The organism is Paraburkholderia steynii (genome assembly GCF_900100565.1).
GTDB classification, from domain to species: domain Bacteria; phylum Pseudomonadota; class Gammaproteobacteria; order Burkholderiales; family Burkholderiaceae; genus Paraburkholderia; species Paraburkholderia terrae.
This window is the reverse complement of sequence record NZ_FNDI01000003.1, coordinates 1-172,784: the sequence shown is the minus strand read 5'-3', so window position 1 is coordinate 172,784 and position 172,784 is coordinate 1. Positions and strand designations below refer to the sequence as shown.

At 58.4% G+C, this 172,784-nt stretch carries 152 protein-coding genes and 6 pseudogenes; 95 read left to right on the top strand and 63 right to left on the bottom strand.

Going from position 1 to position 172,784, the window contains the following annotated elements; all coding sequences use genetic code 11:
* Window positions 1-192 precede the first annotated feature (192 nt).
* A complete protein-coding gene (locus tag BLT65_RS07200; protein WP_042312594.1) occupies window positions 193-876 on the bottom strand; it encodes a TetR/AcrR family transcriptional regulator in 684 nt (227 codons plus the stop codon).
* A gap of 117 nt (window positions 877-993) precedes the next feature.
* Entirely contained in the window at window positions 994-2,271 is a 1,278-nt protein-coding gene (locus tag BLT65_RS07195; protein WP_091776496.1) for an NAD(P)/FAD-dependent oxidoreductase, read from the bottom strand.
* A 371-nt stretch (window positions 2,272-2,642) separates the two neighbouring features.
* Between BLT65_RS07195 and BLT65_RS07190 the strand changes: the two genes are divergently transcribed.
* Window positions 2,643-5,720: a transglycosylase domain-containing protein gene (locus BLT65_RS07190; RefSeq protein WP_091776494.1), complete on the top strand. Its 3,078-nt coding sequence runs from the start codon at window positions 2,643-2,645 to the stop codon at window positions 5,718-5,720.
* On the opposite strand, the gene BLT65_RS07185 is transcribed toward BLT65_RS07190, so the two are convergent.
* From BLT65_RS07185 to BLT65_RS07170, 4 genes are all read right to left on the bottom strand, one after another.
* Window positions 5,714-6,937 carry an ROK family transcriptional regulator gene (locus BLT65_RS07185; protein WP_009769730.1) on the bottom strand — a complete coding sequence of 408 codons (1,224 nt, stop codon included), beginning with the start codon at window positions 6,935-6,937 and terminating at the stop codon, window positions 5,714-5,716. The genes BLT65_RS07190 and BLT65_RS07185 overlap by 7 nt on opposite strands.
* 30 nt (window positions 6,938-6,967) lie before the next feature.
* Entirely contained in the window at window positions 6,968-7,768 is an 801-nt protein-coding gene (locus BLT65_RS07180) for an ATP-binding cassette domain-containing protein (RefSeq protein ID WP_091776492.1), read from the bottom strand.
* Window positions 7,769-7,790: 22 nt separating this feature from the next.
* On the bottom strand, window positions 7,791-8,780 hold the full coding sequence (locus tag BLT65_RS07175; RefSeq protein ID WP_091776490.1) for an ABC transporter permease: 990 nt from the start codon (window positions 8,778-8,780) through the stop codon (window positions 7,791-7,793).
* A 133-nt stretch (window positions 8,781-8,913) separates the two neighbouring features.
* Entirely contained in the window at window positions 8,914-9,942 is a 1,029-nt protein-coding gene (locus BLT65_RS07170) for a sugar ABC transporter substrate-binding protein (RefSeq protein ID WP_042312606.1), read from the bottom strand.
* Between the two features lie 440 nt (window positions 9,943-10,382).
* Between BLT65_RS07170 and BLT65_RS07165 the strand changes: the two genes are divergently transcribed.
* The 7 genes from BLT65_RS07165 (at window position 10,383) to BLT65_RS07135 (ending at window position 17,267) form a co-directional block, all read left to right on the top strand.
* Entirely contained in the window at window positions 10,383-11,285 is a 903-nt protein-coding gene (locus BLT65_RS07165) for a YihY/virulence factor BrkB family protein (RefSeq protein ID WP_091776486.1), read from the top strand.
* A gap of 245 nt (window positions 11,286-11,530) precedes the next feature.
* Window positions 11,531-13,921, top strand: a complete 2,391-nt coding sequence (locus BLT65_RS07160) for an ATP-binding protein (RefSeq protein WP_091776483.1) — start codon at window positions 11,531-11,533, stop codon at window positions 13,919-13,921.
* A gap of 17 nt (window positions 13,922-13,938) precedes the next feature.
* Entirely contained in the window at window positions 13,939-14,679 is a 741-nt protein-coding gene (locus BLT65_RS07155; protein WP_091776481.1) for a methyl-accepting chemotaxis protein, read from the top strand.
* The gene (locus tag BLT65_RS07150; protein WP_091776479.1) at window positions 14,676-15,215 is read left to right on the top strand and encodes a hypothetical protein; all 540 of its coding nucleotides are present in this window, start codon (window positions 14,676-14,678) and stop codon (window positions 15,213-15,215) included. Before BLT65_RS07155 ends, BLT65_RS07150 begins: the two co-directional genes overlap by 4 nt.
* Before the next feature lie 70 nt (window positions 15,216-15,285).
* Window positions 15,286-15,651, top strand: a complete 366-nt coding sequence (locus BLT65_RS07145) for a response regulator (RefSeq protein ID WP_007731984.1) — start codon at window positions 15,286-15,288, stop codon at window positions 15,649-15,651.
* Between the two features lie 200 nt (window positions 15,652-15,851).
* Window positions 15,852-16,160, top strand: coding sequence for a DUF4148 domain-containing protein (locus BLT65_RS07140; protein ID WP_042312619.1), 309 nt, complete (start codon window positions 15,852-15,854; stop codon window positions 16,158-16,160).
* Window positions 16,161-16,691: 531 nt separating this feature from the next.
* Window positions 16,692-17,267 (top strand): H-NS family nucleoid-associated regulatory protein, encoded by a 576-nt coding sequence (locus BLT65_RS07135; RefSeq protein WP_042312621.1) that lies wholly within the window; start codon window positions 16,692-16,694, stop codon window positions 17,265-17,267.
* A gap of 239 nt (window positions 17,268-17,506) precedes the next feature.
* Here the strand turns inward: BLT65_RS07135 and BLT65_RS07130 are convergent, their stop codons facing one another.
* Complete coding sequence (locus BLT65_RS07130) at window positions 17,507-17,776, bottom strand: DUF1488 family protein (RefSeq protein ID WP_042312623.1); 270 nt, start codon at window positions 17,774-17,776, stop codon at window positions 17,507-17,509.
* Between the two features lie 231 nt (window positions 17,777-18,007).
* Window positions 18,008-18,886, bottom strand: a complete 879-nt coding sequence (locus tag BLT65_RS07125) for a LysR substrate-binding domain-containing protein (protein ID WP_091776477.1) — start codon at window positions 18,884-18,886, stop codon at window positions 18,008-18,010.
* Between the two features lie 124 nt (window positions 18,887-19,010).
* On the opposite strand from BLT65_RS07125, the gene BLT65_RS07120 reads away from it, so the two are divergent.
* Together BLT65_RS07120 and BLT65_RS07115 are read left to right on the top strand one after the other, a co-directional pair.
* On the top strand, window positions 19,011-20,531 hold the full coding sequence (locus BLT65_RS07120; protein WP_091776475.1) for an MFS transporter: 1,521 nt from the start codon (window positions 19,011-19,013) through the stop codon (window positions 20,529-20,531).
* A gap of 79 nt (window positions 20,532-20,610) precedes the next feature.
* Window positions 20,611-22,026, top strand: coding sequence for an aminotransferase-like domain-containing protein (locus BLT65_RS07115; protein WP_091776473.1), 1,416 nt, complete (start codon window positions 20,611-20,613; stop codon window positions 22,024-22,026).
* A 16-nt stretch (window positions 22,027-22,042) separates the two neighbouring features.
* Here the strand turns inward: BLT65_RS07115 and BLT65_RS07110 are convergent, their stop codons facing one another.
* Window positions 22,043-22,231: a DUF2970 domain-containing protein gene (locus tag BLT65_RS07110; protein ID WP_007745548.1), complete on the bottom strand. Its 189-nt coding sequence runs from the start codon at window positions 22,229-22,231 to the stop codon at window positions 22,043-22,045.
* Between the two features lie 271 nt (window positions 22,232-22,502).
* Here BLT65_RS07110 and BLT65_RS07105 point away from each other — a divergent pair, with 271 nt between their 5' ends.
* Window positions 22,503-22,970 carry a PRC-barrel domain-containing protein gene (locus BLT65_RS07105; RefSeq protein ID WP_042312631.1) on the top strand — a complete coding sequence of 156 codons (468 nt, stop codon included), beginning with the start codon at window positions 22,503-22,505 and terminating at the stop codon, window positions 22,968-22,970.
* A gap of 79 nt (window positions 22,971-23,049) precedes the next feature.
* On the opposite strand, the gene BLT65_RS07100 is transcribed toward BLT65_RS07105, so the two are convergent.
* Complete coding sequence (locus BLT65_RS07100) at window positions 23,050-23,946, bottom strand: fructose bisphosphate aldolase (protein WP_042312635.1); 897 nt, start codon at window positions 23,944-23,946, stop codon at window positions 23,050-23,052.
* A 165-nt stretch (window positions 23,947-24,111) separates the two neighbouring features.
* Window positions 24,112-24,519 (bottom strand): PPC domain-containing DNA-binding protein, encoded by a 408-nt coding sequence (locus BLT65_RS07095; RefSeq protein WP_091776470.1) that lies wholly within the window; start codon window positions 24,517-24,519, stop codon window positions 24,112-24,114.
* Window positions 24,520-24,696: 177 nt separating this feature from the next.
* Here BLT65_RS07095 and BLT65_RS07090 point away from each other — a divergent pair, with 177 nt between their 5' ends.
* Window positions 24,697-25,242: an SRPBCC family protein gene (locus tag BLT65_RS07090; RefSeq protein WP_091776468.1), complete on the top strand. Its 546-nt coding sequence runs from the start codon at window positions 24,697-24,699 to the stop codon at window positions 25,240-25,242.
* Window positions 25,243-25,251: 9 nt separating this feature from the next.
* Here BLT65_RS07090 and BLT65_RS07085 read toward each other — a convergent pair whose 3' ends face one another.
* On the bottom strand, window positions 25,252-26,145 hold the full coding sequence (locus tag BLT65_RS07085) for a DMT family transporter (protein WP_091776467.1): 894 nt from the start codon (window positions 26,143-26,145) through the stop codon (window positions 25,252-25,254).
* 475 nt (window positions 26,146-26,620) lie between these two features.
* Between BLT65_RS07085 and BLT65_RS07080 the strand changes: the two genes are divergently transcribed.
* The 4 genes and pseudogenes from BLT65_RS07080 to BLT65_RS07065 all read left to right on the top strand — a co-directional run bounded on the left by BLT65_RS07080 (window position 26,621) and on the right by BLT65_RS07065 (window position 30,879).
* Window positions 26,621-26,890: a DUF1488 family protein gene (locus BLT65_RS07080; protein WP_042312642.1), complete on the top strand. Its 270-nt coding sequence runs from the start codon at window positions 26,621-26,623 to the stop codon at window positions 26,888-26,890.
* Window positions 26,891-27,195: 305 nt separating this feature from the next.
* On the top strand, window positions 27,196-28,695 hold the full coding sequence (locus BLT65_RS07075; protein WP_091776464.1) for a SulP family inorganic anion transporter: 1,500 nt from the start codon (window positions 27,196-27,198) through the stop codon (window positions 28,693-28,695).
* A gap of 84 nt (window positions 28,696-28,779) precedes the next feature.
* Window positions 28,780-29,238 (top strand): annotated as a pseudogene (locus tag BLT65_RS07070) (MFS transporter); the annotation flags it as partial.
* A gap of 237 nt (window positions 29,239-29,475) precedes the next feature.
* The gene (locus BLT65_RS07065; RefSeq protein WP_091776462.1) at window positions 29,476-30,879 is read left to right on the top strand and encodes an MFS transporter; all 1,404 of its coding nucleotides are present in this window, start codon (window positions 29,476-29,478) and stop codon (window positions 30,877-30,879) included.
* A 304-nt stretch (window positions 30,880-31,183) separates the two neighbouring features.
* Here the strand turns inward: BLT65_RS07065 and BLT65_RS07060 are convergent, their stop codons facing one another.
* Window positions 31,184-32,146, bottom strand: a complete 963-nt coding sequence (locus BLT65_RS07060; protein ID WP_143036492.1) for a hypothetical protein — start codon at window positions 32,144-32,146, stop codon at window positions 31,184-31,186.
* A gap of 417 nt (window positions 32,147-32,563) precedes the next feature.
* The gene (locus tag BLT65_RS07055) at window positions 32,564-34,321 is read right to left on the bottom strand and encodes a phage integrase family protein (RefSeq protein ID WP_091776458.1); all 1,758 of its coding nucleotides are present in this window, start codon (window positions 34,319-34,321) and stop codon (window positions 32,564-32,566) included.
* Window positions 34,322-35,176: 855 nt separating this feature from the next.
* Here BLT65_RS07055 and BLT65_RS07045 point away from each other — a divergent pair.
* A complete protein-coding gene (locus BLT65_RS07045) occupies window positions 35,177-35,848 on the top strand; it encodes a hypothetical protein (RefSeq protein ID WP_091776456.1) in 672 nt (223 codons plus the stop codon).
* 113 nt (window positions 35,849-35,961) lie between these two features.
* On the opposite strand, the gene BLT65_RS07040 is transcribed toward BLT65_RS07045, so the two are convergent.
* Complete coding sequence (locus tag BLT65_RS07040; protein ID WP_091776454.1) at window positions 35,962-36,483, bottom strand: hypothetical protein; 522 nt, start codon at window positions 36,481-36,483, stop codon at window positions 35,962-35,964.
* 345 nt (window positions 36,484-36,828) lie between these two features.
* Here BLT65_RS07040 and BLT65_RS07035 point away from each other — a divergent pair, with 345 nt between their 5' ends.
* The 3 genes from BLT65_RS07035 to BLT65_RS07025 all read left to right on the top strand — a co-directional run bounded on the left by BLT65_RS07035 (window position 36,829) and on the right by BLT65_RS07025 (window position 38,646).
* Window positions 36,829-37,206 (top strand): helix-turn-helix domain-containing protein, encoded by a 378-nt coding sequence (locus BLT65_RS07035; protein WP_244186446.1) that lies wholly within the window; start codon window positions 36,829-36,831, stop codon window positions 37,204-37,206.
* Between the two features lie 195 nt (window positions 37,207-37,401).
* Window positions 37,402-38,142 carry an acetoacetyl-CoA reductase gene (gene phbB / locus BLT65_RS07030; RefSeq protein ID WP_091776452.1) on the top strand — a complete coding sequence of 247 codons (741 nt, stop codon included), beginning with the start codon at window positions 37,402-37,404 and terminating at the stop codon, window positions 38,140-38,142.
* 168 nt (window positions 38,143-38,310) lie between these two features.
* On the top strand, window positions 38,311-38,646 hold the full coding sequence (locus BLT65_RS07025; RefSeq protein WP_091776450.1) for a hypothetical protein: 336 nt from the start codon (window positions 38,311-38,313) through the stop codon (window positions 38,644-38,646).
* Between the two features lie 456 nt (window positions 38,647-39,102).
* Here the strand turns inward: BLT65_RS07025 and BLT65_RS07020 are convergent, their stop codons facing one another.
* The 4 genes from BLT65_RS07020 to BLT65_RS07005 all read right to left on the bottom strand — a co-directional run bounded on the left by BLT65_RS07020 (window position 39,103) and on the right by BLT65_RS07005 (window position 44,288).
* A complete protein-coding gene (locus BLT65_RS07020) occupies window positions 39,103-40,296 on the bottom strand; it encodes a porin (protein ID WP_091776448.1) in 1,194 nt (397 codons plus the stop codon).
* A 148-nt stretch (window positions 40,297-40,444) separates the two neighbouring features.
* Complete coding sequence (locus tag BLT65_RS07015; protein ID WP_091776446.1) at window positions 40,445-41,785, bottom strand: c-type cytochrome; 1,341 nt, start codon at window positions 41,783-41,785, stop codon at window positions 40,445-40,447.
* Window positions 41,782-43,560 (bottom strand): GMC family oxidoreductase, encoded by a 1,779-nt coding sequence (locus BLT65_RS07010; RefSeq protein ID WP_091776443.1) that lies wholly within the window; start codon window positions 43,558-43,560, stop codon window positions 41,782-41,784. The genes BLT65_RS07015 and BLT65_RS07010 overlap by 4 nt, the downstream gene beginning before the upstream one ends.
* Complete coding sequence (locus BLT65_RS07005; protein ID WP_091776955.1) at window positions 43,560-44,288, bottom strand: gluconate 2-dehydrogenase subunit 3 family protein; 729 nt, start codon at window positions 44,286-44,288, stop codon at window positions 43,560-43,562. The genes BLT65_RS07010 and BLT65_RS07005 overlap by 1 nt, the downstream gene beginning before the upstream one ends.
* A gap of 448 nt (window positions 44,289-44,736) precedes the next feature.
* On the opposite strand from BLT65_RS07005, the pseudogene BLT65_RS07000 reads away from it, so the two are divergent.
* A pseudogene (locus tag BLT65_RS07000) lies at window positions 44,737-44,967 on the top strand (methyl-accepting chemotaxis protein); the annotation flags it as partial.
* Window positions 44,968-45,066: 99 nt separating this feature from the next.
* Here the strand turns inward: BLT65_RS07000 and gntR are convergent.
* The gene (gene gntR / locus BLT65_RS06995) at window positions 45,067-46,095 is read right to left on the bottom strand and encodes an HTH-type transcriptional regulator GntR (protein ID WP_007736104.1); all 1,029 of its coding nucleotides are present in this window, start codon (window positions 46,093-46,095) and stop codon (window positions 45,067-45,069) included.
* A gap of 147 nt (window positions 46,096-46,242) precedes the next feature.
* On the opposite strand from gntR, the gene BLT65_RS06990 reads away from it, so the two are divergent.
* From BLT65_RS06990 to BLT65_RS06980, 3 genes are all read left to right on the top strand, one after another.
* Window positions 46,243-46,785: a gluconokinase gene (locus tag BLT65_RS06990; protein WP_091776441.1), complete on the top strand. Its 543-nt coding sequence runs from the start codon at window positions 46,243-46,245 to the stop codon at window positions 46,783-46,785.
* Window positions 46,786-46,855: 70 nt separating this feature from the next.
* Window positions 46,856-48,208, top strand: coding sequence for an MFS transporter (locus BLT65_RS06985; RefSeq protein ID WP_091776439.1), 1,353 nt, complete (start codon window positions 46,856-46,858; stop codon window positions 48,206-48,208).
* A gap of 104 nt (window positions 48,209-48,312) precedes the next feature.
* Window positions 48,313-49,542, top strand: a complete 1,230-nt coding sequence (locus BLT65_RS06980) for a porin (protein WP_007736099.1) — start codon at window positions 48,313-48,315, stop codon at window positions 49,540-49,542.
* A gap of 1,081 nt (window positions 49,543-50,623) precedes the next feature.
* Here the strand turns inward: BLT65_RS06980 and BLT65_RS06975 are convergent.
* The 3 genes from BLT65_RS06975 to BLT65_RS06965 are packed head-to-tail and all read right to left on the bottom strand — an operon-like array spanning window position 50,624 to window position 53,192.
* Entirely contained in the window at window positions 50,624-51,229 is a 606-nt protein-coding gene (locus BLT65_RS06975) for an isochorismatase family protein (RefSeq protein ID WP_091776437.1), read from the bottom strand.
* Between the two features lie 54 nt (window positions 51,230-51,283).
* Entirely contained in the window at window positions 51,284-52,111 is an 828-nt protein-coding gene (locus BLT65_RS06970) for a pirin family protein (protein WP_091776435.1), read from the bottom strand.
* 10 nt (window positions 52,112-52,121) lie between these two features.
* Entirely contained in the window at window positions 52,122-53,192 is a 1,071-nt protein-coding gene (locus tag BLT65_RS06965; RefSeq protein ID WP_091776433.1) for an alkene reductase, read from the bottom strand.
* A gap of 112 nt (window positions 53,193-53,304) precedes the next feature.
* Between BLT65_RS06965 and BLT65_RS06960 the strand changes: the two genes are divergently transcribed.
* Complete coding sequence (locus tag BLT65_RS06960) at window positions 53,305-54,183, top strand: LysR family transcriptional regulator (protein ID WP_091776431.1); 879 nt, start codon at window positions 53,305-53,307, stop codon at window positions 54,181-54,183.
* Between the two features lie 221 nt (window positions 54,184-54,404).
* Here BLT65_RS06960 and BLT65_RS06955 read toward each other — a convergent pair whose 3' ends face one another.
* A complete protein-coding gene (locus BLT65_RS06955) occupies window positions 54,405-55,295 on the bottom strand; it encodes a sugar phosphate isomerase/epimerase family protein (RefSeq protein WP_091776429.1) in 891 nt (296 codons plus the stop codon).
* Window positions 55,296-55,688: 393 nt separating this feature from the next.
* Here BLT65_RS06955 and BLT65_RS06950 point away from each other — a divergent pair, with 393 nt between their 5' ends.
* The gene (locus BLT65_RS06950; RefSeq protein WP_091776427.1) at window positions 55,689-56,405 is read left to right on the top strand and encodes an SDR family NAD(P)-dependent oxidoreductase; all 717 of its coding nucleotides are present in this window, start codon (window positions 55,689-55,691) and stop codon (window positions 56,403-56,405) included.
* A gap of 174 nt (window positions 56,406-56,579) precedes the next feature.
* On the opposite strand, the gene BLT65_RS06945 is transcribed toward BLT65_RS06950, so the two are convergent.
* The 3 genes from BLT65_RS06945 to BLT65_RS06935 all read right to left on the bottom strand — a co-directional run bounded on the left by BLT65_RS06945 (window position 56,580) and on the right by BLT65_RS06935 (window position 58,857).
* Window positions 56,580-57,050 (bottom strand): SRPBCC family protein, encoded by a 471-nt coding sequence (locus BLT65_RS06945; RefSeq protein ID WP_091776425.1) that lies wholly within the window; start codon window positions 57,048-57,050, stop codon window positions 56,580-56,582.
* 276 nt (window positions 57,051-57,326) lie between these two features.
* A complete protein-coding gene (locus BLT65_RS06940; RefSeq protein ID WP_091776953.1) occupies window positions 57,327-57,644 on the bottom strand; it encodes a BON domain-containing protein in 318 nt (105 codons plus the stop codon).
* Window positions 57,645-57,777: 133 nt separating this feature from the next.
* On the bottom strand, window positions 57,778-58,857 hold the full coding sequence (locus tag BLT65_RS06935; RefSeq protein ID WP_091776423.1) for a porin: 1,080 nt from the start codon (window positions 58,855-58,857) through the stop codon (window positions 57,778-57,780).
* A gap of 1,315 nt (window positions 58,858-60,172) precedes the next feature.
* Here BLT65_RS06935 and BLT65_RS06930 point away from each other — a divergent pair.
* The 3 genes from BLT65_RS06930 to BLT65_RS06920 all read left to right on the top strand — a co-directional run bounded on the left by BLT65_RS06930 (window position 60,173) and on the right by BLT65_RS06920 (window position 62,812).
* The gene (locus BLT65_RS06930) at window positions 60,173-60,559 is read left to right on the top strand and encodes a nuclear transport factor 2 family protein (protein WP_091776421.1); all 387 of its coding nucleotides are present in this window, start codon (window positions 60,173-60,175) and stop codon (window positions 60,557-60,559) included.
* Window positions 60,560-60,574: 15 nt separating this feature from the next.
* Complete coding sequence (locus BLT65_RS06925) at window positions 60,575-61,342, top strand: SDR family NAD(P)-dependent oxidoreductase (protein WP_091776417.1); 768 nt, start codon at window positions 60,575-60,577, stop codon at window positions 61,340-61,342.
* Window positions 61,343-61,831: 489 nt separating this feature from the next.
* Window positions 61,832-62,812 carry a LysR family transcriptional regulator gene (locus tag BLT65_RS06920; protein ID WP_091776414.1) on the top strand — a complete coding sequence of 327 codons (981 nt, stop codon included), beginning with the start codon at window positions 61,832-61,834 and terminating at the stop codon, window positions 62,810-62,812.
* A gap of 131 nt (window positions 62,813-62,943) precedes the next feature.
* Here BLT65_RS06920 and BLT65_RS06915 read toward each other — a convergent pair whose 3' ends face one another.
* The 3 genes from BLT65_RS06915 to BLT65_RS06905 all read right to left on the bottom strand — a co-directional run bounded on the left by BLT65_RS06915 (window position 62,944) and on the right by BLT65_RS06905 (window position 64,657).
* Window positions 62,944-63,258 (bottom strand): NIPSNAP family protein, encoded by a 315-nt coding sequence (locus BLT65_RS06915; protein ID WP_007736076.1) that lies wholly within the window; start codon window positions 63,256-63,258, stop codon window positions 62,944-62,946.
* A gap of 66 nt (window positions 63,259-63,324) precedes the next feature.
* Window positions 63,325-64,092 carry an SDR family NAD(P)-dependent oxidoreductase gene (locus tag BLT65_RS06910; RefSeq protein WP_091776411.1) on the bottom strand — a complete coding sequence of 256 codons (768 nt, stop codon included), beginning with the start codon at window positions 64,090-64,092 and terminating at the stop codon, window positions 63,325-63,327.
* Window positions 64,093-64,345: 253 nt separating this feature from the next.
* On the bottom strand, window positions 64,346-64,657 hold the full coding sequence (locus BLT65_RS06905) for a glutathione S-transferase family protein (protein WP_091776408.1): 312 nt from the start codon (window positions 64,655-64,657) through the stop codon (window positions 64,346-64,348).
* A gap of 455 nt (window positions 64,658-65,112) precedes the next feature.
* On the opposite strand from BLT65_RS06905, the gene BLT65_RS06900 reads away from it, so the two are divergent.
* The gene (locus BLT65_RS06900; protein ID WP_007736072.1) at window positions 65,113-65,577 is read left to right on the top strand and encodes an SRPBCC family protein; all 465 of its coding nucleotides are present in this window, start codon (window positions 65,113-65,115) and stop codon (window positions 65,575-65,577) included.
* A gap of 788 nt (window positions 65,578-66,365) precedes the next feature.
* On the opposite strand, the gene BLT65_RS06895 is transcribed toward BLT65_RS06900, so the two are convergent.
* The 3 genes from BLT65_RS06895 to BLT65_RS06885 all read right to left on the bottom strand — a co-directional run bounded on the left by BLT65_RS06895 (window position 66,366) and on the right by BLT65_RS06885 (window position 69,322).
* Window positions 66,366-67,907 (bottom strand): methyl-accepting chemotaxis protein, encoded by a 1,542-nt coding sequence (locus BLT65_RS06895; protein WP_091776405.1) that lies wholly within the window; start codon window positions 67,905-67,907, stop codon window positions 66,366-66,368.
* Between the two features lie 111 nt (window positions 67,908-68,018).
* Window positions 68,019-68,390, bottom strand: coding sequence for a YciI family protein (locus tag BLT65_RS06890; RefSeq protein ID WP_091776402.1), 372 nt, complete (start codon window positions 68,388-68,390; stop codon window positions 68,019-68,021).
* 8 nt (window positions 68,391-68,398) lie between these two features.
* Window positions 68,399-69,322: a VOC family protein gene (locus BLT65_RS06885; protein WP_091776399.1), complete on the bottom strand. Its 924-nt coding sequence runs from the start codon at window positions 69,320-69,322 to the stop codon at window positions 68,399-68,401.
* Between the two features lie 180 nt (window positions 69,323-69,502).
* Between BLT65_RS06885 and BLT65_RS06880 the strand changes: the two genes are divergently transcribed.
* The gene (locus tag BLT65_RS06880; protein ID WP_079487075.1) at window positions 69,503-70,126 is read left to right on the top strand and encodes a TetR/AcrR family transcriptional regulator; all 624 of its coding nucleotides are present in this window, start codon (window positions 69,503-69,505) and stop codon (window positions 70,124-70,126) included.
* A 194-nt stretch (window positions 70,127-70,320) separates the two neighbouring features.
* Window positions 70,321-71,346 (top strand): SphA family protein, encoded by a 1,026-nt coding sequence (locus BLT65_RS06875; RefSeq protein WP_091776396.1) that lies wholly within the window; start codon window positions 70,321-70,323, stop codon window positions 71,344-71,346.
* A 517-nt stretch (window positions 71,347-71,863) separates the two neighbouring features.
* Here the strand turns inward: BLT65_RS06875 and BLT65_RS06870 are convergent.
* The gene (locus tag BLT65_RS06870) at window positions 71,864-72,475 is read right to left on the bottom strand and encodes a TetR/AcrR family transcriptional regulator (protein ID WP_007736064.1); all 612 of its coding nucleotides are present in this window, start codon (window positions 72,473-72,475) and stop codon (window positions 71,864-71,866) included.
* 184 nt (window positions 72,476-72,659) lie between these two features.
* Here BLT65_RS06870 and BLT65_RS06865 point away from each other — a divergent pair, with 184 nt between their 5' ends.
* The 5 genes from BLT65_RS06865 to BLT65_RS06845 all read left to right on the top strand — a co-directional run bounded on the left by BLT65_RS06865 (window position 72,660) and on the right by BLT65_RS06845 (window position 76,745).
* Complete coding sequence (locus tag BLT65_RS06865) at window positions 72,660-73,715, top strand: LLM class flavin-dependent oxidoreductase (protein WP_091776393.1); 1,056 nt, start codon at window positions 72,660-72,662, stop codon at window positions 73,713-73,715.
* Window positions 73,716-73,728: 13 nt separating this feature from the next.
* Complete coding sequence (locus BLT65_RS06860) at window positions 73,729-74,214, top strand: ester cyclase (protein WP_091776390.1); 486 nt, start codon at window positions 73,729-73,731, stop codon at window positions 74,212-74,214.
* Window positions 74,215-74,478: 264 nt separating this feature from the next.
* Window positions 74,479-75,081: an NADPH-dependent FMN reductase gene (locus BLT65_RS06855; RefSeq protein WP_091776387.1), complete on the top strand. Its 603-nt coding sequence runs from the start codon at window positions 74,479-74,481 to the stop codon at window positions 75,079-75,081.
* 310 nt (window positions 75,082-75,391) lie between these two features.
* Window positions 75,392-76,357 carry a SphA family protein gene (locus BLT65_RS06850; RefSeq protein WP_167306463.1) on the top strand — a complete coding sequence of 322 codons (966 nt, stop codon included), beginning with the start codon at window positions 75,392-75,394 and terminating at the stop codon, window positions 76,355-76,357.
* 73 nt (window positions 76,358-76,430) lie between these two features.
* Window positions 76,431-76,745 carry an NIPSNAP family protein gene (locus BLT65_RS06845; RefSeq protein WP_091776382.1) on the top strand — a complete coding sequence of 105 codons (315 nt, stop codon included), beginning with the start codon at window positions 76,431-76,433 and terminating at the stop codon, window positions 76,743-76,745.
* A 284-nt stretch (window positions 76,746-77,029) separates the two neighbouring features.
* Here the strand turns inward: BLT65_RS06845 and BLT65_RS06840 are convergent, their stop codons facing one another.
* The 7 genes from BLT65_RS06840 to BLT65_RS06810 form a co-directional block, all read right to left on the bottom strand.
* Window positions 77,030-78,514, bottom strand: a complete 1,485-nt coding sequence (locus tag BLT65_RS06840; RefSeq protein WP_091776378.1) for an efflux transporter outer membrane subunit — start codon at window positions 78,512-78,514, stop codon at window positions 77,030-77,032.
* Window positions 78,511-79,437 carry an efflux RND transporter periplasmic adaptor subunit gene (locus BLT65_RS06835; RefSeq protein ID WP_091776374.1) on the bottom strand — a complete coding sequence of 309 codons (927 nt, stop codon included), beginning with the start codon at window positions 79,435-79,437 and terminating at the stop codon, window positions 78,511-78,513. The genes BLT65_RS06840 and BLT65_RS06835 overlap by 4 nt, the downstream gene beginning before the upstream one ends.
* A 41-nt stretch (window positions 79,438-79,478) precedes the next feature.
* Window positions 79,479-79,703 carry a DUF1656 domain-containing protein gene (locus BLT65_RS48680; protein ID WP_091776371.1) on the bottom strand — a complete coding sequence of 75 codons (225 nt, stop codon included), beginning with the start codon at window positions 79,701-79,703 and terminating at the stop codon, window positions 79,479-79,481.
* The gene (locus BLT65_RS06825; protein ID WP_091776368.1) at window positions 79,700-81,709 is read right to left on the bottom strand and encodes an FUSC family protein; all 2,010 of its coding nucleotides are present in this window, start codon (window positions 81,707-81,709) and stop codon (window positions 79,700-79,702) included. The genes BLT65_RS48680 and BLT65_RS06825 overlap by 4 nt, the downstream gene beginning before the upstream one ends.
* Window positions 81,710-81,799: 90 nt before the next feature.
* Entirely contained in the window at window positions 81,800-82,039 is a 240-nt protein-coding gene (locus tag BLT65_RS46360; RefSeq protein ID WP_143036491.1) for a type 2 periplasmic-binding domain-containing protein, read from the bottom strand.
* Window positions 82,040-82,687: 648 nt separating this feature from the next.
* Complete coding sequence (locus BLT65_RS06815; protein WP_091776361.1) at window positions 82,688-83,641, bottom strand: fumarylacetoacetate hydrolase family protein; 954 nt, start codon at window positions 83,639-83,641, stop codon at window positions 82,688-82,690.
* A 41-nt stretch (window positions 83,642-83,682) separates the two neighbouring features.
* Window positions 83,683-84,654 carry an NAD(P)-dependent oxidoreductase gene (locus tag BLT65_RS06810; protein ID WP_279634445.1) on the bottom strand — a complete coding sequence of 324 codons (972 nt, stop codon included), beginning with the start codon at window positions 84,652-84,654 and terminating at the stop codon, window positions 83,683-83,685.
* A 27-nt stretch (window positions 84,655-84,681) separates the two neighbouring features.
* On the opposite strand from BLT65_RS06810, the gene BLT65_RS06805 reads away from it, so the two are divergent.
* From BLT65_RS06805 to BLT65_RS06720, 18 genes are all read left to right on the top strand, one after another.
* Window positions 84,682-85,560: a LysR family transcriptional regulator gene (locus tag BLT65_RS06805; RefSeq protein ID WP_244186444.1), complete on the top strand. Its 879-nt coding sequence runs from the start codon at window positions 84,682-84,684 to the stop codon at window positions 85,558-85,560.
* Window positions 85,561-85,617: 57 nt separating this feature from the next.
* Entirely contained in the window at window positions 85,618-86,562 is a 945-nt protein-coding gene (locus BLT65_RS06800) for a LysR family transcriptional regulator (RefSeq protein ID WP_091776355.1), read from the top strand.
* A 148-nt stretch (window positions 86,563-86,710) separates the two neighbouring features.
* Complete coding sequence (locus tag BLT65_RS06795; protein ID WP_079489570.1) at window positions 86,711-87,574, top strand: VOC family protein; 864 nt, start codon at window positions 86,711-86,713, stop codon at window positions 87,572-87,574.
* Window positions 87,575-87,587: 13 nt separating this feature from the next.
* Window positions 87,588-88,271 (top strand): class II aldolase/adducin family protein, encoded by a 684-nt coding sequence (locus BLT65_RS06790; RefSeq protein WP_091776352.1) that lies wholly within the window; start codon window positions 87,588-87,590, stop codon window positions 88,269-88,271.
* Window positions 88,272-88,289: 18 nt separating this feature from the next.
* The gene (locus tag BLT65_RS06785; protein ID WP_425273104.1) at window positions 88,290-89,759 is read left to right on the top strand and encodes a 2-hydroxymuconic semialdehyde dehydrogenase; all 1,470 of its coding nucleotides are present in this window, start codon (window positions 88,290-88,292) and stop codon (window positions 89,757-89,759) included.
* 7 nt (window positions 89,760-89,766) lie between these two features.
* Complete coding sequence (gene dmpE, locus BLT65_RS06780) at window positions 89,767-90,552, top strand: 2-oxopent-4-enoate hydratase (RefSeq protein ID WP_079501644.1); 786 nt, start codon at window positions 89,767-89,769, stop codon at window positions 90,550-90,552.
* Between the two features lie 16 nt (window positions 90,553-90,568).
* Window positions 90,569-91,357, top strand: coding sequence for a 2-oxo-3-hexenedioate decarboxylase (gene dmpH, locus BLT65_RS06775; RefSeq protein WP_007736033.1), 789 nt, complete (start codon window positions 90,569-90,571; stop codon window positions 91,355-91,357).
* A 25-nt stretch (window positions 91,358-91,382) separates the two neighbouring features.
* The gene (locus BLT65_RS06770) at window positions 91,383-91,574 is read left to right on the top strand and encodes a 2-hydroxymuconate tautomerase (protein WP_007736031.1); all 192 of its coding nucleotides are present in this window, start codon (window positions 91,383-91,385) and stop codon (window positions 91,572-91,574) included.
* Between the two features lie 17 nt (window positions 91,575-91,591).
* Window positions 91,592-92,530 carry an acetaldehyde dehydrogenase (acetylating) gene (locus tag BLT65_RS06765; RefSeq protein ID WP_079501643.1) on the top strand — a complete coding sequence of 313 codons (939 nt, stop codon included), beginning with the start codon at window positions 91,592-91,594 and terminating at the stop codon, window positions 92,528-92,530.
* An 11-nt stretch (window positions 92,531-92,541) separates the two neighbouring features.
* The gene (gene dmpG / locus BLT65_RS06760; protein WP_091776349.1) at window positions 92,542-93,588 is read left to right on the top strand and encodes a 4-hydroxy-2-oxovalerate aldolase; all 1,047 of its coding nucleotides are present in this window, start codon (window positions 92,542-92,544) and stop codon (window positions 93,586-93,588) included.
* A 99-nt stretch (window positions 93,589-93,687) separates the two neighbouring features.
* A complete protein-coding gene (locus tag BLT65_RS06755; protein WP_091776347.1) occupies window positions 93,688-95,031 on the top strand; it encodes an MFS transporter in 1,344 nt (447 codons plus the stop codon).
* Window positions 95,032-95,070: 39 nt separating this feature from the next.
* Window positions 95,071-96,201 (top strand): Re/Si-specific NAD(P)(+) transhydrogenase subunit alpha, encoded by a 1,131-nt coding sequence (locus BLT65_RS06750; RefSeq protein WP_091776344.1) that lies wholly within the window; start codon window positions 95,071-95,073, stop codon window positions 96,199-96,201.
* A gap of 9 nt (window positions 96,202-96,210) precedes the next feature.
* Entirely contained in the window at window positions 96,211-96,534 is a 324-nt protein-coding gene (locus tag BLT65_RS06745; RefSeq protein ID WP_007736022.1) for an NAD(P) transhydrogenase subunit alpha part 2, read from the top strand.
* The gene (locus BLT65_RS06740) at window positions 96,531-97,964 is read left to right on the top strand and encodes an NAD(P)(+) transhydrogenase (Re/Si-specific) subunit beta (RefSeq protein ID WP_091776341.1); all 1,434 of its coding nucleotides are present in this window, start codon (window positions 96,531-96,533) and stop codon (window positions 97,962-97,964) included. The genes BLT65_RS06745 and BLT65_RS06740 overlap by 4 nt, the downstream gene beginning before the upstream one ends.
* A gap of 164 nt (window positions 97,965-98,128) precedes the next feature.
* Window positions 98,129-99,148, top strand: coding sequence for a dihydrodipicolinate synthase family protein (locus BLT65_RS06735; RefSeq protein ID WP_091776950.1), 1,020 nt, complete (start codon window positions 98,129-98,131; stop codon window positions 99,146-99,148).
* A 29-nt stretch (window positions 99,149-99,177) separates the two neighbouring features.
* Window positions 99,178-100,611 (top strand): MFS transporter, encoded by a 1,434-nt coding sequence (locus tag BLT65_RS06730; protein ID WP_167306461.1) that lies wholly within the window; start codon window positions 99,178-99,180, stop codon window positions 100,609-100,611.
* Window positions 100,612-100,981: 370 nt separating this feature from the next.
* Window positions 100,982-102,769 carry a thiamine pyrophosphate-binding protein gene (locus BLT65_RS06725; RefSeq protein ID WP_091776948.1) on the top strand — a complete coding sequence of 596 codons (1,788 nt, stop codon included), beginning with the start codon at window positions 100,982-100,984 and terminating at the stop codon, window positions 102,767-102,769.
* A gap of 45 nt (window positions 102,770-102,814) precedes the next feature.
* Window positions 102,815-104,326, top strand: coding sequence for an aldehyde dehydrogenase family protein (locus BLT65_RS06720; RefSeq protein WP_091776335.1), 1,512 nt, complete (start codon window positions 102,815-102,817; stop codon window positions 104,324-104,326).
* Between the two features lies 1 nt (window position 104,327).
* Here BLT65_RS06720 and BLT65_RS06715 read toward each other — a convergent pair whose 3' ends face one another.
* Window positions 104,328-105,566, bottom strand: a complete 1,239-nt coding sequence (locus BLT65_RS06715) for a citrate synthase family protein (RefSeq protein ID WP_091776946.1) — start codon at window positions 105,564-105,566, stop codon at window positions 104,328-104,330.
* 228 nt (window positions 105,567-105,794) lie between these two features.
* Between BLT65_RS06715 and BLT65_RS06710 the strand changes: the two genes are divergently transcribed.
* The 14 genes from BLT65_RS06710 to BLT65_RS06645 all read left to right on the top strand — a co-directional run bounded on the left by BLT65_RS06710 (window position 105,795) and on the right by BLT65_RS06645 (window position 121,719).
* On the top strand, window positions 105,795-106,919 hold the full coding sequence (locus BLT65_RS06710; RefSeq protein ID WP_091776332.1) for a cupin domain-containing protein: 1,125 nt from the start codon (window positions 105,795-105,797) through the stop codon (window positions 106,917-106,919).
* Between the two features lie 28 nt (window positions 106,920-106,947).
* Window positions 106,948-107,841, top strand: coding sequence for a 4-hydroxy-tetrahydrodipicolinate synthase (gene dapA / locus BLT65_RS06705; protein WP_007736005.1), 894 nt, complete (start codon window positions 106,948-106,950; stop codon window positions 107,839-107,841).
* A 70-nt stretch (window positions 107,842-107,911) separates the two neighbouring features.
* Window positions 107,912-108,430, top strand: coding sequence for a carboxymuconolactone decarboxylase family protein (locus tag BLT65_RS06700; RefSeq protein WP_244186443.1), 519 nt, complete (start codon window positions 107,912-107,914; stop codon window positions 108,428-108,430).
* A gap of 7 nt (window positions 108,431-108,437) precedes the next feature.
* Window positions 108,438-109,430 carry an ornithine cyclodeaminase family protein gene (locus BLT65_RS06695; protein WP_091776329.1) on the top strand — a complete coding sequence of 331 codons (993 nt, stop codon included), beginning with the start codon at window positions 108,438-108,440 and terminating at the stop codon, window positions 109,428-109,430.
* Between the two features lie 82 nt (window positions 109,431-109,512).
* Window positions 109,513-110,880 carry an MFS transporter gene (locus tag BLT65_RS06690; RefSeq protein ID WP_167306460.1) on the top strand — a complete coding sequence of 456 codons (1,368 nt, stop codon included), beginning with the start codon at window positions 109,513-109,515 and terminating at the stop codon, window positions 110,878-110,880.
* Window position 110,881: 1 nt separating this feature from the next.
* Window positions 110,882-112,849, top strand: coding sequence for a thiamine pyrophosphate-binding protein (locus BLT65_RS06685; protein WP_091776322.1), 1,968 nt, complete (start codon window positions 110,882-110,884; stop codon window positions 112,847-112,849).
* Between the two features lie 9 nt (window positions 112,850-112,858).
* Window positions 112,859-113,491: a c-type cytochrome gene (locus BLT65_RS06680; protein WP_091776320.1), complete on the top strand. Its 633-nt coding sequence runs from the start codon at window positions 112,859-112,861 to the stop codon at window positions 113,489-113,491.
* Between the two features lie 26 nt (window positions 113,492-113,517).
* Complete coding sequence (locus tag BLT65_RS06675; protein WP_091776318.1) at window positions 113,518-114,498, top strand: LysR family transcriptional regulator; 981 nt, start codon at window positions 113,518-113,520, stop codon at window positions 114,496-114,498.
* Between the two features lie 194 nt (window positions 114,499-114,692).
* Window positions 114,693-115,628 carry an ABC transporter substrate-binding protein gene (locus tag BLT65_RS06670; protein ID WP_091776316.1) on the top strand — a complete coding sequence of 312 codons (936 nt, stop codon included), beginning with the start codon at window positions 114,693-114,695 and terminating at the stop codon, window positions 115,626-115,628.
* 97 nt (window positions 115,629-115,725) lie between these two features.
* Window positions 115,726-116,061 (top strand): DUF485 domain-containing protein, encoded by a 336-nt coding sequence (locus BLT65_RS06665; RefSeq protein WP_091776314.1) that lies wholly within the window; start codon window positions 115,726-115,728, stop codon window positions 116,059-116,061.
* Complete coding sequence (locus BLT65_RS06660; RefSeq protein ID WP_244186442.1) at window positions 116,021-117,607, top strand: solute symporter family protein; 1,587 nt, start codon at window positions 116,021-116,023, stop codon at window positions 117,605-117,607. The genes BLT65_RS06665 and BLT65_RS06660 overlap by 41 nt, the downstream gene beginning before the upstream one ends.
* Window positions 117,597-118,313, top strand: coding sequence for a maleate cis-trans isomerase family protein (locus tag BLT65_RS06655; RefSeq protein WP_091776310.1), 717 nt, complete (start codon window positions 117,597-117,599; stop codon window positions 118,311-118,313). The genes BLT65_RS06660 and BLT65_RS06655 overlap by 11 nt, the downstream gene beginning before the upstream one ends.
* A gap of 68 nt (window positions 118,314-118,381) precedes the next feature.
* A complete protein-coding gene (locus tag BLT65_RS06650) occupies window positions 118,382-120,319 on the top strand; it encodes an ABC transporter substrate-binding protein (RefSeq protein ID WP_143036490.1) in 1,938 nt (645 codons plus the stop codon).
* 233 nt (window positions 120,320-120,552) lie between these two features.
* Window positions 120,553-121,719, top strand: coding sequence for a porin (locus BLT65_RS06645; protein ID WP_091776306.1), 1,167 nt, complete (start codon window positions 120,553-120,555; stop codon window positions 121,717-121,719).
* Window positions 121,720-121,833: 114 nt separating this feature from the next.
* Here BLT65_RS06645 and BLT65_RS06640 read toward each other — a convergent pair whose 3' ends face one another.
* Both BLT65_RS06640 and BLT65_RS06635 read right to left on the bottom strand, forming a co-directional pair.
* Window positions 121,834-123,120 carry a citrate/2-methylcitrate synthase gene (locus BLT65_RS06640; protein WP_244186441.1) on the bottom strand — a complete coding sequence of 429 codons (1,287 nt, stop codon included), beginning with the start codon at window positions 123,118-123,120 and terminating at the stop codon, window positions 121,834-121,836.
* Window positions 123,121-123,575: 455 nt separating this feature from the next.
* Entirely contained in the window at window positions 123,576-124,430 is an 855-nt protein-coding gene (locus tag BLT65_RS06635; protein WP_091776303.1) for an alpha/beta fold hydrolase, read from the bottom strand.
* Window positions 124,431-125,579: 1,149 nt separating this feature from the next.
* Between BLT65_RS06635 and BLT65_RS06630 the strand changes: the two genes are divergently transcribed.
* Both BLT65_RS06630 and BLT65_RS06625 read left to right on the top strand, forming a co-directional pair.
* Window positions 125,580-126,062 carry a hypothetical protein gene (locus BLT65_RS06630; protein WP_143036489.1) on the top strand — a complete coding sequence of 161 codons (483 nt, stop codon included), beginning with the start codon at window positions 125,580-125,582 and terminating at the stop codon, window positions 126,060-126,062.
* Between the two features lie 36 nt (window positions 126,063-126,098).
* Window positions 126,099-126,635, top strand: coding sequence for a hypothetical protein (locus BLT65_RS06625; RefSeq protein ID WP_167306459.1), 537 nt, complete (start codon window positions 126,099-126,101; stop codon window positions 126,633-126,635).
* A 527-nt stretch (window positions 126,636-127,162) separates the two neighbouring features.
* Here BLT65_RS06625 and BLT65_RS06620 read toward each other — a convergent pair.
* Window positions 127,163-128,188 carry an IS110 family RNA-guided transposase gene (locus BLT65_RS06620; protein WP_091776294.1) on the bottom strand — a complete coding sequence of 342 codons (1,026 nt, stop codon included), beginning with the start codon at window positions 128,186-128,188 and terminating at the stop codon, window positions 127,163-127,165.
* Between the two features lie 112 nt (window positions 128,189-128,300).
* On the opposite strand from BLT65_RS06620, the gene BLT65_RS06615 reads away from it, so the two are divergent.
* From BLT65_RS06615 to BLT65_RS06595, 5 genes are all read left to right on the top strand, one after another.
* Window positions 128,301-129,323: an IS110 family RNA-guided transposase gene (locus BLT65_RS06615; protein WP_091776290.1), complete on the top strand. Its 1,023-nt coding sequence runs from the start codon at window positions 128,301-128,303 to the stop codon at window positions 129,321-129,323.
* Between the two features lie 480 nt (window positions 129,324-129,803).
* The gene (locus BLT65_RS06610; protein WP_091776287.1) at window positions 129,804-130,397 is read left to right on the top strand and encodes a GNAT family N-acetyltransferase; all 594 of its coding nucleotides are present in this window, start codon (window positions 129,804-129,806) and stop codon (window positions 130,395-130,397) included.
* Between the two features lie 470 nt (window positions 130,398-130,867).
* Window positions 130,868-131,092, top strand: a complete 225-nt coding sequence (locus tag BLT65_RS47835) for a hypothetical protein (protein WP_244186440.1) — start codon at window positions 130,868-130,870, stop codon at window positions 131,090-131,092.
* Between the two features lie 258 nt (window positions 131,093-131,350).
* A complete protein-coding gene (locus tag BLT65_RS06600) occupies window positions 131,351-131,662 on the top strand; it encodes a DUF4148 domain-containing protein (protein WP_091776281.1) in 312 nt (103 codons plus the stop codon).
* A 516-nt stretch (window positions 131,663-132,178) separates the two neighbouring features.
* Window positions 132,179-132,583 carry a lipocalin family protein gene (locus BLT65_RS06595; protein WP_091776279.1) on the top strand — a complete coding sequence of 135 codons (405 nt, stop codon included), beginning with the start codon at window positions 132,179-132,181 and terminating at the stop codon, window positions 132,581-132,583.
* A gap of 831 nt (window positions 132,584-133,414) precedes the next feature.
* On the opposite strand, the gene BLT65_RS06590 is transcribed toward BLT65_RS06595, so the two are convergent.
* From BLT65_RS06590 to BLT65_RS06580, 3 genes are all read right to left on the bottom strand, one after another.
* Window positions 133,415-134,731: an MFS transporter gene (locus BLT65_RS06590; RefSeq protein ID WP_091776276.1), complete on the bottom strand. Its 1,317-nt coding sequence runs from the start codon at window positions 134,729-134,731 to the stop codon at window positions 133,415-133,417.
* Window positions 134,732-134,871: 140 nt separating this feature from the next.
* Entirely contained in the window at window positions 134,872-135,750 is an 879-nt protein-coding gene (locus BLT65_RS06585; RefSeq protein WP_167306458.1) for an HpcH/HpaI aldolase/citrate lyase family protein, read from the bottom strand.
* Between the two features lie 48 nt (window positions 135,751-135,798).
* Complete coding sequence (locus BLT65_RS06580; RefSeq protein ID WP_091776270.1) at window positions 135,799-137,028, bottom strand: Zn-dependent hydrolase; 1,230 nt, start codon at window positions 137,026-137,028, stop codon at window positions 135,799-135,801.
* Between the two features lie 153 nt (window positions 137,029-137,181).
* On the opposite strand from BLT65_RS06580, the gene BLT65_RS06575 reads away from it, so the two are divergent.
* Window positions 137,182-138,123 (top strand): LysR family transcriptional regulator, encoded by a 942-nt coding sequence (locus BLT65_RS06575; protein WP_208545741.1) that lies wholly within the window; start codon window positions 137,182-137,184, stop codon window positions 138,121-138,123.
* Window positions 138,124-138,137: 14 nt separating this feature from the next.
* Here BLT65_RS06575 and BLT65_RS06570 read toward each other — a convergent pair whose 3' ends face one another.
* The 5 genes from BLT65_RS06570 to BLT65_RS06550 all read right to left on the bottom strand — a co-directional run bounded on the left by BLT65_RS06570 (window position 138,138) and on the right by BLT65_RS06550 (window position 143,116).
* Window positions 138,138-139,025, bottom strand: a complete 888-nt coding sequence (locus BLT65_RS06570; protein ID WP_086918701.1) for a 2-hydroxyacid dehydrogenase — start codon at window positions 139,023-139,025, stop codon at window positions 138,138-138,140.
* 94 nt (window positions 139,026-139,119) lie between these two features.
* Window positions 139,120-139,923: a class II aldolase/adducin family protein gene (locus BLT65_RS06565; RefSeq protein WP_091776264.1), complete on the bottom strand. Its 804-nt coding sequence runs from the start codon at window positions 139,921-139,923 to the stop codon at window positions 139,120-139,122.
* A 76-nt stretch (window positions 139,924-139,999) separates the two neighbouring features.
* Complete coding sequence (locus tag BLT65_RS06560; RefSeq protein ID WP_091776261.1) at window positions 140,000-140,677, bottom strand: RraA family protein; 678 nt, start codon at window positions 140,675-140,677, stop codon at window positions 140,000-140,002.
* Window positions 140,674-142,026: an MFS transporter gene (locus tag BLT65_RS06555; protein WP_091776258.1), complete on the bottom strand. Its 1,353-nt coding sequence runs from the start codon at window positions 142,024-142,026 to the stop codon at window positions 140,674-140,676. Before BLT65_RS06555 ends, BLT65_RS06560 begins: the two co-directional genes overlap by 4 nt.
* Window positions 142,027-142,174: 148 nt before the next feature.
* Window positions 142,175-143,116 carry a LysR family transcriptional regulator gene (locus tag BLT65_RS06550; protein ID WP_079487046.1) on the bottom strand — a complete coding sequence of 314 codons (942 nt, stop codon included), beginning with the start codon at window positions 143,114-143,116 and terminating at the stop codon, window positions 142,175-142,177.
* Between the two features lie 176 nt (window positions 143,117-143,292).
* Here BLT65_RS06550 and BLT65_RS06545 point away from each other — a divergent pair, with 176 nt between their 5' ends.
* Together BLT65_RS06545 and BLT65_RS06540 are read left to right on the top strand one after the other, a co-directional pair.
* The gene (locus tag BLT65_RS06545; protein WP_091776255.1) at window positions 143,293-144,069 is read left to right on the top strand and encodes a 5-oxoprolinase subunit PxpA; all 777 of its coding nucleotides are present in this window, start codon (window positions 143,293-143,295) and stop codon (window positions 144,067-144,069) included.
* Window positions 144,070-144,141: 72 nt separating this feature from the next.
* Entirely contained in the window at window positions 144,142-145,677 is a 1,536-nt protein-coding gene (locus tag BLT65_RS06540) for an amidase (protein ID WP_091776251.1), read from the top strand.
* On the opposite strand, the pseudogene BLT65_RS06535 reads toward BLT65_RS06540, so the two are convergent.
* Window positions 145,630-145,848 (bottom strand): annotated as a pseudogene (locus tag BLT65_RS06535) (arginine deiminase-related protein); the annotation flags it as partial. The gene BLT65_RS06540 and the pseudogene BLT65_RS06535 overlap by 48 nt on opposite strands.
* Before the next feature lie 1,069 nt (window positions 145,849-146,917).
* On the bottom strand, window positions 146,918-147,568 hold the full coding sequence (locus tag BLT65_RS06530) for a hypothetical protein (protein ID WP_091776248.1): 651 nt from the start codon (window positions 147,566-147,568) through the stop codon (window positions 146,918-146,920).
* 230 nt (window positions 147,569-147,798) lie between these two features.
* On the opposite strand from BLT65_RS06530, the gene BLT65_RS06525 reads away from it, so the two are divergent.
* The 6 genes and pseudogenes from BLT65_RS06525 to BLT65_RS06500 all read left to right on the top strand — a co-directional run bounded on the left by BLT65_RS06525 (window position 147,799) and on the right by BLT65_RS06500 (window position 152,643).
* Entirely contained in the window at window positions 147,799-148,110 is a 312-nt protein-coding gene (locus tag BLT65_RS06525; RefSeq protein ID WP_091776245.1) for a DUF4148 domain-containing protein, read from the top strand.
* A 334-nt stretch (window positions 148,111-148,444) separates the two neighbouring features.
* Window positions 148,445-149,623 carry a DUF3800 domain-containing protein gene (locus tag BLT65_RS06520; RefSeq protein ID WP_143036487.1) on the top strand — a complete coding sequence of 393 codons (1,179 nt, stop codon included), beginning with the start codon at window positions 148,445-148,447 and terminating at the stop codon, window positions 149,621-149,623.
* 481 nt (window positions 149,624-150,104) lie between these two features.
* Window positions 150,105-150,584 (top strand): GFA family protein, encoded by a 480-nt coding sequence (locus tag BLT65_RS06515; RefSeq protein WP_091776243.1) that lies wholly within the window; start codon window positions 150,105-150,107, stop codon window positions 150,582-150,584.
* Window positions 150,585-150,749: 165 nt separating this feature from the next.
* Window positions 150,750-151,184, top strand: a complete 435-nt coding sequence (locus BLT65_RS06510) for a GNAT family N-acetyltransferase (RefSeq protein WP_091776238.1) — start codon at window positions 150,750-150,752, stop codon at window positions 151,182-151,184.
* Between the two features lie 328 nt (window positions 151,185-151,512).
* Window positions 151,513-151,821: pseudogene (locus tag BLT65_RS48675) on the top strand (GNAT family N-acetyltransferase); the annotation flags it as partial.
* 51 nt (window positions 151,822-151,872) lie between these two features.
* Window positions 151,873-152,643 carry a GIY-YIG nuclease family protein gene (locus tag BLT65_RS06500; protein WP_167306457.1) on the top strand — a complete coding sequence of 257 codons (771 nt, stop codon included), beginning with the start codon at window positions 151,873-151,875 and terminating at the stop codon, window positions 152,641-152,643.
* A gap of 721 nt (window positions 152,644-153,364) precedes the next feature.
* Here BLT65_RS06500 and BLT65_RS06495 read toward each other — a convergent pair.
* Genes BLT65_RS06495 through BLT65_RS06485 form a run of 3 tightly spaced genes read right to left on the bottom strand, consistent with a single transcriptional unit; the run spans window position 153,365 to window position 157,277 of the window.
* Window positions 153,365-155,347: a DUF3732 domain-containing protein gene (locus BLT65_RS06495; RefSeq protein WP_091776229.1), complete on the bottom strand. Its 1,983-nt coding sequence runs from the start codon at window positions 155,345-155,347 to the stop codon at window positions 153,365-153,367.
* Window positions 155,347-155,841, bottom strand: coding sequence for a three component ABC system middle component (locus BLT65_RS06490; protein WP_091776226.1), 495 nt, complete (start codon window positions 155,839-155,841; stop codon window positions 155,347-155,349). Before BLT65_RS06490 ends, BLT65_RS06495 begins: the two co-directional genes overlap by 1 nt.
* A 2-nt stretch (window positions 155,842-155,843) precedes the next feature.
* Window positions 155,844-157,277: an ABC-three component system protein gene (locus BLT65_RS06485; protein ID WP_244186439.1), complete on the bottom strand. Its 1,434-nt coding sequence runs from the start codon at window positions 157,275-157,277 to the stop codon at window positions 155,844-155,846.
* Between the two features lie 424 nt (window positions 157,278-157,701).
* On the opposite strand from BLT65_RS06485, the gene BLT65_RS06480 reads away from it, so the two are divergent.
* The 4 genes from BLT65_RS06480 (at window position 157,702) to BLT65_RS06465 (ending at window position 162,930) form a co-directional block, all read left to right on the top strand.
* On the top strand, window positions 157,702-159,012 hold the full coding sequence (locus tag BLT65_RS06480; RefSeq protein WP_091776223.1) for a tetratricopeptide repeat protein: 1,311 nt from the start codon (window positions 157,702-157,704) through the stop codon (window positions 159,010-159,012).
* Between the two features lie 23 nt (window positions 159,013-159,035).
* Window positions 159,036-161,897, top strand: coding sequence for a tetratricopeptide repeat protein (locus BLT65_RS06475; protein WP_167306456.1), 2,862 nt, complete (start codon window positions 159,036-159,038; stop codon window positions 161,895-161,897).
* Window positions 161,898-162,117: 220 nt separating this feature from the next.
* Entirely contained in the window at window positions 162,118-162,471 is a 354-nt protein-coding gene (locus BLT65_RS06470) for a hypothetical protein (RefSeq protein WP_091776216.1), read from the top strand.
* A gap of 72 nt (window positions 162,472-162,543) precedes the next feature.
* Entirely contained in the window at window positions 162,544-162,930 is a 387-nt protein-coding gene (locus BLT65_RS06465; protein WP_091776213.1) for a hypothetical protein, read from the top strand.
* Window positions 162,931-163,078: 148 nt separating this feature from the next.
* Here the strand turns inward: BLT65_RS06465 and BLT65_RS06460 are convergent, their stop codons facing one another.
* The gene (locus tag BLT65_RS06460; protein ID WP_091776210.1) at window positions 163,079-164,479 is read right to left on the bottom strand and encodes a hypothetical protein; all 1,401 of its coding nucleotides are present in this window, start codon (window positions 164,477-164,479) and stop codon (window positions 163,079-163,081) included.
* 313 nt (window positions 164,480-164,792) lie between these two features.
* Here BLT65_RS06460 and BLT65_RS06455 point away from each other — a divergent pair.
* The 6 genes and pseudogenes from BLT65_RS06455 to BLT65_RS06430 all read left to right on the top strand — a co-directional run.
* A pseudogene (locus tag BLT65_RS06455) lies at window positions 164,793-165,188 on the top strand (transposase); the annotation flags it as partial.
* Between the two features lie 478 nt (window positions 165,189-165,666).
* Window positions 165,667-166,014: an immunity protein Imm33 domain-containing protein gene (locus BLT65_RS06450; RefSeq protein ID WP_091776207.1), complete on the top strand. Its 348-nt coding sequence runs from the start codon at window positions 165,667-165,669 to the stop codon at window positions 166,012-166,014.
* A gap of 85 nt (window positions 166,015-166,099) precedes the next feature.
* Entirely contained in the window at window positions 166,100-166,402 is a 303-nt protein-coding gene (locus BLT65_RS06445; RefSeq protein ID WP_091776204.1) for a hypothetical protein, read from the top strand.
* Window positions 166,403-166,589: 187 nt separating this feature from the next.
* Entirely contained in the window at window positions 166,590-166,988 is a 399-nt protein-coding gene (locus tag BLT65_RS06440) for a DUF4304 domain-containing protein (protein WP_091776200.1), read from the top strand.
* A 122-nt stretch (window positions 166,989-167,110) separates the two neighbouring features.
* Window positions 167,111-167,467, top strand: a complete 357-nt coding sequence (locus BLT65_RS06435) for a hypothetical protein (protein WP_143036486.1) — start codon at window positions 167,111-167,113, stop codon at window positions 167,465-167,467.
* Window positions 167,468-168,125: 658 nt separating this feature from the next.
* Complete coding sequence (locus tag BLT65_RS06430) at window positions 168,126-169,688, top strand: methyl-accepting chemotaxis protein (RefSeq protein WP_167306455.1); 1,563 nt, start codon at window positions 168,126-168,128, stop codon at window positions 169,686-169,688.
* Window positions 169,689-170,047: 359 nt separating this feature from the next.
* Here BLT65_RS06430 and BLT65_RS06425 read toward each other — a convergent pair.
* The 4 genes and pseudogenes from BLT65_RS06425 to tnpA form a co-directional block, all read right to left on the bottom strand.
* Window positions 170,048-170,275: pseudogene (locus BLT65_RS06425) on the bottom strand (H-NS family nucleoid-associated regulatory protein); the annotation flags it as partial.
* A 43-nt stretch (window positions 170,276-170,318) separates the two neighbouring features.
* Entirely contained in the window at window positions 170,319-171,911 is a 1,593-nt protein-coding gene (gene tnpC, locus BLT65_RS06420) for an IS66 family transposase (RefSeq protein ID WP_091776191.1), read from the bottom strand.
* Window positions 171,912-171,940: 29 nt separating this feature from the next.
* The gene (tnpB, locus tag BLT65_RS06415) at window positions 171,941-172,288 is read right to left on the bottom strand and encodes an IS66 family insertion sequence element accessory protein TnpB (RefSeq protein WP_091776188.1); all 348 of its coding nucleotides are present in this window, start codon (window positions 172,286-172,288) and stop codon (window positions 171,941-171,943) included.
* On the bottom strand, window positions 172,285-172,701 hold the full coding sequence (tnpA, locus tag BLT65_RS06410) for an IS66-like element accessory protein TnpA (protein WP_091776185.1): 417 nt from the start codon (window positions 172,699-172,701) through the stop codon (window positions 172,285-172,287). The genes tnpB and tnpA overlap by 4 nt, the downstream gene beginning before the upstream one ends.
* Between the last annotated feature and the right edge of the window lie 83 nt (window positions 172,702-172,784).

Below are 172,784 nucleotides of genomic sequence, written 5' to 3'. Positions count from 1 at the left end.
CCTACTTTTCTTTGCGGCGGCAAAGAAAAGTAGGTGCCGCCCCGCACAGGGGCGACGCTTGAAGCGCGAAGGCAAAGCGCGGATGCCAGCGAAAAGGCAAACGTACAGGGGCGACGCGTGAAGCACGCTAACAAATCGCGGATGCCAGCGAAAAGGCAAGAACACTAAACCAGCGCCGCAAGCAAAACCCACCTACCTCTTAACAAACCTCAAGGTAGCATCAACGATCATAGCGCGATGCCTCGCCCTGAGCCGTGAATGAGAAGGATCCCGCCCGAAGGCATTCCCAAAAGTATGCCGATTGGCAATCCGATGAAAGCACAACGAACTGATCAACAGATGCAGATCAATCGGATCGATATCATCACGAAAATCCCCTGAAGCAACGCCTCTCGCAAGAAGATCTTCAATAGTATGAATCACAGTCGCATTACGATTCTTGAAGGTCTTGACCTGCTCGATATACTTCGCCCCGTGAATATTCTCGATCGTCACGAGCCGCACGAAGTCGCGATGTTTATCATGATAGTCAAACGTAAACTCAACGAGACTACGCAGCCCGTCCACGGGGCTCATATCGCTGACCTTCAGGTCCTGCTCGAGCGCGCGAATATCGCCATACACCTTCTCGAGCACGGCCTCATACAACCCTTCCTTGCTACCGAAGTAGTAGTACAGCATGCGCTTCGTAGTGTTGGTGCGCTCCGCAATAGCGTCGACACGCGCACCCGTGAGTCCCATCGACGAAAACTCCTGCGTGGCCACCTCGAGGATGTTGCGCTTCGTCTCTTCGGGATCGTATTTGCGCCGTGGTTCGGAGGGTTCGTTCGGGGTCTCGTTTTGCTCGGGCGCGATAGCTCGGCTTCCCTTTTTCATTGTGTGTTCCGGCGGCGATGACGTTTCATTCTAGCATGCCGAAATCACCCGCCAGCGCGGCCTGGCGGCATGCCCAGCATCGCTGCGCGCCCCTTGCGGCCGCGCTGCCAGAAGGGTTCAGCCCGGGCGCCGCGAACGGTCCGCGAGCGCATCGCGCGTCTGCATCGCCGTGTATGTCAGCTGCGCGGCAGCGAGGCCCAGCGCGCCGAACGTGTGCGTGAGGCCGAACGCCGCGAACGCGTCAGGCACGGGCCGCTCGCCCGCGATCGCCGCCGCCAGCAGTTCTCCCGATACCGTGGTCGGCGCCATCCCATGTCCGCCGAAGCCGACCGCGTACCAGACGCCGTCCGCGCTCTGGCCAATCTGCGGCATCTTGTGCCGCGCGTAGCTCATCAGGCCGCCCCACGCATGGTCGATGCGCACGTCGCGCAACTGCGGATACACCTTCAGCAGATCGCGGCGCAGCAGCCGTGCAATCGCCTCGGGCTCGCGTTCCAGGATCGAGATGCGTCCGCCCCACAGAATGCGCGTGTCGGGCAACGGCCGGTAGTAGTCGAACGCGAAGCGCGTGTCATAGACGGCGCACCGGCAGTCGATCGCATCGGCGAGCCGCGCGCCGAGTGGCTCGGTTGCCATCACGTAGGTCGCAATCGGCAGGACGGCACGCTCGACGCGTCGATAAACGTTGCGCGCATAGCCGCCGCCCGCCATCACGACGTGCCGGGCGTCGATCGATCCTTGCGCCGTCCCGACCACGAACCCGGCGCCTTGCCTGCGCAGCGACGCGACAGGCGACTGCTCGACGATCCGCACGCCGGCCGCCTCCGCCGCGCGCGCGACACCCAGCACGTACTTCAGCGGATGAAAGTGAAACGCATTGCGCTCGAACAGCCCGCCGTGATAGCGCGTGGTCTTCAGCTGCGCGGCGAGTTCGGCGGCGCCGAGGGGCTCCCATTCGACGCCGAACGTGTCCTTCATCAGTCGGCGCTGGCCGTCGAGGCGCGACGGGTCGTCGAACCAGTTCGCGAGGATCACGCCCGCGTCCGTCGCGTCGCAGGCGATCGCGTAGCGCTCGATGCGCGCGCGCATCAGGTCGACGGCGTCGATCGTCAGCGCGTACAGTTCGCGCGCCCGCTCCGGGCCGAGAATCTTCAGCAGATCCGCGCAGTCGAGACTGTAGCCGCCGAACACGAAGCCGCCGTTGCGGCCCGACGCGCCATAGCCGACCTGGTTCGCTTCGACCACGACGACGTCGCGCACGCCGCGCTCGGCCAGTCCGAGCGCCGTAGACAGGCCCGCCAGCCCGCCGCCGACAATGCAGACGTTCGCGCTCAGGTTTCCGGCCAGTGCAGGGCGCACGGGCCGCTCGACGGTCGCTTCGTAGTAGCTTTGCATAAGGTTCAGGAGGCTGGGTCGTCGCGTCGCCGGAATCCGGCGGGCACGGGATGCGTGGAGTGCGCGGCCATGTTACTCAACTTCACCCGGTCGTCGTATTCGGTATTCCAGGGAGATCGCGCTGGCGGAAGGGCCGCGCGGAGGTTGCATCGGCATCGAAGCAGCGGCCGTCTTTACCCTTGCGCGGCGCGAAAAACCCGGCGCCATGCGGCAAAAGATGCCGCCTCGTCGCGTCCGCGCGACGGCTGTGTTGCGTGCCGTACTCACCCGATCAAGTCGTTGCGTCACCTGACCCTCACAACCCGTTGTTACGCGTTAGACTGACATCAGTCGAGGTTAATGTGGTCAGGCATCTGCAAGGAGACGCCGCCATGAATCGGCCACTACGGTTTCCGCTACGCGCAATCGGTACCACGTCCGCCTGGAAGTGGTTCAAGTGGCTCCTTTTCGCCTCGTTTCTCGTGGCCGTCGCCCTCGGCGTGCGCTTTGTTCAGATCGAAATGGACACGTCGCGCTTGCAGGCGCGCTATCTGTCCGAATTGACGCGCGATGTCGGGTTTACCGTCTCCGAAGGCCCGAGCGACAACATCCGCTTTCCAACCGACGGCCCCTACGACATCCGGCTCGGCTACGCGCTGCTTCCAGCATTCGAACGCCGTCTGAAAGAACGCGGCTTCTCGGTCGCGTCGCAGGCGCGCGATTCGGAACGGATGGCGTCGCTCGCCGACGACGGCCTTTTCATTCCCTACGAAGAAAAGGATCAGGCGGGGCTGATGCTGTATGACTCGACGGGCGCGCGCCTGTTCGGCTCGCAGTATCCCGCGCGTGCGTATGACGATTTCGAGTCAGTGCCGCCGGTGGTGGTGTCGGCGCTGCTGTTCATCGAAGACCGCCATCTGCTCGACCCCGACCAGCCGAACCGCAATCCCGCCATCGACTGGGGACGCTTCAGCCGCGCGCTGATGGATCAGGGCCTGCGGGTCTTCAACCACAACCAGGCGCAGCCCGGCGGCAGCACGCTCGCCACGCAGATCGAGAAATTCCGCCATTCACCCGGCGGCCGCACGGCGACGCCGAAGGAAAAGCTGCGGCAGATCGCGTCGGCGTCGGTGCGGGCGTATCTCGACGGCCCGCGCACGATGCCCGCGCGCGAGCAGATCGTCGTTCGCTATCTGAACTCGGTGCCGCTCGCCGCGCAGCCCGGCATCGGCGAGATCAACGGTATCGGCGACGGGCTCACGGCGTGGTACGGCCGCGATTTCGCCGAAGTCAACCGCGTACTGAAAGCGCCGCCCACGCCCGACAACCTCGCCGAACAGGGCCTCGCGTTCCGTCAGGTGCTGTCGCTGATGATCGCGCAGCGCGGGCCGTCGCACTTCCTGCTGCGCAAGAACGACGATCTCAATGCTCTGACGGAAAGCTATCTGCGCCTGTTTGCCGCGAACGGCGTGATTACCCCGGAATTGCGCGACGCCGCGCTGTCGCAACAACTCGTGCTGACGCGCGCGAAACTCGCGCCACCCGAAGGCTCGTACGTCGAGCGCAAGGCGGTGACGTCGCTGCGCACGCATCTGCTGTCGTCGCTTGGCGTGTCCACGCTGTACGACCTCGACCGGCTCGATCTGCGCGTCACGTCGACGATGAACAACAAGGTCCAGCAGGACATCAGCGACCGGCTCGCCGCCGCGACGACGAAAGATGGCGCGCAGGCAGCCGGCCTCTATGGCTTCAACATGCTGCAACCGAAGGACGACCCGTCGAATATCGCCTTCAGCTTCACGCTGTTCGAAAAGCGCGACGGCGCGAACCTGTTACGCGTGCAGACGGACAGCGTGAACCGTCCGTTCGATATCAACTCCGGCGCGCGCCTGAATCTCGGCTCGACGGCCAAGCTGCGCACGATCATCACGTATCTGCAGATCATGCAGGACCTGCATGCGCGCTATGGGGAAATGAGCGTAGAAGAACTGCGCGCCGTGAAGCCGGAACGCGAAGACGCGTTGACGCGCTGGGCTGTCGATTACTTCATGCACACGAAGGACCATTCGCTTACCGCGATGCTCGATGCGTCGGTCGAGCGCAAGTATTCGGCCAATGCGGGCGAAACCTTCTACACGGGCGGCGGCGCGCAAACCTTCACGAACTTCGAGGCCGACGAGAACTCGCGCATTCTCACCGTGCATCAGGCTTTCCAGCATTCGGTGAATCTCGTGTTCGTGCGGATGATGCGCGACATCGTCCACTATGAAACGATCAGGACGTCCGGCCCGTCGTCGCAATGGCTCGACGATCCCGCCACGCGCAACATGTATCTGACGCGCTTCGCCGATCAGGAAAGCCGCGTCTACATGAACCGCTTCTACACGAAGTATCACGGCAAGACGCAGGATGAGATGCTCGCGATCCTGCTGCGCGGCGTGCGCAAGTCGCCGCCGAAAATCGCGACCGTGTTGCGCAGCGTGCGGCCCGATGCATCGCAGGCCTGGTTCAACGACCAGATGCGCGCCGCGTTGAAGAACACGCCGAAAGCGAATCCGCCCGACGACGCGCTCGCGAAGCTCTACGAAAAGTACGCCATCGACAAGTTCAATCTGAACGACCGCGCGTATATTTCGAGCGTGCATCCGCAGGAACTGTGGCTCGTCAATTATCTGCGCGAGCATCCCGACGCGAACGCGAACCAGGTGATGGATGCGAGCCGCGACGTGCGCGTGGATTCGTACAAGTGGCTGTTCAAGACGCGCTATCACGCGACGCAGGATCGGCGCATCCGCCGCATGGTCGAGCAGCATGCGTACGATGCGATCGCCAGATCATGGCAAGCGCTCGGCTATCCGTTCTCGCATCTGACGCCGTCCTATGCGGCGGCGATCGGCGCATCGGGTGACCGGCCCGCGGCGCTCGCGCAGCTGATCGGCGTGATCGTGAACAAGGGCAATCAGGCGCCGACGCAAAGCCTGAGCGAACTCGAGTTCGCGAAGGGCACGCCGTACGAAACCCGCTTCGTGCGCGCGACGCCGCAGCCTACGGAAGCGATCTCGCCGGAGATCTCGCGCGTCGCGCAGACGCTGTTGCGCGACGTCGTTGCGGGCGGCACGGCGAGGCGCCTCGCGGGCGGCATCACGTTTCCGAACGGCAAGACGCTGGAGGTCTACGGCAAGACGGGGACGGGCGATCAGCGTTTGAACATCTACGCGAAAGGGCGCAGGCTGATCGAGTCGCGCAAGGTCAATCGCACGGCGACGTTCGTATTCGCGATCGGCGACCGCTTCTTCGGCACGCTGACGGCTGTCGTGCATGAACCGTACGCGAAGCGCTACGACTTCACGAGCGCGCTGGCCGTGCAGTTGCTGAAGTCGATGGCGCCCGGGTTGCAGCCGCTGCTCGACGAGCCTGCTTCGAAAGACACGCCGAAAGTGGCCGCAAGCACGGTGCCGAAGGATCAATAACTCACATCGGTGGCGGGCTTCAGGAAGAGTTCGTGCATCGGCGCGAAGTGCGCGTAGAGCGGCAGGATCGCGCCGCCCATCGCGCGCGCGTCAGAGCCGATCGTGCCTTCGAGCAATTGCGGGCGCACAATGCCTTCCCATTCGAATTTGTCGAGCACGCGCTCCGTGCGGCGAATGATCTCGCGCACCAGTTGCCGGTCCACTTCGCCGTCTATCACCACCGCTTCGAGATCGAGCAGCGCCGCCGCGTTTGTCAATGCGCCCGCAATCGCGGGACACGCGGTGTCGAGCCATTGCTCGGTGAGCCGCCACAAGTCAGGTGACAACGCGCGATGATCGTGCGCGGCAGTGGCAGGCGCGCCCGCATCGACGAACAGCTTTTCGAGCACGAAGCCCGATGCCGCGTGCAGCAACTGCTGCGCTGGCTGACGCGCGTTGCCGCTCATGATGGGTATCGAGCCGACCGCGCCCGCGTTGTCGTGCGGCCCGCCATGCAGGCGTCCGTCGATCACCAGTCCGCCGCCGATGAAGGTACCGACGAACAGATACAAAAAGTTATGGATGCCGCGCCCCTGGCCCATCACCAGTTCGGCGGCGCATGCGGCTGTCGTGTCTTTTGCGAACTCGACGGGCAGGCCCGTCATCGACGCGATGCGCGCGCGGATGTCGATGTCGTTCCACGCATCGAGCGCTTCGCGCGGCGCGCCGAGAAAATCGCGCCAGCCGCCGAGCCACAGCGGCGCCGCCACGCCGACGCCGACCACTTTCTCGCGTCGCGCGCCGAGCGCCTCGTTGATGCGCGCGAGCTTGCTTTCGAGCGCGGGGAACAGCGTGCGCGGATCGGGATACGCGTACTCCTGCACTTCGCGGCAGCAAACGCGCCCGAGAAAATCCATCGCGAGCACATCGAGGCTGCGCCGTCCGACCTTCACGCCGATCGTATAGGCGCCTTCCGCGCGCAACGCGATGGGCACGGAAGGCTGCCCGATGCGTCCGCGCACGCGTGCCTGCTTTTCGAGCAGACCATCGTCGATCAATCGCTCGACGATCATCGACACGGTCTGCATCGACAGACGCGTGAGCCGGCCCACGTCGGCTTTCGGCAGCTGGCCATGCAAACGGATCGCCTGCAGCACGATGCGTTCGTTGAACTGCCGCATGCCGACCTGGTTCGAGCCGACTGTGCGTTTCAGCGGTGAGCGAGTGCCCGTATCCATCGACGGTGTCCGGTTACGCGTGGCGGTTCGTCATGCAATGGCCCGCACGTCGGCCTGTTTCGCGCCCGTCATGATCGCGACAGCATCCGACATGTGGATGTCGTTCTTGTTAACAAGCGCCGCGCGCCGTCCGAGCCGTTGAATGTGAATGCGGTCCGCGATTTCGAACACATGCGGCATGTTGTGACTGATCAGGATGACAGGCAGGCCGCGGTCGCGCACGCGCCGGATCAGCTCCAGCACCATGTTGCCTTCCTTCACGCCGAGCGCCGCCGTCGGTTCGTCGAGAATCACGACGTGCCGCGCGAAGGCCGCGCTGCGCGCCACCGCGACGCCCTGGCGCTGACCGCCCGAGAGGGTTTCGACGGCCTGGCGCATCGAGCGGATGCCGATCTGCAGGTCCTTCATCGCATTGGTCGCTTCTTCGAGCATGCGGCGCTTGTCGATGATCTTGAAGATCTTGCCGCGCCAGCCCGGCTTCACGAGTTCACGCGCGAGAAACAGGTTCTCCGCGATGCTCATGGCGGGTGCTACCGCGAGATCCTGATAGACCGTTTCGATGCCTTGCTGGCGCGCGTCGAGCGGGCTGCGGAACTTGACCGCTTTGCCGTCGAGCAGCAGGTCGCCTTCATCGGGTACGAGCGCGCCCGAGAGCGCCTTGATGAGGGATGACTTGCCCGCGCCGTTATCGCCGATCACGGCCATGATTTCGCCGGGCATCACTTCGAAGTCGCAGCCGTCGAGCGCGGTGACCTGGCCGTAGCGCTTGATGAGACCGCGCGCTTGCAGAACGGGCGTCGTGCCGTTGGTGGAAGAGGGGGTTGTCGACATCACAGGCTCCTTCGAATAACGATCAACGTGCGCCGCGGCGCGACAGCTTGTCGGCGGCGACTGCGAGAATCACGAGAATGCCGGTGATCAACACCTGGTACACCGACGACACACCCATCAAGGTCAAGCCATTGCGGAACACGCCGACAATCAACGCGCCCAGCAGCGTGCCCGCAATCGAGCCGCGTCCGCCGAACAGACTCGTACCGCCCAGCACGACGGCCGTGATGCTGTCGAGGTTCTCCGTTTGTCCCGCTTGCGGATCGCCGACACCCGTGCGTGACACGGAGAGCAGCGCAGCGATGCCGTAGAGCGCGCCCGCCAGCGTGTACACCGTGATCAGGATGCGTTGCGCGGAAAGGCCCATCAGGCGCGCGGCTTCCGGGTTGTTGCCGAGCGCGTAGAGGTGACGGCCGGGCACCGTGTCGCGCAATACGAACCATGTGCCGAGATACATCAGCAGTGTGAGCACGGTGCCGTAGGTGACGGTGGCCGGCCCGAGATTGAAGGTGTTGCCGAAGAACATCATTGCGTCGGGCAGATTCGATACGCTCTCCGCGTTCGAATAGAGCTGCGTGGCCGCGAAGGCGATATTCAACGTGCCGAGCGTGACGATGAACGCGGGCAGCTTGATGCGCGTGATCAGCACACCGTTGAGCAAGCCGAACAGCATGCTCGCACCGACGCCGCAAGCGATCGCTATGACGGGTGGCACGCCCATCACGACGGCGAATTTCGTCATCACGATCGAGCCGAACGCCATCAACATCCCGCACGACAGATCGATGCCGCCCGTCAGCACGATCAAGGTTTGACCGATGGCGATGACGGCGACCACCATCGTCTGCTGCATGATTAGCGACAGGTTCTGGAATGACAGAAAGCGGTCGCTCTGCGAGATGAAAAAGATGCACGCGAGCACGAGCGCGACGAGCGGACCCGCTTCGGCAAGCGATGGCAGATGATCCGCGAACCGGCGATGGTTGTGAGCGGGGGCGGTAGGAGTCGACATGATGTGTTTCCTTCGAAGCAATGCGTGGCCTGCGCGCGGTACACGTACGCCACGCTCACGCTGGAGAACTTGCGGAAGACGCGCGCCGTGCGCGTCCCCGTGACTGCTCAGTTAGTGCCTGGTTACTGCGTGCTTACTTGTTGCCCCAACAGTTGTCGAGGCCGAACTTCGTGTCCTTGCTGTCGACACCGCCTTGCGGCTTGTCGGTAATCAGCGTGACGCCCGTGTCGTGATAGCCAGAGACCTTCTTGCCCGTCTTCGCGTAGTCGACGCCTGCCTGCACGCCGAGCTCGGCCATCTTCAACGGATACTGCTGCGAGGTCGCGGCAATGGCTCCGGCCTTCACGTTGCGTACGCCTTCACAGCCGCCGTCGATCGACACGATCATCACGCTCTTGTCCTTGCCGGCAGCTTTCAGCGCGCGATACGCGCCTGCCGCGGCCGGTTCGTTGATCGTGTAGACGACGTTGATGTCGGGTGCTTTCTGCAGACAGTTTTCCATCGCCGTCTGGCCCTTCGACTGGTCGCCGCGCGTGTCCTGGCTGCAGACGATCGACGGATCGCCTTCCTTCACGCCCATGCCCTGCAAGAAGCCGTTGTGACGCAGCACGCCGACGGACACGCCGGGCGCAAGATCGAGTGTCGCGATCTTTGCGGGCTTGCCGCCGAGCGAGGCCTTCGCATACTGGCCGATCAGCACGCCTGCCTTGAAGTTGTCGGTGGCGAAGAGGGCGTCGGTGGCTTCCTGCGGGTCGGTCGGCGTATCGAGCGCGATGACGAGCGCGCCTGCCGCACGTGCCTTCTTGATGCTCGGCACGATCGCCTTCGTGTCGCTCGGCGTGATGAGGATCGCCTTTGCGCCCGCCGTGATCATGTTCTCGATGGCCGTGACCTGCGCCGCGTTGTCGCCGTCGAACTTGCCGGCGGCCGTCAGCAGCTTCGCGCCGTCTTTCTGCGCGGCGGATTCCGCGCCTTGCTTCATCTTGACGAAGAACGGGTTGGTGTCGGTCTTCGTGATCAGGCCGACGACGGGCTGATCGGCCGCGAGACTGGCGCTCGCGCACCACAGCGCAGACGCAGCGACGCACGCAGCGGCGATGCCCTTGACGATGGGTTGCGTGCGGGACGCGCGGCGCAGTTGCCTGCGGGAAATCGGGTTCATGGGACGCTCCTCCGGATGATTGACAACGACGTTGTGATCAGCGGTCGATTCAGCTGCTGGCTGTGCGCCGATCGCGCCTTCTTGTGCGTTCGCCGGACTTTGGATTTGCCGGTGACGCGGGACTTACTAAATCAACTGGTTTTAGTTAGTACAGCAGCGAGCGTCTCGAAAATCAAGGTTTGGTTTTGCTGCGGCGCGGGGGCGGGTAGTTGTTGCAATACCCGAAAAGGCTTGTACGACAAGGCTTTCCGCGAGTGGCGACCGCACGCGCGGGCTGGTCGAGATTGGGGTAAATCAGGAGTGAACTAACCTGCCGATTAACATCTTTTGCTCGATTAATGGGCAAATGCTCGGGAATGGCGCGATTTAGTGGCTGTCAGGACCGCCACTTGCTCCAGTAAACCCAAGGTCCGGCCGCAACAACGCGAGCGGAGGTTGAAGTGAACAGGACGCGCAATCGCGCGCTGCATTTCGTCGCGACGCATCCCGCGCGCTTCGCGTTGCAGGTGGTCAAGGCGTTCCGAAAGAACCAGGGGCTGCTGCTCGCGGGCGCGATCGCCTATTACGCGCTGCTGTCCATCGTGCCGCTTTTGATTCTGGTCGCCATCGCGTTCAGCCACTTCGTCGGCGAAAAGCTCCTGCTCGATACGCTCGCGCGTTTGCTCGAATGGCTGGTGCCGGGACAGTCGCGCGCGATCGTCAGAGAACTTGCCAACTTTCTTGCGCACCGCACGGTGATCGGCTGGTTTCTCGTCGTCACGATGATCTTCTTCAGTTCGCTCGCATTCACGGTGCTGGAGAATGCGCTGTCGATCATCTTCGTGCATCGCGTTGCGATCCGGCGCAGGCATTTTCTACTGTCGGCGATCCTGCCTTATCTGTTCAGTCTTTCGCTGGGAATTGGCGTACTGCTCGTGACACTCGTATCCAGCAGCCTTCAGTCCGTCGCGAGCGACAGCGTCGTGCTGTTCGGTCACACCATTTCGCTGACGGGCGCCACGCGCATTGTGTTGTATCTGTTCGGTCTTGCTGGCGAGATTTTCGTGCTGACAGCAATCTACCTGGTGATACCGGCGGGACGCACGACGTTGCGGCATGCGCTATTCGGCGCAGTCGCGGCCGCCGTGTTATGGGAAGGCACGCGGCGCGTGCTGGTGTGGTACTTCGCGACGCTATCGCAGGTGAGCGTCGTCTATGGATCGCTGACGACGGCCATCATCGTGCTGTTCAGCCTCGAAGCACTGGCGACGCTGATGCTATTCGGCGCGCAACTGATCGCCGAATACGAGCGGCTCAATGCCGGTCCGATAGAGCCTGCCGCGCAGCCATTTGTCACGAGCTAGAGAGGCAATAGCGAAGCACGTCGCGGCCGTAGCGAAATCGGCGCGATGCGGTTAACGGCAGCAAATTCGAGAACTTTAGAACCATTTGAATCCATGTTCTATTGCGTCTTTTAATCCCCAGAAGAATGCGCGGTGGTCACAGCTTCGTCATGACCCGCCGACGATAATCCCGTCGCCCGTCAAATTGACAAATTCAGAGCGGGCAGCACTGCCACATAGCAGTGACAGACCACGGGGAATACCACATGACCATCCGTCACCGCATCACTCTACTGGTGGTGTTGATGCTGGTCGCCTTGTCGGCGATCGGCGGATACGCTGTCTATCAGACTCGCGGCAGCGCCGCAGACGTCCGGCAAGTGACGCAAGGCGTCGTGCCGAGCGCGCTGGCTTCCGCTGACCTTGTCTCGCAGGTCAAGGACGTGCAGCTCGCGACGATGACACTCGTCTATTCGCCCGACGCGAACATGGTCGAGCAGGCGCAAAAAGAACTCGCCGCGAAAGAGAAATCGCTGCGCGAAGCACTCGACGTGCAGGCGAAAGCGGCGGCGAGCCATGCGCAGGAAGGGCTCGTCACGCAGGCGCGCGACAGCCTCGCCAACTACTTCGCGGCTATCAACGACACCGCGAAAATGAAGGCCGAAGGCAAGAACGATCTCGCGCAAGCCTATCTGTTCGCGAACGTCGCGCAGTACCGCGATGAACTCGAAGGCATCGTCGAAACGCTGCGAATCGAAAAGAACCGCCAGAAAGACGAAGCCATCGACGCATTGAATACGGGCCTTGCGACGACCACCACGGCGATTGGCAGCGCATCGGGTGCGGCAATTCTTGTGCTGATCGCAATTGGCCTGCTGCTATACCGGCAGATCACGCGACCGCTTTCGCGCATGCAGGAGATGATGAGCGAGATCGCATCGAGCCAGGACTTCACGCGTCGCGTGCCCGTGGGCCGCATGGATGAGATCGGTCATTCGATCGTCGCATTCAACGGCATGATCGAAAAGATCCAGCAAAGCTCCGCGCAACTGAAGCAGAAGACCGCCGATATTCAGGCGATGTTGCAGAACATGCAGCAGGGCATTCTGACGGTTGTCGAAGACGCGAAGATTCACTCGGAGTACTCGGCCTATCTGGAAGAGATCTTCGAAACGAAGGATATCGCCGGGCGTGCGCTGATGGACCTCGTATTCGGCGACAGCGACCTGGGTTCGGATACCGTGTCGCAAGTCGAAGCAGCCGTGCTGGCGTGCATCGGCGAAGACAGTATCAACTTCGAGTTCAACCAGCATTTGCTCGTCAACGAGCTGACGCGCAAGATGCCCGACGGCCGCGTAAAAACGCTTGATTTGAGCTGGTCTGCGATCACCGACGAAAGCGACACGGTGATGCGCCTGATGCTGTGCGTGCGTGACGTGACCGAGTTGCGCCAGCTTGCCGCAGAAGCGGGCGAACAGAAACGCCGCCTCGAAATGATTGGCGAAATTCTCGCGGTGAGCGAGGAGAAGTTCCACCATTTCGTTGAGAGTGCAACGGGCTTCATTAACGAGAACGAGCGCATCATCCGTCAGCATGCACAGGTCAACGAGCCGGCTGTCGCGGAACTGTTCCGCAACATGCATACCATCAAAGGCAATGCGCGGACCTACAGCCTGCAGCATCTGACCAGCATCGTGCACGAAACCGAGCAGCGTTACGACGCATTGCGTCAACCCGAAGCGGCGCACGAATGGGATCAGGAACAACTGATTGTCGAACTGGCGCGCGTGAAAGAAGCGCTGCAGCACTACGCGACGATCAACGAAGTGAGCCTCGGCCGACGCAAGGCGGGTCGTGTCGGCAGCGCCGAACGTTATCTGATGGTGGATCGCGAGCATATTCAGGAAAGCCTGCGCCTGCTCGATGCGGCGAACCCGGCTGACATGCTCGATCTGCTGACGGCGCGCGATTCGGTGCGCAGAACATTGCGCCTGCTTGGTACGGAGAAAGTCGAAGAGGCGCTCGCCGGCGTGCTGCACTCGTTGCCCTCGCTTGCCGCCGAGCTTGGCAAGGCCGTGCCCGCCGTGCGTATCGACGACAACGGGTATCGCGTTCGCACGCAGGCGGGCAGCACGCTCAAGAACGTGTTCATGCACCTGCTGCGCAATTCCGTCGATCACGGCATCGAGCCCGCCGCGCAGCGTCTCGCGCTCGGCAAGCCGGAAGCGGGTGTCATCGATATCGAAGTGGGCGTCGCCGAAGGCGCATTGCAGATCACGTTGAGCGACGATGGACGCGGTCTCGCGCTGTCGCGTATTCGCGGCATCGCGGCCGATCGCGGCTGGCTTCAGCCCGATTCGCAATTGAGCGACGAAGCGGTGGCGGAATTCATCTTCCGTCCGGGCTTCTCGACTGCGCAGAACGTGACGGAAGTGTCGGGGCGCGGTGTCGGCATGGATGCGGTGCGGGATTTCATCCGGCGCGAGGGCGGACGCATCGAGTTGCGTTTCACTGACGATCATGCGGGCGCGGACTTCCGTCAGTTCCAGACGATCGTCTATCTGCCGGAGAACTGCGCTGTCGATAGCGTCGGCACGTCGATGCATGACGCCGCGCAAACAGTGAGTTCGATTCAGGCGAATGCACATTTCGAATAGCACGACGGGGACAGGCTGTGGTTGATCAGTATGTGATTGCGGCTGCCCTGGCGGGCGTCGCGTGGGGCGCGCTGGCAGGTTTGTTCGTGCATCGCTGGTGGTACCGGAAGCGGGCGGCAACGCAACAGCAGACTACGCTCGATACGCAGAACACCGTGCTCGCGCAGGCCGAAGAGCGTCACGCCGCCGAGGTCCGGCAGCACGAGCAGCAGGCGCGCGAACTGCACGCGCTCGTCGATACGCTGCGCGACGATCTCGCGCAGCAGTCGGTGTCGGCGGACGAAGCGCGCGAAGCACTGAACGCCCTGCATCTGCAAAAGGACGAATGGCTGCAACAGGCGACGCGCCTCTCAACGGAGGCGGGACGCCTGCGGCATCTGTCCGCCACGTTCGAGCGCTGGCACGAGCAGATGATCTCGCTGATGGCGCAGAACCACGACATGCACGCGAAGAACAATGAACTGTCGTCGATTGTTCGTCACGTGCTGATCGTTTCGCTGAATGCGTCGATTGAAGCGGCGCGCGCGGGCGCAGCGGGGCGCGGCTTCTCGATCGTCGCAAGCGAAGTGCGCGCGCTTGCGGCACGCTCGCAGGAACTGTCGAAGAGTTATCACGACAGCCTGAATCGCAATGACCTGATCACGACGGCCACGTTTCAGGACATTCAGGCGGGCGGCAAGATGATTGCGGCGTCGCTGGCGAGCGTCGAGTCGCTTGCCGGTCAGATTCAATCCCGGTTAGAGCAGGCGACGACGTGATCAGTCAGCAAGCGAAAGACAGTATCGAGCGGATCTTTTTGCATTCCGCGCGCACGCGTTTACCTGTCGATTCCAGCGACGCCTGCGAAATCACGGCACTCGACGCGCAGCAGGCCAATACCGCGCTCGCGAGCCATATCGTCGTTCTGACCATTTCATCGATCGCATTCCGCTTTCTGCTCGTGCTGCATTTCAACGATGACCAGGCGACGCGCGACTACTATCTGCGCGAGTCGGAAGAACGCTCGTTGGCGGAAGCACTGATGGAAGTCGGCAATCTGTGTTGTGGCGCGATCAATCAGCAATTGGTCGAGTTCTTTCCGGACCTAGGGATGTCGACGCCTTATAAATTGAGCGGCGCTTGCGTGCCTTATCTGACGGAGTTGAAGCCGGGCTATCTCGCGGCTTTTCGCGTGAGCATCGGCGCAAACGTACAACTGGGCGCGACGCTGTGCATATGCGCGAGTTCGCCCGTCGATTTTGTCGCGTATGTGAACGAGGCCGAGGAGAGCACGGGTGAACTCGAACTCTTTTGAATGCTTCTGAGCAGCGCAGAGAGCACATTTTCAATCAATGCGCCGTATGAAAGGCGCTACGGGGTAAGCAATGGCTAAGGTTCTGGTAGTGGACGATTCGAGCACGGTGCGTGATGAAGTCGCGGGTTTTCTCAGGAAGAATGGTCTCGATGTCGATACCGCGGTGGACGGCAAGGATGGTCTCGCGAAGCTGAAGGCGTCGCCCGGCATCCGTCTCGTGGTCAGCGACGTCAACATGCCGAATATGGACGGCCTGACGATGGCTGAAAAGATTCGCGGCGAACTGGCCAATGCGAGCGTCAACATCATCATGCTGACAACGGAAAGCAGCCCTGCAATGAAGGAACGCGGCAAGGCGGCAGGTGTGAAGGGCTGGATCGTGAAGCCGTTCAAGGGTGACGCGGTGCTCGAAACGTTCCGCAAGCTGGCCAGCTGACGGCTTGGCGCGGCATGGACGGGCCGCCGCGTCGGGGGGCGCGTCGGTCCATTCATGTCGTGCGGATTGTAGCGATTCCTTGAAAGATCTATTCGAGCCTCACGTATTTATCGGCGGCGGTCGCGCTTCTACACTCTGTTCAACGGTTGCAGAACATCCGTTCTCGCGCAACCCAACAGACAGATCCGGAGGTAGTCGCCATGAAATCACTCGGTCAATTCGTTGTCGTCGCCGCTCTTGTCGGCGCACCTCTGGCTGCATTCGCGCAGAGCAATCAACCAGTGACGCGCGCACAGGTGCGCGAAGAACTCGTGCAATTGCATAACGCCGGTTACAGCCCGCTCGACGATCGCAATAGCTATCCCACGCATATTCAGGCTGCCGAAGCGCGTCTGGCTGCACAACAGGCCGCTTCGACCCAACAAAGCGGATTGGGTGGCGCGGCGAATGGCGTGTCGGAAGCGGGCGTGCGCGCCGATGCGAATGGCATCACGTTCTCGCATCATTAACAGTTGTTTGCGGGGCGGAGTAGGCAGACCCGCTGACTGCAGCCAGTTCTTGAGTCAACCATAAGGCCGGAGCCTGTCACATACAGGCTCCGGCCTTTTTGCATTCGCTCATCGCGCATAGCATTGAGGCAAATTGGAAAAAAGAAGTAGTGAATGTGAATTTATTGTTTTCCGCATCGGATGCAATTCTAGAAACGAGGGCGTTTTGCACAGAGTGACGCTCGAGAAAGAAAGTCCATTTCTTCAGTAGAACGACAACGCGCCAATTCCGATTTGCGTGTCAGCGCTTTCGGACGTGGAACTTAAAAGTCTTATGGATAGCGTGAGTAATTGGACAGTCAACATCGATGCAAGCCAATTGACATTTGTCGTACACCAGATAAATCCTGGCAATTGGGGCCTCGATTGGACACTCTGGGGCAATCAGGCAGTACAACGACGCGCGCGTGTCTTTTCATGTAATAGATGAACTCTAGCCATATATGACCGGTCCATGGCATAGTGCCGGTATCTTCAATCAGGAGTTTCAATATGGCTACACTCGAAGCACTTCAGGCAAAGATAAAAAAGCTTCAGGCCCAGGCGGAAGCCATTGCGTCGCAAAAGTCGACGGTGGCGCTCGAAGGCATTCGGGCACTGATGGCGAAGCACAATCTGACTACGGCTGATATCGACGCGCATCTCGGTCGCAAAAAGCGTGGCCGTCCTTCGTTGAAGTCGGCAGGCGTGCAAACCAAAGGCGTAGCCAAATACTCCGATCCTAAAACGGGTGCAACCTGGACGGGGCATGGCCGTGCGCCGGCATGGATTGCGGCTGCGAAAGACCGTTCCAAGTACCTGGTGGCGGGCGCGTCTGCAGCGGTTACCACGGGCGTCGCCGTAAAGCACGGCACGGGTAATGGCCAGCCGAAGGGACCGCAACCGGCGAAGTATCGTCACCCCGAAACGGGCGCGACATGGAGTGGCCGTGGCCCTGCACCGGCATGGCTGGCGGGCGAAAAAGACCGTAGCAAGTTCCTGGTCGCCGGAGCAAAAGCGGCGAGCTTGAATGGCGTTGCGAAAAAGAAGATTGGCGCCAAAAAGGCAGGAAGAAAGCCGCGCGCGTAAGAACGACGAAAAGAATCAGGAAGGGGCGGGACTGCGTTCTCGCCTCTTTTTCGGCAAAAGAATCTTTGCCTGATGGCAAAGTCGGCACGCTTTTGCCGAACATATTGGCGAATACATAAGGCCGGGGCACAGCATTTTTATGCGTGAGCCATTGCGGCTCAATTGCTCATCGATGGGTGCCGCCCGTTTTCGGCGGCACCGCACGCGCCGTCCTTGCCTTCCGGCGCGCGCTCCCTTCTTCAATGTGGCTTATGAAAGTCGAGCGTCTCCAGTTCGACCGACTGCCCCCCATTTCGTTGCAGCACACGCCTCGCTGCGTCCTCGATTGTCTTGCGATTACCCTCGAACGTCGTGATCAGATCGTGCGACGACGTACCCGTATTGCCGAAGTGGCTGTTCAGGGCGTCGATTGATACGCTGCACCATACCTCTTTTCCTTCGACGGTCGCTTCGAATGCGACTCGCGATGCGGCCACGACGTGCCGGCGGCTGGTGAATTCGATGGTCATTTGATTTCTCCGTGAGTGCCAGATGAAATTCACGAACGCTCGCTGGCGCCGGCTTCCGGGCGATGTCTTCGCGGTCCAGGGCCAGGCGGCGCGGTGTAGGGCGCTCGCTTCGGTGCTGCGCAGCAAGGAACGATCCAGTCCGGCTCCTGCCGAATCCGTTGGGGGCGAGTGACGCCGGGGATCGGGATCGTTCTCCCATGATAGGCCGCGAACGGCGCAAAAGCCGGGAAACTACTGATCCGGCGCGCCCGTCATCTGTGCGATGAGTTTTTTCGTCGCGGGCGAATGCTCGAATTTGCGGAAAACGGCCGCGACTTCCGATGCGATCGGCTCGCCCGCCAGCGTCTTGAAGACGACATTGGGCAGATTGATGACCCGCGTCAGCACATTTGGCACGATGGCGACGCCCACGCCGACGGAAACCTGGGTCAGCACGGCCAGCAACGTGCCGGGCGCGCTGACGATGCGCGGGTTGAACCGGCCGCGCCGCGCGATTTCCCGCGTGCCCAGTTCCTGTTCGGGGACGACGAAGCTCTCGCCCGCCAGCGCGCGCGCCTTGATCGGCCCTGTGGCAGCCGCCAGCGGATGCTCGGCAGGCAGCGCCGCGCAGAACGCATCGCGCGCCAGCACGTGAGCGCGCAGCGACGGCGGCAGATCCACCGGCAAGCGCACGAACGCGACATCGACGCGGCCTTCCTCCAGCAGCGCGGGTAGCTCGCCCATCGGGTGTTCGGTGGCCTGCACAAGCACGTGCGGCCGGGCTTTACGGAACGCGCGCAACTGTTTCTGCAAGATGCCGGAAAAAGCCGCCGAGCCGACATACCCGATATGAATACGCCCCAGCTCGCCGCGTCCGGCCCGCTGGCCGACGTGCAGCGCCCGCTCGAACTGCGCGACAGTCTCGCGCGCTTCGGCGAGAAACGCTTCGCCGGCGGGCGTCAGCGCAACCGAGCGCCGCGTGCGGCGAAACAGCTGTGCCTGCAATGCGCGCTCCATCTCCTGGATTTGCACAGTAAGCGTAGGCGGCGCAATGCCGAGCGCTTCTGCAGCCTGCGCGAAATGCAGTCGCTCGGCGACGGCGATGAAGTAACGCAGATGCCTCAGCTCCATGACGCGATGCTTCCGTGTATTAGGTAGAAGCTAATTATATTGAACACGACGGGCAATGAACGGAATAGAGAAAGCTGGTGGAATACAGGCTTCCTTTCCGCAGGTTTCCCGCCGGGTCCGTCCGATGAGCTCGATTACCGCTTCCCGCTCCGTCTCTCGCGGCACGCCGCTGCTACTCATCGCGTCGATGGGGTGCGCGATGACGGTGCTCGACACCAACGTGGTCGGCATCGTCCTGCCCACCATCGCGCGCGATCTCAACGCTTCTTTCGCCGATATCGAATGGGTGATCAGCGCGTATGTGTTGTGCTTCGCCGCACTGCTGTTGCCCGCTGGGTCGCTTGCCGACCGCTATGGGCGCAAGCGCGTGTTTTTGACGGGCATCGCGCTGTTCGCGGCCTCGTCGCTCGCATGCGGCGTTGCGCCGTCGGCTGAGTTGCTTTACGTCGCGCGGGCTGCGCAAGGCGTCGGTGCCGCCTTCCTGCTCGCGCCGGCGCTCGCCATCATCGGCCACGCGTTTCATGACGAGCGCGAACGCGCGCGAGCCTGGGCGGTGTGGGGCGGCATCATGGGGCTGACGATGGTCCTTTCGCCGCTGATTGGCGGCGTCATCAATGCGTGGCTCGGATGGCGCTGGGCATTCGCGATCAACGTGCCGATCTGCGCGCTGCTGGCGACGGGCGTCGTGCGGATCGTCGACGAATCGCGTGATCCGACGCCGCGATCGCTCGATCTGCCCGGTATTGCACTTTTTGCCTCGGCGATGTTCTCGCTGACGTGGGCGCTGATTCTCGGACCTGACCGCGGATGGCTGAGCACAGAGGCGCTGTCCCGCGCATGCGCCGGCGTGATCCTTTTCGCGTTGTTCGTATGGGTGGAAAGCCGGCGCGCGCATCCGATGCTCGATCTCGCGCTGTTCCGCTCGCTGCCGTTCGTCGGCGCAATCGTGGCGATGTTTGCTTATGCATCGTCGGCGCAGGTCATGGCCTCGCTATTGCCGCTATTTCTGCAAAATGCGCGTGGCGAAAGCGCGCTGGTCGCGGGCGCGGGCATGCTGCCTTTCGCGCTTGCGATGCTGATCTTGCCGCAGCTAGGTCGCAAGCTCGCGGCGTACATGGACTCGCGCCAGATTCTCACGCTCGGTCTCGCGGTGGTCGCATGCGGCAATCTCGCGATGATGGTCGCCGCGCGCAGCGCCAGTCACGCATGGCTGATCGTCGCGATGGCGCTGCTCGGCAGCGGCGGCGGCCTGCTGAACGGCGAGACGCAGAAGGCGATCATGGGCACGGTGCCGCGCGAACGCGCGGGCATGGCGTCGGGCATCAGCACGACCTCGCGATTCACGGGCATTCTGCTCGGCTTCTCGGGGCTGGGAGCCGTGCTGGCAGAAGGGGTGCGTTCCGCGCTGACGGCGCAGATGACACAGACTCATCTGCCCGTCGTGCAAGGCTTTACCGAGCGTGTGATGGCGGGAGACTTCTCGCGTGCGTTTGCGCTCTATTCGCCGGCATCGATGGATGTACTCGTTCATGTCGCACGGTCGAGTTACGGCGAAGGCTTTGCGCGCGCGTTTGCGGGCGCGGCGATCGTGGCGGCCGTGTCCGCGTCGATCGTATTCCTGTCGATGCGGCACAAGAAGCGTTGATGTCAGTTGATTGCGCAGGCGTGTACCGATTAGTATAAAAAGCTCTGTGTCATGAGCGTCCCGCCACGCGCAATTTTCAATGAACCGATATGAAGCACTCGCCAATACGATGGCGGCCGAAATACGCTCGGGCAGTCTTGCTGTCGGCGCGCGCATGCCTTCGCTGCGGCAGGTCATTGCGCAGCATGGCGTGAGTCAATCGACGGCGTTTCGTGCCTACTATCTGCTGGAAGAGTGGGGCCTCATTCGCGCGCAGGAGCGCTCCGGTTATTACGTCGCGCCGGGCGCAGCCGTTCGCGACACGCGGGAGGCGACCGCGAAGCGCGCGCTCACCGAGTCCGCGAAGGTCGATATTAGCGAGCTCGTTTTCAGCGTGCTCGAAGCGGCGAAGCATACGAATGTCGTGCCGTTAGGCTCGGCGTTTCCTTCGCCGATGCTGTTTCCATTGCAACGTCTTTCCAAATCGCTTGCACAAACATCGCGGACGATGAACCCGTGGAGTACCGTCGTCGATTTGCCGCCGGGTAACGAGGCTTTGCGCCAGCAGATCGCGCTGCGCTATCTCGGCATGGGCCTGTCGCAACCGCTCGATGAGATCGTCGTCACGAATGGCGCGCTCGAAGCACTGAATCTTTGCCTGATGGCCGTGACGCGTCCCGGCGACGTCGTGGCCGTCGAATCGCCCGGCTTCTATGCGGCGCTGCAGGCTATTGAAAGACTCGATCTACGCGCAGTCGAAATACCCGTCGATCCGCAAACCGGCCTCGACCTGGACGCGCTTGCGCAAGCGCTGGAAAAGCAGCCCATTCGCGCGTGCTGGTTCATGACGAATTACCAGAACCCGACAGGCGCGACGATGCCGGTGGAAAAGAAAAAGGCGCTCGTCGAACTACTGGCACGGTATGACGTGCCGCTGATCGAAGACGACGTCTATGGCGAGCTGCATTTTCAGGCGGATTATCCATTGCCCGCCATTGCTTTCGACCGGAAAGGACTCGTCATGCATTGCAGTTCTTTCTCGAAGACGCTCGCGCCGGGATATCGAATTGGCTGGGCTGCTGCTGGGAAGTTTGCGGAGAAAGTACAGCGCGCCAAACTGATGACGACGCTATCGGCGAGCATTCCCGTGCAGGCGGGTATCGCCGACTATCTTCAGCATGGCGGATACGACAGGCATCTGCGAAAACTGCGTGCCGCGTTGCGCGCGCAACTCGATGCAATGAATCTCGCGCTACGCCGCGCGATGCCGAAAGGCGTGAGGTGGACTTGTCCCTCAGGCGGCTATTTCGTGTGGCTCGAATTGCCCGAGCACGTCGATGCATTGACGCTGCACAGGCAGGCGATCGAACAGGGCGTCAGCGTGGCGCCCGGGCCGATCTTTTCCGCGTCGCGCAACTTTCGGAATTGCGTGAGGCTGAACTTCGGGCATCCGTGGAATGCCGATATCGAACGCGCCGTGCAGGTGCTTGGCGGGTTGATCGCGCAGGCCACTTGAGCGCACAGCGCGAGCCTTAATGCGCGATCGTGACGGCGATTCTGGCGAATGCAAACAGAAGCCCGCCGAAGCACAGCGCGAGCACGACGGCCATCACGGGCAGCAGCGGCAGCTTGACGGTCGCGAGATCGGCTTCGTGCGCAGCGCCACGCCGCACGCCGAAGAAACTCCACAACACCATGCGCATCATGTTCAGTAAGCCCATTTCAGTTCTCCCGCTGGTTGCGTGAAGCCACGCGTTTTCATGGGTCAATCGTAGGCGGGCGCGGGCATGGGCGTAAGAAGCAGTTGACGGCGTTTCCTGCGTAGCAGTGGTGCGGCAGGCTGTCGCACTGGATATCGCTTTCGGGAAATATGACTTGCACCTGGTCCGACCAGGTAAAGGTTTCAATTCGATTTCAGCCTCGGCTCGCCTTCGGCCAATGCAGGAACGCCCATTGCGCGCCTTCATGCGCTCACTCTCATAGGAGGCAAACATGGGCTCAATCAATCCGCAAACGCGCAGAACGGGTGGTGCCGATATTGTCGGCGGCGGCGTCGGTGAAGGTCCGGGGCCGGAGGTGATGGCTGCAGCGACGCTCGACGGAACGAAGGTGTATTCGTCCGATGCAGAACATGTCGGCAAGATTTCCGACATCATGCTCGACGTGCGCAGCGGGCGTATTGCATACGCCGTGCTGTCCGAGGGTGGCTTTCTCGGCATGGGTGCAACGCTGCACGCCATTCCGTGGAGTGCGCTCACGCTCGACACCGACCAGAAGTGCTTTCACGTCGATATCAGCGCGCAGATGCTGAAAGACGAACCGGGCTTCGACAAGGACCACTGGCCGAGCATGGCCGATTCCAGATGGGGCGAATCGCTGCATACGTATTACAACCGCGATCCGTACTGGGTTTCGCGTCGCGACTACATCGACCCCGACGTGCCGCCGACCGCGCATTGACGTGAGGCGCTAAAGCACGTTGAGCACGTCAAGGCTAAGCCGCGCATATAAATATGCGCGGCTTAGCCGCAAATACCACTCAGACCTTGACGGCGGAAGCGTCGTAAATCTCGTCGATGGCTTCAGCCAGCTTCGCGTTGAATTCGCTATCGCTCAGCTGCTTTTTCAGGTCATTGATGAGCGCCCGCGAAAAGCTCGCGATCATGCCGTGATTCTTTTCAAGCAGTTTGCACGCTTCAGTCCGCGTATAACCGCCCGATAGCGCCACGACGCGCAACACCCGCGGATGATCGATCAGCGGCTTGTAGAAATCGGCGACGTCGGGGATGGTCAGCTTGAGCATGACCTGCTTGTCGGCGGGCAGCGCGTCGAGGCCTTTGATGATCTCGTCGCGCAGCGTCTTCTCGGCGCCCGCCTTGTCGGGTGTCTTGATCGACACTTCGGGTTCGAGAATCGGCATGAGGCCGCCCGCGTCGATTTGCGCGCCGTACTCGAACTGCTGCTTGACCACGGCAGCAATGCCCGCAGGCGAATTCTGCTCGATGACCGAGCGCATCTTGGTGCCGAAGATGCCGAGCTTGCCCGCGCGCGCGAGCAATGCGTCGAGTCCGGGGATCGGCTTCATCAGCCGCACGCCGTCGCTTTCCGCTTCGAGTCCCTTGTCGACCTTGAGGAAGGGCACGACGCCGCGGTCTTCCCAGAGAAACGAAGGCACGGGCTTGCCTTGTGCCTGTCCGTCCATCGTGGCTTCGAAGAGAATCGCCGCGATGACCTTGTCGCCCGAGAATGCGGGGGCGGTGATGATGCGCACGCGCATTTCGTGGATCAGCTTGAACATTTCGGCATCGCCGTTGTAAGCGTTCTCTTCGATGCCGTACTGTCGCAATGCGCCAGGCGTGGAGCCGCCGCTCTGGTCGAGCGCGGCGATGAAGCCCGCCTTATCAGAAATCTGCGCCAACATTTTTTCATTTGCCACGGACGTTTCCCTCCTTGAACAACTGATTAGTGACCATGTGTTTCCGACCCGACAAGTGTAAGGCATTGCGGCGCACGCTCCTACACTGCGGGGACGGTGACCCATCGAACAGACAAGCGAAGAACGTTCCAGGTGTACTGGAGGATTCGCGTTTCGCGTGCGGCGCTACCCGCCGCGCGGCCGGTCACGGATGAACAGCTCCATGAAACCCGTCTGCGGATCGGCTTCGCGCGAGAACGCATGATCGGGTAGCAACGCGAGCAAAATTTCAACGGTCGTTCGCACGATGCACCCGCGCGCCACATGCCCGCCGAACACGCGGCCATTGGCGTCGGAGACCGACATGTGCAGATGCGCGCCGTCTGGCGCAACCGAACCGGCGAGCGTCAGGATTTCCAGGTCCGCGCGCAGTTCGCCCGGCTGGTCGATACCGGCGAATCGCAACTGCGCGACGCTCAGGCTGCCGATGCCCTGAACCACGAACGCGGCCGTCGCGCCGAGCTGGCGCACCGTGTCTTCCAGCGCGTCGCGGAGATCCTGGCCGGGTTGAAGGCGAAGAGGATGGGCTTGCATTGGCGGTCTTCCATTCGACGTTGCGACATCTCGAAGGCGCGCGTCGATCCTCATTGGCGCGGCCACGCCGCTAACATACAGTACCAGTAAGAACGGTGGCCAGGCCGCAATCCCGTGCGCGGGTGCGAAGGAAAGAACCTCATCATTCGGAAGCGCGCCCGCAAGGCGCGAACAGCGATGAAAGCGCTACTGCGAGCAATCGTCATGGTGGCCTGCGTGGCGGCCGCGATCGGCGTGCTGTTCATTCCGCTGCCGCGCGCACTCGATCTGTCGACGCGCATCGTCACCGTCATGCCGATCGCGCGGGAAAGCACTGCTGTTTTCGACTACGTGACGACGCCCGCGCATTGGCCCGCGTGGCATCCATCGTCCTTGTCCGTGACGGGTGCGACCGATCATTCGCTGGGTATCGGCGAGCGGACCACGGAGGAATTTCGCGTCGCCGGGCGGCGCGGCGAGGTCGTGTGGACGGTTGTCGAGCGCAAACGCCCCGAGAAATGGACGATCGACGGCACGATAGAAGGGCGCCCAGCCGGCACGGTCAGCTACGCGCTGACGCCCGACACGAACGGCAATGGCGGCACGGAGTTCGAGCGCACCTTCACGTACCGTTCGCCGACGCTCTGGTTCGCGTTGCTGAACGCGGTGCTGCTGCGCGCGAAGATCCAGGCCGAGTCGGACGAAGCCGTCGACCGGCTCAAGGACATTCTCGAAAAGCCCTAGCGTCAGTCATCACTCGGGCTCTGTCGGAGGCGCTTTGCGCCGCAGCGCCAGCGCGACGCCGCTCAACGTGAGCGCCATCGCTACGGCTTCTTTCCACCCAAGCGGCTCGCCCAGCGCGAGCGCCGCCGCGACGATGCCCATGATCGGCACCAGCAGCATGCCGATCGACGCGATCTGCGGCGGCAGGTGACGCAAGGTCGCGAACCACGCGAGATAGCACACGCCCATCGGCACGAGCGTCATATAGATCAGCACGGCCCAGCCGTCCGCGTGCAGCGACGCGAGTTGCGGGTGCTCGATCAGCAGCCCCGCGGCGATCATCGGCGCGCAGCCGAGTCCGACCTGCCACGCGACGAGGCTGATGGGCGGGACGGGAATCGGCGTGCGCGCGATCACGGTGCCGAGCGCGAACAGCACGGCCGCCAGCAGCGCGAAGGCGATGCCCGCGATCTTGCCCGCGTCGAACGCTACGCCGCGACCGCCGAGCAGCACGACGACGCCCGCGAGACCGAGCAGCAGCGCGAGAAACTCGACGGTGGACGGCCTGCGCGACAGGACCGGCCACGCGAGCAGCATGGCCCAGATCGGCATGGTGTAGACGAGCAGCGCGCCTTCGCTGACGCTCAGCCATTTCATCGAGAGCGTGGAAAAGCCCATCCACGCGAACACATTCGTGCATGCCGCGAGCAGCAGGCGCGGCACATACTCGCGCGGCACGCGTGGCCGCTCGCCCACGCAAACGGCGACCACGCCGAGCAGGACGGACGCCGTCACGCCGGCAACGCCGCGTGAAAACAGCGGCGGCCATTCGCGCAGCAGTACTTTCATGGCGGGCCAGTTGAGCGCCCATCCCGTTGCCGTAACCAGCAGATAGATGAGTCCCGTCCAGCGAGGATGCTTCATCGACTATTCGTATGAGTTCTTTTGAGAGCCTCGATCATACGAGGTTCTGTGATCACATGGATTTCTCCATTAGATGCAACGTGACATATGGCGCAAACGATTGCGATGTATGCTTGACGAAGCGGGCACGCGCTAGGCTGTTTCGTTCGTGCGCAAAGTTTTTGTCAGACGGAAACGCTGCGATTCGCGTCGTGCGAGTGCGCACGAAACTGCGTGCGAAAGCAGCTGTCTGACGGCAAAGGTCAACTGCACGATGGCCTTCAAAATGCGAACATCTCGGACGTTTTTTCATGGTTGGGTGTTGTGCGGACCACGCGTACCGGCCGTACAAACGTTTGCATTGGGATGCGTCGAGGGTTCGCCCGAACTGATCGATGCCGAACGGAATGAGATAGTTTGAGTGCGGGAATATGGGTGCTTGGTTCATGAAAGCAACACGAAACACTGGTAGATCGCAGCTCACGAGAGGCTGAACATGGAACAGTCCTTAAGCAACTTTGCGCTTTCGACTAACGGCCAAGCCGTGACTTTCGATATCGTCGTGCAAAAGCGCGCGATAGGCTGCGCAATTACGCGCGATGCGCTCGAGCAGCATTTCTGGCTGGAACGCGGCGCGGACGAGTCGCACCTCACGAAGGCGTTCGGCAACGGCCTGCGCCGTATCGCCGCCGTCGCCGAGCGCAAGGCGCTCGCGAAGGGCGCGACGCACGTGTTGATTACCGCAGACGATTTCGACTACCGCTAGAGAAGCGGCTCCCATCACCACACGCCACTGCGCGTGAGTCGCTGACCCTGTAAAATCGCGTGCGCTGCGCGAGAGCCGCGCACATCAGGGTCCGGCTCGGGCTTGCCGCCACGAGCCTGTTATCTTTCCATCCCGTCCACCTTTGTGCCCAGCCGCACGCCAACCGGCATGCGGATCGGTCGATGATGTGGCGTCCATGCACGCCATGTCCGTCTTGCACAACCCGGGTGCATTTCAATCCGTTCACCTGTGCTTGCGCGAGTGAGTGTTCCTCGACGGCACGCCCGATTCGTTCATACAACAAGATGCAAGACCGCAGTTTTATCGCCTCCCGCTTTTCCTCGCTTCGCGGCGACGTGCTCGCCGGCCTGACTTCATCGTTTGCGCTGGTGCCCGAATGCATTGCGTTCGCGCTCGTCGCGCACCTCAATCCGCTGATGGGCCTGTATGGTGCGTTCTTCATCTGCACGATCACCGCGCTGTTCGGCGGCCGGCCGGGCATGATCTCGGGTGCGGCAGGGTCGATGGCCGTGGTGATCGTCGCGCTCGTCGTGCAGCATGGGCCGCAGTATCTGTTCGCGACCGTCGTGCTGGGCGGCCTGCTGATGATGTTGTTCGGCGCGCTGCGGCTCGGCAAGCTGATCCGGATGGTGCCGCATCCCGTGATGCTCGGCTTCGTCAACGGACTCGCGATCATCATCGCGATGGCGCAGTTCGAGCACTTCAAGCAAGCGTCGCCGCAAGGCAGTGTATGGCTGCACGGTCACGCGCTGTGGCTGATGGGCGGACTCGTCGCGTTGACGATGGCGATCGTGTACGGCTTGCCGCGCCTGACGAAAGCGGTGCCGCCCGCGCTTGCGGCGATTGTCGGCGTGGGCGTGCTGAGCCAGATGCTGCATCTGCCAACGCGCACGCTCGGCGACATGGCGCACATTGCGGGCGGCCTGCCCGAGTTCAGCATGCCAGGCGTGCCGCTCGATCTCGACACGCTGCGCATCATCTTTCCGTACGCCGCGTTGATGTCGATGGTCGGCTTGCTCGAAACGCTGCTCACGCTCAATCTCACCGACGAACTCACGGAATCTCGCGGACAGCCGAATCGCGAGTGCATTGCGCTCGGCGCCGCGAATATCGTGTCGGGCCTGTTCGGCGCGATGGGCGGCTGCGCGATGATCGGCCAGACCGTCATCAACCTCGGCTCAGGCGGGCGCTCGCGGGTGTCGGGCGTGACGAGCGGCGTGATGATCCTGCTCTTCATCCTGTGTCTGTCGCCGCTGATCGAGCGCATTCCGCTCGCGGCGCTGGTGGGCGTGATGTTCGTCGTCGCGCAGCAGACGTTTTCGTGGGGCTCGTTGCGCGCGCTGAAGAAGGTGCCGCGCAGCGACGGGCTCGTGATCGTCGCGGTCACGGTCATCACTGTCTTCACCGATCTCGCGACGGCCGTGCTGTGCGGCATCGTCGTTTCGGCGCTGAACTTCGCGTGGCAGCACGCGGGTGAGATTCGCAGCGAAACACTCGACGACGCATCGGGCGAAACGACCCATGCGCCGCGCGGCACGCTGTTTTTCGCATCGACCGCGCATTTTCATGCGCTGTTCGAGCCGCATAACGACCCGGCCAACGTGACGCTCGATTGCCGCCATCTGCATTGTGCGGATCATTCGGCGATTGCGGCACTGGAAGCGCTGCACGCGCGCTATGCAAAGCTTGGCAAGCGCCTGCGCCTGACCAATCTCTCGGTACGCAGCCGGCGTCTGTTGCAGCGGGCCGATGCCGGCGTGGTGATGCTGCAGGAAGGCAACTGACGCCTGCCAGCCGATGCGCGGCTACAATGCGAGCCTGGCCTGCATTCGAAGTCGCTGCAGGCCTTCGACACAGGAGACAGAACAATGACAACGCAAGACCAGGCGGGCATCCCGCAGCCTGGGGCCACGCAGACGAGTACGACGGCATCGTCGCATTCCGCCGTCGACGCCGGCACCATCAGCGCGCGGCTCGACCGCTTGCCCGCGACGCGCTCGGTATGGAAGCTCGTCGTGATGCTGAGCCTCGGCTTCTTCTTCGAGCTTTACGATCTGCTCTATACGGGCTACGTCGCGCCCGGCATCGTCAAGAGCGGCATTCTCACGTCGACCACGCAGGGGCTATTCGGCACGACGGGCATCGCGAGCTTCATCGCGACGCTGTTTCTCGGGCTGTTCATCGGCACGATCGCCTGTGGCTTTCTCGCGGACCGCTTCGGCCGCCGCGCGATCTTCACCTATTCGCTGCTGTGGTACACGGTCGCCAACGTCATCATGGCGTTTCAGGAGACGGCCACAGGGCTCAACTTCTGGCGCTTCATGGCATGTGCGAGTGGAATTAAGGGTGTTAAAAACAGGTTCCGCTCCATGTCCAGCGGTCTTTCACCGCGATTTTTAACCCCCTAAGGTATTCGAGCTCATCCTAGATCTCCGTTTCGCATTGTGATTTTTTGGTGCTTGCTGCAACGCACTCTTAAGTGCATATAGATTTCCTCACTACAATCGACAGCGACCGTAGTGTCGCCGCAGAACTGGTATTCAGGCTTTTCCTGGAAAACAACGATGGGTACGACGAACTCGACACTAGAGGGTGGTCTGGACGCAGGGTCAATCTCAGCCCGATTGGACAGATTGCCTCCCACCAGAACGATATGGCGACTGGTGGTACTTCTCAGTCTGGGATTTTTCTTTGAACTGTATGACCTGCTGTACAGCGGGTATGTGGCGCCCGGCTTGGTGAAAAGCGGCATTCTCTCGACCACGACCCACGGTCTTTTCGGAACGACCGGCGTGGCAAGCTTCATAGCCGCACTGTTTGCCGGCTTATTCATCGGCACGGCTGCCTGTGGGTTTCTGGCCGACAAATTTGGTCGACGATCGGTTTTCACATACTCGCTCCTCTGGTACGTTACCGCCAACGTCGTCATGGCTTTTCAGCACACTGCTGGAGGTCTTAATTTCTGGCGCTTTCTTGCAGGCGTCGGCATCGGTGTTGAACTGGTCACTATCGGTACGTACATTTCGGAGCTCGTTCCTAAGCAGATTCGTGGTCGAGCTTTCGCGTGCGAGCAAGCAATTGGTTTCATTGCGGTGCCAGTAGCCGCATTCCTCTCGTATTTGCTCGTGCCGCGTATCGTGTTTGGCCTGGAAGGGTGGCGATGGGTTGTGCTAATCGGTGCGCATGGTGCTGTGTTTATCTGGTGGATCCGCCGCGCATTGCCCGAAAGTCCGCGTTGGCTTGCTCAACAGGGGCGCCTCGAGGAAGCCAATCGGATAATGAGCGACCTTGAAGCGAAAGTGCGCCGGGAATATGGGCGCGAGCTGCCGCCCGTGGCGCTGCCGGAACCTGTCGCGCCGAATGGTAGCTTCCGCGACATGTGGGTGCCGCCATACCGTCAGCGCACGATCATGATGACCATCTTCAACGTATTCCAGACGGTCGGTTTCTACGGGTTTGCGAACTGGGTTCCAACGTTGCTGATCAAGCAGGGAATCACAGTCACCAGTAGCCTGATGTACTCCACTGTGATTGCATTGGCCGCTCCTGTCGGACCGATTATCGGATTGTTCATTGGGGACCGCTATGAACGCAAGAGCGTGATCGTCGCGATGGCGGCGCTCATCATCGTGTGCGGGCTCTGGTTCAGTCAGACGACAGCGCCGTTGCTGCTCATCTGTCTCGGTGTGGGTCTGACGTTAGGTAGCAATATCATGTCGTACAGTTTTCACGCATACCAGACCGAACTTTTTCCGACTAGCATCCGGGCACGAGCTGTGGGTTTCGTCTATTCGTGGAGTCGTTTCTCAGCGATCTTTACTTCGTTCGTCATCGCGGCAGTGTTGCAAGGCCTAGGGACGAGTGGCGTATTTGCATTCATTGCTGGTGCCATGCTCATTGTGATGCTTGCAATAGGACTCATGGGACCGAGAACGAAAGGTATCGAGCTAGAGAAGATCTCGCATTAGCTTCTCCCTCTTTCGAGGTCGGCGGTGCGTGGCGCGCGCGTTCGCAACCTTTCTACGCAGAACGCACATGTTTTCCGGCCGCCGCACCAGGTGGCGGCCGGAAAACGAAGGTATATGCCCAAGGACGAAACAGCGTTACGCGGTATCGAGTAGCCTTGAAGTCCGCCGGGTCGCGCCTACACTTGTTGATCGAGTAATGCAAAGCTCGTGTGCTGATGCTCGTACTTGGCTCAGCACTACAAAGCGAAGTCTGGCCATGCCTACGTCAAATTTGCGGCCTATTCGTGTTCCCTGAGAGCTTTCGTTAAGCTGCAGACTGAGGTGCGTTTTCCGTTCGACCTTCAGCATCCTGGCTCTTTCTCGGCGGGATCAATAGTAGAGCAACGTACGCGGCAATACAGGCCCAGTTTTGCCATACTTTCGTAGCCAGCAGTGTGTCGTCGAACGACACAAGAGATTCAGCTGCCGCCCAAGCGAACCCGAGACGCACAGCAATTTCGAATGTTGAAAAGTATGTAAGTCGTATGACGGGTGTGCTTAGCTTGATCCGAACCATCTGCGCCCAAGACAGCAGGAAGGCGATTGCGACCATGGCGAGCGTCGCGTTTGCCTTATGCATCAAAAAGAAGCCTGCGGCATATTCGTCGAGCCACTGGGTTTGGGGGCGATCGAAACCAGTGACTGCGAGATCAACACCTCGAATAGCCGCTGTCCACTGAATTACGCCTTCGTCTCCCACAAAGGGGTCTTCGATTAATGGAGCAGGCTTGGGGGTTGCCATAAGGAGCTTGATGCTGAAGGACTCTCCTGCGTTGATGAGCGTGGGCGCGATTACAGCTGTAGAAAGTCCAGTTCGCGTAACTACTATCGGTGGCCTGTTTCCCGGCACCTTGGTCTCGACGTCTAGAATTTTATAACCCGAGATTGCGTGCAAGGTAATTGGAGAATCGAAATCCTGCGGGGTAATATGTCGTCCGGTCTGATTCCCAATAATGTAGACCCGTAACTGGAGGTGCCCCGGCGCAATCCGTTGGCCGCCCGCTTTCAGATCAATGAGTGACGTGTCTCCGTTTGGAATAAACTCGGGCGGGATAATGCTGCTTGCGGACCATCGTTGAACTCTCAGCGTGCCCGTAGTATTTTCGGGGTTCGAAGTACGAAGCGTTATTAGAATTCCCGCGATCCCTATGGCCATGCAGGCAAAAGCAATAAAGGCATTAATGCCGTTCCAATGCGGAAGTGCCAACAACGACCATCTTGGTTTCACGTTTCCGGTCCCTCGGTTGACATAGTTATATCGTGGGTTGGTAGCAAAAGTTCGTTGCACGCTACGGGATTCTATCGTATCCCGATCTCTGGCATGCGCGGCATTACCCAAGCGTGGACGTCGTCGCATCATCCTCGGGTAACGGGGAAGCCGGCGATGTTTCAGCCTCAGTCGTACCAAGCGGCAACTCGTCGACCCGCTCCACATACCCTCGAAAGCGCTCGCCTGAAGTGGTATCGCATGTAATCCGATAGAAGAGCTGGCCGGGGTTGCCGTCAGAATTGCTCCGACGCTGTATCTGTCATCTGCTTTCATGTTGGGGCGTCAGCTTGGCAGAACCGTTAGCTCGCCACAGAGGACGCTGTGTCCAATGCGCTTGCCTTTCCGCTCCCTTTCATAAAAGGCTTGCCATACCAGCTACCGGAACGCTGCACTTACTTGGCGTGCTCGCTTCACCTCTTCTCCGTGCAGGTAGGTCGAGGTCGTCGCGATCGAGGCATGGCGGAGGTTGTCGCGCACCGCCACAAGTTCGACTCCGGCATTGAGCGCGTGCGTGGCATGCGTGTGGCGAAGCCAGTGGGGGCTGGCGTGCCGCAGCTTTGCGGCCAGTGTCGGATTGCGCGCCACGACGTTTTCCGCCGCCTCCTGGAAAAGCTCACCCACGACCTGCCGCAGTCGCGTCGCGCTGATGCCGTTTATGCCCAACGTGCCATGCACGCCCCTCCGGCCCGCTTGCTGATTCCGGTCGAGCGCACCTATCAGCGGCAAGGACGGCGTCCATCGGTTCCGATTGGCTGGCAGGCCCTGTGACCTGAGGTAGCGACGCAAGGCATCGCGTGCGAGCGGCGGCAGCACCACTCGGCCAGGCCTGCTCCCCTTACCGGTCACCTCCATCCACCACGTGCCACGCGTCTCCACCTCGATGTCGCCGAGTGTCGCCGCCACGAGCTCGTGCGCGCGCAACCCGGTGGCGTAGCCAAAATCCAGCACGAAGCGCAGTCGGTGCGCCGCGGATGGTGTCCAGCCGGCACGTTCGAGCCGGTCCGCAAACGCGCGTACGGTCTTCCATTCGCGGTCATCTAGGGCGTGCGCGGCGTCGAATGGGGTGCGTGGGCGAGCGCCGCGGACTGTCACGCCGGCAAACGGATTGACGACGACGTAATGCTGGTCGACCAGCCATGCGAAAAGCGCGCGCAGCACCGCCAGCGCGTAAGCAGCGGAGCGCGGGGTGAGTCCCCGTGCGAACGGTCGCCACGCCGGCGAGGTGCGCGGGCAGGGTGGCCCGAGCCAGCGCGCAGCGGGCACAGGACGCCGCAGGAAGGCGCGGAAGGCGGTCGCGTCCTCGGCGGTCAGCGAGGAGAGCGGCAGTCGGCGCTCGACCACAGCCCACAGCACCAGCCGTTCGGCTTCGCGCCGGTAGGCGCGCACCGTGTGCGCCGATTCGTGCAGCCCGAGCCAGGCCGCAATTGCCTCAAGATCGTTCGTGGCCGCGAGGCCGCACGTCTCGCGCGGGGCGCGAAAGCGGCCCTGCGAGCCATCCAGCGTCGCGGGCAGCGACCCGAGGGACCAGGGCGGCAGCAGGCGGTCTTCGTTGTGGCCTTGCATGGCAAGGCGCGCAACATGGGCCGCACGTGCGGTGAGTTCCGGGTGCGCCTCAAGGAACGCCGTGACGGCTCGCGCGCCAGCGGCGCCGAGTCCGGGTACCGGTTGCCACCAGCGGCGCCGGCGCGGCAGGAAGAGCATCAGTTCCGCGAGCGAGCCAATCCCGGCTGCGCTGAGCGCACGGGCCGTGCGCGGGGTGAGCCACCGGCTGACGGGGTCGGCGGGCCGCGGCGCGGGGACCTGAGTGGTGCGCAGCGCATCGAGCGCCGCCACGACGTGCGCGGCGCACTGCATGCGAGTTACGGCAGCGCCAGTGAAGAGCGGGATGAGGTCGTCGCGCTGGCGGGCGGTGGCGCAGGCAACGAGCTGTCGGCGGATACGGGCGATCACGCCGCGTGAGGACTGGCCGTCGTCGCGAACGTGGGCGAGATAGCGTGTGACGGCGGCGCGCGCGGTGAGCCCCTCGTGCCACGCGCGCAGCGCGGCGAGCGACGCGAGGTCGGGCAGGGCAGCGGGCGTTCCTCTGGAAGGTCCGTTCCCCGGTCCGGAAGGCGGGACAGGGGCGGTTTGCATGTGAACAGTTTAGGTCGCGCAAAGGGTGTTTGCGATAAGAACAGTTATCGCAAACACGCTGTCTGGCCATCCACCTGCAGAAGGTCTGTCCAGGTTTGACGGGCCGGCCAGCGCTTCTTCACGGCTTCCAGCGCAGCCGTTGTGGCGTATGTCTGAGCTCGGGCGCAGCCGCGGGCAGGTTAGCGACACCGGCTACGCGGCGCTATCGCGCGAACTCCCGGCAGCGGTTGGCCAACGGGCGCACTGATCGAGCTGACCGTACAGCAGGCGGGCGTGTGTCAGCTCCGCCTGCTCAGCCCTGCGCTTGCCGCAGGAGGACGGCGCCTATCGCGTTTTCGCGGTCGCCGCGCATGCGGGAGCGGCACTTCGCCGGGAAGCGCAAAAAATGTCCAAAACGATGTGCCGCAAAATCTGGTAATTAATAGTGGGGGATTTTAGATTAATCATTTCGTTTCGGAAAATTCCCGAAATTGCATGTAGACCACTAAAGAACCTTGGTGTTATAAATAGCCGTCGCCCGCTAGTTTTTAACGTGGCACGAAGAATTTAACGAGCGTCCGGCTTAAACCCTCTAATTGCACTTTGCGTCGCTAGACGCATTGCTCCGGCAGCGCCAAACGCAGTCCGCGTCGACGTCAGCGGCAGGTGGCCGCTCGTCGGTAGGGTCCGTCAAGCTTGGTCTACTGCAATGCTACGAGGTTTTAATTACTCATCATGCTTGGATTCAGCGCTATACAAATATGCAGGTCTGATTGACCTGTAAGGAAAGATTTTCGTTTTGCGGAATTTGAATTCCTTTTGAAGCGCTGAATCCTTGGAAAAACCAAAATCAGGTTTAATTTAGTGGAGAATATTATGAACGCACGCAACGCCCACAACGCAGGTCCGTTCGGCAAATCCCCCGTAGCTCTTGGTCGGCTTGAAGAGCTGCACTCGTTGAGTGCCCGTCCAAAGATGGCGCGCGGTCTGCCCGAGGACATGCCTTTCCTGACCTTCCCGCTAAAGGCACATGAAGCGCGTTGCTTGCCGACGAACGTCCAAAACTTCAATTTTGGACTCGGGCACATGCAGCTTTCTGACCGAATCCTGATGACGATGCGACTTCAGCTCGAGAGCACCCAGCTTTACTGGATCGCAGAGATGACCGATCCGGAGCTTTGGGCGGCCATCGACATGTGGCGGAAATACGAGCGTCTGCCGATCGGGCTGAAGATTGACAAGGGAGGTTCTTGGGATGCGATGTTCCTCGAAACCCCATTCTTCAACGAGCAACTGAGGGATGAGAAATACCGCGCTGCCCCGCAACGGGAAGCGACGGCGCACGACTGGCACGAAATGGCCGGGCTGGTCACCGGGTACGTTCAGATGCAGGCGACTACGGATATCGACCACATTCCGCTGAAGCACGTGTTTGCCAGCGCGCTGCTGACGAAGCAATACGAGGATGTCGCTGAAAAGGAGACGTTGGTAAGGAAGCCGGTGATCATCCAGAGGGCTGATGGGCAGGGTGTCGTTATCCTCGGCTAATAGGTCATACCGGGAACTCTCTTGAAGATGCGCGACCAGTTGGTCGCGCATCTGTCTTTCCAGCGAGAAGGGGTAAGAGAAAATCCGACGGACGACAGATTCCGGCATTCGCATCAGGAGGTCGAGCCTGGCTGAGGCCAAGGCCATCCCTTCTTCTCGTCCGGTCCATCCCACTCACCGAGCGGTTCTGCCTCGACCGCTGCTTCGACCGGACTTGCGTCCTGAGCGGCGGCGTATGTCTTGTCGTTCGAAGTGCTGGCTGTCATTTCGGGCAGTCCGGTCCCGAACCATCCGACCTTTCTCTGCATATGCGCGACATATGCTTCCCAGCCGTCACGGTTGCCGTTAAATAGGTCGTGCCGCACGGTCGACGCAAGCGTGTTGCGGTTGAGTTCCGTCTCGAGTAGTTCCTTTGGCCAAAGGAAGAACGCGCTGGCGACACGTGCACCGAACTCGGCCACCGTCATCCTCGGTGCGACCATCCGGAGGAATTCGAAGTCCTGCAGGGATCCTTGTTGCGCCGCGAGTTGCGCCACCGGCGCGTCCGGACGACCTGTCTTGGCTAAACAGCTCAATGCTTCGAGCACGTCCCCGAGGTGCAGGAGCAGCTCCCGTCTATCAAATCGGTCGTCCATTCCCGTGTCCCCCGTCCGTTGCGCGCGTCTTCGGTGATACTCGCCGGGCGCGTGATGGCGTTAAGCGAAGGCGGTGCGGCCGCCCTGTTGGGAACGGAGGAGCGGCGGAGCACGTCTGGCCATTGTGAACCATATCCGACTTGACCTCCGTCAAATATCGTAAACGCGGGTGTCCCGAATGGGCGCTCCCGTGTTACAAACACCTTTCGTCTTTGCGCAGCCATAGGTGACATTCGTCATACAAACCTCATTTCGAAACAGTGTCCTTAGGTACTGTCGAGCGGTGTAACGAATGGTTTTGCCATCGCATCGTATGCGCATGCAACTATCAAGACTGATAGCCTGATGTGGCTTGAAATTGCCAAAACGGCTGGTAAGCTTTACCAGCACGCCCAAGAAGCGATGACCATAAAAACATTCCTGAGAGATTTCAACGAGATGAATCAACGCGCTCAAACCATCGAGCACCTTCAGCGTAGCGATGAGGACAATAGCCTGAGACGCGCCCTTGCCGCACGCCTCGACACTGCTTTGAAGCGGGCTGGCATCAGTTCCGCTTGTGTCGCCAGACGGCTCGACGTGAGTGAATCCGACGTGCAGTTTTGGCGCCGTGGAATCACGGTTCCACCGCTAAATTCATTTACCCGGATTGCGACGTTTCTTAATCTTGACGCCTATTGGCTTTGTACCGGACAGACACGTGGGGCGACGGCCGCCTTCTAGCGAGTCTATCCGGCAGAGGGCATGTAAGTTCGAGCGCTTTCTGATGTTCGGTCGCCCTCATCTCGGTTGTGCCGGCATTATGGAGTTCGACCTCCCAAGTCAACAAATAGCAGTGCTATTAAATTGCAAGGAAGCCTCTTGCCACGGCGGCAAGAATATTCCATGCGCTCACCGTAACGACAAGGAGTCAAGGACATGGCGAAGCGAATTGCTTATGTAACCGGCGGCATGGGCGGAATCGGAACGGCAATCTGTCAGCGTCTGCACAATGACGGGCTCACCGTCGTGGCTGGCTGCGGGCCGAATTCTCCTCGGCGGGACCGTTGGCTGGCCGAGCAGTCTGCGATGGGTTTCACTTTTATCGCGTCGGAAGGCAATGTCGCGGACTGGGAATCGACTGAGGCCGCCTTAGCGAAGGTGAAGAAAGAAGTGGGTGAGATTGACGTGCTGGTGAACAATGCCGGCATCACGCGAGACGGCGTATTTCGCAAGATGTCGAGGGAGAACTGGAACGACGTTATTTCCACCAACCTGACCAGCCTATTCAACGTGACCAAACAGGTCATTGAGGGAATGGTGAGCAAGGAGTGGGGCCGCATTATCAACATCTCGTCCGTGAATGGGCAGAAAGGGCAATTTGGCCAGACCAACTACTCGACCGCGAAGGCGGGAATTCACGGCTTTACCATGTCGCTTGCGCAAGAGGTGGCGACAAAGGGCATCACAGTGAATACCGTCTCTCCTGGATACATAGGGACCGATATGGTCCGTGCAGTGAAGCCCGAAATCCTGGACGCAATTATTCAGGGCATTCCGGTTCGACGGCTTGGCGAAGCATCGGAGATTGCGTCGATTGTCTCGTGGCTGGCCAGCGACGAAGGGGCCTTCGCAACAGGGGCCGATTTCTCGCTGAACGGCGGCCTGTACATGGGCTAGCAACAACCGCCGGTGCTTGAACGAGCGCCGTGAAAGCAGATGTTTCCAGCGCTCGATGTAGGGCGTTGGAGACGCGGAAGTGCGCACGCACGACGCGTTGAACTATCACATCTTGCTGCCGTCACAACAGTACGCGACGAACTTCATTCATCGCTCACGGAGAGCCACATGCGCGATGTACCAAGCATCGAACCGTCTTCATCCCTCTTTCGGAAGAGGAAGCTACGCATGGTTGCGCGCGATGCCAAACACCCCAGCGCCGCACTCGTGTATTGGCTGGGGATAACAGAGCCGTCACATGAGGCGAACTTCTTCGAAGCTACTCAACACTTTGGTTCACTTATGCAGCTCGTTCTGCCCGACGAGCGCCCCGGCGTGTTTGTGAGCCGTAGCGCCGTTCATACGGTTCAGGATTATGGTGTCGTGAAACGGCTTGTTTTCAAGGACAAGTCGTCGCTCGAAGTTCGATACAGCGGGCCTTGCAGCGACCTCTGCGATGTGTGAGCAGAAGCCTGAATGGAAATGCCGGCATTTCCATCACCAGAGTCGACCTAGGATTTGCCAGCGCAGTACACAATACTTGATGACAAGATGCGTCCACTACGAGCACCGACTTGCCGCGTGACCGTGGTTGATTGAGTTACACGGTGTGCGTATGACCAAGCTGTCGTCGGACGACGAGTCGGAACCACCGCAGTAGCGCGCTCGCAAGACGGCGGCAAGGGCAGCCCCAAAACCGAATCAGGCCATAGCTCTCGCTGGTGTCGCGTGGCTAGGCCTTACCCTCGGCTGACTCCGCGGCCCACCGCGAAGCCTTGATGCGAGGTGACGAATCATAGTTTGTCGAGCGGATAGCTCCTCGACTTGCCCTATGGCAAGTTGCCAAGCGACTATAGATTCGTCAGTCTCGCGAAACTTTGCGTCGTTGGCCACGTATGACCCGGGCATCCGGGGGCGAGCCTAGAAGCGGTGCCGCAGACCGATAGCGACGATCGTCTGCGATTGCGCCGCCGACGAATGGCCGTTGCCCTTGTCGGACGCGGACGCCGTAGCTTCGACGAGATTGCCCGCGGCGTCGAGCGTCATACCCGATGCGTGCTGATATGCACCGAGCAGATAAACGGTCGAACGTTTCGACAGATCGTACGTCGCGCCGAGCGTGACGTTGTGATACTGCGCGCGGTCGTTCACGCCGTCCACTTCGCTGCCGCGCGTGTAGCTGTAGCCCGCGAACAGATGCGTATTCGGACGCAGCGTGTATTGGCCGAAGACGCCCGCGATATTGAACGTCGCGCGACCCGTGAACAGCGAGTTCGCGCCCGCGCGATACTGCACGTTGCTGTAGTTCACCCCGATAAGCGCCGGGCCGAAGTCATACGTCGCGCCTGCCGCGACGATCTGCTGCGTCTGCGCGCTCGCATAGCCTTCGCTGATTGACGAGTTGAACGTGCCGTCGTCCGAGCCGTGCCACTTGCCGAAGGTCGGATCGGTGACGCCCGTTTTGCTGTTGTCCGCGCGCTCGTAACCGACGCCGACATGCAGCGGTCCGTTCGCGTAGCCCGCGCCCACGCTCCACGTATTCTGCTGCTTCATGCTGCCGGGCTGACCGCCGAAGCCGTACAGCGCGCCGAAGGTGAAGCCCGCGTAGTTCGCGCTCGTGTACTTGATGGAATTGTCGACGCGCGTGGTCTGGTCGAGATCGTCGATATCGCCAGGATGCGCGCCGAAGCCGCCGATGTTAGCAACCGGTGACACAGGTCCGACGAAGTCGGTCAGCGACGTGTACTGGCGGCCCATCGTGAGCGCGCCGTATTGCGTATTCGCGAGACCCACGAACGCCTGGCGGCCGAACAGGCGGCTGCTCTGCCCGGACGTGCCGTTCGCGATGTCGAAGCCATCTTCGAGCTGGAACAGCGCGTTCCAGCCGTTGCCGAGATCCTCGTTGCCCTTCAGTCCCCAGCGGCTGCCAGACAGGTTGCCGCTCGACAGCGCGACATTCGAGTGTCCGCTGTAGTTGCCCGTCGTGCCCGTGCGTTCGTTCGATCGATACGCGATGCCCGCATCGACGATACCGTACAGCGCGACGGAACCCTGCGCGTAAGCGATGCCTGCGAGAGAGAGCAGCAGCGGCGCCGCGATCAGTTGTTTTTTCATCGTTCTAGTGACTCAAGTGAAGCGTGAATACACGTCGTCCGAAGGCGGACGTTCAGTTTTTCCGCGCGAGCGCAGGCGGCCTCAATCGTCGAGGCGACCTGCTCTTGCGTGGGAAAATTGCGAAGCCTGCTGTGTCGTGAAGAAGGCTTCAGCGGCGTTCGAGCGCGGAGGCGGGCGGCAACTCGGGCGCGTGCGCGGGCACTGTCTTGCGGACCTGCGCGACGTCGGTGGCCGTCACCTTCGAGCCGGTGTTGCCCCAGCTCGTACGCACGAAGTTAGCGACGTCGGCCACTTCCTGATCCGACAGGCGCCAGCCGAACGGCGGCATCGTGATCGACGAGGGCGCCGTCTTCGTGCCTTCGAGCGTGCTGCCCGCGAGCAACACGTGAATCAGCGACGTCGCGTCGTTACCCTGCACGACCGGGTTGCCGCCGAGTGCGGGGAACACGCGCGTGTAGCCGCGTCCGTCGCTGCGGTGGCAGGCCATGCAGTTGTCGCGATAGACGGCGGCACCTGGCGCGCTCGCATCGCCCGTGCGCAATGCGCGTGCGGCGCTGTCGTCGTATGCGTACGGCGTTTCCTTCGGATCGTTCGACGGCAGTGTCTTCAGGTAGCGCGCCATCGCGGTGAGGTCGTCGTCGCTCACGTGCTGCGCGCTGTGCTGCACGACGTCCGTCATCCCGCCGAACGCGGCCGTGTGCTGCGTGCGGCCCGTCTTCAGGAATTGCACGATGTCCGCTTCGCTCCACGTGCCGAGACCCGTGCGCGGATTGCCGCGCAGGCTCGACGGCACCCAGCCGTCGATGGGACCGCCGCCCGCGAGATAGTCGTTGCCGCCGAGATCGGTGAGCGCGAGCTCCTGCATCGTCTTCGCGCGCGGCGTGTGGCACGCGCCGCAATGGCCGAGCCCTTGCACGAGATACGCGCCGTGTGCAATGACGGGGTCCGCATAACGCGTCGCGTCGAACGGTTTCTGCTCGGGTGCGAACAGTTGACGCCAGAAGCCGAGCGGCCAGCGCATCGACAGCGGCCACACGATATCGACGGGACGGTTTTGCTGCTGCAAGGGCGTGACGCCTTGCGTGAAGTACGCGTAGAGCGCGCGCATGTCGGGCTCGGAAAGGCGCGCATACGACGGATACGGCATCGCCGGATACAGCGTGTCGCCGTTCGGGCGCACTCCTGCGCGCACCGCACGGTCGAACTGCTCGAACGTCCACGTGCCGATCCCCGTGTTACGGTCGGGAGTGATGTTGGTCGAATAGATTGCGCCGATCGGCGTGTCGAATTTCAGCCCGCCCGCGAACGGCTTGCCGCCCTGCGACGTATGACACGCGATGCAATCGCCGGCGCGCGCGAGGTATTCGCCATGCGCGACGAGCGGCTGCTGTGCCGACGCGTTAGCCGCTGCATGCGCAGCAAAGGGACTGCACAGTGCAGCGAGCGTAACCGCAACGACCTGCGCGCATTTGATGGAAATCTTCTTCATACGCTCACCAACGGGCCAGGGTTCTTCAGATACTGGCTGCGTATCGCGCGAGCCGACCAGTACGCAAGCGCCGCCGCAAGGCCGGTCGGGTTATAGCCGATGCCTTGCGGGAAAGCGGATGCGCCCATCACGAACACGTTGTGCACGTCCCAGCTTTGCAGATAGCGGTTCAGCACGCTCATCTTCGGGTCTTCGCCCATCACCGCGCCGCCGACCAGGTGCGTCGTCTGATAGCGGCGTGAATCGAAGTGCGCGCCGAATTCGCGCGTGTAGACGTTGATCGCCTTCGGGCCCATCGCCTGCGCGATCTTGTGCATCTGTTCTGTAACGTAGCGGGCCATGCGGATGTCGTTGTCTTTCCAGTCGAACGTCATGCGAAGCAGCGGCTGGCCGTATGAGTCGCGATAGGTCGGATCAAGATCGAGAAACACGTCGCGGTACGACATGTTCGAGCCGTGCGCGTCCATTGAAATGGTGTGCGCGTAGTGGTCCTTCACCGACTTCTTCCACGCCGCGCCCCACGCGGGCGTGCCCGCCGGCGTCGCGATGCCGCTGATAGGCTTCACGCCCGCCTGGTTCACCCACAACGGCGAGCCGCCGACAAAACCGAGCGGACCGTGATCGAAGTTGTCGGCGTTGTAGTCGTCGACGGCGACGCCGTTGCCGCCCGCGCCGATGAACGGATTCGTGTACGTGTCCTTGTCGAAGAACGCGGTGATCGTCGACAGGTTCTGATATGCAAAGTTGCGACCCACGACGCCTTCGCCGGAGACGGGATCGTACGGTTTGCCGATGCCCGACAGCAACAGCAGATGTACGTTGTGATACTGGAACGCGGAGACGATCACGAGATCGGCAGGCTGGAACACTTCATTACCTGCGGGATCGACGTAGGTGACGCCTTTCGCACGCTTTTTCGCGTCGTCGAGATCGACGCGCAACACGTGGCAGCGTGCACGCAACTCGAAGTGCGGCGACTGCTTCAGCGCGGGCAGGATATTCAGATTCGGCGACGCCTTCGAGTACATGTAGCACGCGTAACCGCTGCAATAGCCGCAGAAGTTGCACGGCCCCATCTGCGCGCCGTACGGGTTCGTGTACGGGCCCGACGTGTTCGCGGACGGCAGACGATACGGATGCAGGCCGAGCGACTTCGCCGCGTCGTAGAAGCGCTGTGCGGAATACGTGTTCTGTTGCGCCGCCAACGGAAAATGATCGCTGCGCGATGCCTCGAATACGTTGCCGTCGCCGACCACCTTGCCGTTCACCTTGTACGCCTGACCTGACGTGCCGAACACTTTCTCGGCAAAGTCGAAGTGCGGTTCCAGTTCGTCGTAGGTGACGCCGAAGTCCTGGATCGTCATGCCTTCGGGGATGAACTTCTTGCCGTAGCGCTCTTCGTAGTGGCTGCGCAGGCGCAGTTCTTCCGGCGTGATGCGGAAGTGCACGCCCGACCAGTGCAGCCCCGCGCCGCCGACGCCTTCACCCGGCAGAAAGGCGGCGAGCTGCCGGTAAGGCAAGGCCGTATCGCCGATGCCGTGACGGATCGACACGGTTGTCTTCGACAGATCGAGGAACAGCTTCTTGCGGACGTTGTACGTGAGTTCGTCGATCGTGTTCGGATACGCGCCATCGGGATACGTGTCGCGGTACTCGCCGCGCTCCAGCGCGACGACCGTGAGGCCCGCTTCCGTGAGTTCCTTCGCGAGAATCGCGCCCGTCCAGCCGAAGCCGACGACGACAGCGTCGACGTGTGGTTTGCTGATCGTTGCCATCAGGTGCGTTTCCCTTCGATCGACACGGGGCCATACGGATACGGCTGACCGTTCTGGTTGACGAAGTCCATGAAGTCCGCTCGCGCGCCGGGGAAGCCAATCATCTTCCAGCCGCCCATGTCGCGATTGCCGCCGTGCATCGGGTCGCAGAAATAGCCTTCGCGCGTGTTTTGCAGCAGCTGGCCGAAGAACACGCCAGCGGGGACGTCCGCGAGTTCGACCTTGTTCGCTTCGAGCGCAGCGAGCATGGTGTCGCGCGTCGCGGCGTCGAGTGCGTCGAAGGTCTTCGCATAGGTCTTCGTGCAGTGCGCGTTGACGGCGGCGATGCCGAGGCGATACAGATCGCGCGGCACCAGCTTCAGCTGATAGCCAAGTTCCGGCACGCCCTGCGCGAACGGTCCCTGCATGTACCAGAGCGCGCCGTGCGCGTACGGCGTGTCCATCTGACGGTCGATGAATTCGGGCACGCTTGCGTCGATCGCGCCCGGGCCTTCGCTGTCGGCGGGAATCAGGCGGTCGACGGCGGCCTGGATGAACGCCCATTCCTTCGCGTCGAAGAAGCGGGGCTTGTAGTCGGCGCGCTGCGCAGTGCCGCCTTGTGACGCGTCCGCGGCAGGCGCTGCCGGATGGTTCGATCGCGTGTCGCAACCGGCCAGCGTCCCGGCGGGAACCAGGGCGAGTGCCGAGCGCAAAAATCCTCGGCGGGATGTGAGAGAGGAGTCAGGCATCTTTTGTGTCGTGAAGTCGGGACGGAACGCCATGGGCGGTCGCTGCCGTAAGAGATAATAAATGGAACCGGTTCCATCTATTATCTCAATTTTCGTGAAAATGTATTTGCGATCGACGAATAACCCGAACGCTGGCGTGGTTGCAGTACCAGCCTGCGGATCGCCAGGCGCGACAGGCAGTGGTCATACAGCGTCAGTCCCGGCCAATGCTATGCCAGCAGCCGACTGACTTTTGAACCCGCACGGCAAAGCAAGGAAGCAGCAGTAACGGGCTCACCCGTTAGGCTGTGAAGGGGTGCCGTTGCATAAAGTGGCCATCTGGACCGCTTAGGAAATTATGCGGGCCTTGTATCAAGATAGGTGGGGGCGGCTCTGGATTACCTCGGGTCCGTGGCATGCTTCGGTAAGAAACGTGAGGGGGTGATTCGCTGGGGCGAGGCCACCGGTGTTAGCGGAAAACGCGGCGAAAACGATGGCCGAGGTAACGCAGGCCGTCGCGCGGTTGACTGACATCATGGGCGAGATCGCTCCTGCATCCAACGAGCTGAGTCGGGGTATCGGACAGGTCAATCTCGCTGTGACACAAGTGGACGAGGTCACTCAATAGAACGCAGCGTTGGTGGAAGGAGCGGCGGGCGAATCCGGATCCCTGGCGGTACAGGGTAACCAGCTGACATAAGCAATTGGTTTCTTCAAGTTGAACAGGAGCCAGGCATAAAGGTGCTATGCGCCGCGTAGTACAGGTCAATGGCGTCGGACTTGCAGCAGGAGGCGTCAGTCAGGCGCTTTCCCGCACCACCAGTTCGTAGCCGAGATCGACGACCGGCGACGGGACAGGCTCATTGTCGATCATCGACAACAGAAGATTCGACGCAACGCGGCCGACCTCGGCTCGTGGCGTGCGAACTGTGGTCAGTCGCGGCACGCAGTCGGCTGCGCCCGCCAGATCGTTGAAGCCGACTATCGCTACCTGTTCCGGAATTGGGATGCCTTGACGGCGTGCTTCGAACAGCGCGCCCTGCGCGAGGTCGTCGTTGCCGAAAAAAATCCCGTCGACGTCCGGCCGCCGTTGCAGCAACTGGCGGAACAGATCGCATCCGAGCCCGATCGACGACGGCGCCGGCGTAAGGACTTCGAGATCGGCGTCGTACAGGTTTTTGCGCCTGAGCGCCTCACGAAAGCCTTCTCCGCGCTGCATCATCCGCGAGTCTAGCTGGGCGGCGACAAAGGCATTACGCCGGCAGCCACGCGCAATCAGATGCCCGGCGACGGCCTCGCCAGCGCCCGCCTGTGAAAAGCCGACGCAGTGCACGCCTTCGGCTTCTTCCAGTTCCATGATGTGCACGCAAGGCACGCCACTCGCCTCGATCAGGCGACGCGCGCTCTCAGTACGGTCGAAGCCGGTGACGATCAGCCCACTTGGCGGTGACGCCAGGTAGTGGCGGATCAGATCCTCTTCGGCATTGCGCGAATAATGCGAATTGCCGATCAGGATTTCGTAGCCGCGAGGGCGCAGCACGGAGTGAATCGATTCGAGCACGTCGGTGAACACCGTGTTCGACAGCGATGGAATCACGACGGCCACGGCGGCGCTGCGCGAGGACGCGAGCGCTCGCGCAGCGGGGTTTGTAACGTAATTCAATTCTGCCGCTGCAGCCTTGACCCGTTGCACGTATTCCGGTCCGACCGAGCCCAGACCGCGCAAGGCACGCGACGCGGTAATGATGCTGACGCCGGCCAGGCGGGCGACCGCCTCGAGGGTTGGCCGGCCGGTGCTTCGGGTTTTCCTGGGTGTTGAGCTCGCCATGATCGATTTAGGATAGCGCTGTCTCAAGCCTCGCGCAATAGGGCTCTATCATGCCGTCCGAAATTTTGGGGCATTAACGAGCTTATTTGCACAGGCCTTATTTTTTATCTTCACGAGATAGCGCTGTCTCAATCGAAGGAGTTGCACATGATCGGGCACATTTCATCGCTTGTCGTTATGGGTGTCGCAGGCTGCGGCAAGAGCAGCGTTGCGCAGGCACTCGCCACGCGGATCGGCGGCGTACTGATAGAAGGCGACGCGTTTCACCCAAAAGCAAACGTCGACAAGATGCAGCGCGGCATCCCGCTGACCGACGAAGACCGCGCGGGATGGCTCGACAGACTGTCCGAAGAACTCGAGCGCGTTGCCAGCCGCGGAGAGCGCGCCGTGCTCGCGTGCTCGGCCCTCAAGCAGCGCTATCGCAACCGTTTGCGGACGGCGACATCGTCGCTGGGTTTCGTTTTTCTCGATCTGTCGCAAACCGAGGCGCTGCGGCGCGTCGCACAGCGCGAGAGCCATTTTATGCCGGCATCGCTGGTCGAGAGCCAGTTCGCCGCGCTGGAGCGACCCGATGTTGAGCCGCTGACGCTGACGATCGACGGCACCCGTTCGCTCGTGAGCATCGTCGGCGAGGCGACGGCGTGGTGCGGGAGCGCGCAAGAAGAGTCGGGTCTTTTGCTGTCTGCATGAGATAGCGCTGTCTCAAAACATTACGCCGACCAGATGACTGACCAGAACGACATTTTTTCAGGAGACTAAAGTGGCAAACATTTCGGGAGCTTCAGGGCAACGCGTGCCCAACCGGCGTTGGGCAATCGGCCTGCTGTTGGGCATTGGCGTGCTCATCAACTATTTCGACCGGATCAATCTGTCGGTAGCGGCACCGCAGATGAAAGAGGCGTTCAACCTGTCGCCCGCAGACATGGGGCTGCTGTTCAGTGCTTTTTTCTGGCCGTACGCGTTGCTGCAGGTGCCGGCGGGAATCCTTCTTGACCGTTTCGGCGTGACGCGTATTGGCCGCTGGGGTGCATTCCTGTGGGGCCTTGCGTCCGCCATCACCGTTTTCGCGAGCGGCTTTGGCGGCGTGTTCGCGGCGCGCGCGGTGCTCGGCATCGCGGAAGCGCCGGGCTTTCCCGTCAGCTCGAAGGCCACGGGCTACTGGTTCCCACGCAAGGAGCGGGCGCTCGCGACCGCCATTTTCGACGCGGCCGCCAAGTTCTCGAACGTGATCGGCGTGCCGCTGGTGGCCGTGGTCGTGGTGAACGCCGGCTGGCGCTGGGGATTCGGCGTCACGGCGCTGCTGAGCTTTGCGTACTTCATCGCGTTCCTGCTCATCTATCGCGATCCGAGCCAGGACAGCAAGCTCTCGGCCGCTGAACTCGACTACATCCAGAAGGGCGGCGCAACGCCCGAAGGCACGTCGAGCGCGAGCGTGTTCGGCATGCTGGGCTATCTGCTGACCAAAACGAAGGTTTGGGGCTTGACGATCGGGTTCGCCGCCTACGGCTATTCGTTCTATCTGTTCCTGACCTGGCTGCCGGGGTACCTCGTGCAGACCATGCACATGAGCATTCTCAAGTCAGCGGGCTTTGCCGCGATTCCTTGGGCCGTAGCGACGGTGACGGACCTTGTCGTCGGCGGCTGGCTAATCGATCATCTCATCGCGCGCGGCAAGGACGAGACCCGCGTGCGTAAGGCCGTCCTCGTGACGGGCATGCTGTTCGGTCTCGCCGTCTTCGGCGCGACGCAGACGACGAAGCCCGAATGGGCGATCTTGTGGATCTCGATTGCGCTGGGTGGCCTCGCAGCGGCGGCACCCGTTGGCTGGTCCCTGCCGTCGCTGATTGCGCCGAAGGGCGGCGTGGGTACCGTCGGCGGCATCATGAACTTCGCCAACAACCTGATGGGCGTGGCCGCACCGATCGTCACGGGCTTCATCGTCGGCGCGACGAATTCGTTCACCAATGCGTTCCTCGTTGCGGGTGTCATTCTGGCAATCGGCATCGTGTCGTTCGTGTTCGTGATGGGGCGCATCGAAGCGATTCCCGAGCCGACCGATCGCGACGAAAAAACACGTCGCCGCACATCGAAAGCGTCGACGCCGGCGGGGTGATCCCGTCGCTGCGAACGCGTGACAGGCCGAATCAGACGGCAAGAAAGCAGTATCAGAAAAACGAATCAATAACAGCCTCAAAGAGGCATCTGGAGAACATCACAATGAAAAAGAACCGTCAACGACGCCTGATCGGTCTCGCGGCTGTCGCCTCGGTTGCGACGGCTGCTCACGCACCCGCATTCGCGCAGAACAGCGTGACGCTGTACGGCATCGTCGATAACGGTATCGGTTATCAGTCAAGTTCGACGTCGCTGGGTTCGACGTCGGGCGGTCACTCGGCGTTCAAGATGATCACGGGCGTGTGGGCGGGCAGCCGCTTCGGCCTGAAGGGCGCCGAAGATCTGGGCGGCGGCACGAAGGCGATCTTCACGCTGGAAGAGGGCTTTAGCGCCAATAGCGGCGCGATGTCGACGAACAACCTGATGTTCAGCCGCCAGGCGTTCGTCGGCGTGACGAACGCCACGTACGGCACGCTGACGGCGGGCCGACAGTACGCGTCGTACTATCAGCTGCTCTCGCCTTACAGCCCGACGACGTGGCTCACCGGATTCTACGGCGCGCACCCGGGCGACGTGGATGGCCTCGATACGATCTACCGCGCGAACAATACGCTGCTGTATATGTCGCCATCGCTGTACGGCTTCAAGTTCAGCGGCTCGTATTCGTTTGCGGGCGTGCCGGGCAGCGTGAACCAGGGCTCGACATGGAGCACGGCGGTACAGTATCAGCAAGGCCCGGTCGGCCTGGCGGTCGGCTTCTCGCGCATCAACAACTCCACGACTGGCGGCGGGGCATTCGGCGCCGACTCGACGACGTCGAACGCGGGGGCGCAGACGGGTGTGTCGGCCGTGACGAACGGCTACCGCACGGCGCAGGCGCAGCAGCGCTTTGCAGTCGGCGCGGGCTACACGTTCAACAGCCAGTTCGATATCACGGCGACGTACACGAACGTGCAGTACATCCCGGGTGCGGGTTCGTCGTTCCGCAACGAGGCAATCTGGAACACGGGCGGCATCGTGCTGCACTGGAAGCCAGCCGCAGCATGGGACTTCGCGACGGGCTACAGCTATACACGCGCGACGAAGTCCAACGGCATCACGAGCAGCGCGCAATACCAGCAGTTCAACCTCTCCGAGTACTACTCGCTGTCCAAGCGCACGGGGCTGTATGCGTTGCAGGCATATCAGCGCGCGAATGGCCAGACGCTTGGCAATAACGGTGCGGGCAACATCATCAACGCGACGGCGACACTCGGCGATGGTTTTAACTCGACTCCTTCGTCATCGCGCAGTATGGTCGGTGTGGGTGCCGGTATCGTGCATCGGTTCTGATGCAACTTGAAGGACCTAAAGCAAGAATAAGCGCCGCAATTGCGGCGCTTATTTCTGGAACTCACATCTGATGCTACGGACGTCCACGATCGTTGCTTAGACGCGGTGGCCGATAGGCTGAACTTCCGACCGAAGTCATTCGATTTTTCTTGTTAGCCGTTTGAGGACATGGTTGTAATGCGCACCTAGCTTTAAAGTCCAAGCGAGGGTGTTTGTGAAATGTTCCATTGGGGTGTTGCCAACAACGGTTCCGCCGGCATTGGCTATTGCAGCAAGCACTCCGATATTCGCCCTCGGTTGAATCGGCCCGGAAGGAGGGCGCGGGAAGGACTATCGCCCAATTTCTACGGCGATGCCCGTTGCTTAAGCCAGCTTGAACGCCGAAGCAGGAAGCAACTTGGGTACGGCGCAATCGGTTTGCTCGCGTTTCTTATCGTTTTGAAGTTCTTCCAACTGCCTTGAATTTTCAAGGGTAGCGCAATTCGCGTCGCCGGCCATCTCGCCAACGGTTGATGTCGTCGATGTTGACAGGGATGCTCGGCGCGCTTGCCGCGGCAAGCCTGCGAGATCTTTAATCGATTTCGTCTTTGGGCGGACCAAGACAACGCCGTCCGGCATCCCATGCCAATATGGCACATGCGCCTGCATGTAGGTTCATCACCTCGCGGATCGTCGCCGGGACGGTCGTGTACCCATTCTCGTCAACTGTTGACCGCTCCATAGGAGCCCTCGGTGTCCGACACGCCCCGATAACAATTCCGCCGCCGCATATTGCCATAGCTTATCGCGTCTGACAGCGCCTCGCCGAGGAGCGGGGCAACGGCTAGCCGAACTGCGTGCAGAGCGCCGTGAGCAGGCTAGGGACCGCAGATCTGGTGCGCCGACAACGCAAATTGGCGTTCAACGCAGAACACATTCACTTCTCGATAATTGAGAAGCTCTCTTCGTTGTACCGCTCCGTTCCATCGATGGGTGTGAGAGGGTCTTTGACTAGCAGCCGATCCTTCGGCAGATGGCTATCATGAGTTGATCTGTTGACCAAAGCGCTATGCGCTTCAGTCAACAGGATGTCGTTTTGGATTTAAACGATGCCGGCGCCAAGGGCCGGGAACACATCGGTGAACAGCAAAGTGATCAGCTGTTGTCCGGCCGGGGTGGACCAGTCCTGCGCGATTTCTGCCATGAGCGTGTTGGTGGCGGTGAGTACCACGCCCGCATCGTGCATCCGTTGACGCGAAAACTCTTCGGAAAGATCGCTCGGCGATCCCGACGCATCCATCACTGCCTGCACGGCAAAACCTTCGAGTGCAGCGTCAATTGCCGGGAAGATGAGGCAAACGTCGGTGGTTACGCCTGCCATGATCAGGTTTTTGCGCCCCGTGGCGAGCACTGCATTGCGGAAATCGGGATAGGCCCAGGCGTTGACGACGCCGGGGCGCTTGATCCGCGCCGCGTGCGCCTCCGGCAGGATCTGGGCGATCTCCGGAAGAATCGGGCCTTGAGCGCGATCTTCCTGACTGGACGTGATCACGACCGGCAGATTGAGGATCTTCGCCATCTTGGCCAGTGCAATCGATTGCTTGGCGGCGAGTTCCTTGTCAATATTCTTGATTAATTGCATCGTGCCAACCTGATGGTCAATCAGCAGCAACGCGGTGTTGTCGGCAGTGAATCGTTCAACCTTCATGATGTAGCTCCTAGGTAGTGGTGGGGCGCAGGCCCCGGGGTGCGTGGCGGCCTGCTACAGCCTTCCCATCTCGCCACGGCGGTAAGCGGCGGTTGCAGCTATCAGGCTCTCCTGGCTCGCAAAAGCCATGGGTCCGTTTGAATACACGGGCTGGCTCAGCGGCTCGCCGATGAACACAGCGACCTTGGCGCCACCAGCTCTCGCAGCGAGCCTGTGCGTCGTCGCTTCCGTCGTGATCGGCAGAATCGGGGCACCGAGGTCATCGAGGCCGAAGACTTGGCCATTGAGCTCCGCGCTGCCGAAGATTGGCATGACGAAGGCGCGCTCGCCTGCGGCCACTGGCAGGTCGAGTTCAGCGTCTGCCTCCAGTGTGATGTCCAGCAAGGTGACCTCGGTTGGAGGTGTCAGCGGGGAGCGCACCCCATCAAAGCTGCCCAGGGGGACACGGATGCGGCCGCCGGGACGATGGACCACCGGTACTTCACGCGCGGCCAGACTCAGCGCGAATGGCGCAGCATTCTGCTTTTCGCGAGGCAGATTGACGAAGATCTGCAGCAGGTGAGTGGTACGTCCCGGCACCGCGGGATTCTCTTCGTGTACCACCCCCCTTCCTCCAGCGGTCCAATGCAGGCCGCCCGGCTCGATCAACGTGCTATTGCCCTGCGAATCGCGGTTGGCAATGCCTGTCTCCGAGTCGAGGAACAGGTAGGTCACCGCGGAGAAGCCGGCGTGCGGATGTGGCGGGAAGGTGGGCGCACTCATCCAAGCATGGTCGATACCCATGAAGGGATCGAGCTGCGAGGGATCTGCACCATGCAGTCGGTATGCGCGGAAATCGCTTCCGCGGTTGGCGCGCTGCATGCGGGCGATGGCGGTTGACATGGCTCAGTCCTTAGACGTTACCGGCTGCACTCAGCGCGGGGTAATCGATATAGCCCTGTGCTCCGGGCGTGTAGAACGTGTTCCTGTCGGGGGCGTTAAGTGGTGCGCCCAGACGGAACCGTTCTGGCAGGTCCGGATTGGCGAGGAATGCACCGCCGAAGACCGTGGCATCAGCGCGTCCCTCGGCAAGCGCGTTCTCAGCTTGGGCCTGGTCAAGTCCACCACCGACCAGATACGCGCCCTTGAAGCGCGGCCGAAGCAGCGCGTGGTAATCCACGCTTGTACCGAACAGAGCGACGTGCAGATACGCGAGATTGAGGTCGCGAAGGCGCTCGACGAGATACGCGTAGGTTTCCTGCGGCGCCGCGTCGAAAACGTCGTTGAAGTTCATCTCCGGCGAGATCTTGAGGCCCACGCGATCGCCGCCGGCCTCCGCCACCATCGCCTCCAGCACTTCGAGAACGAAACGGGCGCGGTTTGCAACGGAGCCGCCGTATTCATCCTCGCGCTGATTGCTGCCGGATGAGAGGAACTGTTCAGGCAGATAGCCTGAAGCAGCATGCAGCTCGACGCCATCGAAGCCTGCTTCGATCGCGCGACGCGTCGCCATACGGTACTCGGCGACAACACCCGCGATCTCACTCAGGCGCAGCGCTCGCGGCGTCACGAATTCTTCCATGCCGTTGCCGGTCCAGGTCTGTCCCGCAGGCTTGATGGCCGATGGCGCCACCGGCAGCGCGCCATCCGGTTGCATCGACGGATGCGAGATACGCCCGCTGTGCATCAGCTGCATGAAGATACGCCCGCCTCGCGCATGCACGGCTTCGGTGACTCGCGTCCATGCGGCCACCTGGGCATCGCTGTGGATGCCGGGCGTACGGACATAGCCCTTACCGGCCGCGGAGGGAAACACGCCCTCTGTAACGATCAGACCTGCGCTGCTGCGTTGAGCGTAGTACGTGACGACGACGTCGTCGGGAACGCCCGCGTCATCGGCGCGCGAGCGGGTCATCGGAGCCATGACCATACGGTTCGGGATGGACAGGCTGCCAATGCGAACAGGGGTGAAAAGCTGACTCATGTTGTGTTCCTCTGCGGTGAGGTGCTCATTAGATGTGGTCATCATCCGACAAACCGCAGGCGGGATAAAGGTGGCAAAATGGAAATGATTGAGCCACTTATGGGGCAGTGAAATGGAATTTCTGAACGACATGGCGTTATTCGTCGAAGTGGTCAAGGCGAAAAGCTTTCGCCGCGCGGCCGAAGCGACCGGTGTGCCGAACTCGACGTTGTCGCGCCGGATCAGTTCGCTGGAGAAGGCAATTGGGTTGCGACTCCTTCATCGCACGACGCGCAAGATCGAGCTGACCGAAGCCGGTCAGCTCTATTTCGAGCGCTCCAGGCGCATCGTGGAAGAGGCACGGCTTGCGCACGAGCAACTCGGAGAGATCCTGGCCCAGCCGGTTGGCGTTTTACACGCGTCGTTGCCGGTGGATTTTGCGAATATCTTCCTCGCACCTTTGCTCGCGGAATTCGCTCGACGTTATCCCGGTATCAGCTTTGAGTTTGACCTGACGCCGCGCCACGTCGATCTGGTCACCGAACACGTCGATGTCGCGATCCGCATGGGCGAGCCGCCGAGCTCGAATCTGATCGCACGACTGCTTGCCCGACTACCGCGCTATCTCTACGCATCGCCGCGTTATATCGAACACCATGGCGAGCCAGGCGAGCCGACCGACCTTTTGCGACATGAGTGTTTGCGGCTCAGCCCGGCAGAGGTCAGCGGGTGGACCCTTCATAAGGAAAAGGAAACGGTTGAGATCGATGTAGGCGGTCGGTTCCTGCTGAATAGCGTGGGAATGATCCGGCGACTGGCAACACTCGATCTCGGGATCGCTGTGCTGCCTGAGGAAATCGCGGCCGATGACGTTGCCGCTGGGCTGTTGCGTCGAGTGATGCCGGCGTGGCACGCGCCGTCGGTTCCTGTCCATGCCATCACCGAAACGCGGTTGTTACCAGCGAAGACGCAGCGCTTTATTGAATTCTTGCGAGAGCAACTCGGAGAGTAGTAGCCAACTGAGTGAGAGCGTCCAGCGCAGCGATGCTTGCGTCAGCGAACCCCGATGTTGCTGACAAATTTCACACCTGGCCGCAGATCCTCACCGGTTCCAACTGTCGTGACGTCACACAACTGTTGCCGTTGACTGACGCCATTCCACAGAGTCGGGACCAGCGGAATACTGGCCGCTGGCACGCGCCGCTGGCGTCCCAACCCAGATCACCTTGCGAGCTAATCGTTGTTTCGGGAGCTTCGAGCAATCCCCAACTGCTCGAGTGTCGTCGCCAAAGACTGACCGCACGCGCGGCCAATATCTTTCGCAGACATTTCGTCGAAGGTGCGCGAAAAAATCTCGGGCCCGACTCGGTTCAGACCATTGATATCTTTTAACACGCCAAGGATGTCGCGGACTGGGAAATCACCTTCGCCTGGAAGCTTTCTATCCTCGAGGCAATCCTGGAAGAGCGAACGGTGCGCTGGGACGCGCTCGCTACCATCGCACAACTGCACATACGAGATTTTGTCTCCAGGAATCGTTCGAAGGGTCTCAAGCGACGACCCGCTTCTGCAGAAATGCCACACATCGAATGCAATTCCGCTATTAAGCTTATCTGCGTCCCGCACAATTTTCCAGGCGATATCGAGGTCCGGGATACTCCAATCGAGAGGAATGAACTCGAGGTCGCAGCGAATACCATCGTCGGCTGCCCGATCGCATAGCTTTGCGAAGTCCTCGGTAAGCTGTTCAACCGAGGTTACTTCGGGAGGAGCTATCGATATGGCAGTAATCGACTCGAGCCGCAAAGCGCGCGCGATTCTGAGAAAATCCTCGACTGCGAATGCAAAGTACCCGATAGAAAAGACAGCGGGATCAATGTTTTGTGGGTGCCATCTTTCCGACCATCGCGCCAGCGGGTCCAACTGAGTCAGTCTAATTCCCGAATCGGACGCCATAGCCAATAGGTCGGCACTTGACATGCCAGCAGCCAATGCCTGGGTATATTGCAGAGGAGTCACCGTGAGCGTGTCAAACCCAGCTTCAACCGTCGCTTCTATCTGTTGGGCAAATGAGAGTCGCCGCACGTTGGCGGTCCACATTGTCGTTTCCGGATAGGGCTTCATGCAATGTCCTGATTAGTTGTGCCGGGTCTTAAGAGTCTAAGAACGGCTCATATGGGGTTGTACGATAAAGGCAACCGCCGATGCGTCCACTGCCTCGGCATGGGGTCGCTTAGGGCTTACACATACCTCTGAGTAATGCGCGCGAAGAGGACATCTTCGATTAACTCGCCTGAGAGTTACACCTGCGATTCTGGAAAACACTGGTCCATTGATGGCGCAATAGGGGCGGGTCTACCGAGAATTCGAGAGTAAGCTTTGAGAGGCGCGGGTTGCCGACGGGAAACCGTAGCGTCGATGGGCCGCGGCATACGCCATTACATGCTCGCAGCGGACCGCGTCGCCGGGGTGCGGTGTCAACTTCGCATACGAAAACGTTGTTGGGAGAATAGGCAAATGACTGAGATTTTGAACACTCGTCCTGTAGCAGTGGTCGCAGGTGCGGGGCCCGGCAATGGTCTGGCGCTCGCGCAACGCTTCGCTGCCGCAGGCTATGTCGTGGCGCTCCTAGGGCGCGATGCTCGCAAGGTCGAAGCGCTCGCGATGCAGGTCCCCGCTTCCCGTGCCTACGCTTGCGATGTAGGCAATGCGGCATCAGTGGCAGCTGCATTCTCAAGTATTCGCTCCGATCTCGGAGAAATTGACGCGCTTCTGTTTAACGCGGGCTCCGGCGTGTTTGCTGATATCGAGGCAATTACGGCAGAGCAGTTTGAGGCCGCCTGGCGAGTGAACGCGCTGGGCGCATTCCTCTGTTCGAAGGAAGTGATCCCCTCGATGATCGAACGTGGACGGGGCAGTATCGTTTTCATTGGTGCAACAGCGTCGCGACGTGGAGGCATCCAAACTGCGGCTTTCGCCCCAGCCAAAGCCGCGCAGCGAAGCCTGGCCGAATCGATGGCGCGGAAGCTTTGGCCAAAGGGTATCCATGTCGCTCTCGTCATTGTCGATGGTATCGTTGACCTTCCGGATTCGCGCAAGCAGATGCCCGGCAGACCCTTAGATGCTTTCGTTTCACCCGTAGCGCTAGCTGAGGCGGTGCATGGTCTCACCACTCAGGATCGTCGCGGTTGGAGCTTCGAGATTGAGGTGCGCCCCTTTTTGGAGCCTTGGTAGTCCGGAAGCGGCTTCCCATCCATCAAAAGTCCGCCGTCGTTGTGAGGATGGCAGCTTTGCGAACTGCCATTTTCAACGGCCCGGCGGTTCAAAGAGGCCAGTCTCCATGGCTCTTCGCTCCATCGTGACATATGCGAGAACATGAGTTCCACATTGGCCGCCGCTTCCGCAAACTCACGAAGCCTTTGCTACCGCATCTTCGCGAATCCTGCGCAACGTCGTATTTACGGCGTCCAGATAAGCCGCTTCCATACCATCGGCAAACTCGACTTCTTCTACGCTACCGCTTTCGACGCCATCAAGAACTAGATCGAACGTAAAACGCAGGTACAGTTTTCCGGTTGAATCTTCTTCCAGGATATTCTTGATTTGTCCTTTCGCTTTACCAGAAAGGCGGACAAATTCGACTCGCTCTTCAGGGAAGAACAGAATCAATTCACGCATCGTCTCTCCATGAAGCACGATCTCGCGGATCAAGCGATCCGGATGCTGTTCAACGATTGAACAACGAGTGATCGCTGCGACAAAGGGGACGGCATTTTCCGCCTTGCGAACTAGTCCTTCCCATACCTGCTGACGGTTGAGATGTACGGGTTCCGAGCTGTCGTTGGGATTGACTTCAAGTTTGCGAGTAACACTAATCACGTCTGTCTCCTGTTGGATAGATTGTCTGGCGGTCCGCCTGCCCAATATGGTGCTGATATGAATTCTAGGCGTTGACGCACGTGTCCGCCATTTGTCACCTTTGTTCCTGCGTATTACTTTTCTGAATAGATGGACCTGGCCTTGGCGAGTATCCGGACAAGGGCGCAACGCTCGTGCGAGGAGAAAACTCTTGTGATGTCATCGAAGGCTCAGTCCGCCTCAGTCGTATGGGATGTGGACGCCCGCAATGATTGGCATTGCGGGTAAAAGCGCTGACTACCGTCCGTTCGTCTGTAGCGTGAGGGTATTTCGAACTTCGGTAACGCCACGGACTTCTTGGGCAATTTGGCCTGCAAGTTCAATTTGACGAGTATCTGGTACGACTCCCAAAAGGGTGACCACACCTGTCTTCGCGATCACATTAATGCCACCGACGTCGAGCCCGGGTGTCCTAGAAAGCTGGCGAATGACCGCCTTTCTCAGGGCTTTGTTGGCTGCCTTCGCGGCTTTGGCATCGCTTGCCGTGGTCGTTGGAGCTGAGGCCTCAGCACCGGAGCTGCTGGGTTGCGCGAGAACGCTCACTGTCGGGGACATCACACTGCAAAGCACAACGGAACAGACGACTGCCTGGATTACCTTCAATTTGAAATCTCCTTGATGATTATGGTAGTGTCGCCGGCGATGACGGCTGCGGCGTAGCTTTGCGTTCGCACGGCGCTTTGGTTCGCTAGAACGAATGACGGATGCCGAGCGTTGCCCCGACGGTCGTGCCCTGAGGGCTAAATAGCGCGCCGTTGACGGACAAACCGGTGTTCATTGCCCCGTGATTGTTCACTGTGGCCACCTGAGCGTAAAGCGTGGTGCGCTTCGACAGGTAGTAACTTGCGCCCAGCGCTGCCAGAAGAGAACGGTTTGCTGTATGGTTTCGGTCACTAGTCACCCAGATGCCACCGTCGAGGTCGAGGGTCGGCAGCACGTACCAGGAAAGGCCACCGCCGTATACGTTGTTGTTGAACGAACCGGCGACTTTGTAGTTGACGAACGACGCCTTGGCGGTCAGTGCGCCGAATTTGAATGCTGCGCCCAATGTACGTCCCTCAGCGGCGAGGGTGGTCGGTGTTGGTGTCTGGTTCGCTCCACCACTATTTCCGTCGAATATGGCAGCATTAATCATAAAGCCGCCATATTCGTACTTGATACTGGCGGCATATTGACGACCTGCCTGAAAGTCGCCCGCTTGACCACCGAACGAGTAAAGCATGGTTGCCTGGAGGCCCCAAAGATTCGGCGTCTTATACGACACCGAACTCGCACTAAAAATGCCCGTACCGAAAAGGTTGTCTACAAGGTTGACACCTCCGCTCCCGAAGAAGGACATGCCGCGAGGATCTGACTCGTATAGTGCAAGAAAAAATGGTGAGAATTGAAGACCGCCCTTCAACTCGCCGTAGCGGCTGTCAAGCGAGACCCATGCCTCACATCCGAATAAATTGCCGTTACAGTGCGCAATCCCTCCGTTAGCAATGCTGAAGGCGCTTTCTAGCTTGAATTTCGCTGTTAGTCCGCCGCCGAGGTCTTCCGAGCCTATCAGTCCAAACTGCGAATACGACGAACCCCCGTCGATTACAGAAAGCTGTTTTCCCGCGTTCGCACCAGTCTGGGCGTTCAGCGTCTTGTTTGTGTAAAGCAAGCCGCCATCGATGACGCCAAAGAGCGTGACACTGCTCTGCGCATTAGCGAAACCGCCAAGCAGAAGACTTGCAAGAAAGACGATCGCTTGCGACGCAAGCCTTAACTTTCGAAACATTAACAGTCTCCTATTGCATCTCAAAGTATGTTTTTACTTACGCTGTGAGTTTCTTAGAAAATTTACGACAATTTACATTAGTAAGCAGTGCGTATAATTATCCAAGTGGCGTAACTGGTTATTGGTATCTTTACGGGGGAGGTTTCGCGCTGAAGGTGTGAGGGGTAGGGGCGCGGAGGCGTGCTAGATCTTCGCCATTGCACCGGACGTGCCGCGGGTACCCTTCACTTGTGCTCGTCAATCAAGATATTCGATTGCCGCAATGATCGACGCGTAGACCAAGGCGTTGCTACGCGAGAGCACGATTGTAGTGAAGGCGGGGGAATGATCCAGTGGCTTTCGTCATTGAGAATGTCTCCAAAATTAATTTGATTGTCAGATATAACACAGGCAGTCACTCATCCTGTATTTGGGACAGTACACGCGAAGACGTTCAACAACTACAAACGGTGCTTGATAGTTCTCTATCAGGCGTGTTTATGGGTCAATGTGCCGACGCTATGGCCATGGTTGAGCGAGAGATTTCGTGGTGCCGCGCTGAAGGAATCACGTGGAAGAGATCGAGGTGACCGGTTCGTTCGACCGCGCGAACACGCCGATGGCTCAGTTTCAACGAGTAGAACGCCCGTCGGCTTGCGCTCATCCACAATAAGAATTGACGGGCTCTAGCTCATGATTTGAGGGGGTATGGAGCCTGCGCACTGACCGTGCTGCTTGTGCATCTGTACTAACCGTCGGCCGGTGTGTCCTTCCGGTCTCATTTGGTTCGGCTATCTCAGGATTGAAAGGCGGAGCTGTGGCTGTCGGGAGGGATTGCCTGGTATTCTCGCAAGACATTCTGCGGTTGGCAGCTCTCCAGCACGCTACGCCATCGAAGCACGTCGGCGCTTCGATCCGGTCTCCGGGTTGGAATTTTCATTCAGATCGTCCGGACTTGTGCCCTTGTCTCGACAGCAGCATTGTCACCATAAAAGGGATGGACTGAGGGGTTGTTACGCCTGGGTAGGCGCTCCATCCGGGGTTCGAAGCAAGTAAGGCTGTTCTTATCGAGGTTCTCGTATGTACTATGCAATAAATTAAAAATGCGACGCGCGGAAATAAACGCTACTTATAGGAAGGCATAACCCTGACTGCATCGACAGGGGAAGGGTGGGGGGACAGAATGTACTTGCGGTCGGTCAATTGACGATCGATGGCGGAACCCGAGCTGACGAAAGGGACGCCAGGCCCTAAGTCTCGGCGAGCAGTTGAACTGCTCAAAGATGAGGTTCCAGATTAACTGAGTTCCCCATTTCTTAATAATACGGAGACAGAGATGCGCAATCTCGAGCAGATGTTTGCGGCAGTCGACAGGAAGGACGCGGATGGATTTGTCGCACACCTTTCGGAACACGTAGTCTTTCAGTTTGGTAACGCACCTGAATTGAAAGGTCGCCAGGCGGTCGCCGCTGGTGTGACGGACTTCTTCAACGTTATCGCAGGATTGCGCCACGTCCCGATAGGCAACTGGGACAACGGCGACTATTCCATCCGGTGCTTCATGACCTATTACCGACGTCTGGACGGGATCGAAGTATCTGTCCCTTGTGCGTGTTTCCTGCACCACGAAGCGACTGATCTGATTGACGACTACCGCATTTACATTGATCTGGCGCCCGTATTTGCCAATGCGGTAGCGGCTCCCGCGACTGCCGTGGCATAAGGACGGGGACCGATCATGAATCGTTTGCTGGACGGAAAGGTCGTTATCGTGACAGGCGCCGCACGAGGCATAGGGCGCGCCGCAGCCTTGGCAGTGGCGAAAGCGGGAGCGTCGGTGGCGCTGACCGATCGAGATGAAGCTGCCGTGCTCGAAGCCGCGAACGAGATAGTTAGTCTTGGGGGAAGTGCGATCGCCATCCCGGGAAATGTGGCGCACGAGGCGGATGTGGCGCGAGTTGTAGGTGCGACCGTCGAGCGGTATGGTCGACTTGACGGCGCTTTTAACAATGCTGGCGTTGAGCAGCGAAATACGCCACTGCATGAGCTTTCGGAAGAGCAGTGGGATTTCGTAATCGACATCAACCTGAAAGGCGTGTTTTTCTGCATGAAACACCAGATCGCGGCCATGTTGCCGAGTGGTGGTGGCTCGATCGTCAACGCTTCGTCGTCTTTGGGACGTGTCGGCATTCCCAACGCGTCCGAGTACTGCGCTTCAAAGGGCGGCGTGCTCGGTCTGACAAAAGGCGCCGCGCTCGATTACGGCATGAACAATATCAGGGTGAACGCAGTCCTGCCGGGCGTGATTCGAACGCCAATGATCGAGTCACTTATCTCGCAGCCGCAGTTCTCAGCATTGCTACCGGCATTGGAAGCCAGGCATCCAATTGGGCGGCTCGGCATGCCGTCTGAAGTGGCAGATGCGGTGGTCTGGCTGCTCTCCGACAGTTCCTCATTTGTTCACGGCGCAGAAATCGCAGTAGATGGCGGTTATCTGGCCATCTAGAAAAGTGTCATCGTGACGCATGCGCGCTTGATGCAATGTATCGAACGATGCTTTGCGTCAAGCTTCGCCAGCGCCTGGCTTCTTTGGGCCTGGGTGTAAGTAGAAATATAAAATCCATAACGCCTAGGCAAACAAGCGAGCGGGAGCCCGTCGAATCCTCTCTGTTCCGATCGAGACGCGGTGATGCGTCACGGCGCACCTATTGAAACGAAATGAGTCGGTCGCTTGAACCGTGGGCGGCGCTCGCTTCTACGCGATCAATCGACGTGGCTGACCGTGGCATGCAAGACGGGTTCAACCTGTTTCCATGAAGAATCGACGTGCATGCCGATTATCGAGTATTCGATAGCGTTAACTCCAAGTGCGGGTTCGAACCTATGCAAGTATAAATGCTGGTTATACAGAAGTTGAAGTGCACATTGCAGTTGCCTCGTTCGAGGGGCGCGGTGCGCAAGTCCGGGATGCCGTGAAGCCGGTCGAGGAGACAGTATGAAAGACCTGAACCTGCTATATGTTTTCGAAGCACTCTGGCGAGATAGATCAGTTACGGCGGCCGCTGAGAATCTGGGTTTGACTCAAGCCGCGGTCAGCAGCGCCTTGAAAAGGATGCGCGACGCGTATGGTGACAAGCTATTCATGCTGGTTGGGCGGCGAATGGAGCCGACTCCACTTGCCGCCAATATTGCGACGGCACTCATCGAGTCGTTAAATCTTGTGCGGGGCACCACTGGCACGCCCCCCCCATTTTCTCCGGCGCGTGCGCGACGGATCTTTACGATTCGGACGCGTGATATCGGTGAGGTGACCTTCCTGCCGACGCTACATCGTGAATTGCAGAGACTGGCGCCAAATACCTCCTTGCACACTGTATTTGAGCCAATTGAAGCAACAGTGGCCGGTCTTTCTAGTGGCCGGATTGATGTTGCCCTAGGATTCCTTCCGGCACTTGAGCAGGATATTCATCGCAAGGTGCTGTTCACACAACGCTACGTGTGCGTGATGCGAAAGGGCCACCCGCTGGACGGTCGAAGTATCGACAAAAAAACTTTCCTCGAGCACGACCACCTGCTAGTCGAAAATAGCGGAAGTGGGCATCGGAGATTGGAGCGCGCACTTATTGACGCTGGCGCTCGCGAGAAGATCAAAATTAGGGTGCCGCAGTATCTCGCGGCACCCCACTGTCTACTGGATTCAGACCTGATCTGGACTGTACCCGAAATGTTGGCGGTGGTACTCAGTCGATACTATCCACTAACGTTCCAGCCTGAGCCGCTGCAAATCGAACCATTCGAAATTGCCCTATATTGGCACGACCGGTACCACAAGGAACCCAGCAACATGTGGTTTCGCAGGCTCATCAACGGACTATTTCTAAACGCAACAAGCGAAACAGTCCTCGACAGACGGCTAAACCAGCACGAGGAGGCGAAATTGGAAGGGGATCATTCCGACTGTTCGTTGATCCTGTAGTGCGAGCACTGAGCCAATGTACATAAACGCCGGTGAGCAGCGTGCTAAAGCGCCTCAAGAGAGGAAGCCGCCCATGCCCGTGGGTGTGCGACCCCTGCTCACGCTGACTCGGAAGGAAACACTGCTAACTTTCACCTGATTGGAGAAAAGGAAGCGGGTGTCAAAATCTCATTGCGCTGGCTAACAAGCAAGGGCCCGATTTTCGACAGCAACGCTCTCCATTCCGGCATGGAAGCTAGGCGAGCGCGCCTCTGCTGGCGATCCTCAAAGGATTCAAATTTCCAGAGTTGAACGATCCGATTCAGTTCACCAACCTCGGATACAAAATACCCGACGAGTTCACCGAATGCTGCAGTTTGAATTTCGAGGCCTTCTACCTCGTAGGTCTTGAGGAATTCGTGCAAAGAGCCAGGCTTAAGTTGGTAAGTGCGCTGTTCGATGATCATCGTGAGGTCCGTTTGAGTTTTGTTCGTTGTTGAGTGCTAGGGTTCGCAATGGTTTTTGTGCCGCCCCTACCAAGCTGTTGTACCGCCATCGATTCTGATGTCGGTCCCGGTAATAAAAGAGCTTTCGTCAGACGCGAGGAATACGGCGGTCGCCGCCACTTCTTCGGGTTGACCCATTCGTCCGAGCATGATTTTCCCGAGCATCGCTTCAGACCATGCGGGATCAGCCAGTAAAGGGCGTGTTTGGTTTGTCTCGATCAGTCCGGGCGAAATAGTGTTTGCCCTGAGCCCGTGACTACGTCCCTCAAGCGCAAGTTGGCGCGTCATCGATACAATCGCACCTTTAGCGGCCGAATGCGCAATACCCGGCAGTACCCGATATGTCGACCAGGCGGAAACTGATGCGGTATTGATGATTGAGCCAGCCTGCTTGATCAGTTCTGGCCATGCTGCCCTTGTCATCTGAAAGACGAGGTGAAGTTCGTGATCGATGGTCTTGTACCAGTCATCGTCACTGATCTCGTCAATCCAACCGAAATAAGCCATCGCGGCATTGTTGAATAGGACGTCGACTTTCCCGAACGTTTCGATCGCGAGTTGAACCAGATTGCGACAATGTTCCTTGCGCGTAAGGTCACAGGGATGCGCTGATACCATCTCACCCCCGATGTCGTGAACGGCATTGACGGTTTGCAGCGCGGCTTCGGCAACCGTGTCGCAGCCAACAATCTTTGCGCCTTCACGCGCGAATGCCAGGGCCGAAGCACGCCCCATACTTCCACCTGTTCCGGTGATGATGCAAACCTTTCCGCTGAGACGGCCACCACGAATCATGTCATCCTCCGTTGTTTATGTTTTGCGGACGCGTTGAGATCAACGTACGTCAACACCGACCCGCAAGCGCGCGGGTAAGGTCAATTGTTTTACGAAGGACAGAAAGACTCCATACGCGCGGATTGATAGATAGGTATCCCTGATATTTATACGCGCCTACAGATACTCCCGTGCGCACGGAGTACTGTGAGTCGGCGCGGTCGTCACGTCCCTACATCACGGATACTTAACGTCGAATAAATGAAATTCAGTGCTATTCGAAATCCGTCTGTCTGACGGGGTGAGCCATGCAGAGCGCATCGAGATGTTCGCGGTGTTTCTCGATCTTGCGAAGTGCCGGGAAGCGATCCATGTCGACGCCAAGACGCCCTACATTGAACAATTGCGGCACGAGGCAACAGTCCGAGAGTGTTGACGTTTCGCCGACGACAAAGGCGTTTCGGTCGACGCGCCGCGGCGTGAGGTCAAATTCGAAGCTGATCCCGTGATGGCGGCGGTCGAATTCCGAGATCAGAGGGGGGGCTACGGAGAGGTTGACGAGATCCGCCGGCAACACGGCGCGCAAAACGCCGCTCGACTGCGCCAGTATTTCGCCGAGTTGCTCGTTCGAGGCATGCTTCGCGGTGACACGTTTGCACCGTTCGAAATGGAGTCAGCCCGGTTCGGTCGTTCGATCTTGCGCGTTGTGCGACGCAAGAACTTGCCCCAACCGCTTTCTGGAGAGCGTTGATTCGCCGCAACAACATCGAGTTTGGTTCGCCTGTCGCTTCGGTTGAGCGATGAAAGCTCATGACCTTGACGAACTCGTCAGACAGGCCATGTTGACAAGCAATTCATGGTGATTGCTCCATTGATGAATCAATCATTTCCATCTTACCGGATTTATCCCGCAGTCGGTTTGTCGGATCATGCACTGCATTGCCACTGAAGAAGAACGGCATGAGGCAGATTTTCATCCCCGTACGCACGGGTTAGCGCGCAGACATACGCGATCCAAAAGTTATTTCGGAGGTTAAATATATGATCTCAGTCTCTCAAGAATTGAAGGTTAATCCTGACCAGTCCGGTCTTGCTCCGCTTTCTAGGAGCGACTTGTGGAAGGGGTTGAAAATGAAAGCAGAGAATGCGTTGCCGTTTGTTCAAGGCATGAGCAAATGCGATGTGGTCGAGAGGACTGAAAACGGCCTGATTCGGGACATCGAATTTCAAGGAAAGCCGGCCCGAGAACGCATCACTTTCTACCCTGAAAAGAAGGTCGTGTTTCTGCGACTTTCTGGCGACGCAGACGGCATTATCGTGAACGAAATATTGGGCACGGATGACGACTTACGTGTCAGGTTCAGTTTTGCATTTCAGCTGACAGAGGCGGAATCCGGAAGTCGAGAAGAGGAAGAGCTTCGCAAGGCGGTGGAGACGGCATATGTTGCGGCCGTCGATGCTACGCTGAATGGCATAAGAAGTGCGAAAGCCAACGGTTCGCTCTAACGGACCGAGGTCCCGCACCGATCAATTTTTTCCGCGAAGCGTGCTAGGGTCCGTCCACATCTGCTGAAGTGCTTTTTCATCCTGCTTTCTGCGCGAGCTACGCAGGATGATCGAAGACAACAAAAAATACCGCTGCTTGATGTTGTATTCACCGCGCTCATAACTGGTATGTCTGCCATCAATTCGACATCCCTACGTACAGTCGGTAGATTCAGAATGCTCGCCTGGTTGTCGATTTCGCCAATGACGGTCATTTCAACAGACAAGAGGAAGATGTATGAAAAAATACGCGTGGACAGCATCATTGATACTGTGTTGTGTTCAAGTAGTTGTAGCCAATGCAGCATACGGACAGGCATCGAAAACGCCCGCTAGCGCTCCAAAGGCCGTAGAAAATACTTTGGGTTCTTCTGTTTACGTGCCACCACGGCACGCCAGGAAGAAAGCGAAAAAGCAGTTGGAAGGAACTGCAGCTTCGGCCGCGCGCGACAGTACGGTCCCTGCGTCGCAGTAACTGCCTGCTGTTGCTCTACAGCGTATGCAGCGGCGATAAGCGAGGTCGGGTTATCCTGTGGCGGCGCCGCTTGGTGTCGTTACAGAATGAGTGGAAGGGCGCCATGTGCGCCCTTTTTGTGTGCGGATTGGTCTCGGCGAGATTTGGGGGCAATCGTCCTCCAAGGCCGCAAAATAGCAACTCAGACCTGGGTAGCCATCCGTAGGGAGGTCATGTTGTGTGAAAGCTATGGTAGCAGTTGAGTTTCTGTGGGGCAGGCGGAAAACGCCCAGTGTCAAACCCGGAAGATACCTACAGCCGTATGCAAAAGACTTGCTTGTTCGGTAAGTGTCGAAGCATCCCGTGCAGTGGCCTCAACGAGACTGGAATTTTGCTGGGTCGCTCCTTCCAGTTGCATGACGCTGGCGTTAATTTGTTCGATTCCGATCTTCTGTTCATTTGTCGCTCCCGCAATCTCTTCCATGAGAGCCGCGACCCGATCGACAGATGCGAAGACTTCGTTCAGCGTCTTCTGTGATTCCGCCACCGCCTGCCCCCCATTCTGCACCTTGGTTAAAGACTCACGCACGAGACGCTCGATATCGTTCGCCGACGAAGCTGTGCGTTGCGATAGCGCCCGAACTTCACTGGCAACGACTGCGAAACCTCTGCCAGACGCGCCGGCGCGTGCGGCCTCAACCGCAGCATTCAGCGCAAGAATATTGGTCTGTGCTGCTATGCCTTGTATTACGTTCACTATCTCTTTGACTTCCGAGGCGTGGGCTTGGATGTCAGCCATTCGGGCGACCACGTCCGCCATAATTTGTTGCCCTTGCGTTCCGTTGCCTTTCGCGACCTCTGCAACGTGAGTGGCCTGCGTGGCGTTCTCGGCGGTCCTCGATATGGCAGATGTCATCTGTTCGAGAGTGGCAGCGGTCTGCTCCAGGGAGGCGGCCTGACTTTCGGTCCGAACTGCTAGTCCGTTGCCACGCTCTGCGAGTCCTGCGCTGGTCTCGGCAACTGCATCTATAGCTCCGCGAACGTCTGCAACAATGCTGACCAGGCTTTTTCGCATGGTATCGACCGCATTCATCACTACGCCGACCTCATCGAATGCGCTGTGCCGGCGAGCGAAGGAGAGATCGCCTGACGCGAGACGGTAGACGAGGTCCCCAACAACGTTCAGTTCTTTGCGGATCCTGGTTCGCGTCATAAAAGCAAAAAGCGTTGCGGCGACCAGACCGGAAACGAGACCAATTGCCACGGTCACTTGGCGAGAAAAGCCGTAAAAATCGACGTAGTGGAGCAACTCGGCCACGCCTAAACCAATGCACAGGGGCATCACGTGCGTAAGCAACAGACGCGGGCCCAAGGAGGTTGGCGACAACAATCCTTTCAGCCATTTCTCGCGGACCAGCCATTTGCCTGTTGGTTTTCTTCGGAGCGCCTCGAATACAGCGATGCTCTCGCGTATCTGTTGCTCCGTTGGCTTCGTGCGTATCGTCGTGTACCCGATGGTCTTTGCGCCAACGACCGATGGAGTGATGACGCTGAATGACCAGAAAGCGCCACCATCCTTGCAACGGTGCTTCAACGTACCTTCCCAGCGCCGCCCCGCACGCAAGCGCTGCAAAATCGACGCAGTGAATGCTGGAGGAGTGTCCTGATGTATCAGGCGCGCATACGGCATTCCGATGAGTTCCATTGGCCCGTATCCGGATGCCCTCGCGAACGACTCATTGACGTAAACAAGCCTGTTTTCTAGGTCGGTTCGGGAAATGAGGTAATCACTCTCTAACAACACGTTTTCGTTCTTAGTGATTGTAGGTGAAAGCATTCTGCGTGGGTATCAAAGGTGGCGGGGGAAGTTTTACGTCACAGTGATCGCCGCTCCGATCTGGAATTCGGTGAAAAGATGAAAAGCCGAGGCTATGCCTCGGCTTCCTAATCACACCACCTTCACCGACTGATCTGAGAAACTGATCGTCAACGTAAGGCTGCCTTCGCTCAGAGTCCAAGATCGCACGTCGAACGTCCTGAGGCCGTTTTTTACGAATGGGTCCTGTTCCGCAAGCCGGCGGGCGTCTTCAAACGTTGGCGCACGTACGATCGTAAGTCCGCCGCCTGTGAGGTGACCTCGGGAGTTCTTGAACGGCCCTGAACCAAACAGCAGTCCGTGTTTCTCCAGGCCGATCATATAGTCGAGATGGTCATTTAGGTGTGGCTCGAGAACCTGCGGATCCTCCACATCGCTACTCAGGATCGCGAAAAGTGGGAGTCCGAGAAGGCCGGCCAACCGTTCCCTGACATTACTCGCCATACTTCACCTCAATCAAAGAAGTCTTGAGGGACTTCGGGTCCCCACTGATGGACAGCTTCAGGGGAGGTGAGGTTGGTCCGATGCGGTTGCGGTCCAGACGTCAGCATGTCGCCGTCACAGAAATGCTCGACCCGGAAACCGTCGGGATCACGCCAATAGTCAAAAACCTGGCTGCCGATAACATGCCGCCCGATGCCAAATTGATGTTTCCAGCCCTTCTTGTCCAACGCATAGTGCCCCGTCTGGACCGAATCAAAGTCCTGAACTTCGAACGACGCATGGTGGATGCCTTTCTTTCCGATTCCGAAGAGCCCGAGGCTGTGGTGGTCGACCGGAGTCTCACCTCGATTCAGGCGACAGAACGCACCGAAGGGCCGATCGTGAATATCATCGTAAATTTCATCGGATACCAGAAGGCCGAGCTTTTCCTGATACCAAGGCAAGCTCTTGGTGATATCCGTCACATTCAGCACGAGGTGGCCGAGTCGAAGGATCTCGGACGGTTCGACGCGGAGACGTTGATAGGCATCGATTCGATTCTTTGTAACGCCGTAGTTAATCGTCATCGGTTCACGAGCCGCCGGGACTGCAGCCGTCGGCGTACCACCGGCAAGTATCTCGATCTCCCAGCCGTCTGGGTCGACCAGCCGGATTGACTTGTGACCGCCGGGTGCGTTGCTGTCGACCACAGGGACGCCTTCTCTTTCGGCCAACGCCTTCAGCGCGTCAACGCTTTCGGCACGAAAACCGATGCCGACGAACGAGGGTTGGCCCTCTTCGGCAACATAGCAAAACGCGGACGATCCGTGTGCTTTCCAGTAGTGGCGGTTGCCTACGGCACCAGCCTCAAGCAGGCCAAAATCGCGGAGAAATTCTGCTGTCTTTTGCAGCGACGATACGCGGTAGTGCACGTACGCAATGTCTTCAATCATTCCACTCTCTCCATTTAAACTGTAACGTACAGTACAATTACTATAGGTGGTGACGCGATTCGGGACAAGCACGCCACGCCTAACGTTTACCCGGGTATGACTGCGGAGCCGGCGCGGGAGGCCGTGATCGTTTTGCTAACATCCCACACTTCTTGCCAACCTTGATTTAGAGAGATCGCTATGTCAGGCACTGAACTAAGCCCCCGAGCCGAGGCGAAGCGCGCCGCCATTCTTGATGCCGCGGTGACGCTATTTCTTGAATCGGGCTTCGATACGGTCACTCTTGATGATGTCGTCGCTCGAGCTGGAGGGTCGAAGGCCACGGTCTACAGTTATTTCGGCGCCAAGGACAGCCTGTTTCACTCATGTGTCGAACATCTGTGCGGGAAGATCCTTCAGTCCGTCTCATCGTTCAAGGTCGACGAACTTCCTGTGGAAGAAGCACTTCATCAGATTGGGGTCTCATTCCTCAACGCCGTCTTAAGCGACGAAGCGCTCGCCTTGCATCGGCTGGTGGTTGCAGAAGGGAAGCGTTTTCCTGAAATCGCAAACCGCTTTTACAGTGCCGGACCTGCTCGAGTATATGGCGATGTCGCGAGAGTTCTCCGGCAACGTGAAGGAGTGTCGAGCAGGGGCGTCGAGGTGAACGAACTCTCAGTTCTTTTCATCGACATGTTGACCGCGGAGTTTCAACTGCAGATGTTGCTTGGGATTCGCGCACGCCCGTCGAGGAAAGAAATCTCAGGTCGTGTCGATCGCGCAGTTCGACTCATGATGACCGGGTCCGGCCTGAGTCGTAGCTAGGACTATCGGGGCGAATTTACGGCGTAAATTCGGCGAATTTAGACAATTTGTTGGTTAAATAGGTTTTGTTTGTTTAACGTCCCCTTCGAAGCGGACCTGCTCGCCATCTCATTCATGCGACTCTCGTAAGAGACGTCATCAACGATTGAAGAGGCAGCCAAAGATCAGCCGCTCTCGACACAAGAGGAGACGACGTGAAGCAGACGAAACTTAGGGGGCTGCGTGAATGCAAACAACACTCGGCATGTGAGCGTGTTGGTCCGCAGATTAGGACGCAGTGGTTTGCAGGAGCGGTGAGTAGATTGCTTGGCGTTGGCTTGCTTGCAGGCGGACTATGCAGCACTACACCAGCTGTGGCTACTGAAGGCGGTGGGACTTCCTATCCTGTCGGCGTCAATACTGTGCTATCCGGGATGATGCCGCCGCCCGGACTATATGGCTACGTATATCTTTCCAACTACGACGCGGCGCATACGCTCGACAACAACGGCAATGACAAGGCCGGGCTGTCGAATTTCGACCTGCACGTTCAGGCAGCTTCCTTGCGTGTTGACTACGTGTACTCAGGGATAAAAATTCTTGGTGCCGATGTCGAAAGTCGCTTTGCTCTACCGTATATCAAGGGGAGCGTTGAATTCAATGTTGCAACGCCGAAGGGCAGTGTGTATAAGGCTGGCCGTGAGTCGGGATTTGGCGACCTGACCCTGTCGCCATTTCTGCTTGGATGGCATGGCACCTACCTGAATCAGATTGCTGGCTTCGACATTTTTGTCCCAACAGGCGACTATAACAAGACGAATCTATTCAATCCTGGACGTAATTATTGGGCCTTTGGTCCGTGGTACGCATTTACTCTGTATTTGGGCGGGAAATGGGAGATAAACGGCAAAGCTATTTACATCTTCAACGGCCGGAACCACGATACGGATTACACATCCGGTCAGGAAGCGAACCTCGACTATGACGTTGCGTACAACGTCACGCCGGCATGGCAGGTGGGTGTGAGCGGATATGCCTACAAGCAGACTACCGACGACAAGCAAGGAGGAAACACTGTACCTGTAGATGGCAATAAAGGACAGGTCGTTGCAGTGGGTCCGTTCTTCAAATTTCAACCCGGCAAGACGTGGGGTGTTGTCGTCAAATGGCAGCATGAAACATTGGTGCGAAACCGTGCTCGCGGCGACCGCATCTGGCTGCAGGCCGCAGTGAAGTTTTAGCGTAATCGAACGGCTCGCGGATGCCGATCATTGTGTTAAGAGAGTAAGTGCTAGCCGTCACTCGTGGCAGTTTCTTTTCGTGTTAGTGGCGGGCGTATGGCTAAGCATTGAACGCGTCGACGTCAACGTGTCCGGACTGTCGATAGAGCGCGCCCTCTTGGTGCAGCGTTCGAATTATCCGGCGACGAATAACATGCACTCCAGTGTGCAGTACGCATTTCTCCGCCTCATCAATCACCGGCCGAAATCAAGTCCGCGAGCAGGCGCGCGCATCCACATTCTCTTGGTTCGGCCGGTGACTTTTTGTGAAACTTGAGCGCGACGCATCCGGCCGGAGTGCTATGGAGTTCGGCCACCATTAGCGCTCCCTCCGAGGCAGTCCGCTCACAGGCATCACGCTGACAAATGAATGCATGAGTCGACTCTTGATTCAAAACACTCGTTGAGTCCGGCGAAATACTCCGCAGAGCGCTACTGCGCGTCAAGATCGGCGCCGTCAACCATGTCCGACTGTCTGTTAGATGCCAAGATTGTTCGCCCAGATCTCGGTAATCACACGTACAACGAGATCTACGCTGTAATGCTGTGGTTCGCTAACCAAGGCACGACATGCCTGTTGTAGGGCGCCGACAAGAAGATTGGCGCGCAACTGTGCTTCCGTGACGGACATTGCCTGTTTGCCAACCAGGAGCTTGCTTAGGGCTCCGGTCGCCAAACGGATACCTACCTCAAGTTCACCAGATAGTTCTGGCTCGCTCGCCAGAGCCTGGAGTCCAACGAGAAAGCGGTCACCCTCCTCGAACCAGTGGTTCACGAAGCGGCGCAGCCATGACTCCAACGTGGCCCTTGTTGGCTGGTCATAGGAGCGCAGCTCTTCGATCAGATCCTCGTTGTGCCGCTCCATGGCCTGAATGAGGGCTCGCATTACCTCCAGCTTGTTCTTGAAGTGCAGATAGAACGTCGCTCTTCCGACCGACGCCGCTTCAACAATGTCGTCGACCGTCGAATTGGCATAACCACGTTCAAGAAAGACGCGCACTGAGGCATCGAGCAAGCGTTCCTGTGTGAATAGCTTTTGCTGTTCCCTCAGCGGCAGTGGTTTTGCACGCGAGCTGTCGTTCTTAGCCACGGATAGTCCTCCAGATAACCAAACTATGAGATTGATGTGGCCGATCAAAATTAATCATGTACATTAAGTTCGCTGAGTATACACTGTGTCTAGTCACTGGCCTAAGTGACTTTTCTGTGTGCGGTCTGACCATTGTAACTGACGCATGGCAGACCTTCCGTGTGAACGACTCCAGGAGAAAAAGTTGTACTTCACTCTATATATCAATCCTCAGACGCCAGGCCCCGAGATGGACGGGGCGATCATGGAAGCTGCTATAGAGAACGCTGTGCGGGCGGACCAGGCGGGCTTTCGAGGTATCGCGCTGACGAACCATCATTTCAGCAACTACAACACCTATGGCAACTCCTTCATGTTCGGTGCCCATCTGGGAAGCCAGATCAAGCAGGCGTGGTTGCTGCTGCAGGTCGCCGTTGCGCCGCTAATCAATCCCCTGGAACTGGCCGAGAACGCAAATTTGCTAGATCAAATCTGGCGAGGGCGTTTCATCATGGGTATTGGCAGCGGTGGGTCGCCACTGGAATTCGAGGGATTCGGCCGCGACCCCGCAATGCGCGGAAGTCTAACGGCGGAAGTAATGGACGTTGCTGCTCGCGCCTGGAAGCGCAAGCCTGGGGATCCGCCACTCGAGTACCGAACGCACCACGATCGCGGAATCCTGAGGGGGCGCATCATGCCCGGGCCTTATCGAAAAGATCAGCCCTTGCTGGCACGGGCAGCACTCGCTGAGGAAGGTTGGGTAGACGCTGGTCGCACAGGGCGTCCGCTCTTCTTCGGCCGCGTAGGAGTGGAGGGCGCGGCGCACGCGATGAACGTTTATGACGACGCACTCGCGAAAGCAGGTTGGAGCAGGGAGCAGGTCGAGTTCTGCAAGGACTGGACGACGATGCAAAAGACGGTGTTGCTCGCGGATGACGACGACACAGCTCGACAGTTGATCGATGAGCCGCTGGCCAATTTGCACCGCCTGTCGCAGGCTGCCTTCTCGGCGTATGGCGATGAGCAGCGCAAAGCGGTCACTGGCGTCAGCGGCGATGATCCTGCTGTTTTCCGAAAGGCGTTTGTCGAAGGCGCGACCATCATCGGTTCGCCACAGACTTTCATCGAAAAATTGAAGCAGTACGAAGGCGCCGGGGTGCGACATGTCGCTCTTCACATGAATTTTGGGTTCATGCGCCCTGAGGTGACACGTCGTACGCTAGATCTGTTCATCGACAAAGTCATGCCCAAGTTTTCGTAAGCGAGGTCTAGCCATGCAAACGAAAGAGGAACTGCGAAACGAAGAAGCGTTTCGCGCAATCATCAACCGGATAATAAACGACGGCGAAGTTGACCTCTGCGAACGTTATATGCACCCGCAAATGGTCATTCGACGATACGGGCTTGCGTCGATTTCAACCCTGCTGATGCCGGACCGTCCAGCGCCGCCAGACGGCGGTGCGATTGAAGGCTTTAAAGCTGGACTAAAGCAGATACGTGCTGCATTTCCCGATTGGACTCATCATATCGAAAGCGTTGTTGCGAAAGACGATCGGGTTTCTGGTACCTGGACCCTCAACTGCACTCATTTGGGAACATTCATGGGGTTACCGCCGACACAGCGTCCCATCACGATGAGTGAAGCGGGTTTTACGCGATTCGCCGATGGCCGGATGATTGAGGGTTGGTTTATCGGAGACGAACTCGCGTTGGCTCAACAGCTAGGAATACATTGGCGCGCGCCAACGGTCAGCCAATAGGGCGCTGAGTTATGGATTGCCCGCCCGCTCCGCAGCGAGATGGAGTTCAGACGGTGATGCCGCGTAACACGGCGCTCCTTGAGCGTTCGGCTTCTGTAAGGCTGATCTGTAGTTCAATCGTCGAGTCAACATCCCCTCAAGGTGCGCTTCGTCCGCAATGGACTTGGCCTCATCTGCGATGACCAGTAGGCGGAATAATTCAGCCGTCCGTCGGTACTAGTGTAAAAAAATTTTTGAATTAAGAAGAGAGGCTAAGTAACTATCATGTCTGGTAAAAGAATTCTCGTCCTCTACGGATCTACCCACTTGGAATCGTTGAACCGGAGACTGGCGTCGCTTGTCGCCGAGCATTTGAGAAAAAACGGTGTGGAGGTAACATTTCCGGACGTGGCCGACTACGAGTTGCCGATGTATAACGCTGATCTCGAGTTGCGCCATGGAATTCCCGACGCCGCGCTTCGCTTGCATGAGGCGTTGCGAGCACACCAAGGCGTATTCATCGCCAGCCCAGAGATCAACGCAAATATATCACCGTTGCTAGCGAATGCGATTGCGTGGGTATCAAGGGTGCAGGAGAACGGTGGTATCCAGGCAGCGTTTGGCGAGCCGGTATATGCACTGGGGAGTGCTTCTCCCGGAGCATTCGGAGGATATCGCGGCTTAATGGCGCTACGGAACGTGCTTGAGTTGGGACTGGGTGCGCACGTCTTGCCGGCAATGGTATCAGTCGGCATGGCAAATCAGGCATTCAATGAGGAAGGGCAACTCGTTCCTCCAATGGCCCGCCAGATGCTCGATCGCTTGGTGTCTCAACTCGATCATGCTGTATCGAATCGGACACAGTTTAACAATGGCATGCCTAGTTAATTTCATCGCTAGTCTCTAGAGAAAGAAGATACCACGCGGGGGCGGGAACCGCTTGCTCGTCAAACTCAGGCAATGCCAATGTCGTAAGCAACCGGTCCGGATAAAAATTTACTTTCCCGCGATTTATCGTCGGAGATCCACCGAGTGAGAGGAAGCTCGGCACGCATCCCTGACTGAAAGGGAACAACTCGGTTGACTGATCCAGTAATCAGTCGATCGGGTACACAAATGTAGATCAAACTTGGTGCGCCAGCGACGTCGCGCAGAATACGAATAATGTAATTAGGATTACTACTAAATGGAGGAGAGAATGAGAGCAATAATTGTCGCGTTTGCGGTGGCATCCGCGGCGACGATAACAACTCAGGTGGCATGGGCAGCCGAAGGGAACATATTCGGCGGACCGGTCGGGGGAACGGACATTCGCAACGCGATATTGCCTGCCAATCCTGGGTTTTACGGAGCGTTAATCGGCGCGCAGACTATCGCCTCTCGTGCCTATGGAGACAACTGGTCGCAAAATTCCCATGTCAACATTGGTCTGCATGTCTCTGGCGCAGCCGCGACGCTGATGTATGTCTACCCTGTAAAACTTTGGGGTGGCACATTGGCGTCAAGCGTGCAAGCTCAGGCGACCTATGGGCACGAGAGCTTCAATGGGAGAAGTCAATATTTCGAGGGATTTGGTGACGTCTATTCTGAACTTATCGCTTACAGCAAATACTTCGGCCCACTGTGGGGAGGCAAGCCTGAGAACGCGCCCCCGGGACTACCTTACGGGCTAACCGTCAAGGCAGCGTACTCGATGATTTTTCCTGTCGGTAAATACAACACAACAGATCTGCAAACGGTTGGACACAACGATTATTTTTATATCCCTAACTTTGCATTCACTTATTTGACGGGTCCAAACGTCCTCGGCGATGGACTGGAGGTCAGCGCCCACCTCTTTCTCGACTTTTCCAGCACAAATAGCCGGGATAGATACTCTTCGGGCACAGTGGCTGATCTTGACTTTGCCGTGAGTGAGCGCGTGGGACGCTGGCAAGCCGGCCTGTCGGGATTTTATGGTCGTCAATGGTCTGATGACACCGTTAACGGTGTGAAAGTGTCGCCAAGCGGTAAGCATTTGGGCACGTTGTCGCTGGGGCCAGTGGTGGCATACGACATCCCGGACTGGAAAGCGAGTATCAAATTGAAAGTGCAGTTGCCCGTCGAGCAGCGGAATGCACTGAATATCACGAGATTTCTTATCTCTTTTTCCAAAGCACTGTGAGACCGGCAGCGCGGGCAGAGCATTCGAACAGATTTTATCCGGATTCTACAGATCAACTTGATAAGGAAATTGGATGATCATCGAGCATCGAACCTATAAGCTTAAGCCGGGAACTCTAAATGAATTTCTTAGCACCTATGAGACTGAAGGGCTTGCAATTCAAGTTGGCGCACTAGGCGAAATGTTAGGGTATTTCGTATCTGAGGTCGGGCATCTGAATTGCGTAATTCACCTTTGGAAGTTCGATTCGTTCGAAGACCGCCAGAGTCGGCGCTCCAAACTATGGTCTGCGCCGGAATGGAAGGTTCTGATGACGAAACTGAGCCCCATGATCCTCGATCAACGCAGCCAGCTTTTGACGCCGGCGCCGTTTTCTCCGATTAGGTGAATTCGGAAAATCGGCGGGCAGTTGAGAAGAAGGGTCGTCCCGCCGTGTGAGCAAAGGAGACAACGCAAGAAAGCTGATCTCGGCAGGATGGTGATGGAGATCAGATTGATGGAAATGACAAAGGCGAAGTATCGGTTCCTCTTGGCCGTCGAAAAGCCGGCGAACCGATTCCCAAAGTTGCCCGCGTGAGCCGACCTATTGGCGCGACAGAGTCGCATGAGAAAGACCACACTGAGCGACGGCTCAAAAGATTGCCTACGGATTGACTGATGGATACTGGCTGCCTATTGCAATACAGACTGGCTGGTTCTGCGTTCAGTAGCCGCCTTTGCCTGTTCCGCTGCGCGCTGCGCGTAGTCACCCCATCCTCCGCCAAGCGCGAGAAAAACAGTCACTTGATCTGTAGCCACGGAACCGGCTGACGCAACAAGCTGCTGCTCACTCAGCGCCAGCGATTTCTGAGCGGAGAGAAGATCCAGGAACGATGTCGCACCGCGTCGATATAGGTTGTTTGCCTGGTCAAATGCGGTTTGGTTGCTGTCGCGCGTGCGTTGAACTAAAGCCAGGTGATCAAGTTCCCTCGCATAGCTGTCCAAGGCGGTTTCCGTCTCTTTCAACGCAGTGAGTACCGTGTTTTCATATGTGCTCATTGCGAGATCGGCATTCGCGCCTGCCTCGCGCAGTTGCGCGCGAGCGATCGCCTGATTGGGAAAGGTCCATTGTAGAAGTGGCCCAATACTCCAGGTGCGAGATGCTGCACGCAGCGTATTCGGGATTGTTGAAGCGGCGCTCCCTATCGACAGTCCAACGGTAATCTGCGGATAGAGGCTCGCCTCCGTGACGCCAATAGTTGCGGTAGCCGAGGCCAGGGCTCGTTCAGCCTGTAAAACATCCGGCCGGCGCCGAAGCAGCGCGAGACCATCTCCCGTGGGGATAGGCCGCTCAAGTGTTGGCGGCTTTGTGCACTGCGATGCTTCCTGCGGAAACTGGTCGGGTTGTCGACCGAGAAGCGTCGCCAGCGCATACAGTGCCGCGGTACGTTGTGCTTCGAGAGGTGGAACAGTCGCCTCGTCGGACTCAAGCTGTGCGCGGGCCCGTGTGACATCAAGCTGACTGGTTCCACCGCCATCCGCGAGTCTCCTGGTGGCGGCGTACGTGTCTCTATCGATCTTAATGGTGCGTTTCGTTGCAACAAGCGCGGCGTTTGCGTTGCAGACGTTAAGATAGGCCCTCAGGGTGTTTGCAACGATTTGGATCTGGGTAGCCGCGAACGTATATTGCTGTTCTTCAACGTCTGCCTGTGATGCCTCGATGGATCGTCGAATGCGCCCGAACAAATCGATTTCATACGATGCGCCTAGCGTGACCGCGACGCTGTTATGAACGTGAAGACCCAGTTCGCCGGGAATCGTGCTACGAGAGCGCTCAAGGCTCGCAGATACCGCCGTCGAAGGCAATTGTTGAGCTGCGACCTGGTCAAGCAGCGATTCGGCGATTGACAATCGCGACGCGGCAGCACGCAAATCTCGGTTTTCGCGTAGCGCAATTGCGACGTAGTGGTTTAACGAGGCATCCTGATAGAGTTCCCACCATCGGTCGGGGGGCGATTCCAATGAAAACGCTGAACTGCGAGATGCATCGAATGTCGCCTGGGCAGCGGGACGTCTATAGTCAGGGCCCATTGGATGAAATAGCGAACACCCACCGGAAAGCATTGCGCAAATCACCACTGCGACTATCTGCGCGCGGACGGTAACTGGACGGATCATGATCGCCCACTCGCCGATGACGCTTTCGACGCTGCGGCACCAGTCGGCCGCTGCCGGTCAGTCCTGTTCAAGATCGCGACACTTGCTGAGCGCCCCGGAATCAGGCCTCTGGTATCCGCATCTGGATCGATTCTGATGCGAACCGGAATACGCTGGGCGAGCCTCACCCAGGCGAAATTGGGAGCGATGCTTGGCAGCAAATTACCCCCAATATTTGTATCAGAATCATTGACTGCGCTAGTAACGCTTGTCACTGTGCCATATAACGTTTTACTCGAACCCATGACGACAATTTCCGCGCGATCCCCTGTGTGGATATGTTCCAACTGTGTTTCCTGGAAGTAGCCCTCTATGCGCAACGAGTCTGTGTCGACAAGAGCAAGCAGTCCTTTGCCGGCTGTAGCATATGCACCCGGCCGCAAATCGACGTATGTCACAATTCCATTGACTGGTGCACGGACGCTCGAGCGATCAAGATCCAGTTTTGCAGATGCGAGCGCCGCCTGGTCTTGATCGACTTCCGCGAGGGCGGTGCGCAGCGCACTGTCTGCCTGCTCAACATTCTGTTTGGAGACGAGGTCCCGCAATTGATGATTCCGGTTTGCTTGCTGACGCGCATAAATGAGAGTCGCCCGTGCACTTTCGAGATTCGCTTGCGCACGCTGAACCGCGATCACAAAACGTTCGGTGTCGACCTGGAACAGTAGGTCGCCTTTCTTAACCTTCTGATCACTGACAACATTGACTGCCGTGACTAATCCGCTGACGTCTGTGGTCACGCCAACAATGTCCGCTCGCACATGACCGTTTCGTGTTCGTGGATCGCGTTCGTAATAGGTCCAGATGTACCAGATTGCACACAGCGCCATAATAATGGCGATGATGGTGATGCTTCCACTGGCGATGCGTCGGATGGAATTCATGTGTGCAGGCTGCTGCTGAAAGTGCTATTTATGGAGCACATTTAAGAGAATAGAGGGAGGATTGTCTTGCCGCCAAACGAGAATAGAATTCCGGCCACGATGATGAAGTAGAGCGATATATCGAATATGTTCCGGTGCGACACGAATCTATACAGTCGCAAAGCTGCCATGAGTCGTTTCACGATTTGTAGTATCACGAACGAAGCCGCTGCAATCAGAACCATCGGTGGAAAGAATACACCGAAGAAATTAAGATCTGAGTTCATGGACGTAACTGTTTCGAAGTGTTGACCGGTCGCTTGATTTCTTCGAGCGCCACGCGCAATTCAACCAGGGAGCGTGCGGTAGCAGCGTCGCAGTTGCTACTTCTGAGCAGAGTGTGCAGCGTTGTGTCTACCAGGCCGATCAACGAATTGGTAACCCATGGACGTAGCGGATCCATCCTGACTTTTAGTGAATTCGCGAGCATGTGCCTGATGGGTTCGAAGACGGAATTGCGATTGAACGACGCTCCCACCCATCGGTTCAGGATATGAACGCTCCTACCGATTTGCAACTCACGCAACATCTGCGCACTGGCCTGGACTGCCGGCGTAGCCGTCATCAACTTTGGCGCCCTGCTCTCGAGAAAGGCGAATCTGTCGAGGGCATCCAGTGAAAAACGCCGGACGTCGTCCGACGATGGTATATCGACGATATTCCGCAATTGGTTTCGATTGCGACGTAACATGCCTCGTACAAGATCGACGAAGGCGGGACGCTGGATCGCCGTCTTGGCAACGACCGCTACACCAATACCGATATAGAGTCCGATGATTGAGTTCAGCAAACCATCGATAGAAATACCCGCTTGTCCATTGCCAATACGAAGTAGTGCCATAGGGAGGATCGCGAACAATACTCCACCTTGCTTCTGCACGACGAGACCGAGCATGAAAAGAGCGGGGAATAGTGCAAGCGCGAGTTCCCAGAAATCGTTGATCAATGGAAACACGACCTGAATGTAAAATCCAACGATCATCATCGCAATGCCGGAGATCTTTGCGGGGCCGATGAGTGCTAATACTGGATCATCAGCCATTCCGGACGTTACGCAGAAGGAAATACCCATCAGCATCGACAAGGCCATCGTCGATGCATTCCATCCGGTGGCATTCCAAAGAACACCCATCAGGCACGCATATAAGCCGATCGAGAATACCCCCCGTACCGCGAAATCCATATCGACCTGACCAACTGTGGCCGGCATCGGGCGTCCTTTGTGACGCAGTCGCTGGACCCTTGCAGAGTCACTTTCCTTCAGCTGGTAGTCATGCTGAATGCGTCGCCATCCTGTATAGATCGCGCGCAGATAGCGCAGATAACACAACCTGAACGCCGCATCGATGTCGTAGGGTGCGGCCCATAGCGGTCCCGCTCGCAGGCGCTGCTGCAATGCGGCGGAATGTGTATCGTCTGGGCAGCCGGTTTCAATCCAGCGGGCAAGGTCCTCTCGTAGTGCGAGATTGTCGGGGAACCTAGCAGATGTCGCGCGATCCAGATCGGCGAGCATCGAGAGTACTGGCAAAATGCGCATTCCTCGTTCGAGGACGGCAACAAGCACGCGATAACGCCAAGCATTTTCGAGACCTTCCTGCGACGTTCCATCTGTCAGCGGCACAAGTTGGATCGCCCGTTGCACAATACCGGAGCGGATTTGCGGATCGTCCGATTTGTCGCGTAACGCACTGACGGTCGCGGCGCGCAAATCCACAAGCCATTGTTCGGCCACAGTCATCACGTTGGACGACTGTCTGCGTGGGAAAAGCAGCGCGTCGACAATCAAGTAGGCACAGACCGCAAGCAGCGCGTCTTGGATACGCCCAACCGCCCGATCGAATGCAAAATCGGGGGTAGTGATGCCGGGCATTGCTACCAGGAGGCAAGTGACGCCGCTTATCATGTAAGCGTAGTAGCGTGGTCTCCGTTCTCTAAACGACCCGAACGAGGTTGCCATCACAAACAGCGTCATCGCGATCAGTTGAGCGGCCTGGGAGGTGGAAAACACTGCCGCACAAATGACACCAACCACCGCCCCCACAAGCGCACCGGTCAACAGATGCCCAGCTTTCAAACGCGTTTGTCCGCCGGAGGGCTGAATCAGCACGTACACGATCGTCATCGACCAATAAGGGTATCCGAAATCCTGCCAGAACGCTGTGCCCAATGCCATGATGGCTGAGATGTACAATCTCAGCGAATAGAATGCCTTTTCTCGCTGTAATGGAACCATAAGTCAACCAGGTCAGGTGGCAAGAATTGACCGAAGCGTGTTATCGAAGGTACGTGCGCATCAGCAATCCCCACTACAACTGGCACGTGTTTAACCTGGCTTACGCATCGACGGCGAGATCACCGCGAACACATATCCATAGGGTTCGCTTGGATGGTCTGGTGCCGGATTCTGCCTCCAGTAGTCGGGCGAGGCGACGATCGTAGACGGTACGCGCTCGACACGCCGAGTTACCACCGCAGCCAAGGTGGGCATGAAAGGCGCCAGCGGACCAACGTCAAAGCCACCCACGACGAGATCGACGTGACGCTCGGTCAACGTCACGTCCATGTTGAAATTCGGAGCTATGCGCCTGGAGCTAGCGACGAGCGGTGCTAGGCGGCTCGCCCTTGCTTTCGCATTCCGCTCGTTGAGCAGTGCGTTCCCACCAGTGCTCCCAAACTTCTCGGGCCGCCAATCAGGGCAACCATCTGCTTGCTCATGTGTGTCCTCCGTGTGTGGATACGATATAACAATCATCCGCAGAAAGGACTTCGGGAGATACATGGAAAAATGGAAATCAACGATCCAATAATGGAGCAATGGATATAGCAGCCGTAAGCCTTGTTCTTTCGTGACGAAAAAGACGTGACGGCGCCACTGCGGCGCAATCAGTTGTGCCGTGTGACTGATGGCCTGTACCTCGTAGGCACAGTGGTGCTAGCTTGCGCAGGCCTCCATCCCGATGACACAGGGGAAAGGTTGGCGAAGAACTCCACAGCGTGACGGCGCTTGAGCACTTTCCTCAGCACAGTTCGACCACGCATATTTACACCATGGACGGAAAATGCGTCCCTCGCCGGATCGACGTCAACTGTCGTAATCTTCAAGATGGGCGCCCCCTCGTTCAGGTGGTTGCTTTGACACTTCCACTTTGGCACATCGATGCTGTTTCGGGTGGGGGCGTCCATTCAATTACTCTCGACGATGGATCGAGCATTACTTGATCGTATTCTGCAACTCTCCGATACTTTCAATCCAAACGCGAACCGTGTCACCACGTTTGAGGAACGTACCCGACTCCATGCCGACGCCAGCTGGCGTGCCTGTCAGGATGATATCGCCGGGATACAGTTCCACCCGTTCACTCAGGTAAGCAATCTGGTCCGCCACGCTGTAGAGATGATTTGACGTGTTTGAGTCTTGCCTGAGTTCATCGTTGACCCAGCACTTGATGTCGAGATCTTCGGGCGTGGCGATAAACTCAGCAGGAGTGAAGAATGCGCCCAGGGGGCATGAGCCGGGAAATGACTTGTGGCCGATCCAGTCGAAGCGAAAGGGCGACGATGGATCGACATTCTCCCGGCGCAAGTTGTCACGTGCGGAGAGGTCGTTTGCGCAGGTATATCCGGCGACGTACTCCAAGGCGGAATCCACATCAACAAAGCGAGCCGTCCTGCCAATGAGGACCGCGAGTTCCGCTTCATAGTCGAGCTTCTCGGTGTGCGCCGGATAAGTGACCGACTGTTCATGGGCCGCGAGGGTGCTTCGACCGGCCTTCTGGAAATGCCACGGTTTTACACCTGCAGCCTTGGGGTTGGTTTCCAGATTCATATTGAAGGCTTTGGCCATCGCTTCAACGTGGTCTTTGTAGTTCGCTCCCGCGCCATAAATAATTCCGGGTGTGTCGAACAGGGGGAGAAAGCTCACCGTGGAGGCGTCAAGCGGTTTGATCTGCTCGGCTTTACCTCGGTACAGATCATCTACCATCTCCGTGAGCTTCGGTCCGAAGGTGCTCCAGCCTGCGATGATCTGATCAAAGGTTTGGTCGCCCACAACGGCCGTGTCACACGCAACCGCGCAAGACTTCAGGCTGTACAGACCTGAACCGATGGAAATGCCGATTTGTCGCCCGAAGCCATCAAGCGAATATGAGAAAAGTTGATACTTCATCTGGAGTGGTTCCGTGTCGTTTCAGAATGCAGGGGTTTTCGTCAGTGAGTTGATTCTGCTTCGATCAGCTTGATGACAGCAGCAATGTCTTCACCGCCTATGCCGTCCGTTAACGCTTTCTCAAAATAGCGTTTTGCCGTGGAGAAAAGGGGGGTGGCGCATCCAAGGTCGGACGCGAGGTCATCGGCCATCGTCAGATATTTTTCCAGGGTACAAAATGGACCGGGAGCCGGGGAGAATGTGCGTGAGGCCATCATCGGGCCCCGTATCGCAAACATCGCGGAACTGCCCGCGCTTTGTTTGATGATTTCGACCACACGATGAGGATTGAATCCGGCACGTGCCCCCATGTTGATAGCCTCGGCCGCGGCGAGCGTGTGAATTGTCAACAGGTAGTTGGCGATCAGCTTCATGTTGACGGCCGATCCCAGTTCGCCGATGTGAAAATGAACCGATGAAATCGCGTCCAGGACGGGTTTCAAAGAAGCCAGGACGTCTTCTTCACCACCTATGAAGAGCGCGGCTTTTCGCTGCTCAACAATAATGGGGGTGCCGCTGACTTCTACCTCGAGCACTTTTGCACCCGTTTGCCGGATGCGTTCGGCCTGAGTGATCTTGAATTCGCGGCTGTACGTTCCTAGTTCGATAACGGTTTGTCCCGGGGATAAGGAAGCGAGGACGCCGCCTGGCCCATCGAGAATTTCAAGCTGGGCATTTTGACTGGGCAGGCACAGCAGCAGCACATCACATGCCTTTACCACTTCTGCAGGCTCGTCCATCGCGACCCCGCCTCTGGCGACGAACTCGGCCCGGTCTGTCCGTCTGAAGCCGACGACCGAGAATCCGGCAGCCATAAGGTTGGTTGCGATTGGCAGCCCAAGTTGCCCGATTCCGATCATGCCAATACGTGCTGCACTCACAGATGTCTCCTTTAGATATTTTTCGTAGTCTTGCCCAACTCTCTCGAAGAAGCCATACTGATTCCGTAATGGATAACTATTAGCGGCAGGAATATCGGGAGGCGCGTGAAGGACCTAAGCTTGCTTTATGCTTTCGAAGCAATCTGGCGGGAAAGGTCGGTTTCAACCGCCGCCGATGTGCTTGGTGTCACCCAGTCAGCTGTGAGCGGCTCGTTGAAGAAGCTGCGGGCAGAATATGACGACAAGTTGTTTGTGCTCATCGGGCGGCGCATGGAGCCAACCCCATTGGCCAACGAGATTGCACCGATGCTGCTTGATGCATTGGCAATGATCCGAAGAACACACAAGGAGCCGCTAAGTTTTGAGCCGCTCCAGTCGAAGCGGGTGTTCACGATCAGAACTCGCGACATCGGTGAGGTCGCCTGCTTCCCAGGACTTATTCAACGACTTCGGTCGACGGCACCGAACGTCAGAATTCGAAGCATATGGAAGCCGATCGATGAGACGCTGTCGGGGCTTGCAAGCGGGCAGATTGATCTGGCCGTTGGCTATCTCCCGGCACTCGAGGCGGGAATTCACGGGAAGTCCTTGTTCTCACAGAAATATGTGACGGTATTGCGCAAGGGACATCCTCTTGAAAAATCTGTTCTGACACGGGACCGTTTCCTTACCCAGGAACATTTGCTAGTTGAGTATTCGGGAAGTGGCCACGTATTGCTTGAAAAGGCGTTGATTGAGGCTGGCGCGAAGGACCGCATCAGGCTTCGACTGCCGCAGTATCTCTCCGCTCCTCATATCGTCACCAGCACGGACCTGATCTGGGTCGTGCCTGAGTTGCTTGCAAATGAGCTGGCGAAGCATTTTGAACTGGTTGTGAAGCCACTACCTTTATCGGTCCCAGAATTTGACGTAGCCATGTATTGGCACGAGCGATACCATCGCGATCCTGCGAGCCGGTGGCTCCGCGAGCAGTTCGACGAGCTCTTTCGAATGGTCTGAGAACTGATTGCACCGAATAGAGGCGCAACAACAATAGCGCCGCCCAAGGAGACACACATGAATCTCTTGACTTTGGATCTGAACCTCCTGCTTGTGTTCGACTCCATTCTGAGAACAAAGAGCACGACGCTGGCAGCGGAAGAATTGAGCCTGACGCAATCGGCCGTTAGCAATGCCTTAAAGCGGTTGAGGACCTCCTTTGATGATCCATTGTTCACCAAAACAAAGGATGGGATGCTGCCAACCTCGCTGGCAGAAGGCCTTGCTGGCCACGTCAGCGCAGGATTGGCATCGTTCCGGGAGGCGGTGGAGACCAAAACGAGTTTCGATCCTCAGACGTCCGACCGGTCTTTTACGATCTATATGAGTGACCTCGGGCAAATGGTGTTCATGCCGAAGCTTATCTCTCACATCGCGTCGGTTGCACCGAACATTCGAATCGTCACCGTAGATGCGACGCCTAAGGATGCGCAGAACGCAATGTCGACTGGTGAAATCGATCTGGCGCTAGGTTTGTTTATGAGTTTTGATCCGGGGTTTCATCAACAACGGCTTTTCCGTGAGCACTACGTTGCGGTAGTACGTGACGGACACCCCGGCATATCGACCTCACTGTCGCTCAGGAGGTTTCTTGATGCCCGGCACGCCGTGTACAAGCCGACAGCGGGCAGCCACGCGATTTTCGAAGAGGCCGTCGAGGGTGTATTTGAGGAAAACGGACGCGTCAGACAGGTTGCAGTCCGACTCGCTCATTCGCTTGGTTTGTCACAAATGATCGCGACTAGTGACCTGCTCGTTTGCGTTCCCAGCCGTCTCGCGAACGCCTTCAACGACTACGCGAGCGTCAGAGTCTTTCCTTTGCCGTTTGAAGCGCCAACCTTTGATATCTCACAGCTCTGGCATGACAGATGTCATCGTGACGCCGGACACCGCTGGCTTCGGAGCACCGTCGCATCATTGTTTGTGAGTTTGCATGGACAGCAATCTGCTGGGCAAAATTGATGCTGTAAATTCTGGGGATTTACAGAATTTGTTGGCGTAATAACTGTCCTCAGCCTATCTTGAACGCACCAACACGGTAGCAGTTGCAGTTGTCCAGATCATGGGCTCGACTCAGCTGCTGCCAATCAAGAAAAGCTGGAGACAGACTGTGATCAACCTACACGACATTCGATACGTCCGCCTCGCAACGAGTGACCTTCAGTCTACTGTCAAATACGCGCAGGAAATACTGGGTCTGCAGGAGGTTCGGCGAGAAGGTCCCTTCGTCTATTTTCGCAGCGACAATCGTGACCATTCGGTCTGTTACTACGAAGGTAACCCGGCAGAACATGTTGTTGCTTTCGAGGTAACGACGGCCGAAGAACTGGACGGCGCGGCAGCGCAGCTTGAGGCAATGCGAACGCCGGTGAAGCGAGGAAGTCGCGACGAAAGTGAAATGCGACGTGTCGAAGACTTCATTACATTCGTCGATCCGACCGGCAATAAGATTGATCTGGTGCTGCGTCCTCATGAGAGCAGTCGCAGATATCATGGGTCGCGCGACGCGGGCATCGAGTCGTTCAGCCATGTTGGTCTTCGTACAACAAATGCCGCTCGCGACGAGGAATTCTGGACGACGGTTTGCAACGCGCGCGTATCTGACCGAATCGGCGACGCGCCGCTTCTGCGCATCGACGAAGTGCACCACAAGATCGCGCTGTTTCCCTCGGACCACGCAGGTGTCCAGCACGTCAACTTTCAGGTCAACAGTATCGATGACCTGATGCGGTCATATTACTTCCTGCTTGAGCGCGGCGTACCCATTCGCTTCGGTCCTGGTCGACATCCTACGTCTGGCGCGGCCTTCCTGTATTTCGCAGGCCCTGACGGGATGATTTACGAGTACTCGACAGGTGTGCGCCTCATCACGGCCGATCAGGAAAGAGACTATAAGCCGCGTCAGTTTCCTTTCGGTCCGACGGGCTTCTGCATGTGGGGTGCCAAGCCCAACATCGAAGAATTTTCGGTCTGAATTGGAGCGGGCGATGTCTGAGAACGTTCATTCCGACCTCAACCGGAAGCTGAGAGTCGCGGCACGCTCACTTGGTAGGGCTGGGCTTGCACACGCTTACGGGCACTACAGTGTGCGCCTTGACGCCAACCATTTCCTCGTCTGTGCGCCAAAGCCAATGACGCTGCTGGAAAGCTCCGACGAGGGCACGGTCGTCCCCGTGACAGGCGCGTTGCCCGATGGCGTACTCGGTGAGGTTAGGATCCACCAGCAGATTTATTCCCAACGTCCAGATATTCGGTCGGTCGCCAGAAGCATGCCGCCCAAGGTGATGTCGCTTTCGACCTTGTCGCTCACACCGGAGCCCCGGCATGGTTTCGGCAGCTACTTCGCACCATTCGTTCCCCTTTGGGACGACCCCCTTCTTATCCGTTCGGATGAGCAGGCTAGCGCGTTGGTTCAGGTAATGGGCAAAAGCAGGGCCGTTGTAATGCGAGGCAACGGTGCAGTCGTCGCGGGAAGCTCTCCTGAAGAAGTGCTTGTGTTGACGTGGTATCTGGAGGACGCGGCGCGCGTGGAGCTTGATGTTCTGGGTTGTGGTGCCGCCCGGCCGGGAAAGACGCTGACGCAGACGCAGTGTGAAACCCGTGCAACCTTTTCCGGAAGGATTCTGGAACGGATGTGGGACTACCTGTCTGCGGGCGACTGCGAACTCTGAATTACATGGAAGATTGAAATGCAAATGCGAGAAAACTCCACATTCCAGAATTTTATCAATGGCGAATGGGTGTCGACGGAGCGCCATTTCCGGAACGTCAATCCTGTGGACGGCAGCCTCATCGGACTCGTGCATGAAGCCGGAGCATCGGAGGTCGACGCTGCAGTAAAGGCTGCACGCGCCGCGCTTTCCGGACCATGGGGCCGCTTCAGTGTTCAGGAGCGGGTCGAACTGCTCTACGCTATCGCGGACGGAATTAACCAACGGTTTGATGACTTCCTGGCTGCGGAAATCGCCGACACGGGTAAACCGCACTCGCTGGCTAGCCATCTGGACATCCCGCGCGGTGCAGCGAACTTCAAGATCTTCGCGGACGTCATTAAGAATGCGCCGACGGAGTCATTTGAGATGACCACACCGAGCGGTGGAAAGGCGCTCAACTATGCGATCCGGGTGCCGAAGGGCGTCGTGGGCGTCATCTGTCCGTGGAACCTGCCGCTGCTGCTTATGACCTGGAAGGTTGGGCCAGCACTCGCTTGTGGTAACTCGGTCATCGTGAAGCCCTCGGAGGAAACTCCCGGTACGGCCACTCTGCTCGGCGAAGTGATGAACGAGGTCGGGGTGCCTCCCGGTGTGTACAACGTCGTTCATGGCTTTGGACCGGGCTCCGCTGGCGAATATCTGACTACGCACGGAGGGGTCAACGCCATTACCTTTACCGGCGAAACACGCACCGGTGAAGCCATTATGAAGGCGGCAGCTCACGGTACGCGCCCAGTATCTTTCGAATTGGGTGGCAAGAACGCCGCGATCGTATTTGCGGACTGCGAGTTCGATAAAGCAATCGAAGGGGTGACGCGGTCGGTATTTGCGAACAGCGGACAGGTGTGCCTCGGCACGGAGCGTGTGTATGTTCAACGCCCGATTTTCGATAAGTTCGTGGCAGCGCTTAAGGCCAAAGCAGAATCATTGAAGCTTGGAAGTCCCTACGACAAGGAGATGAACTTCGGTCCGCTGATATCGCAGGAGCATCAGCAGAAGGTGCTTTCGTACTACGCGCGTGCGCAAGCGGATGGAGCGACAGTCATTACGGGCGGTGGCGTGCCTCCGCTCGACGGGAAGCTGGCGGAAGGATCGTGGGTCCAGCCAACAATCTGGACAGGGCTGCCTGAAACCTCCGCGGTGATCCAGGAAGAAATCTTTGGTCCCTGCTGCCATATTGCTCCGTTCGACACCGAAGAAGAAGTCGTCGGCCTTGCCAACGCGAGCGAATACGGGCTATGCACCTCAGTATGGACCAGCAATATCGGAACTGCCCACCGCCTTGCAGCTTCGATCGAAGTTGGCCTTTGCTGGATCAACTCATGGTTCCTGCGCGATCTGCGAACACCCTTCGGCGGCTCTAAGGCGTCGGGGATTGGGCGGGAGGGTGGCGTTCATTCGCTGGAGTTCTATACGGAACTTCGCAACGTTTGTATTCAGCTTTGAGGTGAGTATGGAGGTCTCGGAAATCAAGCGCTATGGCGCGGAGCTTTATCAGTCACTCGTCACCCGGGAGCCGGTTTTGCCGCTTTCTTCACGAGTGCCCGATATGACAATCGAGGACGCCTATCGCATTCAGATCGAAATGATGAACTTGCGCGTTTCCGTGCGCAACGAGCGAGTGGTAGGCAAGAAGGTCGGTGTGACAAGCAAGGTCGTCATGGATCTGCTCCAGGTCAACCAACCTGACTTCGGCGTGCTGACATCTGGGATGGCCTATCAGGACGGCGCCACGGTTCCACTGGAACAGTTCATCGCGCCCAAAGCGGAGGGTGAAATTGCGTTCGTCTTGAAGCATGACCTTTCTGGCCCCGGAGTCACGGTTGCAGACGTCCTTCGGGCGACGGAGTTCGTCATGCCTTGCTTCGAACTCGTCGACTCCCGTATCAAGGACTGGAAGATTACGATCACGGATACCGTTGCCGACAACGCATCGTCGGGTGCGTTCGTGCTAGGTGACAGCGCGATTGACCCGTCGAAGATCGACTTGTCCACGGTGGGCATGACCCTGGAAAAGAATGGAGAGATCGTCGCGACGGGCGCAGGCGCAGCGGCACTCGGGCACCCCGCAAACGCAGTTGCATGGCTGGCAAATACGCTAGGCCGTCACGGATTTGGACTACGTGCAGGAGAGGTTATTTTGTCGGGGTCGCTTGCCACGATGGTTCCGGTAAATGTCGGTGACAGCCTTCAGGTTCGACTGGGCGGCATCGGCACTGCATCGGTGCGGTTTAGCTAAAGAATGTGAGGAAGGAATGAATCTCGATAAAAGCACCATCGCGTATCTCGCGGAAAAGCTCGAATCCGCCGAGATCGAACGCCGCGAAGTCACGAAGATTACGCAGGAATTCCCTGAGCTTGACTGGGAGGATGCGTATGCGATTCAGGATGAGATCCGTCGGCGCAAAGAGGAGCGGGGCGTGCGCATCGTCGGTTACAAGATGGGTTTGACGTCGCACGCGAAAATGCGCCAGATGGGCGTGGCGGAGCCCGTGCGTGGCTTTCTCACAGACTACGGGTACTGCTTCGACGGTTCGAGCATTTCCACGAAGGATCTTATCCACCCGAAGGTGGAAGCGGAAATCGCCTTTGTGCTCAAGCGCCCGTTGAAAGGGCCGGGCTGCACGATCGCCGACGTACTGGCAGCAACGGACTTTGTTATACCCGCCGTCGAGGTCATCGACTCGCGGTATCTGGATTTCAAGTTCGACGTGAAGAGCGTTATCGCAGATAACACTTCTGCTGCGAAGTTTGTCGTGGGGGGCGCCCACAAGTCGGTGGATGGTCTTGATTTGAAAACTTTGGGCGTGGTCCTCGAGAAGAATGGTGAAGTCGTTGCGACCGCAGCTGGCGCGGCGGTGCTCGGACATCCCGCACATAGCGTAGCGATGCTGGCGAACATGCTTGCGCAACGCGAAGAAGAACTTCCGGCGGGTGCGTTCATCATGACCGGTGGCGTCACCGAAGCGATTCCGGTGGAAGCGGGCGACAGTATTGCAGTTCGATATCAAAGCCTCGGATCACTTTCCATGCGGTTCGTTTGACACGCACAGACACTGAGGAAAAGCAATGCCGATTATTCAGGTTTACATGATGGAAGGTCGCAGCGACGAACAGAAGACCAAACTCATTGAGGCGCTGACGTCCGCGACTGTTGAACAAGTGGGCGCTCCGCGAGAATCAGTTCGGGTCCTGATTAGCGAAATGCCCAAGACGCATTGGGGCATTGGGGGGAAAACGGCCAAGGAACTCGGGCGATAACCTGTCAGGAGCGAGATATGAGTGATACAGGACGGTCAAAAGTAGCGATTATCGGATCTGGAAACATTGGAACCGATCTGATGATGAAGGTGTTGCGCTACGGTAAGAATCTTGAAGTTGCGGCGTTGGTAGGCATTGACGCGAAGTCGGACGGTCTCGCACGAGCAGAGCGACTGGGTGTCGCCGCAATCTCGGACGGCATCGAGGGCCTTCTTGCGTGGCCAGGCATCGGGGAGATCAAGATTGTCTTTGATGCGACTTCAGCGGGTGCGCATGCCCGGCACAGTGAATTGCTGGTCGCGCGAGGCATTAAGGTCATAGATCTCACGCCTGCCGCGATTGGGCCTTACGTTGTTCCAGTAGTTAACCTGGACGAGGAACTCGACGCACCGAACATCAATATGGTGACGTGCGGTGGCCAGGCAACGATCCCTATCGTTGCTGCGGTTTCGCAGGTGGCGAAGGTCAAATACGCCGAGATCGTTGCGTCTATTGCAAGCAAGTCCGCAGGACCGGGGACTCGGGCAAACATTGACGAGTTCACCGAGACGACTACTCGTGCGATCGAGAAGGTCGGTGGTGCGGAAAAGGGCAAGGCGATCATTGTCCTCAATCCGGCCGAGCCGCCTCTGATGATGCGGGACACGGTCTACACCCTTTCTGAGCCGGTAGATACTGCCCTGATCGAGCGGAGTGTGGCTGATATGGTTGCCAAGGTACAGGCGTATGTCCCCGGCTATCGGCTCAAGCAAAGCGTCCAGTTCGACCTTTATGACGACGCGAACCCCCTCAACGTACCGGGGCTCGGAAAGGTCTCAGGTCTCAAGACGACGGTTCTTCTTGAGGTGGAAGGTGCAGCGCACTATCTGCCCGCGTACGCAGGCAACCTCGACATTATGACGAGCGCCGCTTTGACGTGTGCTGAACGGTTTGCAGAGTCGGCATTTGTCGTATGAAGGAGAGGGTAATGAACCCGTTGGAAAAGAAACTGTACATCTCTGATGTGACCCTGCGAGACGGAAGTCATGCTGTGCGTCACCAATACAGCATCGCGAACGTCAAGGCGATCGCGCAAGCGCTGGATGCCGCGGGCGTGGATAGCATTGAGGTTGCGCACGGCGACGGTCTCGCCGGCTCCTCCTTCAACTACGGCTTCGGCGCTCACACTGATATCGAATGGATTGCTGCAGTCGCGGAGGTGGTGCAGCGCGCAAAGGTCGCTACTCTATTGCTGCCTGGTGTCGGCACCGTTCATCACCTGCGCGAAGCGTACGATGCCGGCGCGCGTGTAGTGCGCATCGCGACGCACTGCACCGAAGCTGATATTTCGAAGCAGCATATTGAATATGCGGCCGAGCTCGGCATGGATGCAGTCGGGTTTCTGATGATGAGTCACATGGCCGAACCTGCGAAGCTCGCGGAGCAAGCCAAGCTCATGGAATCTTACGGTGCAAGCTGTGTGTATGTCGTGGACTCGGGCGGTGCGCTGGATATGAATGCTGTTCGAGAGAGGTTTCGAGCATTCAAGGACGTTCTGAAACCCGAAACGCAAACCGGCATTCATGCGCATCACAACCTGAGTCTGGGCGTGGCCAACTCCATTGTCGCAGTGGAGGAAGGCTGTGACCGCATTGATGCGAGCCTTGCTGGCATGGGAGCCGGTGCAGGAAATGCGCCGCTTGAAGTTTTCATTGCAGCCGTGAGCCGTCTTAACTGGAACCACGGCTGTGACCTCTACCGACTGATGGATGCAGCGGACGACATCGTCCGGCCACTTCAGGACCGTCCGGTTCGGGTTGACCGCGAGACGCTGGCGCTCGGCTACGCAGGTGTCTATTCAAGCTTCCTCAGACACGCCGAGGTTGCGGCGAGGAAGTACGGGCTTTCGACGGTGGACATCCTTGTGGAACTGGGTCGTCGACGGATGGTCGGCGGTCAGGAAGACATGATCATCGATGTCGCGCTGGATCTCAAAAAGCGCGAAAGTCAGGGTCAGGCTGAAAAAGCCGCCTGAGCCAGGCAGGAAACTTCTCCCAAAACTATACGAGAAACGCTGACGGACTTCAGGTCCGTCGGCTAGGGAGAACGCGTATCAACGACCGCAGGAGGAGACATGAAAGCGGCGGATTTGATGAATGGCAAGGGCATTTCGCGTCTGCAGGTCACGGTGCTCGTCTATTGCCTTCTTATTGTAACGATTGACGGATTCGATATAGCGTCAGTTGGCTACCTGGCTTCCTCGCTGCGCGGGCAATGGTCCATGCAGACGGCGAATATGGGAAAGATTTTCGGCTCAGGGATGCTGGGTTTGATGCTTGGATGCTTCCTGTTTGGACCGGTAGCGGATCGCATCGGCCGCAAAAAGGTGCTAGTTGCATCTGTTGTCTTTTTCGGATGTGGCAGCGTGGCGTCGGCGTTCGCACAGTCACCTGAACAGATGGCCGTGCTGCGACTGCTGACCGGCCTCGGTCTCGGTGGGGCAATGCCAAACGTAATTACGCTGAGCTCGGAATATAGTCCGGCCCGTTTTCGCTCCCTTCTTGTTACAGCCACTTTCTGCGGATTTACGCTCGGGTTCGCGATTGGCGGCTGGATCGTCGCGTGGCTCCTTCCTCTCACAGGCTGGCGAGGCGTACTGGTTGCCGGCGGTCTGGCTCCACTGATACTTGTGCCATTTCTGGTCGTATATCTGCCCGAATCGCTCGACTATCTCCTCGCCAATGGGCGGCATGCCAACGAAGTCCTGCGAATTGCAGAGAGGCTCAATCCAGGCATTACGGCCATCGAGGTCGAAGACAGTGCCCAACTTCGCGCATCGATTCCCGTGGGGGGCTTGTTTGCACGGGACGTCCGGTCAGGAACGATGCTGCTTTGGCTAACCTATTTCTGTACTTTGTCCGCGTTCTACCTGCTGTCGAGTTGGCTTCCCCTGGCGCTGAAGGATTCGGGCTACTCGATTTCTGAAGCGGCCCGTCTCGGGGCAATGCTCCCACTTGGCGGAACAGTCGGAGCCGTCGTCATCGGATATTTGATGGACAGACGGGATCCTTACATCGTGCTGGCTTGCTCATACGCCATTGCCGCCATTTCCCTTCTGCTTCTTGGCGGGAGCGTTCACCATTCCGTTCTTCTGCAATTTGCGGTCTTCGGCGCCGGTGTTGGCGTGGCCGGCTCCCAGACGGGAGCAAATGCGTTGACTGCGCGCTTCTATCGTAGCGAAGTACGCGCCACCGGTGTGAGCTGGGCGCTAGGAATGGGCCGCGTCGGTTCGATATGTGGATCAATGGCAGGCGGGGTGTTGTTGGCCGCTTTGGGAAACATGTCGACAGTGTTCGGATTGGTTGCAATTCCTGTTTCTATCGCGGCGGCGTTGATGCTCTTGATGAAAAGCGTTCAAACCCGCCGACTAGCCGACGCGGTGCCGCCGTTGAAGCTGGAGATAACCGAACGTCCATAAGTTGGCCAGTGATTTTAGAAACGAAGAAGGTGTATTACTATGAAAATAGGGATTCCTAAAGAAAGTAGGTGTGGTGAAACACGTGTGGCAGCAACGCCAGAGACTGTTAGAAAGTTGAAGTTACTCGGCTATGAACTTCTGATCCAACACGGAGCCGGAGATAATTCGCATTTTCCTGACGCGGCCTATGTCGAGGCGGGTGCAGCGCTTGTGGACAAGGAGTCGGCATTCGGCGCCGATCTGGTCTTGAAACTCTGGGCGCCCGACGACGAGGAACTTGGTCTGCTTAAGGGGGGCACGGTGTTGATAGGCATGCTCGAGCCGTTCAACGCTGATTTGCGTCATAAGCTCGGCAATGCTGGTTTGACGGCGTTTGCCCTCGAGTTGGTGCCGAGAACAACGAGAGCGCAAGCAATGGACGTTCTGTCGTCACAAGCGAATATCGCCGGCTATCGTGCGATTACGCTTGCCACCGGTTTGTATCAACGGTTCATGCCCATGCTGATGACGGCCGCAGGGACTGTCAAGGCTGCGCGTGTGCTGATCCTGGGGGCGGGTGTTGCTGGCCTGCAGGCGGTTGCGACGGCCAAACGCCTTGGCGCGGTCATTGAGGCATCCGACGTTCGACCGGCGGCGCGTGAGCAGATTGAGTCGCTTGGAGCCAAGTTTGTAGACGTGCCATTCGAGACCGACGAAGAGCGGCAGGCAGCAGAGGGCAAGGGCGGCTATGCACAGCCCATGCCGGCGAGTTGGCTCGAGCGCCAGGCCCGGAAAGTCCGCGAGCGTGCAACCGCCGCGGACATTGTGATCTGCACGGCGTTCATACCCGGTAAACCGGCACCGCTTCTTCTCGCAGAAAACGTTGTTTCCGAAATGAGACCTGGGTCAGTAATCGTCGATCTCGCTGCCGGGCGAGGGCAGGCGGGTGCCGGCAACTGCGCCTTGAGCGTGGCTGACGAGACGGTGATCTGCCACGGTGTGCAGATCGCTGGACCGACGAATCTAGCTGCGTCAGTGGCCACCGATGCGTCGGCGCTTTACGCCAGAAACATGCTCGAGTTTGTCAGGAACCTGACGGCGAAAGACGGGAGTTTCGCGTTGAACATGGACGACGAAATTGTTTCGGCATCACTGATCTGTCATCAAGGTGCGACGCCTCTTGCGGCGTGAGGAGAAGTCATGGAAGTCGTGAACCATACTATTACAAATCTGATTACGTTCGTTCTTGCGATTTACGTCGGGTATCACGTCGTTTGGACCGTCACCCCGGCACTACACACGCCTTTGATGGCTGTAACGAATGCCATCTCGGCAATCGTTGTCGTGGGCGCCATGCTGGCTGCTGGACTTACTGTTGGCGTCGGCGCGAAAGCCTTTGGCGTGGTCGCGGTCGCGCTTGCGTCGGTGAACGTCGCCGGAGGATTTCTCGTCACAAGACGAATGCTTGAGATGTTCAGGAAGAAAGAGGTCAAGGTTAGTGGTAAAGGGAGCAGAGCGGAATGAGTGCAAACGTATCAACACTTCTCTACCTGGTGGCGTCTGTCTGTTTCATCCAGGCATTAAAAGGTCTGTCTCATCCGAAAACAGCACGTCTCGGAAACGTGTTTGGGATGGCCGGCATGGCGATCGCTATCCTGACGACGGGGATTCTGATCCTGCAAAGCGGTAGTAGCGCGATAGGCTTTGGCTTCCCGCTCGTCATTGTCGGCTTGCTCGCGGGAGGGGCAGTTGGTGCTCTGCTTGCGGCTCGTGTCGAAATGACCAAGATGCCGGAACTCGTCGCGGCAATGCACTCGCTTATCGGGCTCGCGGCAGTCTGTATCGCGTTTGCGATCGTGTCCGATCCCGCAGCGTTCGGTATCTTGACCGTTGATAGAGAAATTCCGTACGGCAATCGCGTCGAACTCGCACTCGGATCGCTGGTGGGAGCGGTTACCTTCTCCGGCTCTGTTATCGCCTTTGGCAAGCTGTCGGGGCGTTACAAGTTTCGGCTCTTTCAGGGCGCACCTATTCAGTACAAGGGCCAGCATTGGCTTAACCTGCTGTTGTTGCTTGCCATTTTGGCCTGCGGAGCTACGTTTGTTTGGACGCAGCATTGGTCGACCTTCCTTGTATTGTCTTTGGCCGCGTTCGTACTCGGCGTGCTCATCATCATTCCGATCGGTGGCGCCGATATGCCAGTGGTGGTTTCGATGCTGAATTCGTACTCCGGTTGGGCGGCTGCTGGTATCGGATTTTCATTGAACAATCCCATGCTGATCGTGGCCGGCTCGCTTGTTGGCTCCTCGGGTGCGATTCTCTCGTACATCATGTGCCGGGCGATGAACCGCTCGTTCTTCAATGTGCTGCTCGGTGGTTTGGGTGGGGCGAGTGCAGTAACCGCAGGTTCTAGCCAGGGAGCGAACCGTTCGGTAAAGCAGGGGTCAGCGGACGACGCGGCTTTCATGTTGCAAAACGCTGAGTCCGTAATCATTGTGCCGGGCTACGGACTTGCAGTTGCCAGGGCGCAACATGCACTCAAGGAGCTTACGGAAAAACTGGCTGGAAAGGGAGTTGCGGTGAAGTACGCAATTCATCCTGTCGCTGGTCGCATGCCTGGCCATATGAACGTGTTGCTGGCCGAGGCTGAGGTTCCATATGAGCAGGTCCATGAGATGGAGGACATCAACCCCGACTTCGGTCAGACAGACGTGGTTCTGGTTCTTGGGGCAAACGACGTCGTTAACCCCGCAGCCAAGACGGATCCAGGTTCTCCAATCGCAGGTATGCCGATTCTGGATGCCTACAAATCACGATCAATCATTGTTAACAAGCGTTCGATGGCGGCTGGTTACGCGGGACTCGACAACGAACTGTTCTATTTGGATAAGACGATGATGATTTTCGGAGATGCAAAGAAGGTGGTCGAGGAACTCGTGAAGGCTGTCGACTGACACGAGTGGAGCGACCGGACGTCCGGAAAGGCTCGACAAGTGGCGTTGACTTGATGGAAGCGCGCAACAAGCGTCAGTGTGGCTAGCGCGATCGAAAGCCCGTTTTTGACGAGGCCCTCGAATGTAGCTTTGCTGTAAAACCCGTTACCAATATGGAGGTGCGAATGGCACACGATTACGCGAAGCGGTTTTTTGTGGCGATGTTGCTGCCCACGAAAGTGGATTTTTCGCTCGACGAAGATGGTATCCGGCGCTTTACTCGATATTTCCTGAATTCGCCCTTCGCAAGTCGAGGCGGTTTGATCGTTAATCCCGAGGCGGGCGAAGTGTTCTACATGAGTGGGGAGGAAAAGCAACGCGCCATTGAGATTGTTCTGGAGGAGGTCGACCGAAAGCTTCCGGTATTCGCAGGCGTATATGCTCCCACCACTAGTGAACTTGTAGAGTCAACGCGCGACGCAAAGGACCTCGGCGTCGATGGGATTTTCGTGATTCCGCCCGGTGGAGCGATGGACATCACGTATAACTGGGACCCGCTTCGCTATCCGGATGTATGGCTAGACCAGATCAAGGCTCAAGACCGGTCTGTCAATCTTCCCATTCTTACCCACCCGATTGGGCCGCCGTCTCCGAAGTACGGCATTGGTCTTCCAGCGGAAACGGCGGTGCATATCTGCAACGCAGTACCGAATATCATCGGCTGGAAAATGACGTACTCGTATGACGGCTATCGACGAATCGCACGTGCCCTTCGAGACAGTCGTCCTGAGGTTGGGCTGATGGGGGCGGCAGCACATTTCTTTCATGAGAATCTTGCTTCTTCTCAGATGGACGGAACGGTGTGTGGTGCATGGTGTTACGCGCTGGAACCGATGCTCGCTCATATCGAAGCGTGGGAATCTGGAGACCTGAAAAAGGCTAACGCGATATGGGAAGGAGGGCTGCGACAGCTGCAAGAGTGGGTTTACGACGAATGGGGCCGACTGCATATCCGCTACCGTCTCGCAAGCTGGTTGCGTGGGTTGGTTGACAACCCATCGATGCGGCCTCCGCTTCCTTCTCCGACTCAGGTAGAGGTCACCGCGTGCCTGGAATTGCTTCATCGTGCCGGCTTGAGTGTGCGCGAAGACCTCGATGAGCAACTCCTTCGGTTTGGATGGACAGTTCCTGCGTCAGGAATGTGACAGTAGACCTTCACGTCAAGGAGACGCGCATGAGCAATATTCCGGTCGAGGATCGTAAGGAAGCGATCCTGATGAAGCTGGAGACGTCGGATACGGCGCGGTTCTATAGAAAAGCTCGGCTGACGATGGGCGCCGCAACGTTCTTTGACGCGTTCGATATGTTGTCGATTGCATATGCCATCCCCGTACTCATGGAGGCTTGGCATTTATCGCCACCAGAGGTTGGCGCCCTCATCACGGCCGGCTTTGTCGGTCAGATTATCGGTGCGATCATGTTCGGCGCCGCCGCAGAACGGTTCGGGCGAGTCAAAACCGCTAGCATCGCAATCGCCATCATGGCGATAGTCGGCATTGGATGTGGGTTCGCACAGTCTTACCTGATTCTCTGCGCTCTGCGATTCCTTCAGGGAATCGGCATCGGCGGGCAAATACCTGTGGCGGCCACTTACATCAATGAAATTGCGATTGGGAAAAAGCGAGGTAAGACTTTCCTGTTGTATGAACTCAGCTTCGTGATTGGCCTGCTTGTGACCGCCTTTCTCGCGAACTGGCTGGTCCCACGCTTCGGGTGGCGACCGCTCTTTTTTATCGGTGGCGCACCGCTTATTCTATCAGTAGTGATGTGGCGCATCCTTCCCGAAAGCCCCAGATGGCTCGTTGCCAGAGGGCAATATAGGGCAGCCGAGAATGTGATGCGTGTGATGACGGGTGAGAACAGTTACTCACATCGCGACCGCGTTCCACGCGAGGAATTCTTCTGCACGCGAAGATCGAGATCCGGCATAGGCTTGCTCGTTTCACGTGCCTATCGCGGCAGGACGATGGTGGTCTGGGTAATCTGGGCCGTGACCGGTCTCGTCAACTACGGCGTGGTTAGCTGGCTTCCGACGCTCTACAGAAAATACTACCATCTAAGCTTGGCTGATTCGTTGCACGCTTCGCTTATAGCCAGCTTCTGTGGGTTGGTTGCGTGCTTGCTTTGCGCCCTGTCTGTCGACTTTGTTGGCCGCCGAAACTGCTTTGTGATTGCTTTTTTGACGGCTGCGGCGGCGCTTGGATCGTTGTGGTGGTACGAGTCGACAAATATTGCGTTCGTTGTCGCCTGTGCAACAGTCGCATACGCAGCGCTGAATACCAACGCCTTGCTCGTCTATCTGTACACTCCAGAAATCTATCCTACTGAGGTAAGAGCGCTGGGAACGGGGGTCGCCAGTTCGATACTGCGAATCTGCGCCGCGTTAGGGCCAGTGGTAATCGGGAACGTGTTGCCGAACTTTGGTGTGTCGGTGGTGTTTTGCGCCTTGTCCATAGTTGCTCTCGGCGGAGCGGTCGCTGCAGTATTCGCACTCGAGACAAAAGGGCAGCGACTCGAGGACGTCGAAAGTCTTCGAGTACTCCAAACGAATAGCCTTCCTCCATCCGAGGAAAAGAATGGCTTCCGAAGCCAACAGGCAAAGTATTGATTTACAGAGATGGACCCGGCGCCCCTTCGGGGGCGCGAGACTACTGAATGCTGTCTCCTTCGGGTGCATCGGCGGTCCATCATGCAAATCGAAATTCTCAGCGCCGCTTCAACGTTGCGGTAGTGCATTAATCGAGACAGTAGTTCGGTATGGATTCGCAGTGATGCTCTGGCGTCGTGCCGGATGAAGCCACCTAAAGCCGAGTCTGACACTCAACTGTGCTTCACCGTTAGCCTACATTGATTCTACGTTCAAGATTGATCAATGCGCTTTGATAGTCATATAGTCGCAGTCGAGAGCTTGAGGCTTCATCGGGAGCCTTTTTGCAAAATGCGAGGAAAGCGACTTGAACTTGAATGAGGCCATATTGATGAGTGACGTAGACCGCGCTGCCGTCCGAAGGGACATACCGGCGCCCTCCGAGGATAGTAGCGTTGTCTGGGGTAGCGACGCGATCGCGCAGATGTTGCGCAAGTTGGATATCCCGTATGTGTTGCTCAATCCGGGCGCAAGCTTTCGTGGACTGCACGACAGTCTTGTGAATTATCTGGGTAATCAAAATCCGCAGATGATTGTAGTGTTGCACGAAGAGCACGCGATCGCTATCGCACACGGTTATACAAAGGTAACGGGGCAGATGCTCGGCGCGATCGTGCACAGCAATGTGGGGCTGATGCATGCGTCGATGGCGATCTACAACGCCTGGGCCGACCGGGTTCCCGTGCTTGTGCTGGGCGCTACAGGGCCCGTCGATGCCGCGCTGCGTCGCCCCTGGATTGACTGGCTTCATACCGCGCAGGATCAGGGTGCACTCGTGCGACAGTTCACGAAGTGGGACGCGCAGCCGGCCTCGGTCCCGGCTGCGTTCGAGGCCCTGCTGCGTGCCGCGCAAATTGCCCGCACTGCGCCGAACGGCCCGACCTACGTGTGTTTCGACGCAGCGCTTCAGGAAACCGAATTGAGCAACGAACCGGTTCTTCCCGACCCGGCGCGTTACCTGCCGGCAACCTCCGCGCGGCCATCGGAAGCGGACCTCGGCAAGGCGGTCGCATGGCTTGCCGAGGCGAGTTCCCCGGTGATCCTGGCGGGGCGAGTCTCGCGCGACGAAGCTGCCTGGCGGCACCGCGTCGGACTTGCTGAAGCACTAGGTGCGCGGGTGTTGACGGACCTGAAGGTAGGAGCGGCATTCCCCACTGACCATCCGCTGCATGTTGCCGCGCCCGGTTTCTTTCTCTCACCCACTGCGGCCGCCGAGTTGAGATCCGCCGATGTTGTCCTGAGTCTGGACTGGGTCGACCTCGGCGGGACGCTCAAGCAGGCGTGGGGCGAGGACGCGGTAGGGAGTCGCGTCATCCAGGTATCGGTGGATCAATATATCCATAACGGCTGGTCCATGGATCATCAGGGACTCGCACCGGTCGACCTTTATATGATGTCCGAACCTGACCCGGTCGTCGCGCTTCTACGCGAAGCGCTACCGAAGCGCGCGTCACCCGTGCCGGTGAAGGTGCCGCCTCGAGAGAACGTGTCAAGTTCCGGTGAGTCGATGAGCATCGCCTCCTTGGCGCAGTCGCTGCGGCGCACTACGGCCGGCCATGATGTCTGCCTTATCCGATTGCCGCTCGGCTGGAGTGGCGACATGTGGGACTTCCACCATCCTCTTGATTATCTCGGCTACGACGGTGGTGGCGGAATTGGATCAGGCCCGGGGATGGCCGTCGGCGCGGCACTTGCCTTGAAGGGCAGCGGTCGCCTGCCGGTTGCCGTGATTGGCGATGGTGACTACATGATGGGCGTGACTGCGCTGTGGACCGCTGCCAACGCGCGGATACCCTTGCTCGTCATCGTTGCGAACAACTGTTCCTTCTTCAACGACGAGCTGCATCAGGAGCGCGTGGCGAAGGATCGGCACCGCCCGGTCGAGAATCGCTGGATTGGCCAACGCATCGCGGATCCGGAGCCAGATCTCGCCATGATCGCCAGGGGGCAGGGCCTTGTCGGCATCGGGCCGGTCGCGCGCGCTGAGGATCTTGACACAGCGTTAGCGCAGGCGGTGAATGCTCTGCGGGATGGAAGGACCGTCGTGGTGGACGTGCGTGTCGATCCGGGATACAGCCCGTCCATGTCGTCAGGCATGACGAGATCCAAGACCGAATGAGCCGATTGGTCAGCTCGACTTTGAGATTGAACTGGAGACATCGCAATGAGCAACGAATTGCCGCGCGTGCAGGAGGGCGAGGAGAACCTTTCTTCGCGCATCGCGTCCCTGATCCCACAGTCCAGTGGCTTGTACTGGGGCGGTCAATGGCACACACCTGCTGAGGTACAGAAACTTGCAACGTTCAATCCGTCCAGCGGCGCACTACTCGCGGAGGTTTTCGTTGGCGGCGCCGCGGAGGTCGATGCCGCAGTGTGCGCGGCGAGGAACGCGGCACCCGGCTGGGCGAGCGTGCCGCCGCTGGAGCGTGGTCGGCGCCTGCGCGAAGCTGCCATGCGTATTCGTGCGAACGCCCTCGAACTCGCGCTGCTCGACTCGGCCGATTGCGGCAATCCCATCAGCGCGATGATGGCGGACGCCGAGATTGCCGCCACGCAACTCGAGTACTTTGCGGGGTTGGTGCTCGAAATGAAGGGGGAAACGATTCCCACGGGCAACGGTTCACTTAACTATACGGTGCGTGAACCGTTGGGCGTTGTCGCGCGGATTTTTCCTTTCAATCACCCCTTCATGTTTGCGGCTGGCAAGATCGCTGCGCCACTCGCGGCGGGTAACACGGTCGTGATCAAGCCACCGGAACAGGCGCCGCTATCCACCATTCGGCTCATGGAGCTGCTCGCGGATCTCTTCCCGGCGGGCGTCCTCAATTGCGTGACGGGCGGCCGCGAAACCGGCGCGGCCCTCGCCGCTCATCCGGAAGTCGCGGCCATCGCCCTCATCGGCAGCGTGCCCGCCGGAAAGGCGGTGCTGCATGCGGCAGCCGACACCCTCAAGCACACATTGCTGGAGCTCGGCGGAAAGAACGCGATGGTGATTTTTCCAGATGCGGACTTCGAACAAGCAGTGGCGGGCGCGGTTCGAGGCATGAACTTCACGTGGTGTGGTCAATCCTGCGGTTCGACGAGTCGCCTGTTCGTGCATGAGTCGCTTCACGATCGGTTTCTCGCCGCCTTGACAGATCGCGTTCAGACCATGCACAAGCCTGGCGTTGCAACCGACAGGCGCACGACGATGGGCGCGCTCGCGAGCCGGGCGCAGTACGACCGGACGTTGCGCTATATCAGGGCAGGACTCGAAGAAGGCGCGTCGCTCGTATGCGGCGGCAAACATCCGGTTGACCCGTTGCTATCGGAAGGATTCTTTATCGAGCCAACCATCTTCGCGGATGTCAAACCGTCGATGCTGATCGCTCGCGAGGAGATTTTTGGCCCGGTCCTCTCGGTTTTTAAATGGCACGACGAAGACGAACTTTTTGCCGCCGTGAACGGCGTCGAGTTCGGCTTGACGGGGTCGATCTGGACGCGTGATCTGGTTTGTGCGCATCGTGCGGCGTTGCGCCTCGAGGCGGGCTACGTGTGGATCAATGACTGCTCGATACACATCCCGGGTGCGCCGTTCGGAGGTTTCAAGCAGTCGGGAATCGGGCGCGAGGAATCGAAGGAAGAGTTGCTGGAGTTCACGAGGATCAAGAACGTCAACGTGTCGCTTCGAAGCTGAACTAGCGATTCTGTGCGGTGCCGGTGAACTTGGCGCGCGGTCTCAGCAAGAAAGCCTGCGTGCGTTGCTCGAGGATGTGGGCGACCCATCCGGCCGTGCGGCTCAGGATCCAGAGCGCAGTGGCCGTGCCATCGGGCATTGACAGTGCGCGCGTGAGCACCACTAGCGCGATGGCGACGCCTGGATAAGCTTTGAGCGAGCTTCGTGCCGTTGCGAGGAAATCCAGCGTGTTGCGTGTACTCGCCGACAGCTCGGGCAAGCCAGCGACCAGATCGAGAATGACGTCAGCGCGCGGATCGCCGTCGGGGTACATCGGGTGATTGAAGCCGAAGCGGCTCGCGCCGTACTCGCGCACGATAGGCAGCCGTGCTTCGAGATCTTCCGGTGCCGTCGATTGCAGTAGGGCGGTTTCGACCGTTTGGGTCGCTGTACCAGTGGAGAAGCCTACGTGAGAGCCGATTGCTGCCGCCACACAGTTGTAGAGGTCCGCGTTCGTGGACGCGGCGATGCGCGCGGCGAACGTTGCCGGCGCGAGTTCGTTGTCGGCGAGGACGATCATGGCTCCGTTAAGTGCGTGCAGTGCCTCGGGAGAACTCGTGGCGCCGGTGGCACGCAGGATGAAAGGCGCGAGCGCTTCGTGGGCCTGGCGATACTCGAATTGCGGACTCGCCCGCAAGTAGCCCAGACAGCCGGCCATCGTCTGGATGAGCAAGCGCGCGGCGGGTACGGACGTGCCATCGGATATCTCGGCGGCGCCGCGATCGTGCATCCCGAGTGCCAACGCAACGATGCCAAGCAAGTTGCCGATGTCGTTGCGACGCAGGCCGTCTTCGTAGGATCGCAGGAGTCGTTGCGTGTCGGCTGGTGTCTCGATGCTGGACCATGCGGCGAACGTGTCCTGCCAGGTTCCTGTGAACAGCAATTGCGCGACAGATTCGAACGAGATGCCCGCGCGCGCCATCTCCGCCGCCACTCGATTGCGATAGACCGGGCCCGCATGCGTGACCTGGGTGATGGCCGAAGCGATGACGGGCTCGCCCCAATGCATAGTCGATTCAGCCGATGCGGACTTCGACGGCCGCCCGCGCTTGCGGCTGCGTACACGCTCGACGTCGGTGCGCAGATACAGGCTCTTACGGCCGTCGCTATGCGGGGCGGTCTTAATGATGCCGCGACTTACATAGGCATAGAGTGTGCCGGCCTTGATATTGAGCGTTTCGAGTACTTCGTTGCGAGTCATCAAGTCTTTCTGCATCGACGATCTGCCATTTATCTGAAAATAATCAACTGAATTCTACCGCCGATGGACTACATAAAGGACTGCTAAAGGTATACACCTACTGTTGATTTAAATTATCAATCTTGAGTGAAATTTAAATCCTATCTACTGTTCGTAGGTGAGTTCGCGGTCAAGAATCGAGATCGCGATCAAGTCTGAACTATTGAACACTAGATTGGGAAGATACACATGCAGGATTTCAAGCGGGAATTCGAACGCCGCAAGGCGCTCTTTGTGGATCAGACGGCCGCTCATGCTCGTGACAATCATTACTGGGAGCCGGTGATCATCACGCGTGATGAGATCGAAGCGGAAGTCGAACGGCTCGCTGCCTTGCCGGCGCCTGCCGACGGCCGACGTCAATCGCTGATCGTGCATCCATCTGCACGCCATGGATCTCCCGGCCTTGCGCCCGGTATCCAGGTGATGTTGCAGGTCCTGTTGCCAGGCGAGTCAACGAAGCCGATGCGCCACAACGCGACCGAAGTGAACTTCTGCATCCGAGGCGGTGGCACGACCGTGGTGGCGGGGCGCGAGATTTCGTTCAGCCAGTACGACGTGTGGAATCACCCGTCGTACGCAACGTACTCGCACACCAACGATTCGAATGACATCCAGGTGAGATTGACGTACTCGAATGTGCCGCTGTTGCAGCATATGGAGGTCTATGTCCCGGACTACGAAGCGCCCATCGCGCAAACCGGAGGCAACGAAACGCCGCAGCAAGTCGCGATCGATCCAAAGCGCCAGAATCCCTACGGGATGTTCCCGATCGGTACCGACGGTGGCCTCCTCATGCCCTACGAGACGCTTATCAATCCAACCGCCGTGCAATCTAACCCGCTGCACTTTCCGTGGCACCACGTGAAGCAGGAGTTGGACAAACTCGAAGCGCTCGGCATTGACTATGTCGGCCGACGTCTCTACATGATGTACAACCCGGCTACTGGACGCACCAACGGCATCACGCCGAACTTCTTCGCGACGATGACGATCCGTCCGCCCAAGATCATCGACCGTCCGCACCGGCATGTATCGGCTGCCATCAACTATTACTTTTCCGGTAGCGGCTACAGCATGGTGGCGGGTAACCGCTATGAATGGAAAGCGGGCGACCTGATGCTGTCGGCTCCGGGTTGGGCGGTCCATAACCACGCGTCCTACGACGATTACGTCTACGAACTCACCATCCAGGATCAGCCGCTCAATATCTACATGGAATCGTTGTTGTGGCAGGAAAGCCTGAAGGAACCACCCGCGTTGCTCGGCACCGAAAGCGGCTTCAAGACCAATCGCGAAAAGACGACGGCGTAAGGGGATAAGAACCATGGGAATGAGAACAATGGCAGGCGTTGAACGACTCAAGGGCTCCATCACGCCGATCGTCACTCCGTTCAAGGGCGGCGAAGTCGACTACGAGACCTACGCGAAACTGGTCGACTGGCAGATCGGGAACGGCTGCCACGGCGTGCTCGTCAACGGTACGACGTCAGAGCCGAGCACATTGACCGTTGATGAGCGTAACCGCCTGGTCGATGTTGCGATCGAAGCGGCTGACAAACGTGTGCCTGTGGTTGCGGCGACCGGTTCCCAGTCGCATGCCGAGACGATTGCCCTGACGACGCATGCAGACAGGGCGGGCGTGGATGCGCTGCTGATCGTTACGCCGTACTACATTCGGCCGCCTCAAAGGGGACTCGTTGAGTATTACTCAGACCTCGGCAGTCGGACGCAGCTTCCGATGATGATCTATCACATTCCCGGACGAGCGGCCGTTACCACCGATCTCCAGACCGTCAAGGCGATCAAGGAGCGTGTGCCGCATTTGGTCGGCATGAAACACGCCGTCAACGACATGGGCTTCGTCACGCAGATGCTCGGCACGTTCGGCACCGACTGGCGTGTGTTCGTCGGCCTTGAGGAATTGAGCTTCCCGATGCTGGCGGTGGGGGCATGCGGCCTGATGAACGCGGTCGGCAACCTTGCGCCGAGGAGGGTCGCGGATCTTTACGAAGCCGTCGAGAAGGGAGACATGGCGACCGGCCGTCAGCTTCACTTCGACCTGTTCGAATTGAACCAGTCTGTGTTCTTCGATACGAATCCGATCCCCATCAAATACATGATGAAACGCATGGGGCTAATTTCGAATAACGAGCATCGCTTGCCAATGGTGCCTGCCACGCACGAATTGGAGGAGCGATTGGATCGCGTGCTGGCCCATGCCGGCTTGATTTGAGCAAGCGCCGACAGTACCTGCCAACCAGGGAGACGTAACGAAAATGAGTACCGCTATTCCTCGTCTGGAAATGGACCAGCTGCCGCAAGACCTCGCGGAGTATCTTGGTCCGCGAGTCAAGCGGTTGGGTTACCTCGGCGAGCTGTTCAAGTGCGCAGGCAACGCCCCCGACGTCATCTTGCAGTTCATGCACTTTACCGATTCACTTAAGGAAGCGCTTCCGGATCGGCTTACCGAGCTAGGCGCGCTCACAGTCGCGGGGTACATGCAAAACGACTATGAGCGCAACCAGCATGAAAGGCTCAGTGTGAAACTGGGCTTCTCCAAGGAGTGGATTGCGGCAGTGAACGCTTTGAAGCCGAACGAAGTGGCCACGCTGAGTGAGGTTGAACGAGCGGCGCAGCGTTACGCGCTCGCCGCATTGCAGACGCGCGGTTTGGGAGCCGATGCGGAATTCGCAGCGCTGTCGGCGCAACTTCCTCCGTCGCAAGCGATGGCCTTCGTGATGTTAATCGGCCGCTACGTCACGCACGCGCTGGTCGTCAACACGCTGCATCTGAGGCCGCCTGTGCCGTCTATTTTTGAATGAGTGAGCAATGACCGAACCGATCTGGATTTCCGAGCAAAGCGTAGTCGAGATGATGGCCCTGCCCGAGGCGATCACAGTGCTCGAGCGGAGCCTCAAGCAGGAGGCCCAAGGTAATGCCGAAAACATGGTGAAGACGCATGTCGCGTGGGGTGGCAACAACCTGCATGCGATCGGCGCGGCGTATCCGGGTGAAGGCGTCGTCGGCACCAAGACTTGGGCGCATACTTCGGGCGGCACGTGCCCGTTGCTGATCCTGTTCTCCTCGGAAACCGGACAACTTGTTGCGATCATCGAAGCGTTCGCGCTTGGTCAGATGCGCACCGGTGGCATCTCGGGCGTAGCCACGAAGTGGCTGGCCTCCGAAAGCGCCGACGTGCTTGCACTAATCGGGACCGGCAAGCAGGCGCTCGCGCAACTCGCCGCCGTGCATGCGGTGCGTCCAATCAAGCAAGTGCGCATTTTCAGCCCGCGCGCCGAGAGCCGGCAAGCGTTCATCGACAAGGCGGCAAAGCAGTTCGATGTCGAGCTAGTGAATGCGGGATCGGTACGGGAAGCCGTCCGCGGCGCGTCGATCGTGACAACCGTGACACGTTCGACCGACGCGTTCCTGCAATCCTCCGATCTCGATGCTGGCGTGCACGTCAATGCGATCGGTGCAATCACCAGCGAGCGCGCCGAACTTGCACAGGACGTCTTTGTCCGCTGTTCACGCGTTGTCGTCGATGACCTTTCCTCCGCGAAGAAGCTGTCCTCCGAATTCATCAAGGCATTCGACGTGTCCGACGGATGGTCGAAGGTACGCACACTGAGTTCGGTGATCGCGGACCGGTCGGGTCGCACGCCTTCTGACGACATCACGATATTTAAGGCGATGGGTATGGGTATTTCGGACCTGGCGCTTGGTATAGAGCTGTATCGGCATGCGCTCGAGAGGGGCGTTGGCCGTAAGCTGCCTCAGCCTGAACGAAGCACCCCGCGGCTGGTATCCGAAAGAAAATAAAAACCTGACTCGCACAAACGCGGGGCACGGTGCAATAACAAAAAAGATTGTTCATGACGGCGGTTTCTGTTCAAGGAAAATCATGACAGCAGGAGACAAAGCCATCAATGTGACCGAACTCATTGATGGTGTGAAGTTCACAAGGTTGCAATTCACCGTGGTTGCGCTGTGCGCACTCGTCGGGCTGCTCGACGGCGCAGATACGCAGTCCATCGGGGTTGCGGCGCCATTCATCGCGAATGCGCTCGGACACAAGGTGAGCGGCTTCGGTCCCGTGTTCGCTGCCGCGCAACTCGGCGCGACAGTTGGCGCACTGACATTCGGCCCGCTCGCTGACCGGGTTGGTCGCAAGCCGATGCTCATCGTGGCGATTATGACTTTCGCTGCCTTTACGCTGGCCACGACGATCGTTACATCCGTGCACGCTCTCGTAGTTGTGCGCTTTTTCGCAGGGTTGGGTCTCGGAGGGGCGACACCCTGTTTCCTGACACTCACTTCTGACTACTCGCCTCGCAAGCAACGCGGCATGATCGCAACGATCATCTGGTCCGCGTATCCGCTCGGTGCCGCACTCGGCAGCTTCATGAATGCGTACATCCTGTCGCATTTCGGATGGCAGGCGATTTTCTATATCGGTGGCGGATTGCCTCTGGCCGTTGCCTTGGCGCTCGTCATGTTTTTGCCGGAGTCAGTTCAATATCTTGCGGCACGTGGTTCCGAACCGAGCCGCATCCGCAAGATCCTGCGACGCATGGGTCATGTCGTCGATGACAAGCAGGTCGCGTTCGTCGTTGAAGGTAAGAAACTGCCGGGCGTGCCGATCAAGCACCTGTTCAACGAGGGGCGCGGTCTGCCGACCATCCTGCTATGGGCGGTCTTCTTCCTGGCATTTGCCACAACCAACGTGATGACCATGTGGACGCCAACCCTCCTGCGCGCGAACGGTCTTGCTCCAGCTGCGACTGCAATCGTGCTGGCTTTTTTCAATATCGGTGCGTTTCTCGGGATGGCCGCCGCTGGCCGCCTGGTGGACAAGTTCGGTCCGACCGCCATGCTTGTTCCGGCGTTCCTCGCTGCGGCACTCTCAATTGCCGCACTGGGCGGCGCAACGAGCGTCGGCTTTGCCTCGGCCTTCGGCGCGCTGCTTGGAGTCACCATCGGAATAGGTGGCGCTGGAGCGATTGCTATCGCGTCTCTTGTGTACCCGACGGCGATACGGTCGACCGCAATCGGCTGGGGCATGGGCAGTGCGCGCTTTGGCCAGTTCGTGTCGCCGCTGATCATTGGCGGTTTGCTCACGGCGGGATTTGCGACGGGACAAATTCTGATCGCAGCAGCGTTTTTCCCTGTTCTGGGTGCGATTTTTGTCGCGCTCCTGTGGTTGCAGGGGCGCAGGAGCAAGGATAGGGTCACGGGCGGTGCTGTCGGTGCCACGCGGGGGACGCACTGACATGTCAAAAGGTCTCATGCCTGGGCGGCGCGTGTTCCTGAGAGAAGCTTTGGCCACTGGCACGGCGGCAGCGCTGGTTAGACCGGGCGGCGCTTGCGCAACTGCCCCCACCGTTTCCGCCGGTCCCGCCGTCGTCGAACCGAACGCGGCGTTGGTCGCCGCGGAAACGCAGGTGCTCGCACCGATGCCCTCCCTGTCCGAGCCTACAGCGACCGATTCAGCGCACATCGGCAATCCTGGCTCCGACTTCATGGTCGACATGCTGAGGGCGGTCGGCATCGACTATGTTGCAGCGATGCCAGGATCAACGTTTCGCGGCATTCACGAGTCCATCGTCAACTATGCGGGCAATACGCGTCCCGAACTTATTACTTGCACGCATGAAGAAGCATCGGCTGCGATCGCCCATGGCTATGCGAAGGTGGCGGGCAAGCCGATGGCCTGTCTCGTCCACAGTACCGTTGGTTTGCAACATGCGTCTATGGCGATCTACAACGCCTGGTGCGATCGCGTTCCGATGATGGTGCTTGCCGGAAACATCGAGGACTCCTCGAAGCGGCGCACCGGTGTGGAGTGGTATCACACGGCCCAGGATCTGGGTGCCATGGTGCGCGACTACACGAAGTGGGATGACATGCCGCTGTCGCTGCAGCAGTATGGGGAGTCGTTCGTACGCGCTTATTCGATGTCCGTCACGCCGCCGATGGAACCTGTACTCATCGTGGCCGACGGCGAGTTGCAGGAGCAGCCGATCGAGAATGCATCCGATATCGTGGTGCCGACCGTTCGTCCGGTGGCGCCGCCAGCGGCTAGTCCTGGCGCGCTCGCTGCTGCTGTTGAGCTACTGCGCCATGCGAAGTCGCCAGTCATTGTGGCTGATCGTGCCATACGTACAGCGGCGGGCATGAACCTGCTTATCGAAATCGCGCAAGCCCTGAACGCTCCGGTTATCGACTTGCTCGCGCGCATGAACTTTCCGACGAATCACTATCTCAATCGTACGTGGCAGCAGGTCGCCTTGATCAGTAAGGCGGACGTCATTCTCGCACTCGAGGTCGGGGATCTCTGGGGCGTCACCGGCGCGGTGTCCGATTCCATTGGACGGCCTTCCAAACGAATCGCGCGCCCGGATGCAAAGGTGATCAGCATCTCGACAGCCTATCTGTACGGCAAATCCAACATGCAGGACGCGCAGCGTTATTCGTCGGCCACGCTTGCCATCGCAGCAGATTCAGAAGCGTCATTGCCCGAACTGCTACGCATCCTGAACGCATCGTTGACCACTGAGCAAAAGGAGAGCGCGGCGGCGCGCACTGGACCGCTGAAGCAGGCCTTCGATGCCATGCGCACGGCTGCGCGCAACGACGCCACGCGTGGCTGGAATGCGAGCCCGATCAGCACGGCAAGGTTGTCGCAGGAAGTCTGGAACGTAATCAAAGACGAAAACTGGGCGCTCGTGTCGTCGTCGCTTTTCATTAGCCGTTGGCCGCAGCGCCTTTGGGACTTCACCGAACCGTATCAGTACATCGGCGGCGAGGGCGGGTATGGCGTCGGTTACGGCGCGCCGGCCGCGGTCGGCGCGGCACTCGCACACGGAAGAGCTGGGCGCATCGCTGTGAATATTCAGACCGATGGAGACCTGATGGTCTTGCCCGGCGTATTGTGGACGGCCGCACACCACAAGGTGCCACTGCTGACCGTGATGCATAACAATCGTGCGTGGCACCAGGAGACCATGCATATCCAACGGATGGCGAACAGGCGTGACCGGGGGGCTGACCACGGGACCGTGGGCACGGTCTTGAACGATCCCGCCATCGACTACGCAGCAATGGCGAAAAGTATGGGCATGTGGGCGGAAGGCCCGATCTCCAAGCCGGAAGAGCTAGGGCCGGCGCTTGTCCGCGCGCTCGCCCAGGTAAAGAATGGGCAGCCGGCCTTGCTCGATGTCGTGACTCAACCGAGATAGGCAGCGATCGTGAAGAAATGCACATTATTGAACCGGCGTCTCGCCACATTCGCTGTAGCGGGGCTGCTCCTCTGCGCAACATCGTCCGGCGTCAATGCGGCATCGGACTCGTTGGCTCGGGGGCACGCGCTCTTCCTGAGCAAAGGCTGTTTCGAGTGCCACGGCTACGTAGGGCAGGGCAGCATCATGTCGGGCCCTGGCATTGCTCCCGCGCCGATGTCCATCGCGGCAATGGCTGCTTACGTTCGCGCGCCCAAAGGCCAGATGCCACCTTACAGCGCGAAAATCCTTAGCGACGCGGAGTTGAGTGACATCCATACCTATCTCGAGTCGATACCCGCGAATCCGAAGCTTGACACGGTTGCACTCCTGAAGGACGGGCGGCCGCCTGCAACGAGCGCGCCGCCGACGGCGCTGATACACGGGGAAACGGTGTTTGCCACTAACTGCGCTGCTTGTCATGGCGCAGCGGGCGAGGGCGGACTGGGGCCAGCGTTGAAGAGGGTAGCCGAGAAGCGCGGCATCGACGGGATCGCGGCATTTGTGAGGAACCCGGCCGGCGCAATGCCGCGCCTGGCCCCGGCGGTCCTGAGCGATCAGGACGTCAGCGATGTCGCCCGGTATGTCGCAACCCTGAGATAAGGTGCCTGACTCTAGGGAGGAGCGCCATGATGGATTTCAATATCAAGCTAATCACGGTGTTCACCGAGTTGCACCGCAACAAGAGTGTATCAATCACGGCGGACAGGCTCGGCTTGACGCCGTCATCCGTCAGCATGAGTCTTGCCAGGCTTCGTACACTTTTCCACGACCCGTTGTTTGTACGAACTGGTAGCGGTATGGAAGCGACACCGCGTGCCGCGGAGGTGGTGCTCAGACTGCAGCAGGCGGTCCAGCTTCTCGAGGCAGCGTTAGAAGAGCGGCCATCGTTCGATCCGACCGAGTCGCCGCGCGAGTTCCGCGTCGCGACGACTGACTTGGGTGAGGTGATCCTGATTCCCTTGCTCATGGGCGCCCTGGCGCGGCTCGCGCCAAAGGTGACGTTGCGCGTGTTTCATGTATCGCAAGACACACCTCGACAGTTACAGGAAGGCGATATCGACCTGGCGCTTGGGTGCATCGTCAACCTGGAAAACGGTTTTTTTCAACAAAACATCTTCCTCGAAAGTTTCGTCGGTGTGGTGCGTCCCGAGCATCCCCGCATTGGAGATTCGCCGACTCTTGTCGAATATCTTGCGGAACAGCATGTTGTGGTCTCCGTGCCCGGAAGTGGCCATGCGTTGATCGAAACGTCGCTTGAAAGAAAGGGTATCCGGCGAACAGTCGCCGTGCAGTTGCCGAGTTCCCTTGCGCTTCCCACGATGCTGGTAGCAAGCGACCTGGTGTTGACCGTGCCGAAGCGCCTAGGGCGTCTTTTTTCAACCGTGCACGGTCTTCGTCCCTTCGACTTGCCTTTTCTCCTTGAGGCCATTCCGGTCAAACAGTACTGGCATGAGCGCTTCCAGTATGACGCTGGCCTCAAGTGGCTTCGGCACGTCATCCTGCAGACCTTTAAGTCTGACGCGATGGCCGGAGTGTTTGCTTATCCAGATGAAACGCAAGTGCGACTCGACTGCCGGACGCCGGAACTCGAGAAGTCAGATGGATAGAAACACGAACTTTCACGCCGTCGAACTCATTGCAAGCATGCGCGACACCAAACTCAAAAAAATTGAAAGCGGATGTCACGGATTCGCTATCGACGTGAGGCTGGTGTGCGCCTAACGTGAGCTGACGTGCATATAGAGCGAAGCTGACGATCGCTCGTATGAACACCTCATAACATAAGATAAAGGAGATGTAGATGGATGGCAGAACGCTGCATGTCGGCCTCGTGGTACCCGCATTTTTCTACGTTCCGTATTGGGCCGCGCATGATTTAGGCCTGTACAGGAAACAAGGTTTAAATGTCGAGTTCGTGGTCTTCGGCGGCATCGATCCGCTGACAAAGGCGCTCAAGGACGGGACGATCGACGTCGGAATCGGGTCACCCGAACACGTAATTCACGACGTCGAAGCGGGCGGCGATCTGCGCATGATCGCGGGCAACGTGAACCGGCTGACGCATTCGCTGATAGCACAGCCCGAGATCAAGCGACTGGAAGATCTACGGGGCAAGACGATCGGCGTCTCGGCGCTCAGCGCGGGCACCTCCTCGTTATTCACGGACATCCTGGAACGTGTGGGCCTGCATCCCGGCGATTACCACGTGGTCGAAGCTGGAGTCGTGCCGCCACGGCACGACCGCTTGCTGGAAAGAAGCATCGATGCGGCGATGCAAACTGATCCCCATAATTATCTGGCCGAAGACGCAGGCTTCACGAACCTCGGACCGGTGTCCGACTGGATCCCGTATTTCCAGTTCACTTCAGTGAACGTCAATCGGACCTGGGCAGGCGAGAACGAGGATGCGCTTGTTCGATTCCTGGCAGCGTCAATTCAGGGATCACAGTGGATGTTCAAGAATCAGCAGTCAGTGGTCGAAGTCGCGGCGCAGCGCATGGATGTCGACCAAAGGTATCTCGAGCGCGCATGGAAAGACCATGTTAGTGGATTCGCGGTTCCTATCGATCTTCGCCTTGAAGCCAGGTCAATCGAGACAGCGCTCGAAATGATACGTCGCGATCGGCCGACGAGTGTGCAGGTCTCGGGCGACGCGAGCTTCGCAAAGTACGTCGATACCCGTTATTTGCGCGAAGCACAGCAGGTCGCAGGCGTCGATGAAGCACTCGTCACCTGATCAGAATCGAGTTACGGATATGACCGCATAGGCAGAGCCTGATTGCGGCACCGATTCATACCGCGACCCACTATCGGGCGCGACGCAGGAGACCGTCATGAAAACTCAGTCTATCTATGGTGCGAAGCTTCGCCCCAGTGAGCGTGCTCTCAAACAGAGAACGGTCGCATACCGCATTCAGCGAAGACGGCGCGCATCGTTCCTGTTCAGCGCTGGCCTCGTCGCAGCGTATTTTGCGTTTGTGCTGATCGTCACCTCCAGGACGCCTGCACTCAGCGGCCAGTTGCTGAGCGGGCTATCGGTCGCCATGCTGCTTGGCGTGGTGGTCATTCTCGGCTGCCTGGTCATGACCTCGGCATATATCGTCTGGCTCGGCTATGTGCAGAGAGCGCATGACCAGTTCGCAAGAAGGGGAGCTGCGCATGAAAGTTGATAGTCAGGCCTTCGGCCACGCGAACGTGCCGGCCATCGCGTTCTTTCTGTTGTTCGTCGGTATCACCTTGCTGATTACATATTGGGCCGCCCGTCAAACGAAAAGCACAGACGATTTCCTGGCTGCAGGTCACCGGATCACGGCAGGTCAGAACGGCGTCGCCCTGGCGGGCGATTTTGTAGCCGCGGCGGGCTTTCTTGGAATCACAGGCCTTATCTCGATCGCTGGATTCGATGGATTCTTTTACGCCGTCGGTGGAGTGATCGGTTGGCCGTTAATGCTGTTCCTCTTTGGCGAGCCACTGCGCAATCTCGGTAAATATACGCTTGGGGACGTCCTCGAATTGCGACTGGGAAATCGCAATATCCGACTCGTCGTGTCGGTCAATTCGCTGATCATCGTGCTGTCGTATCTCGTCATGCAACTGATTGGCGCGGGCAACCTCATCCACCTTTTGTTCGGAATTTCATACACAAGCGCGGTCATGATTATCGGCGCCTGCATGCTCGTCTACGTGCTTTTCGGGGGCATGGTCGCCACCACGTGGGTGCAGATCATCAAGGCCGCACTTATGATCGGTGGTGCACTTGGAATGGCCGTCATGGCGCTCGCCCGCTTCGATTTCAATCCTCTGCATTTATTCGCATCAGCTGCCGCCCTCAATGGTGCCGATATTCTCGGTCCGGGCAAGCTCATCACAAGCTCCATCGAGGCCGTGTCGCTGGGGCTTGCGCTGGTTCTGGGGGTGGCAAGTTTGCCGCACGTTCTGATGCGTTTTTTCACCGTGCCGGATGGTCGGGCCGCGCGCATGTCGATCTTCTATGCGACGGCTGTCATTGTGCTCTTCATGTTGCTTACCGCCATCCTCGGCTTCGCCGCGATGGTGCTAGTCGGGCGCGGGGCAATTATCGGCATGGACCGCGGCGGCAACATGGCGGTTCCGATGCTTGCGGAACAACTTGGCGGTACGGTTCTGCTCGGTTTCATCGCGGCGGTGTCATTTGCGACCATCCTTGCAGCGGTTTCGGGCTTGATGATCACAGGCGTTGGCACTCTGGCGCACGACATCTGGACGATGGTAGTGCGGCGAGGCATCGAGTCACACGGTCAACAGATGTCGGTGGCGCGCATTTCGACCGTGCTGCTAGCGATCATCGCGGTCGGTTGCGCCTTGGGCCTGAAAGGCCAGAATGTCGCCTTCATGGTGGGACTTGCTACCGCAGTGGCTGCCGCTGCCAATTTCCCGGCTATCTTCCTCGCGGTGTACTGGCGACGCTATTCCTATGCGGGAGCCGCGGCAGGGATGCTGACGGGGTTGTGCTCGAGTCTTTTCCTTATCTATTTCTCACCGACGATCCAGGTCGACGTGCTGAAGCACGCCTCGGCATGGTTCCCTTTACGCAATCCCGGTATCGTGACGATCCCGCTGGCATTCGTCGTGAGCATTGTGGTTTCCGCGCTGACCTACCGCGTCGAGGGCTCCGACTACGCCGCGATCGAGCGCGACGCAATTCTGGGCGACAGCGGAGCGGAATATGGACATTGACTATGGTTCGGTGGGCCGCATCGGCTTGATCGTGCCGTCTGCAAACGTCGCGGCCGAACCGGAAATTGCCGCGATGCTGCCGCCCGGTGTCGCCTTGTACACAACTCGGCTGAAGCTCGCAGGCAGCTCACCGGCTGATATCGAGGGCATGGCCGCGCGCGCCGGTGAAGGCGCGGAGTTGCTGGCCGATGCGAAGGTCGACGTGATCGCGTTTCATTGCACCGCGGCTTCCGCCTGGTCGCCCGATGCCGATCAGGAACTGACCACGATGCTCGTCAAGCGTAGCGGCCTTCCCGCGACGACGACCGCAACTGCCTTGCTCAACGCATTGGCTGCGCTAGAGGCAGGCTCCATCGTCCTTGTTTCACCCTATGTCGAGGAGATTAATGCTCGGGAGATTGCTTTTCTGCGTGGCCGCGGCATATCGGTGCTGGACCAACACGGTATCGGCATCGCTGACCCACACATGATGAATCGCGTCGATCCGCAGACATGGATCAGTCTTGTAGAAAAACATGTGCATCCCGATGCCGATGCCTACTTCATCAGTTGTGCGGCTATCCGGGCAGCCGGGGTCATTGAGACGCTTGAAAAGAGGCTGGGTAAGCCGGTCGTCACGAGCAATCAGCTGATCGCGTGGCAAAGCCTGCGTGAAATTGGAATCAAAAGTAGCGTCAAAGGTTTCGGCAGGCTCATGGAGATATGAGGAGGGTCATTCAGCCTGAGCATTATCGGATGCGCACATACCATTGGTTACAAGAATAAGGAGACGAGGTGAACCGCACTGTCGGAATCTTACTAACGGTCGTACTATTACTCTGTATGCGAGACGTATTGGCGTCCGATGACGCGAATCATGTCACCGTCGGCATCAACTCCAGAACGATCTTCTATCTTCCGCTTTGGATAGCTGAACGCCAAGGATATTTCAGAGACGAAGGCGTTGACGTGAGCGTACAGCTATTTTCGTCGGCGGATACGTCGCGCGACGATTTGCTTGCAGGTAAGGTCCAGGTCTCCATCGCACCTCCCGAAGCGGTATTAACGAGCGTCTATACCGCCAATGGCCCGTTTCGCATCATCGCGGGAAACGCACGCAAACTTCCGCATTTCATCATCGCCCGCAAAGGAATCAAGACCCTGGCCGATTTGAAGGGCGCCAATTTTGGCGTGATCTCGATGCATGAGGGAACAACGTATCTCGTGCCGAAGATTGCCAAGGCGGCAGGGCTTCGTGTGCACGACTACAGCGTGACAGCTGTCGGAGGTGCGCCGACTCGTCAGCGTTTGCTGCTCGACGGTAAACTTGACGTCGGACTGCAACCTTTCCCCCTCAGCTACGAGGCCGAGGCTGCTGGCCTGAACAATTTAGGCTGGGCAGGAGTCTACGAACCCGACTGGCAGTTCACAACTATCAATGCCGACCAGAACTGGGCACGTTCGCACCGAATGGCAGTGACCGGCTTCTTGCGCGGGCTGCGACGTGCTAACGACTACATCGCGAGTCACCCCAACGAATCCGCCCAGGTTGCCGCGCAGGAACTGAAGACGTCGGTTCCTCTTGCCGCGCGAGCAATTTCTGACAGCGAGCGACTGGGCATCCTGGATCCTGAACTCAACTGGTCCGACGTTGGGATCCGGCGTGTCTTCGAAGCCATGCAATCGGCCGGCGCAATCGCGAGCGACGCGAGGTTTGATCTCCAGCGCGTCACTGACGATTCCTTTCTCACACAGAGTCAAAATTTGACTGTGCGTTCCACAGGCAACTTTTTTATCGGCGGCGCACCGAAGGTCGTTAGCGGACTTGCCACGCAGGACATCCATGTGGTGAGGGATGCTCCGCCCCTTCGAGTGGATTCCAATGGAACCTATATCGCAGGCCAGGTCTACGTCGAATTTACGAAGCTGGCGCGGCCCAGGTTTCCCTTCCCGATCCTATTCCTTAACGGAGGCACCTTTACAGGCGCGATGTGGCAGACGACGCCAGACGGGCGTCCCGGTTGGAGTGCATACTTCCAGCATGCGGGATTCGACACCTACCTCACCGATGCCGTGGGAAAAGGCCGGGCTTCCTGGGCGATGTATCCGACCGTGTACAAGGTGCCTCCGATCTTCCGATCAAACGAGTCGACCTTCGCACTCTTGCGTATTGGCCCGCCTACAGGCGCGACAAGCGTCCCACCTCATGCCTACGAAGACACACAGTTTCCGATTGACCACGTAGACGATCTCTTCAAGGAGGGTGTGCCGCGATTCGCGGGACAAGACGAGAGCGAGTTCGAGGCTTATCGTGAACTGATCAAGAAGGTTGGGCCGTGCGTCATCGTTGCGCAAAGTTCGGGCGCTTATTTTGGGCTAAGACTTGCGAGAGAGGAACCGTCGTTGGTCAAAGCCCTGGTTGCGGTGGAACTTACGGCCGTTCCGAGCCGGGATCAGGCGAAAGATGCATTGCTGGCACGCCTGCCGCAGCTGTTGCTGTGGGGCGATCATCTGAACAGCGAAGGCCCCGGCGATTGGCCGAAAACGGTGAAGGCAACCGAAGACTACGCCACGGCGATCAATGCAAGCGGCGGTCAGGTAGACGTCGTGCATCTACCCTCAAGTGGTATCAAGGGGAATACGCACGTGATGATGATGGACAGGAACAGCGACGACGTCGCGAACGTTGCAGTTGAGTGGCTTCGACACTCGCATGTCGATGACTCACAGTAGTTGTTTGAGTGGATGAAAAGAACGGTAAGAAATATCATCGAATCTACAACAATTAGGATAGCAAAATAAATGATGAATCGAAATTCAATCGAAAACAGCTTAGACCGGTATAGCTTGCACACCTGCTTAGCGTTAAAGATCATTCAGGGTAGAAACCTAGGTGTGTGAATAAAGTGGAACAGTTCTGAAAGATGGCGTTGAGTTAGATCCATTATTTTTAGGAGACGATAAATATGAAGAAAACATTGATCACCGGTGGCGTCTTCGGCTTACTGAGCCTTGGGGTACATGCCCAAAGCAGCGTTACGCTGTATGGGTTGCTGGATGTGGGAATGGTGTTTGTGAATAACTCAGTCTCGAACGGTCAGGGTCACCAGCTATATTCGCTCATAAGCGGGAACATCCAGGCGAGTCGATGGGGTCTTAGAGGATCGGAAGATCTTGGTGGAGGGATGAAGGCGATCTTTGTGTTGGAGAACGGTTTTAGCGTGGTGAACGGAAAACTCGGGCAAGGCGGGGACGAGTTTGGACGCCAGGCATATGTTGGCCTATCAACGACGCGGTTCGGCGCGATAACTTTGGGCCGGCAATATGATTCGGTTGTCGATTTTACGAATGTACTAACGGCGGCTACGCAGTGGGCGACAATCTATTTCGCTCACCCAGGTGATCTAGATAATATGCTGAATTCGAACCGGGTGAACAATGCTGTGAAGTATACAAGCATCAGTTACGGTGGTTTTAAATTTGGCGGTTTGTACAGCCTTGGCGGCGTCGCAGGCCAGTTTAACCGAAACCAGATTTGGTCCGTAGGTGCTGGCTACAATGTTGGTCCCCTCCAACTTGGTGCCGGATATTTTAATGTAAAAGATCCAAACTTCTCGTTTTTCGGAAACAATGCGACGTCCAGTGCGACGGGCTCGAATATGAGCGGTAGCCCAGTGTATTCCGGGTACGCGTCCGCCAAGACGCAGGAGGTCTTCGCGGCGGGAGCGGCCTATACGATTGGTTCAGCGGCGGTCGGCATGACCTATAGCAATACCCAATTCAAGGATATCGGTGCGATTGCAGGACTTCCGGCAAACGGCGCGGGTGGGGCTGCCAAATTTAACAACGTTGAAGTGAATTTCAGGTACCAGGTAACGCCGGCTCTTCTAGTTGGAGCGGGCTATGACTATACCAAGGGCTACGGCGTGAACCACGCTAAGTATCACCAAGCAGGGCTGGGCGCAGATTACTTTTTATCCAAACGTACTGACGTCTATATTACCGGCGTTTATCAGCATGCGTCAGGAATCGATTCGACCAATAAGCCGGCCGTCGCCAGCATTACTACGCTTTCACCGTCTTCCACTTCGAATCAGATAGTTGCAGTTGTGGGCATTCGACACAAATTTTAAGAATCCTCGAAGCCTTTGAAAACCATGCCATGTGGCAGTTGTCTAACGTAGATGCCCTCCAGTGGCATCTACATGTTTGCTCGATTCGATTCCTGATAGCCCGTTATCGGCAGGTCAGAGCGGCTCGGTGATCGTAGCACCAACGAATCGGCCACGTGGACGGAGCAGTGAACCGGTCAACCGTTGCTCCTGGACGTGCGCCACCCACCCCGCTATGCGAGCGAGGACGAAGAGGGCACCCGGAACCTGCCTCGGCAGTCCCATTGCGCGAGTGAGGGCGAGAATCGCCAGTTCGTGGCGCGGGTGGATTTCTTGCCGCGCCGACATCTCTTCCACAAACCCATAAATTGCTACAAGCTCCTTGGATTGGCTCGCTCTTCTCTTTGCCACTTCGAATAGATATTTCGCGCGCGGATCACCATGGGGATACAGTGGGTGTACGAAGCCCGGCACGCTGATGCCACGTTTTTGCAACTCGGACGCCTTTTTTATGAGCGCTGCCTTGGTTCGCGCGCCGTCCAGGAAGTCATCGACACGATTGTAAAGCCGCCCAATTTGCACGCCTGAACTCGTACAAATACCGGACGTTATGCAGGCGTGCAGTGAGGCTCCACTCGACGCCGATACCCGAGCGGCGAGCGCACCAGGTGACAGCTCGTTGTCTGCGAACAGCGTCATCATCGACTGCATCGCTTCGTAGTTTTCCTCAGTCGCGTCCAGCGAAAGCGCACGCATCAAACCTTGAACGATTGTCTGGCCGTCCTGCATCGGTACGTAAGCTGCCTTCGTCGTTGCGAGTCCGAAGCAGCCGACGAGTGTCAGGATGATCTGTCGAGCCGAATTAAGAGTCTGGCCGCCATGCACGCGTTCTTTGACGGAGCCGCGACTGAGCCCAAGTTGCAAGGTAACGAGCGCGAATATCTCCAACAATTGCTCCGCCGCAGCAGGCGATGCGAGCGACTGCGTCAGTCTTTTGAGTTCCGGGTTGAGGGCGGTCAGGGACCAGTTCGTTGCCTGGTCGTTCCACATTCCAGTCCAGAGCAATTCGGCGACAGCTTCAAAAGGAACCAGCATTCTTGCCAGGTCTCCGGCAAGGCGCCCCCTATACCGTGGCCCTGCCGGGGTGATCTCGGTGATCGATGTGGGAATAATGGGCTCGCCCCAGTTCATCGCCGATGCAGCGACTGCCCCGTGTCCGGAACGCGCTAGCGAACGCGCTTCCATCCGCTCGATGTCATCGCGCCAATAAAGCCGTTCCTGTCGTCCAGGCTGTTTGATACTGCGAATGAGGCCTCGACTTACGTAAGCATAAAGAGTCTGCTTGCGCACTCCCAGGATCTCCATTGCTTGTGCCGACGAAACGTAGTCCTTTCTACCTGCCAATTCAGACTTTCCCATCATCTGCCCCAATAGCTGACTCGCATCAGATTGACTTGATTGATTCTAGCATCGAGATTGATCAACAGAGGTGGAATGTCTATAGGTAGGTCAACGGGAATAATAGAACCGGAGACGCCACGTCAACGAGATTCTGGCCGCAGGGTATTCGCCTTTTTTTTCAATCTCGATGCGGTTCGAAGCAGGTGCGCAACCCGAACGTGCTCCCTTCCGCCAATTTGAAAAAATGAGTGCCAAAACGCCCAGCCAAACTACGTTAAAGTGGTCAAATTATGACAAAAAAGGATCCGAAACGTATTCGATCTATGGGATAGAAAGTATGTAAAGGTCACGTTGCACATGGTCGGCAAGGCGGCCGAAAAGTTTCCTGTGCTCGCTCGCTAAATCGTCGAACGAACAATCGTGTGCCAAGTATTCAGAGCAAAAAAGTCGCATCGCGCACGCCGGGACAATGGTATTCAAACAAAAAATTGCTCGAACTCTCGCGCCAGAACTTCTGGTTGCTCCTCAGGCAGCCAGTGTCCACTCATCGGCACGATCCTCGCGGTCACCCGCTCAGCGACACAACTTACAGACTGTCGCGTAATATCGCCGAGGGACGCCTCACCGGCTATCGCCAACACCGGCATCGTCAGCTTTTCCTGTGCCCATGCTCGGTTGTCTGCGGCGTCCTTAAAGATGGTCCTGTAGTAGCCCATCGTCGCCCGCATGGCACCGGGGGCACTATAGTGCTGTACATATTCCTCCAACGCGCGCGCATCCACCGCGTCAGGGTTGTACGAGTATTCCCGATAGAAGAAAGAGAGGTACTCGCGTTCACGGCCCTCCAGCAGCATCTCTGCCACATTGTCGGCCATATGGAATGTGAAGTGCCAGAGCCCACCACCATCTGGCGTCATCTTCATGGCCTCCTCGTAGCCAAATCCCGGAAGAACCATCTCGACGATGGCAAGCGCCCGTACACGGGCGCGGTGCTGTGCGGCCAGCGCGTATGAGACCGCCCCACCGAAGTCATGGCCAGCAAGAAAGAAGTCCGGAATCCCCAAGTGGTCGAGCAGCGCGATGATGTCGTTGGCCATCGTCCGTTTATCGTAGCCAGACACTGGTCGCCCTGTGTCGCCTGCGCCTCGCAGATCGGGGACAATGAGTCTGTACTTGCGGGCAAGCAAGGGAATGACGTGATTCCATTCGTACCAAGTCTGAGGCCAACCATGAAGCAGGACTAGTGGTTCGCCCTCGCCAGCAGTCACGTAATGCATCTTCATCCCGTTGATTCTCAACGTGTGGTGCTGCAATGAGGTTGTGGTGGTCATATTGGGAAGCCTTTCATGAAGTGCTAGTTTCGTTTACTTACGCGCACGGAGTGTCGTCTATACGAATCTCGCCGGATTCGCCCGTGGGACGTTGCTGGCCGACTTGCTTCGTGATTAGCCGATGGTTCAGTCCGACGTCGGCGTACTGGTCAATCTTGTGTGGGTGTCAGCGTCCCTCCGGCACAAACGACGGTGCGTGATGCGACCGCAGTGCATCGGTTGCGATGCCTGGTGGACGCATATAGCCGTTGCCTGTCGGAGCGGGATACATGCTCGCCGCTGACGAACAGCCCGGCGTTGGCGCGTTGCCCCGCGCGGCCGAGTTATCGGCGCGATGATCAGGCGGTTCGGCGGGGAATGGCGGCCGATGCCGAGGGGGCGAAAGGCCGACTCATGCTTCCTCCGGAGCGATGTAGTGCATGATCCATCAAACTGAATCCGGGATAAATGCGGTCGAATGGAAATAATTGATCCATGAATGAAGCAATCAATATGGAATTGCTGAACGACATGAAGACGACGTCAGAAATTCGGACAGGGCGATAAGTGGCGCTCCCGGAATCTGAGCCCGGCATAATGCCGGCAAAGGCAACCAGAAGATGACAAGAGAGAACCCGGCGGATGCACTCAACGGCGTTCAAGGTAAAGGTCGCACGGCAGGGGACTTGGCGAACGCACACTGACCGAACAGGCACAGCGGGTCGATTCCATCCAAACCGGATCACGGAATGGAGGCGACGGCGTCAGGAGCGCGCAGCCGACGTGTTCAGCGCAGCGAGCCGCTGGTCGATCTGAACGCGGCGATATTCCCCGTATCCCGGCCTTCGTACACCCCGTGCGGGATGCCAATTGGTTGAGGGGAGCAATTCAGTGAGGCGAAACCGCATCGGTAGCCGCAATTCGAGAACTTCGATGAGTCGGAGCCTTCCGACGCGCAGAGCAGGTACGTGACCCGCACCGGATGCGGGAAGCATAGCCAAACCATTTGCGGGCAAGCAACCAATGAGAGAGCGCGGCCTGGCTTCAAGATTCGTGCGGTAGTGCCGATAGAACGGACTGGCCGCCAACAAATTCACCGGAGCTTCTGTGCCCAGAAATAACGACAAACCGAAACGCATTTTCAGGATGTTTAACGCTGACGAGGACGTATTGGACTTCAAGTTCTCATACAACGAAGAGGAGACTGCCGAGCTTCACGCGCGGCTGAACGGGTCCACTACGATCACCGAACACGATCTTCGTCGTGTGTCACTTTGGAAGTCGGACCGGGTGCTATGCGTGTCTGAAGGGACTCTAGCCAAACTCAACGAGCTCTCAGCGGTTGAGGGTTTGACGCTCACGGACAGCAGGGTCAAGGAGGTGATTGATGATCTCGTGCTCTCGCAGGGCATCGGGTTCCCGATGGCGAGCGCAATTCTGAAGTTCATCAACCCGACCCTCTTCCCGATCATTGACGTGCGTGCATATCGAGCGCTCACCGGCGTTCAGCCGAGCTACGCGACCTACAGCTACGAGAAATACATCAACTATGCGGAGAAAGTGGCTGACGTTGCCAGGAGGCTCAAGCGGCCAATTCGCGAGATTGACGAACAGTTGTATTGCTACGACAAGCGGCACAACGGCAAGATTTGAGCTGAGGCTGGATGCAACGCCGCGCACTGAGTTTTCGTGAAAAAATTCATGCACCGATTTCTGATAAGGGTCACCCCTATCGTTGTCGTAACTGCGAGTCTGTTTTCTCGCGGTGGACACGCCACTGAGGAAGGTATCAACGTGGAGCGAGCAGTGCGTCTCGTTCTGACGCAAGTTGCTAACACAGGAGAGGGCGCGAATTGCGACCAGATCCTTATAAAAGCAGGGATTGCGGACATAACGGCGACGATCCAACGAGGCGACTATCTCGAAGCATTCTATAAAGTCGACCGCCACGCCGCCCTGTTAGCGACATGCGGGACACAAAGGCAATGGAAGCTTAGCTCGACCGCCGAATTTGTTGCTACCCAATTGGTTGTCGCCGTGCAATTGCAGTCCAAGCTACCTGAGCAGCAGCGAAACCTGTACGTCATTCGGCGGAACGAACAGTGGGCCACAGTCTTGATTCAGTATGCCCGGCAGTCTCCTGATAACCGGATCGAGGCGGAAGAGGACTGGCGAATCCTCGAACAGAGTCGTAAGCAGATGTCGCTTTCGGAACAGCGTCCCTAGTATTGGAGCCCTTGTTATCGCTCTAGGAGTCCGGCAGGCGTTTCGTTAGCAGTATGGCCGGCGGAACCTATCTGAACGGCCGCTTTGGATACGGGCCACCGACCCTTGAGGGGCGGCTACGGAAGATCGATTCAGCGTAAGTCTGGATCAGAGCGAAGCGCGGGTTGAACTTCCCGTTTCGGCCGAGATGGAATGGACACCGCCCTCCCTCCGGGGAATTGGGCACGATTGAGGGCCTCCAGGACCGAACGGCATCGATGTGCCAAATCTATGGTCCACCCCATTTTTGCAACCCTGATCTTCGATGGCGAGTTGGCTTGCTTAAATCTATTCGGCGTCGTTGTGGGGATTGCTCCCCCGCGCCACGATGAGATTCGCGCCTGACGATCCTTAACAGTGGGTCGGCTTCGAAAAGCCTCTTTGGCACTCAGGTTCTTCGTCAGGCCGGTGTGCCGTTCACGTCATCAATTTTCAGTCGTCGCAAAACCAGTTGGATGATTGGCAAATAGTGATAGAGCAGTGGTGGATCAGAGTGGATGGCTTGTGAAGCCAGCGTCGAAGGTGGTCTGGCGCGCAACAATTGCCCAGGCGGTCCGGGCCAGCTTGTTGGCCAGCGCACACGCCACTACGTTTGAATGCCGTTGCGCAAGCATTGCGCGAACCCAGTCCGCCAGACGACCGGTACGTTTCTCCAGGCCTCGCATGTAGGCTCGGGCGCAAAGGACGAGCAGGCGCCTGACATTTTTGTCGCCGCGCCGGCTGATCCCGAGAAGATTGCTCTTGCCGCCCGTACTGTATTGCCGGGGAACGAGCCCAACCGGCGCCGCAAAATCGCGACTGCATCCGTACTGCTTTGCGTCGCCCATTTTCGCGGCCAACGCGCTCGCGGTGACCGGGCCGACTCCCGGGATGCTCATCAGGCGCTGTCCGACCTCGTCGTCAGCGAGCTGACGCGCGAGCTCCTGGTCAATCTCACCGATCTGTTCTTCAAGGTACTTGAAGTGCTGGTGAAGGCGTTCGAGAATCGCAACAAGCCGGGGTGGCAGTTCCTGCATGGCGAGCACGACCGGCAGACGCGTGATGGCGGTCTTGCCTACCGGCAGGCTGATGCCAAACTCGAGGAGAAAACCATGCATCTGGTTGACGGTTCTGGTGCGCTCTCGCACCATCGATTCACGCACACGATGCAGCACCGAAAGTGTCTGTTGCGATTCCGTCTTCGGGGTTACGAATCTCATGGTGGGGCGCGACGCTGCTTCGCAGATCGCCTCGGCATCGACGAAATCATTCTTGTTTGACTTGACGAATGGCCTGACGAACTGCGGCGAGATCAGGCGCACCGTGTGCCCGAGTTCGGCAAGCTTGCGCGCCATATGATGCGAACCGGCGCAGGCCTCCATAACGACGGTACAGGCATGGAACGTCACGAAGAATTCGATCAGTTGCTTGCGGCTCATCTTTTTACGGAACACAGCCTTGCCATTAGCGTCCTGCCCATGCAGGTGAAAGCTGTGTTTGCCCAGATCGATACCAACGAGCGTTACGGCGTCCATGATGGTCTCCAGTTCGGGATGAACACTGCCAGCCTAACCTGACCAGCGGGGCGGGGTGGACCATCCCATTAGTGGAGCTGCGACACAACCACTTGAGGAACGGAGGCCCCAGATGAATGCTACGACATACGGACTCGACATTGCAAAACGGGTGTTCCAGCTGTACTGGGTCGACGCCCAAACTGGCGAGATCGCGAACCGGAAGTTCGGACGAGACGATTTAATTGCATTTCTGGCGCGACGCCCCGCCGGTCGCGTCGCCCTCGAAGCTTGCGGAAGTGCTCACTGGTGGGCGCGTAAGATTCGCGCGCTCGGACACGAGGTCGTGCTATTACACGCCCAATTCATTCGACCTTTCGTGCAAACGAACAAGACTGATGCGGCGGACGCCCGGGCGATCTGGACTGCAGTGCAGCAACCCGGTATGCGCACGGTTGCCGCCAAGACAGAGGATCAGCAAGTAATGCTAAGCCTTCATCGTATGCGCTCGTTGCTCGTCAAGTTTCGAACAATGCAGATAAATCAGCTGCGTGGGTTGCTGTATGAATTCGGCGTTACGTTTCGTGCAGGACGTGTGGCAGGACTCGACGAGATCAGGGAGCGCATGGCAGAACTCGAAGACACACTGCCACGATCGATACTTCTTAACCTTCTCGAACAGCTGCGTCGCATCAACCTGTTTGAGGAGGACATCAATCAACTCAAGAAGCGGATTGGCGCCTGGCAGAAACACGAAGCTGCATGTCGTGCGATCTCCGAAGTGCCGGGCATCGGCCGCCTGACTGCAACGGCCTTAGTCGCAACAATTGGAGATGCGAAGACATTCAGGTCGGGGCGCGAGTTCGCAGCGTATCTGGGGCTTGTTCCTCGTCAGAATGGTACCGGCGGAAAGATACGGCTGGGCTCGATCTCCAGACGTGGCGACCCATACTTGCGTACGTTGCTGATACATGGGGCGCGCTCTGTTCTGTGTCACACCAAGGTACCAACCGCATGGCAAGAGGCAATACAGGTGCGACGTCCAGCAAATGTAGCAACAGTGGCCATGGCGAACAAAATGGCGAGAATCGCCTGGGCGATCCTCGCTCACGGGACTTCGTACGAAGCGCATCATGTGAGCAACAGACCTGCATAGCAGGATGAGCACTTTGAAGCGTTGAGGAACTGGTAGGTTGCTTGGGTTGATTTCAATGTGATGGCGAGACAGGTCGGACCGCAGGAACGCAAACCTGAACACAGTCTTGTGCTTCAAGCACGTGGTCGAGACGAGGACGTTCCTGGCGTATTCCATCAGGGCCCGCAGCTTCGGCTTGCAAAAGGCCGCATATAAGACCGCAGCCGATACCTCGTTCACGTATCACACAAGATCAACCTGGCAAACCGGGCGGTGTCCAGCTGAGGCCCTGAGGGGCCTTATTGCGACCGGTGATGTCGGGAAGATCGCCGGGTCCACAAACCGCGCTCGAGCACGCCAGGCAAACTCGCCTCAACGCGAAAAAAGTCGTTTCCACACATCCTCGGCCAGAACCGGCCGGTCGACATTGCCGCACAGATCGTCGACAATTAAAAGGAAGCGAATTGACTTCCACCTATTTGAGATTCTGACGACAGCCTCATGCTAGAGATACATTCGCCGACCTTGGATGATGCAGAGGCACTCCTCGAGTTCGAACTGGAAAACCGGAGCTACTTTGAAGGTTGGATCAATGCGCGGGAACCCGACTACTACAATCTAGGCTCGGTCCAGCATGCCATTGAGATGGCTCAGAGCGACGCGTCCGCAGACAAGGCGTATCAATTTCTGGCGAAGTGCAATGGCGTGATCGTCGGCCGAGTCAATCTCACCAACGTCTCCCGTCCGTACTACAACAAAGCGACGTTAGGGTATCGGATTGGCGAACGGTTCGGCGGCAATGGATATGGGACAAAAGCAGTGAAGAAAATACTGGAAAAGGCTCGAATCGAGTTGGACCTGTGGCGGATTGAAGCAACGATAAGACTCGATAATCACGGTTCCGCGCGCGTTCTGCTAAACAATAGCTTTGTGGTATATGGAACTGCGCGACGCAGCATGAAACTACATGGTGTGTGGTACGACTTGATCCATTTCGAGCGGCATTTATCCGGGTGTGCGAGCGAGGGATCTTCCTGCCCCGCTGATAGAACCTTAACCGAGCCGGGAAGCTTCCAAAGGTCCTCGCGCCGATGATCGTCGGCCCGAGTTCGGCCAGCAGGAGACGACCGCATTGACGCGCCGAACGGCCGAATCTGGTGTTAAAACGAACATTCGTCGTTGGTTGCTTGTGGCACATTGTGAGCGTTGACGACCAGATGAACTGAGCAGGCCGTCAAGAAATCGAATCACGATCGGGGGAACTGATGGCGCACTCACTTGAAGTTCCGTGTTGGACGCGAGGACGCATTTGGCCGACGCTTGCATATTTCGCGGTCGTATCGGCCAGCAGTTTAAAATTGTATAAAGGCAGCCATGCGTCGGGTCCGTGGATAGTGGCACTCTACTCGATTTTGATAGCTGTGCCAGTCTGCCGCCTGTTGTTTAAAAAGACGTTTATATTCTCTGGACATCCAAAATCGATTCGGTGTGAGTCGCGTTTCGCCTGTGTGCGGCTAACAAGCCGTGCTTTGGATCCAACCGGGTTTCTATGGGTTCGCTCACGAATGGGATCATTCGAACCTCGAGATGCCATCATTGAAATTGGAAAAGGGCATTCCTACGACGCGGTAACTGTGCAAATCATCAAGTATGCGATGACCGAGACGCCCGAGGTGATCAAGACCCGCGCGGAAATCGCTGCGATCCTCGCGATCCCGGATCGCGGACACGAGCACTTGCCTCCTCAGAGGGAATTTCCCAAGCATTTTTCAGCGAGCGACAAGCGCTGAATATCCATGAAAAACGGGTCAGCCCGTCACCCTACCGACGTCTGAAACTGGATAGGAATCAGCCCACCCGGGCGCCATACGCGACGACCGAGAAGGGTCGACTTATGCCTTTGGCATAGAATTCTCGGTCGGTGATCAGTCTTGTCCAGTGCGCCTTCTTCCGGTGACTGGACTAAGGCACAATAAACGCGGAAGTCACGCGCGACCGGCGGCATCGCACCGCTCGCGTTGCGCCAATCGCACCCGTGGAGATGCGCTATGGAAAACCTCACGAGAAGTTGCTCGACGCTTGCTGCGTTGGCTTTCCTGCTGACTGGATATGCCGCCGCCGGCGCGCCACATAGCGGGCCACATCTAAGCCCAACGGAGTGCCGTGACCTGGCCGAGATTAAAAGCAAGGCGCCTCGGACGAAGTCGCAACAGCGAAGCGAGCTTTCGGCCCTGAGGAAAGCGGGCTACAACCCGTCACCGTGGCACGACGACCCACACTACCCAGCGAATCTACACGCGGCGCAGCGCCAGGTCGACCACTGGTTCGAAACGGACTGCAAGCAGTTGCAACCCCAGTGAGAAGCCCCCGGAGCCACTACGGACCTCCTCAGACATAGCGCACTGCAACCGTGCGTCGCGTTGCAGCAGCACTGATTCCGTGGGCTACAGACTGCCCCACGGCTCTCCTTCTCAACGATCGGAGGTATGTGTCGGACCGAGTTCGGCCAGGAAGCGTCGTTCGCCAGAATCTTCGGCCAGACATTCAGACGTCAGAGACCGCTCCGAGAGCGGTCGTTCGGTCGCCCTCTCAAGTTTCGCCATCAGCTGCCGTAGATCCGGTGTGGCCGCCCTATGTTCGGTTACGGGAGGGGCGTCCAACGTATCGGGGGAAAGCTGAAATGTTAGAAGCGACGATCCGGGGCGACGATGTAGCAACCGTGTGGCATTTCAGGATGAGGTCGTGGATCGGTTGGCTTTCGCGAGAATCTCGGCATCCCGATTAAAACGGAGTCGCCTTCGACAGTCATTCGACCTTTCGCTCGCAGCGCAGCTCAACTCAGGTGTTATAGCACTTATCCATTACTGAAATCCGCTATGAAAATCATAACTCGAAATTTCTTGCTCGTTGCAGTTCTTCTCTCTTTATCCAATCTCGCTTCGGCTCTTGATGACCGTTTGGTCGGTAACTGGCAGGGGCAGAGAAACAAGGATGGAAAATGCTCCTATATGGCGTGGACTATGAAAAGATCATTGGACGGAAAGTTCGAAATTGCGTTCTACAAAAATCCTGAAAAGACTCAGCTTTTGAATGAGGAGCGGGGCCAGTGGGAAACAAAGGGCGACAAGATCTCACTCACCACGGAGGGCGTTCCTACACCCGATGTCTACACCTACACTTTTACAGACAACGATACCGTTCATGTTTCAGCTATTGAGCGAGACCCTTCGGCCGATTGCATGGCTGACTATGAATTCACGGATCATCGGGTTAAACCGTAAAGATCACTTGGAGCCGCGAGCAGAGACTCTACCGAAAGATACAAGCAGGACGAAATCTGCTAGCGACATATCGGAGATTTCCTTGCAATGATTTTGCGGCTGAAGATTCTTCAAAAATGAATTGGAGTGGGGGCGATTTCGAACCTTGACGATCTGCTGACCAGGGTAGGTATTTCAGCGGCCGTGTTTTTGAAGCCGCGATGCCGGTTGGCACTTGCCGTCCTGGTAAGCAATATCCGAACGCCGACGCAGATTCACTTGGGCAAAGCAGCGCCAGTCTGCTGCTTCCCGGGTGGCCTTCGGTAGGTTCAGGAGATTACGCATGCCATGCCGGAAGTGCGCGTCATCGGCGAACAATACGGTTTCTGGCAAAGACTGGCATTTTGCCGTTCGTATCTCTGACTTACAGTGCAGTGGACGCCCTCGGCCGGCTCTGGGGTAAGGACCGGGCGTCGGAGTGTTCCTGCCGTGGTACGAGCTTCGGTGCGAGGCGTCTTAACGCGCTCTAGCCGCTCCATTTCGTGACCGTCGCGTCCCGGCCAGTGCAGCTCGAGGAAGAGACGTTTTGAATGCTCGGTGGCGATCTGATGAAAAGTTAGGCATCGGAAAATATCCTCTAAGTTAATCCGAGCTTTTCGAATCTTCGCTAAAGTGCGGTTTTCCGGGGCTTCGTTCCTATCGTACAACCGGCAGTATCGAGACGGGCTAAGCGAAGCAAATGGCGTCGTGGAGGTCCCGCTTGCTCGAGACTGGCCAGGTGGCGTCAGTATCGAGCACTGCGAGTCACGAAGAAATGTGAACCCGTCGATATCGCCGGGTTCACACAAAGGTTCACGAATTTGCAGCAATTGGCCTTTGGATTAGCCCCGTCTGGTTGCGGTAGTAACGCCCCAGACCCACAATCCCAATCAGGGACACGAAGGACAGCAGCGAAAAGAACACGGCGAGCGGGAACCATTCGCCTTGGTATCTTTGGGCGAGTATGGTCCCGACCATCGGCGTGGTTCCGCCTGCAATCATCGCGCACAGCTGGTAGGCGATTGAGATACCCGAGTAGCGAACGCGCGTCGGGAATGCGGGCGTCATAAAGCCAGCGATCACTGCGTAGATTGCAGACAGCGTCACGACCGCAAACGAAATTCCGGCGACGATTGCGAACGGATTCTCTGTCTTGACGAGGAGAAACATCGGGTACGGCGTGAGCATCGACAGCACGGCCGCGCAGGTCAGAAAGCGGACCTCGCCGAAACGCTGCGCGAGCAGCGCAGAGACCGGCTGTGACAGCAACTGGATAATGGTGACAATGAAAAGGCAGTCAAGAATGAACGACTTCGACATGCCGAGGTAGGTCGTCACGTATGAGATCATGAAGGTGTTGGTGAAGAAGAATCCGGCGGACCCAATGGTCGTTGCGGCTGCGGCAAGAATGATCGGATACCACGCTGTGCGCAATACTTCGGCGACGGGATTTTTTGCCACGGCATTTCCGTTGCGCACGCGTTCGAATTCTGGCGACTCTTTCACGCCGAGGCGTATCGCAATACCAATCAACAGCAACACGAAGCTCGCGAGAAAGGGCAGGCGCCAGCCCCATGAAACGAAGCTGTCGTGATCAAGCGACGTGACGAGCCGAAACGAGATTAGCGACAGAATCAACCCGGCAGGGCTGCCCATTTGCGGAAACGATGCGAAGAACGTTTTGCGCCCTTGCGGCGCGTGTTCGCTCGCCATCAGCACGGCACCGCCCCATTCGCCGCCCACGGCAATCCCCTGCAACACACGCAACAGGACGAGCAGTATGGGCGCCCAGACGCCGATCGTCGCATATCCTGGCAACAGACCGATGCCCGTCGTCGCTATACCCATCAGGAACATGGTCAGCACCAGCATCTTCTTGCGCCCGATCCTGTCGCCGAGGTGGCCGAACACCGCTCCGCTCAGCGGGCGCGCAACGAAGCCGACAAAGAAGGTCGCAAACGACGCCATCGTGCTGACGAAGTGATTGGTGCCCGGAAAGAACACGTCACCGAGCACGAGCGCGGCGGCCGTTGCGTACGTGTAGTAATCGTAGAACTCGACGGCGGTGCCGATGAACGCCGCCGTCGCGGCGCGCACTGGCTGCTGGGTGCTGGGTGTGAGGTTGGACATGGGCTTTCTGTGGCGCTGTCGGTGGGGGCTTCGGGGCAGGTGTTTCTTTATCGGTCGACGATTTGTATTCGTACAATTCGGGTTTTTTATTGGCAGTATTAATGGCGCTTATGCTCGGCCAAACGAGATATCGCGGCAGCCTAGTTTGCCGCTTCGTATCGTTCGAGCGTCCTGCGCGCGTTGTTCGCATCGGGCGCGTCGATCCAACCCATTGCGCCCGTGATGCCGGTCGACTGTTGCGCACGATGCGCGTCAAGCAGCATCTGTGCGGCTAACGCGTCCTCAGAGGAAGGCGTCAACGCACGATGGATTGCATCGATATGCTCGACGAACACCGCGCACTTCGAGCGAAATCCGAGTTGCGTGGATCGCTCCATGTCGCGCAAAAGAACAGCGTCAGCGCGATACGTGCAGGGCAGATCGATTGGATGGCAGCCTGCTGCGATGGTATCGAGCAGGAAGCGACTGCGTGCATGCAGCAGTTCGTCTCCACCTGGTGTGCGGCGCGCGCCCAGACTTGCGGCGAGGTCTTCGGACGCGAGCATGCAGTAACGGATGCGAGGGCTCGACGCCAGCAGCGCAGCGAGACGCGTCAATCCCGCTGCCGATTCGATGGTCGGCACGATTTCCGTCGCGCCATGTTCGATTCCGTAGCGTTGTTCTAGCGCGCCTAGATGCGCGTCGAGTGCCGCGAGTTGTTCGGGCGTCTCGGTGTGCGGCAGGAAGATCGCATGCGGTCGGCCCGACATCACGCCTTCGAGATCGGCGAGGCCATCATGCTCCAGACGGTTGATGCGTACCGCGCCGAGTGCACCGCAGCCGGCCGCCCCGTCGAGTAGCGCAACGATCAGTTCGCGCGCGCGCGGACGCTCCGGCGGCGCGGTCATTTCTTCGAGGTCCACGACTATCGCGTCGGCGTCGGAGCGCAGGGCGGCCGTGTGCGCGGCCGGGTCGGCACCGGGTACGAAGAACCAGGTTCGGCGTAGTGCAGCAAGCGTGCGAATCGGGTAAGTGGTCACGCCAGGTCCTTTGGAGTCGTCGATATGGGTGAGGCGATTGGCGAAACGCTAGGCGCGCCCTGCGCGGGCAAGCATCGCGTGCAGAAGCACGTCCGCGCCGCGCGCGACATCTTCCGGCAACGCGTCTTCCGCCTCGTTATGACTCAAACCGTCGACGCAGGGAATGAAGATCATCGCGGTCGGGCAGTGCTTTGCGAGGTGAATCGCATCGTGACCCGCGCCGCTCACGATTCGCTGATTCACGTATCCCAGTTCGTTCACGGCGCTCTGCACGGCTTCGATGCAGGCGGGATCGAACGGGGTCGACGGACTGACCCAATGCTGCGTGATATCGATCGTCAGGCCACGACGTGCGGCGGTTGCTTCGAAGCGTGTGCGCACGGACGCTTCCATTTCATCGATTGCGGCATCGCTGGGGTTACGCAGGTCAACGGTGAACATCAGCTCACCGGCAATCGTGTTGCGCGACGCGTTGTGGATATGCCATTCGCCGATCGTCGCGAGACCTTGTGGAAAGAAGTCGGCGGCGATGGCTTCGAGCTCGGACGCCATCTCGGCGCTGCCGAAGAGTGCATCCTTCCGATACTGCATCGGCGTCGTGCCCGCATGCGCGGCACGGCCCGTCACGCGCACGTCGAGCCAGCGGATCGCCTGGCCGCCCGTCACCACGCCGACGGGGACGCCCGCTTCTTCCAGCACGGGCCCTTGTTCGATATGCGCCTCGAAGTAGGCATCGAATGGTTCGCCCGGCACGGCGCGCTCGCCCTGGTAGCCGCTCGCGTGTAGCGCATCGTCGACCGTCACGCCGTCGGCGTCGTGCGCCGCGAGTGCGGTTTCCAGCGGCATCACACCGGTGAATGCAGCCGAGCCGAGCATGGCGGGCGTGAAGCGCGCGCCTTCCTCGTTAGTCCAGACGGCAATCTCGATTGGTTTGCGCGTGACGATGCCCGCGTCGTTCAACGTGCGTACGACTTCGAGCGTGGCGAGTACACCGTAGACTCCGTCGAAGCGTCCGCCTTCCGGTTGCGTGTCGAGATGGCTACCACTCGCGACGGCGGCTGCGCCCGTCTCGCTGCCGGCACGCCGCGCGAACAGATTGCCGACGCGATCGACGGAAAGGGTGAGCCCCGCGTCTCGGCACCACGCGGCGAACAGCGCGCGGCCTGCTGCGTCTTCACTCGTCAACGCGAGACGGCGCACGCCGCCTTTTGTTGTCGCACCGACTTTCGCCATCTCCATGAGGCTCTGCCACAGCCGCTCTGCATTGATCTTCAACATCGTTCGATTTCCTGATAGTCGGCCTCCGCGGTGTGTTGCGCGAGTGGCCATGTTCGTCATGACGTCTTTATCGAAAATTCAAAATAATTAGTCCAATTTTTAATTGTTATCCTGAGTATAATTTTGGCGAATACTTCGACCATGAGACTCGCGATGAGCAAAGACCGGCCCGACACTTATCTGAACGACCGTCTCGACTGGAACCTGCTGCGTACCTTCCTCGCGATCGCGCGCGAGAAGAGCGTGAGCCGCGCGGCCACGCACCTGCATCTCACGCAGCCGGCCGTGAGCCAAGCACTGCGGCGACTCGAAGAGCAACTCGCGCTGCGTCTCGTCGATCGTCACGGGCCGCGCATCGAGGTCACGCAGGCAGGCGTCGAGGTGCAGAAGATCGCTGAAGAAATCTACGGTACGGTTTCGCGGCTTTCGCTCGCGGATGTTGATCGTGACCATGACATTTCCGGCACGGTGCGCATCGCGATCGTGAGCGGCATCGACTTTCCCGCCTATGACGATTTTCTTGCCGAGTTCCATCGGACCTACCCGCGCATCGAATTCGAGAGTCTCGTAATGCGCAGCGCCGATGTCGTGAACAGCCTCCAGCAGAAAGCGTCGACGCTCGGTCTTACGCCACGGCGCGCATTGCCGAAGCGCATCGAAGGACGTGTGTTTTTGCGTCAGCGGTATGCGCTGTTCTGCGGGAGGCATCACGCGCTGTTCGGCCGCGACGGCCTGAGCGTTCCCGATCTCGCTGGCCAGCAGTTCGTGTCCTTCACGGGCGACAAGGTTGGCGATCATATGTCGCCGCTCACGATCTTTCGTGACGAGATGGGCTTCACGGGCCGCGTGATTGCGTCTTCATCGAGTATGGCCGAGGTAAAGCGCTTCATCTTTTCGGGGCTTGGCATTGGCTGTCTGCCTGAGCACATCGTGAGCCACGACATCGAGCAGGGCCGTTTTCAACGGTTGCCGCCCGCTGAAGGCGTAGCCGACGTCGACGTCTACTTCCTCTGGTCGCAGGACCGCAAGCTCAGCGCCGCCGAAGCGGCGTTCATCGCGGCGCTGAACAGGTTCATCGACGCTCGGGAAGCGTGATTCAATAGCCTCGCTCAATATCCACGCGTTATGTCGACCACGTTGTGGAGCGGCTCGCCGTTCAGCAACCGCTGGACGTTTTGCGCGACCTGTAAGCCGATGGTGTCCGAACTCGCGACGGAAGCCATGTGCGGCGTGACGATCAGATTGGGGGTGTGCCACAACGGATCGTCCGAAGGCAAAGGTTCGGCGGGAAAGACGTCGACGATGGCGCCGCCCATTCGACGGCTCGATAGCGCGTCGACCAGATCCGGCACGACGAGATGTTCGCCGCGTCCGACGTGAATCAGTTTCGCGCCGCGCGGCAGGCGCTCGAACGTCTCCGCGCACAGGATGCCGCGCGTTTCGTCCGTGAGGGGCAGCAGACAGACGAGGATATCCGTGCCCGCGAGAAACGCGTGCAATCCTGCGTTATCGAACATCTCGACGCCGGGCAGCGCGCGTGGCTGACGCGCCCAGCCCCTGACGGCAAAGCCGAGCCGATGCAGATCGAGCGCGACGCGGCCGCCGATTTCACCGAGGCCCATGATGCCGACCGTGCATTGTGACGGATGCTCCTGTGCGGGGCGAAACCAGTGCGCTTGCCGCTGGTTGCGCATGACGACATCGAGTTGCCGAAAAAAATGCAGCACGCCCCACGTGACGAATTCGCTCATGCCGCGCGCGTGCTGTGGATCGACGACCCGGCAAAGCGGCAGCGCGGGCAACTCCGGGTCCGACAGGATGTTGTCGACGCCTGCGGCGATGCTATGGATGAGTCGCAGGTTCGGCATGTTCGCGAGCGCGCCGCGCGGCGGGTCCCAGCAGGCGGCGATTTCGGCATGAGTCGCGCGCGGCTCGCCGTGCATCACGACGTCGAGTTCGGGCGCGGCGCGTTTGATCGAGGCCATGAGATGCGACATGTCGTAGCTCTGGCTAAGAAGTGCAATGGTGGTCATTTTCTGTGTAGCGCTGCACGGGCGTCGGCAGCGGGCGTGAGAACAGGAAGTTGGGCCTTCAGCTTCGATAGTCGTTGTGCGGATCGTCGATGAGACGCAACGCTGCGCGCCAGGCCGTCTCGGTGATTTCAGCGGACTCGTCACGCATGAACTGGCCGGCTGTGCGCTCGCAGACATCGGCGGGCGGGATGGTGAGCTTCGCGCCTCCCGACATCGCCTGGACTTGCGCCTGACAGGCTCGCTCCAGGAAATAGATCTCGTGAAAGGCTTCGGCTGCGGTTGCACCCCCGGCGATGAGCCCGTGATTCCGCAGGATCATCGCCTTATGCTTGCCGAAGTCGCGCACGAGACGCTCACGTTCGCGGAGGTCGAGCGCGATGCCTTCATAGTCGTGATAGCCGAGCCTCCCGTAGAACTTGAGCGCGTGCTGGCTGATGGGCAATAGACCGTCCGTCTGCGCCGATACGGCGATGCCCGCTGCCGTATGCGTGTGGACCACGAAATGCAGGTCGTCACGCGCCATATGGATCGCCGAGTGGATCGTGAAGCCTGCGGCATTCACGCGAAAGCGCGCGGGATCGCTCTTCGCGCGTTCATCAATCACGTTGCCGAGGTGGTCGATCTTGACGAGATCGGAGGCGCGCATTTCGTGAAAGAGCAACCCGTAGCGGTTTATCAGGAACGTCGGCGCGTCGCCGGGTTGACCGGGCAGGCGCGCCGAAATGTGCGTATCGATCATGTCCGTCATGCGGAAATGCGCGATGAGACGATAGAGCGCGGCGAGTTCGGTGCGGACGGCCCACTCTTCAGGTGAGAAATCGTGGCCGCTGTCGAGGCAATGGACGTTGTCGATAGATCGCATTGAAGTGTCTCCGTGGACTTGCGATGAAAGCGGGCTAGTGTTTGCGTGAGAGGCGCGCGGCGTCAATTTCATTGTTCTAATGCTCTTCATTAGCGTGACGAATGCTTGATGACGCATTGCCTCGCAGCACGTTTGCGACGGGCTCGCCGGCGTTCAGGCGTGCGAGCAGCGCGGGTTCCGCGCGGTCGGAGGCGAGTGCGGCGTCGATCACGGCTAGGAGCGTCGCGGGGTCGGCAAACAGCAGGCCATTGTCGTCACCGAGCACGAGCGTGCCCGGTTCGACCGTCACGCCGCCGCATTGAACGGGTGTGCCGAAGCGGCTCTTGCCTGTGTCGCGGCGCTTCGTCGTCAACGCGCTGGTGCCGCGCGCGAACACGGGCAGTCCGATTCGCCGCAGTTCGAGAACGTCCGTCGCGACGCCGTCGACGACCACACCTGCCGCGCCAGCACTGAGCGCGGCCGTGACGGTAACAGCGCCCACGGGCGCATGGGTATGGTTGCCCTTCATGTCGATGACGAGGACATCGCCCGGTGTGAGGTGCGCCAGCGCGCGATTGACTGGCAGCGCGTCGGGACTGCAGAGTTCGAGCGTCACCGCGCGGCCAATCATCCGTTCGTTCGGCACGAGCGCTCGCATGCCGTAGTGGGCAAAGCCCTCTTCGAGGAAGTGGCCAAGTGTCGGGAAACTGACCTGGCGAAGCTGATCGAGAAGCGCGGGCGAGAAACGTTCGATGGTTTGCGCTTCCTGCATCATGCACGCTCCCCGGCACGTGCGCGCTGCCGCTGGTTGTTTGCGAGGTCGGTCCTGAGCGTTTCTGTCAGCATCACCAGGGCGATTGCGGAGACAAGCGCAGAGCCGATCATGTACCACGCGACCGACGAGCCGCGCCCGGTCGCCGACAACAGAGCCGTCGTGACAATGGGCGTCGCCGCGCTGCCGAGAAGACCGGACAGCATATAGCTGACAGAGAGGCCCGAGTAGCGGACTTCGGTGCCGAACAGTTCGGCGAGAAATGTCGCGATCGGCCCGTAGTTCGCGGCGAAGGCGGTCATCATGAGGACGTAGCCAAGCAGCGCGAATGAAAAGTCTCGCGTGTCGAGCAGCCAGAAGAGGGGAAACGCGAACAGCGCCTCGGCAACGATGCCGCCGATGATGACGGGCTTGCGGCCTATCTGGTCGGACAGTTTGCCGAACAACGGCAGCAGCACAATGCACAGTGCGCAGGCGATGAGCGCGATGGACAGCATTGCGTTGCGGCTGAAGCCGAGTGTCTGCGTGCCGTAAGTGAGACCGAAAGCGACGATCAGGTTAAACGACGTCCCGGTCGACATCGTGGCGACGCCGCCCAGTACGACCTGCTTCCAGTGTTTCGTCAGCACGTCGGCAATGGGCAGTTTCACCTGAGCCGCCGCGTCCTTGACCTTGCGGAACGTCGGCGTCTCGGAGGTGTTCAGGCGGATATACAGGCCGACGCCCACCAGCAACGCGCTGGCGAGAAACGGAACGCGCCATCCCCACGACAGCAGAGACTCGGCGGAAAGCGCTGAGCTGGTGAAGAGAAAGGCGAGGTTGGCGATCAGCGTGCCGGCGGGCACACCGATCTGCACCCACGAGCCGTACAGGCCGCGTTTGCCGGCGGGCGCGTGTTCGACGGCCATCAGCACGGCGCCGCCCCATTCGCCGCCTAACGCAAGTCCCTGGATGATGCGCAGCGTAAGCAGGAGGATAGGCGCCCAGATGCCAATTGCAGCATAGTTGGGCAGCAGGCCGATGCAGAAGGTCGCGCAACCCATCAACAGAAGCGAGACCAGTAGCATCGATTTGCGGCCGAGCCTGTCGCCAAAGTGGCCGAACAACGCGGCGCCGACGATGCGCGCAAGGTACGCGGACGCGAACGTGCCGAACGCGAGCAGCGTGCCGATGAGCGGGACGAAACCCGGAAAGAACACCTTGTTGAACACGAGGGCAGATGCCGTCGCGAACACAAACAGGTCATACCATTCGACCGTCGTGCCGATTACGCTGGCGACGGCGATCTTCTTCATCTCGTTGGGAGCTGCTTCGTCTGCGACGGGCGATGCAACTGGACGGACCGTACTCATGGTCTTCTCCGGAAAGTGAGGCAATGACTGGGGGATGCCGCGTGGGGAGCACGGCGTTCCCCGTCTTTATCCGGAGCCAAAAACAATAAGTAAAAGTCTGTTTCCTAATCCAGTGTATTAATGGCGTTGATGATGGCCAGCAGCAGGCCTATCGTGCCGCTGTGCGCGACTGACGCAGGGCCGCGTGAGGGAGATAGGGCGAATTGAAGGTCTCGCGGAAGTAATCGAGGAAGACGCGCATGCCGGGCGTGATCTCTCTGTCGCGTGCGTGTGCGATGCCGCCCGCCATTGAAGGGACGGGGTTCGCCAGCGTTATTGTCTCGATGCGTTTGCCCTCGAGCGACCATGGCCGGTACACCATGTCTGACAGGATAGCGACGCCGCTTCCGTTGGCAACCATGCTGCGCACGGCTTCGACGGAAGATGTCTGAAGGATCACGTGGGGCTCATAGTCCGTCTTGCTCCAGTAGCGCATGGCGGTGTCGGCGGCTTCGTCGACGGTCAGCATGATGAAGGGCTCTTTGGCCACGTCGGCAAACGTCACGGAACGCTTTTCAAGCAATGGGTGATTTGACGCGACCCAGAGTCGCCGTGTCGACGCGAAGATGCGCTCGACTGCCAGGCCTGAACTCGCAACGTTGTCGGCAAGCAGGACGGCAATGTCGTATCGGTCTGCGAGCAACCCTTCTTCTATCTCGTCACGTCTCGCTTCATGCAGCCGGATCGATAGCCCGGGATAGAGCGTTGCGATCCGTTGCAGATGGTAGGGCAGAAAGTAACCCAGCAGCGTGTAACTGGCGGCAACCCGCACACTGCTTTCGATCGCGCTTTCGTTGTTCGTTGCCCTGAGGGCCTCGTCGACACCGGCGAGTATGGCGTAGCTGTGCTCCAGGAAGCGCCGGCCGGCGTCGGTCAGATCAACGCCTTGTGGGCCACGCTGCAACAGTTGGCGGCCGACCGCCTGCTCGAGATCGCGGATCGCAATGGTCACGGCCGATTGGCTGATGTTCAGTTCCATCGCCGCGCGCGACAGTTGACCGAGTTCTGCGGCAGCAACGAAGTACCGCAACTGACGGAGTGTGATTGACATAATGATCCAGCCATGAATCGCTCAGAAAGACGACCCAGGGTAGATGTGATGTGAGCGTCTGAGTATTAAAAAAATATATACGATGCCATATAAAGAAACAACTTTTTCACATCCTCTGTGAGGTCTATCGTGACTCCTGTGGGCACTTGAGACCCCAATGAAAAAGGAGACGAGCAGTGCAACGCAATTCAGTGGATCTGAATTCCGACATGGGCGAGGGATTTGGCGTCTGGACGATCGGCGGCGGCGTGGACGAAGCGATCATGCCGCAGATCAGTTCGGCGAACATCGCGGCAGGGTTCCATGCCGGAGATCCTTGTACGATCGCGAACACCGTGGCAATGGCGAAGAAGTTCGGCGTCGGGATCGGCGTGCATCCCGGCTATCGTGATCTGGTCGGGTTTGGTCGGCGCGTGATTCATGCTTCATCTGAAGAACTGGTGAATGACGTCGTCTATCAGTGCGGCGCGATGCGCGAATTCGCACGCTTGCATGGAATGGACCTGAGCCACGTCAAGCTCCATGGAGCACTGTATATGCACGCGGCCGTCGACGAGACCTTCGCCACGGCATTTGTGCACACACTGCATACGCTCGACGCCGGTATGCCGATCTACTGCATGGCGAATAGCGTCATCGAACGCATTGCCCGAACTTGCGGACACCCGGTGGTGCGCGAATTCTACGCGGACCGCGACTACGACGACTCGGGATCGATTGTGTTTTCGCGGCGAGTGCACGCGCCTGAGCCGGGTGAGATTGCGCGGAAGGTGCTGCGAGCCTGTACGGAAGGCCGTGTCGCCACGACTGACGGAGGCGACATCGCTATCGAATTCGAGTCCGTGTGTGTACACAGTGATACGCCTGGCGCCGTTCAGATACTGAAGACTGTCCGAGAGGTATTGGCGCAGCATGACGTAGCGATTCAACGCCCTGTGCCCCGATATTGCTGATACGGCAACCGTCAATCAAACGGCGCAAAATCCGAAAACCGTATCCGATAGCTCAATTGCAAAGTGATCAACATGTCCGAATTCATTCTTGAAGAAGCGACCATCGATTCCGTCCATCGCGCATTGAAGAGCGGCGTTTTGACCGTCGAACGGCTCGTCGAAATGTACCTCGAGCGCATCGAGCAGATCGACCGCAATGGACCGAAGCTCAATTCAGTCGTTTCGGTCAACCCGCATGTGCGCGACGAAGCGCGCGCACTTGATCGCGAGTTCGCGCGAACGGGCCAGTTCGTGGGACCCTTGCACGGTGTGCCACTACTGGTGAAAGATCAGATCGAAACGGCGGGTATCCAAACGACGTTCGGGTCGGCCGCACAACGAGGCTACGTACCGGAGAAAGACGCGACGGCGATTGCACAGCTCAAACGTGCGGGTGCGCTCGTGCTCGCCAAGACCACCATGCCCGATTTCGCCACCTCGTGGTTCGGCTTTTCTTCGATGAGCGGCGAGACGCTCAATCCCTATGATCTCGCGCGAGACTCGGGCGGCTCGAGCAGCGGCACGGCAGCAGGCATCGCTGCGAATCTGGGTCTGGTGGGTATCGGCGAAGACACGGGCGGCTCGATCCGACTGCCCGCGAGCTTCAACAATCTGGTAGGTGTGCGCGTGACGCCTGGGCTAATCAGCAGGGATGGTATGTCACCTCTGGTCGTGTTCCAGGACACGGCGGGACCGATGGCGCGTACCGTCACCGATGCAGCGATGCTGCTGGATTGTATGGTCGGCTACGATCCGCTCGACGAGTACACTGTGGCGCATCGGATTGCTGGTCATTCAGGCAGCTACGCCGGCCATCTGGATGCGGCGGGTCTCAAAAGTGTCCGTGTTGGCGTGCTGCGCCAGGCGTTTGGTTCCGATAGCGACCCGGAATGTGCCATGGTGAATGACGTCATTCGCGGTGCACTCGAACAATTGCAGGCAGCGGGCGCGGTGCTGGTGGAGCTGAACATCCCGGACCTGATGGAACAGATCTTCGAGACGTCTCTCTATCTGACACATTCGAGGGCCGATCTGAACGCGTTTCTCGCCGCGCGACCGGAGTTGCCGTACCGGTCGCTGGACGCGATTCGAGAAGCAGGGCAGTTTCATCCCGTCCTTGATCTTCTGTCGAGTGTGTTCGACGGCCCCGAACGTCCAGAAGACGATCCCGACTATTTCCGCAAGCTCGCCGCGCGCGAGCGGTTTCAGCGAGTGGTGGTCAAGATCATGGCGGACGCCGACGTGCAGGCGCTGTGTTATCCCGCCGTACAGGTGCTAGCACCGAAAAAGGATGATGTGCGGGCAGGGCGGACCAATACATTGACGTTCCCAACTAACACACTAATCGCCTCGCAGACCTGGATGCCGTCGATTTGCCTGCCCGCTGGATTCACTGGCACGGGCCTGCCTGTCGGGATGGAACTGGTGGTGCTTCCGTATCACGAGCCTGACCTGTTTCGGTTCGGCTACGCGTTCGAACAGGTCTCCCGACATCGAAAAGCGCCCGTTTTTGACGAGGCTTCAGTTGCGTCGCGCGAGATGAATACCGGCGAGCATGCAACGCACTGAGCCGCCTGCCAGCTCGATCGTCGGCACGTCGAGCGGCAACAGCTGCGCCGACCGCTCGATTAGTTTGCGCTGCCGCTGTGTGAGACAGCCGAGCGCACGCCGGGAGAGTGCAAGCACGCGGCCGTCGCCGCCCTTCAGTTCCAGCGCATTGCAAACGAAATTTCCAATCTGCTCATCGCCGAACTGCGCGCCGATTCGCTGGAAAATTTCGATCGCGTGCTGTAGGCGATTCGGTTGATTGCAGGGAACGGTGACGTGTTCGATGACATCTCACCAACATGTTTGACGATAGATTTTCTGCTAAATCATTCCAAAAAAATCTATAGAGAAAACTCCCACAGAGTTCGCGAGTATTCGGGGAGCTTGATGTGTGGTTGTGTTTTCGTCCGATTCGCATTGGACGTGATGGTTGGTCGGGTGATATACATTCACTGTCACACGTCGGCCGAGCACGAGCCGCCCGGCGTTAGGGCCGCCTCTTCCGACTGAAGAGCTTCGGTGGTGACCGCTAGCGTGGACGGGTTAGGACCGGTGGCGCGCTAGGGAAATCCATACCACGGGGATGGGTCCTGAGATAACGGACGCGCTGGCGAAGCTAGAGGCGCGGGACCCGAGATAGTCTGGCGGAAATCGATTCAGCAAGGGTCGGTGGAAGGAGCCTTGGCATTTAGCCCGGGGGCCTTCGGCTATCCCTTTGATATGCTTGATCAAGCATATCCTCGCTATACCCTAAGGAAGAATATGTTTGCTCAAGCGGATGCTCAATCTTTGGTGGATACGCGTGCACGCGCTTTGCTCTTTGCTTACCAGGGAAGGAGTGTTGTCGGTGCGCGTTTCGGTAAAGCGAACCGTGGAGGGATTGGGCGCGATTAAGGGATGGCATCGGAGCACACCGGCATGCCGCTCGCTGTAGTTCCAAACGCGGGCGGGAGGGTTGAGGTTGTTAGGGCTGAGGCGGTATGCGTTTGTGGATGTCGGGGACGATGCATATCTTCTCCGATCTGTCAGCCGCCACTAACGGAGAGCGATGGAGGCGGCCTCCGCGTCTATCCTTTTCACTGAATGAGCTCTGATTTGGTTCCTGGCGCAAGCTATCGGGCTCCGGTGCTGTATCGCTCGGCGTGATGTCGGTCGGTCACATCGACGGCGTGCGGCTAGCCACTGTGGATCTCAGCGACCGCTCCGCAGAGCGTTCTCGAATTGGTGCTATCGGCCAGAAACGGACATTTCCTCACATCGCCTAATCCAGGGAACTTTCAAGTTTCCATGAGACTCCTGGTGCACCGACGCCTCGTTGCTCCTGCACCTTCTGCACCATGGCTTTCCTGTGTCCAGCGCCAAGGAGAAGCACTCCATGAGAGAGTGCGCCGCGGATGCAATAGCCATTGATGTTCTCTAGCATTCTCGTCTCGCGACGGTCATTTGTCTCGTTCCATAGAGCGTAGATCTGACGCAATCTGGCGTCGCCGATCCATTCGACGGTTGCACGCACCTCGTCGTAGATGGCTGCCCATGCTTGGGCGCAGCGATCGCTGTTGAGGTATGGAAAACCGTGATCTCGCGTGTCGAGGCTGTTCTGGTCCATCAGACGGCGATATTTAGGGCTCGTCCTCTCGACCTTTTTGAACATCTCCTCAGATTTTCTGAAGAACTCGTCGCTTGGTTTGTTCAAGTCCACAGGCACAACGTTGACTGGACGGCGCTTGCGATAGAGGGCAACGGCATCAGACTCGAGATTGCCGTGAGAGCCGTCGAGATAGTCAGCAAGATTGGCAGTGGGAATTTCAGCAAAGATGACGTCCGGCTGAAGGCGTTCAAGGATCGTCCGCAATTCCGCCAAGTTGGCGCGTCCACTTTCGGCGTGGACAGTTCCGATCAGCGATATTCGCATCAGGTTTAGGCTCCAGAGGCAGACTTAGTAGCGTTTGAAAGCGTTATGGCCGGAACGGTCCGCTTTGTGTCGGTTTATGCCTTTCGCATAAAATTCTCGGTCGGTGATCGGTCTTGTCCAGTGCGCCTTCTTCCGGTGACTGGACTAAGGCACAATAAACGCGGAAGTCACGTGCGACCGGCGGCATCGCACCGCTCGCGTTGCGCCAATCGCACGCGTGGAGATGCGCTATGGAAAACCTCACGAGAAACTGCTCGACGCTTGCTGCGTTGGCGTTCCTGCTGACTGGATATGCCGCCGCCCGCGCGCCACATAGCGGGCCACATCTAAGCCCAACGGAGTGCCGTGACCTGGCCGAGATTAAAAGCAACGCGCCTCGGACGAAGTCGCAACAGCGAAGCGAGCTTTCGGCCCTGAGGAAAGCGGGCTACAACCCGTCACCGTGGCACGACGACCCACACTACCCAGCGAATCTACACGCGGCGCAGCGCCAGGTCGACCACTGGTTCGAAACGGACTGCAAGCAGTTGCAACCCCAGTGAGAAGCCCCCGGAGCCACTACGGACCTCCTCAGATATAGCGCACTGCAACCGTGCGTCGCGTTGCAGCAGCACTGATTCCGTGGGCTACAGACTGCCCCACGGCTCTCCTTCTCAGCGATCGGAGGTATGTGTCGGACCGAGTTCGGCCATCAGCGGTCAGTCGACAGTTGAGTTTGGATCGTTGACAATCGCGGATGACGGTCAAGTACGAGTGGCGCACGACTTGTGAACGACGCAAACGGGGCGGCCAGCACCCTCCGTGCATCGGATCGCCGACTGCAGTCTCGACCGTTCTGCGGTAGGAGCTGTTTGCCAACGCATGGATGGCTAGCCAATGCATTTCTACGTAGATGAGTCTGGCCACACCGGCCCGAATTTGTTTGACCCCGCTCAACCGATTTTGTATTACGGAGTATTGTCGAGCAGGGTCAATCTCGACGTCGTACTCATCGATAGGATTAAGAAGATCCGCCACCGATTCGGTGTCCCGTACCTTCATGCTGCAGAACTGGGGGTAGGCGGACTGTGCAACGTCGTACCGCAGCTGTTGCCGATGGTGAAAGCTTGGGATCTGCGCTTCGATGTCTATCTCGTTGCCAAAGCGGATCACGCGATCATCTGCTTTTTCGATCAGGTCTTTGATCAGGGCGTCAACCCGGCCGTGACGTGGACCGGCTACTGGACGCCAATTCGATATGTGCTGCTTTTAAAAGTGGCCGCACTGTTCGATGAAGACCTAGCAAAGCTGGCGTGGGAAGCTCGCATAACACCGCGCGAGGATATTGCCTTGCCGATGATGCAGCGGGTGTGCGAGGCGTTGCTCGAGCGGGTGGAACGATTACCCGACGCACGGTCCAGGCAGGTAATCAACGACGCGCTGAAATGGGCAGAAGAGAATCCGAAAGAGATTTCTTACAATGTTTCGAACAAGAAGGCCATGTTGGACGTCACTCCGAACGTGGTCGGTTTTCAGGCGGTGATGCATGGTATCGCTACTCGCCTGAGAAATACCAAGTCACAGGCGTCGCGAGTGGTCGTTGACCAGCAGTCGCAATTTAACAAGGCACAGAGGACGCTTGCGGAGCTTTACCGGAACGCGAAGGGAAACAAGTTCTCGCTTGGCCCTGGCCTGCCTATCCACGATCACACTTACGTGCCAGACGTACCGCTTGAATTCTGTTCCAGCACGAAAAGTTGCGGGCTCGAACTGGTGGACATTCACTTGTGGGTGTTCAAACGCTACCTTGAAGGTGATGCACTACCTAAAGAGCTGGCCAGCCTCGTCGCTGCGCACGCGCGCCGATCGAAAATGAACGAAATATCGCTGAATGCGATCGCCAGAAGATGGTCTCCCTGGTTCAACGAGTTGCCGCAGCAGGACGATTTTTCTCCGGAACAACTCGCTCGAGCGCGCGAGATATTGCTCATCGACGAGACTCGACGGATGCACGCTGTCAGCAAAAGCAGGGTGCCCCCCCTAGGCGGCCCGTCCGACGTCTCCGCATCGAAGTAAATAGCCCGTTCCACCGGACAGTGTTCGGCTTTCCCGCCCATTGGAGACAGGTCTAGGCTGGCTAAGCATACCGAGCGTAGCCCCGTCCATCTTGCCTACCGGAGCTCCGGGGGCGCGAAGCTCGTCAGTCGGTCTGTCGGCGAAAGCCGGGTGTAGGTGCGATCGCCGATTTCAATTTGAAGAAGCTTGATGCCGGGTGCGGCACGAGCACTGCCGCGACAGCGCCGTCGGCGCTCGCCCTTGCCCGCTGATTTCGATCGGACGCGATCGCTGCGTTATGCGTGATTTCGAACGGCCACTAACGGAAAATGCGACCGTCACCTTCGGGTCGGTTTGGAGCGTTCGCAGTCGGACCCTATGCGGCCACGAGCAGCCGTTCGACAGTGATAGATAAATCGTCGACAATTCGCCGCCGGGGTCATGTACCTGCCGAGCTAGCAAACCTCACCGCCTATCGACTCACGGCATCCAGGAGCCACGTATGCCCGCACCTTACATCGGTAGTTGCCTCTGCGGCCAGATCAATTTTGAGTTGCGGGACGAGCCACTCACGTTTTATGTTTGTCACTGCACCAACTGTCAGCGTAGAACAGGCGGTGCTGCGCTTCCTGTCATGTGGGTTCGTCGACCCGATTTGCATATTGTAGAAGGCGAGCCGATCATGCTGACGTTTGACTTTGGTCGTGGGCGACAGCGGCGCAGCAAAGCGTGTCCACGCTGTGACACGCGGCTTTGGGCCGAACCCATGGATCAGCCAGATCTGGCGATACTTAGACCGGGGACATTGCAGAACCAAAGCGAATTTTCCCCGATAGCGCACATATACACCCGTAGTAAACAGCCATGGTTTCTGATTCCTGAAGGCATTCCTGCTTTTGAAGGAAGAGTTGGCGAGCAGGAGGAGTTGCTTCGCTTATGGCGTGAACGGAAGATCGACAGGTGCCAAGGAACTCAGCCTTGATGCCGGGTCGGCGGTGCTCGGACCGAAAGTCCCCCGGGACCGGCGACCGGGTCGCTCGTGTGAATCTGTCCCGTCATCTTCGGCGTCAGTCCCGCCATGATCGGTCGGTCGACATCGACGGGCAGATCGTCAACGATATGAGACCTACATCTCTCGAGAGCGCATATGCGAATTGAATTGACTGACAGTCCGGACGCGCGCGATGAAGCGTTCGTGATCGCCCAGACCAGAGCGTTTAACGCAGCATTTACGAAGGAAGATGTTCGCCCGCTGTCCGTTTTCATCAGAGACGGGGAGGATCGTATTCTTGGTGGCTTGACCGCGAAGACCTACTGGGAATACCTCGAGATTCAGTTCCTGTGGATCGATGAGAGCCACCGTGCCAATGGTTTGGCCTCGGACTTGATGACGACGGCTGAAAAGGAGGCCGCGAACCGGGGTTGTAAGCACGTATTCCTGGATACACTTAGCTTCCAAGCGCTCGGCTTCTACGAGAAGCTTGGTTACTCCGAGTTCGGTCGTCTGGAAGGATTTAGTGGACGGCATGACCGCCACTTTCTACACAAGTCATTGGAGCATTTGGCGGACGTACAGAGATAACTGCAGCGATACCGCCAAGATTACCCACGCTGTCGTTTGAATATCAATAGAACGTGCCCCACCTATGGCTCGCCCATCATCCAATCACAAGATTCGAGCCGCAACGTTGGACGACGCTCAACGAATTGCGGCTCTCCCACGTGACGACATGGCAGGACGCATATCAGAGTATCGTGCGGCATGGATACCTGGCTGGTCTCAATGTGACTTCCGGCACCGAAAAGTGGCGTGATGTGGTGCTGGCGGGAACTCCGACTGTGCTCGTCTCCGTCGTGCAGAAAGCAGTAGTTGGCCGGATCGCGTTCGGCCCTCGCGGGACGCAGACACGAGGAAGTGGTGCGCGGAGATTGAGGCGGTCTATGTCATCGCGCCACGCCGGAAACGCGGAATTGGGACTGCGCTGATGATTGCGGCTTGCGTGTGGCTCGATGCCGATGGTTACTCTGCCGCAACGCTTTGGATGTTGAAAGACAATGCCATGGCACAGTCAATGGTTCGCAATGGTGGCTTGGCTAACAGTCGTCGATTGAGTTGCTTGCACTTCCTCTGTACGCTGACGGTCATTGGCCAGATCGTCGCCGCTCAACGCATACCCGACGCTTTGGTTGAGCAGAGTCAAAGTTCGGATCGCGCGTGAGCTACTGACACCCCATCAAACGGGTTGAATAAAACTAAATAAGGAGGAGACGTGGGTTTGTCTTTCAAACTGACCAATGAGGGAATCCAAATCTCGTTTGGCGAGGAGCCGGAACGCAAATTAGAACCGGCTGGCGACGCAGATCAGGCGCATCCGCGCAAATCTTATGTGTACGCCCATCAGGATGAGGCGGGCAATATTTTTTATATTGGAAAAGGAATCGAGCGTAGGGCATGGTCCGATGACAGGCACCCGCTATGGACCCGATATGTCGAGAAACATCTGGGTGGAAAGTATATCGTCCGGATCCTGCGCGATAATTTACTTCCCGCCGATGCAGAGGAGTTAGAGTCAGCCTGGATAAGCCAATGTGGCGATCGGCTGGTCAACTGGATCAACATGGGGCGGAAAACGGATTTTGAAGCATTGGACCGTTTTCATAAGTTGCGTAACGCCAATCGGACACTGATTGCACAGGGCAAAAGCATCGAGAAGGTGGACTGCGCGCAGGCGGTTGCAATTTACGTTCGCGCAATCGAATCGATCGCCGCCTACGCGTCCATCCGTTATGAAGGTGGCCTTGTTGGACAACTATTGGACGAGGACAACGCAGAGTGGGGTTCGACTGGAGAGATAGAGGCACTTGATAGACTCACGCTCTGCCTTGTCAAACTTGGTCGAGGTCAAGACGCGAAGGACCGAGCCGATCACTATTTCCAGCTTTACCGTCGCGATATGGCTCTCGCTACTGCGGATCGGATCGTTAAGCGGATTGACAAGGCTCTTTCAGGCGAAAAAGCGGGAAGGAGTGCACAGCCCTAATGGGTGGCTTGCGAGGACGTCCGCGGGCCGAGGGTGATCAAAGCAGCTGATCGACATCCGTCTCCGAATCGGCGACAATTTCTCTTCGATATTCGCGACTTGCTCAGGTCAAGCCCAACATGACGCGTCCGATACGCCAACCCGATTTGTTGGTGACGTTTTCGCTGACTGCGTTTTCATCGGCAAGAATGTCGAAGCTGGTTCTGTCCGGTTACCGTCCTACTTACAAGATACGAGCCGACTATTGGTCTTCGGCTCACCACGAATTCTCGGGAGAAGGTAGGGTTGTGACGGGGGAGCGGTGTTTGGCGGAGGTATGGCCGCTTACGCCGGAAAGCATATCCGCATTCGCTGTGGGTTGGTCGGTTATTAGACATCGCCGAGGGATCTTTCGTTGTCGGACAGGCCGAGATCGTTCAGATCTTCAATCCGATTCTCATGATGGGTAACACCCAGCCGCAATGATTCGCAGTAGCACAGGACAAGGCAACCGTGACTGTGACCATGAATGATTCCGCATGAGGCGATGCGTGGCCCAAAAACAGCCATCGGGAAGCGTCGATGCAACGACGGTTAGGCTGAACTATCGCCTGTCGATGGATGGAAGTGAATGTCATGCTTCTGTAACAAGTGGGCCTTGAGTCTTCAGTTGCCGGGCCAAGAAACGGTTCAACGCAGGTTGGGTAGATGTAACTCGTGGGTCAGCGTCAAAGAGTGTGGGTTAAGCCTCAGAAAGCCATTCCATGGGAACCAATTTGGTTCCATCACGCCACTCTGGCAAGCCGACGACTCCATCGATGCCGCCCCATACTTCACTCGATGCGTGATCTAGTACGATGAGTTGGAGCTTCCCCTTTTCGCCCTGCACGACGTTACCCATAACCTCGAACGCTTTGCGAACGGCATCCACGTCTTCATCACGTATCTTGGGGTCGTCTTCAACTTCAACGTCTCTGGACGTCACGTGCTTGGGGAAGTAGACCTGGCTCGGTTGATCAAGCACAAGAAATGCAGGCACAGGACTGTGCTTTTGGGTCAGATAGAACTGGTGTAGAGAAAGCAGCACAGCCAAGTGGTAGGAGAGCCAATTCGAGCCACTTCCGATCTCAGAAAGGTAGTCATCCCGCTCAGAACCGAGCACCTTAATGGTCAAGTCGTTAGTCTCTAGCGAGATTGGATCGTTTGGATTCTCGATATCGAGGTGCGGCAAGAGCTTGCCGGCATTGGCGTTGATAGTCCGCAAAGCTCGGCGTTTCCGAGCTTCGACGTCCTGTTCGCGCAATTCCCCTTCCAGCGCTAATGCCGCTTCTTTGAGGGTTCGGACTTCTTCGACGAGTTCGCTGTCGCTGCCCAATTTCCGATGAAGGTCCAGTGACGACTCGAGATTCCCTATAAAGCGCTCGGTACGCTTCGCGGAGAATTGCTGTTCACGAGCTTCCTTTGATCTACCAGTCAACGCTCGCTTGCGAATCTGAACTGCGCGCAGACGCTCGGTCGAATTTTCAACATCTGTTGTGACGCGCTGTAACTCTCGATCAAACGCTGCAGGTACCTCTTTGTTTTTGTCTGCGCCCGCTGCCGTCTCCACTTCTTCCAGACGCTGGCTAAGAACTTGGAGTTTACGTTTGGCCGAATCGGTGTTGCTACCGCACATAGGGCAGTCCGAATCGTCGCTTGCATGCGACATCAGCCAACTCGACAGCTGAAGCCGACCTCGCTGCACCGACAGCGCAGCTTCGTACTGTTGGACACCAACGCGCATCCGATTCATTTCTTCCAATCGATGGCGCAGGGTAGTAAGCTCGCGCGAGACCTCCCGCTCTTCGCTCTCCAGGCTGCTCAGCTCTCGTAGCGCATCCGAGATTGTTGTGGTGCTGACTGCTAAAGTTAGGTCGGTTCTAGTGATGACTTCGTCAAGCAACTCAATCATTTGATCCCGAGAAACCTCTTCCTCCAACTTCGGAATCAGACCAAGTTCTTGAGCCTCGCTGAACTTGGACCTCAAGTCGGCAAGCCACCGCGCCGAAACCTCCTGTGCATCTTTGAGCTCTCGCTCTTTGCGACGCAATAGCTGCCGGGTGCGGTTCAACTCGAACTGCTTGGCCATCAATGCCGGCGTGATCGCGCCAAGTACGTAGGGAAAGATTTTCCTCAACTTTTCCCGGTGCTCGTAGGTATTGGTCTTAAAGAATAAGACGTCGGGGTTAGCAACCACGTTCTGAGGCTGGAACGTGAAAGCAGCCAAATCCCGGAACGCTGGGCGTCCATCAAACCCTGAACCCTCCTCTCCACCAGAAAAGTCCAGATTGGAAAGATTGGCAAGGTCATCGAGTAGTCTCTTGACCGCTGTAGCGTTAGTATTTTTGGTGAGGCGGCTGGGTATCTTGGATATATTGTCGGCTTCCAGAAGAAACATTTCATCCGTGCTGCGCTGAGCTCCCGGTTCCTTTCGAGCCAAGAGCTTTTCACCTTGGGCCGTCGCGATAACGATGCCAAACCATTCGCAATATTTGCGGATGGTGTTAACAGGAATTGAGCAGGTGCTGGAACCGAGGCAATAGTCGATGATAGGAATGACTGCCGACTTGCCAGTTCGCGACGCACCACTGATGACATTGACCTTTCCAAGCTCAAACTTCAACGTGCGTGGTTGAAAATCTCCGTTGCGAGGCCAGAGTACGATCCCTCGAATCTGAAAATACATTAGAGCCTCACTTTCAGCGTAGACACGACCTCATGCACTGTGAGTTCACCAAACCAGGCGCCGAGTTTTTCTGCTAGATCCATAAGGTGCTTTACTTCGTCTGACAACCCTCTCGCCTTAGTTCGCGACAGAGGGACGACGTCACCGTTGTCGGCAAGTTTGAGCAGACTCCCGGCGACGGCCAGCTCTACGGATTGCAGGCTTAGCTTGCGCCATCGAATTGAGCGGTCGTGGATCTGGATCAGTAGGTCCTGTTTAGACGCTGACGAATCTCCGAACTTTGCGGCGAACGCCCGCAAGCCTGAACTCTTGTAAGTGCGTCTCACAAATTCCGAGCTCGCCTGGTGCAGAACGATAGGTAACACAAGAAAAAGAAGTGGCAGAGGCGGTGGTGCATTGACGCGATTAGTTTCAACATATCCACAACAAAATCGCCAGACGAGCGCAGCACCTAACGCAGGGTTTTGAACGTTTTGAGCTTCTCTTGCAAGCATCTTCACGCCACCTTCTTGAGCTTCAATTGCGCTTCATAGTTCGGGTGCCAACCGACGACCAAATCGTCAGCCAGTATGTGGAAGCAACCAGGGATGAAGTGACTCGGGGGGGACATCGCTTGAACAGGCGCAGTGAACTGCATGCAGTCAAGGTACAGTGCTTGTCCTTGTTGCTGTTCGGACCTGCTACCGTAATTCAATCCACAGCTTCGCTGTTTGTTCCTCCATGCTCGCTTCAGGGTGTCATCTAGGTCATCAAAGGATGTCTCGTCAACTTCGCCCCTGGCAGCCCAATCAGTCCGGTCAAAAGTGGCCATGAAGTAATCGCTCGCAGCCCCGAGCATCTCTTCAAATGACAGCCCGATGATCTCCAGCTGCTGGATGAAATTGTCGGGAAGATATCCCCGCGACACTTCCTCCGACGGCGCGGGAGCGCGACTCAAAAGCACTGTCTGTCGGTCAATTTTTTGGACGTAAGACGTGTACCAGCCATAGAACTCATTGCGTGCGATGACAGCGGGTTTGCCGGCCTCCAGTAACAGATCAACATGGCGCTTCACCACTCCGCAAAGGTGATTGGTGATGTCATTGACCTTAGACGATGAAACGGGGTGGCTTCGAACGACCGCTTCAAGATCAGCCTGCGGACTACCACTGCCTAGCGTCAATTGAAAATTGCAGATGAGTCGCTCCAAAAGACTCTGATCGGCGGTAAATACCTTTTCGACGTAAGCAGAAATCTCCGCAGAGACTCCTGCCTTTAGTTCGAACTTTGGCGGGCTTCCCCACAACGCATCTCTTGCTTGAGCGATGGCGGTTCGGGCGCTTTCTTGGGTAGTCGCGTTGGCGAAGCTTTCAACGATCGCTCCCTCGACCGGACGCGAAACGTAGAGCTCGAAAATCGCTTTATCTACCTCGAATCCAGGAGTGTCCGCTAGCTCGATCCAATTGGAAAGAGTCTTCCATAACGACTTTGCGCGGTCTGCGGCAGGATTGGCCGTAAGCGCGCTTTTGCTCTGAATCAGCTTAACTGAACCACCGCAATCCTCCTGAGCTACGTCATCGAGAAGCTCCAGGCTGCAAAAGCTCCCCTCTGGTGCTTGAAGCAATAAATGGGTGAGCCGCGTAAATTGAAGGCTATAACCCAATGCTTGCCCCGGAACCTCAGTTTTCCGCTTAGTTCGGGATGTGCCTTTCGCCCTTGAAGCTGCCATTGAGTTTCCCCAAATAGAGATCCCTAACTGATTTTGGTACATCATACAAGAAACGATGGTTACCGACCTGGTACCATCGGGTAATTTTACGATCTTGCCATCGGCAAATAGAAAAGCCTGAACTGGGTCACGTTCCGGAGTCGAGTCGACGGTCTGTTCCCGCTTGTAAAGCGATAGTCGCCATAAGAGTTCGAGTGCCAACAACAGATCGAACTCGGCCAAACGCAAAACCATACGAGTCTGGCGCGCAAGCTGGACTTACGGTTTTCCTCAAGAATTCCGTCGTACTTGCCGATAAATATTCTTGGTTCATCCAGGAAGGGCTATGCATGCAGCATTGCATTGCCATGGCCGAACACGCCATTCGGAACACAATATGAAGAACATCGTTAGCCGGGCCTTCTGCACCTTCGCGGTGTTAGGTCTGAGTGCGTGTGCGCACCAACCTACACCGCCCGCGTCAGGGGCGAGCGCCGTCACGCCCGTCACAAAGGCCGCAGAGGCATGGTCTCGCTTGCCGCCCGACGTACTGGTTGCCTGCCGTGGGGTTTTGATTTCAACGGGCGCAGGCAGATTCAACGAAGCGGTTGACCTGTCGAGACAATGTCTTGCGTCGCAGAGCCTGACCGTCGAAATGCGGGCAGCCATGCTACTGCAACTCGCGGTGGTCGAAACAATCCGGAAGCAACCGGCCGCGGCATTGGACGCGGAAGAGGCAGGCGTCGCACTGACGCCGGCACCGGCCGATTTGCAGTTGCTAATGCTCGCGCAACTTTATGTGGCCAATCTTCGGTACAAAGAGGCGCTCGACACACTCGATCGCACCCGGGCCGCGCACGAGCCGAAACAGGATCTGAACAACATACTCGGAACACCATACTACGTGGCACGGGGACGGGCGCTTGGGGGACTGGGACGGCATCAAGAAGCGATCGATGCGGCTACGCAGGGAATCACGATCCAGTGCGCGTCCGCAGAGGCTTACCGGCTGCGCGCGGCGGAACGGGAGGCCGTAGGGGACGCAGAGGGTGCACGGGCGGATTATGTGGCGTTCGCGCGCTGGGCGACCGACCCGACCATTGACGAGACGACGCGGGCCAAACTGGCCGCGCTGAAGATCGATCCCGCAAGCGAGCGCCGACATCCGTTTGGCTCCGACAACCCGTTGCGCGACCTGTCAGCACATGCGCTCAGCACTGCGCAGCTGTCTCTGAAGGCAGCGACAACCCAGCAGCAGAAAGCCAAGGCCTACAGCGACATTTCAGCCTACCTCGACAATTCCAATCGACATCAGGAGGCGCTGAAGGCTATCGACCAGGCTATTGCTCTGGCACCAGACGACATCGCGTTCAGGCAGTCGAAAATCACCACGCTGGTCGCACTGAACCGGTTAGACGACGCTATCTCTCAAGCCACTCCTCTCGTTGCGAAGATGCAGGGCGAACTGGTGGGCGCGGCGGATGCAAAGGCTGTCTACGGGCGGTATAACGAGTTGACCGTGTCGCTCGCGTGGGCGTACATCCTGAAGCAGGATTGGGCGAAGGGCATCGAGTTGCTCGCTGATAACGCGCAAGGCGCCGCGCCATTCGACCAGGACTATCTGGCCTCGACATACCTGTATGTACGCGTGCGCAGCGGCGGCTCGGCGCCGGCGAACGCGTATTTCGACGACTACATCCGTCGCAACGCACAGCCAATACCTGGCAACTATCGTCGCTGGTTGTTGCTGTATATGCAGGGGCGCGTGCCGATCGACATGGTGTATGCGCAGGCCGTCACGATTCCTGTGCCGGAAATGCTCGAAAACGCGCTTGCGGAAACCTGGTTCATGGCGGCCGCCTATGAACGCTATGTGAAGCATGACGACGCAGCGGCGCGGGCCTACGTTGGCCGTATAAACGATCTTCAACCGTATGGGACCAACGAATGGGGATTGGTGACAAGGGGCGCCGTGTGACAGTAGCGGCTGCTACGCGATCGATGTCACTCGCGCTCGTCGCTGGCCTGAGCTTCCCTGCTGTTACGCAGGCGCTGCCATCGGCGCCAGCGGGTTCGGCGGTTCGGGTAGCCGGCGCATCGGCTGCCATGTCGTTGAACGATACCGCTTCGCCTTGCCTGCTGCTCATGACAGAGGGCAACGGGTTTTCGCTGGTACCGCTCGGCACCCCCGCGCAGTTGCGCAAGACGTGCGCTGCTGAGTCTGCTAGGGGAAATGCTGCCGCACGCGTGATCTACGGTCAGATGGTCCTGTTCGGCTATGCCGCACCGCCCGACGACACCGGTCTGGCGATTCTCACGCAAACGGCAGCGGAGGGCGATGCGCACGCCCAACGGCTCATCGGCTCGCTTTATCGCGACGGCTACCGGGTGCCGAAGGATCCGGGCGCAGCGCGTAGCTGGCTTCGCCGCGCGGCGGACGGCGGCGATGGCAGAGCCGCCGAAACGCTTGGTCTGATGGACTACAACGGCGAAGGCGGCTCGGTCGACTTTGCCTCCGCGTATCGCCTGTTCGTGCTTGCCGCTGAATACGGCGACCCGCACGGTGCGACCAATGCCGGGCGGATGCTGTTCGTCGGCCAGCCCGGCGTGCCGAGCGACGAGGCGGGCAGCGTCGCGTGGTTCATCCAGGGCGCGGTGAAAGGTGACGCCGACGCGCAATTTCAACTCGGCATGGCACTGCTGCGCGGCAACGCCGTCGTCGCGGATGCGCGTGGCGCCGCAGGCTGGCTAGCCGCAGCGGCGGCGCAGAACCAGCGCGAGGCGAAGGCTATGCTTGCCGAACTCTATCTGTCAGGCAACGGTGTTGCGCCGGATGCTCTGCGCGGCTTTTCGCTGATGACGGAAGCGGCACGCAGTGGTCTGGCCTACGCTCAACGTCGCACGGGCGATCTGTACGCGCAAGGCACAGGTGTCAAACGCAACGATGTATTGGCGCTTGAATGGCATCGCACAGCCGCGCTCGATGGCGACACGAGTGCCCAGTTCGCGTTGGCCGTGCAATACCGGCTGGGACAGGGTTGCCCTGTCGACTTCGACGCCGCGATTGGCTGGATGCGCGGTGCGGCGCAGGCGGGCCTCGCTGTCGCACAGAACGATCTCGGCACGATGCTGCAGGCTGGTGAAGGCACCCGCCGCGATATCGGAGAGGCGCGGCTCTGGTACGAGCGGGCGTCGGAGCAGGGGCTCGGCCTTGCGTCATATAACCTCGCGTCACTGGCCCGCGCCGGGCTCGGCGAGCCGCGTGATCTTGCACGAGCTTACCGGCTCGCCCAACTTGGCGCACAGCGCGGGAACGCGCAGGCGCAAGTGATGTTGGGAGGGATGTTGTTTGCGGGGGAAGGCGCGCCAGCGAACAAAGCGGCGGCGTTCGACTGGTATCGCAAGGCAGCCGATGGCGGCGATAGGGAAGCCGAACGCATCGTCGCCATGCTGTACATCAACGGCAATGGCGTGCCGCGCGATGAGGTGCTGGGTGAATCGTATCTGAAGCGTGCAGCGATGCACGGTGACGCCCAGGCGCAAACCGCTTTGGCAATGTTGCTGCTCAAACGGCCGTCACCGGAGGAACAATCCGCAGCAAAGGACTGGTTGATCAAGGCGGTCGCGCAGCAGTTCGGTCCGGCCTATGCTGCGATGGGCACCATGTATGCGGAGGGCAAAGGCGCTGCGCCGGATCAGGCGACCGCGCTGCAATGGTTCACGCGAGGAGCAGAGTCGAACGACAGAGTCTCCCAGCGTGTTCTGTGCCTCGTCTATGCGACCGGCTCGGGTGTCGCTCCCGATGCGGCGAAGGCGCAGCGCTGGTGCTCGGCGGCCGCCGGGGCAGGCGATACGCTCGCCATGCGGCAACTGGCGACCGGTTTCGCCACTGAGCCGGCGCTGCCCGCGGCGACGCGCGCGTACTGGCAATGGCGGCTCGCGTCGACGGGTGACGCGGCATACGAGTCGATGCTTGCAGACTCCTACGATCTGGGGCGCGGTGTCGCCGTTGATTTCGGCGCGGCGCTGTACTGGTATCGGCGGGCTGCAGCGCACGGAAATGTGGACGCGCAGTCCGCTCTGGCTTCGCATCTGTTCAGTGGGCTCGGCGGCGAGTCCGACGACCGCGAAGCATTGGAGTGGGCGAGCCGCGCGGCGGCGGTCAGCGCAAGTGCGATGGAACTGACGGGCGAAGCGTACCTCTATGGACGAGGCGTCGCAAGCAATCCGCAAATCGCCCGCCGTTGGCTGGAGAAGGCTGCGGCCGCGGGCTCGGCAGATGCGGCAAATGAACTCGCCAAGGTCTATCAGACCGGAAATGGCGTCGCGCCCGACGACGCGCTCGCCGCTCAGTGGTATCGGAAAGCAGCTGCGCTTGGGTCGCGCCAGGCGGCGATTGCACTTGCGCTGCATGAGCAGGATGACGACGGGGCAGTGGCGCCGATTGCACGAGTCCGATACTGGCTAGCACTCGAAGGCGATCCATCGACAAAGACTGGGGATTCGACTTCGGCGGGCTCTGCGGTTGCGATGCAAGCAGTCGATCGTGTCGACAGGGACACGTTGTCGGCGTTGAACAAGGCACTAGCTGGAATGCCTTTCGCCCAGATGGAGATGGGCATTCTGTTTTGGCGAGGCGACGGCGTAACGCGGGACAGGGCGCTCGGCGACGCGTGGCTCAGGCGTGCGCAGACCGCCTTTGCGGCACAACCGGGTTGGCGACGTTTTGTGCGGCCTGCCCAGATTGTCGAGGCCCGAGTTCGTGCCGGGCTCACGGAAACCGAGCGGGAACGCGCGGATCTTTTGACGGAAAACTTGGCGAAGACGGTTGCTGCAGTCAGTGTCGCGACGGAGAGGCAGTAGGGGCGGTAGGAATAGCCGCGTCTCGGATCGGAGTAGGTTCGCCGTGCCTTCGCATAAAGGAGCCGTAGCCTATTCCGAGTAGACGTCAGCCTCATATGATGCGGCGAAATTCACTGAGGCGAGGAACGCCAAAGGCGGTCGGTCGACATATCTTCTGCGATCGTCGACAATCGATTGTGACGGCCTCCGACTTGAAGTCCTTGAACAAGCCCCTTGCAAGATGTCACGCGAATACCGCGTCGCTTTTCTGTACCACGAACCTGAATCTCGCCAACTATTCGAACGCGGAGTGATTGTAGATTATGAATCGACCGCTAGGATTTTCATCGTGGCAGAGTCGGAAGAAGAAGCTTTGACTTGGTGTGAGGCAATTGCGAAAGAGATGCTTTGGCGCTGCAACGACGACAGGTCGCTGGACTGGAAAGACCTTGGATATTCATGCTGGATTGAATGCGATCGCGCATTGTTTGGATTTTTTCAGCATGTGAAGGCAGGCGAAATGCCGAATTTCGACGCAATGGGTACTCACGCGTATCTTCGCTGGCAGGACGATCAGAGCAAATCGACTTTCTGAACCGAAGCGCGAATTAGGTTCCAGCTGGCTGTTTCAGTCGCCCATCCATCTACATCACGTGGGAATAGAGAAATGAAGTTGTTCGTACTGAAAGCAGCAGTTGGGGTATTGCTGTTTATTGGAGGGGTGTCCTATGCGGAAGAGCCCGCGCGCAAGATTTCATTCGATGTCACGGTGTTGGACAGGACCAGTAATGTGATGCTGCATCAGGAGCGTTTTACGTTTTCTCCCGACGGAGAGGACGATGACTATATAAAGCTTATCTATCAAATCGGTGATTTCTTTGGTGGAGGTCTTCAGTTCACGTTGATGCTTCATCCAAAAAATATATACGAGGCTTTCATAAGCCCTGTGCCGGACGGCAAACCTGTTACTTCCGGGATCATCTCTTCCAAGAAATCTGTAGTTTACGTGGAGTGGAGAAAAACCGCTTACATGTTTATAGTCAAACCGCTATGAAGACGATCGACGGCGTTGCTGTCACCAAACCATCGCGATCCTCGCGCAGTACTGCACGTAGTCCTCGTGCAATCACGATCATCCGTTTCGTGCCCGTGCGCATTGCCAAGCGCTCCCCGGATCGCTCATCGCTAGATGACAGGCTCACTTACTTGGCCACCGGTGGACCTTGCCCCAGAAAGTCACTCAGAGTGGGAATCGGGTCACTCATGTTCCGGATGAGTGTTCTGGACCACAGAATCGACGTTTCGTAATGGGACTCGCAGATGATTTCGCCGCCTGCGTCGAACCAGTGCGTTACCTCGGGTAATAACGTTCGGGGAAGTGGATTCGTGGCGTGGGGATTATGGAAAACCTCGAGATCGGCCGACCAAGGCTCATAACCGTGCGGCCAAAGTGTCCTATATTTCTCGCTAATAATATCCAAACAGAACGGAATGCCTTTGAGAGCGCCCGGTGTTCGGTCATAGAATTCACCAACCCGGACGTAGCGGAGGCCGTTCGCCTGTGCGCCGGCAGATATCCCGACGCGGTTGAATTTTGAAATCGAACACGTGTTGGTGAAGATGACGGCCGACAATGCGGCATTTTCGTCCGTGCGAAAAAGGCCGGCAGGGATAGGCGGATCACTGAGCAAATACTTGATGTCGGCGGCTGTGGCGACACGCTTTCCATCGCGTTCAGTCACGTCGACACCGGTGCCGTAGAGATAGGCGATGAGTGCTTCTCTGCTCCAGACCATTGAACCCGGCGCATGGAAATCTGCCAACGCGATGGCGAATGGCTGCCCCGCAACATGATCCAGAAGATCGTAATGGCGTTCGAGTTTGTTACGCAGCGTCTTTGCGAACCGGACGGCTGCCGGGCCAAATGAGCGTTCATGCTGATCTCGCGGCGGAGTTGTCGGCTTCGCGTTTGCGTGATCATACGGAGTAGGAGGATTCGTTGTCACCGCTTCTACCCAGGCAACACCGCCATGGCGATTCTCTATTCGGAAGTCCGGGGAAGGCCAAGGCTGAGTCACCAGAATTCCTTGTTCCCGGAAGCAGGCAAGCAAGTGTGCTTCCCATAGACGCGTGTGGAAGTTGCTGGTCTGGAAATCTCCTGTCCAGTTTTTATCCGGATTGGGGAGCGCGAGGTAAACTTGATTGATCAGCCACGCTGCCACGTGATGCGAGGGCTGGCTGAGCAGGTTGAAGATCGAACCCGGACTGCGCCTCTGCAGATCCCAAAGCGCCGGGCGCCGCGCGGTGCCTGCCGGAATCGGTTCTCGCGGCATTCCTTCCTTCATCGCGGATTTCAGCAGCGCCACGGCACCCGTGACAGTCCCCAACCCATGTTCTCGACACACTATTGACCAAACGTCGTCTTCCCGGCGCCGCAAGGCCAGCACACCGATGCTCCCGTCATTGACGTCGCGTGTAACGACCCCGAACGCGAGGCCGTCCTCGGTCTGCCAGGCTTCGACCGGTGGACAGTTTCCGAATCCGTGGCCGCGGGGAAGCGAAAGCGCGTAGACATCAAACAGCGGTGTCGGAAGTGGTTTCATTCGGCTGGCACCGTTCGTTCGGTGCGCTCTCCATTACGGGGTGGACCTGCTTGCGCGAGGGGTACCTGGCCAATGCCGCTGCCGCTATGATAGCGGGCCGAGTCGATGTCAAAGACTAGAGCTACGGCAATCAGTCGGCGCCACCTAAGACATCCTGAAACTGAGGCGGAGGTCGTCGCGTCGGGCAGCGGTCATTGATACACATCCGAGCCACGATCGGGTACACCGGTCCACCAAACGGTGACAGATTACTGATGATCCGATTGCTGCCGACGAAACTCATGTCAGCCTAGACGTAGGGGTGGGCCGGCGCCAGCGCCTCATGACCGTACCTGGTGTCGGCGTCATTACAGCGCTAACCTTCAAGGCTGCAGTTGATGATCCAAGCCGCTTCAAGTCTTCACGAACGGTCGCTGCCCATTTCGGGTTGACGCCACGACGCTACCAGTCCGGAGAAATGGACAATCCGGGGCGAATCTCGAAGGCAGGTGACCCTGATGTGCGCTGCGCGCTCTACACCGCCGCGCATGCGCTAGTTTCCCGAAGCGCCTCGTGGTGTACGCTCAAGGCCTGGGGCAAGCGACTGGAAAAGAGTCGTGGGCATCGCCGGGCCGTTGTTGCCGTCGCGCGCAAACTTGCCGTCATTCTGCATAGGATGTGGATCGACGGAACTGACTTCCGCTGGGGCTCAATGGAGGCGACGGCATGATGCAAACCGCTTACCAACACTGATCCCACTGGGAGCGTCCGAAGCGTGGACGATGGTCTGGAAGAAGCCGCAACTGACTGCTGCGCCCCGAGCGCGCCCAAGAGCGAGGCTCTCCATGCCTGTCCGACCAATGCGTGCAGCGTGCCGCGATTGATGAGCCGACTGCGGAAAGAAGCGTGACCCGCGCAAACGACGTTTCCAACACAGAACCATCGGAGATCGACCCTTGACATCACCGCCCAATTAAAGAAGCGGTCGGCTCTCCATGGCTGTCCGACCAATGCGTGCAGCGTGCCGCGATTGATGAGCCGACTGCGGAAAGAAGCGTGACCCGCACAAACGACGTTTCCAACACAGAACCATCGGAGATCGACCCTTGACATCACCGCCCAATTAAAGAAGCGGTCGCTCGACACGAGGGCCTAGATTGACGACAATTCGTGGTTTGATGGCCCGTCATAGTTGACCTACGCCGACCATGTCTGACGACCAAAAAAACATTTGCCAGCGATTCGGCGCAGAATACATGCCGCCCGAGGCGAGCCAGAAGGTAGGGATTTCGCTTGGTTCCCTTGAAAATCTGCCGCTTCACGCAGTTCGACTGTCGCCGGAAAACGGTACCAGCGGTTGGTATATTTACGGTGGCGAGTATTCAACCGACGCTGACTTCTATCAGCCGCTTCATGTCGCCCACCTGGTACAGCGATGTCCGAACATTGTCCCTTACTTGGCACTGCCGCCCGGGTGGCGTGTATTGCTTGCGCCGAACTATGAGGATGTCTGGTTCGATGGAGGACTGCTGAAGGATGTCACTGAAGGCATGTAGCGGCCACGAGCAGACATTCGACGGGGTGCAGAGATTGCCGACACCCATTTACCGGACTCACGGATGAGAGATAAGAGTGGAACGAATGGGACGTGACGAGCCACTGCCACCGCAAATGCAGGGTCGCTGGATGGGGGCAGACGATCCGCTCTCAAAGCTAGTTGTGGACGAGGGCGAGATTACTTGTTTCGGGGCGGTTGTGAATTATGACTACAAGGTCATAACCGAGATGGACGGGGCTTTGACCGTCAGCCTCGGCGTAGACGATGATTCGCGTCTAGACGAATTTCAGTGGGAGAATATCACTGGCCTCGTCATAACGCCCGAAGGCCGTTTCCTTGCCTATAACGTGAGATTTGGGCTGGAATTTGTGCGTCCGATCTCTTGATCGGCAAGGCCTTCGCCCATCACTTCAGCGCGGAGGCGGCCTGCGGCGCAGGTCGGTCAAGCAACAACCGCAGGAGCGGCGGGCGGCAAAGTGCGGCCAATTTCAGCCGTTCGACATCATCTCCTGAATCGCTGACAATCAAGGTTGGGAAACTGGCGGCAGCCTAGCCGCCTCATTTTGACGGGGTATGCCGATGAGTCGTGACGAAATGAATCGCGCGTTGAAAGCGCGTTTTGTTCCAGCGCTTCGCCAACTAGGGTTCAAAGGTGCTTTGCCCCATTTTCGACGCCAGCGAGATGATCGAGTCGATTTGTTGACAGTGCAGTTCGATCGCCACGGAGGAGGATTCGTTGTGGAATTGTCTCAATGCGGCGCGGAGGGTATCACCACCCACTGGGGCAAATTCATTTCCGCGAACACGGTTACGGCGCACGATTTACACCCAAGTCAACGTCATAGACTCGGGTCGCCTGGACCGAATATCGACCATTGGTTCAGATTCGACGACGGCACTCTGCCGATGGCAGTCGCCGACTCGCTATGCACTCACATCGACGAAGCCGAGCGTTGGTGGGCTAGCCATTAACCTAGCCTTAGCGGCGGCCACGACTGTTCGGTCGCATGCTAGCGGGTACCGGGAGGGCGACCCTCGGCCAGGAAGAGACATTCGACTGCAGTAGCAAGATAGTCTACGATCGAGAGTGTCAAATGCGATCACGACCCGCACGCTGGTACAACGAAACCATGGTGGTCAAACAAGAAATCGACCTTGAGCAAGCTCATGGAATTGCGAGGGAGCAAGCGCTCCTTCACTCGGGCGACGCAGTTGGCAGCGAATGTCTCGACGTTCTGCATACGCACTATGTAGAGGCGGAACACTGTTGGTTTTTCTTTCCCAATCCGGCTATAGCCTTAGACGACAACGCTCATTTGGGCATCAAATGGGCCTATGCCGTTAGCAAACACGGGAATTTCAGTTTGATACAGGACTTCCCCTGCGATCCAGAACAGTTAAGAGCTTATTTGGTGACGATGTCGGATTATTTCGCACGCAAGGGCCTCTAATTCCGAAGGTCGGCCGTGTCTCTGGCGGTCCCCAGAATGTTAGTGCCGGGAAGCTCAAGCTCCTCACACGAATGGGCCGCTACCGGGAATGACGACCGTCCGCTCCGGGTCGGGAGTGTGAGTTCGCTGATTCAGGAAGCTGCCATTCCAATGTTCGAAGCCGCCATCGTCCATAATCCGCCGCATCGCTGACGTAGATGCGAGCCCGCCACAATGCAGACATCGGCATTGGAAATACGGAGATGCGAACAGCATCATACTGACAGCGAGGTTCGCCATCGTCCCGAGCCGCTGATGCGATCGAAGGAGCAGAAGGCCGTGCTGATGGTTTGGATGTGGCGCAAGTCCGCTGTCGAGAATCCGCTTTGGGATCGGTAATTTGAAACTGAGTTCCCATTTCAAGCAACGTCTCGATCGGCTAGGGATTTCCTGACACAAGATTCAGGGAACATGACTTCATCTTAGTCTCCATTGTTGAGTCTCCACCCTCATTCGCGTCTGGGGACGGCGCGAGTAAGGCATCGCGCCTCTCTGTGTAAACCCCAGCCTTCAGTGCCAAGTCCGTTTGCCGATATAGCCGGGTGCAGCCATATGCGTTACGCCTGATTGCAGACAGCGTGACACATCGCAGACCAACGACGCGTGAATGAGGTATGACATGAACTGGTTTTATAGGCTTACCGTGGCGAAGCGACTCACCATTCTTGTTGTGAGTGCCGCAGTGGGTCTTGCGTTTATCACTGCGATGGCTTTTTACCAGATAAGACAGGTTTACGACGCGGCGACCTATGCAAGCGTGAATACCGTTCCCAGCCTGGTTGTTCTCGATGAAGCGCAGACGGGCTTCGACACCATGCGCGTACTGGTGTATCAGCAGTTGTTGACCACTGGCGACGCCGAGAAAAAGCGGATCGAGCAAAAGATAGGCGAGCAGCATGAGCGGATCATTGATGCGCTGAAAAGGTACGAACCCTTAACGTCGGACGACAAGGACCGGTCGATGCTGTCGGCAGATCGGGAACTGCTAACGAATTTCGAATCGCTGCGTGACAGCGTGCTTGCCCTCTCACGAACGAATACGTCCGCTGCATTCAGCCAGGCACAGACCCAGCTTTTCCCGACTGCGGAAAAGCTCAATGCCGCGATCATCGCTCACCGTGCCTATAACGTTCAGCTCGGGCAGCAGGGCAGCGACACCGCGGCACGAATCGTCAATCATGTCCTCGTGACAATTCTGATTGCCGCCGGATTGACACTCGCGATCGTGGCTGCTCTTGGTACACTGATTGTGCGCCATCTGGTTCGTGAACTGGGGGGAGAGCCAGCGTACGCTGTTGCGGTTGCCAGGCGGATCGCTGGGGGTGATCTTGCCACCCCCGTGCAGACTCGCGCCGGCGACGAATCGAGCCTACTTGCCGCCATCAACTCCATGCGGGATAACCTTGCACAGATCGTCGGGCGCGTGCGCACCGGCACACAGGCAATCGCCAGCGCATCGCGCCAGATCGCGGCAGGCAATCTCGACCTCTCCGCGCGCACCGAGGAGCAAGCCGCTTCGCTTCAGCAGACGGCCGCGTCAATGGAAGAACTGACCACAACAGTGCGGAATAACTCGGATAGCGCGGCGCATGCGAACCGTCTGGCCTCATCGGCTTCTGACGTCGCAGCGAAGGGTGGTGATGTCATGTCGCAGGTGATTGGTACGATGCATGAGATCAGTACATCGTCGAGCAAGGTCGTCGAAATTATCGGAGTTATCGAGGGAATTGCGTTCCAAACCAATATTCTCGCGCTGAATGCAGCGGTTGAAGCGGCCAGGGCGGGGGATCAGGGACGTGGATTTGCCGTCGTCGCGTCGGAAGTGCGCAGTCTTGCACAGCGCAGTGCTTCGGCCGCCAAAGATATCAAGGTGCTGATCATGAACTCGGTTTCACGTGTTGAGTCGGGCGGTCAGCAGGTAGAAGTCGCGGGGACTACGATTGGCGAAGTCGTCACGAATGTCAGGCAGGTAGCAGGGATGATCGCCGAGATCGCCGCGGCAGGTCTGGAACAGGGAACCGGAATTGAACAGGTCAACCAGGCTGTGGCGCAAATGGATCAGGTCACCCAGCAAAATGCAGCGCTCGTTGAAGAGGCAGCCGCCGCAGCGGAAAGCCTGCGGCACCAATCACAGGAACTCGAAAGCCTCGTGAGCGTATTCAAGATAGCGTCTATGTCTTGACACTATGGCGAAGTGCGACAGCACGATACGCAGCGCACCGTCACGTATGCTCTCTCGTGCAAGATATACCGGTAGCACCGCGGTTGCATTGGCAGTGCAAGCAGCCAGAAACAAAATGTAGTGTCGTTGGTGGCTGGCCAGGTTCAGTGGCACTTCAACCCTGATAGGATCCCCAGAACTCTCAAATTGCCACGAAAGCGGACGACGCACCGACGCGGTTATATCGAATTCGTCAGATACTGGCGATTCTCAAGCGGCTATCCAGCTTCGAGATTGGCAGACTCAGTGATTTCGGCGAGTCTTCCTCAATTCAAAACACTGTCGTTACTTGGAGCGCCGACAGTTGACGGCATACCTGCCTACAGGTTGCGATGCGACGACTGTACGGCCGCGAGGGGGCCGCCAGCAAACGGGTCTTGACTCCAATCTACCTTCGGGCGCGACTCGGTCATCGCCAGCGCTGGGCGCTCGACAGCGAAGTGCTCCAGTGATTGCCCCGCGCTGACGGCCTGCTTGAGCCATTGAGGCATTTCCCCCTCTCCCGACCATATTTCTCCGGTCGCACTTCGGTATCGGGCAGCCTTTTGGTAAGCGTGGCAGCAGCAACGTCTTGACTGGAGAGCGTGATTGTCAGGCTGGGCGGCGGAGCTGATCGGCGACGGCCCACGGTGTGAGTTCGTCGATGCGGTTAATCGCGTGGTCGGCGATGCGCGTGAGCACGTAGCGCAGATAGGCCTCAGGATCGATGCCGTTGAGTTTTGCGGTGCCAACGAGGCTGTAGATGGCAGCGGCGCGCTCACCCCCGGAATCGGCACCGGCAAACAGGTAATTGCGCCTACCGATGGCCACTCCGCGTAGCGCGCGCTCGACTGGCAGATTGTCAATCTCGAGTTGGCCATCATCGCAATAGCGTGTGAGCGCTTCCCACCGATTCATCGCATAGAGGATCGCCTGGCTCGTATCCGATTTGCGCGAGAGCGTTTCCAGTGTCATGGTGAGCCATGCATGGAAGCGATCGAGTAGCGGCCGCGCATGTTCCTGGCGATACGCCCGGCGCTCATCGGGCGGTTTGCCCCGGATCGTTTCCTCAATCCTGTATAGCGCGCCGATACGCTCGAGCGCTTCGGTGTTCAACGCATTGGGGCGCGCTACGTGCAACTCATAGAACTGTCGTCGGGCATGCGCCCAGCAAGCTGCCTCTGTAACTCGCCCGGTTTCGTAGATAGCCTGGTATCCACCGTACGCGTCGGCTTGCAGCGTACCGTTGAATGCATCGAGATGCTGTTGCGGATGGATGCCCTTTCGATCCGGCGTGTAGGCAAACCAGACTGCCGGCGGCGTCATGTCGGCCGATGCACGATCATCACGCACGTACACCCACAAGCGACCGGTCTTCGTCTTGCCATTGCCTGGTGCAAGCACGGGAACCGGCGTGTCGTCCGCGTGCAGTTTCGTCGCCGACATCACGTGACGACGTAGTGTTTCAACGAGTGGCTGCAGCAGCGTCGCCGCGTGCCCGACCCACTTGGCAAGCAGCGAGCGATCAAGCTCGACGCCTTCCCGCGCGTAGATGATCGACTGCCGGTAAAGCGGCAAGTGGTCTGCAAACTTCGAGACCAGCACGTGTGCCAGCAGCCCTGGGCCAGCGAGACCACGCTCGATGGGACGGCTCGGTGCAGGTGCCTGAGAGATGTGGTCGCAACACACGCAGGCAAACTTCGGGCGCACATGACGGATGACCCGGAAGCTTGCCGGTACGTACTCAAGTTGTTCAGCGACGTCTTCGCCCAGCGACTTCATCAGGCCACCACACTGCGTGCACTTTCCGGCGAATTCGGGCAAGTGTGTCTGGATCTCACGCGGCAGATGTTCGGGCAGTGGCTTGCGCGGTGCCTGTTCCACGGCCGTGCGAGGCGTCTTCGGGATTTCCACCGGTGCCGCGCCTTCGTCAGTCTCAAGCTCTTCGAGACGCAACTCAAGTTGCTCGATCTGGCGGTCCAGCTTCTCCGACTTGCGGCCGAACTGCATACGGCGCAGCTTGGCAATGAGCAGCTTCAGGTGTTCGACTTCCGCTGCGCGCGAAGCCAGCGCGGCTTGTTGCGAGTCGACCATTTCCTGTAGTTTGAGCACTTGCGCGTAGCGCTCGCGAAGTGCCGCCTCCTGGCTGAGCAGCATGGCCTTCAGCGTTTCGACATCGTCGGGAAGCGGATTCGCGCGCGTCATGCAGGCAGTTTACGCGCGAGCAGCGACGTTTACAACGCCGACGTCGGTCGTGCCGTTCTCGTCGGTTGCCGCCAGTCGATGCCTTCCAGCAGCATTGATAGTTGCGCAGGGCTCAGGCAAATAACGCCACCGTCGGCTTGTGGCCAGACGAAGCGCCCCTTCTCGAGTCGCTTCATCAGCAGGCACATGCCATCGCCGCTCCACCACAGCACTTTGAGCAGGTCGCCGCGTCTGCCACGAAATACGAAGACGTGCCCGCAGAACGGATCCCGTTCGAGCACGGTTTGCACCTTGGCCGCGAGGCTGTTGAATCCTGCCCGCATGTCGGTCACGCCGGCAGCCAGCCAGACACGCGTGCCGACAGGAAGACCAATCACGTTTCAGCCTCCGCAGCGGCACGCAACGTACGCAACACAACACGCAGCGTGGCCGGGTCGGGCGTGCCCTCGATACGCACGCGTGCGACGCCTACGCTTACCTCAATCACACCAGCGACGACTGGATGGGCCTTGCTCTGCGACTGAGCCGGCAATACAGCCGCGTTCTCAATTGTGCGCTCCTCGTGCACCACTTCTACGGGCAGCAGTGTCGGCGGCTCATACTGCCCGGCTTGATAGGCTCGGCGCCATTTGAACAAAAGATTCGTATTGAGCCCGTGTTCCAAAGCCAGTCGTGCGACCGAGACACCCGGTTCACATGCCAGCTTCGCGAGTTCACGCCGAAACTCGATGGGGTGGTTGGGAGTACCTTTACGCGTCCGTCTCGCTGCTGTTGCTATCTCAGGTGACAAAGTAGTCTCCACCACTCGTTTGGTGGGGCCTACTGTGTCCACTTTGGCAACATTGGTCTAGACGGTGCTGGGGCAACGCTTAC

Coding starts and splice junctions, on each gene's coding strand:
- BLT65_RS07095 (WP_091776470.1), bottom strand. CDS start 24,519: ATGCAAGCCCATCCTCTTCGCCTTCAACCCGGCCAGGATCTCCGCGAC.
- BLT65_RS07105 (WP_042312631.1), top strand. CDS start 22,503: ATGGGCTCAATCAATCCGCAAACGCGCAGAACGGGTGGTGCCGATATT.
- BLT65_RS06890 (WP_091776402.1), bottom strand. CDS start 68,390: ATGGCGAGTAATGTCAGGGAACGGTTGGCCGGCCTTCTCGGACTCCCA.
- BLT65_RS06550 (WP_079487046.1), bottom strand. CDS start 143,116: ATGTCAATCACACTCCGTCAGTTGCGGTACTTCGTTGCTGCCGCAGAA.
- BLT65_RS07080 (WP_042312642.1), top strand. CDS start 26,621: ATGGAACAGTCCTTAAGCAACTTTGCGCTTTCGACTAACGGCCAAGCC.
- BLT65_RS06460 (WP_091776210.1), bottom strand. CDS start 164,479: ATGAAACCACTTCCGACACCGCTGTTTGATGTCTACGCGCTTTCGCTT.
- BLT65_RS06740 (WP_091776341.1), top strand. CDS start 96,531: ATGAGTGCAAACGTATCAACACTTCTCTACCTGGTGGCGTCTGTCTGT.
- BLT65_RS06925 (WP_091776417.1), top strand. CDS start 60,575: ATGAATCGTTTGCTGGACGGAAAGGTCGTTATCGTGACAGGCGCCGCA.
- BLT65_RS07115 (WP_091776473.1), top strand. CDS start 20,611: ATGAACCGATATGAAGCACTCGCCAATACGATGGCGGCCGAAATACGC.
- BLT65_RS06590 (WP_091776276.1), bottom strand. CDS start 134,731: ATGTCCAACCTCACACCCAGCACCCAGCAGCCAGTGCGCGCCGCGACG.
- BLT65_RS07130 (WP_042312623.1), bottom strand. CDS start 17,776: ATGACCATCGAATTCACCAGCCGCCGGCACGTCGTGGCCGCATCGCGA.
- BLT65_RS07020 (WP_091776448.1), bottom strand. CDS start 40,296: ATGAAAAAACAACTGATCGCGGCGCCGCTGCTGCTCTCTCTCGCAGGC.
- BLT65_RS06530 (WP_091776248.1), bottom strand. CDS start 147,568: ATGCGAATATCGCTGATCGGAACTGTCCACGCCGAAAGTGGACGCGCC.
- BLT65_RS06980 (WP_007736099.1), top strand. CDS start 48,313: ATGAAAAAGAACCGTCAACGACGCCTGATCGGTCTCGCGGCTGTCGCC.
- BLT65_RS06800 (WP_091776355.1), top strand. CDS start 85,618: ATGAATCTCTTGACTTTGGATCTGAACCTCCTGCTTGTGTTCGACTCC.
- BLT65_RS07120 (WP_091776475.1), top strand. CDS start 19,011: ATGAGCTCGATTACCGCTTCCCGCTCCGTCTCTCGCGGCACGCCGCTG.
- BLT65_RS07145 (WP_007731984.1), top strand. CDS start 15,286: ATGGCTAAGGTTCTGGTAGTGGACGATTCGAGCACGGTGCGTGATGAA.
- BLT65_RS06755 (WP_091776347.1), top strand. CDS start 93,688: ATGAAAGCGGCGGATTTGATGAATGGCAAGGGCATTTCGCGTCTGCAG.
- BLT65_RS07160 (WP_091776483.1), top strand. CDS start 11,531: ATGACCATCCGTCACCGCATCACTCTACTGGTGGTGTTGATGCTGGTC.
- BLT65_RS06480 (WP_091776223.1), top strand. CDS start 157,702: ATGCTACTGCAACTCGCGGTGGTCGAAACAATCCGGAAGCAACCGGCC.
- BLT65_RS07190 (WP_091776494.1), top strand. CDS start 2,643: ATGAATCGGCCACTACGGTTTCCGCTACGCGCAATCGGTACCACGTCC.
- BLT65_RS07055 (WP_091776458.1), bottom strand. CDS start 34,321: ATGCAAACCGCCCCTGTCCCGCCTTCCGGACCGGGGAACGGACCTTCC.
- dmpE (WP_079501644.1), top strand. CDS start 89,767: ATGGAGGTCTCGGAAATCAAGCGCTATGGCGCGGAGCTTTATCAGTCA.
- BLT65_RS06955 (WP_091776429.1), bottom strand. CDS start 55,295: ATGAAGCCCTATCCGGAAACGACAATGTGGACCGCCAACGTGCGGCGA.
- BLT65_RS06940 (WP_091776953.1), bottom strand. CDS start 57,644: ATGTCCCCGACAGTGAGCGTTCTCGCGCAACCCAGCAGCTCCGGTGCT.
- gntR (WP_007736104.1), bottom strand. CDS start 46,095: ATGGCGAGCTCAACACCCAGGAAAACCCGAAGCACCGGCCGGCCAACC.
- BLT65_RS06960 (WP_091776431.1), top strand. CDS start 53,305: ATGGAATTTCTGAACGACATGGCGTTATTCGTCGAAGTGGTCAAGGCG.
- BLT65_RS07110 (WP_007745548.1), bottom strand. CDS start 22,231: ATGGGCTTACTGAACATGATGCGCATGGTGTTGTGGAGTTTCTTCGGC.
- BLT65_RS06885 (WP_091776399.1), bottom strand. CDS start 69,322: ATGATTGAAGACATTGCGTACGTGCACTACCGCGTATCGTCGCTGCAA.
- BLT65_RS06440 (WP_091776200.1), top strand. CDS start 166,590: ATGCCGATGAGTCGTGACGAAATGAATCGCGCGTTGAAAGCGCGTTTT.
- BLT65_RS06525 (WP_091776245.1), top strand. CDS start 147,799: ATGGAAAACCTCACGAGAAACTGCTCGACGCTTGCTGCGTTGGCGTTC.
- BLT65_RS06895 (WP_091776405.1), bottom strand. CDS start 67,907: ATGCTTTCACCTACAATCACTAAGAACGAAAACGTGTTGTTAGAGAGT.
- BLT65_RS06610 (WP_091776287.1), top strand. CDS start 129,804: ATGCTAGAGATACATTCGCCGACCTTGGATGATGCAGAGGCACTCCTC.
- BLT65_RS06640 (WP_244186441.1), bottom strand. CDS start 123,120: ATGATGGGAAAGTCTGAATTGGCAGGTAGAAAGGACTACGTTTCGTCG.
- BLT65_RS07045 (WP_091776456.1), top strand. CDS start 35,177: ATGAACGCACGCAACGCCCACAACGCAGGTCCGTTCGGCAAATCCCCC.
- BLT65_RS06575 (WP_208545741.1), top strand. CDS start 137,182: ATGAGCAAAGACCGGCCCGACACTTATCTGAACGACCGTCTCGACTGG.
- BLT65_RS06840 (WP_091776378.1), bottom strand. CDS start 78,514: ATGATCCGTCCAGTTACCGTCCGCGCGCAGATAGTCGCAGTGGTGATT.
- BLT65_RS06975 (WP_091776437.1), bottom strand. CDS start 51,229: ATGAAGGTTGAACGATTCACTGCCGACAACACCGCGTTGCTGCTGATT.
- dmpH (WP_007736033.1), top strand. CDS start 90,569: ATGAATCTCGATAAAAGCACCATCGCGTATCTCGCGGAAAAGCTCGAA.
- BLT65_RS06520 (WP_143036487.1), top strand. CDS start 148,445: ATGCATTTCTACGTAGATGAGTCTGGCCACACCGGCCCGAATTTGTTT.
- BLT65_RS06735 (WP_091776950.1), top strand. CDS start 98,129: ATGGCACACGATTACGCGAAGCGGTTTTTTGTGGCGATGTTGCTGCCC.
- BLT65_RS06845 (WP_091776382.1), top strand. CDS start 76,431: ATGATCATCGAGCATCGAACCTATAAGCTTAAGCCGGGAACTCTAAAT.
- BLT65_RS07065 (WP_091776462.1), top strand. CDS start 29,476: ATGGGTACGACGAACTCGACACTAGAGGGTGGTCTGGACGCAGGGTCA.
- BLT65_RS06555 (WP_091776258.1), bottom strand. CDS start 142,026: ATGAGTACGGTCCGTCCAGTTGCATCGCCCGTCGCAGACGAAGCAGCT.
- phbB (WP_091776452.1), top strand. CDS start 37,402: ATGGCGAAGCGAATTGCTTATGTAACCGGCGGCATGGGCGGAATCGGA.
- BLT65_RS06935 (WP_091776423.1), bottom strand. CDS start 58,857: ATGTTTCGAAAGTTAAGGCTTGCGTCGCAAGCGATCGTCTTTCTTGCA.
- BLT65_RS06490 (WP_091776226.1), bottom strand. CDS start 155,841: ATGCTTGCAAGAGAAGCTCAAAACGTTCAAAACCCTGCGTTAGGTGCT.
- BLT65_RS47835 (WP_244186440.1), top strand. CDS start 130,868: ATGGGATCATTCGAACCTCGAGATGCCATCATTGAAATTGGAAAAGGG.
- BLT65_RS06690 (WP_167306460.1), top strand. CDS start 109,513: ATGACAGCAGGAGACAAAGCCATCAATGTGACCGAACTCATTGATGGT.
- BLT65_RS06435 (WP_143036486.1), top strand. CDS start 167,111: ATGCGATCACGACCCGCACGCTGGTACAACGAAACCATGGTGGTCAAA.
- BLT65_RS06580 (WP_091776270.1), bottom strand. CDS start 137,028: ATGTTGAAGATCAATGCAGAGCGGCTGTGGCAGAGCCTCATGGAGATG.
- BLT65_RS06725 (WP_091776948.1), top strand. CDS start 100,982: ATGAGTGACGTAGACCGCGCTGCCGTCCGAAGGGACATACCGGCGCCC.
- BLT65_RS06765 (WP_079501643.1), top strand. CDS start 91,592: ATGAGTGATACAGGACGGTCAAAAGTAGCGATTATCGGATCTGGAAAC.
- BLT65_RS07200 (WP_042312594.1), bottom strand. CDS start 876: ATGAAAAAGGGAAGCCGAGCTATCGCGCCCGAGCAAAACGAGACCCCG.
- BLT65_RS07135 (WP_042312621.1), top strand. CDS start 16,692: ATGGCTACACTCGAAGCACTTCAGGCAAAGATAAAAAAGCTTCAGGCC.
- dapA (WP_007736005.1), top strand. CDS start 106,948: ATGGCAGGCGTTGAACGACTCAAGGGCTCCATCACGCCGATCGTCACT.
- BLT65_RS06910 (WP_091776411.1), bottom strand. CDS start 64,092: ATGATTCGTGGTGGCCGTCTCAGCGGAAAGGTTTGCATCATCACCGGA.
- BLT65_RS07015 (WP_091776446.1), bottom strand. CDS start 41,785: ATGAAGAAGATTTCCATCAAATGCGCGCAGGTCGTTGCGGTTACGCTC.
- BLT65_RS06430 (WP_167306455.1), top strand. CDS start 168,126: ATGAACTGGTTTTATAGGCTTACCGTGGCGAAGCGACTCACCATTCTT.
- BLT65_RS06700 (WP_244186443.1), top strand. CDS start 107,912: ATGGACCAGCTGCCGCAAGACCTCGCGGAGTATCTTGGTCCGCGAGTC.
- BLT65_RS06710 (WP_091776332.1), top strand. CDS start 105,795: ATGCAGGATTTCAAGCGGGAATTCGAACGCCGCAAGGCGCTCTTTGTG.
- BLT65_RS06685 (WP_091776322.1), top strand. CDS start 110,882: ATGTCAAAAGGTCTCATGCCTGGGCGGCGCGTGTTCCTGAGAGAAGCT.
- BLT65_RS06635 (WP_091776303.1), bottom strand. CDS start 124,430: ATGACCACCACAACCTCATTGCAGCACCACACGTTGAGAATCAACGGG.
- BLT65_RS07090 (WP_091776468.1), top strand. CDS start 24,697: ATGAAAGCGCTACTGCGAGCAATCGTCATGGTGGCCTGCGTGGCGGCC.
- BLT65_RS06990 (WP_091776441.1), top strand. CDS start 46,243: ATGATCGGGCACATTTCATCGCTTGTCGTTATGGGTGTCGCAGGCTGC.
- BLT65_RS06835 (WP_091776374.1), bottom strand. CDS start 79,437: ATGAATTCCATCCGACGCATCGCCAGTGGAAGCATCACCATCATCGCC.
- BLT65_RS06785 (WP_425273104.1), top strand. CDS start 88,290: ATGCAAATGCGAGAAAACTCCACATTCCAGAATTTTATCAATGGCGAA.
- BLT65_RS07125 (WP_091776477.1), bottom strand. CDS start 18,886: ATGGAGCTGAGGCATCTGCGTTACTTCATCGCCGTCGCCGAGCGACTG.
- BLT65_RS06720 (WP_091776335.1), top strand. CDS start 102,815: ATGAGCAACGAATTGCCGCGCGTGCAGGAGGGCGAGGAGAACCTTTCT.
- BLT65_RS06920 (WP_091776414.1), top strand. CDS start 61,832: ATGAAAGACCTGAACCTGCTATATGTTTTCGAAGCACTCTGGCGAGAT.
- BLT65_RS06825 (WP_091776368.1), bottom strand. CDS start 81,709: ATGGTTCCATTACAGCGAGAAAAGGCATTCTATTCGCTGAGATTGTAC.
- BLT65_RS06540 (WP_091776251.1), top strand. CDS start 144,142: ATGTCCGAATTCATTCTTGAAGAAGCGACCATCGATTCCGTCCATCGC.
- BLT65_RS06815 (WP_091776361.1), bottom strand. CDS start 83,641: ATGAAGTATCAACTTTTCTCATATTCGCTTGATGGCTTCGGGCGACAA.
- BLT65_RS06900 (WP_007736072.1), top strand. CDS start 65,113: ATGATCTCAGTCTCTCAAGAATTGAAGGTTAATCCTGACCAGTCCGGT.
- BLT65_RS06660 (WP_244186442.1), top strand. CDS start 116,021: ATGACCAGTTCGCAAGAAGGGGAGCTGCGCATGAAAGTTGATAGTCAG.
- BLT65_RS06595 (WP_091776279.1), top strand. CDS start 132,179: ATGAAAATCATAACTCGAAATTTCTTGCTCGTTGCAGTTCTTCTCTCT.
- BLT65_RS06695 (WP_091776329.1), top strand. CDS start 108,438: ATGACCGAACCGATCTGGATTTCCGAGCAAAGCGTAGTCGAGATGATG.
- BLT65_RS06450 (WP_091776207.1), top strand. CDS start 165,667: ATGTCTGACGACCAAAAAAACATTTGCCAGCGATTCGGCGCAGAATAC.
- BLT65_RS06510 (WP_091776238.1), top strand. CDS start 150,750: ATGCGAATTGAATTGACTGACAGTCCGGACGCGCGCGATGAAGCGTTC.
- BLT65_RS06615 (WP_091776290.1), top strand. CDS start 128,301: ATGAATGCTACGACATACGGACTCGACATTGCAAAACGGGTGTTCCAG.
- BLT65_RS07140 (WP_042312619.1), top strand. CDS start 15,852: ATGAAATCACTCGGTCAATTCGTTGTCGTCGCCGCTCTTGTCGGCGCA.
- BLT65_RS06675 (WP_091776318.1), top strand. CDS start 113,518: ATGATGGATTTCAATATCAAGCTAATCACGGTGTTCACCGAGTTGCAC.
- BLT65_RS06860 (WP_091776390.1), top strand. CDS start 73,729: ATGCAAACGAAAGAGGAACTGCGAAACGAAGAAGCGTTTCGCGCAATC.
- BLT65_RS06565 (WP_091776264.1), bottom strand. CDS start 139,923: ATGCGATCTATCGACAACGTCCATTGCCTCGACAGCGGCCACGATTTC.
- BLT65_RS46360 (WP_143036491.1), bottom strand. CDS start 82,039: ATGGACGTGACGTTGACCGAGCGTCACGTCGATCTCGTCGTGGGTGGC.
- BLT65_RS07085 (WP_091776467.1), bottom strand. CDS start 26,145: ATGAAGCATCCTCGCTGGACGGGACTCATCTATCTGCTGGTTACGGCA.
- BLT65_RS06445 (WP_091776204.1), top strand. CDS start 166,100: ATGGGACGTGACGAGCCACTGCCACCGCAAATGCAGGGTCGCTGGATG.
- BLT65_RS06715 (WP_091776946.1), bottom strand. CDS start 105,566: ATGACTCGCAACGAAGTACTCGAAACGCTCAATATCAAGGCCGGCACA.
- BLT65_RS06930 (WP_091776421.1), top strand. CDS start 60,173: ATGCGCAATCTCGAGCAGATGTTTGCGGCAGTCGACAGGAAGGACGCG.
- BLT65_RS06655 (WP_091776310.1), top strand. CDS start 117,597: ATGGACATTGACTATGGTTCGGTGGGCCGCATCGGCTTGATCGTGCCG.
- BLT65_RS06620 (WP_091776294.1), bottom strand. CDS start 128,188: ATGGACGCCGTAACGCTCGTTGGTATCGATCTGGGCAAACACAGCTTT.
- BLT65_RS06645 (WP_091776306.1), top strand. CDS start 120,553: ATGAAGAAAACATTGATCACCGGTGGCGTCTTCGGCTTACTGAGCCTT.
- BLT65_RS07075 (WP_091776464.1), top strand. CDS start 27,196: ATGCAAGACCGCAGTTTTATCGCCTCCCGCTTTTCCTCGCTTCGCGGC.
- BLT65_RS07040 (WP_091776454.1), bottom strand. CDS start 36,483: ATGGACGACCGATTTGATAGACGGGAGCTGCTCCTGCACCTCGGGGAC.
- BLT65_RS06750 (WP_091776344.1), top strand. CDS start 95,071: ATGAAAATAGGGATTCCTAAAGAAAGTAGGTGTGGTGAAACACGTGTG.
- BLT65_RS06465 (WP_091776213.1), top strand. CDS start 162,544: ATGAAGTTGTTCGTACTGAAAGCAGCAGTTGGGGTATTGCTGTTTATT.
- BLT65_RS07180 (WP_091776492.1), bottom strand. CDS start 7,768: ATGTCGACAACCCCCTCTTCCACCAACGGCACGACGCCCGTTCTGCAA.
- BLT65_RS06880 (WP_079487075.1), top strand. CDS start 69,503: ATGTCAGGCACTGAACTAAGCCCCCGAGCCGAGGCGAAGCGCGCCGCC.
- BLT65_RS06470 (WP_091776216.1), top strand. CDS start 162,118: ATGTCACGCGAATACCGCGTCGCTTTTCTGTACCACGAACCTGAATCT.
- BLT65_RS06950 (WP_091776427.1), top strand. CDS start 55,689: ATGACTGAGATTTTGAACACTCGTCCTGTAGCAGTGGTCGCAGGTGCG.
- BLT65_RS07175 (WP_091776490.1), bottom strand. CDS start 8,780: ATGTCGACTCCTACCGCCCCCGCTCACAACCATCGCCGGTTCGCGGAT.
- BLT65_RS06475 (WP_167306456.1), top strand. CDS start 159,036: ATGTCACTCGCGCTCGTCGCTGGCCTGAGCTTCCCTGCTGTTACGCAG.
- BLT65_RS06665 (WP_091776314.1), top strand. CDS start 115,726: ATGAAAACTCAGTCTATCTATGGTGCGAAGCTTCGCCCCAGTGAGCGT.
- BLT65_RS06670 (WP_091776316.1), top strand. CDS start 114,693: ATGGATGGCAGAACGCTGCATGTCGGCCTCGTGGTACCCGCATTTTTC.
- BLT65_RS06965 (WP_091776433.1), bottom strand. CDS start 53,192: ATGAGTCAGCTTTTCACCCCTGTTCGCATTGGCAGCCTGTCCATCCCG.
- BLT65_RS06770 (WP_007736031.1), top strand. CDS start 91,383: ATGCCGATTATTCAGGTTTACATGATGGAAGGTCGCAGCGACGAACAG.
- BLT65_RS07170 (WP_042312606.1), bottom strand. CDS start 9,942: ATGAACCCGATTTCCCGCAGGCAACTGCGCCGCGCGTCCCGCACGCAA.
- tnpC (WP_091776191.1), bottom strand. CDS start 171,911: ATGACGCGCGCGAATCCGCTTCCCGACGATGTCGAAACGCTGAAGGCC.
- BLT65_RS07005 (WP_091776955.1), bottom strand. CDS start 44,288: ATGCCTGACTCCTCTCTCACATCCCGCCGAGGATTTTTGCGCTCGGCA.
- BLT65_RS07025 (WP_091776450.1), top strand. CDS start 38,311: ATGCGCGATGTACCAAGCATCGAACCGTCTTCATCCCTCTTTCGGAAG.
- BLT65_RS07195 (WP_091776496.1), bottom strand. CDS start 2,271: ATGCAAAGCTACTACGAAGCGACCGTCGAGCGGCCCGTGCGCCCTGCA.
- BLT65_RS06730 (WP_167306461.1), top strand. CDS start 99,178: ATGAGCAATATTCCGGTCGAGGATCGTAAGGAAGCGATCCTGATGAAG.
- BLT65_RS07035 (WP_244186446.1), top strand. CDS start 36,829: ATGTGGCTTGAAATTGCCAAAACGGCTGGTAAGCTTTACCAGCACGCC.
- BLT65_RS06560 (WP_091776261.1), bottom strand. CDS start 140,677: ATGATGCAGGAAGCGCAAACCATCGAACGTTTCTCGCCCGCGCTTCTC.
- BLT65_RS06790 (WP_091776352.1), top strand. CDS start 87,588: ATGTCTGAGAACGTTCATTCCGACCTCAACCGGAAGCTGAGAGTCGCG.
- dmpG (WP_091776349.1), top strand. CDS start 92,542: ATGAACCCGTTGGAAAAGAAACTGTACATCTCTGATGTGACCCTGCGA.
- BLT65_RS48680 (WP_091776371.1), bottom strand. CDS start 79,703: ATGAACTCAGATCTTAATTTCTTCGGTGTATTCTTTCCACCGATGGTT.
- BLT65_RS07010 (WP_091776443.1), bottom strand. CDS start 43,560: ATGGCAACGATCAGCAAACCACACGTCGACGCTGTCGTCGTCGGCTTC.
- BLT65_RS06600 (WP_091776281.1), top strand. CDS start 131,351: ATGGAAAACCTCACGAGAAGTTGCTCGACGCTTGCTGCGTTGGCTTTC.
- BLT65_RS06915 (WP_007736076.1), bottom strand. CDS start 63,258: ATGATCATCGAACAGCGCACTTACCAACTTAAGCCTGGCTCTTTGCAC.
- BLT65_RS06515 (WP_091776243.1), top strand. CDS start 150,105: ATGCCCGCACCTTACATCGGTAGTTGCCTCTGCGGCCAGATCAATTTT.
- BLT65_RS06850 (WP_167306463.1), top strand. CDS start 75,392: ATGAGAGCAATAATTGTCGCGTTTGCGGTGGCATCCGCGGCGACGATA.
- BLT65_RS06570 (WP_086918701.1), bottom strand. CDS start 139,025: ATGTCGCATCTCATGGCCTCGATCAAACGCGCCGCGCCCGAACTCGAC.
- BLT65_RS06495 (WP_091776229.1), bottom strand. CDS start 155,347: ATGTATTTTCAGATTCGAGGGATCGTACTCTGGCCTCGCAACGGAGAT.
- BLT65_RS06855 (WP_091776387.1), top strand. CDS start 74,479: ATGTCTGGTAAAAGAATTCTCGTCCTCTACGGATCTACCCACTTGGAA.
- BLT65_RS06745 (WP_007736022.1), top strand. CDS start 96,211: ATGGAAGTCGTGAACCATACTATTACAAATCTGATTACGTTCGTTCTT.
- BLT65_RS07185 (WP_009769730.1), bottom strand. CDS start 6,937: ATGGATACGGGCACTCGCTCACCGCTGAAACGCACAGTCGGCTCGAAC.
- BLT65_RS06970 (WP_091776435.1), bottom strand. CDS start 52,111: ATGTCAACCGCCATCGCCCGCATGCAGCGCGCCAACCGCGGAAGCGAT.